Here is a 230686-nt window from a genome sequence, read left to right as displayed (position 1 = left end):
GGCGCGGCAACGCGGTCGTGCGCTCCAGTCGGCGTTGCGCGAGGCGGTGCGCTCGGGCCGTCTCGCGGCGGGGACCCGGCTGCCGTCCAGCCGTGAGCTCGCCGCCGATCTCGGAGTGTCGCGCGGTCTGGTCACCGAGGCGTACGAGCAGCTCGTCGCGGAGAGCTACCTGCGCAGCGGGCGGGGCGCGGGTACCTGGGTGAGCGGCGGAGTCCGGGCAGCGGCACGCGGGGCGCGGGACCTGGCGCCGCGTGCGCCCGGCGCACGGGTGGACTTCCGGCCGGGCACCCCTGATCTCTCGCTCTTCCCGCGCGCCGCCTGGGCCGCCACCCAGCGCGCGGTCCTCGACCGGCTGCCGCACAGCGCCCTGGGATACCCCGATCCGCGTGGGCTGCCGGAGTTGCGGGAAGCCGTGGCCGCCCTGCTGACCCGGCGGCGCGGGGTCGTTGCCGATCCCGAACGGCTGGTGGTCTGCTCGGGCGTGGCGCAGGCCACGACCCTGCTCGGCTTCGTCCTGCGCGACCAGGGGCTGTCCACCGTAGGTGTCGAGGACCCGGGCAGCCCTGAGCACGCTTCGCTGTTCGCGTCGGCCGGTCTCGGCGTCGTCCGGCTGCCGCTCGACGACGAGGGGCTGGCGGTGGAACCGTTGCTGAGTTCCGGCGTGCGCGCGGTCGTCACCACACCCGCCCATCAGTTCCCCACCGGAATCGCCTACTCCGCGAAGCGCCGCAGCCGACTGCTCGACTGGGCGCGCAGCAATGACGGGGTGATCATGGAGGATGACTACGACGGGGATTTCCGCTACGACAGGGCGCCCGTCGGCGCGCTTCAGGGACTGGATCCCGAACATGTCGCGTACACCGGTTCGGTGAGCAAGTCGCTGGCCCCCGGACTACGGCTGGGCTGGCTGATCGCGCCCGCGTCGTTGACCGAGGGCATCGTCGCGCGGAAACGGACGATGGACCTGGGCAACCCCGCCATCGACCAGGCGGTGCTGGCCGACTTCATCGCGCGCGGCGGCTACGACCGGCAGCTGCGCCGCTGCCAGCGCGCCTACCGGGAGCGTCGCGACGCCATGGTCGGCGCACTCGGCGAACACTTTCCCGGTACCGAAGTCAGTGGCATCGCGGCGGGGCTGCACATCATCGCGCGGCTTCCCGGACGATACGGCCCGGAAACCCGGTTCCTGGAGCGGGCGGCCGGGGCGGGCATCGCACTGCGGCCGCTGCGCGACTGCGGGACGACGGGGGCGGATGCGCTCGGCCGGGGGACGGCGGGGACAGGTGCGGCCGGTCGCGGGACGGCGGGTACGGCCGGTCCAGGGACGGCGGGTGCGGGTGTGGCCGGTCCAGGGACGGCCGCGACGGCCGGGACCGTGGACCGCGCCGTTCGGCTCGTGCTCGGCTATGCCCATCTGACCCCGGCCGAAATCCGGCGGGGTGTGGGGCTGTTGGCCGACTCTCAGCGGGCTGCGCAGGCGGGCGTGCGGGACCGGTCCGGTTGTTCACCTGGGGTTGGTGTGGCGGCCGCCACCGGGCACTAGGCATGTCGCGGGGCGATCGGCCATTCAATGATCGCCCCGCGCACCGCCACCGCTGTACCACCACCCTGCCCGCTCGGCCTGCCCGCTCGCCCTGTCCCCTCGCCCTGGAGGCGCACCGATGCCGAACCGCACGCGTATTCACTCCCCCGGCCGCCGAACCGTCCTGCGCGGCTCGCTCCTCGCCTCGGCGGCTGTCACGCTGCCCACCGCTGTCGCGGCGGCGCCCGCCTTCGCGCTCTCGGGGCGGCCCGAGGCCGCCTGGGGTGTGCAGGTGGGCGATGTGACGCCGTCGTCCGCGCTCGTGTGGGTGCGGTCGGACCGGCCGGCGCGGATGCTGGTGGAGACCTCGGCCACCGAGTCCTTCCGCCGGGCCAGGCGATGGCACGGGCCGCTGGTCGGTTCGGGCACCGACTTCACGGGCACTACTCCCCTGTACGGCCTGCCCCCGGGTGTGCAGGTGCACTACCGCGTCACGCTCTCGGACCCGCACGACCCGCGCCGTACGGGCAGGCCGGTGTACGGAACGTTCCGTACCGCTCCCGCCCGCCGCCGGGACGGTGTGCGCTTCCTGTGGTCCGGTGACATCGCCGGACAGGGCTGGGGCATCAACCCGGACATCGGCGGCTACCGGGTGTACGACGAAATGCGCCGCCTCGACCCGGACTTCTTCCTGTGCAGCGGGGACAACATCTACGCGGACGGCGTGATCGAGCCCAGCGTGACGCTGCCCGACGGGCGGATCTGGCGCAACATCACCACCGAGGAGAAGGCGAAGGTCGCCGAGACCCTCGACGAGTACCGGGGCAATTTCCGCTACAACCTCCTGGACGAGAATCTGCGGAGGTTCAACGCGCAGATTCCCTCGGTCGTCCAGTGGGACGACCATGAGGTACGCAACAACTGGTACCCCGGCCAGATCCTGGACGACGCGCGCTACACCGAGAAGAACGTGGACATACTGGCCGCGCGTTCGATGCGCGCCTTCCGTGAGTACTTCCCGGTTTCCACGCTCCACGGTTCATCGCGCGAGAGCCGCGTGCACCGTGTCGTGCGGCACGGTCCGCTGCTCGATGTGTTCGTCCTCGACATGCGCTCCTTCCGCAACGCCAACTCCCCCGGCCGGCAGCCCGATGACGCGACGGGCATCCTCGGTGCCGATCAACTGCGCTGGCTCAAGCGGGAACTGTCGCGTTCCCGGGCGGTGTGGAAGGTGATCGCGGCGGACATGCCGCTCGGGCTCGTCGTCACGGACGGCGCGACGGACTTCGAGGCGGTGGCACAGGGCGACCCCGGCGCACCTCTCGGCCGGGAGCTGCAGATCGCCGAGCTGTTGCGGTTCATCAAGCACAGGCGGATCACCGGGACACTCTGGCTGACGGCGGATGTGCACTACACCTCGGCTCAGCATTACGCCCCCGAGCGGGCGGCCTTCAAGGACTTCGCACCGTTCTGGGAGTTCGTCTCGGGGCCGCTGGCCGCCGGTGGATTCCCCGCCAACGCGCTCGACGGCACCTTCGGTCCCGAACGGGTCTTCGTGCGCGCCCCGGACCGGGCGAACGTGTCCCCGATGGAGTCTCCGCAGTTCTTCGGCGAGGTCGACATCGACGGCGACAGTGGAGAACTGACGGTACGGCTGCGCGCGGAGGGCGGTTCCGTGCTGTTCAGCAAAGTCCTCCAGCCGGGGCTGACGGGGCAGTGAATCCGCGCGTTCCGCCCATGCGTCCAAAGGTGTGAGGGGTCACCGACGGGACGGTGAGCGCGCGCCGTTGAACCAGCCCCGGAGCGTCTGCCGGGGCCGATTGTCAGTGGTGGGCCCTACGGTTTTTCCATGACCCGATCCGTTCAGGCTTTGGCCTACTCACGCCCTTCCGCTCTGGAGTCCTCGCAGACCGGAGCCCTGCTCGGGCTGGAGACCGCAGGTGGTCTCACCCCGCGCGGGGCCGAGGCCCATCCCCGGTTCTTCAACGGCTTCCTCACCTCGCCGCGCATCGCCGCACGTGGTCTGCTGGCGGTGGCCGACGTGGCTTCCACGCGCTACTACCAGCGGTCACTGGCCGCGTCCCTCGATCCGGTGGTGACGGGGAACGGCGACCGGCTGCGCTTCGAGTCGTTCTCCGGCTGCTGCGGGGTGTACGCGCGCCTCGATGTGCTGCGGGAAGGTCTGGACGGGGCACGGACGGGGCACGGCACGACGAATGTCGACGTCAACAACCCGTTGCGGGAGGCGCTTTCGCGGATATCGGCGGACGATCCGCTGCATCTGCGGGTCGGTCCCGAGGAGATGGCGGTCACGACGCTGGACGGCCCGGTGGTGGAGAAGAAGGTTCCGCTGCCGGACCGGTGGCTGCGCGGTTTCGCCGAGGCGCAGGTGGCCTCGGCCGGTTTCGATCTGCGGGCCGAGCTGTCTGCGGCGGAGGCTGTCAGGTTCCTCCGGTCCCTGCCGCGTTCCTCGGGAAATGCCTCGCGCGGCGCCCAGTGGGTAGTTGCCGCGGGGGCCGGTCTGCGACCGACGACCCGACCGGTTCCGGGGGCGGTGTGCCTGCCGGGGCCCGAGCGGCTGGTGGCGCTCCAGCGGGTGCTGCGTCACGCGTCGGCCCTCCGGGTGTACGGGCCGGTGGCCGACGGCGCGGAGACGGCGAGCGCCTGGGAGGTGGTGCTGCCGGGGATGCGGCTCACGCTCACGCTGTCGCCCGAGGCCTCACGCGGGTTCTCCGGTGAGGGTGGCGTCCTTGAGGCGCTGGCCACCGACGATGCCGCCGCGGACGCGGAGTTGGTGTCCGTGCTGCTCGCCTGGGAGCCCCGGATCGAGCCGGCCGATCTGGCCGAGCAGTCGGGACTGACGGTCGAGCGCGTACGGGCCGCGCTCACCCGGCTCGGCACGGCCGGCCGGGTGGGCTACGACCTGGCGGACGCCGCGTACTTCCACCGGGAGCTGCCCTATGACGCGGACCGGGCCGAGCGCCACAATCCGCGGCTCGTGGCCGCCCGGAAGCTCGCCGGTTCGGGCGCGGTGACCCTGGACGGTGAGCTGGCTTCGGTGGCCTCCGGAGAGCGCGGGTACCGGGTCCGGGAGAAGGACGGGGTGCTGAGCTGTACCTGCCAGTGGTGGGCGGACTACCGGGGACGGCGGGGGCCGTGCAAGCACGCGCTGGCCGTCCGGATGGTCCGCCGCGGTGCGACGGTTGCCGGGGGTGTGCGATGAGCGAGCTGCTCACAGCGGTACGGGAAGGCCGCGAGGAGGACGTTCCCGCTCTGGTGCTCCGGCTGGACCGGGCCGGTCGCAGGGCGGCGCTGGTGGAGCTGAAGGAGCTGCGCAAGGAGTCGCGGACCTGGGAGTGGCGGAAGCGCGAAAAGATCCGGAAGGCTCTCCTGGTGGCCGGTGCGGGCTGCCACTCGGGCGCGGCCGGCTGCGCCGCCTGGATCGGCTCCCGCGAGATGCGTGACTGGGCGAGGTCGCCCTATCCCTTCGTCCTGGAAGCGCTGGCGGACCGCGATGCGGCCTGGCTCGGCGACCTGGCACAGCGACTGGCCGAGCGGTCGGCCACCGCGGAGTCCGAATACTGGTTCGTCTGCGAGCTGGTACGGATCGCCCAGTGCCCGATTCCCGCCACGGACGGTCTGGTCCTGGGCTGGACCGAGCGGTGCGGCCTGGCGCGATGGCAGAGTCCGTCCGCCACGTCTCTGCTGGACGTCCTGCGCGCCGACCCGCATCTGGCCACTCTCGTGCCCCGCATCTTCGAACTGCCGGAGCTGCCGCCGCAACTCAGCTGGTACGAGGACCCCGACTCGCTCAGGCACTGGCCGGCCGCGCTGATCGCGCTGGCCGGGGAAGGGCTGCTGGACCGTGCCGTGCTGGTCGACGGATGCGTGACGCGGCTGTTGCGCGGCGGGAAGCCCGGCGAGCAGCGCTTCTTCCTGGTGCTGCTGCGTCGGCTCGCCCTGACCGAACAGGAGGAGACGGCACGGCTCGCCGACTGGATGGGCATGGCGGCGGACGGCATCTCGACCGTGGCGGGCCACGCCCAGACCGTCCTCACCCGGCTGGACGGGCTCGGCAGGCTGACCACACGGGATCTCGCGGACGTCTCGGGCTCGGTGCTCTTCCGCCGGGAGAAGAAGCTCGTCCGCAGCCAACTGGTCTTTCTGGGGAAGGCGTTGCGCCGGGACGCGTCGGCGGCGAACGAGCTGCTGCCCGTCGTCGCGGAAGCCTTCGGTCACGAGGACACGGACATCCAGGAGCGGGCACTGAAGCTGGTCGCCCGGCATCTCCCGGCCGCGGACGACGCACTCCGGGAGGAACTCGCCCTCGCCGCTGGGCAGATGGGGCAGATGCACCGGGCCGCGGCTGCCGAGCTGTTCGGTGACCTCCCGGACGAGACCTCCGACAGCGGTCCCTATGAGGAACTGCTGCCGCCCGCGCCCGTCCTGCGCCGACTCGAACCGGCACCGGAGAGCGTCGCCGAGCTCGTCGAGGAGGTGGCGGCCCTGGTGAAGTCCGGCTCACGGGAGACCACGGCCTTCGAGCGGGCGCTGGACGGGCTGATCCGGCACGCCCGGACGGACCGGTCGGCGCTGGAGTCAGCGCTGCGCGAGGCGCTGGCCGGGCACTGGTTCCTCGGCGGAACCCCGCAGGATGAGATGGACAGGAGATTCGCCAGGGACCCCGGCGGGTTGGACCTGGTCGCGGCCTCCCTTCTCGGCCTGGTGTCCCCCACCGCCGTACACGACGGAAGCGCCCGCTGGACCGGAACGGGCACCTGCGCCCATGCCGCGCTGAACGGCGTGCTGTTCGCCCGGATGTGGGAGGCAGCCGCTGCCGTGCGGACCGCGCGGATTCCGTTCCTGCTGGCGACGCCGACCTGGCACACGGGGTCGCTGGACCCGGCCGAGCTGGTCGAGCGGCTGCGGACGTACCAGCGGCTCGGCGCCGATCCCGGCCCCGTCGACTTCGCCCAGGCCCTGCTGCGCGTACGCCGGAGCGGGGAGCAGGAGGCGGCAGCGGCCGCCGCCCTGCTCGGCACCGCCGAGGGCGACCGGCTGGCCTCCTGGATACATGCGGACCAACCACTGGCGCCGGTGCTGCGGCACCGCCCGCCCAGCGGCCCGCCCTCGTCCGGCAACTGGTGGCAGCGCTCGGCCACCGGTACCCGGCGGGTGCTGCTCGCCACCAAGGAGCGTCTGGTGATCCAGCAGGAGTTCCCGCGTTCCTTCCATTGGCTGGGCCGTCCGCATCTTCCCGACGCGCGCCAGTGCTACCACTGGATGGGCGGGCGTGCCGAGAACTGGATCGCCGCACTGCCCGAGGACGGGGAGACCTTGGCCGCATGGCTGATGCCCAACCTGATGCACTGTGCGGACGAGGGCACGCAGGGGGCGGCCTGGACACTCCCCGTCCTCGCCGAGGCCGGCGGCCCGGCCGGCGGCGCGATACATCTGGCCCTGGCCTACGGGCTGGGGGCCCGACACCCCCAGGACCGGCTGTCGGCGGTGGACGCCCTGCTGGTGCTGGCAGCCCAGGGACGCCTGGACGCGCCCCTGCTCGGCCGGGAGCTGGCGATCCTCATCGATCACGACCTGGTGAAACCCAGCCGGATCGCCGACTCGGCGCGGACGGCTGCCGCCACCGGCGCGTACCGAACGGTGCTTTCGGTATTGGTGGAACTGCTGCCTTCGCTGCTGACGTATCCGAAGCCTCCCCACGGCCTCGGGGAGGTGCTGGCCGTTGCCGCCGACTGCGCGGAACGCAGCGGCGTCGAGGACCTCGCGCCGATCAAGGGGCTCACCACGATGGCGGGACGCAAGGGTGCCTCGCAGCTGGTGCGGCAGGCCGGCCGCCTGCTCACCGCCTGCGGCACCGGATCCAGTGCCGGGACCGAGGCCGGAGCTGGCTCGCAGAGCTCCGGCTCCGGCTCCGGCTCCGGCTCCGGCTCCGGCTCCAGCTCCAGCTCCAGCTCCACGAACGACGAGGGCATCAGCGGGACGGATGAGGGAAAGAGGCGGAATCAGGCCGTGGAATCTGACCAAAAAGCGACGATAGGCGACCAGATCCACACTTAACCCATCAGTCACAAGGCGTTCGTGATCAGGCAACACCGCTCAGTCACAGTGAGGTCATGACTGATGTGACATCCGCGAAGACTGCCCGGCGTCCACACCACTGGCGCCGGGACCTGATCGAACTGGCCGCACTGTTCACGGCGGTCGCCGTTGCCGACGCGATCGCCAACCTGATCGGTCACCAGCCGGACGGGCCCTATCTTCTGATCGCGTCGGCCGTGGCGCTGGTTGCCACGGCCACCTTCCACACCTGGTGGGCACGGCGCCACAGCCACGCCCCACCGCCGGGCCCCGGCGACGCGGGCTCCGCCGGGGATCCCGGCGCGGTCGCGGCGTCCACCGGGAAGGGGCCATCGTTGTCCGCCGAGGACACGGTGCTGTGGCGGATGCGGACGACCGTACGGGACACCCCGGGCAGCCTGGCCGTGCTGTGCACCGCGCTCGCCCGGCTCCGGATCGACATCCTCACCCTTCAGACGCACCCGCTGGCGCACGGCACCGTCGACGAGTTCCTGCTCCGCGCGCCCGCGACGCTCCAGGCCCAGGAGCTGACCCGGGAGATCTCCGCGGCGGGCGGCAGTTCCACCTGGACCGAACGGGCGGACGCCCACGATCTCGTGGACACCCCGACCCGCGTCCTGGGGCTGGCCACCCGTACCGCACTGGACGCGGCGGAGCTTCCGCTGGCCCTGCGCCAGTTGCTCGGTCGCTGCACCATCCACTCGCTGCCCGCGGTCTCGATCACCGGCCGCCCGACCGGTGAGAGCGCACCGGTGGAAGGCGTGCTGGAGGAGACCGTGATGCGGCTGCGCGATCCGTCCGGCGGGGTCATCACCGTCGAACGCCCCTATCTGCCCTTCACACCGACCGAGTTCGCCCGTGCCCGTGCCCTGGTCGAGCTCGATGCCCGGCTCGGCCCCCGCGTCCCGCGCAGCGAGGACGTGCTCACCCTCCCCGAAGGCAACGAGATCACCGTGCGCCGCGCCGACCGCGACGACCTCGCCGCCGCCCGCGCGATGCATGACCGCTGCTCCCCGCGCACGCTCGGTCTGCGGTACCACGGCCCGGTCGGCGGCGCGGACCGGTACCTGGACCACCTGCTGAGCCCGCGTTTCGGCCGCACCCTCGCCGTGCAGACGGCCTCCGACCGGCTGGTGGCGCTGGGCCACCTGCTCTGGGACGGGGACGAGACCGAGGTGGCCCTCCTCGTCGAGGACGACTGGCAGCGCCGGGGAATCGGATCCGAACTGCTCGGCCGCCTGGTGGCGCTCGCCATGGCGGCCGGCTGCGAGAGCGTCTACGCCGTGACGCAGTCCCACAACACCGGCATGGTCGCTGCCATGCGCGCGCTCGGACTGCCCCTCGACTACCAGATCGAGGAAGGCACCCTGGTCATCACCGCCCGGCTGAAGACGGCTCCGACGACTTCGAACGCTCCGACGACTTCAAGCGCTCCGGCCACTCCGGCTCAGCAGACCGAACACGCCGCATGGGCTGAGCAGGCCCGTCGCTGAGCGCCTGGCACAGATCCGCCCACAGGTCCTCGACGTCCTCCAGGCCGACCGACATCCGCAACAGCCGGTCGCCGACACCGGACGCCTGCCGGTCTCCCTCATCCACAATGCGGTGGCTGATGGACGCCGGATGCTGGATCAGCGAGTCCACACTGCCGAGGCTGACGGCAGGGGTGATGAGCCGCACCCCGGCGATCACCCGGTGCGGATCCCCGTACACCTCGAAGGAGACCATCGCCCCGCCCAGCTCCGGGTAGTGCACCCGCGAGATCCGGGGGTCGGCGGTGAGCCGGCGGGAGAGTTCGGCGGCGCTCGCCGACGCCGCGCGTATCCGCACCGGCAGCGTGGAGAGCCCGCGCAGCAGCAGGTAGCCGGCCAGCGGATGCAGTACGCCACCGGTGGCGAACCGCACCTGACGCAGCCGGGCCGCGAACTCCTCGTCGCAGGCCACGACGCCGCCCATCACATCGCCGTGCCCGCCCAGGTACTTGGTCGCACTGTGCAGGACGATCCGGGCCCCGTGCTCGGCGGGCCGCTGGAGGACGGGCGTCGCGAAGGTGTTGTCCACCAGCAGCGGAACCGTGCCGCAGGAGTGGGCGACGGCCCGGATGTCGACTTCCGCCAGGGTGGGGTTGGCAGGCGTCTCGACCATCACCAGGCCGGTGTCCGGCCGGATCGCGTCGCTGATGCCCGCCGGGTCGGTCCAGGTCACCTCGGTGCCCAGCAGTCCGGCTCCCAGCAGGTGGTCGCTGCACCCGTAGAGAGGGCGGACGGCCACCACATGGCGCAGCCCCATGCTCGCGCGGGCCAGCAGGACCGCCGTGAGCGCCGCCATTCCGCTGGCGAACGCGACGGCGCTGTCGGTTCCTTCCAGCCGGGCCAGTGCCGTCTCGAAACGGGCGGTGGTCGGATTGTCCAGCCGGGCGTAGACCGGCGGCCCGTCGAGCCGGGCGCCGGTGGTGGCGAACGTGTCGATCCGCTCGGCCTCGCCCCGGGAGTCGTACGAGGGGTAGGTGGTGGACAGGTCGAGCGGCGGGGCGTGCAGGCCGAGTGAGGCGAGATCGTCGCGTCCGGCATGCACGGCTTCGGTGGCCAGTGCCCTGGACCGGGGTGGGGTCGCGGGCGTGATCGAGACTTCGTTGTCCATGCGGTCACTCTGAACAGCTACCGGAAAGTAGAGCGAAAACCCCGTGCTACGTTCGCCTGATGGCTGATTCTGTCGTCCTGGATCCGGTCGATCTGCACATTCTGCGACTGCTACAGAACGATGCACGGACCACGTACCGGGAGCTCGCCGCCGAAGTGGGCGTGGCGCCCTCCACCTGTCTGGACCGGGTGACCCGGCTGCGCCGCTCCGGTGTCATCCTCGGCCATCAGCTGCGTCTGGACCCCGCCAAGCTCGGCCGCGGTCTGGAAGCCCTCCTTCTGGTGCAGGTCCGGCCCCACCGACGGGAACTCATCGGCCCGTTCGTCGAACGGATCAGGGCCCTGCCGGAGTCCCGTGCGCTGTTCCACCTCACCGGCCCGGACGACTATCTCGTCCATGTCGCGGTGGCCGGCACCGCCGATCTGCAGCGGCTGGTGCTGGACGAGTTCACCGCGCGCCGCGAGGTGGCCCGGGTGGAGACCCGGCTGATCTTCCAGCAGTGGGAGTGCGGCCCCCTGCTGCCACCTGGCGGGATGCCGGCCGACGGAATCCAGACCGGCGGGACGCAAACCGGTGCGAGCCAGACCGGCGGGACCCGGACCGGTTCCCCGGCGCCCGGCAAAGATGCGGATCCGGACGCCTGACACCGAATGATGGTGACGCGGAGGGCCACGCCGTACGAGGATGTCCGCATGTCAGACACATCGAGCCGCGCGCTGCCCCGTCAGGTCGCCGACGCCTACGTCGACGCATTCATCGAACTCGACCCGATCACGGGCACCTATCTGGGCGTGGCGGAGAGCTCGCGCCGCCTGCCCGATTTCTCACCGGCCGGTCAGGCCGCCGTCGCCGCTCTCGCCCGCGCCACGCTGGCCGAGCTCGATGCCGCGGAGCTGCTGCCCGGCGCGGACAGTGACGCGGAACGCCGGTGCGGGCGGCTGCTGCGCGAGCGCCTGACCGCGGAACTGGCCGTCCACGAAGCCGACGAGGGGCTGCGGGCCGTCTCCAACATCCATTCGCCCGCGCACAGCATCCGTGAGGTGTTCACGGTCACCCCGACCGAGACCGACGAGGACTGGGCAGCGGTGGTGGACCGGCTGCGCGCGGTTCCCGCGGCGCTGGAGGGGTACCGGGCCTCACTCGCCCTCGGCCTGGAGCGCAAGATGTACGGCGGGCCGCGCCCGACCGCCACGTTCGTCGAGCAGCTGACGGAATGGAGCGGGAACAACGGCCCGTCGTTCTTCGAGGACTTCGCCGCCCCCGGTCCGGCCGCGCTCCGTGAGGACCTGGACGACGCCGCGCGTCAGGCCACGGCCGCGCTCGCGACGCTGCGGAACTGGATGAGCGAGGTCTACGCCCCCGCGGTCGAGGGTGCGCCCGACACGGTGGGCCGTGAGCGCTACGCCCGCTGGTCGCGCCAGTTCAACGGCACCGACCTGGATCTCGACGAGGCGTACGCGTACGGCTGGGCCGAATACCACCGGCTGCTCGCCGAGATGAAGACCGAGGCCGCGAAGATCCTGCCCGGCGCGGGTCCCTGGGAGGCCCTCGCCCACCTCGATGTGCACGGCAAGCACATCGAGGGTGTCGACGAGGTCCGTGACTGGCTGCAGAACCTGATGGACGAGGCCATCGAGGCGCTCGACGGCACCCACTTCGAACTCGCCGAGCGGGTACGCAAGGTGGAGTCCCGGATCGCCCCGCCCGGTGGCGCCGCCGCCCCGTACTACACCGGCCCCTCCGAGGACTTCTCGCGCCCCGGCCGCACCTGGCTGCCGACCATGGGCGAGACCCGTTTCCCGGTGTACGACCTGGTTTCCACCTGGTACCACGAGGGCGTTCCCGGGCATCACCTGCAGATCGCCCAGTGGACGCACGTCGCCGACAGCCTGTCCCGCTACCAGGCGTCGGTCGGTCAGGTCAGCGCGAACGCCGAGGGATGGGCGCTGTACGCGGAGCGTCTGATGGACGAGCTGGGCTTCCTGCCGGACGCCGAGCGCCGACTCGGCTATCTGGATGCCCAGATGATGCGGGCCTGCCGGGTGATCGTGGACATCGGCATGCACCTGGAACTGGAGATCCCGGCGGATTCACCGTTCCACCCGGGTGAGCGCTGGACCCCGGATCTGGCCCAGGAGTTCTTCGGCAGCCACAGCGGCCGGCCGGCCGACTTCGTGGAGAGCGAGCTGACCCGCTATCTGTCGATGCCGGGGCAGGCCATCGGCTACAAGCTGGGCGAGCGCGCCTGGCTGCTCGGCCGGGAGAATGCCCGCAAGGCGCACGGGGACGCGTTCGACCTCAAGGCGTGGCACATGGCGGCGCTCTCGCAGGGTTCGCTGGGTCTGGACGACCTGGTGGACGAGCTGTCGAAGCTCTGATCCGGCGCGCGGGCGGCGCCCGTGCGGCCGGTTTCGGCTCCGCTCCGTTCAGTCCAGGGTCCGTTCAGTCCAGGGCCATGAGCCCGGCCGTCGTCGGCCGGTGACCGGGCCGGGCGGCGGCGAAGAGGGCGTTGAGTTCCGGGCCGGTCAGCGGTGGGCTGATCTCGACGTTCATCACCACGTACTACCAGTCGCCGCCCCCGTCCGAGGACGGGCGTTCACCCGAAACGAGGTCGCACGCGTTGTCCCCGACGACCGGATTCCTGTTCTGCGCCGACCCGTTGCGTCCCGGCCGGCCCGACCCCCAGTTCGCCGGGGAGGCCGCCGCCGTGCGGGCGTCCGGCGGCCGGATCGCCCTGCTCGACCATGACGCGCTGCTCGCCGGGGACGCCGCCGGGGCGACGGCCCGGATCGAGCGGGGCTCCGGCCCGTACTGGTACCGGGGCTGGATGGTGCCCGCCGCCCGGTACGGGGAGCTGGAACAGGCGCTTCGCGCGCGGGGCTGTTCGCTGTACACGGACGCGGTCGCGTACCGGGGAGCGCATGAACTACCGGGCTGGTACGAGACGTTCGCCGAGCTGACCCCGCGCAGCGTCTGGCGCGCCATCGCACCGGGGAGCCCTGCCCCCGGCGGCTCGTCCTGGTCCACGCTCGCCGCACCGCTCGGTCCGGGACCCGGGATCGTGAAGGACTTCGTGAAGTCCCGCAAGCACGACTGGCACGAGGCGTGCTACATAACGGAGTTGACCGACCCGGAACGGCTCGCCACCGTCGTCGGCCGGTTCGTCGAGCTGCAGGGCGACTTCCTCGCCGGGGGCGTGGTGCTGCGCGCGTTCGAGGCGTTCGTGCCGGGTGGCGAGGCACGGGTGTGGTGGGTGGACGGTGAACCGGTGCTGGTCACCGCGCACCCCGACACTCCGGAGCACCTGCCCACACCTGACCTGACCGCCGTGCGCGAAGCGGTGCGGCGGCTCGGACGACGGTGGGTGACCACCGATCTGGCGTTGCGGGAGGACGGCGTCTGGCGGGTGGTGGAGGTGGGCGACGGGCAGGTCAGCGGGCTGCCCGCCGGGGCCGACGCCGCTGCCCTGGTCGCCGCCCTGACGGACGCGGGGCGCCGTGCGCCGGTCAGCAGCCGCAGTTCTCGGCGTCCACCGGTGCGGTGAGCTCGTCGGCCGTGCGCTGCCCGACGCCTTCCCAGGTCTCGTACGCGAAGCCCTCCCGCGCCCAGTACTCGAATCCGCCGAGCATCTCCTTGACCTGGTAGCCGAGTTCGGCGAGGGCCAGGGCGGCGCGGGTCGCACCGTTGCAGCCGGGGCCCCAGCAGTAGGTGACCACGGGCACGGCAGGGTCGAGGAGCGCGGCCGCCCGCTCCGGGATGAGGGCGGTCGGCAGGTGGACGGCGCCGGGAATGTGCCCCTGGTCCCAGGCGGCGGTGGACCGGGAATCCAGGACGACGAACCCGGGCGCGTCCTCGGAGGCGAGTGCCGCGGCGACGTCGGAGACATCGGCGTGGAAGGCGAGCGAGGCGCCGAAGTGGGCGGCGGCCACGGCCGGGGAGGCGGGCGGAACACGCAGGACGGGGTCACCGGCAGTGGCGGCGGGCTGTGAGGTCATGCCCAGAAATCTATGGTCAGCGGCCCTCGGCCGGAAGCGGAGATCCCCGGCGCTCGCCTTGATCCGCCGGGGATCTCCCTGCTAATTCTGGCCCATGACCGACTATTCCCCGGACGCCACCGACTGGCGCATCCTCGATGTACTCCAGCGCGACGGCCGGGCGACGTTCGCCGAACTGGCCCGCGCCGTGGCGATGTCCCCGAGTGCGGTGACCGAGCGCGTGCGCCGTCTCGAAGAGGTGGGGATCATCAGCGGATACGCCGCGGTGGTGGACCCCGACCGGCTCGGGCTGCCGATCCTCGCCCTGGTGCGGCTGCGCTATCCGAACGGCAACTACAAGCCGTTCCACGATCTGCTCGACACCACACAGGAGATCGTGGAGGCCCACCATGTGACCGGCGACGACTGCTTCGTCCTGAAGGTCGCCACACGGTCGATGAGCCACCTGGAGGAGGTCGCGGGACGGATCGGCGCCCTCGGCTCCGTCACCACGAGCGTCGTGTACTCCTCACCGCTCCCCCGGCGCGCGATCAGCCGCTGAGACCTCAGGTCACACGGTGGCGCACCGCGGATCCGTGCCGCTCCTTCACCACTTCGAGCTGGGCGGGGATACGGCGGCGCAGATCGGCGACATGGCTGACGATGCCCACGCTGCGGTCCCGCTCGCGCAACGAGTCCAGCACGTCGAGCACCTCGTCGAGGGTCTGGTCGTCCAGGCTGCCGAAGCCCTCGTCGATGAAGAGCGTGTCCAGCCCGGCGCCGCCCGCCTCGTCGGTGACGACATCGGCGAGGCCGAGCGCCAGGGCCAGCGAGGCGAAGAACGTCTCGCCGCCGGAGAGCGTCGCCGTGTCGCGCTCGCTTCCCGTCCACGCGTCGACCACATGCAGGCCGAGTCCGGCCCGGCGGCCGCCGGTGCGGGCGTCGGAGTGGACCAGGGTGTAGCGGCCCGAGGACATCCGCTGCAGGCGGGCGGTGGCGGCGGCGGCCACCTGTTCGAGGCGGGCGGCGAGTACGTACGCCTCCAGGCGCATCTTGCGTTCGTTGTCGGCCGCCGTTCCCGCGGTCAGTCCGGCGAGCCGGGCGATGCGCTCGTACTCCTGACGCACCGGGCCGAGCCTGCGGACCTCCTCGGCGGCGCGCCGCGAGAGGCGGCCGAGTTCGGCGCAGCGTTCCCGCGCGGCGGCGAGCGCCGCGGCGGTGTCGCGCAGCTGCCGCTCGGCCCGGTCGTACGCGGCCCGAGCGAGGTCCGGGGTCGCGCGCGGACGCTCGGCTGCGGCGCGCGCGTCCTGTTCGGCGCACCGGTCGGCGACCGCGGCGGCCTCGGCCTGCCAGGTGTCGATCCGCTGTTGGAGGTCGCGCTGGCCGGCGGCGTCGAGCAGGGTCGCCGCAGCCTCCCGCGGGGTGTCGAAGCCCGCCCGGAACGCGGCGTCGGAGAGCCGGTCGTCGGCCTCCTTGCGCCGTTGTGCCGCGTCCTGTTCGGTGCGTACGGCCTCGGCGGCCTCGGCGAGGAGGGCGACCCGGCGCGCGAGCCGGTCCGCGTGTGCGGCGACCGAGTCCGACTCGCCCCTCGCGGTCGCCAACTCTGCTTCCAACGTGGTCTGTTCGCGATCGAGGGCTTCCCGCTGGGAGGTCCGGGCGGCGGCCCTCCGCTCAGCCTGCTGTTGCTGGTCGAGGCGGCCCAGGTGCTCCCGTTCCGCTGCGGCGAGGGCTTCGCGCGCCGCATGCGTCCCGGCCGCGAGGCGGTGCGCCTCGGCGTGCTCCCGGGACAACCGGTCCACGAGTGCTCGCAGTTCCACGACGGAGGGATCGACAGCTGAAGGATCGACGGCCGAGGGATCGACAGCTGAGGGATCGACGGCCGAGTCGCGAGCGGCACCACCGGTCACGGCTTCAGCGGCGTTCCCGGCCCCCCGGGCCTCCGGCTCCGCCGCCTCCCCGCGCGCCGCGGCATGTCTTTCGCGTACGACTCCGAGGGCGTGCTCCGCCCTCACGCGGGTCTCCTCCGCGCGCCGGTGGGTGGCGAGTGCCGCCTCTTCCGTCGCCCGGTCGACATGGCCGTCTCCCGCGCTGGCGGGGGCCGGGTGCTCGGCCGAGCCGCACACCGTGCAGGCCGTGCCGTCGACGAGTTCGGCCGCCAGCTCGGCCGCGATGTCGCGCAGCCGCCGCTCGCGGAGTCCGAGCCAGGTCTCGTGGGCGCCGAGGGCGTGTGCGCGGGCCTCGTCCAGCCGGTCCCGGGCGTCGGCCGCCTCGACGGCGAGCGCGTCGCGGCGACGCGCCGCGTCGAGCCGCCTGCGGGCCGGGGCCAGGCGCCCGGCCACCTGTTCGGCGCGGGTCGCGGACTCCTGCGCCGTTTCGATCCGTTCCCGCAGCTCCTGATGGGTGGCGTCCCAGCCCGTCAGCCAGTCGGCCGCTTCCCGGATCAGCTCGTCGTCGGCCCGCGACTGCCGTTCCAGCCGGACGCGCTCGCTGTCGATCTCCGCGCTGCGCCGCTCGGCGCGGCGGGCGGCGTCGAGGCCGCCGAGCTCCTGGCGGAACCGGCGCTCCAGTTCCGCGAGTTGCTCGGCGCCCGCGTCGACGAGGCTCGCGGGCAGTCGGGCGCGCGACCGTTCGCGGGCCTCGCTCGCCGTGCGGTACGCCCGCTCGGCCTCGTCCCGGAGCTCCAGCGCCGGAGCGACGCGGTCCGCCTTGCGGGCGCGCTCCAGCCGTGCGTGGCAGCGGTCCCGTTCGGGGCGTCGCTCCTCCAGCGCGGCGGCGCGGCGCCGGGTCTCCTCGTACCGCTGCTGGAGCCTGGCCAGTTCGTGCGCGGCGTCCAGCGCCCGGCGGGCGGCGGCCTGCCCGTTCTCCACCTCGGACAGGACGGAGCGGGCGATGTCGAACCGTTCGTGTGCCGCGCTGCGGGCGACGGCGGCCCACTCCAGGACGCCCTCGGCGAGCCCCGGTTCACCGGGCTGGGCGGCGGGCAGTACCGCCTCGTGGGCCGCCGGTCCGGCGGCCTGGGCGATCCGCTGGGCGACCGCGAGGATCTGTTCGTCCCCCGACTTCACCCTGGCCTCGGCCCCCCGGCGCAGTTCGGCCAGACGCTCCTCCACGGCGGCGAACCGGCGGGTGTCGAAGAGCCTGCCGAGGAGTCTGCCGCGGGCTTCGGCGTCGGCGCGCAGGAACCGCGCGAAGTCACCCTGGGGCAGCAGCACGACCTGGCAGAACTGGTCCCGGCTCATGCCGATGAGCTGGGTGATCTCCTCACCGATCTCCTGGTGCGAGCGGCTGAGCGCCTGCCAGCCGTTCTCGGAGTCGTACTCGCGCAGCCAGCTCTGTGCCTTCTCCGTGGTGAAACCGTCGCCCTTCTTCTTGGGGCGGGGCTGGGCGGGCCTGCGGGTGATTTCGAGGCGTCGGCCGCCGACGGTCAGCTCCAGCAGGACTTCGGTCGGCAGCCCCGCGGGGGCGTGGTCGCTGCGCAGCGAGGTACCGGGGCTCTGCCGGGCGCCGGGCACGGCCCCGTACAGCGCGTAGCAGACGGCGTCGAGCACCGAGGTCTTCCCGGCGCCGGTCGGTCCGTGCAGCAGGAAGAGTCCGGCCGAGGAGAGTGCGTCGAAGTCGACTTCCTGGGTGGCACCGAACGGGCCGAAGGCGGTGAGGGTCAGGCGGTGCAGTCTCAACGGGACACCTCATGAACGCTGTCGTCCACCCGTACGTCGTCGAAGGCCGCGCGCAGCACGGTGCGTTCGCGCTCGTCGGGCCCGCTGCCGCCCCGGACATGGGCCACGAAGTCCTCCGCGATCTGCTGGTCGTCGCGCCCCTTGAGCCGCTGGGCGTACGAGGCGAGGGGGTCCTCGGGGGCGCGCTCGGGATCGAGGACGAGGCTGAGGACGTACGGAAAGCGGCGGGCGAGACGGGCCATCGGTTCGGCGGGGCGCACCGGGTCGGTGAGCGTGGCCTCGACCCAGGAGTTCTCGTGACGGTCCAGGGCCGGGTCCTCCAGCAGGGTGTCGAGGCGGCCTCGGAGCCGGGCGAGCGGGCGCCGGACCGGGCAGTCGACCCGTTCGGAGGTGAGGTCGCCGGAGCCGTCGAGGTCGATCAGCCACATGGTCTTGCGGTGGTCGGACTCGGAGAAGGAGTACGCGAGCGGGGAGCCGGAGTAGCGGACGCGCTCGGTCACCGTCTGGCACCCGTGGAGGTGCCCGAGTGCCACGTAGTCGACGCCGTCGAAGACACCGGCCGGGACGGCGGCGACCCCGCCGACGGTGATGTCGCGCTCGCTGTCGCTGGGCTGCCCGCCCGCGACGAAGGCGTGCGCGAGGACCACGGACCGGGTGATGCCGCTCCCGGCGGACCCGGACCGTCCCGGGCTGTTCCCCGTGGCACCGGATCGTCCCGGGCTGATCTCGGTGGCCGCGGACCGTCCCGCGAGGTCGGCGCGGACCTTGTCCATGGCGGCGGTGAGGACGGCCTCGTGCCCGGCCTTCGCGGCCCCCAGCATGTCCTTGACCAGGGCGGGCTCCAGGTAGGGCAGGCCGTAGAACGCCACGTCGCCGTGGTCGTCGGACAGGACGACCGGCGTTGCGCAGCCCTCGGGGTCGGTACGCAGATGGATACCGGCCCGCCCGAAGAGGCCCGCGCCGACGCCCAGCCTGCGCGCCGAGTCATGGTTGCCGGAGATCATCACGGTCGGGACCCCGGCGTCGGCGAGCCGGTGCAGCGCGGTGTCGAAGAGCTCGACGGCCGCGAGCGGCGGTACGGCGCGGTCGTAGACATCGCCCGAGACCAGGACCACATCGACGTCCCGCTCCCGCACGGTCGCCACCAGGTGGTCGAGGTAGGCGGCCTGGGCGTCGAGCATCGGGACGCGGTGGAAGGACCGTCCCAGGTGCCAGTCCGAGGTGTGCAGAATCCTCAAGACATCACTCCGCCGACTCCGACCTGCATGTTTCTCGTCCTCCACCCCATGGGCCGGATCGGCCCCGCACCGGATCCGCGCCCTTCGGCCCGTGATCACGCTGTCAGCATCGACCACGCTAACGCCGGTGCGCCCCCGAACCCTCATCGATCACGGTTTTCCCACGGTGCGAGGCCGGTGTCAGGCGTCGCCGTACGCCTCGCCGCCCAGTTCGAGCGTGGCCGCGCCGGCGGTCGCGTCGGCCAGCCAGGCCGTGAACGCCGGGACGTCGGAGTCCGGGAGTCCGATCCCGATGGTGACGGCCTCCGCGTACCGCACCTCGCGCACGTCCCGGCCGGTGGCGCGCAGATCGTTCTCCAGTTTGCCCGCCCGCTGGTGGTCGACGGTGATCGTCGCGAGCCGGAACCGCTGCCGGGTGAGGGTGCCGAGCGCGTCGAGCGCTTCGCCGACCACACCCCCGTAGGCCCGGATCAGGCCGCCCGCGCCCAGTTTGACGCCGCCGTAGTAACGGGTGACGACCGCGACGACGTACCGCACCTCGCGGCGCAGCAGCATCTGGAGCATGGGGACGCCCGCGGTGCCGCCGGGCTCGCCGTCGTCACTGGCCTTCTGCACGGAGGCGTCGGCGCCGATCACGTACGCGAAGCAGTTGTGCGAGGCGGTGGGGTGTTCCTTGCGGACGCGTGCGACGAACTCCTGCGCCTCCTGCTCGGTGGCGGCGGGGGCGAGCGCGCAGAGGAAGCGCGATCGGCTGATCTCGGTCTCGTGCACGCCCGCGCGGGCGACTGTCCGGTACTGCTCCTGCATTCGGCCACCCTATGCGCCGGTCCCCGCCCGCGTTCGGGCGGGAATGGTGCGCGGGGGCTGTCCGTTGTCCGGGCATGTACGCAGACGAAGAGACGATCCAGCGGATTCTCCAGGACTCGGGCGACACCTGGGCGGTCGTGGGTCTGTCCAACAACCGTTCCCGGGCGGCCTACGGCGTCGCCGAGGTCCTTCAGCGCTTCGGCAAGCGCGTGGTACCCGTGCATCCCAAGGCGGAGGCGGTCCATGGCGAGCGGGGGTACGCCTCGCTCGCCGAGATTCCGTTCCCCGTCGATGTGGTGGACGTCTTCGTCAACAGCGAGCTGGCGGGCGCCGTCGCGGACGAGGCGGTCGCGGTGGGCGCGAAGGCGGTCTGGTTCCAACTGGGGGTGACGGACGAGCGGGCGTACGAGCGCACCCGAGCGGCGGGACTCGACATGGTCATGGACCGCTGCCCCGCGATCGAGATCCCGGCGCTGCCTCCGCGAGCCTGAGAGCGCTGCCTCCGCGAGCCTGAGAACCTCGGCCCCGCAGGCCCGAGGCGGGCCGCCTGGTGTGGCGCCCGTACGCGGACGGGAAGAATGCCCACCGTGAGCGTTCCTCTCGACGGTGACCTGGCCGCCGCCCGGCTGACCGCGCTGGGTGTACGTCCCGGCGACGTCCTGATCGTGCACGCCTCGCTGCGGGCGCTGGGGCCGGTCGACGGGGGTGCCCGGACGGTACTGGACGCCCTGCGCCGGGTTCTGGGACCGGCGGGGACCCTGGTGGTGCCCACGTTCACCCCGGAGAACTCCGACACCTCTCCGCACTACCGCGCCCTGGTGCGCGGACTGAGCCCCGAGGCCCGGGAGGCGTTGCGCGCGTCGATGCCGCCGTTCGACCGGGCCACCTCGGCGGCACCGTCGATGGGCCGCCTCGCCGAGACCGTACGGACCTCGCCGGGGGCCGGGCGCAGTGGCCATCCGCAGACCTCGTTCGCGGCGATCGGCCCGGCCGCGGGGACGCTGCTCGCGGGACACCGCCCGGACTGCCACCTCGGGGAGGACTCGCCGCTGGCCCGGCTGTACGAGGCCGATGCCCGCATCCTGATGCTGGGGACCAACTTCGGCACCTGCACCGCCTTCCACCTCGGCGAGTACCGGGTCCCCGATCCGCCCCGCCGCCGCTACCGCTGTGTGGTGACGCGCGACGGGCTGCGGCAGTGGTGGGAGTACGAGGACATCGCGCTGGACGACGGCGACTTCGGGGCCCTGGGGGCGGCTTTCGCGGACGCGGCCGACGACGGGGCCGTACGCACCGGCCGGGTGGGATCCGCGCCCTGCCGGCTCGTCCGCCTCACCGCGGCCGTGGACTTCGCCGCCGCCTGGTTCCCGGCCCACCGGCCCGCCCCCGGCTGAGGACCGGGGCTCCGGCGGGGGCCGCTCCGGTCAGACACCGAGGCCCTCGACGAGCACCGCGCCCGGCAGCGCGGCGAGTGCCTTGCCGGGGACGATCAGCTTGCCCCGTCGCCTGCCGCTGCCGAGCAGGACCCATTCCTCGTCCACGACGGCGGGGTCGAGCAGGAGGGGCCAGGAGCCGGGCAGGCCGATCGGGGTGATGCCGCCGTACTCCATGCCGCTCTCGCCGACCGCCACCTCCATCGGGGCGAACGACGCCTTGCGGGCGCCGAGGTGTCTGCGTACGGCACCGTTCACATCGACCCGGGTCCGGGAGAGCACGACACAGGCGGCCAGGGTGACCTCGCCGCCGCGCTTGCCCGCCACGACGACGCAGTTGGCGGACGTGTCGAGCAGCTCGGCTCCGTGGTGCTCGGCGAAGACGGCGGTGTCGGCGATCGCCGGGTCCGTGTCGACGTGGACGATCTGCGCGGCGCTGATGCCGCCCCATCCGGCGGTCAGCGCCTCGGCGACGGGGCCGGGGAGCAGATCGAGCCGTTCCGAAGCGGGAGAGGCGTCGTCGAAGGTACCGAAGGGAGCGCGCATGGGCTCACGCTAACAGCGGCCTTTCCCCGTCCGTCCGGCCGTCTCAGCGTACGGGCGGGATCGACACCGCCATGGTGAACTCAGTCGGCTCGGCGCCGTCGTTGCGGTAGGCGTGCGGCACGTGGGCCTCGAACGTCGCCGACGTACCGGCGGGCACGGCGTGTGCCTCGCCGTCGACGACGAGCGTCAGTTCGCCCGCGGTGACATGCAGCAGTTCGACCGTTCCCTCGGGGTGCGGGTCCGATGCGCTGCTGTCGCCGGGCGTCAGGCGCCAGCCCCACAGTTCGAGCGGCCCCCTGGCCTCCGTACCGACCAGCAGGGTGGTCGAGCTGCCCGCCGGTGTGGACCACATGCGTACGGCCTGGCTTCCGGGCACCAGCCGGACCTGGGGGCCCTGCTCGTAGTCGAGGAGCGTGGTGATGCTGATCCCGAGGGCGTCGGCGAGCTTGACCGTGGTGCCGACGCTCGGGTTGGTACGCGCCTGCTCGATCTGGATGATCATGCCGCGGCTGACTCCCGCGCGGGCGGCGAGGGTGTCCAGCGTGAAGCCGCGTTCACCCCGCCAGCGTTTCAGGTTGCGGGCCAGTGACTGGGTGAGCTGATCGAGGTCAGACACATTCCGTCCAATATTCTGAATGACACAGTCGAAAATACTGCACTACGGTGTGGTGCACCCAACCGTTCATCGCACTGTACTGCGAGGCCTGCCATGACAGCACTGTTCGCCCTGGCCACCAGCCTGTTGTGGGGGCTGGCCGACTTCGGCGGCGGGCTGCTCACCCGGCGCACGCCCGCGCTGACCGTGGTGGTCGTCTCGCAGACCGTCGCCGCGGTGGTGCTGGGCATCGTGGTGATCGCCACGGGTGCCTGGAGCGAGGCGGGCGGTCAGCTGTGGTTCGCGGTCGCGGCGGGCGCCGTCGGGCCGGTCGCGATGCTCAGCTTCTACAAGGCGCTGGCGCTCGGCCCGATGGGCGTGGTCTCCCCGCTGGGATCGCTGGGGGTCGCCGTACCGGTGAGTGTCGGGCTGATCGTCGGTGAGCGGCCGGGGCTCCTCCAGTTCGCCGGGGTCGGCGTGGCGCTGGTGGGGATCGTGCTGGCGGGCGGCCCGGAGCTGCGCGGGGCGCCGGTGCGGCGGCAGGCGGTGCTGCTGACCCTGCTGGCCGCGTTCGGCTTCGGCGCGGTGATGACCCTGATCGCGGAGGCGTCCACCACCGTCACCGGGCTGTTCCTCGCCCTGTTCGTCCAGCGCCTCACCAACATCGCGGTCGGCGGCACCGCGCTGTACGTCTCGGTGCGCCGCGGCGGCCGCGCCCTGCCCGCGGCGGGCGGCCTGCCGGTCGTGGTGGCCGCACTCCCCGCGCTGGCCTTCGTCGGACTGGCCGACGTCGCCGCCAACGGCACCTACGCGATCGCCGCCCAGCACGGCCCGGTGACCGTCGCCGCCGTCCTCGCCTCGCTGTACCCGGTGGTGACCGCGCTGGCCGCGCGGGGCGTGCTCGGCGAACGGCTGCGCGGCGTCCAGGCGGCAGGAGCCGGACTGGCCCTGGTGGGAACGGTCCTGCTCGCGACGGGGTAGGCCGTGTCCGCGAAAGTTCCGCCCGGCGCTACTCGGCCGTCGGCAGCTCTTCCGACCGGGCCAGGGCCACCAACTGCTCGGACGTGATGCCCGCGGGGATCGGCACGGGAGCCGGCGTACGCAGGGGCGGCTGCCAGCCCGTGTCCGGGTCCCAGCGTCGTACGACGCGCGCCGGAGCGCCCGCCACCACCGCGTGGTCGGGGACGTCTCCCCGGACGACCGCACCGGCCGCGACCACCACATTGCGGCCGAGCCTGGCGCCCGGCAGGACCACGGCCCCCGTACCGATCCAGCAGCCGGGACCGATCTCGACCGGCTCCATCCGCGGCCACTGCTTGCCGACGGGCTCGTGCGGGTCGTCGTAGCTGTGGTTCGTCGTGGTGATGTAGACGTACGGGCCGCAGTACGTGTCCGAGCCGATCCGTACCGTCGTGTCGGCGATGACATGACTGCCGCGGCCGAGCACCACACCGTCCCCGAGGGTCAGGATCGGATCGGGCCCCAGATCCAGGCCGGGCATCATGCCGGCGGTGAGTGTCACCTGTTCCGCGATGACGCAGTGCTCGCCGAGCACGATCCACGGCTCGCCGAACACCGTGCCCTGCGGGAACGCGAGCCGGGTCCCCGCGCCTATGCGGCCGAAGCGCAGACGTCCGGGGTGCTGAGCGGTGACCGCGCCGGACTCCCGCACCCAGGCCCAGCCGCGATGGACCGCGCGGGAAGCGGCACGGCGCCGCCAGTGGGCGAAGGAGGAGAACACGTTCCGGTTGTTCGGCACGCGCTCACGGTAGTCGGCGGCGCCTCGGGCCATCCGTGCGGTGACCTGTGATGTTCACCCCACTGCGTTCATCCGGGAAGGACCGTCGCTTACGGTTTTCCGTGGCGCGAGCGCAGCACACCGGAGCACGGAGGAGCAGGCCATGGCGGAGCGGGCTTTGATCACGGGCATGGGCGGCAAGGAGCCCGACATCGATGCGGATGCCTTTGTGGCACCGACCTCCGTGGTGATCGGCGAGGTGTCCCTGGCCGCGGGCTCCAGCGTCTGGTACCAGGCCGTCCTGCGCGCCGACTGCGGCCCGATCACGCTCGGCCCGGACAGCAATATCCAGGACAACTGCAGCGTGCACACCGACCCCGGGTTCCCGCTCACGGTGGGCGCGCGGGTCTCGGTCGGACACAACGCCGTGCTGCACGGCTGCACGATCGAGGACGACGTCCTGGTCGGCATGGGTGCCACGGTGCTCAACGGTGCGCACATCGGCGCCGGCTCACTGGTCGCGGCGCAGGCCTTGGTCCCGCAGGGGATGCGGGTGCCGCCGGGTTCGCTCGTGGCGGGGGTGCCTGCCAAGGTGAAGCGCGCGCTGACCGAGGAGGAGCTCGAAGGCATCAAGTTCAACGCGGTCGGCTATGTGGAGCTGGCCAAGGCACACCGCGCGGCGCACGAGAGCTGAGGTCGGCCTCGCGGGCTCCCTATCCGCCCTGGCGCTCACTCTCCGCCCCGCCGCTCCCGCCGGTCCCTCTCCGGCCGCCGCTCCTTCACGCGGTCAGTCCGCGGCCGGTGCCACCGCGGGTTCGGCCGCCGGGTGAGCGCCGGACCGCGCCGCCGCCTTCTTCGCCCGGTTCCTCAGTACGAGCATCGAGGCCAGCCCGAACAGCACGGCGACCACGAGGCCCAGCCACGAGAAGCGCTTCAGCCAGGCCTCGGCGACGACTCCCACCGAGTAGATGACGGCCGTGGTGCCGCCCGCCCAGATGATGCCGCCGAGCACGTTGGCGGTCAGGAACTTCCAGTACGGCATCCGCAGGACTCCGGCCAGCGGCCCGGCGAAGATCCGCAGCAGGGCGACGAAGCGGCCGAAGAACACGGCCCACATGCCCCACTTCTCGAACGACCGCTCCGCCATGGCGATCTGGGCCTCGCCGAAGTGCTTCGGGAACTTCCGGCCGAGCCTGGCGAGCAGCGGCCGGCCGCCCTTGCGGCCGATGGCGTAGCCGATCGAGTCACCGATGATCGCCCCGGCGGTCGCACAGGCACCGAGCACCACCGGGTCGATCTCACCGTGCTGCGAGGCCAGGAGCGCCGAGCTGACGAGGATGATCTCGCCCGGCAGCGGAATGCCCAGGCTCTCCAGTCCGATGACGACCCCCACGAGGAGGTAGACACTGATCGCGGGGACCGTCTCCAGCCACTCCTGAACGTGCAACGCCGGTGCCTCCCGTGCAGGTTGTGCGGCCGTGTGTGCCACGGCGCAGGCGGGAAGCCTACCTGCCCGCGGCAGCGCGAAGGGCCGCCGCGCCCCCGGCCAGGGGATGCGCGACGGCCCCGCTCGGCATCGTGTGCCGGTCAGCTGTTCGGGCGCAGCGTCCAGACCACCGTCATCTCGCCCGTCACCGCGCCGTCGCCGCGCCGGATCTCGATGGCCACGGGGAACTCCGGCCGCTTGCCCGCGTCCAGTTCGGCGACCACCTCGGCGAGCGGACGGCCGAGGGTCGCGGTCGCGGTGACCTCGCCCATGGCCAGTTTCTTGTAGCCGATCTCCGCCCGGACGGCGAGCGGCACGGCGCGCGTCAGCTGGTCGCCGAAGGCGGCTATGACGATCGCGCCGCTGGCCGACTCGGCGAGCGTGAACATCGCTCCGGCGTGCGGTCCGCCGACGTGGTTGTGGTATTCCGCCTGGTCCGGCAACCGCACGACCGCACGCTCGGCGGTCGTTTCCAGGAATTCGAGGTTGAGGGTCCGGGCCATCGGAACCGTCGCGACGAGCATCTCGCCGACGGTCATCTGTTCAGCGCTCATGGGTCCGCATGTTACTTACCGGTAGAACTGTTTGGCCATCCCCCCGGGGGCGGGCGTAGCAGGGGACACGCCGCCCCTCTATGGTTACTGGCCATGTGGCCAGGACAGCAGCCGCCCGGGGGCGAGCAGAACCCGCAGGACCAGAATCAGAACCCGTATCAGCAGCCGGGTTACCAGCAGCCGAACCCCTATCAGCAGCCGGGGTATCAGCAACAGGGACAGCCGGGGTACCCGCAGCAGGGACAGCCCGGCCAGCAGCCGGGGTACCCGCAGCCCAACCCGTACCAGCAGCCGACCATGCCGCAGCACGCCGTTCCGGGTCCGCCCGGAGGGCCGCAGCCCGACAAGAAGAAGACGACCGTCGTCGCGATCGTCGCGGCGACCGCGGTCGTCGTGGCTGCCGTCGTGACCGGCGTGGTCGTGATGAACAAGGACGACGACAAGGGCGACGGCTCGGCGGTCGCCGACGGCAAGAAGTCGTCACCGACCGCGAAGCCGTCCGATTCCGCCACCGCCAGCCCGCCCGCGAACCCGCGGGGTGCCGGCGGGGACCCCAAGCCGGTGATCCCGGGCTGGAAGGTCGTCACCAACCCCAAGTGGGGCACCCAGTTCGACGTACCCGGTGACTGGGAGGTCTCGGCCGCGGGAGTGTTCGCCGGATTCGAGGACGCCAAGAAGCCCGAGGGCCCGCCGGTCATCGGCTTCTCCGCACCGGCCTACTACAAGAGCAAGTGGTGCGTCGACGACCCCGACAAGGACGGCACCAAGGAGGACACCGGTCTGGCGGGCGTCGGCACCAAGGGCGCACAGGGTGCCAAGAGCACCGACGAGGCCGCGACGAACGAGGCGGGCAACTGGGTGTGGGCCGCCTACGCCCAGACCGAGCCCAAGGGCACCGTCAAGGTCGCCAAGGCCAAGCCGTTCACGACGAAGTCGGGCCTGACCGGGAGTGTCGTGACGGCCACCGCGTCCGGAGTGTCCAAGAAGGAGAAGTGCGACACCGACGGCAAGTCGATCGCCTTCAGCTTCAAGAACGCCAAGACCGAGTACTCGACGTGGGTGCTCTACGCCAACGCGGCTGTCAAGGACGAGCTTCCCGACACCACCATCCAGCAGATCCTGAGCACGGTGCGGCTCGCGGAGACCTCGGCCGGATAGGACGACCGGCCTCCCCACGCTGTCCGGGCCGCACCTGCGACAGTTGGACGCCGCCGCCGGTCCCTACGGGTTACGGAATTCCGGAGCTCGTACGGATCGGCGGCGGCGTTCGCCGTTGGGGGGGCGTGGAGCGACCACGGGTCCGAGCGGTTGCCGCGCGGCTGCCCGACGCCTCAACCGATACTGAACGCCCCGTCCGGCGGCACGGGCGAGCCGACCGCGTCGGCGTCCCCGACCGGCTTCGCCCCGCCGATGAGCCGTGCGAGGGCGTCGTCGTACTCGACCCGCGCCGGGAAGGCGTCGGCGGCGCAGCGGCGGGTGAGCGCCGCCGTGTCGACCGGGGTGTGCGAGGCGACGAGAACGACGTTGCCGAAGCGGCGCCCGCGCAGCACGGCCGGTTCGGCGATCAGCGCGAGTTCCCCGAAGACCGCCGCGAAATTGGCGAGCTGGGAGCGCAGGAAGCCGAAGGGCGCACTGTCGGCCAGATTGGCGGCGTAGATCCCGTCCCCGCGCAGGACCCGCGCGGCGGCCCGCGCGTACTCGACGGAGGTGAGGTGGGCCGGTACCCGCGAGCCGCCGAAGACATCCGCGACCAGGACATCGGCCGAGCCCGGTGCCGCCTGCTCCAGCCACTCGCGGGCATCCGTGCCGTGCACCGTGATGCCGCTGTCCTCGGGCACCGGCAGATGTTCGCCGACCAGGTCCAGCAGTCCCCTGTCCGCCTCCACCACGTGCTGCCGCGATCCGGGCCGGGTCGCCGCGACATAGCGGGGCAGGGTGAGGGCGCCGCCACCGAGGTGCAGGACGTCGAGCGGGGTGCCCGGACCGGCGGCGCGGTCCACGACATGGGCGAGCCTGCGGACGTACTCGAATTCGAGGTACGTGGGGTCGTCGAGGTCGACGTAGGACTGGGGCGCCTCGTCGACTGTCAGCAGCCAGGCCCGGTCGCGGTCCACATCGGGCAGCAGGCGGGCGGTGCCCCGGTCGACGTCGCGGATGACGGGTATCGGCTCGTTCACTCCCCCATTGTGAGGCGTGGGGCGGGCTGCTCCGCACCGCGCGGAGCAGCCGCGCCCCCTCACGACCCGCCTCCCGGAAGTTGCGGGAGGCGGGTCGCACAAGGCGGTCCGGGTCCGTCAGAGCAGACCGGTGACCGTGCCCGCGCCGACCGTGCGGCCGCCCTCGCGGATCGCGAAGCCGAGACCGGACTCCAGCGGAACGTCACGGCCGAGCTCGACGGTCATGGTGACCGTGTCACCGGGGCGCGCGACGGCCACCTCGCCGAGGTCCACGTCTCCGACGACGTCCGCCGTACGGATGTAGAACTGCGGCCGGTAGCCGGTGGTGACCGGGGTGGTCCGGCCGCCTTCCCGCGCCGACAGGACGTACACCTGCGCGGTGAAGCGGCGGCTGGGAGTCACGCTGCCCGGCGCCGCCACCACATGGCCGCGACGGACCCGGTCACGCTCCACACCGCGCAGCAGCAACGCCACGTTGTCACCCGCCTCCGCGGACTCCATCGGCCTGCCGAAGGTCTCCAGGCCGGTGACGACCGTGTCGATGTCCGCGCCGAGCACCGCCACCCGGTCACCGACGCGGACGGTGCCGCGCTCCACGGCGCCGGTGACGACCGTGCCCCGTCCGGTGATGGTCAGGACGTTCTCCACCGGGAGGAGGAACGGCGCGTCGGTGTAGCGCACCGGCATCGGTACGTACGTGTCGACGGCGTCCAGCAGTCCCTCGATCGCCGCCGTCCACCGCGGTTCGCCCTCCAGCGCCTTGAGCCCGGAGACCCGCACGACGGGGACGGTGTCACCGCCGTAGCCGTGCGAGGTGAGCAGTTCGCGGACCTCCAGCTCGACCAGGTCGGTCAGCTCGGGGTCGCCCGCGTCGGCCTTGTTGAGGGCGACGACGATATGGTCGACGCCGACCTGGCGGGCGAGCAGGACGTGTTCGGCGGTCTGCGGCATGATCCCGTCGAGGGCCGAGACGACGAGGATCGCCCCGTCGAGCTGCGCCGCGCCGGTGACCATGTTCTTGATGTAGTCGGCGTGGCCGGGCATGTCGACGTGGGCGTAGTGCCGGGTGTCGGTCTCGTACTCGACGTGCGCGATGTTGATGGTGATGCCGCGCCGGGCCTCCTCGGGCGCCCGGTCGATCCGGTCGAACGACACGTAGGAGGTACTGCTGCCGCCGCGCTCGCTGAGGACCTTGGTGATGGCGGCGGTGAGCGTGGTCTTGCCGTGGTCGACGTGGCCCATGGTGCCGATGTTGAGGTGCGGCTTGGTACGCACGTATGCCGTCTTGGGCATGGCTCGTTCCTTGGTGTTCGAAGCTGAGAGCAAGAGACCCCAGTGCCCTGCCGACCCTCCCCTTACGGGGTCCGCCGGACTGTCGGGGGAGGGTCAGCTTCGGGCGCCGCCGAGGGGCGCCGCGGCAGCGGTGGGAACCGCTGCGAGGAGTGCCGTTGCCGCGGGAACCGCGACAGCGCTCACGGCAGCCTTCGGCGCGGCCGCGACTGCGGACCGCGCTGCGAGGAAGACGTACCGGAACATGCCTCGATCATGGCCGGGCGGGAGGGGCCCGTCGAATGGTTTTCCGCACCGCGCGACGAAAGCGCCTCACCTGGGCGTTACGACGATCACACACCCATTTCGGTTACTCTCCCCGAATGTTCGACCCCGTCCCCGCCGCCCGGCCCACCGGTGGTCTCGCCGTGCGTTGTTCGAGGGTGCTGCTCTCGCCCTGGTCCCGGTTGTCCCTGCTCGTGGTGGTGCTGCTGGCCGCCGCGTCGACGATGCTGCTGTTCGAACCACAGCGGCTGCTGGCCGCCGGGTGGCCGCCCCAGCTGACCGGCGGAGCCGCGGCCATGCTGTTCGGGCTCGCGTACGGGGTCTGCACGGTGGCGTTCGTACCGCGCCCCCTGCTCAACATCGCCGCGGGCGCGCTGTTCGGCGCGCAGGCGGGTCTGGCCGCCGCCCTGGCGGGCACGGTGCTCGGCGCGGGTGTCTCGTTCATGCTGGGCCGGGTGCTGGGCCAGGACGCGCTGCGCACGCTGCTGCGCGGGCGCTGGCTCAAGGCCGCGGACGGGCTGCTGAGCCGACACGGCTTCCGGTCCGTGCTGGCGCTACGGCTCTTTCCCGGAGTGCCGTTCGCCGCGGCCAACTACTGCGCGGCGACCTCCCGCATGGGCTACCCGCCGTTCCTGCTGGCCACGGGACTCGGCTCGATCCCCAACACGGCGGCGTACGTCATCGCGGGCAGCGAGGCGGCCTCCCCGACGTCGCCCGCGTTCCTGGCCGCGATGGGCTTCATCGTGCTGACGGGCATCGGCGGGGCGCTCGTCGCCTGGCGCAAGCGCCACCGGCTGGGCGCCGGATGATCCGGGCGACGCGGGACATGAGCGGCGGGCAGCCGGGGGCAGCGGAAGGAACGTTCACCTGTAGGCGATACGCTGCCCGCGACCCACAAAGGGACTCCGGGGCCGATACCCCGAGGCGTCCCTTCTCTCTTTGACCGCAATCCGCACGCTGCCGACGGCCTTCGCGTCCCTCGGCCGATGCACGATCACCTCCGGGATGGCCAAAGCCCCATGAGCTGGTTCGAATCATTCGTCCTGGGCCTCGTTCAGGGACTGACCGAGTTCCTGCCGATCTCCTCCAGCGCCCATCTGCGGCTCACCGCGGCGTTCGCCGGCTGGCACGACCCGGGAGCGGCGTTCACGGCCATCACCCAGATCGGCACGGAAGCGGCGGTGCTCATCTACTTCCGCAAGGACATCGCGCGGATCCTGTCGGCCTGGTTCCGCTCGCTGACCAATGCCTCGCTGCGCAGCGATCACGACGCGCAGATGGGCTGGCTGGTCATCGTCGGCTCGATCCCCATCGGTGTGCTCGGTGTGACGTTCAAGGACCAGATCGAGGGCCCGTTCCGGGATCTGCGGCTGATCGCGACGACGCTGATCGTGATGGGCATCGTCCTCGGTATCGCGGACCGGCTGGCCGCCCGCGACGAGGTCGGCGGAAAGCACCGTGCGGTGAAGGAGCGCAAGTCCCTGAAGGAGCTGGGGATCAGGGACGGCCTGATCTTCGGTTTCTGCCAGGCGCTGGCGCTGATCCCCGGTGTCTCCCGCTCGGGCGCCACGATCAGCGGTGGTCTGCTGATGGGCTACACCCGCGAGGCGGCGGCCCGGTACTCGTTCCTGCTCGCGATCCCCGCGGTGCTGGCCTCGGGCGTCTTCGAGCTGAAGGACGCGGGCGAGGGCCATGTGTCCTGGGGCCCGACGATCTTCGCCACGGTGATCGCGTTCGCTGTCGGATACGCCGTCATCTCGTGGTTCATGAAGTTCATCACGACCAAGAGCTTCATGCCGTTCGTCATCTACCGCGTGATCCTCGGCATCGTCCTGTTCGCCCTGGTCGCGGCCGGTGTGCTGAGCCCGCACGCGGGCGAGTCCGCGGGCTGACCGAGGTATTTCGAGCGGTGGACCACACCTCCGATCCAGGGGTTTCCGGAGGCGATTCGAGCCCTCTCGACTTGATCATCTCCCATTCGTCTCCCACTCCACGCCCACAGCTGGACAGATGAAGGCCAGGGCGGAACAGCCCGCTCCTGACCGGCCGGCGGCAGAACCGGAATCCCGCTCGGCGGGACCGTGCCGTACGGGCGGCGGACGATCTTCCGCGGTCCTCGGGAACTCCACGTGCCACCTCGCCGACTACTGGGAGGAACGATCACCGGCACGCGCGGAACCAGGGCCCCGGGGCCCGGGAGGAGGCCGAGAGGCATGCACTGGTACGAGGACGACGCGCTCTGGTCCGATTTCGCACCCACGATGTTCCCGCCCGCCCGAGCCGAGGCCGCCGCGGATCTGGTGCACTCCTCCCCCCTGCTGGACTTTCCGCCGGGCTCACGGGTGCTCGACCTGTGCTGCGGGCCGGGGCTCTTCGTGGTGCCGCTGGCTCTGCGCGGCTACGACGTCACGGGCGTCGACCTCTCGCCCTCGATGCTGGAGCGGGCGCGGAGCGCCTGTGAGCGGGCGGGGGCCGAAGCACGCCTGGAGCGCGCGGACATGCTCGCGTACGCGGTCCCCGGCGCGTTCGATGTCGTACTCAACGTGTTCACGTCGTTCGGGTACTTCGACGATGCCGAAGACAACCTCCAGGTGCTCCGCAACGCCCACCGGAGCCTCGCCCCGGGCGGGCAGCTCCTGGTGGACGTGATGGGCAAGGAGGTCCTGGCCGGCTGGATCGGGCGCCCGCAGGCAGTCGATCTGCCGGACGGCTCGTACGTGGTCCAGCGGGACGTCGTCCTCGACAGCTGGCGCCAACTGCGCACCGACTGGACGCTGGTGCGGGGCACATCGGCACGCAGCGCGTCTCTGACGTCCTGGCTCTACAGCGCCGCCGAACTGCACGCCCTGTTCGAGGCCGCGGGATTCACCGATGTGGAGTGCTTCGGCGGCTTCGACGGATCCGCCTACGACCACCGGTCGGCGCGGCTGATCGTCCGCGGGCGGCGCAAGTGAGGCCCCGCGCGGAGCGCGGCCCGCGTGCCGCCCGCGCCGTCGTCCATGAACACATCACCGACGCGGTCAAAACGCCGGACCTGATCCGGCTGGACGGCGATGTCGTCCTCGCCCGCTTCGAGACGATGAAGGTGTACGCGGCACTCGGCGCCGTCCGCTCGCTCCTGCGCCGTGGGCGCGTCGTGCCCGGACAGACGCTGATCGACAGTTCGAGCGGCATCTACGCCCTGGCCCTGGCCATGGCCTGTCACCGCTACGGGCTGCGGTGCCACATCGTGGCCTCCACGACGGTCGACTCGGTGATGCGCGCCCAGTTGGAGATCCTGGGCGCGACCGTCGATCAGATGCCGCCGTCGCAGAGCCTGCGGCTCGACCAGGAACGCCGCGTACGCCATGTGCGCCGGCTCCTCGATGAACGCCCCGACTTCCACTGGATGCGGCAGTACCACGACGCCGTCCACTACGAGGGGTACCGGGAGTTCGCCGATCTCATCACCGGGTCCCTGCCCGAGGGGCCGGTGACCGTCGTGGGCGCGGTGGGCACCGGCGCGTCCACCGGCGGGCTCGTCAAGGCCCTGCGGGAGTCGGGGCGCCCGGTGCGTCTGGTGGGCATCCAGCCGTTCGGCAGTGTCACCTTCGGCAGCGAGGGGTTCAGCGACCCGGAGGCGATCATCGCGGGTATCGGCAGCTCCATCCCGTTCGAGAACGTCCACCACGAGCTGTACGACACCGTCCACTGGCTGGACTTCCGGCACGCGATGGCCGGTGCCGTCGGGCTGCTGCGCACGCACGCGGTCTTCGCGGGGCTGTCCACCGGTGCGGCGCACCTCGTCGCCTCCTGGGAGGCGGCCCGTGCTCCGGGGCGACCGTATCTGGTCCTGGGTGCCGACACGGGACACCGCTACGCGGAGCGGGTCTTCGCCCGCCACCGCGAGGCGCTGGACATGGCCACGCTGCGGCCCCGGCGCATCGACACGCTCGACGCGCTGCGACCGCCGTGGTCGGTGCTGGAGTGGGCGGGACGCCCCGCCCCGGAGACCGCTCACCCGGCCGGTCACGACGACAACGCCCCCACCCCCGTACCGAGCGTGGAGCTGCTGCCATGACCCTCGTCGCACTGGAGTCCCTGTCCTTCGGGCTCGGCCGGATGGTCTCCGCCGCCGCGGAGACCGGGCACCGGCTGTGCCTGCTCACCGGTGACCGGTCGGTGTACCGGCACGAACTCGCCACGCTGCCGCCGGACGCGCTGACCGTCGTCGACGTCGACACCGGCGACCCGGACGCGACCCGTCGCGCGCTGGCCGCCGTACCCTCTCCGGCGGGGCTGATCAACACCACCGACACCTGGGGCGTGCCCGCCGCCGAACTCGCCGCAGACTTCGGGCTGCCGGGCCCCGACCCGGAAACCGTCCGGCTGCTGCGCGACAAGTCCCGCGTGCGCGCCCTGCTGCACGAGCGGGGGCTGAGCAGGAGCACCGCCGTACGTGTCAGCCCGGACCGGGCGTCAGCCGGGGAAGTGCTGAGCCGGGTGGGTCTGCCCGCGGTGCTCAAGGACTCCGCGGGCACCTCGTCGCGCAATGTCTGGATCGTCCACGACGAGGAGTCGCTGCACCGGGCGCTCGACGAGGCCGGGCAACGACCCTTCATGGGAACGCTGTTCGCCGAGGCGTTCCTGGCCGGGCCGCTGTACAGCGCGGAGACGCTGAGCTGGGACGGCACCACCCGGCTGCTCGGGGTGCTCAGCCGTCAGACGTCCCGGGAACCGGCGGTACGGGAGGAGGCGGCGGCCTTTCCGGTGGCGCTGCCCGAGGACGGGCCGGACGACGGAAGGGCGGACAGGCAGCCGGACAGTCGGGGTGGCATCGAGCGGTGGGTCGGCCGTGTCCTGGACGCGGCGGGGCACCGCCGGGGGTTCGCCCATGTGGAGTTCATCCTCACCGCGGACGGCCCGGAGCTGGTCGAGATCAACCGCAGGATCGGCGGGGCGCTGGTGGGCGAGGTGCTGTGCCGTTCGCTGGGGACCAATGTGTACACGGCCATGATGGAGGAGGCCCTTGGCAGGCGGCCTCGTCTGATGGACGATCCGCTGGACCGGAAGGGACCGGCGTACGGCTTCGTCCTCGTGTACGCGGACCGGCCGGGGGTGCTCAAGGGCTGGCACGGTCTCGGCGAACTGGCCGCGTTCCCCGGCTCCGTGTGCTGGTATCCCACCCGGGAGCCCGGGGAATCCCTGGCCCATGTCAGCGACCAGCGCGGCTGCACCGGCATCGTGCTGGCCGAGGGAGCCACGGCGGAACTGGCACAGCACCGGGCGTGGAGTGCGGCGACCCGGGTGCGCCCGATCGTCGTCGGCGAGGCGTGAGCGTACGCCGGGCGGGAACGGGGAGCGGGCGTGAGCGTACGCCGGGCGGGAGGCGCGGGTGGGTGCTGAACGGGCGGCCGTTGGAGGGCGGTTCACGGGCCCGCAGGTGTTCCTGCTGGCCGGTTCGTTCCTGATCACGCTGGGCAGCTTCGCCGTGCTGCCGTACATGTCGGTGCTGCTGCACCAGCGGCTCGGGCTGGGGCTGGGCACGGTCGGGTTCGTCCTGGCCGTCGCCTCGCTGCTGCAGTTCTCCGGGGGCGTGGTCGCGGGCCCGGTGGCCGGGCGCATCGGGCTGCGGCGCGCGATGTGGGTGGCGCTGGCGCTGCGTACGGCCGGATTCGCGGCGTTCGTACCGGGGCTGACCAGTCCGGTCCTCGCGGTCGGTGCCCTGTTTCTGGTGTCGGCGGGGGCAGCGCTCTATCTGCCCGCCAACAAGGCGTACCTCGTGGACGGCGCCGCCGAGGCGGAGCGGCCCCGGCTGCTGTCGGCGAGCGGCTCGGCGTTCAACGCGGGGATGGCGCTCGGGCCACCGCTCGCGGCACCGTTCGTGCTGGGCTCGCCGATGGTGGTCTTCTCCTGCGTCGCCGGGCTGTTCGCCCTGGTCGGGGTCGGCCACGCACTGCTGCCACCGGGAAACGGCACGACGGCGGGCCCGACCGGCGGCGGGAAGGGCCGGCCCGGTGGGCGGAGTGCCGACTGCCACGAGGACCGGCCCCAGAAACGGCGGGCCGGGCCCTCCCCCTTCGCGGTGACCGTTCTGAGCGTGTACGTCTTCATGTTCTTCCAGCACTACGTGGCGCTGTACGCGATCCCGCGCACCTCGGCGGCCTTCTACGGCGGCGTGCTGATGGGGTACGCCGGTCTCCTCGTGGTCGCGCAGCCGCTGCTGGCCCACCGGATCGCCGCGCTGTCGTACCGGAGTGCGATGCGAGTGGGATTCGGCGCCATGGCGGCGGGGGCGGCGAGCATCGGCTTCGGCGGGTACCTGGGCATCGGCGCGGGCAGCGCCCTGATGTGCCTGGGCGAGATCGTCCTCTTCCTGAAGAACGATCTGGAGGCCCTGGCCCGCTCCCCCGCACCCGCGGCCTCGGTCTTCGGGCGCCAGCGGCTGGCGGCGGGGATCGGCGCGTTCGGGAGCGGCGTCGTCGGCGGCCAGTTGTACGGGGCGGCGGAGGCAGCCGACGCGGTACCGGGATTCTGGGTGGCGGTGTGCGTGCAGGCGCTGTTGCCGCCCCTGTTCCTCCTCGGCCGGCGGACCGGCCCGGACGCAGGTGCCGGCCGCGCCTCGGGCACGGCACGCCCATCGGGGACTGCCAGCCCGTCGGACACGGACCGGCCAACGGGCACGGCACACGCGCCGGCCACGGAACGGCCGCCGGGTGGTCCCGGCGGCCCGTCCCGCTCACGACGCTAGGAACATCCCTGCCGCTCCCGCGCCGCCGTCCGGCCGCCCGGCTCCGCACTCCACAGCACCGCGAGATCCCGTCTGGCCCGCGCCACCCGGGAACGTACGGTGCCGATGGGGCATCCGGCGGCGGCGGCCGCCTCCTCGTAGGAAAGGCCCAGCAGTTGGGTCAGCGCGAAAGCCTGGCGCCGCGCGGGCTCCAGGCTCCGCAGCGCGTCGAACACCGCGACGGACTCGTCGAATCCGGGCAGTTGGCACGGCTGGGCACGCTCCACCACCGCCTGCCAGTCGGCGGTGTCCGCGATCCGCGGCCGGGCGGCGGCCGTGCGGTGGCGGTCGATGACGACGCGCCGCGCGATGGACAGCAGCCAGGTTCGGGCGCAGGACCGGCCCGCGAACCTCGCCAGGCCGCTCATGGCCCGCAGATAGGTCTCCTGGGCCAGGTCGTCGGCGCCGGGGGCGTCGGCGCTGAGGTGGGCGACGAACCTCCTGACGTCGTCGTAGGTGGCGCGCACGAAGTGCTCGGCGGCCTCCCGGTCGCCGCCACCGGCGGCCAGCGCCCAGTCGGTGATCTGTGCGTCGTTCTGCCGGGCGGCGAACACCCGGGGCCGGGGCGACCGCGCGGGCGGCACCGGAGGGGCGGGTATCCGAGCGGCGGGCACCCGGGCAGCGGGGATCGGGGTGACGGGGACTCGCGCGGCGGGCGTGGGGCGCCCGGCGAGGAGGGGGGCGGAGAGCATTCGCGCAGGGGGCATCGGGGCAGGGGGTGTCACTACGGTTCCTTAGCGTCCTCGCGGAGCCGCCGCGATTCCGCGCGGCTCCTCGTGACCGGCCTCCGGGCGATGTCGGCGTCCCGGCAGATCGGCATGCCTGTCACAGGTGTTCACCCGTGTCACGGGCGCGCACCTGGGCCACCCCGGCCCGGATCGGGCCCAGGGGCGGGTGAAGGTCAGTGGGTGCGGACGCGAAGGGGCGGTCCCCGGCGGGACAGTCCGTGCAGCGCGAGGAGGTCCTGAAGGCGGCGCCCCGGCCTGCGGCGGGTCCGCCACCGTGTCACCGGGGTGCGGTCGGCTCCGGCGCACCAGAGCCGCCAGGCGGCCCGCAGTGGGGCGCACACGAACAGGGCCAGGGAGCGGCCGAGTTGGACGAGCGCCGCCTCGCCGCCCCACAGCCACCAGCCGCAGAGCAGTCCGGCGATCACGTGGGCCGCCACCATGCCCGTGCCGAGCGCGGAGCCGTCGAAGGCCGCCAGGGTCATGGCGTCGGCGGGTGTCCCGGCCATCGCGTCATGGGCCGAGTGCGTCATGACGCCGGACGGGTGACCGGAGCCCCCGCGGCCGTCCGGGCCCACGATGCCCGGCAGGCAGGGCTGCACCGAGGAGAAGAAGGTGTGCAACGACAACTGGCCGACGGCGCTCGCCGTCACGGTCACCGGGGCGCTGCGCTCGCGGCCCGCCAGCCACCACCCGCCGCCGCACACCAGCAGAAAGGCGAAGGCCAGGCCGAGCAGCGGCAGGGACCCCCCGGACATGAGCGCATGCCCGAGTCCGGACACCGCGACGCACACGGCCGCGAACACCACGGTCCGTACTGCGCGGGGGGCGGTTCCGCCTCTCATGGCGGCCATCGTGCCAGCGTCACCCGCCCCCGCGAGAAGACCTACAGATTTGGAAATAGCGCTGGTTCACCGGATATCGGATGACACCTGCGATCAGTGATCCATGTCACACATGCGTGTGGGGAACTTTCATCCCCTTCTCCCCGACTGCTCCAACAACGCGTGTGCGCCGACCTCGTGGCCGAGGACACGCATCCGCCCGCCAGCCGACGTCCCCGAAGAGGCCGCATGACGAACCCGCCCCCCGCACCAGAGCCGGCCGACACCGCCGCACCCGCACCCGCACCGGCCGACACGGCGGCACCCGCACCCGTCGAGGACCCCGGCACCGCTCCCGGCACCCGGCAGCCACGCCCCATGCTCCGCTCCGACCTGCGCGCCTCCTTGCCCGACGGCCTGGTCGCCCTCGCGGTGACCGCGGCCGTCTTCGCCGTGCTCTACGTCCGGATCCGCGACAAGTCCTCCTCGACGGTCTCCGTCATGCCGTTCATGGCCGACGTGGGCGGCTTCTGGATGTACTTCCTCAGCCAGGCGTTCGGCTGGTCCGCACTGCTCTGGGCATGGGGGACGGTCATCCTCGGACTGCTGCTGTCGGGCCCGCGCCCGGGACGCCTGCCACTGTCGGGCCCCCGGCTGGAGCGCCTGCACCGCACGACGAGCCTCAACACGATCGCGCTCATCGCGGCCCACGCGCTGCTGTTCGCCGCGGAACTGGTACGGCACGACACGGCGGGCTGGAACTCGGCACTCGCCACCGCCCTCACGGAAGCCTTCGTACCGGGCGGCTACGACTCGGGCACCGGGCGGATCGCCATCCCCGTGGGGCAGGCGGCCCTGTACCTCGCGGTACCGCTGGGCCTGCTCTTCTACGTGAGGCACCGCATCGGCCCCAGGACCTGGCGCATCCTGCACCGCTGCGTGATCGTCGTCTACGTCCTGAGCGTCTGGCACACCCTGCTGTACGGGACGAACGTCTGGTACGACGGCTGGTTCCGCACCTCCGTGTGGCTCCTCCAGCTGCCGATCGCGGCGCTGTTGCTCCTACGGCTGCTGCGGCCCGCCCGCCGCTCGGAGAAGCTGTCCGCGCGGCCCGGCGACTCCTCGGGGTCCCGAACGGGCTGGGCCCTGCGCCTGGGCGGCCGGCTCGTCGTGGCCGGGGTCCTCGTGGCCCTCGTCGCCGTCGTGGTCAGCGGGAGTGACGGCGGCCGGACCGTGCCGCCGGACGACACGTCCTCCAGTCACAACCACGACTGACCCGCCTCGCCATTCACGACCGACACGCCTCGCCGGGGCGCCGGACGCCGACCGGCCGTAGCGTACGAGAAGGCTCTGTCCCGAGACAAAGGCGCCGTCCGGGGACATAGGGGCACCCGGCCGGGACACACTGCACGGGGTGAGGGCTTCCGACCCGCTGTCAGGGCCGAAAGTCCCTCCCGTTCCGCGCCGGCGAGGACAAGGCTGGGACGTGCAGGACCCGGACCCTGGAGGGATTCATGACCACCACCGAGCTTCCCGTCATCGCCGCTGTGGACGGTTCGTCGCACAGTTGGGACGCGCTCGACTGGGCCACCCACGAAGCCGTGCGGCGAGGGCTGCCGCTGACGGTCGTGCACGTCCGGCCACTCACCCGGCGGATCAGTCAGGAGACCCAGCGGCGCGAGGCCGAGGAACTGCTCACCGAGTCCGTACGCCGGACCACGCTGATCGCTCCTGAGCTGCATCCCTCCACCCTCGCCCCGCTGGACTTCCCGTCGGCCGCGCTGGTCTCGCTCGGCCGGGACGCCTCGATGGTGGTGGTGGGTTCGCGCGGGCTCGGCGGATTCCGCTCGCTGATGATCGGCTCCAACAGCCTGGCGACCGCGTCGATGGCCCCGTGCCCCGTCGTGGTCGTCCACAGCGGTCGCGCGGACGAGGACGAGGCGGAGGCCGCCGAGACCGCCTTCCCCGACATCGTGGCGGGGGTGGCCGCCGACGAGAGCAGCGAGGCGGTGCTGGACTTCGCCTTCGAGACCGCCGCCTCCCGTCCGGGCGCACGCCTGCGGATCGTGCACGGGTGGACGATGTTCTCCTCGATGCTCTCGGGCGGCCCCGTCTTCGACCGGGAGGCCGCGGCGGGCGCGGCGGAGCGGACCCTCGCGGAGCTCACGGCGGGCCGTCACGAGAAGTACCCGCGGGTGGACGTCGTACGCGAGCCGGTGAGCGGTTCCGCTTCGCGCACCCTGGTGACCGCGTCGGCCACGGCGGCGCTGACCGTGATCGGGCGTCGCAAGGGTGGTGAGTCGCTGGGTCTGGGCCTGTCGCCGGTGGCACAGACGACGGTCACGCACGCGCTGGGGCCGGTGGCCGTCGTCCCCTGCTGACAACGGGTCGCGGGGCTGGGAGCGGAGCGAGCGGCGGGGCGGCAACGGCGCGAGCGTCGGGCCGGATACCCGGCCCGCCCGAGTGACCGACAGCGCGGAGCCCTTGGCCTCACGCGCGTCTTGACAGAGACTTGGCCAATGACGCAGCGTGTGGCTCTCGCGACCGTAATGGACCAGCTCGCCATCGATGCAGTGATCACTGGATATGCGGTGGCGGTCGACGACGGCGACTGGCCCGGCTACGGCGACCTGTTCACCCCGGACGGCCGTGCCGACTACCGGGAAGCGGGCGGCGTGGAGGGCCCGGCCACCGAGGTCGCTCAGTGGCTGACGGAAACGATGCGACTCTTCCCCGTCCGGCAGCATCTGATCGTCAACCGCCGCATCGGCCTCCAGGATCTCGGCGGCTATCCGGGCGACCGGGCCGACGTACAGGCCGACTACCTCAACCCGATGCGACTGGTGGCGGGGTCGCGTCCCGGCACGGCCGAGGGCGGGGACACCGCACCGGACTTCGTCTCCGGCGGCCGGTACAGCTTCGAGCTGCTGCGTACGGAGCCGGGCTGGCGGATCCGTTCCGTCGTCGTCCACGAGAAGTGGCGACGTACGCCGGGTGGCTCCGTCCCGGCCTGAGTCCCCCTCGCCGCGCCGCCCATCCCGCGCCGGCCGTCCCGCCCATCCCGCGCCGCCCGGACGGCGGCGCGCCGCGGCCGGGTGCCCTGTCGCCTCCGGTTCCCCTCCCTCACACTGGGCACGAAGACGTTGTCCGGCGCGAACACACTGCTCGCGCGGGGCAGGACGAGGAGGGCACGCCATGCGGATTCGGGACGGGCACGTTCCGACCGGTACCACCCCTGCCGCGCGGGCCCCGGGCGGTCCGCGTGAAGCGGGCCGGCGACTTCTGGCGTCCCCGTGGGGGCGCGGCGGCGCCGCGCTGCTCGCCGGTGCCCTGCCCGCCCTCGCCTTCCCCGCGCCGGGGCTCTGGTGGTTCGCCTATGTCGCGCTGGTACCCCTGCTGCTGCTGATCCGGTCGGCGTCGACGCCACGGCGCGCGGTGCTGGACGCCTGGATCGGCGGCACCGGTTTCATGATCGCCGTGCATCACTGGCTGATGCCGAGCCTGCATGTGTTCATCGTGGTCCTGGCGGCGTTGCTCGGGCTGCTCTGGGCCCCGTGGGGGCCGCTGGTGTCCCGGCTGCTCGGCGGCGACCCGTCCGCTTCGCGTTCGGTGGCCGCGGTCGTCCTCGTACCGTCCGGCTGGCTGATGATCGAGCTGGTCCGCTCCTGGGAGGGACTCGGCGGCCCCTGGGGGCTTCTCGGCGCCTCCCAGTGGGAGTTCGCCCCTGCGCTCCGGGTGGCGTCGGTGGGCGGCGTGTGGCTGGTGAGCCTGCTGGTACTGGCGGTCAACACCGGCGTCGTTCTGCTGCTCGTCGCGCCCGCCGCCCGCGCCGCCGCCGTGGTCTGCCTCGTGACCTGCGCCCTCGCCGTGGCGGCGATGTGGAGCTGGGCGCCGCGGCCGGAGTCCGTCGCGACGGCCCGGATCGCCGTCGTGCAACCGGGTGTGGTGGAGGGTCCCGGCAGTGTGGGGCGCCGTTTCGCGCGTAGTGAGGAGCTGACGCGTTCGCTGGCGGGCCGGGATCTCGATCTCGTGGTGTGGGGCGAGAGCAGCGTCGGCGTGGATCCGCTGAGGAGTCCGGAAACCGCGGCGCGGCTCGCGGCGCTCTCGCGGCTGGTGGGTGCCGAGGTGCTGGTGAATGTGGACGCCCGGCAGACGGACGCGTCGGGCCGGACCGGGATCTTCAAGTCCGCGGTGCTGATCGGCCCGGACGGGCCCACCGGGGACCGCTACGACAAGATGCGGCTGGTGCCGTTCGGCGAGTACGTCCCGGCACGTGCGGCGCTCGGCTGGGCGACCTCGGTCGGCAAGGCGGCGGGCCAGGACCGGCTGCGCGGCACCCGGCCGGTGGTGATGACCCTGCCGGGCGAGCGGGGGCTGCGGTTCGGCCCTCTGGTGTGCTTCGAGTCGGCGTTCCCCGACATGAGCAGGCAGCTGACCCGGGACGGTGCGGGGCTGCTGATCGCCCAGTCGTCGACGTCCTCGTTCCAGCACAGCTGGGCGCCCGGCCAGCACGCCTCGCTCGGGGCGCTGCGGGCCGCCGAGAACGGCCGTCCGATGGTGCACGCGACGCTGACCGGCACCAGTGCGGTGTACGGGCCGCGGGGCGAGCGGGTGGGCGGGCAGCTCGGTACGGGTTCGAGCGCGGCCGCCGCCTTCGACGTACCGCTCGCCCGCGGCACCACCCTCTACGTCCGTTTCGGCGACTGGCCGGTGTACGGCGCGCTGGCGGCACTGGCGGCCCTGCTCGCCGCCGAGGGGCTGCGGTCCCTCAGGAAGCCTGCTCCAGCGACTCCCGCACCACTCGCTCGCACAGCTCATGGGTCGCCAGAGCGTCCCGGGCACTGAGCGTCTCCCCGGCCCGTACGGCGTCCAGGAACGTCAGCACGCTCTGCTCGATGCCGCGCTGCCGGGCGACCGGCACCCAGTCGCCGCGCCGGCGCACGGTGGGCTGGCCCTTGTGATCGATGATTTCCGCGAGGTTCACCACCTGGCGCTTGGTGTCCTGGCCGGAGACTTCGAGGATCTCCTCGGTCGATCCGCTGAGCCGGTTCATCAGGCCGATGGCGGTGAACCCGTCGCCGGACAGCTGGAGCACGACATGGTGCATCAGACCGTCGACGATCCGGGCCCGTACGGACGTGTGGTCGACGGGGCCGGGGACCAGGAAGCGGAGCGTGTCGACGACATGGATGAAGTCGTCCAGCACCATGGTCCGCGGGTCCTCGGGCAGACCGACGCGGTTCTTCTGCATCAGGATCAGTTCGCGCGGGTGCTCCAGGCACTGCGCGTAGCCGGGGGCCAGCCTGCGGTTGAAGCCGACGGCGAGGCTGGTTCCGCGCTCCTCGGCGAGGCTCACCAGCCGCTCGGAACCGGCGAGTTCATAGGCGAGCGGCTTGTCGACGTACGTGGGTACACCGGCTTCCAGGAGCCGGCCGACGATCTCCGGATGCACCGAGGTCGGGGCGTGCACGAAGGCGGCGTCGAGTCCCTGGGCAAGCAGCGAGTCGAGGGAGGTGTGGCACTGCCCGGCCGGAATCCGGTGCGTCTCGGCGACTGCGGCGAGCGTGGCGGGGGTGCGGGTCTGCAGATGCAGCTCGATCCCCGGCAGCGTGGTCAGCACCGGCAGATATGCCTTCCGCGCGATGTCGCCGAGCCCGATGCAACCGACCTTCACAAGAATCCCCTATCGCTGTGTCATATGCCTGACGTGGTTCCGGCAGCATACGTGCGCCACGACGGCGGCCGGTCGGCGATGCCGCCCCAGCCCGAACGGGTACCCGTTTCGCCGGGCCGCCTGTGCGGCCTGCGCGAGGCGCGGCCACGAAATGGCCTGGCCGGAGCCATGATCGATGAGCGAGGATGACGGTCATGACCGCTCCTGAACGCTCCGAACCCGCCACCGACGCCGCCGAACGCCCCATGCTGGAGGGCTGGCTCGACTACCACCGCGAGACGCTCGCGACGAAGTGCGCCGGGCTCACCGACGCCCAGCTGCGGGAGGCGTCCGTGCCGCCGTCGGAATTCACGCTGCTCGGGCTCGTCCGGCACATGGCCGAGGTGGAGCGCGGCTGGTTCCGTAGCGTGCTGACGGGCGAGGACGCGGCGCCGATCTACGGCACCGACGAGGACCCGGACGCCGAGTTCCATCTCACCGAGGCGGACACCTGGGCGGAGGCGGAGGTCACCTGGCGCGCGGAGATCGCGCAGGCACGGGAGAACGCGGCGAAGGTCGGCCTCGACGAGATGTCCGTGGGGCTGAGCCGCAGCGGCGAGACGTTCAACCTCCGGTGGATCTACACGCACATGATCGAGGAGTACGCCCGGCACAACGGCCACGCCGACCTCGTCCGCGAACGGGTCGACGGCGCCACCGGCGTCTGACGTCCACGGCCCCTCGGCCCGGTGGTTCCGGGCCTGCGGGGTCACTCGTGCGGGCCAATCCTGGCGCACCGGCTCCCCGGACGGCCTCCGCGCACAGCAGAGTTGCCCAGGTGCATCGAACGAGAATCACCGCGAAGATCCTGGTCGGAGTGGCTGTCACGGCCGTCTCCGGCTGTGTGTCGGTGGAGCCGTCGGCGGAACTCCCGCCGCGGCCCGGCGTCGGCAGACCGGTCCAGGACGTGGCACCGCAGATCATGCAGCCACCCGCCCGCGAGGCCCTGGAAGCTCTCCCGGACCCGACGCCCTCCCCCTCCGCCGCCGCTCCCCCTTCCGACGCCTCCACCGGGGCGCCGCCCGGCACCCCGCGCGTCGCACCGCGGCAGCGGGAGGCCGCGGACCCGCCCGGGCAGCGCGCCCCGCTCCAGTTGCCGCGCGTCCCGCGGCCCGAGCCGCGTGCGGTACCGCGTACCCCCGCCACCGGCGCGGGTGTCTGCGCGCTCGGCCGGGGGTACGGGGGCTGGCCTGCGGGCAGCCCCCAGTCCACCATCTGTCAGCAGACGTACGGCGGCTGAGCCCCCGCGCCTACCCACGCCCCGTCCACATCCACATCCACGTCCACGTCCCCCACGTTCGCCCCCACCCATCGAATCCCTGGGGCCCACCGGTTTCCGGCCGGTGGGCCCCAGGGATTCACGGCTGCCGCATCCGCAGCTCCAGCCGCTCGATGGCCGTGCGGACCCCTGTGCCGTACCCGCTGTCCGGGAGCACTTCGGCCGCCGCCCTGGCCCGGTGCAGATGGGTCCGGGCCGTATCGGGGCGCTGGAGCTTCAGATAGTCCGCCGCGAGGTTGAGATGCAGGGAGGGGTAGAAGGCCCGCACCGCCAGGGAGTCCTGGTGCTCCGCGACCCGCTCGTCGCTCAGCCCGTCCGCGGCCGTCAACGCCCGTAGATCCCAGGCCAGTTCATCCGCCGGGTCGTCCTGCGTATCGGCCATGTAGTGCGCGAGGGTGCAGCGGTGGAGGGCGTCGCCACCCTCACCGATCTCCGACCAGATGACGGCGAAGCGATTGCGCGCCTCTTCCCGGTCGCCGCCGTGGAGCAGCATGATCGCCTGGCCGATCCTGGTCATGACGGCGTCCGGGGACGCCTCTTGCTGCTCCATCACTGCGCTCTCCCTCGTGCCCGTACAGCCGGTTGCGGTCGTGCCGACGCCAAAGGGGTGTACCGCGAGCCCCGGCGGGCGCGCGGCGACAGCTACGGCGACTCGCGGCGTTGTCGAAACGCCCCATACATCCAGTATGCGGACGTTCCTCCGCCTTCCGACGCACCGTATCCGCCGCCGCGCGCCGATCCACCGGGGATGGCGGGGTCCTGATCCACGAGGATGACCGGGCCCGTGATCCATCGGGATGACGGCACATCTCCCGGCCTCGGCCGTCACTCCCGCTCGGGCGCGGGCCCGGCCTGTCGGCCGGGCGCCGCAGTCAGCCCAGGTCGGGGATGCGCCAGTCGATGGCCTCGTGCCCCTGGGCGGCGACGGCCTCGTTGATCTGGGTGAAGGGACGGGAGCCGAAGAACTTCTTGGCGGAGAGCGGCGAGGGGTGGGCGCCCTTCACCACCACATGGCGCTCCTCGTCGATCAGCGGCAGCTTCTTCTGCGCGTAATTGCCCCAGAGCACGAAGACCGCCGGGTCCGGCCGCGAGGCCACCGCGCGGATCACCGCGTCGGTGATCTTCTCCCAGCCCTTGCCCTTGTGCGAGTTGGCCTCTCCGGCCCGTACCGTCAGCACGGCGTTCAGCAGGAGGACTCCCTGCTCGGCCCAGGGCATCAGATACCCGTTGTCCGGGACGGGCAGGCCGAGCTCCTCCTTCATCTCCTTGTAGATGTTGCGCAGCGAGGGCGGCGTCTTCACGCCCGGCCGCACGGAGAAGCACAGTCCGTGCCCCTGGCCCTCGCCGTGGTACGGGTCCTGGCCGAGGATGAGGACCTTCACCCGGTCGTACGGGGTGGCGTCCAGCGCGGCGAAGACCTGCTCGCGCGGCGGATACACCGGCCCCTTGGCCCGCTCTTCCTCGACGAAGTCCGCGAGCTCCTTGACGTACGGCTTCTGCAGCTCTTCGCCGAGGACGCCGCGCCAGGACTCGGGCAGCAGGTCGGTGTCGGTCACGTCCACAACCTCCGGTAAGCAATCGGTTCTTGACCACAGAACCTACCGGGGACCACTGACAACGCCCCCGCGAGCCCTACCAGCTGGTCTTGCGGTACAGCTCCCACAGCTGCATGACGGTCTGCGGGTCCAGTGCGCGCTCACCGCCGCCGATGTCCTCGCCGGACGCGACGTACAGCTTGCCCTGCCACAGGGGCAGCAGCCGGACGTCCTCCACCAGGATCTCCTGGGCCCGTTCGAACTGCTGGCTGACCGCGCCCCGGTCGCTCTCCTGCCGGGTGGCGGGGATCAGCTGCTGGGTGATCTCCTTGTTCAGGTACGGGGTCCCGGTGACGCTCTCCTTGCCCACGAAGGGCGCGATGAAGTTGTCGGGGTCCGGGAAGTCCGGGAACCAGCCTCGGCCGAAGACGGGATACTTCCCCTTGGTGAAGCCCTCCTGGAAGGTCGTCCACGGCTCGCCCTTCAGCGTGATCTCGAAGAGGCCGGAGTCCTCCAGCTGGCGCTTGAGCTCCTCGAACTCGGGCTTCGTGGCGGAGCCGTAGCGGTCGGTGGTGTACCAGAAGGTCATCTTGACGGGCTCGGTGATACCCGCCTCGGTCAGAATGTCCTTCGCCTTCGTCACGTTCGGGTCGCCGAAGGTGTCGAAGAAGCTCGTGGTGTGTCCGGCGATGCCCTTGGGCACCATGGAGTACAGCGGCTCGGCGGTGCCCTGGTAGACCTTGGCGACCAGGGCGTCCCGGTTCACGAGGCGGGCGATGGCCTTGCGGACCGCGGGCTTTCCGGCGGCCGGGTCCTTCGGGTTGAAGACGAGGAAGCGGATGTCCGCGCCGACCGTCTCGACGATCTGCAGGCCGTCGTTGTCCTCCTGGTTGTCCTCCAGGCTGACGACTTCGTCGGCGGTGAGACCCCGGTAGATGGCGTCGATCTTCTTCTTCTTGAGGGCGGTCACCATCCGGGTGGATTCCTTGAAGTACCGCACGGTGACCGCGTTGTTCTTACGGTTGGCGAAGCCCCGGTAATCAGGGTTCTTCGTCATCTCCGACGTGACCGCGGGCTTGTAGGAGTCCAGGAGGTACGGGCCGGATCCGGTGACCTTGCCGTCGTCGCGGATCTTGTCCTTCGGGTAGTCACCGGGCGCGACGATCGACATCGCGGGGGTGGCCAGGATGAAGGGGAAGGTGGCGTCGGAGGTGTTCAGGTGGAAGATGACGGTGTCGTCGCCCTTGGTCTCCACCCGGTCGAGGGAGCCGAGCATGCCGACCGGGCCGCCCTTGACCTTGATGTTCACGATCCGGTCGATGCTGTACTTCACGGCCTCGGCGTCGAGCTTCTCGCCGTTGGAGAATTTGAGATTCTTACGGAGCGTGCAGCGGTAGGCCATGCTCGTGGAGTCGGTGAACTTGCAGTTGTCGGCGGCGTCGGGCTCCGGAATCGTGGTGCCGGTGGGGAAACTCACCAGTGTCTGGAACACGTTCCGCATCAGTTCCCACGAGTTGTCCCAGGCGGCCGCCGGATCCAGGGTCGAGGGCGAGCTCGTCGAACCGACGACTATCTTCTGGTCCGTGTCCGACTCGCTGCCGGACAGCAGACCGCAGCCCGCCAGCAAAGACAGGGAAGCAAGGGCTGCAGCAGCCTGCAGACTGGCCCGGTAGAACACGCGCACGCTCCTCGATCAGCCATGGGTCGGCAGACCATACCGCAGCGCCCCACCGGGTCAATCCGCTGACCCGGCGGGGCACTTGAGTCAATCGGGGCCAAACCGGCGCAGGCCGCTCTCAGCCCACGCCCGCGTTCAGGAAGATGCCGCCGTCGACCACGAGGGTCTGTCCGGTGATCCAGTCGGACTGCTCGGAGGTGAGGAAGGCCGCCGCGCCGCCGATGTCCTGCGGGACCCCGAGCCGGCCGAGCGGATAGGCCGCGGCCGCCTCGGCCTCACGGCCCTCGTAGAGAGCCTGGGCGAACTTGGTCTTGACCACGGCCGGAGCGATCGCGTTGACCCGGACGGCCGGCGCGAACTCGTGGGCCAGCTGAAGGGTCAGATTGACCATGGCCGCCTTGCTCATGCCGTAGGCGCCGATGAAGGGCGAGGCGGAGATACCGGCGACGGAGGCGATGTTGACGATCGCCCCGCCGTTCTCCTTCTGCCACGCCTTCCAGGTCTGCTGGGCGAAGCCGAGCGCCGAGATCACATTGGTCTCGTACACCTTGCGGGCGACATTGAGGTCGAGCTCGGCGATCGAGCCGAAGACCGGGTTCGTACCGGCGTTGTTGACGAGGAAGTCGACCCGGCCGAACGCCTCCATGGCACGCTCGACGGCCGCCGCCTGGTGGGCCTCGTCGTGGGCCTTGCCCGCGATGCCGATCGCCCGGCCGGAGCCGAGCCGTTCGACGGCCTCCTTGAGGGCGTCCTCACCGCGGCCCGTGATGCACACCCGGTCGCCGCGGGCGACCAGCGCCTCGGCGATGCCGTAGCCGATGCCCCGGCTGGCGCCCGTGATGAGGGCGACCTTGCCACTGTCCTGCACAGTCATGATGTCCGTTGCCCTTCGGGTCAGTTGAGGGGTCCACCGGCGACGTACATGACCTGCCCGGAGACGAACCCGGCGTCGTCGCCCGTGAAGAAGGCGATGGCGTTGGCGATGTCCTCGGGGCGGCCGACGCGCTGCACCGGGATCTGGGTGGCCGCGGCGGCCTGGAACTCCTCGAAGCCCATGCCGACCCGGGCCGCGGTCTGCGCGGTCATCTCGGTGACGATGAAGCCCGGGGCGACGGCGTTGGCGGTGACGCCGAACTTTCCGAGCTCCTTGGCGAGGGTCTTGGTGAAGCCCTGGAGGCCCGCCTTGACGGCCGAGTAGTTCGCCTGCCCGCGGTTGCCGAGGGCCGAGGAGGAGGACAGGGACACGATGCGGCCGAACTTGGCCTCCACCATGTGCGACTGGACGGCCTTCGCCATCAGGAACGCGCCCTTGAGGTGCACGTTCATCACGAGGTCCCAGTCCAGCTCACTCATCTTGAAGAGCAGGTTGTCGCGGAGCACGCCCGCGTTGTTGACGAGAATCGTCGGGGCGCCGAGCTCGGCGGCCACCCGCGCGACGGCGGCCTCCACCTGGGCGCTGTCCGACACATCGCAGGCGACGGCGAGGGCGCTCCCCCCGGCGGCGGTGATCTGTTCGACCGTGTCCTCGCAGGCCGCCTCGTCGAGATCGAGTACGGCGACGGCGCGGCCCTCGGCCGCCAGGCGTACGGCGGTCGCGGCGCCAATGCCCCGCGCCGCTCCTGTCACGATGGCGACGCGCTGCTCGGTGGTGGACATGCTTGGTTCTCCTCGCCCTTGGATCGCGGCTCAGCGGACGTCGGGACACTCCTGGAACATTCCCTGACAGCAGAATCCCGATGACTGAGCAACCGCTTAGTACCTTCAGCAGACGTGACGCTAGAAGCCCTGGCACCCGGTGTCAACGGCCCACGGGCGCAGTGGCCGCATGTCACACCCGGCGACGCGGCGCCGGACACCGCCCGGACGCCGCCGCCGGGGGCCGGATCAGCGCACCAGCAGGTCGAGCAGCCGGTCGACCTCGCCCGCCGGATCCAGCGTGAGACCACTGTGCACGGCGCCCGGCTGGACGACCGTGGAGCGTGGCGCGATCAGCCAGCGGAAGCGCCGCCCGGCATCGTCGCCCGCCGCCTGCCCGGCATCGTCGCCGCCTCCGCAGACCCCCTCGACCGCCCGCAGGGCTGCCCGCACCCCGACCACATCGGCGTGCGGGTCCAGCGCCTTCAGCTTGCTCTCGTCGAGGTACGTGCGGGCCGCGACGAAGGACCGGGCCCGGCAGTACACCAGCACACCGGCGTTGAAGCACTCGCCGCGCTCGACCCTCGGGACGACCCGCAGCAGCGCGTACTCGAAGACATCGCGCTTGCTCATCGGCCGTTCTCCTTGCCGCCGCGCGCGGCGTCGTCCGGACCGGCGACGCCCTGCGCCGCGCGGTCGTTCTTCGTGGGGTGCGGCCGGGGGGTGAGGCGTTCGGCGAGCCACCCCGGAGCCCGGGAGGGGGTGGTCCTGGTGGGGGCGTCCAGCGTGATCCGCCGATGGATCGTGGTGGCGCGCGCCAGCAACGGCCGCACATAGGCCCGGCGCAGCTCGTCGGTCGAGCCGAAGCCGGGCTCGTCGGTCAGCCACGCGTCGGGCACGTCGGCGGCCACCTCGGTGAGCAGCTCCTCGGTGACGAGCGGGGCCAGCTCGCGGTGGGCGGCGGCGATGTCCGGCCCGAAGGACGCGAGGACATGGTCGGAGGCGTTGTACGGCTTGGCCGCCGACGCCTCGGCGCCCGGCCAGTTGTGGTGCCAGATCATGGTCGCGCCGTGGTCGATGAGCCAGGCATCGGCGTGCCAGACCAGCATGTTGGGGTTCCGCCACGACCGGTCGACGTTGTTGATCAGCGCGTCGAACCAGACGATCCGGCCGGCCTCCGCCGGATCGACCTCGTAGGCGAGCGGGTCGAACCCGAGCGAGCCGGGCAGATAGTCCATCCCGAGATTCAGTCCGCCGCTCGCCTTGAGCAGCTCCTGCACCTCCTGATCCGGCTCGGCGAGCCCGATCACGGGGTCGAGCTGAATGGTCACGAGTTCGGGAACGCGCAGCCCCAGCCGTCGGCCGAGCTCCCCGCAGATGACCTCCGCGACCAGGGTCTTGCGGCCCTGCCCCGCGCCGGTGAACTTCATGACATAGGTACCGAGGTCGTCGGCCTCAACGATCCCCGGGAGCGAACCGCCCTCACGCAGGGGCGTGACATAGCGGGTCGCCGTGACTTCTGTCAGCATTTCCCCAGGCTATACGGCGCGGATCCCCGCGAATCGGCAGGCCGGGGCGCACCGTACAGCCAGGCGGTCTCACCCCCGCCGGCCCTGGGGAGAATCTGGGCAGTTTCCACCGGCACGTTACTCCTCCGGCTCCCCAGGATTCCGTCGATGACGGTACGCCCGGGGCCCCTCGCTTCGCTCAGCCGGAAGGGGCGGTCTCCTGCGGGTGGATGACGGCGGGCAGCTCGCTGTGGCCGTTGGAGATGAAACTCGGCTTGGGGTGGAGCTGGTGCGGTGGTACGGCGAGGGCAAGTCGCGGGAAGCGTTCGAAGAGGGCGCGCAGGGCGATTTCGGCTTCGAGGCGGCCGAGGGCGGCCCCGAGGCAGAGGTGCATCCCGTAACCGAATGAGAAGTGTGTCTTGTCGCTCCGTGTGGTGTCGAAGTCGTCGGCGCCGGGGCCGTGCAGGTCCGGGTGCCGGTTGGCGGCGGCGTACGAGGGGAGGATGGCGTCGCCCCTCCGGATGGTCGTTCCGTGTTCGGGGAGGGGGATGTCCTCCACGGCGAAGCGCATCGGCAGATGGGCGAGCGGGGCTTCGTGGCGGAGTGATTCCTCGACCACGTCCTTCCAGCCCACGCGTCCCGCGCGGATGTGGGCGAGCTGCCCGGGGTGGGTGAGGAGCGCGGTGATGGCCTGGTCCAGGAGGTTGACGGTGGTCTCGAATCCGGCGTTGATCACCAGCAACAGGGTGTCGCGGAGTTCGGCCTCGGTCAGGGCCGATCCGTCGCCTTCCGTGTCCCTGGCGGCGATGAGCGCCGAGGTGAGGTCGTGACCGGGCGCGGCCCGCTTGGTGGCGATGAGGTCGGTGAGGAGCGCGTACAGGTCCTGCACCGCGGCGGTGGTCTCCTCGGGACTGTGGCTGGTGGAGAAGATCACGTCGACGGTGCGGCGGAACCGCGGCCGGACGGATTCCGGAAGGCCGGCGAGATGACTGATCACCCCGATGGGCAGTGGGTAGGCAAAGCGCTCCCGCAGGTCGGCCGGCTCACCGGGCGGGGTGGTAGCGAGGGCGTCCAGGAGCTCCGCGGTGAGCTGCTCGATGACCGGTGCCAGCGCGTTGATCCGGCGGGCGGCGAAGGCCGGTCCGATGGTGCGCCGCAGCCGTCTGTGCTCCTCGCCGTAGGCGGTGAACATGTTCTCGACCGCCACCCAGAGCTCAAGCGCCCAGACCCCGACGACCTTGTCGGGGAAGGCGGGCCAGTGCTGCCGGGCATCCTTGGAGACCCGGGAGTCCAGGAGCAGTCGCCGCAACAGCGCCGGGTCGCTGATCGACCATGCCTCCACGCCGAGGACATCGACGCGGGTCAACGGGCCACGGATACGAAGGGCGGCGTCCTCGCCGTGACGATCGCTGCCGCGGGGGTCAAGCACGAACACGGGTTCTCGGTCCACGAAGGCTCCTTGGAACAGGGGGCGGATGGACGACAGCGACGAGCGTACGGCGGAAAGGGCCATCGAACGGGTACGTTGCCGACGTCGTTCCACCAAGGCACGGGGCGATCCTCGGGCCGGCTGATTCCCGGGCGCGGTTTGAACGCGGACGCCCACCGGAACGTATCCCTGGTCGAAGCCATGGACACCGATGAAGGGAATGCCGCAATGAGCGCATCGCAGGAGCGCCGGGTCCTCCCCGGACGCCGCACCGTCGTCGCGGCGGTGGGCGCGGCGGGAGTGGCCGCCGCACTCACCGCGTGCGGCGGATCGGACGGCTCGGAGGGTTCGGACACGGTCGAACAGGCCGGGTCGGGAAAGAGCCGCGAGGTCCTCGCGAACACCGCGGACATTCCCGAGGGCGGCGGGACGGTGTTCGCGAAGCAGGGTGTCGTGGTGACACAGCCCAAGGCCGGTGAGTTCAAGGCGTTCTCCGCCACGTGCACCCATCAGGGCTGCGCGGTGAAGGATGTCTCGAACGGCTCCATCAACTGCCCGTGCCACGATTCGGCGTTCGACTCCGCGACGGGCGCTGTGACCGCCGGGCCCGCCACGCGGCCGTTGCCTACCCGGCGGATCACGGTGGCGGACGGCGCGATCACCCTGGCATAGCCGCCACGGCGTGATCACCCTGGCGCAGCCGCCTCCTGCCCGCGGCGGCGCTTCCAGCAGCCGAGCGCGTCGTCGGTGGTGGTGATCGTGGCGACCAGGGCGAGCGTGTTGCGGATCATCGCGGGGGTGTATTCGGCGGGCACCCCCGCGATGGCGTCCGACGGCACGACCGCCGTGTAGCCGAGATTCACGGCGTCGAAGACGGCGTTGGGAATGGCGACATTGGCCGATACCCCGGTGATGACGAGGGTCCGGCAGCCCAGGTTGCGGAGCAGCGCGTCCACCTCCGTACCGGCGAGGGGAGACAGACCGTGCAGCCGTCGTACGACGAGGTCCTCGTCGGCCACCTCGATGGGTTCGGCGACGCGCACCGCCGTACTGCCGGAGTACTGCTGGACGGGCAGCCGCGCGGCGGCCCGGAAGAGCCGGGCGTTGTCTCCGGAGCCGCGCCCGTCGGGGCGGCGTTCGGCGACCGCGTGCACCACCTGGACACCGGCCTCGTGCGCCGCGGAGACCAGCCTGGCCACGTTCGCCAGGGCGCCGGAGGACCGGGCCGCTCGGGCGAGTTCGGGCAGGGCGCTGTTCCGGCCCACGACGCCCTGCTGGCACTCGACGGTCAGCAGGGCGGTGGTGGCGGGGTCGAGCTGCGCGGCGAGCCGCTCCCGCGAATCCTTGGACGGCACAGTGCCTCGCTTCCTGTCGGCTGTCCGGCCCGGTGAAGGACGGAATCACCCGGACGGACCGGGCGCGCGAGGCTAACGGCCATTGCGCGACGAGGGAAGAGCCCCCATGATTTCTGACACATAGTCAGACATTGGGAGGGGACACTCCATGGCCGTCACTCAGCGACGAGGCCGCCGGATCATGATGACGGACGGCGAACGCGACGCCTACCTGACCGAGCAGCGCACCTGCCGGGTGGCCACCCTCGCCGCCGACGGACGGCCGCATGCCGGGGCGCTCTGGTTCGTCTGGGACGGCACCTCGCTCTGGCTGTACTCCCTCACCCGCAGCCTTCGCTGGGCCCAACTGCGTCACGACCCACGGATCGCCGTGGTGGTCGACGACGGGGTGGAGTACGGGGAGCTGCGCGGCGTGGAGCTGTCCGGCGAGGCGGAGTTCGTGGGCGAGGCACCTCGCACCGGTGCGGCCTGCGCCGAACTGGAGGTACCGGAAGGGCTGTTCCCGCCCAAGTACTTCGGCATGGAGGCCATGCCGCACGACGGGCGGCACGCCTGGCTGCGGCTCACGCCGGACACGGTCACTTCCTGGGACTTCCGCAAGCTGACCGGCTGACGGGTCCCGCACACCGGGCACCGGAGGGGGACGGCCGCCCCAGAGGGCCGTCCCACCCGAGGACTGTTCCGACCGAGGGCCGTCCCGCCAGGGACGGTGGGGCAGTCCTCAGTGCCGCTCCCCGGCGGCCTCCGCGGCCCGGCCCGCTCGGCGCAGCGCCTCGACCGCCGCCCTGATCGACGGGCGCCGGTCGGCGTCCGCCCGCCACACGACGTGGATGTGCCGCCGCACGGTCTGCCGTACGGGCACCAGCCGCACACCGTCCGGCACCGGGCCACGCCCAAGACGCGGCGCCACACAGACACCGAACCCGGCGTCCACCAGGGCGAGTTGGGTGTGGTGTTCGCCCGCCAGATGCGCGATTCGCGGCTCGATGCCCTCCGAGCGCAGGGTGAACATCAGCCATTCGTAGCAGAACTCGCCCTCGGGCCAGGACACCCACTCGTCCTCGGCGAAGTCCGCCAGGGCCACCTCGGCACGGTCCGCGAACGGATGGCCGGCCGGCATGGCGATGTCCGGTGCGTCATCGAGGAGTTCGGCCTTGGTCAGCCCGCCGGGCACGGGCAGCCGCTTGTTGCTCCAGTCGAGCACCACGGCCAGGTCGACATCACCGCGAAGCACCGCCAGAATGCCGTGTTCCGGCTCCAGCTCCGTTGTCCTGACCTTCAGTTCCGGATGGTCGGCGCGCAGCCCGGTGAGCGTCGCGGGGAGCAGCCCGCGCGCCGCGGTCGGGAAGGCCGCGATCCTGACCTCGCCCACCACCTCGCCCCGCTGGGCCTCGATGTCCGACTGGGCCAACTCCACCTGGGACAGGATCCGCGCGGCATGGTCGGCGAGCAGTCGGCCCGCGTCGGTGAGGCGAACCCCGCGGCCGTTCCTGGCGAGGAGCCGCTGACCCACCTCGCGTTCCAGTTTGGCCATCTGCTGGGAGACCGCGGAGGTGGTGACGTGCAGTCCTCCGGCGGCTCCGCTCACCGAGCCGTGCCGGGCGAGGGCGTCCAGCGTACGAAGGCGCTCCAGGTTCAACATGTAAGCGATGCTACGCGAAGGGGGCCAGTAACTTTCACTTGTCCTACGTTGTTGACTTCGTCATCGTTGTCCCCATGAGTGCCCCTTCCGAACCGGCGACCGCACCGACCGCACCGGCGCCGCCCCGTGCACCGGCGACGGGCGCCGCGCCGCCACCCCCGCGCACGCCCCAGCACCCGCCCGCGTCCGCACCCACGCCCACGCCCGCCCGGCGGCCGGTGACCGACTGGCGCATCAGGTTCGGGGCGCTCTCGCTCATCTGGGGATTCAGCTTCCTGCTCATCAAGGTGGGCACCGATGCCTACGCCCCGTTCCAGGTGACCTTCGGCCGCCTGCTGTCCGGTACGGCGGTGCTCGCCGTCGCCATGGCCGTACGTCGCGAGCGGCTGCCCCGTTCGGCACGGACCTGGGGCCATCTCACCGTCGCCGCGTTCTTCCTCAACGCGCTGCCGTTCTCGCTCTTCGCCTATGCCGAAACGACCATTCCGTCCACGCTGGCCGGAATCTGCAACGCGACGTCTCCGCTGTGGGGCATGGCGCTCTCGATCGTCGCGCTGTCCGAGGACCGGCCGACCCGCCGCCGCGTCGTGGGCCTCGGCCTCGGCTTCCTCGGCGTACTGACCGTGCTCGGCGCGTGGCAGGGGTTCTCCGGCCTGGATCCCAGCGGTACGGCGATGGCTCTGCTGGCCTCCCTCAGCTACCCGATCGGCTGGATCTACGTCCGCCGGACGCTGGCCGGCACGGGTTCGTCCACGCTGGCCCTGACCGGCAGCCAGCTGTTCGTCGGAACGCTGCAACTGGCCGTGGTGACCCCGCTGTTCACCTCCTCACCGACGGCCTTCCCCCTTCTGCCGACGCTCGCCGTCGTCGCGCTGGGCGCTCTCGGGACGGGCCTCGCGGTACTGCTCCAGTACGGCCTGGTGGCGGAGGTCGGCCCGACGACCGCGCAGATGGTCACCTACTTCATCCCGGTGATCGCCACCGCGGCCGGGGTCGCCCTCCTCGGCGAGGAGTTGAACTGGAACACCCCGGTCGGCGCCCTGATCGTCCTCGCGGGCGCCGCTCTCACACAGAGCCGGGCCGGGTCGGCGGCGACCCGTCCGTCACGACGGCCCGGCCGCGGCCGACCGGGCCGTGCCGCCGCACCGTAACCGGCCCCCGGCCCCCTGCCCCGCAGCCGACCGGCCGCCCCACCCCTCAGCCGTAACTGATCGGGCGCGCCGGTCCCGCCGCTTCCGCCACCGCGTCCGCCAGCGGATCGATGTCCGCCGCGGTCAGCGTCGACACGGTGAGCCGCACCGCCGGGGGCGCGGCCAGCCGGAACCTCGCCCCCGGCGCCACCGCCCAGCCCGCGCGCAACAGCCGGGCCACGGCTCCGGTCTCGTCGCTCACCGGCACCCACACGTTCATCCCGCTGCGGCCGTGCGCCTCCACACCCCGCTCCGCCAGCGCCCGCACGAGGGCGTCGCGGCGCTGCGCGTACGACCCCGCGACCGTTGCCGGATCGACGGCGCCCGAGGTCCACAGATGCAGCACGGCCCGCTGCAACAGCTTGCTGACCCAGCCGGGCCCCAGGCCGAGCCGCCCCACCACCCGGTCGACGGTCACCGCGTCGCCCGTCAGCACGGCGACCCGCAGATCGGGGCCGTACGCCTTCGCCACGGACCGTACGAACACCCAGTGGTCCGTGACCGCGCCCAGCGGGTGCAGCGGCAGATCGACGATGGCGTGCCCGTGGTCGTCCTCGATCAGCAGCACCCCGGGGTGGCCCGCGAGCACGGTGCGCAGCTGCCCGGCCCGCTCCGCACCGATCACGGCACCCGTCGGGTTCTGCGCCCGGTCGGTGACGATGAGCGCCCTGGCACCCGCCCGCAGGGCACGCTCCACGTCCCCGGGCAACGGGCCATCGTCGTCCACGCCCACCGGCACGGCACGCATCCCGAGCGCCGGTACGAGATCGAGCAGGCTGCCCCACCCCGGATCCTCGACCGCGACCGCGTCGCCCGCCCTGAGGTGCGCGGACAGCACCCGCTCGATCGCGTCCAGGGATCCCGAGGTGACGGCCAGCGGCCCCGGCGGCACCCCGTCGGCATCCATCGCGGCACGCGCGAACGCGGCGAACTCCGCGACCACCGGCGCCTCGCCATACAGACCCGGCTGCCGCGCGTACGCGGCGGCGGACACGGCCAGCGCCTCGCCGAGATCCGGGAGCAGCGCCGGGTCGGGGTTGCCCTCCCCCAGGTCGCGTACGCCCGGTGGGGCTTCGATCCGCAGTGAGCCGCGCGCGGTACTGGCCGGGCGCGGTCGCACCCGGCTCCCCCGGCGCCCCGCCGTCTCGATCACCCCTCGCTCGCGCAGGGTCCGGTAGGCGGCCGCCACCGTATTCGGGTTCACCTCAAGGAGCGCCGCCAACTCCCTCATGGGGGGCAGCACTTGACCGGGCGCGAGATCTCCCGAGCCGACTCCTCGCTCCACACTGGCGGCAATTTCCGATGCACGCCGCCCACTGATCCGATACTCTCCTAGCACAAACTACATTATGCACTAGTGCAATGGAGTACGCAATGCCGGACATCGCAACGCCCGACAGTACGGGCCCGGACGCCGCCACCCCGTACCTGCCCACCGAGCGCACGGTTCCCACCCGGAGCAAGGAGCGGGCCTCCTACGACCGGGAGCTGGTCCACTCGATACTGGACGCGGCGTACCTCTGCCATCTGGGCTTCGTCCGCGACGGTGCGCCGGTCGTGCTGCCGACCCTGTTCGGCCGGATCGGCGAACGGCTCTACGTCCACGGCTCGACCGGCTCCCGGCCGCTGCGCGCGGCGGCCGGGGCGGACCCCGGTCTGCCGGTCTGCCTCACGGTCACGCATGTCGACGCGCTCGTGCTGGCCCGGTCCGCCTTCCACCACTCGCTGAACTACCGCTCCGTGATGGTCCACGGGGTGGCGGTCACGGTGACCGACCCCGAGGAGCGGCGCATCGCGCTGGACGCGATCGTCGACCAGGTCGTCCCCGGCAGGTCGCGGGACGCGCGGCCCGCCGACGCGAAGGAACTGGCCGCGACGGCGGTGATCCGGCTCGACCTCGACGAGGTCTCCGCGAAGGTGCGCACCGGCGGCCCCGGCGACGAACCGGCCGACGTCGCGCTGCCCCACTGGGCGGGCATCGTCCCGCTCACCCGTGGGTACGCCGAGCCCGTCCCGGCGGACGATCTCGACCCGTCCATCGCGGTGCCGGCGTACCTGTCGCGCTGACCGCTCGCCCCGGCCGGTCACGCGCGGCGGACCCGCCGGAGCGCGGACCCGCCGCGCGGCAACGGCCCGGCGGTCACACCGTGACGGCCGCCTTCCGGCGGCCGGCCGCCGCGCCGCGCGCCTCGGCCACGGCGAGCCCCGCCACCGCGGTGAGCAGGAACAGGGTGCCGATGACGGTGGCCGCCGTCAGCCGCTCCCGCAGCACGGTCACGGCGATGAGTGCCGCGCTCACCGGCTCCAGGAGCATGATCACGGAGACGGTCGCCGACCGGACCGCCGCGGCGCCGGCGAAGTACAGGGCGTACGCGAGCGCCGTCGGCACCGCGGCCACGTACACCAGCAGCCACAGCACCTGACCGGTTTCCGCGGTGTGCGGCACGAGCCCCTCGGCGGCAGCCATCGGCAGCAGCCCCACGGCACCGATACCGAACGCCCAGGCACTGGTGGCGAGTGCGTCGCCGCCCCCGCCGTCCCGCCCGAGCCAGCGGGTCAGCAGGGTGATCGCGGCGTATCCGGCGGCGGAGAGCAGCGCCAGGGCGATGCCCAGCGGCCGTACCTCGGCACCGTCCCCGCCGAGGACCAGCACGGCCAGTCCCGCGAGCGCACCGGTCACCGCGGCCAGCCCGCCGCGGCCGAGGCGCTCGCCCATGGTCAGCCGCGCGCCCACGGCGATGAGGACCGGCCCGGCCCCCAGGGTGACGACGGTCCCGACCGCGAGGCCGGTCACCTCGACGGCCGCGAAGTACGCGCTCTGGAACAGGGTGAGACCGATCCCGGTCCCGAGGATGCGCAGCAGCCGGCGGCGCCCGGTCTCCGAAGGGCCGGGAGTACGGCGTGGCCGCAGCGCCAGGGCTCCGGCCAGCAGGACGAGGCCGCCGGCGCAGCGCCAGAACGACAGGGCGAGAGGCCCGAGATCACTGACCCGGAAGATCAGGGAGGCGGCCGCTCCGGCGGTGCCCCAGGCGACTCCGGCGACGACGAGGTACAGCAGGCTCCGCCCGACGGGCAGGCCGGGAACGACGGGCAGGCCGGAAGCAGGGTTCGACACGTGACTTCTCCAGAGGAGGACGGGGTGGTGGTCGCTCGACTCCGCACGCGGGCAGCGACGAACCGCTCGGGGACTGCCCGAGCCCGGTCTTCGTCAGGAGTGGCCGCCCGCGCTAGGCGGCAGGCGGCGGAAGCACGGTCAGATGCATGCTCGGCACACTACGGCGAGGTGCGTCCCACGGACAACTCCCCCTCGGCCGTGCCCTCGACGGCCCCCTCCGGCGGGGCGACGGCCGAAGCGACCGGCCCGGAGGGCGGTTTGGGCGCCGAGGACTGTGCGATGAACGCGCCGATCAGGACGACCGAGCCACCGATGAGCTGCGGTGCGGAGAGGTGCTCACCGAGCAGCACCCAGGCGAGCACGGTCGCGATGACCGCCTCCAGACAGGCGACGACGCCCGCCACCTGCGGGGAGAGCAGCCGCACCGAGATCACCCCGGTGACATAGGCGAGCACGGTGGCGAGCAGCACGATCCAGCCGAGCAGCAGCCACGCGGGGACCGCGTTCCCGTTCATGTCCGCGGTCCCGCCGAGGATCGCCCAGTCCATGCCCCACGGCCGGGCGACCACGGTGAGCACAGCGGCACCGATCAGCAGTCCGTACGCGATGACCCCGACCGGATGCGGTGGCGGGACGCTCTTCCCGCCACCGCTCGCGGTGTCCTGGCTGCCCTGGTCCGACAGGACGAAGTAGCCGACCTGGCAGCAGGCGGCGCCGAGCGCGAGCAGCAGCCCGACGGCGTCGAAACTCAGTCCGGACCACACCTCGACGACACAGGCCAGACCGCCGACCGCGAGGATCACGCCGAGCGCGGCGGCCCGGGTGACGGCTCTGCGCTGGACGAAGCGGACCCAGCCGAGAACCAGGGCGGGAGCCAGGTACTCGACCAGGAGCGCCACACCGACGGGGATCCGGGAGATCGCGGCGAAGTAGCAGGCCTGGACACCGGCGACGGCGAGCAGGCCGAACCCGGCCAGCAGAGCGGGCCGTTCACGCACGAGGTTCCGGTGGCGCCAGGCGACCGGCAGCATGACGAGGGCGGCGCCCGCCACCCGTAGCCACACCACATGCAGCGGGTCGAGCCCGGCCTCGATCAGCGGCTTGGCCGCCACCCCTGAACCACCGAATGCGAAGGCCGAGGCAAGGGCTAGTCCCAGGCCGGCGCTTCTCCCCTGAGACGCGTGCATCGGCACATCATGACAGTTGCGATCAGTACCGTCACCCCTGTCACACCTGTCGAGACGCCTCGGCCGTCGCTTCCGCCGCGCGGGCCGCCAGCCACTCCGCGTCCACGCCCGCCCGTGCCAGTACCTCCACGGCCCGGCACTCCGTGTCGGCCGCCAGCGCGGAAAGCAGATCGAGGCCGCCGGCCCGCGACTCGCCGCGGAGTCCGGCGCGGTGTCCGGCCGCTTCCATCGCGCTCACGGCCGAGGGCGACCAGCCGTCCGCGGCCGCCCCCCGGACCACCGGGACCGCGCCCGAGTCCTCGACCGAGCCCTGCCAGCGGAGCCCGTAACCGATGCTGCGCTGCACGAGGTAGCCGAGCACCCTGGCCAGTTGCGGCCCGCCGTCGAAGGCTTCCCGGACGGCTGGGTCCGATTCGATGAGGGAGTGCAGGAGATGGGCCGTGTCGATCTGGCGGTCACCGTCGCGCAGGGCCCGCCTGCGCGCGCCGGTCACCACCGAGGCCAGCTCCAGGGTGAGTCTGGCGTCGAGGTCAGCGGGGTTCGGTGCGGGCTGTTCAGGTATCCGCGGCGTCCGGTTTTGCACACCTCTTACCCCATCAGTCCCCCGGTGCCGGAACATCCCCGGAGGGGCCCATTTACACATCCCACCCAAGTTGGGCACATCAGATCACCCCCTCATCCTTCTGGATGAGATCTCGCCACCACGCACAACCAAGCCGAAAAGTGGCGCGCGCCGTCTTGCCCCACGCCCCCGGGCAACCGCGAGCCCCGTGGTACACGTCCCTCACGCAACAGCGAACTCACAGCACCCGGAAGGAGCGCGGCGGCGGTGTTCTGGATGGTCGCCCTGCTGGCGCAGGACGGACTGCAGTACGTCTACCGGGTGTACGCACCGGAGGACGCCCTGCCCGCCGACCTCTTCTGGGCGGCGTTCCATTGCCACGACGAGGGTCCGCATCCGCGCGCATCGGACTGGTTCGACTCGGCGGTGATCTGGCGGAACCGGCAGACCCAGCAGATCTGACGGTCCATCAGCATTGCTTGTTCTCGCCGCCGACGCTACGTTCCGCGGCACCGTAACCCGACGAGCAAGGGGTGGTCGCATGGCCGAGGTCAGCGCCGAGGCGCGTATCGAGGCACCCGCCGACAAGGTCTGGGCACAGCTCACGGACTTCACCACGTACGGCGAGTGGAACGCCACCCACACCAGTTTCCCCAAGGGCGGCCCCGCCGTACTGGAACTCGCGGCCACCTACGAGGAGAACATGAAACTCATGGGCTTCCCCGCCGAGGTGACCTGGACGGTCGACGAGCTGGAGACCGGCCGGCTGCTCACCACCCGGGGCAAGGGCCCGATGGGGGTCACCCTGTCCATGCGGTACTCACTGACCCCGGACGGGGACGCCACCACGATGCGTATCGACGGGGAGTTCACCGGGGCCGCGGTCTCCCTGATGGCGGGCAAGCTCAAGGACTCGGCGACGGCGGCGCTGCATGAGTCGCTGCGCAAGCTCGGCGGCCTCGTCGCCGCATAGCCCGCCTTACGCCGACGGGGCTCGGGAAGCACCGAAGGGCCCCGCGGATCGACCGCGGGGCCCTTCGTACCGACTGTGGCGCACCGAACCATCAGTGCTCGTCGGCAAGGATCAGGTAGAGCTTCTTACGGGCGTCGTTGATGACGGTCAGCGCCTTCTCCCGCTGATCGGCCGAGCCGGTCTTCCACACCTGCCCGAACGCCTCCATCAGACCGAAGCCGGCCTGACGGATCTCGTTCACGCTCTCCCAGTCGACACCGCGCCCGGCCTCCTCCCACGGCGCGTCGGGGCCTGATTCGGCCTCACCGCGCCCGGAGTCGGTGAGCGTGAACAGCTTCTTGCCGCCCTCGCTCGCACTGACGATCAGGCCCTCGTCCTCCAGCAGCTGGAGGGTCGGGTAGACGGAGCCGGGACTGGGCCGCCAGGCCCCGCCGCTGCGCTCGCCGATCTCCTGAATCATCTCGTACCCGTGCATCGGCCGGTCCTTCAGCAGGGCCAGGATCGACGCGCGTACGTCACCACGCCGCGCCCTTCCCCGGCCACCACCCCGGCCGCGCCCGCCACCGAAGGGGCCACCGCCGAAGGGACCGCCACCGAACGGCGGCCCGAACTGCCCGAAGGCCGCCCGGCGCCCCTCGAAGTCGCCCCGACCCGGATGACCGGGCCCGGAGTGGCCATGTCCATGTCCGTGCTCATGCTCGTATCCATGTGAACGCATCGCTACGCTCCTTCCATCGTTGATCTGTCGCGATGCGTCAACGATATATCGGAAACTATCGTCTAGCAAACCCCTGCGCCCGCTTGCCCCTGACCTGCGACAGCGAAGATGGGTCGCTTTCCACTGAAGTTGGGCCAACGCCAGTTCGCGACAACGAAGTTGGGCCGGTGGGCGAATCGCCGGGCGGGGGACGTGACGAGGCACCCGACCAGGCGATCAGCCATGCGGAACCCATGGCCTTCGAGCGGGACTTTTCCGTCTACGGGGCGCGTCGGCGTCGGATGCCGCGCACGAGCCGGGATGTCCGGTTCGAGGCTGTGGACCCGGTCCGCGAGTTCACCTGGCACAAGTACGGCCGGGGCTTCGCGGGCCGGTATCGCTCGGCGACCGCCCCTGCGAGGGGCCGGCGATGCCGCCGCCCCGGCCGCGCGGGCACGCTCCCGTGCACCTGACTGGGCACCGAGGGGTGCACGTCGACCACACATCGCGCGATGTGACATAGATCACCATGCCACATTGGGGGCGTCACGTGTTTACCTACAGCTGTCCAACAATTGGAGGTTTGTATGGAGGGGTTGAGTGAGCCTCGCCGTGGCGCGACCCTGTCCGCCCAGGCCGCTGATCAACTACGGGAGCAGATCGCCTCCGGCCGCTGGCCGGTCGGTAGTCGCATTCCTCCCGAACACGAGTTGGTCGCGATTCTCGGAATCAGTCGCAACACCGTGCGAGAGGCTTTGCGCGCTTTGGTGCATCTGGGCCTGCTGGAAGCCCGTGCCGGAGACGGCACCTACGTCCGGGTCGCCAGCGAGTTGGAGGCAGTGCTGGTGCGCAGGGCGGCAACGGCACACCTGTCCGATGTCTTCGAGCTGCGCGCGGTACTGGAGGAGCATGCTGCGGGGCTGGCCGCGCAGCGTCGGACGAGCGCGGACGTGAAGCGATTGCGGGAGCTGCTGCACAAGGCGCAGGAGACCAACTGTGCCGGTGAGATGACCGCGTTGGCTGACGCCGATGGCTCATTCCACCTGGCGGTGGTGGAAGCCGGCGGGAACAGGTTGCTTGCCGAGGTCTACAAGCACTTGGGGAGCGCGCTGGCCGCAGCGGTCGCCGGGCTGACCTGGGGCAGTGATATCGCCGCCGAACACGACCACTGGCACACCACCCTCGTAGAGGCCATTGCGGCGGGAGATGCGGCGGCTGCCCGCTCCGCCGCCTCCACGCTCGTGCGGATCAGCCGTCGAGCCGCGCCGGGGCAAGAGGGGGTGCATGAGCGTGACTGTGCCGAAGGGCGCTGACGCTCCCGGGGCCGAATCCGACGGTCACCGGGGCGGAGCGCCTCGCGTGGGGTTGCTCCTGGTGGGGATCTTGCTTGTTGCGGCGAATCTGCGGGCGCCGCTGACAGGTGTCGGCTCGGTGCTGCCGATGATCGAACACGACACCGGCTTGTCCAGCACCGCGGCAGGACTGCTCAACGCCCTGCCACTACTGGCTTTCGCGGCCACGTCGCCGCTGGTGGGCAGGAGTGCGCAGCGCCACGGATCCGAGCGTGTCCTGTGGGTCGCTTTGCTGGTGCTGACGGTCGGCATCGTGCTGCGCTCGCTGCCGGGCGTGGTGACCTTGTTCGTCGGCACCGTGATCATGGCAGCAGCGATCGCCTACGGCAACGTGCTGCTGCCCGCGCTGGTCAAGAGCACCGTTCCCGAACGGCGGATCGCCACGGTCACCGGGCTCTACGTCACTGTCATGGGGTTGATAGCCGCGGTCTCCTCCGGGGTGTCCGTGCCCCTGGCCGACCATCTTCCCGGCGGATGGCATACCGCGTTGGGCTGCTGGGCGGTGCTGGCGCTACTCGGGGTCCTGGCCTGGACACCGCAACTGGCCCGCCGCCGGCCCGTGACTCCCACCGCCCCCGGAGCGAGGCAGGCGCATGCTCTGTGGCGTTACCCACTGGCCTGGCAGGTCAGTGCGTTCATGGGACTGCAGTCCCTCGGTTTTTACACCACGATCGCGTGGTTGCCCAGCATCGTGCACGACCACGGCGCCTCCGAAGGCGCCGCCGGCTGGCAGCTGTTCCTGCTCCAGGTGACCGGTCTGGTCTCCAGCAGTACTGTGCCGATCCTCGCCCGACAGCTCACTGACCAACGGCTGCTGGCCGTCAGCGGTTCATTGATGTGCGCCGCCGGATACCTGGGGCTGCTCATGGCCCCCGAGATGGCGATCGTCTGGAGTGCGCTGATCGGCCTCGGCGGCGGTGCCTGCCTGGTGTTGGCGCTGACGTTCCAAGGCCAGCGTGCGGCCGACGCGTCCCAGGCCGCCGCACTGTCCGGCATGGCCCAGAGCGTCGGCTACCTCCTGGCCGCCGTCGGGCCCCTGCTGTTCGGCTCAGCCCACGACCTCACCGGTGGGTGGACTGTTCCGCTCGGCCTTCTTGTCGCGCTGACCCTCGTTCAGGGCCTCTTCGGCCTTGGCGCCGGTCGCGCCGTCCGCCTCCCGCTATCAACGACCGCCCAACTGGAACCGAAAGGGATTCGATCCGCATGAACGGAACGACCTGCTTCAGTTACTTGGACACTCCCATGGCAGCACCGCTGTCCATCACCGAACTCATGCCCGGCGCCTATAACGTCATGGAGTACACCGCCGTTGCCGCCGGCGAACAGGTGCTGATCCTGACCGAGAACTCGGTGGACCCGGTGGTGGTGCAGGCGCTGGCGGCAGCAGCCGCCTATCGCAACGCCGAGGTGCACGTTCTGACCGTTCCCCCGTTCAGCGCGGGTGGCTGGGACTCCGAGCGGCCATCACCAATGCTGTCGGCCATCCACGCCGAGGCCGATGTGGTGCTCTCCTGCACATGGTGGGGTGAGGTGCACAGCGACCGCTTGTTCTTCGACGAGGTCGCCAAGCGCAAGGCCCGGTTCCTCTCACTGCACCAGACCGCGACCGCATCGGCTCTGGCCACCGGTGCCCGCTTCCCGCTGGAGCTGTATTTCGCCTTGGAAGCCAAGGCGACCGCACAACTCGCCGCAGCCGACGAGATCCGGGTAACCACCGCCGCAGGCACCGATGTGACCTTCCGTGACTTCGCCACCAGTGGCCATCACGCTCCTCTCATCGCTGGAATGTGGCGGCCCTTCCCTTACGGTGGCGTCAACTTCTACCCCAACCGCACCGACGGGCTGCTGGTCATCGAGGAGTCCACGGTCACCGGCACACCGGCCGAGCCCACCACGATCGAACTCACCGACAACGTGGTAACAGCGATCGAGGGCGCGACTGCCGCCACCGAGCTACGTCACTATTCACCAAGGGGCTACTACCTGCGGCACGCCCTGATCGGACTCAACCCGAAAGTGCGCTCAAGCGGTGGCACCCAGTTCGAACGGGAGAAGCACGCCGGTGCGTTCTACCTTGGCCTGGACGCCCTGACCGAGGAGGGGGAGCCTGACCGCAGCGGGCCAGGGCACGCCCACTGCGACTGCCAGTTCGACAGGCCGACCATCACCATTGACGGCACACCCTTTATTGAAGACGGCCGCCTCCGCCTTCTCGAAGATCCCGAGATCCGCGAACTGGCCGCACGGTTCGGTCCCGCCGATGTGCTCCTCGATCCCAATCCCCGAATGGTGCTACCTGTCAGATACATACGGCACTGACCAACCCCTTCGGTAGCCCCAAGACATTGTGTATGGCCACCGAGGCTGAACTCTTGTCCGCATCGACGCCCAAGGAAACCCAACTCGCCCTGGACACAATGGATATGGGCCTTGGGGAACGCGACCGCGAGGGCCACCCCTCGCGGTCGCGCTGCTGACCGGCCTGACGCCCTTTCAACCGAACAGCAAGAACATGCAGCTCGGGTCACCACTGCCCGGCACGAAACCCACACCGCCTGATATCGATGTCCAGGTCGCCCAGCGCGAGCCCGGCACACGAGGGTTCACGCCCGAGCCGAAGCGGTGGGTGGTCGATCAGACGCGACAAGTGATCTCGGCCGTTTGCCAAATGATCTTGATGGCCGACGGGTTTCTGTCACTTGTTCTTGTTCGGTGAGGGAAGCTACGGCTGTTGCCGCGCATGGGCTGGGCCCGTGCGGTGTCGGTCGGCTGTCGGTGGGGACAGCGACCTGTCGGCGGAATGTAGGTGGCGCCCGGGACCGTGGGAACTGGGCGTGGCCGACTGCGAATGTGCGGTCCCGCCCGCCTCCAGACCATGCCAAGCTTCCGGGAGCCCGCCATGCCCTCCGTACCCCAGTTCCCGCAGTGGGACGTCCACCGGCTGCCTCACGCCGAGGGAAAGACATTCCTGGTCACCGGCGGCAACGCGGGCATCGGGTATTTCGTCGCCGAGCAACTCGCCGGCACCGGGGCCATGGTCGTTCTCGGCAGCCGCGACCGGGCGAAGGCCGAAGACGCGATCGCTTCCATCAGCTCGCGCGTCCCCGGCGCCAAGGTGAAGCACCTGCCCCTGGACCTGGCCGATCTCCCGTCGCTCAAGGCATCCGTGGACGCGCTCGGTCTGGATCGCCTCGACGCCGTCATCCACAACGCCGGAGTGGCGCTCGACCATCCACCGCGCCGCGAAACCACGGCCGGCCACGAGCTGATGCTCGCGACCAACCACCTGGGGCACTTCGCGCTGACCCACCATCTGGCCCCCCTGCTCACGGCAACCCCGGGGAGCCGGATCGTCACCACCGGCAGCTTCGCCGCCAAGTCCGAACACCTGGACCTCGACGATCTCCAGAGCACGCACGACTACCAGCCCAAGCGCGCCTACGCGCGGTCGAAGCTGGCCCAGATGCTCTTCGCTGTCGAACTCGACCGTCGCCTGCGTGCCGCCGGCGGCACGACGCTGAGCGTGATCGTTCATCCCGGCGGCGCGCTCGACTCCCTCACGCCTTCGCGCCCGCCATTCCATGTCCGGACCACCGGCGAGCGGCTGCGCCATCTGCCGCTCGGCCTTCTCGTCCAGGGCAAGGACGCTGCCGCATGGCCCGCTGTTCGGGCCGTGCTCGACCCAGGTGTCCGCGGCGGCCAGATGTGGAGCCCCCGACTGTTCGGGCTGCGCGGTACGCCCAGGGTCGAACCCCTCTGGAACCACCTCGCCGACACCACGACCGCGGCACGTCTCTGGGCGGCCAGCTGCGACCTGACCGGCAACGATCTGACGTTCACCGCACCGACAAGGTTCGGTGGGACTGAGGACCCAGCGACTGAGCACGGCGAAGTAGACGCCTGACCGGATGAGACCTGACCGGATGAGATCGGACAAGCGGTCAAGATCGTATGGCAAACGGTCAAGATCTCGTGACACAGCACAGTCGCTTCGGGACCGGCGGAACGCCGGGCCACCGCTTCGGCGAAGGTTCACGCGGCGAGCCGCCTGCGGCGGTCCATTGCCGCTCGCGTCCGCCGGTGCGGGGCCGCGGAGAACCAGCTCAACGACCGGCGAGCAGCCCAGCGTCGTGGGCGAGGACGGCGGCCTGTACGCGGTTGGCGCAGCCGGTGCGGGTGAGGATCCGGCTGATGTGCGCCTTGACCGTGCCGGCGCTCAGATACAGCTGATCGGCGATCTCCGCGTTGGACAGGCCCGTGCCCAGCAGCCGTAGGACGTCCCGTTCGGCCGGGGTCAGTTCTTCGGTCCGGCGTAGCGCGGCCTCGGTGTCCCGGCCGGACTTCACATGCTGTTCCAGCAGCCGCCGGGTGATCCGGGGTGCCAGTACCGGTTCGCCTCCGGCGGCGAGTTGCACGGCGCGGATCAGTTCGGCGGGACCGGTGTCCTTGAGGAGGAATCCGCTCGCACCGGCCCGCAGGGCGCGCGTCACGCTCGCCTCCTCACTGAACGCCGTCAGCATCACGACACAGGTGCGGGGCGAGAGGCGGGTGATGTCCTCGGCAGCGGTGATTCCGTCCCCGACCGGCATGTTGATGTCGAGGAGGGCGACATCGATGTCCTGGGCGCGGCATGCCGCGGCGGCCTCACGACCGTCGCCCGCCTCGGCGACCACCTCGATGTCCTCGGCGTTCTCCAGAATCATCCGGATTCCCGCGCGCATCAGCGCCTCGTCGTCGGCGATCAGGACTCGGATCATCAGGTCATCTTAGGGCCGCGTGGACCAGCAGGACGACGAGGAAGACGGCCGTGGGCAGGGTCACGAGCAGCGCCACACAGCCCGATCCCAGGACTCGCGGCCAGGTCAGGATCTCGTCCCGCAGCGGGGCTCGTGCCCCTCTTTGTTCGATGCCGTCGGATCGAAGGCGGGCCGGGTCCGGAGCGGGTTCGGCGGAGGCCCCCGGTAGCGCGGCGAATCCCAGGGGCTCGCTCCCGTGCGTGGGCAGCCAAGCCGCCACGCGGAATCCACCGTTCGTCAAGGTGCCTGCCCGGAACGTGCCGCCGAGCAACGAGATCCGCTCCTGGCAGCCGGCCAGCCCGCTGTGACTCCCCCCGGGGGAGTGGCCGGACGCGCGGGGCGCCTCGTTGGTGACGGACACTTCGACGCCTCTGTCCGTGCTTCCCACCACCACCCTGGTGGGCGCGCCGGACGCGTGTTTCAGCACGTTCGTCAGCCCTTCGCGGACCACCCGGTGGATCGCCTGACGCGTACGCGGACCCACCTCGGACGTGTCGGGAACGGACCAGTCCAACTCGACAGTGCTGCCTGTCTGCCGGGATTCCCTCACGAGAGCGGTGATGTCCTCACGCGTTCCCCTCGCTTCGCCGGTCCCGTTCGTCGGGTCGGTCATGTCCTCGCGCCGCAGGACACCGAGGATCTCGCGTAGTTCCTCCATGGCCGAACCGGCTGTCGTGCGGAGCAACTCGGCCTGTCCGACGAGGGCAGGGGCCTGACGCGCGGCACCGAGTTCGAGCGCCCCGGCGTGCACCGAGATCAGGCTCAGCCGGTGTCCCAGGAGATCGTGCATCTCTCCCGCGATCCGGGTCCGTTCCTCCAGCCGGGCCGCCGCGGCGGTCAGCGCACGGGCCTGCTCCAGATAGGCGTTGCGTTCCCGCAGCAGGCTGACCAGGGGCCGCCGTCGCCCCAGCAGGGTGCCGGCCAGAGCGGGAAGCAGGAGAAGCAGCACGGCCGAGACCGCGTTCTCGGCCAGTTCCGGCAGCGGGGACTCGGGCCGGACCAGGGCACGAGCGAGGGTCAGGACACCGACAGCGGCGCAGGCCACCCCCACGAACTGCCACACACGTCGCGGCGGTGCGATACGACGGGTGGCGGACAGCACGATCAGTGGCGCCACCGCCAGGGTCCACACGTTGTCGCCCACGACCAGCACAGAGGAACCCAGGACCGCGGCGACCGGCCGGCCGCGCCGAGCAGGAACGAGCGTCACCGCCCACAAGGCCTCCAGAACGGCCGCCGCCGGCCGATGCGGGGGCGCCAGCAGCAGCGGCATCAGGCCGACGGCTGCCACCAGGGCACACAGGAGCGTCTCGCTCACGACCGTACGGCGCTCAGCGGCCCGCACCGCGGACCAGCTCTCCACCGCCTCACGGCGCAGCCACCGCGGCACACCGGCCAGCGTGTGCCGCAGCCGTACGGACGGGCGCGACAGCTGCCTGTATTCGGGCGCCTGACTCATGATCTCCCTTGCCCCGTCTCTGGGTCTCCGGGGAGAGACGGTAGCCGCGGCGGTCGCGTCCCGGCGGGCCCGGGTGTCATGCGCCCAGCCGGGAGCTCAGCTCCGCCCGCAACGCGGCCACGTCCACCTGGTCGGCGGCCAGCAGCGCGACGACCACGCCACCGGCCCCGGCGTCCGCATCCGTCGCCGACTCGTCGAGCAGCGCGGACAGCAGGTGGACCGTACCGACCGTGGGCGACCCGTGCTCGGCGGCGGACAGCCGCGCCATCGCCATGGCCCGCTCGGCGGCGGCGGACCGCGGCACACCGTCCCCGTCGGGGTCACCGGCCGCCAAGCTCGCCGAGGCCAGCGAGGCCGACGAGGCCAGGGAGAACTGCCGTACGCCGTGTCGGCGCATCAGGGCAGCAGCGGAGTTGGCTTCCTCCAGGCTCCCGGGAAGCGAGCGCCCGGCGACGGACAGTGCCCGGTCCAGCGCCAGCGTCCCCAGCAGAAGATCCACCGGCTCCACCTCGGCGTGTCCGCACCGGACCGCTTGCCGCATGGCCTCGACGGACACCGCGAACAGAACCGGTGAGCCGTTCACGGTGCTCCCGGAGGTCCATGAAGTCAGCGCGCGGGTCAAACGGTTACCGCTCCTGCCCAGCGTTCCGGCCCGGCGAAGAAGGGTGACGCCGCGGGACTCCGGTCGCTCGGTCTCCGCCGGAGCGCTCGCGTCCAGTCGATCGAGGGCGCTCGACGCGTCAGCCACGTCCAGCCGCTGCAGCAGCAGGGCTTCCCGCGCCCGGGTGTCCGGCAGGTCCAGCAGGGCACGGGCCACATGCCTGCAGCGCACCGAGATCGACCCCTCGGCGCGGGCCGACCCGAGCGCGAGCAACAGGCACGCGCGCATCGCCCCGCTCATCCCGGGCAGCGCCGAGCCGCTGTCCACGGCCGATCCGCGCGAACCGAGGCCGACGCGCCACTGTGCCTCACGCCAGGCGGCGTCCACCTCTTTCCCGTCGGCATCCTGATCAGCTGCCTCACCGGCGCCGGCCCCGACCCGCGCACCGGGTCCCCCGTCGTCGCTCACCCAACCGCGGCCCGCCCTGCCGCTGATCGACCCGCTGAGCGAACCGGCCTTCCGCATGCCCGGGGCAATCGCCGCACCGGCGTCCGTGTCCCCCATCACGAGCTCCCCCAGCAGTGTGTCCGTCCCCACGGCAGACAGCTCACGCCTGACCGCACGGCGCAGAGTCTCCACGAACAGGTCCACGACGTCCGGCTCGAACTCCGTGGTCGCCCCGGTCACGGCCATGCCGTCGGCTGCTCCGGTCGTCCCTCGCTGGCTCATCAACGTTCCCCTCAAAGCGTGCTGGTCCGGTCCGTACGACGCTAGGCGCACCCACCGCGCCATCGCGTCGGCCGATCGGCCACACTCCCCGTCCGATCGGCACACCGGCCGCGGAAGGAGCTAAGTCGCTGCTGAGGCTCCCCAGGAGGAAGGGCCCAAGAAGGCAGGGGCCCAAAGGAAGAAGGGGCGCAGGGAGAAATCCCGTACGCCCCCTCGGCCACCGTCCGCTCACGGCGTGGGCAGCCAGTCCACCTTTCCGGCGAGCAGCGCGTAACCCACGAACGCCCCGATGTCGAGCAGCGCGTGCGCGACGACCAGCGGTCCGACCCGCCCCCAGCGCCGGTACAGCAGCACGAACACGACGCCCATCACCATGTTGCCGATGAAGCCGCCGATGCCCTGATACAGGTGGTAGGAACCGCGCAGCACCGAGCTCGCCACCAGCGCGGCCATCGGCGTCCAGCCCAGTTGCCCCAGTCTGCGCAGCAGGTACCCGACGACGATCACTTCCTCCAGTACGGAGTTCTGCACCGCGGAAAGGATCAGTACGGGGAACTTCCACCACACGTCGGGCAGCGACTCCGGAACCACGGTGAGATTGAAGCCGGTCGCCCGCGCCACCAGGTAGAAGGCGAGCCCGGCGCTGCCGATGCCCGCGGCGACGAGGGTGCCGCGGCCGAGGTCGGGCCCAGGCCTGGTCCGGTCGAATCCGATGGCCCGCAGGCCCGCTCCTTCCCTGATCAACAGATGCGCGACCAGGGCGACCGGCACCAGAGCCGTTGCGATTCCGAACATTTGCCATGCCAGATCCAGCCACGGCCGCCCCGGAGCGTACGAACCGTTGAGCGTGGCCGCCTGGTCCTTCAAACCCCCTGGTTTGGTCAGCGATCCGATAAAACTGATCAGGGCAGACACCCCGCTCGCACCCAGCGAGAGAGCCAGCACCAACACCGTTTCGGACCGCAGGATCCGCTGTGACACGGCCTCTTGGGGAAAAGAATCAGCCACGCGCCCCGTCTCCACCTGTCCACCCGCCTTTAGTTGTGCAATCGCGTCTCATCCCGCCCGCCGTCCCACTAGGGTCTCGAATGCAGGTACGAAGATCATGCGCGACAGGCCGGGGGACGACCGCCATCGCCGATGGTGCGGTCCCCTTTTTTTCCTTGTTCATCCTCAAGGAGGGGCACCACCGACATGGGACGTCATAGCTTGCCTGACGACTACGAGGCGGAGGGACACCGGGACGGTCCTCCCCCGCGTCGCCGCCGAACCGTTGCCATCGCCACCATTCTGGTACTCGCCGTGGCGGCGGGAACGGCAGTCGCGGCCCAGGGCGGCCTGTTGTCGTTCTCCGAGTCCTGCGAGGGCTCCACCGTGCGTCTGTCGATGGCGACCTCCCCCGACATCGCCCCCGCCATGCGGGCCATCGCGGACAAGGCCCGCGCGGACGAGGTGAGATCCGACGGCCGCTGCCTGGACGTCGATGTGGTGGCCCGCGACTCCTACAAGGTCGCCGACGCACTCGCCACCGGCGGCAAGCCCGTCGACTACCAGGTCTGGCTGCCCGACTCCGACCTCTGGCTGGACCGGGCCAAGGGCGTCGGCGACGGCCTCCCGATCACCCCGTCCGACTCCGTGGCCTCCTCACCGGTGGCCCTGGGCATGGTGCCGTCCGCGTCCGAGCAACTGGGCTGGCCCGAGAAGACCTACTCCTGGGCCGAGTTGGTCGCCTCGGCCATGCGGTCGGACGAGGTGCGCCTCGGCGCCGCCGACCCGGTACGCAGTGCCACCGGGCTGCTCGCGACGGCCGGCATCGGGGCCTCGTCCGACAAGCAGGGCGGGGACAGCGACACCAGGGTCGCCGAGACGGCGAAGGTACTGGCACAGCGGATGTCCGACAGCGACGCCCAGGTACTGGAGACGCTGGCCCACGACAGCCCGGGCGCCGCGGACGGCAACCCGAAGCGCAACCAGGCGGTGCTCGTCTCCGAGCAGGCGGCTTTCACCCACAACGCGGAGGCGACCGGAGGGGGCAAGCTCGACCTCTTCTACCCGAAGGACGGCACCCCGCTCCTCAACTACCCGTACACCCTGGTCAACGAGCCGAAACTGAGCACCCACGAGGCGCGGGCGGCCCTGCGCTTCATGCCCCTGCTGAACGACCCGGGCTCGCGGGCCATCCTCACCCGGCACGGCTTCCGGCCCGTGGACGGGACCGCCGAGGACACGGTCGTCGCGTCGGCCGGCGGCAGAGCTCCCCAGCCGTACGCCACCTCGGCGGCCGAGGCCCCGTCCGCGCGGGCTCTCCAGGAGACGCTCGGCATGTGGACGATCACCGTGCAGAGCGCGCGGCTGACCACGGTTGTCGATGCCTCCGGTTCCATGGCCACCCTGGTGCCGGGCCGCAGCCAGTCCCGGATAAACGTCACGAAGGCGTCCCTGATCCAGGCTCTCGGCCAGTTCACCGCGAACGACGAGATCGGGCTGTGGGAGTTCGCGACGACGCTGGACGGCGAGAAGGACTACCGCGAGCTGATGCCGGCCAGACGGCTCGGCGACCCGGCGAAGGGCGGCGGCACCCACCGGGAGAAGCTCTCGGCGGCGTTCGCGGGGCTCCAGCCCGTACCGGGCGGGGCGACCGGTCTGTACGACACCACCCTGGCCTCGTACACGGCGGCCCAGTCCTTGTATGTGAAGGGCAAGTTCAACGCCCTGGTGATCCTCACCGACGGCTCCAACCAGGACTCCCACGGCATCTCCCGCAGCGCGCTGATCGACCGGCTGAAGCAGCTCGCCGACCCGCAGCGGCCGGTGCCGATCATCGCCATCGCGGTGGGCCCGGACGCCGACCGCGACGAGGTGTCGGCGATCGCGAAGGTGACCGGCGGCGGGTACGAGGTGAGCGACCCGGCGGAGATCCAGGCGGTGATCCTGCAGGCCATCATGACCGCCGGACAGAACGGGCGCGCCTCACAGGAGTAGCCCGCGGGCCCGAGCGAAATCACGCGGCCGCAGGCCCGTCCCCGGCACAAGCCCGCCACCCCCGCAGGCCCTCGCTCCGGCCCGCGGCCCGCGCCCCGCGTCAGGGTGCCGGGAACCCGGTCGGCCAGGTGTGCACCGGATCACCCGTCCGCATCAGCTCGGCGTAGCGCCGGGTGGTGGCCGCCAGTGCCGCGTCGCGTTCCAGTCCGGCCTCCAGCGCCCGGTGGTACGTGGCGACCTGCCAGGAGGCTCCGTTGACGCGTCGCCTGCACCGCTCTTCGATGACGCCGAGGTAGAGGTCGCGGTCCGCGGGCTCGATGTTCCAGGCGTCGAGCCCGGCGGCGGCGAGCGGCAGCAGCTCGTCGCGTACGAGCTTGACGGCCGGCACCTTGGTGATCCCACCGGAACGGCCGGAGCACGGCCAGAGCAGTTCGGCGTCGATGCCGTGGCGGCAGGCGGCGTCGAAGTTCTCCGCGGCGGCCTCGAAGGGCAGCTTGGTCCACACCGGCCGGGACTCCCCGGCCAGGGCCCGTACCAGCCCGTAGTAGAACGCGGCGTTGGCGATCACGTCCGTCACGGTGGGCCCGGCCGGCAGGACCCGGTTCTCCACGCGCAGGTGGGGAACGCCGTCCGCGATCCCGTACACCGGCCGGTTCCAGCGGTAGACCGTGCCGTTGTGCAGCACGAGCTCGGCGAGCGTCGGCACCCCGCCCTCGTCCAGGACCCGCAGGGGTTCCTCGTCGTCGCAGATCGGCAGCAGCGGCGGGAAGTACCGCAGGTTCTCCTCGAAGAGCTCGTACGCGGAACTGATCCACCGCTCCCCGAACCAGGTCCTCGGCCGCACCCCCTGGTTCCGCAGCTCGGGCGGCCGTACGTCGGTGGCCTGCTGGAACAGCGGTGGCCTCGACTCCCGCCACAGCTCCTTGCCGAACAGGAAGGGCGCGTTGGCACCGAGCGCGATCTGGACGGACGCGACGGCCTGGGCGGCGTTCCAGACGTCCGCGAACCGCTCGGGTGTCACCTGAAGGTGCAATTGCACCGAGGTGCAGGCCGATTCGGGGGCGATCGAGGGCGAGGTACAGACCAGCCGCTCCACGCCTGCGATATCGAGGTCGAAATCCTCCCCCCGGGCCGCCGACATTTGATCGTTGAGCAGCGTGTAGCGTTCCGCTTCGGAGAGGTTCGCCGACACCACGTCCTGCCTGCCGAGTGTCGGCAGGATTCCGATCATCACGATCCCCGCATCGACCTCGCCCGCCTTCCGATGGGCATAGGCGAGCCCGGTGCGCAGCTCCTCCGACAGCTGGTCGAAAACCCGTCCGCTGAGCCGGTGCGGAACAATATTCACTTCCAGATTGAACATCCCCAGTTCGGTCTGGAAATCCTGGCTCGCGATGCGCTGGAGCACCTGCGCATTCCGCATCCTCGGCATACCGTCGGAGCCCGCCAGATTCAGCTCTATCTCCAGCCCCATGAGGTTCCTGGGGCGATCGAAGCTCCGCTCCGCCAGCAGTCTCCCCAGCCCCTCCAGGCACTGGTTGAGCTTTCTGCGGTACGTCTGCCGATCGGACAGGTCAAAGGCTCCCGCCACGACCTTCTCCCCCATCGAAGAGTCCCTCCTCCCGTGTGCGCGGCCCGCGGCCCAGGCCGCTCGCATCACGATCGATAATGCCCAGTCGAGGTGATCCATAACGCCCCGCGGACGCCGGACACCCGCTAGTCTTCGACGGGAGCGGGCGGGCACATTCCGTCGGCATGCGGCAATGTGGGGTTTCGGCCGAGAGGCACGTGGTGGAAACACCGATGAGTTTCGGCCTACCGCTGCATCGGAAAAGTCCCAGGCGAGGGACGAACAGGACGGCCGGAATCATCATAAACTCCACAATTCAAAGTCCTGATGCCACCTTGCGGGCCATATCCGAAACGGCTAGCTGAAGCATCGAGGGAACACTTTTCGTATAAACTCCGCGGGCGAGGCAGAGAGTTGACGCAACCGGCCCGGTCCCGGCCTCCTCTGGCCCCCGCATGCCGACAGCGCCGTCTGCACCCACCCACGCATCACCGTGTCTCCGAAGTGAGAGGCAACCCACTATGCCGCTGCATGTTCCTCCGGCTCCCGCGCCCGCGCTGCGCAGCGTTCTCGCCGCACTCGGTTCTCCCACCGCAGTCCGCGAAGCCCGTACACCCGCTCTACGGTCCGTCCAGGGACCGCTGAGCCCCGAACTCCCGCTCCCCGTCCACGTACTGGAACGGATCGTGGCGAGTGATACCGCGCCCCGTACCCGTCTCGCCGCATGGCGGTTCCTGATCCGCAGCGAGGAGCGCGCCGTCGCGGCGGCGGACACGATGCTCACCCCGGACGGCTGGGCGTTCTCCCATTTCTTCGAGGGGCCCTACCTCGCCTCGACGGAACTGGCCGTACGGCAGGCGGAGACGTCGGCCTCCGCGTACCAGGCGCGCCTGCTGTCCATCCCGGAGCTCTACATGCTCACGCTGTGGCTGCACGGCGACTTCGAGGCCGATCCCTCCGGCGGTACCCTGGCCCCGACCGATGTGCTGGTGCCCCTGGCGCCCGCCCCGCCGGGTATCGCCGCGCACCGGCCGCACCGCGTCGCCGATCTGCTTCCGGTGATGACCCTGCGCGTCACTCCGGGCCCGCTGCTCAGTTCGGCCTGAGCCGGCCCGCCCTCCCGCGCCCCGTACGCCCCCGCGGTTCCCCGTCCCGCCGAACACGAGGTGGTGGGACGGGGAACCGCGGGGGCGCGTTCCTACCCGTCCGGACTAGCCCGGTCCGGCCACCCCGAACCACCCAAAGGGACAGTGTCGTTGCGCTGAACCGTCCTGCCGGGTGATGCGTCATGAGAGGAAGACAGGAGCTGCGGTGAAATCCCTGCGGAATGACGCCCGTAGGGCAACACTGGGACCGGACCGACCGATACGGGGGCGGCCATGAACACCTCAGCCAGCCGCAGGACATTCGAATCGACGCAGCGAAAGAACCCAGCCATGTGCCAGCACCAGCCACCCTGCCCGACCGCCGACTCCGCCGACCGGGAAGCCGCGCGCCTGACGTCCCACCACCCGGAACAGGGCTGGAGCCTCCTGTGCAACGGCGTCCTGCTCTTCGAGGACACCGGTGAGCTGCTGCCGAACGGGCAGATCATCGCCCCGCACCGGCCGCTGGGGGTCGGCCGGGTGATGAAAGCCGCCTGACCGCGGCCGTACGAAGGGGGCCGGCCCGGAGAAACTCCGCACCGGCCCCGACGCATGTCCGCACATGCCCTACGGCATCCGTCAGTTGTCGTACTCGTCCAGCGGCGGGCAGGAGCAGACCAGGTTGCGGTCGCCGAAGGCACCGTCGATCCGGCGCACCGGCGGCCAGTACTTGTCCGCGGCCGACACCCCGGCCGGGAAGACGGCCTCCTCACGGCTGTAGGCGTGCGTCCACTCGTCACCGAGCGCGGCCGCCGTGTGCGGGGCGTTGCACAGCGGGTTGTCGTCCGCACTCCACTCGCCCGAAGCGACCTTCTCGATCTCGCCGCGAATGGCGATCATGGTGTCGCAGAAACGGTCGAGCTCGGCGAGGTTCTCGCTCTCGGTCGGCTCGATCATCAGCGTCCCGGCCACCGGGAACGACATGGTCGGCGAGTGGAAGCCGTAGTCGATCAGACGCTTGGCGACATCGTCGATGCTGACTCCGGTCGCCTTGGAGATCGGCCGCAGATCCACGATGCACTCGTGCGCGACCAGTCCGGCCGGGCCGTTGTACAGGATCGGGAAGTGCGGCTCCAGGCGCTTGGCGATGTAGTTGGCGGCGAGCACGGCGACCTGCGTCGCACGCTTCAGGCCCTCGCCACCCATCAGCCGGACGTACGCCCACGAGATCGGCAGGATGCCGGCCGAGCCCCACGGGGCGGCCGAGATCGGGCCGATGCCGGTCTCCGGGCCCGCGGCGGGCTGGAGCGGGTGGTTGGGGAGGTACGGCGCGAGGTGCGCGCGGACGCCTACCGGGCCGACACCGGGGCCACCGCCGCCGTGCGGGATGCAGAAGGTCTTGTGCAGGTTCAGGTGCGAGACGTCGCCACCGAACTTGCCGGGCTTGGCCAGGCCGACCAGCGCGTTGAGGTTGGCGCCGTCGACGTACACCTGGCCGCCCGCGTCGTGCACCTCACCGCAGATGGCGGCGACGTGCTCCTCGAAGACGCCGTGCGTCGACGGGTACGTGATCATGAGCACGGCCAGCTCGTCGCGGTGCAGCTCGATCTTGGCGCGCAGGTCCGCGATGTCGACCTCGCCGTCGTCGGCGGTCTTCACCACGACGACCTTCATGCCCGCCATGACGGCGCTCGCGGCATTGGTGCCGTGGGCCGAGGACGGAATGAGACACACCGTGCGCCGGTCGTCGCCGTTGGCCCGGTGGTACGCCCGGACGGCCAGCAGACCGGCGAACTCACCCTGCGAACCCGCGTTGGGCTGGATCGACACGGCGTCGTAGCCGGTGACCTCGGCGAGCCTCTCCTCCAGCTCACGGATGAGGGTGAGGAAGCCCTGCGCCTGCTCGGCGGGGGCGAAGGGGTGCAGCGCGCCGAACTCGGGCCAGGTGATCGACTCCATCTCGGCGGTCGCGTTCAGCTTCATGGTGCAGGAGCCGAGCGGGATCATGCCGCGGTCCAGCGCGTAGTCCCGGTCGGCGAGCTTGCGCAGGTAGCGCAGCATCGCGGTCTCGGAGCGGTGCTGGTGGAAGACCGGGTGGGTGAGGATGTCGTCGTCGCGCAGCAGGGTGTCGGGCAGCGTGTCGGCGGCCGCGGCGTCCAGTGCCTCGATGTCGCCGTCGGCACCGAAGGCGGCCCAGACGGCGGAGACCTGGGTACGGGTCGTGGTCTCGTCGCAGGAGAGGGAGACCAGGTCCGCGTCGACGAGGCGCAGGTTGACCCCGCGCTCGCGGGCGTCGGCGACCACAGCGGCGGCCTTGCCGGGCACCCGCACGGTCAGGGTGTCGAAGAACGCGCCGTGCACGACGTCGGCGCCGGCCCGACGCAGGCCCTCGGCCAGGATCATGGCGTAGCGGTGGGTGCGCCGGGCGATCGTCCGCAGCCCCTCGGGGCCGTGGTAGACGGCGTACATCCCGGCCATGACGGCGAGCAGCACCTGCGCGGTACAGATGTTGCTGGTGGCCTTCTCGCGGCGGATGTGCTGCTCGCGGGTCTGCAGGGCCAGGCGGTACGCCTTGTTGCCGTCGGCGTCGACGGAGACGCCGACGAGGCGGCCGGGCAGGCTGCGGGCGAACTTCTCCCGGACGGCCATGAACCCGGCGTGCGGACCGCCGAAGCCCATCGGCACGCCGAAGCGCTGGGTGGTGCCGACCGCGATGTCCGCGCCCAGCTCGCCGGGCGAGGTGAGCAGGGTGAGCGCCAGCAGGTCGGCGGCCACGGTGACGATCGCACCGAGCTCGTGGGCCTGCTCGATCACGGGCTTGATGTCGCGGACGGCTCCGGAGGCACCGGGGTACTGGAGCAGCACGCCGAAGACGCCGCGTTCCACGAGCTCCGCCGGGATACCGCCGGTGAGGTCGGCGACGACGACCTCGACACCGGTCGGCTCCGCGCGGGTCTCGATCACGGCGACGGTCTGCGGCAGGGTGTCCGCGTCGACCAGGAAGACGCCGTTCTTGACCTTGCCGACACGCCGTGCCAGCGCCATGGCCTCGGCGGCCGCGGTGCCCTCGTCGAGCAGGGAGGCGCCGGAGGTGGGCAGCCCGGTCAGCTCGGCGACCATCGTCTGGAAGTTGAGGAGGGCTTCGAGCCGCCCCTGGGAGATCTCCGGCTGGTACGGCGTGTAGGCCGTGTACCAGGCGGGGTTCTCCATGACGTTGCGCAGGATCACCGGCGGGGTGAACGTGCCGTAGTAGCCGAGCCCGATCATCGGGGCGAGCACCTGGTTGCGGTCGGCGAGCGAGCGCAGTTCGGCCAGTACCTCGGCCTCGGTACGGGCCGACGGAAGCTTCAGGGCCTCCGCGCTCTTGATCACGTCGGGCACCGCGGCGGCGGTGAGCTCGTCGAGCGAGCCGTAGCCGACCTGGGCGAGCATCTTCGCCTGGGCCGCACCATCGGGCCCTATGTGGCGCTGCTCGAACGGAATGCCCTGTTCCAGCTGGGAGAGCGGGGTGCGACGGGGGGTCATGATGGAGGCCTCCTGGTCTGTCACGACCTGCGAGGGGCACCACGGCGTGGGTGCCCGAACGGCCTCCCCCTCTGTCATCTCAACCTGAGAGCTTCACCGGCCCGCCTCACGGCACACCGGCTTTCACCGTCGGTGAGGGAGGGATCCGTCCCGGCACATGCCCGCACGAAACCCGCCCTGCTTTCCAGAGTGACCTCATCCGTGCGGTACGGGGGCCTGAGAGATTCCGGGGAGGATTTGCTCCTTCGGCGCCTCCGGATTCTGCACCGGAGGACTCTCCCGCACGGGGTCAGCAGCCATCTGCCAGCCTACCAGCGGGGTCCGTGCCGGATTTCTCGAGTGGCCAATGCCTGGGATCTGCACTTTTGTAGTGCTTGTGGAGTAGTTGCGACCACCCGAGCAGTTGCGACCAGTGGGAGGCACCGTGCAGACCGACATCGATCCGCGCAGCCTGATCGGCCGCAAGGCATTCGACCGCGAGGGCGCCAAGATCGGAACGGTTGATGAGGTCTATCTGGACGATGCGACCGGAGTCCCGGAGTGGGCGGCCGTGCGCACCGGACTCTTCAGCAGAGACGCCTTCGTCCCCCTGGAACCGAGCGAGCTCGTCGGGGATTCGCTGCGGATTCCCTTCGACCGCGCGTTGATCAAGGACGCGCCCGACTTCGGCGTCGGCCGGCATCTCTCCCCGGAGCAGGAACTGCAGCTCTACCGCCATTACGGGCTGGACTCCCCGCCCACGGAGGAGACCGGGCCGGACCGCGACTTCGGCAAGCTGGCCGGCCAGGAGGAATAGTCGGCGGGGTCCCGCACCAACGGCAGCGGATCGGCCGGACTCAGCTCCGGGTCGTCGACGCGGAACGTACGTACACGGCCGGGTTCGTCGCCCGGCTCCTCGAACCGAACCGTCACCCGGCCCACCCCGCTCCCCTGCACCCAGCCGTGGCCGTGCGTCTCGTGCCGTACGTCGTGTCCGGCCGGCCAGAGCCGGGCGGCGAGCAGCTCGGCGCTCTCCTGCGCCGCTTCCTCCACGGCGGCCCCGGTGTCCATCGTGCCGTCGTCCGCCGCCGTGCTTTCCTGGGCCTCCGCCTCCGCCGCGTGCCGGGCATCGGCGGCCTGCGCGAAGAGATCCTCCTGGGTGAAGTCGGCGAGCCCCGTGACGCCCACTCCCAGGAGCCGTACGCCCCCGGTGGTGTCCACTGCCTCCAGCAGCCTCGCGGCCGCCTCACGCACCACTGTGGGGTCGTCCGTGGGCCCTCTGAGGGTCTCGGAGCGGGTCAGGGTCGAGAAGTCGTACCGGCGCACCTTGAGCACCACCGTGCGCCCGGAGCGCTCCGCCGCCCGCAGCCGCTCCACACACCGGCCCGCCAGCCGCTCCACCTCCGTGCGCACCCGCACCCGGTCGTGCAGGTCGATGTCGAAGGTGTCCTCGACCGATACGGATTTGGCGTCCCGCTCGGCGACGACGGGACGGTCGTCCAGCCCCAGGGCCATCCGGTGCAGCGAGACACCGTGAGCCCTGCCCACCAGCCGTACGAGCTCCGCCTCGCCCGCCTCGGCCAGGTCGTGGACGGTGGTCATGCCGGCCCGCCGCAGATGGTCCCCGGTGGCAGGGCCGACTCCCGGCAGGATCCGCACCGGCATCGGCGCCAGCAGCTCCCGTTCGGTGCCCGGCTCGATGAGCAGCAGCCCGTCCGGCTTGGCCTCCTCCGAGGCGATCTTGGCCAGCATCTTGGACCCGGCGAGCCCGACGGATCCGCTGAGCCCCGTCACCGCGTGGATGGCGGCACGCAACTGCTCGCCCATCACCCGCGCCGACTCCGAGTCGTCCGCGACCCCGCCCGCCTCCAGATCGACGAATGCCTCGTCCAGGCTGAGCGGCTCCACCAACGGTGACAGCCTGCCCAGCAGCTCCATCACCTGGTCGCTCACGGTCCGGTACAGCGCGAAGCGCGGTACGAGGTAGGCCGCGTTCGGTGCCAGCCTGCGGGCCTGCGCCGTCGGCATCGCCGAGTGCACACCCAGGCGCCGTGCCTCGTACGACGCGGTGGCGACCACTCCGCGCGGCCCGAGCCCCCCGACGACCACCGGCTTGCCGCGCAGGCTCGGCTTGGATGCCTGCTCCGCCGAGGCGTAGAAGGCATCCATGTCCAGATGGAGGATGGTGGGCGCGGCTCTCACCTGACCGATGCTGCCCTACGGCACTGACAACGCGACCGCCCGGCACCCCACGGGGTGCCGGGCGGTCGCGTTGTCAGTGCCGTAGCCGCCGCCGATCCGGTCAGCCGCTCATCCGGCGCGGTTGCGCCGGCGCGCGAGTTCATCGGTGGGGTTGTTGCCGACCAGCGTCTCACCGGTGTCGATCCGCTCGCCGTGCAACTGGGACAGTGCCGCGTCCACGTCCCTCCACACCACACCGACAGCGATCCCGAAGATCCCCTGCCCGCCTTGCAGCAGGGCCACGACCTCGGCGGGCGAGGAGCACTCGTAGACCGTCGCGCCGTCGCTCATCAAGGTCATCCGCTCAAGATCCTGGAACCCCCGGGCCCGCAGATGCTGGACCGTCGTACGGATGTTCTGCAGAGCGACCCCGGTGTCCAGGAACCGCTTGACGATCTTGAGGAGGACCACGTCCCGGAAACTGTAGAGACGCTGGGTACCCGAGCCGTACGCCGGACGCACGCTCGGCTCGACCAGCCCCGTGCGCGCCCAGTAGTCGAGCTGGCGGTAGGTGATTCCCGCCGCCGCACATGCCGTCGGTCCGCGATAGCCGATATCACTCGCTGCTGCCACGCCGTCCACCGCCACCGCAGCCGGCTGAACCGGCTGCCTGATGGTGTGGTCGGCTGCACTGCCGTGCTGCGGATACGGCCCGCCCGCTGCCGTACCGTCGCCGCTGCTTCTCACGCCGACCTCCGTCCTTGACCTGCCCACTCGAAGGTAGGCAGTCACTTGGGGTGCGTCAACGATCGCCACACTCGGCACGCCGAGTGATAATCACCCTGAGGGTGGTTTCCCGTGTCTCGCTACCGGGAAAGGCTTGTCGGATGCGCTGACGACACCCCTGCGGGACGGTCACTGACTGTTGGTACCGAAGTCCTCCGGCGAGATCTGGTCGAGGAATTCGCGGAACTTCTCCACCTCGTCCTCCTGCTCGTCGGGGATGGCGATCCCCGCATCGTCCAGCACGCCGTCACTGCCGTAGATCGGCGTTCCGGTCCGCAGGGCGAGCGCTATGGCGTCGGACGGCCGGGCGCTCACCTCGACCCCGCTGGCGAAGACCAGCTCCGCGTAGAAAACGCCTTCGCGGAGGTCCGTGATGCGGACCTCGGTGAGCTCCTGGCCGACGGCCTCAAGCACATCCTTGAAAAGATCATGGGTCAGCGGCCTGGCCGGAGCCATTCCCTGCTGAGCGAAGGCGATCGCGGTCGCCTCCCCAGGACCGATCCAAATGGGGAGGTACCGGTCGCCTCCCACTTCACGCAGGAGAACGATCGGTTGGTTGGAGGGCATTTCCACCCGGACACCGACAACGTCAAGCTCGTTCACACAGCAACCCTAGGACGTGCCCGCCATGTTTGGGTAGTCGGGCTCCTCCATGGTCAGTGGAGTCGGACCTGCAGAGCCGTCTGCACAAGGGCCGCGTGCAGCCGCACGGAAAGCTCCGCGAGCTCCGTCGCGGTGGCCTCCGCATGTGCTCTGGTCTGCGGATTCCGGTGTCGACGCAAGGGTGCGACCACCTGTTCGATCAGCCCGGCCTCGCGGTCGGCGGCAGCCCTCATGGCCCGCAGATGACGAGGTTCCAGACCGAACCGCCCCAGATCCGCCACAAGTCTCGCCACGGTGACCGTCTCGGCGTCGTAGCCGCCCTCCGGCATGGCCACGATCAGCCCGTACGACTCCCACTCGTCGAGCTGCTCCTCACCGACCTCGGCCGCCGCGAGCAGCTCGGCGCGCCCGATCCGCACGGCGGTCGGGGTGCTGGGGCCGGAGTCCCACAGGCCGTCGGAGAGATCCCGCTGGCCGCCCGGGGTGGGCAGCACGGGCTGCTCGCCCCTGGCCAGGGCGTCGAGATGCCCCCGGATGACCTTCAACGGAAGATAGTGATCCCGCTGCATGCGGAGCACCTGCGCGAGCCGCTCGACATCGCCGGGGCTGAACTTCCGGTACCCGGAAGGCGTCCGCTGCGGCTCGATGAGCCCCTCGGCTTCCAGAAATCGGATCTTGGAGATGGTGACTTCGGGAAACTCGTCGCGCAACTGGAGAAGCACCGTACCGATGCTCATCGAGCGGGCGTCCGCGGTGGCGGTGCCGTGACCGGCACCGCCTGTCGGTGTTCGCAGCATGGGCCTTCCTGGGGGTCCCCCCGGACGGAGTTTCGGGAGGGTCACACGCCCCGCTGGCTCGGGTAGAAGACCAGCCGGTACTTACCGATCTGGACTTCGTCACCATTGGACAGCGCGACGGAATCGATGCGCTCACGGTTGACGTAGGTGCCATTGAGGCTGCCGACATCACTCACGGTGAAACTCGTGTCCGGGTTCCTGCGGAACTCCACATGGCGCCGCGACACGGTCACATCGTCGAGGAAGATGTCGCTCTGCGGGTGCCGGCCGGCCGTGGTCAGATCCCCGTCCAGCAGGAAACGGCTACCTGAGTTCGGGCCGCGGCGCACCACCAGCAGCGCGGAACCGCCGGGCAGGGCGTCGACGGCCGCCTGGGCCTCCGGCGAGAGGGAAGGCAGGGCGGTCTGGCCCGTCGCCTCCGCCTCGTACGCCTCAAGACCGGAGATCGAGATCGTCGACGTCGTCTCCGAGGCGCGCTCGGGGATCCCGCCCCGCAGCGGCGCACCGCAATTGGAGCAGAAACGGCTGGCCTCGGCGTTGCGGTGCCCGCACCTCGTACAGACCGGCATGGACGAGCCCGACGGTGCGCCGGAACCTATGCGTCCGGCACCGGCGGGGTCACCGGACGACACGCCGGGCGCACCCGGGCCGTCACCGGCGGAACCGGATACTTCATCACGGAAGAGCGGACGCTCCCCGCCCTGCTCCTCGCCCTGGCCATGGCGCGGAGCACGGTGGCGGGCAGCGCTGTTGCTGTCCTCGCGTGCACTCTTCCCGAACAACTTCGCAAAAAACTTCACGGGCGATTCCCCTTGACCGACATAGACCCGCCCGTGGGGCAGGACGAACCCTGAATGAACACACCTGCCGACCCGGACATCTTCACAACGTCCGTATCCACCCGACAGTTTCCACCACGCGCCACCAATCCGTTGCGCCGACCCCCCGCAACCTCCTGCCCGTGTCCTTCCGTCCCCATGCGCCGGTGGCTCACTGCGACGACGACCGAGCGTAGTCAGGCTGCTTCGCCGGTCGCAAGGCGTCCACGACGATGTCTTCCGACCGCTCCACAACAGCGGTGGCCTGTTCCTTCTCCAGCGTCTGGACCACGCCGCCGGGAATGTTGAGCGCCGGCTCCAGGTCCTGCGGCTTGCCGATCACCTTGAACTCATAAGGTGCTTCGATCTTCTTCCCGTCGACCTGGATGTCGCCGCCGTCCCCGGCGAAGTACGTATTGGCCACCACGCGCACGCCGTTGACCTCGATCGCCTCGGCACCGGCCGCACGAAGCTCCTGGATGGCGTCGAGCAGCATGTCGGCCGCGACAGCACCACCGGGATCATTGATCGTCAACGTGATGCCGGGGCCGTGCGCGGCCACAGTACCGGCGAGGACACCGAGCTGCCGCTCCTTTTCCAGCGTCTGCTTCCGGGCCTCCTCGGCCTGGTCGGAGCTGTTCTCCAGCTCCGTACGCTGATCGTCCAGACGCTGCTTCTCGTCCTCCAGACGCTGCGTCCGGTCGTCGACCTCGTCGAGGATCCGGATCAGGTCCTCCTGCCGCGCGCCACGCAGGGCGCTGTTGTCGCTGTTGGACCGGACCTGGATGGCCAGCCCCAGACCGAGGACGAACAGCAGGAGCGCCACGATGAGTTGAGCACGGCTCACCCGGGGCGGCCACAGACCGGCCAGCAGCCGCTGGCGTCCGGAGATCTCCTTGGGCGCCTGCGTGGACGCGGGTGCGTCGACCGGCTCGTCGCCGGTGCGCTCCTCGCTACGGGGGGATTCTTCGTTACTCATCGGCCTCAAGCCCGGAAGACGTGCCGGCGGATGGCGGCGGCGTTGGAGAAGATCCGGATGCCGAGCACCACCACCACACCGGTGGAGAGCTGGGCACCGACACCCAGTTTGTCGCCGAGGAACACGATCAGTGCGGCCACCACGACGTTGGACAGGAACGACACCACGAAGACCTTGTCGACGAAGATGCCGTCGAGCATGGCCCGCAGCCCTCCGAATACGGCGTCGAGCGCGGCCACCACGGCGATCGGCAGATAGGGCTCGACCACCGCCGGAACCTCGGGCCGGACCAACAGTCCGACCACGACTCCCACCACGAGGCCCAGTACGGCGATCACGATGTGCCCTTCCCTGTGTCTGCCGCGCCACTGCCGGTGCCGGTGGACTTCGGCTCTGCTGTACGGACGATCAGGCTCGGCGCAGCCGGAAGCCGCACCTTCCCCTGATCGGAAATGCTCGTACGGATATCGAAGCTCTCCTGCAGCGCGTGCAGATACTGGCCATCGGCGCTGTCCTGGAACGCGGTGCGGAGCTTCTTGCCGTCCCCCACCGCGAGCACCGTGTACGGCGGTACGAGCGGCCTGTTGTCGACCAGTATGGCGTCGCCCGCCGCGCGGATGGCCGACAGCGCTGTCAGTCGCTGGCCGTTGATGGCGATGGCCTCCGCGCCGGACTCCCAGAGGCCATTGACGACGCGTTGCATGTCCCGGTCGCGCACCCGTCCGGTGTCGGCGAAGCCGGTCGACTCACGCGGCCCGCCGCCGCCCTGGTCGGTGTCCTTGGCATCGTCGACGACGAGCTTCACACCTGGCCCCTCGACCGGGGTGGCACCGGACAGCAGCGCCACGAGCTGGCCCTGGTCCCCGCCGTGCCGTTCGAGCGCCTTGCGCTGCCGTTCGCCCACATCGGCGCGCAGCTGCTCGACGTCCGACTCCAGCGTGTCCGCCGCGGTGGTCTCCGCGTCGATACGGTCGATGAGCTCTTCGCGCTCCTTGGCCACGACCGGCGCCGACACCCTTGCCTCGGCGGCACCGAGGGTGACCACCAGAGCCGCCACCACCAGTCCGGCCGCCAGACCAAGTTTCGACTTGAGCGTGCGGGGCAGGCCCGCGCTCCCGTCGGCCTTGCGACGGGCCGTCGCTTCGGCGTACCCGTCATCGAGGCTGTGGTCCATCACATTGGTCAGCAGCGACATCGAAGCGTCGGGGCGTGCGGGTGGCGGGGCGATGCTCCGATCGGGGGGCTGCTGCGACATGCCGCACATCGTCGCACGTCACTACGGCTACCGCCGAATGGCCCCACCGGTGCACCGGGAGCCGCGGCACGACAACTCCCGGTGCACCGCTCTCACATCAGTTGCCCGCGCTGTCCACGATCGCGGACCACTCGTCGAGCAGGGCCTGCGCCGAGGCGTCGTCGGGGCCTTCGGCCCACAGATGCGTGACGGCCTCGGCCCGGTCGGGCAGCACCATCACCCACCGTCCGTCGGCCTCGACCACCCGGACCCCGTCCGTGGTATCCACGCTGCGGTCCCCCGCGGCCTCGACCACACGCCGCATGACGAGTCCCTTGACCGCCCAGGGCGTCGCCAGGTCGCGCCGCAGCACATGGGCACGCGGTATACGGGCATCGATCTGGCTGAGCGTGAGCTGTGTACGGGCGACGAGTCCGATGAGCCGCACGAACGCGGCGGAACCGTCGAAAACGCTGCTGAATTCGGGAACGATGAAGCCGCCGCGCCCGTCTCCTCCGAAGATGGTGGTCTCCTCGCGGGCCACCCTGGTCAGGTCGTCGGGCGAGGTGGTCGTCCACTCCACCTGGGTGCCGTGGTAGGCCGCCACCTGCTCGGCGACGCGTGTGGTCGTCACGGGCAGGGCCACCCGTCCGCTGCGCCGCTCGGCGGCCACCAGATCGAGCATCACGAGCAGGGCCCGGTCGTCCTCGATGATCCGGCCACGCTCGTCGACCAGCGACAGACGCTCCCCCACGGGGTCGAACCGCACCCCGAACGCGGCCCGCGCCGAGGACACGATCTCTCCGAGCCGTACGAGCCCGGCCCGCCGGGTCTCGGCCGACTCGGTGGGCCGCGACTCGTCGAGCCCCGGGTTGATGGTCAGCGCGTCCACACCGAGCCGCCCGAGGAGGCTGGGCAGAACGAGCCCGGCACTGCCGTTGGAGGCATCGACGACGACCTTGAGCGCCGCCTCGGTGATACCGGTGGTGTCGACGTTGCGGAGCAGGGAGCCGGTGTACGAGTCGAAGACGCTGGACGGGAAGTACAGGTCCCCGATCTCACCGGGGAAGGCCCTACGGTATTCCTGGCGGGCATAGACGCGGTCCAGCTTGCGCTGTCGCGCCTGGGAGAGATCGGCGCCCCGTTCGTCGAAGAACATGATGTCCACCGAGTCGGGCACTCCGGGGGACGTACGAATCATGATGCCGCCCGCGCTGCCCCGTGCCGTCTGCTGGCGGGCCACGGGCAACGGCACGTTCTCCAGGTCCCTGACATCGATGGCGCTGGTCTGGAGAGCGGAGATGACCGCTCGCTTCAGCGCACGGGCACCACGCGAGTGGTCACGCGCGGTCGTGACCGTCGAGCCCTTCTTCAGCGTCGTGGCATAGGCACCTGCCAGCCGCACCGCCAGCTCGGGAGTGATCTCGACGTTCAGGATTCCGGAGACGCCACGGGCGCCGAACAGATGCGCCTGCCCGCGGGACTCCCAGATCACCGAGGTATTGACGAAGGCGCCGGCCTCGATGGTCTTGAACGGGTACACCCGCACATTGCCCTGAATGATCGATTCCTCGCCGACCAGGCACTCGTCGCCGATGACGGCGCCGTCCTCGATGCGGGCCGCCCGCATGATGTCGGTGTTCTTTCCGATCACACAGCCGCGCAGGTTGCTGTGCTGGCCGATGTACACGTTGTCGTGCACCACCGCCTTGTGCAGGAACGCCCCCGTCTTCACGACGACGTTCGACCCCACGACCGTGTGCTCCCGGATCTCGACGTCCGCCTCGATCTTGGCGTAGTCACCGATGTAGAGCGGCCCGCGCAGCACGGCGTCCGGGTGGACCTCCGCGCCCTCCGCGACCCATACGCCGGGCGAGATCTCGAAGCCGTCGATTTCGACGTCGACCTTGCGCTCCAGCACATCGGCCTGGGCCTTCACATAGCTCTCGTGGGTGCCCACGTCTTCCCAGTAGCCCTCGGCGATATAGCCGTAGATCGGCTTGCCTTCCTTCATGAGCTGGGGGAAGACATCACCCGACCAGTCCACGGAGGTGTCTGCCTGGACGTAGTCGAACACCTCGGGCTCCATGACATAGATGCCCGTGTTGACGGTGTCCGAGAAGACCTGGCCCCATGTGGGCTTCTCCAGGAAACGCTCGACCTGTCCGTCCTCGTCGACGATCGTGATCCCGAATTCCAGGGGATTGGGGACCCTCGTCAGACAGACCGTGACCAGTCCGCCCTTCGCTTTGTGGAAGGCGATGAGGTCGGTCAGGTCGAAGTCCGTGAGTGCGTCACCGGAAATGACGAGGAACGTATCGTCCTTGAGCGCTTCCTCGGCATTCTTCACGCTCCCCGCGGTGCCGAGCGGCTTCTCCTCGTTGGCGTAGGTGAGCTCCATTCCGAGTTCTTCGCCGTCGCCGAAATAGTTCTTGACGAGCGAGGCGAGGAACTGGACGGTTACGACTGTCTCGTTGAGCCCATGCCGCTTGAGCAGCCGCAGCACATGCTCCATGATCGGCCGATTGGCCACGGGCAATAGCGGCTTGGGCATGCTTGAGGTCATGGGGCGAAGGCGAGTGCCTTCTCCACCAGCCATCACGACGGCCTTCATGTCGGAAACGTCCTCCTAGAAGAGACGACGGCTAGCCGACTATGCCCGTCGGGGCAGGTTCCAAGACATCAACCGCGGGCCGGCCACACTGCGCGACACCGCATCAACGAGCTCAATCGGCTACTGCATCCGCCTTGACCAGTCGGCGGACCTGAACCACGTAGAGGATCCCTGCCCACCAATAGAGTGTTGTACCCCATCCTGCGAACGCCCATCCGAAAATGGCGGCCAGCGTTGCCAGCCAACCACTTCCATCACTGAGCAGCAACAAGGGGAACGCGTACATCAGGTTGAACGTTGCAGCTTTCCCGAGGAAGTTCACCTGCGGCGGCGGATAGCCATGGCGACGCAGGATTCCCACCATCACCAGCAACATCAGCTCTCGGGCCAGAAGTGCGGCCGTGAGCCACAGCGGCAGGATCTCCCGCCAGGTGAGCCCGACAAGAGTCGAAAGGATGTAGAGGCGGTCAGCAGCCGGGTCCAGGAGCCTCCCGAGGCTACTGATCTGGTTCCACCGGCGCGCGAGCTTACCGTCGAGATAGTCGCTGATGCCGCTGAGCATCAGTACCAACAGCGCCCAGCCGTCACTGGTTGGCCCACCGAACACGGGGCGCAGAATCAGCCACAGGAAGAGCGGTACGCCGACCAGGCGAGCCATGCTGAGGATGTTGGGGATGGTGAGGACCCGGTCCGTCTGAACCCGAGTCTCCTGGACCTCCACCCGGGGGCCTCCTGTGAAGAACGTGCCAATGATGCCCCCTGACCCTACCCTCAGCGACCGTCGACGGATGCACAGGGGTACGCGAGTGCAGGCGAAAGACCCGTGAACGCAGAAAAGCCCCGTACCTTGCGGTACGGGGCTTTCCCGGAAAAATTGTTCGGCGGCGTCCTACTCTCCCACAGGGTCCCCCCTGCAGTACCATCGGCGCTGAAAGGCTTAGCTTCCGGGTTCGGAATGTAACCGGGCGTTTCCCTAACGCAATGACCACCGAAACACTATGAAATTAACCAACACCGGAACACAACACGGCCGTTCGTTATTTCAGAACTAACACAGTGGACGCGAGCAACTGAGGACAAGCCCTCGGCCTATTAGTACCAGTCAGCTCCACCCGTTACCGGGCTTCCACATCTGGCCTATCAACCCAGTCGTCTACTGGGAGCCTTAACCCCTCAAGAGGGTGGGAATACTCATCTCGAAGCAGGCTTCCCGCTTAGATGCTTTCAGCGGTTATCCTTTCCGAACGTAGCCAACCAGCCATGCCCTTGGCAGGACAACTGGCACACCAGAGGTTCGTCCGTCCCGGTCCTCTCGTACTAGGGACAGCCCTTCTCAATATTCCTACGCGCACAGCGGATAGGGACCGAACTGTCTCACGACGTTCTAAACCCAGCTCGCGTACCGCTTTAATGGGCGAACAGCCCAACCCTTGGGACCGACTCCAGCCCCAGGATGCGACGAGCCGACATCGAGGTGCCAAACCATCCCGTCGATATGGACTCTTGGGGAAGATCAGCCTGTTATCCCCGGGGTACCTTTTATCCGTTGAGCGACAGCGCTTCCACAAGCCACTGCCGGATCACTAGTCCCGACTTTCGTCCCTGCTCGACCCGTCGGTCTCACAGTCAAGCTCCCTTGTGCACTTACACTCAACACCTGATTGCCAACCAGGCTGAGGGAACCTTTGGGCGCCTCCGTTACTCTTTAGGAGGCAACCGCCCCAGTTAAACTACCCATCAGACACTGTCCCTGATCCGGATCACGGACCCAGGTTAGACATCCAGCACGACCAGAGTGGTATTTCAACGACGACTCCACAACCACTGGCGTGGCCGCTTCAAAGTCTCCCACCTATCCTACACAAGCCGAACCGAACACCAATATCAAACTATAGTAAAGGTCCCGGGGTCTTTCCGTCCTGCTGCGCGAAACGAGCATCTTTACTCGTAGTGCAATTTCACCGGGCCTATGGTTGAGACAGTCGAGAAGTCGTTACGCCATTCGTGCAGGTCGGAACTTACCCGACAAGGAATTTCGCTACCTTAGGATGGTTATAGTTACCACCGCCGTTTACTGGCGCTTAAGTTCTCAGCTTCGCACACCCGAAAGTGCACTAACCGGTCCCCTTAACGTTCCAGCACCGGGCAGGCGTCAGTCCGTATACATCGCCTTACGGCTTCGCACGGACCTGTGTTTTTAGTAAACAGTCGCTTCTCGCTGGTCTCTGCGGCCACCCCCAGCTCAGGAAGCAAGTTCCCTCACCGGTGATGGCCCCCCTTCTCCCGAAGTTACGGGGGCATTTTGCCGAGTTCCTTAACCATAGTTCACCCGAACGCCTCGGTATTCTCTACCTGACTACCTGAGTCGGTTTAGGGTACGGGCCGCCATGAAACTCGCTAGAGGCTTTTCTCGACAGCATAGGATCATCCACTTCACCACAATCGGCTCGGCATCAGGTCTCACCCTTATATGTGTGACGGATTTACCTACCACACGGGCTACACCCTTACCCCGGGACTACCACCGCCCGGGCTGGACTACCTTCCTGCGTCACCCCATCGCTTACCTACTACAAGTCTGGTTCATCGGCTCCACCACTACCCTCAACTCCGAAGAGATCGGGCCGGCTTCACGGACTTAGCATCGCCTGATTCAGTACTGGGCGTTTCAAAGCGGGTACCGGAATATCAACCGGTTGTCCATCGACTACGCCTGTCGGCCTCGCCTTAGGTCCCGACTTACCCTGGGCAGATCAGCTTGACCCAGGAACCCTTAGTCAATCGGCGCACACGTTTCTCACGTGTGTATCGCTACTCATGCCTGCATTCTCACTCGTGAACCGTCCACAACTCGCTTCCGCGGCTGCTTCACCCGGCACACGACGCTCCCCTACCCATCCGTACTCCCGTTGGGGATATATGTACGAATGACACGACTTCGGCGGTACGCTTGAGCCCCGCTACATTGTCGGCGCGGAATCACTTGACCAGTGAGCTATTACGCACTCTTTCAAGGGTGGCTGCTTCTAAGCCAACCTCCTGGTTGTCTCTGCGACTCCACATCCTTTCCCACTTAGCGTACGCTTAGGGGCCTTAGTCGATGCTCTGGGCTGTTTCCCTCTCGACCATGGAGCTTATCCCCCACAGTCTCACTGCCGTGCTCTCACTTACCGGCATTCGGAGTTTGGCTAAGGTCAGTAACCCGGTAGGGCCCATCGCCTATCCAGTGCTCTACCTCCGGCAAGAAACACACGACGCTGCACCTAAATGCATTTCGGGGAGAACCAGCTATCACGGAGTTTGATTGGCCTTTCACCCCTAACCACAGGTCATCCCCCAGGTTTTCAACCCTGGTGGGTTCGGTCCTCCACGAAGTCTTACCTCCGCTTCAACCTGCCCATGGCTAGATCACTCCGCTTCGGGTCTTGAGCGCGCTACTAAACCGCCCTATTCGGACTCGCTTTCGCTACGGCTTCCCCACACGGGTTAACCTCGCAACACACCGCAAACTCGCAGGCTCATTCTTCAAAAGGCACGCAGTCACGACTGACAGCACAAGTGCTGCCAGCGACGCTCCCACGGCTTGTAGGCACACGGTTTCAGGTACTATTTCACTCCGCTCCCGCGGTACTTTTCACCATTCCCTCACGGTACTATCCGCTATCGGTCACCAGGGAATATTTAGGCTTAGCGGGTGGTCCCGCCAGATTCACACGGGATTTCTCGGGCCCCGTGCTACTTGGGTGTCTCTTAAACGAGCCGTTAATGTTTCAGCTACGGGGGTCTTACCCTCTACGCCGGACCTTTCGCATGTCCTTCGCCTACATCAACGGTTTCTGACTCGTCTCACAGCCGGCAGACCATGAAAAAGAGATCCCACAACCCCGAATGCGCAACCCCTGCCGGGTATCACACGCATACGGTTTGGCCTCATCCAGTTTCGCTCGCCACTACTCCCGGAATCACGGTTGTTTTCTCTTCCTGAGGGTACTGAGATGTTTCACTTCCCCTCGTTCCCTCCACACTGCCTATGTGTTCAGCAGCGGGTGACAGCCCATGACGGCTGCCGGGTTTCCCCATTCGGAAACCCCCGGATCAAAGCTTGGTTGACAGCTCCCCGGGGACTATCGTGGCCTCCCACGTCCTTCATCGGTTCCTGGTGCCAAGGCATCCACCGTGCGCCCTTAAAAACTTGGCCACAGATGCTCGCGTCCACTGTGCAGTTCTCAAACAACGACCAGCCACCCATCACCCCGTCATATACGACGAGTTCACTGGGGCCGGCAACCGAAGGACAGACTCAAACGAGCCCGTACCCTCAGATACCCAACAGCGTGCCCGACCCGACCGACCATTCCCCACGTTCCACGCCGAAGCAGTACTAGTGAAAAACAACCTGTCGTGCCGAGTAGTCAACGTTCCACCCATGAGCAACCAGCACCGAACATTCGCCGGTGTACTGGCCTCTGACCAAACCGAAGCCTGGTAAGAAGTGCTCCTTAGAAAGGAGGTGATCCAGCCGCACCTTCCGGTACGGCTACCTTGTTACGACTTCGTCCCAATCGCCAGTCCCACCTTCGACAGCTCCCTCCCACAAGGGGTTGGGCCACCGGCTTCGGGTGTTACCGACTTTCGTGACGTGACGGGCGGTGTGTACAAGGCCCGGGAACGTATTCACCGCAGCAATGCTGATCTGCGATTACTAGCAACTCCGACTTCATGGGGTCGAGTTGCAGACCCCAATCCGAACTGAGACCGGCTTTTTGAGATTCGCTCCGCCTCGCGGCATCGCAGCTCATTGTACCGGCCATTGTAGCACGTGTGCAGCCCAAGACATAAGGGGCATGATGACTTGACGTCGTCCCCACCTTCCTCCGAGTTGACCCCGGCAGTCTCCTGTGAGTCCCCATCACCCCGAAGGGCATGCTGGCAACACAGAACAAGGGTTGCGCTCGTTGCGGGACTTAACCCAACATCTCACGACACGAGCTGACGACAGCCATGCACCACCTGTATACCGACCACAAGGGGGGCACCATCTCTGATGCTTTCCGGTATATGTCAAGCCTTGGTAAGGTTCTTCGCGTTGCGTCGAATTAAGCCACATGCTCCGCTGCTTGTGCGGGCCCCCGTCAATTCCTTTGAGTTTTAGCCTTGCGGCCGTACTCCCCAGGCGGGGAACTTAATGCGTTAGCTGCGGCACCGACGACGTGGAATGTCGCCAACACCTAGTTCCCAACGTTTACGGCGTGGACTACCAGGGTATCTAATCCTGTTCGCTCCCCACGCTTTCGCTCCTCAGCGTCAGTAATGGCCCAGAGATCCGCCTTCGCCACCGGTGTTCCTCCTGATATCTGCGCATTTCACCGCTACACCAGGAATTCCGATCTCCCCTACCACACTCTAGCTAGCCCGTATCGAATGCAGACCCGGGGTTAAGCCCCGGGCTTTCACATCCGACGTGACAAGCCGCCTACGAGCTCTTTACGCCCAATAATTCCGGACAACGCTTGCGCCCTACGTATTACCGCGGCTGCTGGCACGTAGTTAGCCGGCGCTTCTTCTGCAGGTACCGTCACTCTCGCTTCTTCCCTGCTGAAAGAGGTTTACAACCCGAAGGCCGTCATCCCTCACGCGGCGTCGCTGCATCAGGCTTTCGCCCATTGTGCAATATTCCCCACTGCTGCCTCCCGTAGGAGTCTGGGCCGTGTCTCAGTCCCAGTGTGGCCGGTCGCCCTCTCAGGCCGGCTACCCGTCGTCGCCTTGGTAGGCCATTACCCCACCAACAAGCTGATAGGCCGCGGGCTCATCCTTCACCGCCGGAGCTTTTAACCCCCACCCATGCAGGCAGAAGTATTATCCGGTATTAGACCCCGTTTCCAGGGCTTGTCCCAGAGTGAAGGGCAGATTGCCCACGTGTTACTCACCCGTTCGCCACTAATCCACCCCGAAGGGCTTCATCGTTCGACTTGCATGTGTTAAGCACGCCGCCAGCGTTCGTCCTGAGCCAGGATCAAACTCTCCGTGAATGTTTTCCCGTAATCGGGACACACATCACGAGAGCGGAACGACCGGTCGGAATAAGACCAGTCGTTCACAGCGTCCTCGCTGTGTAATTGCCCACCGGAACCGTAAGGCCCGGTAGGACTTTCAAAGGAACCACCAACCTGCCGAAGCAGGCCGGGGTATCAACATATCTGGCGTTGACTTTTGGCACGCTGTTGAGTTCTCAAGGAACGGACGCTTCCTTCGGTCCCGTTTCACCGGGGCCCTCCGGGCGCTTCCCTTCGTGTTCTTGCGTTTCCGACTCTATCAGACTCTTTCGTGTCCGATTCCCGGCCGAAGCGGGTCAAGCAGTTTTCGCTTTCCAGTTCTTCGCTTTCGCGTTTCCCTTTCCGGCGAGTCCGACTCTATCAGTCCTTTTCCGTTCCCTTGACCAACCTCCTGCAGACATGCAGGAGCGCCAACCGGGGTTAGAGTCTGGGCTAAATAGTCGCCGCCGACCCCCGACTCAATGTCGCGTTGGGGTCAGGCAGAAGTACGACAGTACAGGCCGCGGGTAGTCGAGGCAAATCGTTTCTGGTGCCCCCCTAGGTCCGTCAACCGGTAGGTCTCGGGCGGAACCGGGACTTCATATGACTTACGCTGCTGAGCAGTACGCCGTCCCCCATCAGCCGCGGCGGCGACACCTTGAATCTCCACCCCCTGGGAGGCTCCCCATGACCAACGTGACGTCCCCTCTTGCCGGACGCGCCATCGGACTCACCGCGGTTCCCGACCCGGTCTTCTCCGGCGCGATGGTGGGTCCCGGAACCGCCATCGACCCCGTGCGCGAGCCGTCCGAGGCCGTGTCCCCGGTCGACGGCATCGTCGTCTCCCTCCACCCCCATGCGTTCGTCGTCGTCGACGACCAGGGACACGGTGTCCTCACGCACCTCGGGATCGACACCGTCCAGCTCAATGGCGAGGGTTTCGAGCTCCTCGTGAACAAGGGCGACACCGTGACGCGTGGCCAGGGCATCGTTCGCTGGGACCCGTCCGGCGTCGAAGCGGCCGGCAAGTCACCCATCTGCCCGATCGTGGCACTTGAGGCCACGGCCGACTCCCTCTCCGACGTCCGCGAGGACGGCGACGTGAAGGTCGGCGACACGCTGTTCGGCTGGCAGTGACACCTGCTTCGCGGTAACAGCCAGTTGGACATCCACCGCGGTGGCACGGCCATCGCACAATCGGAGACGGGTGAAATGGAGACAACGCTGCGAGGCGTCGGCGTGAGCCACGGTGTGGCGATCGGCGAGGTTCGGCATATGGGTACGGCGGTCCTGGAGCCGCCCGCCAAACAGATTCCCGCCGAGGAGGCCGAGCGCGAACAGGGGCGCGCCCGGCAGGCCGTGGAAGCGGTGGCGGCCGACCTGATTGCCCGTGGCAATCTGGCCGGTGGCGAGGCTCAGCACGTGCTTGAGGCCCAGGCCATGATGGCGCAGGACCCCGAGCTGATGGCTGATGCCGATCGGCGTATCGCCGTCGGCAGCACCGCGGAGCGCGCCGTGTACGACGCGTTCGCCGCGTACCGGGCCCTCCTCGCCAATGCTGGGGAGTACCTGGCGGGGCGGGTGGCCGACCTCGACGACGTACGGAACCGGATCGTGGCCCGGCTGCTCGGTGTGCCGATGCCCGGTGTCCCGGACAGCGATGAGCCGTACGTGCTGATCGCTCGCGACCTGGCTCCCGCCGACACCGCTCTGCTGGACCCGACCCTGGTGCTCGGCTTCGTCACCGAGGAGGGCGGGCCCACCAGCCACAGTGCGATTCTGGCGCGGGCGCTCGGCGTTCCGGCCGTGGTGGCCCTGCCCGGTGCCGGTGAGCTGGCCGAGGGCACGGTGATCGCGGTGGACGGCAGCACCGGCGAGATCTTCGTCGACCCGACCGCTGAGAAGCGTGCCGAGATGGAGAGCGCCGCCGCCGCGCGCAAGGCGGCTCTGGCCGCTTCGAGCGGTCCGGGTGCCACCTCCGACGGGCACAAGGTGCCGCTGCTCGCCAATGTCGGCGGTCCCGCCGATGTGCCGGCCGCGGTGGAGGCCGGGGCGGAGGGCGTCGGCCTGTTCCGCACGGAGTTCCTCTTCCTGGACGACAGCAAGCACGCGCCGTCCGAGGAGAAGCAGGTGGCCGCCTACCGTGCGGTCCTTGAGGCGTTCCCCGAGGGGCGCGTGGTCGTGCGGGTGCTGGACGCCGGCGCCGACAAGCCGCTGGACTTCCTCACTCCCGCCGATGAGCCGAACCCGGCGCTCGGTGTCCGCGGGCTGCGCAGCCTGCTGGACCACCCCGACGTGCTGCGTACTCAGCTGACCGCGCTGGCGAAGGCGGCCGAGGGGCTGCCGGTGTACCTGGAAGTCATGGCTCCGATGGTCGCCGACCGTATCGACGCCAAGGCGTTCGCGGACGCGTGCCGTGAGGCGGGGCTGCGGGCGAAGTTCGGCGCGATGGTGGAGATTCCGTCCGCCGCTCTGCGGGCGCGCTCGATCCTGCAGGAGGTGGAGTTCCTGTCGCTGGGCACCAATGACCTCGCGCAGTACACCTTCGCCGCCGACCGTCAGGTGGGCGCGGTGTCCCGGCTCCAGGACCCGTGGCAGCCGGCGCTGCTGGATCTTGTCGCGCTGTCCGCCGATGCCGCGCGGGCCGAGGGCAAGAGCTGTGGTGTCTGTGGTGAGGCTGCCGCCGATCCGCTGCTCGCGTGTGTGCTGACCGGTCTGGGTGTCACCTCCCTCTCGATGGGTGCGGCGTCCATTCCTTATGTGCGCGCCACGCTGGCGAAGTACTCGCTCGCCCAGTGCGAGCGTGCGGCTTCCGCGGCGCGTGCGGCGGACTCGGCCGAAGAGGCGCGGGTCGCCGCTCAGGCGGTGCTGTCGGGCGAGTAGGTCCGAGCGGTCCGGTAGGACCGTGCGGTGGAGGGGCTTTCCGTCCGGTCGGCGGGAAGCCCCTCTTTCCGTTCCTCTCTGGCCGTTCCTCTCTGGCCGTTCCCCTCTGCCAGTGGTGCAGGTCCGGTCTGTCAGTGGTGCGGGTCCGGTTCGTCGGCGCCGATGTCGAAGCCCGTGCAGTAGTCCACATCGGGTTCCGGCGAGACCGGCTCACCGGTGTCCGCGTCGGTGCAGTAGGCGGTGAAGACCTCGCCCGCGCTGAGCGGGACGAGGCCGCCGCGGCTCAGCCGCCAGCCGTGGACCCGGTCCGGGGCGCCGGGGGTGCTCGTACGCAGCACTACTCCCCCACGCGTTTCCAGGGCGACGGCCACCGCGAGCACGGTGGCGAACTCCGCTCCCTCCGAGGTTTCGAGTCGGGCCGGGTCCTGGGGGTCCCGTTCGGTGTGGAGGACGGCGAGCAGCTGCTCGCTTTCCGTGGGGGTGCTGCAGACGAGGTGGTGTGTGCCCGGCCCCGCGGTGTCCAGCAGCCGCATCAGCAGGTGCGAGGCCCGGTCGAAGGCGGCGCGGCCGATGTCCTGGCCGCAGTCGGCGCATTCGCCGAGGTCGGCCAGGACGAGCGTGGCGTACTCCCAGGTGGCCCGGCGGACCGCTCGGGAGACCAGGAGAGGGATGAGGTCGTCGATGGGCTGTCCGCTGTAGCGCACGGTCGCGCCCGTCGCCGCGACCTCGGCGGTGAAGCGGCTGCGGCTGGTCCGGGCATCGGGGTCGAGGCCGGACTCCGTACAGAATTCCGTGTAGTCCTCGGGGTCGAAGAGGGCCACAGTGGTGTGCATGCCCTGTGCCGCGAAGGTCTTGAGCAGGCCCTCCACCTGCCTGAGGTAGACCGAGTGGTCGTCGAACGTGAAGGTGCGGTAGCGCCGCATGGCCGCGAAGTCCTGCTCGTCGACCAGGAGGCCGATGGTGCTGGGTGCTTCGCGGCGCAGCGTGCGTCGCATGGATGTGCCGTACTTCGTGTGCGCCATGTGTCCCCCTGTGCGCTGTGCATCGTTGCTCACTCAGCGTAACCGCGGGGTCCGACAAGAGGCCTTCAGCGGCGGGTGCGCGCCAGGTCCGCGTAGAACTGGAGGAGTTCGAGGTTGTCCACGGAGCCCGGGTTGACCGCCTTGGCCAGGTCCGTCCCTTGCAGCAGCCGCTTGACCGGAACCTCGATGCGCTTGCCGGTGAGGGTGTGCGGGATGCCGGGGACCTCGATGACCTCGTCCGGTACGTGGCGCGGGGAGAGGTTCTCGCGGATCGTCCGCTTGATGCTGTCGCGCAGGGCGTCGTCGAGGGTGGCGCCGTCGGCGAGGTGGACGAAGAGCGGCATCCAGTAACCGCCGTCGGGCTCTTCGAGGCCGATGACGAGGGACTCGCGGATCTCGGGGAGCCGCTCGACGGCTTCGTAGATGTCGGCTGATCCCATCCGTACGCCCTGGCGGTTGAGGGTGGAGTCGGAGCGGCCGTGGATGATCACCGAGCCCCGGTCGGTGAGGGTGATCCAGTCCCCGTGTCGCCAGACGCCGGGGTACATGTCGAAGTAACTGTCGTGGTACCGACTGCCGTCGGGGTCGTTCCAGAAGTGGACCGGCATGGAGGGCATGGGCTTGGCGACGACGAGTTCGCCGACCTCGCCGATGAGCGGCTTGCCCGCCGGGTCCCAGGCCTGGAGGTCCGTGCCCAGACAGGGCGCCTGGAGCTCACCGATGTGCACGGGGAGGGTGGGGACCGCTCCGGCGAAGCAGCTGCAGACGTCGGTGCCACCGCTGACCGAGGCGATCCACAGGTCGTCGGCCACTTCGTCGTGCAGCCAGCGGAACCCGTCGGGCGGGAGCGGGGAGCCGGTGGTGGCCACGCACTGGACGCGGGAGAGGTCGTAGTCCCGGCCGGGGTGGATGCCGGCCTTGCGGCAGGCCATGACATAGGCGGCGGAGGTCCCGAAGAGGGTGGCTCCGGTCTGTTCGGCGACGCGCCACTGCGCGCTGACGTCGGGATAGCCGGGGCTGCCGTCGTACAGCACGACGGTGGTGCCGGTGAGCAGGCCGGAGACGAGGAAGTTCCACATCATCCAGCCGGTGGAGGTGTACCAGAAGAAGCGGTCCTCGGGTCCGAGGTCGCAGTGCAGGCCGAGCTGCTTGAAGTGTTCGAGCAGAATGCCGCCCTGGGACTGGACGATGGCCTTGGGCAGGCCGGTGGTGCCGGAGGAGTAGAGGACCCAGAGCGGGTGGTCGAAGGGGACCTGCTCGAAGACCGGTTCGGTGTCCGCGGCGGTGAGGGCGGACCATGCCAGGGCGCCTTCGGGGGCGGCGGTGCCGAGCAGCGGGATGTGGACGACGGCGCGCAGGGTGGGGAGTTCGTCGCGCAGTTCGGCGACGGTCGCGGTCCGGTCGTGTTCCTTGCCGCCGTAGCGGTAGCCGTCGACGGTGAACAGGACGACGGGCTCGACCTGCTGGAAGCGGTCGAGGACGCTGCGGGCGCCGAAGTCGGGGGCGCAGGACGTCCAGACGCCGCCGACGGCCGCGGTGGCGAGGAAGGCGATGACCGCCTGGGGGATGTTGGGGAGGTAGCCGCTGACCCGGTCGCCCGGGGTGACGCCGAGGGCGCGGAGTTCGGCGGCGAGCGAGCCGACCTGGCGGCGGATCTCGGACCAGCTGACCGGGATCTGGGTGTGGGTCTCGTCCACGTACAGGAGCGCCGGGGCGTCGGCGCGGGAGGCGTCCTCGGCGGTGCGCAGCGCGTGCTCGGCGTAGTTGAGGGTGGCGCCGGGGAACCAGGTGGCGCCGGGCATGGTGCGGTCGCCGATGACGCTGTCGTACGGGGTGGAGAAGCGTACGTCGAACCAGCCGGCGACGGCCTTCCAGAAGGTGTCGAGTTCGTCGACGGACCAGCGGTGCAGTGCCGCGTAGCCGCCCTCGGCCGGGGCTCCGTAGCGTTCGGCGGCCCAGCTCTGGAAACGGGTGACGGCGGCGGCCGCGATGCGGTCGGGGCCTGGCTGCCAGAGGGGGGCTTCGTTCGCGGCTGAGGTCATGGGTCGGCTCCCTGGCTGTACGGGTACGCGGGGTGGGCGTGTCGGCGCGCACGTGCTGGGGTGTGCGCGTGAGCGGCTGCTACGGACGATGCCATGTGATCGTCCCGCGCACCAGGGTTGCCCGCCCATGGCCGCCTGTCCGGCTATGTGCTCCGGCCCTGCCCTCCGGCTATGGGCTCGGGCCATGTACTGCGGCCATGTACTCCGGCTATGTGCTCGGGCCATGTGCTCCGGCCACGGGTGAACGGAAGTTGAACGGAACGTGCTTCGGGGTGACCGGGTGGCAGGGTGATCCGCATGGACGGTCGTGACCTGGTGCGCTCGGTGAAATTGCTCGGTTCGGTGCGGGGGCTGCGCACGGTGCGCTCGGCCTGGCGGCGTCGGCGTTCGGACGCGCGGACGCTGCCGGCGCGGGGCGCGGAGCGGGCCAGGGTGCCGGGGCCGGTCGTGGGGGCCGAACCGGAGCCGGGCGGGGGCGTGGTGCGGTTTGCCCGTTCGGAGCTGCGCATCCGGGTGGCGGTGGGCGGTGCGGTGTTCTGGGCCTGGGACGGTGCCGAGCCACTGCCGTCGTACGCCCTGCCGGGTCCGGCGCCCGAGCCGGACCCACGGGCGGAGCTGGAACCGGACAAGGACGGTGGCTGGCAGGTCGTGTCCGAACGGCTGACGGTGGCGGTGTCGCGGAACGGGGCGGTGGAGCTGCGGACGCCGGGCGGTGTGGTGCTGCGGCGGGAGTTGCCGCCGCGGTGGTGGGAGCCGGTGGGCGGGGGCCCGGCGCGGTGGGTGCAGCGGTCCGAGGTTCCGGCGGACGCGCGGTTCTTCGGGCTCGGCGGGCGGGCGTCGGGGCCGCGGCTGCGCGACGGTGTGTACGGGCTGTGGAACACCGACCCCGGCGGGCACTTCGGCCCCGGTGATGATCCGTTGTATCTGACGATGCCGGTGCAGGTGGTGGTCTCCGACGCGGGGACCCACCTGGCCTTCCACGACAATTCCTGGGCCGGGCGGGTGACGCTCCAGGAGGGTGAGGTGGGGGCGGGTTCCGGGCACGACCGGCCGGGGACCTGTGAGGTGCGGATGGACGGGGGGCCGCTGCGCTGCTGGGTGGTCGCCGGTACACCGGCCCGGGTGTTGCAGGGCTGGACGGCTCTGACAGGTGCGCCGGCGCTGCCGCCGTCGTGGGCGCTGGGGCCGCAGCACGCCCGCTGGGGGTTCGGCAGCGAGCGGGAGGTGCGGCGGGTCGTGGCCGGGTACCGGGAGCGTGGGCTCCCCCTGTCCGTACTCCATCTGGACATCGATCACTACGACGCGCACCAGGTGTTCACGGTCGACCGTCGGCGGTTTCCCGATCTGCCCGGACTGGCCGAGGAGTTGCGCGCGGACGGGGTCCGGCTGGTGTCGATCGTGGATCCCGCCGTGAAGGCGGAGCCCGGGGTGCCGGTGTTCGACAGCGGTGCGGCGGTCGGGGAGGGCGGTGCGTTCGTCCGGGACGCCCAGGGGCGGGTGGTGATCGGGGAAGTGTGGCCGGGGGCCTGCGGATATCCGGACTTTACTGATCCACTTGTGCGGGATTGGTGGGGGTCTCTGTACGAGGAGCGGCTGGCCCAGGGGTTCTCCGGCGTGTGGCACGACATGAACGAGCCGGTGTCCTTCGCCGCCTTCGGGGACCCGACGCTGCCGCGCTCGGCCAGGCACTGTCTGGAGGGCCGTGGCGGCGATCACCGCGAAGCCCACAATGTGTACGGGCTCGCGATGGCGCGTGCCGGGTACGAGGGGCTGCGCCGGCTGCGGCCGGACGAGCGGCCGTTCCTGTTCTCGCGGTCCGGGTGGGCCGGGATGCAGCGGTACGGAGGCACCTGGTCCGGTGATGTGGCGACGGGGTGGCCGGGGCTGCGGGCATCGCTCGCCCTGGTGATGGGTCTCGGTCTGTGCGGGGTGCCGTACTCCGGGCCGGATGTGGGCGGGTTCGACGGGTCTCCTTCGCCCGAGCTGTATCTGCGGTGGTTCCAGCTGGGCGCGTATCTGCCGTTGTTCCGTACGCATGCGGCGATCGACGCGGGGCGCAGGGAGCCGTGGGAGTTCGGGCCCGAGGTGCTGGAGCACACGAGGGCGGCGCTGGCGGAACGGGAGCGGCTGCATCCGTATTTCGTGACGCTGTCACAGCTGGCCCGGCTCACGGGGGCCCCGTATGTGCGGCCGCTGTGGTGGGGCGCGCCCGGGGACCGGGCGCTGCGGGAGTGCGAGGACGCGTTCTTGCTGGGTGACGCGTTGCTGGTGGCGCCGGTGTTGGAGGCGGGGGTGGAGCGGCGGGCGGTGCGGCTGCCGCGCGGGCGGTGGTACGACACGGCGACCGGGATGGCGTACGAGGGACCGGGGCAGATCCTGGTGGACGCGCCGCTTTCCCGGACTCCGGTACTGGCGCGGGCCGGTGCGGTGATTCCGGTGCGCGGTGCGGACGGCGGGACGGAGCTGGAGGTGTGGGCTCCGCCGCCGGGGCTCAGCGGGGGTGGCCTGGTCGTGCGGGACACGGGTGACGGGTGGGAGCCGGCGGAGGTCGAGCGGTACACGTCGCGGCTGGCGGACGGGCGCGTGGTGGTCGAGCGGGACGGCGGGGAGAGCGGGGTGACCTGTCCTGTGCGGGTACGGGGGATCCAGGCTTCGGGTCAGGTGTAGCGGCCCGCGAACCAGGCGCGTACCGCCTCGGTGTGCAGGGGGAAGGCCAGCTTCCGCGGGCCGCGCAGGATGCCGTAGCCGGATGTCTCGTCGGTGGGCACGGACGGCGGCAGCTCCGCGCCGGGGCGTCGCGGGAGCAGTCCGAAGACGAGGAGGTGGCCTTCCGGGTCGCTGAGGGCGTCCGCGAGGCGGACGTCCTGTTCGGCGGCCTCGATGCCGGTCTCCTCGCGGAGTTCCCGTACGACCGCGTGGCGCCAGTCCTCGGCGTGGTCGATGAAGCCGCCGGGGAGTGCGACGCCGCCCCGCCGCGGTTCGATGGTGCGGGTGATGACGACGAGTCCGGTGCCGTGCCGGTCGCTGACGGGAAGCAGCGCCACGGCCACGGGCAACGGGTTGCGGTAGGCCGTGGTGCCGCACCGGGTGCAGGTGCGGGGCCACGCATCGGCGGACCGCAGGGCGGAGTACGGGGCTCCGCAACTGCCGCAGTGCGAGTTCTTCCGATGCGGGACGGACTGTACCGGCGGGGCGGGCTGTACGGACGGGACGGGCTGTACGGGCTCGACCGGCCTGTTCCTGGGCGCAGACACGGGCGGACTGTATCCGATCACTCTTTCGTGCGGGCCCCGGAGCTGGTAAACGATGTGCGCATGACAAGAATGCGAACCGTTCTCCGCGCCCTGGTGGCCGCCGCCGCCCTGCTCGCCGTGACCGCGGTCGCCCCGGTGGCCCACGCCGAACCCGAACCGAGGGCCCCCGGCGAGTTCGTCGCGCTGCGTTCCGTGGATCCCACGATCATCCAGGAGATGCGCTACACGACCGCACACACCTTCCTGGGCGAACCCGTGGCCGGATATCGGCAGCCGGTCTGCATCCTGACCCGGCCGGCCGCGCGGGCGCTGCACGCGGCGCAGCAGCGGTTGCTGCGCCAGGGGTATTCGCTGAAGGTGTACGACTGCTACCGGCCGCAGCGGGCGGTGGACCACTTCGTGCACTGGGCGAAGGACCTCGGCGACCAGGCCATGAAGACCGAGTTCTACCCGCGCGTCGACAAGTCCCGGCTGTTCGAGGACGGTTACATCGCGGAGAAGTCCGGCCACAGCCGGGGCAGTACGGTCGACCTGACCGTGGTCAGGCTGCCGGCGCTGCCGACCAGGCCGTACCGGCCGGGCGAGGCGCTCACGCCCTGCTACGCGCCGAAGGGCGAACGCTTCCCCGACAATTCTGTTGACATGGGGACGGGTTACGACTGTTTCGACACGTTGTCGCACACCGATGACCCGCGGATCCAGGGGGCGCCGCGTGCCAACCGGCAGTTCCTGAAGAAGACGCTCACGGGCCTCGGCTTCGTGAATCTGGCCGAGGAGTGGTGGCACTACACCTACCGGCCGGAGCGGTTCCCGGACACGTACTTCGACTTCCCGGTGACCCGGCGGGCCGTCGCGGGGCACTGATCGCGACCCGCCGACGCGCGAGCGGAACGGGCGACCGGGACCACCCCCGTGGGCTCCGGCCGCCCGTTCTTCTTCTCGGACGCGGAACTGCCGTATCCGGTTGCCGCGCCAACCATTACGGTGCCCGTATGTCACAGCAGACGTTCGATTCGTACGAGGAGTTCTGGCCCTACTACGTGGCGATGCACTCCCGGGCCGCGACCCGCTGGGTGCATCTGACCGGCACGCTGACCGGTCTCACGATCGCCGCCTACGGGCTGGCCCGGGGCCGGAGGCGGTATGCGGCGGCTCTGCCCCTGATCGGGTACGGCACGGCCTGGCCGGCGCACTTCTTCATCGAGAAGAACAATCCGGCCACGTTCGGGCATCCGGCGTGGTCGCTGCGCGGCGATGCGCAGATGATCCGCATGATGCTGGCGGGCCGTGACCACGAACTGGCGGAGACCGCGCGGAAGTGGCTCGCCGACAACCGCTGAGCGGCGGCGGGCTCACGGGGAGGACCCCACGGCCTCCCGCCGGCACCTGCCGCCCGGTTCCTGCCGCCCGGTTCCTGCGGCCCGACGACACGCGGCCCGTACCCCCTGCCGATCGGGCGGGGGGTACGGGCCGCGTGCTGTCCGGGTGTCAGGTGGTGGCGGGTTCCCTGGGCCGGTCGGCGCGGGCCAGGGCGTTCTCGACCACCGTGACGAGCACATCGCGTACGGAGGACCGGTCGCGTGCGTCGCACACGAGGACCGGCACCCCGGGGTCGAGGTCGAGCGCCGCCTGTACCGTCTCGGCGGGAAACCGGTCCGCTCCCTCGAAAACGTTGACCGCCACGGTGAACGGGATCGCCCGGCGCTCGAAGTAGTCGACCGCCGCGAAGCAGTCCTCCAGTCTCCGGGTGTCCGCGAGGACGACCGCGCCCAGGGATCCCTGGGCCAGTTCGTCCCAGAGGAACCAGAAGCGGTCCTGGCCCGGCGTGCCGAAGAGGTACAGCACCAGGTCCTCGCGGAGCGTGATCCGTCCGAAGTCCATGGCCACCGTGGTGGTGGTCTTGCCCTCGACACCCTCCAGGTCGTCCACGGGACGGCCCGCCTCGCTGAGTGTCTCCTCCGTACGCAGCGGTCTGATCTCGCTGACCGCACCCACCAACGTCGTCTTGCCCACTCCGAAGCCGCCCGCCACCAGGATTTTCAGGGTAACGGGCTCAACGGGCCGCCTTTTGCGGCTAGAGCGCCCGAAGGCCATTGATCACCTCGCGAAGAATGTTCACGTCCGGCAGCTCGGCCGGCGGAACGGGACGGGTTACGTGCACCAGCTCGTCCTCGACGAGATCGCCCACCAGCACCCGTACCACCCCTACCGGGAGGTCCAGGCCGGCGGAGAGCTCGGCGATCGACTGGGGCATGTCACTGCACAGTTCGACGATCTCCACGTGTTCCGGGGAGAGCGTCTGGTCCCGGCCGGGGTCGTCGGCCGCGGGTTCGGGGACGACGACCGCGATCAGGTCGAGTCGGTGGCGGGACGCGCTGCTGGTACGCCCCCGGGTCATCGCGTACGGACGGACCACGGGTCCCGCGTCCGCGTCGTACCAACGTGAGGACGAGGGGCCACTGGGGGCGTCCGGAGTTCCGGGGACGGTGCCGCGGGAGGAGTCAGCGCTCATGCCATCCACTCACCCTCCGGCGGACAGACCGGTCGTCCGTGGGGCGTTGGCCAGATGGACCCCCACGCGTTTGACCATCAGCGTCATCTCGTACGCCACCTGGCCCACGTCGGAGTCGGCATCGGCGAGGACGGCGAGACAGCTGCCGTCACCGGCTGCGGTGACGAAGAGGAACGCCTCGTCGAGTTCGACGACGGTCTGGCGTACCCGGCCGGCGTCGAAGTGCCGCCCCACGCCCTTGGCGAGGCTGTGGAAACCGGAGGCGACCGCGGCCAGATGCTCGCTGTCCTCCCTGGTCAGGTCCTGCGAGGTGCCGGTGGCGAGACCGTCACTGGAGAGCACGAGTGCCTTGCGGATACTGGCGACACGCTGCACGAGTTCGTCGAGCAGCCAGTTGAGTTCGCCGGACCCCTGACGTTCGGAGTTGTGTGCTGCGGCGTTCGGTGCGGTCATCGACCGTCCCCTCCCGGAGTGGTTCCTGGTGCTGTATCGCCGGGGCCGGTCACGTCCTCGGCGTTCTGCCGACGGCCGCGCTGCCAGCCTCGTTGGAGCGAAGCCATACGGTCGCGTACTTCGTCCGCGTCGCGCTCGATGTCGTCGGCGCTGTCCACGGGGTCCTGGTGGGGAGACCGGTCGGCGGAATCACCACGGAGCTGGGGGGCGAGACTCGCCTGCCGGACCCGTTTCGGCAGACCGCCCACGGTGTCCGGGGCCGGCGGTTCCCCGGGGATCCGGAGCTCGTAGGGGGCCTCCGCCGCCTTGGGAGCGTACGGGCCCTCCGGTGCGCGGGGGGTGCCGGTGTGCGCGACCGGGCCCGTCGTCGTGCGGGACCGTCCACGGGACGATGTCCCGGACTCCTCGGCCGGGGGCTGTGCGCGGCCCGCGTCGTCCACCCGGCGCCCCCGGTCGGTGACGAGCGTCGGCGGCTTGCGGCGGGGCAGCGGCACCGGGCCGGCCGGCCGCATGGGGCGGACGTCCGCCGTCGCGCCGCCGTGGTCGTGGGCCTGCTGGTGCTCGCGGTCGCCGTCACGGCGCAGGTCCCTGGCCCGGAAGATGCCGCCGCGTTCGCTCTCGGTGTCCTCCAGGTCGAGGACGCCGTCGAGTACGGGGCCGAGCGCCGGGTCGAGGGACCGGTCGAGCGGGCCGTTCGCGAAGTCCAGCGGTCCGACGGGGCCTTCGAGTTCGATGGGGCCGTCGAGGACGGCCGGGCCGGTGAGACCGGTGGGGACCGGCGACAGGGACGGGACTCTGCCGGCGCCGCCCGCCGTGCGGTCCTCGGTCTCCGGCAGGCCGTCCCTCCTGGCCTTGTCGCTGCCCGGCGCGCCGTCCGCCGGGCGGCCGCCGATGATCGCCCGCTCGGCCCGGCGGTCGAGGCGGAAACCGGTGCCGTGGGTGTCGGGGGCGTCGGTCAGCAGCGCCGCCGGGATGAACACGACCGCGGTCGTTCCTCCGTACGGCGACTTCTGGAGGGAGACCCGGACGTTCTGCCGCTGGGCGAGGCGGCTGACCACGAAGAGGCCGAGCCGGTCGGTGTCGGAGAGTTCGAAGTCGGGGGTCTCGGCGAGCCTCAGGTTGGCGTCCAGCAGCACGTCCGGGGCCATACCGAGACCGCGGTCGTGGATTTCGAGGGTGAAGCCGTTGGAGACGCGTTCGCCGTGCACCTGGACCGCGGTGTGCGGCGGGGAGAACACGGTGGCGTTCTCCAGGAGTTCGGCGATCAGGTGGGTGAGGTCGGCGACGGCCGGGCCGCCGACGCCGATCCGCGGCAGCCGCCGGACCTCGATGCGCTCGTAGTCCTCCACCTCGGCGACCGCGGCCCGGACCACGTCCATCAGCTGGATCGGCTTGCGCCACTGCCGGGACGGGGCGGCCCCGGAGAGGATCACGAGACCTTCGGCGTGACGCCGCATGCGGGTGGTGAGGTGGTCGAGGCGGAACAGGTCGGCCAGCTCGTCGCTGTTCTCGGTGCGGCGTTCCATGGCGTCCAGGAGCGTCAGCTGACGGTGCAGGAGCACCTGGTTGCGGCGGGCGAGGTTGACGAACACGTCGGAGACCCCGCGGCGCATGTCCGCCTGCTTGACCGCGGCCTCGACGGCGGCCCGCTGGAGGGTGTTGAGGGCCTGGCCGACCTGGCCGATCTCGTCCCGCTCGTACTGGAGGTGAGGTGCCTCGGTCTCGACGTCGACCTGTTCCCCGGCCGCGAGCCGGCGCATCACGCTCGGCAGCCGCACCCCGGACACCTCATGGGCGTCCTTGCGCAGCCGGGACAGGTCGCGGACCAGCTCACGGCCGATGCGGACGGAGACGAAGATCGAGACGAGCAGGGCGAGGAATCCGAGGACACCCGCGACACCGGCCTGGATGAGGACCCGGTAGGCGGCCGGTTCGGCGCGGTCCTGGAAGCGGTTGGTCATCTCGGTGGAGTCGTTGGCCAGCCGGTCCAGTACGGGCGTGGCCACCTCCTGCCACCGTTCGGCGTCGACGGTGCCCGGCTCCTTCGCCGGACCGGCGTCGATCAGCGTGCTCTCCGCCGTGCGCAGCGGTTCGGTGTCGGGGCTGCCCCAGTACTGCTCGACGCGTCGGCGTTCCGCCTCGGGCAGGAGCTCCAGGTTGATCTCGTACAGGAGCTTCCGGTTGGCGACGAGGTCGGATATCGCGCGCAGGTCCGGGGCGTTGAGGCGGCCCGCGATCAGTCCGGAGCCGATCAGCGCGTCCTCGCGGGAGAGCATTTCACGGGCCCGGGAGATGCCGACCAGGGCGCGGACCTGCTTGTCCATCGACACGTTCTCCATGGTGTGGAGGCCGTTCAGGAAGCGGTAGCAGGGATCGACGAGGCCGTTGTAGAAGTCCAGTGCCTGAGTACGGCTGATGGTGCGTCTCTCGACCGAGTCGCGAAGGGCGTCGAGGCCGTCGACGGCGCTCAGGATCGAGTCGAGCTGGGTCTCGGCCGCGGGGCGCAGCGCGTCGCGGATGTCTTCCTGCTGTGCGCTGTCCCTGACCTCCGCCACGACCCTGTCGGTGGCGGCGCGCTGGCGACGCAGCAGGGGCAGGGCGTCGGAGGCGCGGGGGTCGGCGAGGAAGGCGAGGGTCTGGCGGCGTTCTCCCTGCACCGCGCGGACGGTTTGCTCCAGGGGGTGGCCGACCTTCTCCACGATGGCGCTCGCGCTCATCAGGTCGTCGGCCTGACGGCCGGTGAGGAAGGTAGCGAAGACCCAGAGGCCCGTGAGGGATACGAGCGGCACCAGGAGCAACGCCACGATCTTCCTGCGGATGGACTTCCCGCGAAAGCGCATGGCCTCCCCCAGATAGACCCCGCACCGCGGGGGTGGTGTTCCGTCGGTCCTGCTTCGACGTCCGCCGCTCGTGCGCCGGCGTCCGCCGGTCGGCCTTGCGTCGACGACCGTCGGTCCTGCGTCAATAAACGGCGCGAGCCTACTACTGACACACAGGCAACTCGAAGGCACGTCCGGATGATTTTTCAGCCGCCCTCAGGCGAATTGATCGTGAGTTGTCCCGGTATTCCCTGAGATGAAATTCGCGAAAGCGACAGAGGATGCGTGACAGAGCGCCGTATACCCGCACGTGGCAGTTGGCTGGAATTCTTCGCTCCGTGACGATCCGGCCTCCTCGGGGGCTTTCCTCGGGAATCTTCAGGGCTGTTCGTTCGTCCCTCCGTATGGGGGTAGATGGCACTGCGGGGCCTGCGCGGCACAACGGACTCGATCCGTCCGCGTAGAACGGGTGCAAGCCGGGCAGCCACCCTGAAGTCGGACAGTGGTGGGGAGTTGAAGGTCCTTGAACACGGACGAGCGCCGGAAGACCGGAAGGCCGGCCGTCGCCGCGACGGTTGAGGCCCCACAGGGGGCTCGGATTCCTCGGCAGTTGTGGGTGGAGGAGCCGGCGTCGAAGAGACGGATGCCTGATGCGGTACGGACATCAGCCGTGCGTGCCGTGCTGATCATGTCGCTCACGCTCATCCAGGCCATGGTGGCCTTTCTCTGCACCCTGACGGGTTCCTGGCTCGCCTTCCCGATGGTGGTCGGCGGAGTGGCCGGCACCGTGGTGGCGACGTGGTCCGTGCTGGATGTGTGGGTGACGCGTCAGGTGTGGAATCAGCGCAATGGTGTGGTGTCCGTGCCCAGCAGCACGGCGCGGCGGATGCGCCGCGAGCGCCGCCGGGCGCGACGGGCGGCGCGAGCCGCGGAGCGGGACGGCACAGGGATACGACGCCGCCGGGAGAACTCCGGCGACCTGTCCCGGGCCTGAGAGACCCTGGCCCGGGAGTCCGTGACTCGGGAGGCCCGTGGCCAGGGAGCCCCGGGGCTGAGAGAATCCCGGGGCTGAGAAACTCCCTGCGGCTGAGAGGCTCCCGGGGCCGCGAGGCTCCGGACAGGCCCCAGGTCCGACTGATCTCCCGTGGACCCGCGCGTGGACCCGCAGGTCTGAGACCGGCCCCACGCCTCTGTCCGGCTCGTAAGGCGGCTCCGGGCGCTCCGTGTCAGCCGGTGGCCGGCTCCGGGCGCTCGACACCCGCCGCTTCAGGTGCCGTCGTGCTCCGCTTGAACATGCGGGTCGCCGTGATCTCGCCGTGGATCGCCTCGCCGTCCGGGTGCTGCTGAGGCAGTCCGGGCCGCAGGTGCTCCTCCACGCTGATGTACTTCAGGCCCGCCCTCAGGTCCGCGTCATTGCGCAGCCGGATGACCAGCGGGAACTCGGCGAGCGCCGTCGTGTCGAACAGTCCGGTCGTGTAGAGCAGCTGGACACCCAGCGCGTCCGACACCGCACGCTGGAGCTCCAGCAGATAGGTCGCGTTGGCGCGGCCGATGGGGTTGTCGAGGAAGAGCGTCCCGGCGTGCCGGTGCTGGTGACGGTCGCGTCCGCGGTCGTTGCTGCGCAGTGCCGCCATCGTGCAGTAGAGGGCGATGGCGGCGGTGAGCAGCTGGCCGCCGGAGAACACGTCACCCATCTGTCCCACCGGGACCCGCTCGGCGCGGAGCACCGCGTCCGGCTTGAGGATCTCCACCGCGATGCCCTTGGGTTCGAGCGCCGCCTGAACGCCGCGCAGGAGCAGGGACATGCCGTCGCGGCGCAGGTCGGAGTTCTTCTTGAGCGCGGCGTGCGTGGCCTCGTCGACGACTTCGCCGAGGCGTTCGGTGAGCGTGGCCTGGTCGGGCTCCTCGAATCGGATCCGGAGGAACTCCTGGCCCGACCACTCCCCCAGTCCTTCGGGGAGCTGGGAGAGCCGCTGTGCCGAGCGGAGGGTGGTGAGGGCGGATTCCACGAGGCCGCGGAGCCGGTCGACGATGGAGTCGCGGTTGCGCTCCAGCTGCACCATTTCGTCGGTGAGGACGCGCAGCCGGGGGGCGAAGGCGGTGGCCCACTTCTCCGCGTGGTCGGGCAGCGCGGCGGCCGGCAGCTCACGGATCTGCTGGCGCGCGGGGGTGCGCACCTGTTCGTAGCGGGTGGAGTTGGCGTGCCGTACGAGGACGTCGCTCGCTTCCCGTACGGCGCTCTCGGCCGCCGAGAGGTCGGTGGCGCAGCCGCGCAGGGCGCGGCGGGCCTCGGTGGCGGACTGCCGGGCCTCGTCGAGGCTGCCGGGATACGTGTCGGCGCTCTCCGCGTCGCCGTCCGCGCCGTGGTCCCTGAGCAGGTCGCGCAGGAGCGCGGCGGTCTCGTCGAAGCCGCCCGCGGAGTCCTCGGCGGTGCGGTGGGCGTGCAGCAGTTCGGCGTGGAAGGCGCGGGCGGCATCCAGGGCCGCGGTGGCGGAGGCCCGTTCGGCCGTGGCCGTACGCAGGAGGCTCTGGGCCTGTTCGGCGTCGGCCGGTACCAGTTCGTCGGGCAGTTCGGTGTGGCGTGCTTCGTCGTCCTGCGGTGCGAGCCGTTCCGCTTCGCCGCGCAACCGGCCCAGGTGTTCGCTGGCGGTGGAGGCGCGGGTTTCCAGGAGCTGGACGAGCGACTCGGCACGGGACGCGGCCGCCTGCCGGGAGGGGCCGTCGGCGCCGTCGGTTCCTTCGAGGAGCTGGGCGGCACGGGTGCGGACCTTGTTGGTGAGGCGGTCCAGCTCCGCGAGCGCGGCGCTCTCGTCACTCTCCGCACGGGCCTGTTCGGCGCGCAGGTCGGCGCCGACGCCCACCTTCTCGTAGAGCTGGGACGCGGCCCGGTATGCCTCGCGCAGGGTGGGCAGGGCGACGCGGACCCTGTCCGCGTCGGGCTCCGGGAGCACTTCCGGGGCACCGGCGATCTCGGCGCGTTCGGCGCGCAGGGCACGGGCGGTGCGGCGGGCGTCGTCCCCGGCGCGCTGGGCGGCCCGGCGGTCCTCGTCGGCGGCGCGGGCCCGGTCCAGACAGACGGTGGCGCGGGCTTCGGATTCGGCGGCCTCGTCGATCAGTTCGCGCAGGCGCGCCTGCCATCCGGCGCGCTCGCGGAGGCGGAAGGCGAGCCCGGCGAGCGCGTCGGCCGCGCGTCGGGCGCGCTGGGCGGCCTCCTGGCGTTCGTCGCGGACGCGGGTGGTGTCGGCGGCCGCCTCGTCGGCCTCGGCGCGGACCGTACGGGCCTCGGCGAGTGCGGCTTCGGCCGCTTCGGCGACGGTACGGGCCGTGGCGGCCGTGGCTGCCAGCTCGGCGAGCATGCCGGGCGGGCAGTCGGCACGCCAGGAGCCGATACGGGCGGCGAGCGAGCGGTCGCCGGTGAGCCGGGTCGCGAGGGTCCGGATGTCCTCGTCGCGGGCGGCGGCCCGGCTCCTGAGTGCCTGCCGCTCCTCGTCCGCGGCGTGCTCGTCGTGCATGGCCGGGTTCGGCGGGACCAGGAAGACACCGTCCGTGTGCGCGTCCGGCCCGGTGCCGGGGGCCGGGACGGGTGCGAGGAGCGCGGCGGCGGTACCGACGGCGACGGCCGATCGGGGCAGCAGGGCGGCGGCGCCGAGCACTTCGCGGGCGCGGGCGTGCGAGTCGGGATCGGTGATCACGACGCCGTCGACGAGTTCGGGACGGGCGGCGAGCACCGCGGCGTGGTCGGCCGGGTCGACGGCCTGGGCGAGGTAGCGCCAGCCGGGCAGGGCGGGGATGCCGTGCTCACCGAGGTATTCGACGGTGGCCAGGACGTCGGGTCCCGGCGGCAGCAGACCGCCGTCGCCGAGCGCGCCGAGGATCCGCGCGTCGTCGGCGGCGGCGGTGCGCAGGTCGAAGAGCCTGCGCTCGGCGGTGGCGATGCCCTGGTCGAGGAGGTCCCGCAGCTCGTCGGCGCTGCGGTCGAACTCCTCGGCGCTCAGGGGCCGTTGTGCTGTCGAGGACTGTTCGGTGACGGCGACCGCTCCCTGGCGGTCGGGGCCGGTCGCGGTGGACCGGCCGTCGTCCTGAAGGGTCCCGGTGGTGTCCCGGTGCGCGGTGCCGCGGGGCTCGCCCGAGGCCGTGGCCAGCTCCGGGTCCGGATCGGTGCCCGGGGCGTGGGCGCCGCGGCGGGGGTGCGGTACGCCGGAGGCGGAGGGCAGACCCAGCAGGTCCGTGAGGCGGTGGTCGGCGGCGATCGACTCGGCGGCCCCGAGCTCGTCCTCGTACGACTGTTCCGCGGCCTTCGCCGCGTCGGCGGCGCGTGCCGCGGCGAGGTCGGTGCGGCTCTCCTCGGCCGCCGCCTCCCTGGCGTGGTCGGCCGCCGCTCTCGCGGCGTCCCTGGCGGTGTCCCAGGACGCGACGGCCACCTGCTCGGCGTCGCTCGCGGCGAGGGCCGCGCGGGCCGGGTCGGCGTCGGGCGCGGTGTCGTCGAGCCAGCCCGCCCGGACCGCTTCGGTGGTCTCCTGCTCGACCTCGGCCAGGCGCTGGCGCAGGTGCCCGGCCTCGCTGCGGGCGCGCTGGGCCTCGGTGGCCGCGCTCGTGGCGTCGCGGTGGGCCCGCTCGCCGGTGGCCTGGAGGGTGTCGGAGCGCTCCTCCTCCTCGTTGGCCACGCGTTCGCCGTTCTCGGCGGCGGTGTGCAGGGCGCGTACGAGGTCGGCGGCGGCCGTGGCACGGGCGGCGAGCGCGGGGGCGGCGTCGCGTTCGGCCTCGCGGATGGCGACGGCGACCCTGGCCGACCGGTCGGCGGCGGCGCGGTGCCGCAGGACCGCTTCGGCGGCCTGCCAGGCGGAGTGCAGGGTCCTGGCCTCGCCGAGTTCGCGCCGCTGGGCCGCGGCGCTCTTCTCGGCCACGGTCAGGGCCAGCGACGCGTGCCGGTAGGCCAGTTCGGCCGCGATCAGGGCGCGGCGGCTGCGGGTCGCCTCGGCTTCGGTGACGGTGTGGGCGGCGGCGGTGACCTGCTGGGCCAGCTCGCCCGTGCGGCCGCGTTCCTCGGCCGCGCGGGCGGCGAGGCGACGGGCGAGCGTACGGGTGCGGCGTTCGGCGCCCGCGTGGATGTCGCGGACGCGGGAGCGGGTCGCGGTGGCCTCGACGATCCTGCCCAGCAGATCGACGGAGCCTGCGGTGAAGTCGCGTTCGGCGGTGAGTTCGGCGCGGCGGCCCAGCTTGTTGCCGAAGCCGCTGACGAGGTCGGCGAGGCCGTCGGTGTCACGGGTGTCGGTGACGGCGCGGAGCAGCAGGTCGGTGAAGTCGGAGTCCTTCTTGACCGCGAAGAGACCGGCGGCCTCGCCCTCGTCGGCGTTCATCTCGCGCTGGTAGCGGAAGAGTTCGGGGTCGAGTCCGAGGTCCCCGAGGTGTTCGTTCCAGCGGTCGTGGATCTCTTCCCAGTGCACGTCGAGGTGCTGGTAGAACTTGCCCGCGTCCATCAGTGCGTCGCGGAAGCCCTTCATGGTGCGGCGCCTGCCCTGGGCGCCGGAGGCTCCTTCGACGGGGCGGCCCACGGAGGTGGCCTCGGCGACCGGGAGGTTGTCCAGGCTGAGTCCGGGACCGGGGCGGAAGGAGTACCAGGCCTCGGCGAACCTGCGCGGGTCGTTGGAGACCTGGTGGCCGCGCCATTCGCTGACCTTGCCGACGACGACGCATTCGCCGGTGAGGGTGTGCTGCCACTCCAGGGCGACATGGCCGCAGTCGTCGGCGAGCAGGAACTTGCGCAGGACGCCGGAGCTGGCGCCGCCCAGGGTGTTGCGGTGGCCGGGCAGCATCACCGAGAAGATCAGCTTGAGCAGGACGGACTTGCCACCGCCGTTCTCCAGGAAGAGCACACCCGCGGGGGCCGGGCGGCGCGGCGGGCCGACCGGCTCGTCCTCGAAGAACTCGGCCTGGGCCGGCGCGGGGTTGGGTACGGGCTCACCGACACCGCGCAGGTCGAGGACGGTGTCGGCGTAGCGCGCACCGGCAGGCCCGATGGAGTAGAGGCGGACCCGGGACAACTCGTACATGGCGGCGGACTCTCGTCGTTCGGAAAGCGGGTGCGGAGCGGCAGGTGCGGGGCAGAGCGGCAGGTACGGGGCGAAGCGGCGGATGCGGGGCGGAGCAGCGGATACGGGCGGGCGGGAAGCGAGGGTGGGGAACCGTGGGCGGTGGCGGCCTCAGGCGTGGAAGGGCAGGCCCGCGTCGGCGGCCAGCTCCAGGTCGTCGGTACCGGGCGGCGGCAGCAGGGTGGCGGTGCCGTCCGTGACGGGCACGACTCCGAGCTCCAGCAGCTCGGCCATGGCCGCGCCGCCCGCCATGTCGCGCACCTGGAGCTGGTAGCGGGCGGTGGTGCGGTAGGCGCCGCCCGCGTCGTCCCCGGTGCGCTGGAGGAAGCCGGAATCGGTGAGGAAGGCGACGGCCTTGCCGATGATGCCGGTGGTGGAGCCGGCCAGGCGCCGGGCGTCCTTGGTCGCGCCGGTGGCGCTGCGGCGGGCGTAGATCCGCCAGCCGGCCTCCAGCCCCGGGGTGTCGGTGGCCGGGTCGCTGTTATCACCCTGTTCCTCGGCGCGCTCCTCCAGGCGGTGACATGCCTGACGGACGAACGCGTCGACGCCGTTGACCGTGATCCGGCCGATGTACGCGTCGTCGGCGAGGTCCTCGGGGCGGGGGAAGGCCATGGCCGCGACCGCCAGGTGGGCGAGGCCGTGCAGGAAGCGGTCGGCGGCGTCGGAGGAGGCGCGGCGGGCGTAGTCGCCCATGCGTACGGCGAAGACCGAGTCCTCGCCCGCGGTCACCGCCATGCCTGCCCGGGTCGACACCTCCAGGACGATGAGCCCGAGCCCGGTGGCGACGGCGTCGGCGAGCCGGGCGAAGGCGGGCTCTTCCCGGTAACGGCGGAGCAGTTCGGCGTACTCGGCGTCCCGGGCGGGCAGCAGCTTGGGCTGCAGTCCGAAGGAGACCAGCCGTGCGGCGTCGGCGGCGTCGGCCGGGGTGACGGGGGTCGCGGTGACCGCTTCGACGGGCGCGGTCGTGTCGGTGCCGTACGTGGGGTGCGTGCCGGACGGCTCGCCCCACGCGTCGGTGTGCTCGGCGTGGTGGTCGCTCACGGCCGTGGCTCCTTGCTGCGGAGAGTCTTCGGTACGGAGTGTCGCCCGGGGCCCGGCGCTGCCGGGCGGGTGGCGGCGGTCATGACGCCTCCTTGCGGTCGGCGGCCATTCCGGCCGCGTCCAGCAGGGCCGTACCCACTATGAGGTCGGCGCCGCCGAACTCCGGGTCGTCCAGCTGCGTACCGTCGTCGACCGCGAACAGCAGGCGCCGCTCGCCCTGCCGGTAGGCGGTGCCGACGGGCGGGCTCGCCGCGTGGACCGCGAGGAGGGCGACCAGATACGGCAGTTCGGGGTCGCTGCGCCGGGCCTCGGCGAGCAGGCCGGAGAGGCGTCGTGGCGCGTCGTGTTCCAGATCGAGCAGGGTCATGGCGCTCGCGAGCTGTTCCTCGCTGAACCGGCTGTCGTCCGGGGTGGCGATCAGATCGGGCTCGGGCATCTCCGCTCCCAGGTGCTCGCGCTCCAGGGGCGGGGTGAGGAGCATGTCGACCAGGTCGCCGACCCGTACGGACGTGGGTGTGCGCAGTCCGGTGCCGTGCGCGAAGAAGGCGTCGGTGGCTCGGATGGACTGTTCGACGGGGAGCGGGAGCAGCGGGGCGACGAGCTGCCCGTACAGGTCGAGGCCAACCCGCGCGGTGGGGGCGGCGAACGCCTGCCGGTCCTGTTCCGCGCGGAACAGCGGTCCCGCCTCCAACAGGCGTGACTGGAGCTGGGTGTGGCGGCGGATGCAGTCCTTGACGATGTCGACGAGCTCGGCGGCGCGTCGTTTGTGCTCGGGGTCCTCGGCCTCGTCGCGCGCTTTGCGGATGTTGGTGAGGATCGCGTTCTCGTGGCGGTAGCGGTCGGCCACGTGGTCCAGGGCTTCGTCGATCATGTCCGGGACCGCGTTGAGCCAGTCGACCGCGCGCACGTTGCGCCGGGTCGCCTCCAGGGTCCTGCGGAGCGTCTCCGCGTACTGCACGGTGCGGTAGCGGGCCTGTTCGGCGGCGAGCTGGGCGTCGGCGAGGCGGCCCCGGCTGATCAGGACCTCCAGTTTCACCTCGGCCGCGATCTGGGCGCTGGTGACGTCGGTGTCCAGGGCGCCGACCAGGACGTTGACCGCCTCGTCGGTGGCACGGAGGTAGACGCTGCCGCCGTAGCCCGGGACCTCTTCGATGAGCTTGAAGTCGTAGTCCCGGCGGACATAGACGCCGTCCGGCCCGAAGGTGCCGTACACCGCGCGGAATCCGCGGTCGACGCTCCCGACGTTGATCAGGTTCTCCAGGACCCAGCGGGCGACCCGCTCGTGCTCGGCGACGGGGCGCCGCGGGGCCTGCGCCCCGACCCGGGGCAGGAGTCTGGCCACTATCTGGTCGTGGTCGGCGCCCGTGTCGAAGTCCATGTTGAGCGTGACCAGGTCGATCGCGGCGAGGGCGACCTCCGCCATCGCGTAGACCGTGTACTCGCCGGCCAGGTTCGCCTTGCGCACATCGAGGTCGTGCAGCGGCGCCGTGCAGGCGAGCGCGCGCAGCCGTCGCGAGAGCCCCTCGTCGGCGGCGGGGCCCGGGGCGGGCCGCGGCCCCGCGCTGAGCTGGGGCGCAGCGTTGTCCGTGTAGGCAGGCGAAGTCACGTGGGACAGATTAGGTCCTCGCACCGACAACGGTCGAAACGGCGCAGAAGCGACCGCCGCGGCCCAGGTGTTACGGAGGCCGGGAGCGGCTTCGTTCACCATGCGCGGACCCGTACACCGGCAGCGGCTCCGTTCACCATGCGCGGACCGTACCGGGAGCGGCCCGGCACCGACCGCGGCACCGTACCGGAGCCTTCCGCTCCGACCGGTCCCGCGACTCCGCGGTGGCGACCGCCGCCTCACTCGTCGCGGGGGCCGTATCCGCCACCTCACTCGTCGCGGGGGCCGTATCCGCCACCTCCTGGTGTACGGACGACCAGGACGTCACCGGCGTCCAGGTCGGCGGTGTCGCAGCCCTTCAGTTCCGTGACCGTGACACCGTCGGCGCGCTCGATGTGCTGGCTTCCCAGGGCGCCGGGTTCGCCGCCCGCCATGCCGTACGGGGGAACTCGGCGGTGGCTGGAGAGCAGGGCCACCGTGACCGGTTCGAGGAAGCGGATCCGGCGCTCCACGCCCCGGCCGCCGTGCCACCGGCCCGCCCCTCCGCTGTCCTCGCGCACCGCGAAGCTCTCCAGCAGGACGGGCAGGCGCCACTCCAGGATCTCGGGGTCGGTGAGCCGGGAGTTCGTCATATGGGTCTGTACGGCGTCGGTGCCGTCGAAGCCGTCCCCCGCTCCGGACCCGCTCGCGACCGTCTCGTAGTACTGGACGCGGTCGTTGCCGAAGGAGATGTTGTTCATCGTGCCGGACCCCTCGGCCTGGCCTCCCAGGGCCGCGTAGAGAGCTCCGGTGACGGCCTGGGATGTCTCCACATTGCCCGCGACGGTCGCCGCCGGGTGGACGGGCGACAGCATCGAGCCGTCCGGAATCCGTACGTCCAGGGGCTTGAGGCAACCGCTGTTGAGCGGGATGTCCTCGGAGACCAGGGTCCGGAAGACGTACAGGACGGCGGCCATGACGACGGACCTGGGGGCGTTGAAGTTGCCCGGCTGCTGGGCGGAGGTGCCGGTGAAGTCGAGTACGGCGTCGCGGGTGGCCCGGTCCACGGTCAGCGTCACGTCGATCACGGCACCGTTGTCGGTCTCGTAGCGGCAGGCGCCGTCGTCCAGTCCCGCGATGATGCGGCGTACGGATTCCTCGGCGTTGTCCTGGACGTGGCCCATGTAGGCGTCGACGACGTCCGCCCCGAACTGGTTCACCGTGCGGCGCAGTTCGGCGATGCCCTTCTCGTTGGCGGCGATCTGGGCACGCAGGTCGGCGAGGTTGGTGTCCGGGTCGCGGGAGGGGTACGCGGCGGAGGTGAGGAGGTCCCGGGTCTCGGCCTCGCGCAGCCGGCCGTCGCGCACCAGGAGCCAGTTGTCGAACAGCACGCCCTCCTCGTGGATCGTGCGGCTGAAGGCGGGCATGGAGCCGGGGGTGATGCCGCCGATCTCGGCGTGGTGTCCGCGCGAGGCCACCAGGAAGCACAGGGTGCCCGTAGCTCCCCGGACTTCATCTCCGGCCCCTCCGCCCCCTCCGCCCTCTCCGTCTCCGCCATCCCCTCCATCCCCTCCGCCGCTCCCGTCGAGGTCGAACACCGGCGTCACCACTGTCACATCGGGCAGATGCGTGCCTCCGTGGTACGGATCGTTGATGGCGTACACGTCGCCGGGGCGCATGGTGCCCTCGTTGCGCCGCAGCACTGCCTTGATGGACTCCCCCATCGATCCGAGGTGCACCGGAATGTGCGGCGCGTTGGCGATGAGGTTGCCGTCCGCGTCGAAGAGGGCGCAGGAGAAGTCCAGCCGCTCCTTGATGTTGACGGAATGGGCGGTGTTCTCCAGGCGCACGCCCATCTGCTCGGCGATCGACATGAAGAGGTTGTTGAACACCTCCAGCATCACCGGGTCCACCCTGGTGCCGACGGCGGTCCGTTCGGGGCGCGGGCGGGCCCGCGTCAGCACCAGATGCCCGGTCGGGCCGCCCTCGGCCTGCCAGCCGGGATCGACCACAGTGGTGGCATCGTCCTCGGCGACGACGGCGGGGCCGGTCACGCTGTCCCCGGGGCGCAGGTCCTCCCGCCGGTAGAGCGGGGTCCGCCGCCATCGGCCGTCGGCGAACATCCGTACCGTGTCCCTCGTTCGCGGCGCGCCCTCGCGTGCGGTGGCGTCGGCCCGGCGCGGGGTGTGCGGCCCGGCCGTTCCGGTCGCCTCCACCGAGACCGCCTCGACGACGAGCGGTTTGTCCATCGTGAACCCGAAGCGGGCCCGGTGGGCGGAGGTGAACTCCTCGGTCATGGCGGACACGGTGTCCAGGGCGACCGGCAGCGCCGCGTCCGTGCCCGCGTACCGCAACAGCGCTCGGGCCCCGGTGCCGATGGCGGAGTCGGGCACCCCGTCGGCCCGGAGGTCGGCACGGGTACGGCCGGCCAGTTCGGCACAGAGCCGGGCCACCCGTTCCCGGACCGCCTCGTCCAGTTCGGCCTCGACGGACTGTTCGCGCATCGCGGTGGCGTCGGCGAGGCCGATCCCGTACGCGGAGAGCACTCCGGCGAGCGGTGGTACGAGGACGGTGTCGATACCGAGGGCGTCGGCGACCGCGCAGACGTGCTGGCCGCCCGCCCCGCCGAAACCGGTGAGGGCGTAGCGGGTGATGTCGTGGCCGCGCTGTACGGAGATCTTCTTGACGGCGTTCGCCATGTTGAGCACGGCGATCTTCAGGAAGCCCGCGGCGACCTCCGCGGCGGTGGGCCGGTTCCCGGTGGCCCGAGCCACCTCGGCGGCCAGGTCCTCGAAGCGCTCGCGTACCAGGCCCGCGTCGAGGGGCAGGTCCCCGTCCGGGCCGAACACGGCCGGGAAGCAGGCGGGCTGGACCCGGCCGAGCATCACGTTGGCGTCCGTGACGGTGAGCGGTCCGCCGCGCCGGTAGCAGGCCGGGCCGGGAACGGCGCCCGCCGAGTCGGGCCCGACTCGGTAGCGGCGGCCGTCGAAGTGCAGGAGGGACCCGCCGCCCGCCGCGACCGTGTGGATGCGCATCATGGGCGCACGCATCCGTACCCCGGCCACCTGGGTCCCGAGTTCCCGCTCGAACTCGCCCGCGTAGTGCGACACATCGGTGGACGTACCGCCCATGTCGAAGCCGATGACCCGGTCGTATCCGGCCTGCCGCGACGTACGGGCCATGCCCACGACGCCGCCTGCCGGGCCGGAGAGCACGGCGTCCTTGCCGCGGAGGTGGGCGGCCTCCCGCAGGCCGCCGTTGGACTGCATGAACATCAGCCGGATGCCGCCGAGTTCGGCGGCGACCTCGTCGACGTACCGGCGCAGGATCGGCGAGAGGTAGGCGTCCACGACCGTCGTGTCGCCGCGCGGTACGAGGCGGATCAGCGGGCTGACCTCGTGGGAGCTGCTGACCTGGGTGAAGCCCGCTGCGCGCGCGGCGGCGGCGACGGCCTGTTCGTGGGCGGGGTACCGGTAGCCGTGCATGAGGACGACGGCCGCGCTGCGGATGCCGTCGTCGTACGCGGCTACCAACTGTTCGGCCACCGGGGCGAGGTCGAGGGGTTTCACGGTCCGGCCGTGGGCGTCGATCCGCTCCGGGACCTCGATCACCCGCTCGTGGACGGCCTCGGGGAGGACGATGTGCCGGTCGAAGAGGTGGGGGCGGTTCTGGTACGCGATCCTCAGCGCGTCCCGGAAGCCCTCGGTGATGAGGAGGACGGTCGGTTCGCCACGCCGTTCCAGCAGGGCGTTGGTCGCCACCGTGGTACCCATCTTCACGGCCGCGATCCGGTCCGCGGGTACCGGGTCCGCGGGGCCGAGGCCGAGGAGCAGCCGGATACCGGCGACGGCGGCATCGCGGTAGCGCCCGGGATCGTGCGAGAGGAGCTTGCGGGTGATCAGGTGGCCGTCGGGGTGGCGGCCCACCACGTCGGTGAAGGTGCCGCCCCGGTCGATCCAGAACTCCCAGCGTCCGGTCATTTCGCCATTGTGGCGCCGGGTGCGGGAGCCCGCGGGGACGGGACTTCGTAGGGCGTGGCGCAGCCTTCGCCCGGCGCGCCGGGCGCGCGCCCACCGGCGCGCCCGCCGGTGCGCGCGCCCGCCCGAGCCCGCCGGTGCGCGCGCCCGCCCGAGCCCGCGCTCCCGCGACACCGACGGGCAAGCGGACTTCGGCTCGGCTGAGCTCGGCTCGGCTCGGCTCACGAAGAGTGCCGCGAGCCGCGGTCCGCCACCGCCCCGCCCCGAGTCAGCCCGCCCCGGGTCCGCGTCAGACGGCCGGCGCGTCGGGTCCGATCCGGCTGCGTACGGCGGTCTGCACCTCGGCCTCCTCGGCCGGATCGGCGGCCAGCCGGCGCAGGCGTTCGGCGACCCGGATGTCACCGGTCTCCGCATGGAGCGCGGCGACCTCGCGGGTGGTCTCCTCGCAGTCCCACAGGCATTCCACCGCGAATCCGGTGGCGAAGGACGGGTCGGTGGCGGCCAGCGCCCGTGCCGCCCGGCCCCGCAGGTGCGAGGAGGACGTCTCGCGGTAGACGTGGCGCAGTACGGGGGCGGCGCAGGCGATGCCCAGGCGGCCGGTGCCGTCGACGAGGGTCCACAGCCGCCGGGCGTCGGGCCCGTCGCCGCGTACGGCTTCGCGCAGGGCGCCGAGCACGAGCGGAGCGTCCTGGGCCGTTCCCCGGCAGGCGAGGAGTCCGGCGGCGGAGGCGCCGAGCGCGTCGGGCCGGTGCGCCCAGCGCCGGGCCCGGTCCACGGCGGCTTCGCCGGGCATCCGCTCGAAGGCGGCGACGGCCGCTTCGGCCACGGTGCGCGAGGGGTCGGCGGCGGCGGCCTCGATCAGGTCGAGCACGGCCGGGTCCCGGGCCTCCACGAGGTAGTGCAGAGCGGCGCAGCGGGCGCCTTCGGGGCCGCTGCGGGCGGCCTCGACGATCATCGGCCGGTCGTCGGGGCCGGAGACGGCGGCGAGGCAGCGGGCGGCGGGGATGTGGAGTCCGCTGCCGCGTTCCAGTGCCTGCTGGGCCCAGTCGAAGACGGCCTGGACGCTCCAGCCGGGGCGGGGGCCGCCGGCGCTCAGCTGGCGCTGCCACCGGTCGAACGAGCCCTGTTCACCGGCCGCTCTGACCCGGGCGCCGACCCCTTCGCGCGAATCGTCGGCCCACAGCCGCCATGGGCGCGGTTCGTAGGCGTCGCGTACGGCGACGGCCAGTTCGGCGGCGCCCTCCGGGGTGGCCGGGAAGCGGCCGAGCACGGGCACGGCGAGGGAGCGCAGCCCGGCGTCGTCGTCGCGCAGGGCCAGTTCGTCCAGTGCCCAGGCCCAGTTGGCGCCGGTGGCCGCGTACCACCGCAGCAGCGCGAGCGCGTCGTCGCGCCCGTACGAGGCGAGGTGTCCGAGGACCGCGAGGGCCAGGCCCGTGCGCGAGTCGTCGGTGTCGACGTGGTCGTCGGGATCGCGCAGGTGCCGCTCGATCTCTTCGATGCCGCCGTCGAGATCGAGGTACAGGCGCGCGTAGTAGAGGGAGCGGTTCTCGACCTGCCAGTCGTGCCGCGGGTCGCTCAGAACGCAGTGATTGAGAGCCGCGAGGGCCTCGGGGCGCGGCGCGGCGAGCGCGTGGAGGGTGCCGTCGCCGCGGCCCCTCTGCAACAGGCCGAGCAGGGTGCCGCTCGGCGCTATGAACGGATCGAACATGGAAAATGCCTCACATCAAGCTGTCGACGCAACCGGGACTGTGCCGTTCCACGTGCCCGTGGGCACTATGCCGCGCAGCAACATGATCGGCCGACCGCCGTCTTCTGCCTGGTGTAGACCATCTTCCTCTGCCTCTCGTCGGTGGTCCTGAGCGGACCCGCGACGTCATGATGACCCAGCCATTTCGCCACCGCGACCACATTTACGACGGACCGGTCAGCGGACATACCGGCGGGCATGCCGCACACCGTGCCCGCGGGCGCCTCAGCGGGCACCGAAGCGTTCCAGCAGGTCGGTCTTGCCGAACATGTGCGCCGTGTCCAGCGCGGACGGCGTTCCGGCGGCGGGGTCGGCGCCCGCGGCGAGGAGCGCGTCGATCACGCTGTTCTCGCCCTTGAAGACGGCTCCGGCCAGCGGGGTCTGCCCCCGGTCGTTGGCCCGGTCCGGGTCGGCGCCGCGGGCGACGAGGGCGGTGACCGCCGGGGCGTGCCCGTGGTAGGCGGCGAGCATCAGGAGCGAGTCGCCCCGGTCGTTGGTGAGATTCGCGGGTACGCCGGCGTCGACGTACGCGGCGAGCGCGTCCGCCTCACCGCGGCGGGCCAGGTCGAAGACCTTGGTCGCCAGCTCGACCACCTCGGGATCGGGGGTTTCGCTCATCGGACGGACCGCCTTCCATAACCGTTATCGCTGCCGCTGACCTGGTGGGAAGTACGGCACGGGGCCGTACGAGTGAATCGACAGGGTACTGCTCCGGGGCCGACATGACCCGGCCCGGATGCGGCAACAGATCACCGCGAGTGACTCCTTCCCGGCGTGGAGGCCGAAATGCTCCGGCCGGGCAACCAACTTCCTTCCGCCAGTCAAGTGAAAATGCATGTTTTTCACCTGAATGACCTCTTTATCGTATAGATACTTCCTGTGAGCCTGGAAGGACTCATGGTGACTGTCCCCCCAACCAGGAGAACACTCATGATCCTTTCCATCTCGGGCGTCGTCCTGCTCGGCATCATCGTCTTCCTCTTCTTCAAGAAGGACGGGCTCAAGGCGTCGCACGCCCTCATCTGTGCCCTGTTCGGCTTCTATCTGGCCGGCACCGCCATCGCACCGAGCATCACAGCGGGCGGGGCGAGCCTCGCCGGCCTGCTGGGCGGGATCAAGTTCTGACGCTCCGCAACCGCTTCCACCTTCAGGAGACAGACGTGGCCCGGCGACCACTCCCCCGCATTCTGAGCAGCGGCAGCGCTTCGATCACTCGCAGTCGAGAGATCGCGCGTACGGCCGCCGACAGCGCCACCGACGTACTCCATCCGCTGATCACGGTCACTCGTGGTCTGCGGCTGCTGGCCGTGGCCGGACGGCAGAAATGGATCGCGACACCCAAGGAGCGGCGCGGTCCCAAGCTGTTCCTCGCCGCGGCCTGCGTGCTCGTGGTGGCGCTCATCCCGCACGGGCCCGTGCTGGCCCTGGTCTCGGTGATGGGCGCTGCCGCCTGGAAGGGACGGGAACGCACCCCTGTGAGGACCGGCCCCGACGACGCCGAGACCGCGCGGCTGCAGTCCCTCTACGAGGCGCTCGTGCCCTACTTCTCCGTGGCCGACGACCCCAGTCCGCTGTTCTCCCACGGCGGCGACTGGGAGAAGGTCTTCGGCGGTTTCGCGTTCGACGACGACGGCCGTCTCACCCGTCTCCAGGTGTCCTACCCGGCGTACTTCACCGACGGCGAGGCCGCTGCCCGGACCCGGATCGAGCAGCTGCTGCACGCCAAGTCGGGCCGCGGCCGCGAGTACCACTTCGCCTGGGACGAGGAGGCCAACCAGCTCGTGATGACGGTGCTCGACGCGCTGCCCACCTCGATCGCGGCCCAGCGCTTCGTCACCGCTCCGGGCGAGACCGTCCTCGGCTTCACCGACGCGGGCGCGGTCCGGCGCACCGTCCCGGTGCGGGACGGCGACGAGACCCGCGACGCCTCCCCCGTCGTCTGGCGGACCGGCGCCCGTTGCACGGAACCCCACCTGCTGGTCGTCGGGCAGCCCGGCAGCGGCACCACGACCCTGCTCCGCTCCATCGCCCTCCAGGCCCTCCAGCACGGCGACGTCCTCGTCGTCGAAGGCAGCGGAGCCGGTGAGTACGGCGCTCTGACCGGCCGGGCCGGAGTCCTCGCCGTGGAGTGCGGGCTGACCGGAGCGCTGGCGACCCTGGAATGGGCCGCGCACGAGACGGAACGCCGCCTGATCGCCGCCAACCGCGCGCGGCAGGCCGGGCACCCCGCTCCCGACGACATCACGCGCCCGCTCTGGGTCCTGCTGGACCGGCCCAGTGCCCTCGGACACCTCGCGGCGGCCGACGGCAGGCCCGATCCGCAGGAGCTGCTCCAGGTGCCGTTGCGGCACGGCCGGGCGGCCGGGGTCACCGTGGTGATGACCGACCAGTTCGACAGCCTGGACACCCTCAGCGAGACCGTACGGACCCACACCCGGGCCCGTGCCGTCCTCGGCCCGGCCTCGCGCGAGCAGATCGAGTCCGTCCTCGGCATCCAGCCGCACACCACCCCGACCGCGGAGGTCCCGGCCGGCCGGGGGTACGCGCGGCTCGGCGCGGGACCGGTGCTGCGGCTCCAGGTCCCGGCCACACCCGACCCGTACGACGACGCCACGAGCGCCGCGCACCGGCAGGCGGTACTCGACCTGCTGCCTGCCCGGCAGAACCCGCTGGACGCGGACATGCCCGCCCGGGAGACGGACGGTGCGGACGTCGCGGAGCCCCTGCCGATGTCTCTGCCGGAGCCGCTGGTGATGCCTCGGTCGATGCCGGAGGAAACGATCGCGGCCGAAGTGATCCGGGTGGAGGCCGAACCCGTGGAGACGGTGCCGATCGAGGCCGTACCGATGGACGCCAGGCCCTCGGAGCCGCTGGGCAAGCCCCAGCCGGCGGTCGCCGAGGGGTGATTCCCCTCCGCGCACGCGACGGCGGGCGGCGGGTCGCGTGACCCGCCGCCCGCCCGCCGTCCCGCGAGGCACACGGCTCTCAGGCCACGAAGCTCCGAGGCGCCTCGACCCCGGCGCCCGCCCCCGACCTCACCAGCTCCGCGGCGGCCGCGAGCCGGAGGGCCGCCTCGTCCGCCACCGGGCCGCCCACGGTGAACGGCAGCCGTACGTAGCCCTCGAACGCCCCGTCGACGCCGAACCGTGGACCGGACGGCACCCGCACGCCGACCCGCTCGCCCGCCACGGCCAGCCGGGAGCCGGAGAGGCCGCCCGTACGCACCCAGAGGGTCAGCCCGCCGCCCGGCACCTCGAACTCCCAGTCCGGCAGCTCCCGGCGCAGCGCCGTGACCAGGGCGTCCCGGTTCTCCCGCGCCTGGCCGCGCCGGACCTCCACCGCCTGCTCCCAGCCTCCGGTGCGCATCAGCCAGTTGATGGCGAGCTGCTCCAGAACGGGTGTGCCCATGTCGGCGTAGGCGCGGGCGGCCACCAGGCTGCGGATCACATCCGGGGCGGCCCGCACCCAGCCGATCCGCATGCCGGCCCAGAACGCCTTGCTGGCCGAGCCGACGGTCAGGACCGTGCTGCCCGCGGGATCGAACGCGCAGACCCGGCGCGGCATCGCGACATCGGCGTCCAGGCGCAGCTCGTTCATGGTCTCGTCGACGACCAGGACCGTTCCGGCGGAGCGGGCCGCGTCGACCAGGGCCCTGCGCTGCTGTTCGTCGGCCAGGGCACCGGTGGGGTTGTGGAAGTCGGCGACGACGTAGGCGAGCCGGGGTGCCGAGTCGCGCAGCACCTGCCGCCAGCGGTTCATGTCCCAGCCGCCGAGCCCCTCCTCCATCGCCACCGGTACCAGCCGGGCGCCCGCCTCGCGCATCAGCTGGAGGATGTTGGCGTAACTGGGCGACTCCACGGCGATGCGCTCACCGCGTCCGGCGAAGAGATGACAGATCGCGTCGATGGCGCCCATCGCCCCGGTGGTGACCATGATCTGTTCCGGCATCGTCGGGATGCCGCGCTCGGTGTAGCGGTCGGCGATGAGCTGTCGCAGCGCGGGCAGGCCCGCCGGGTAGTCGCCGTGCGTGTGCGCGTACGGCGGAAGTTCCTCCAGCGCCCCCTGAACGGCCCGGGTCAGCCACGGCTCGGGGGCCGGCAGCGAGGCGCAGCCCAGGTCGATCATCGAGCCGAGCGACTCCGGGGGCAGCGGTTCGAGCCCGCGGGCGGGCAGCGGGTTGCCCGCCGGGACCGCCGTCCAGCTGCCGGCGCCGCGCCGGGACTCCAGGAATCCTTCGGCCCGCAGCGCCTCGTATGCGGCGGCGACGGTCGTCCGGCTGACGGCCAGCGCCAGGGCCAGCTCCCGTTCGGCGGGGAGCCGGGCGGCGACCGGGACCCGGCCTTCGAGGACGAGCAGCCGCACCCCGTCAGCGAGCGCGCGGTAGGCGGGCGGCTTGCGGCTGCCCGGTCCGGCGGGCCGGGGCTGCTGGGCCTGGAGCTGCCGGGCGAGCTGCGCGGCACCGACCGTCGAAGTCCACTGCACCATCGAAATCAGTCCACCTTCCTCGGATTGGCCATAGTTGGCAGCCAATCCCCTGCCACAGAGTGACACGCAGCAGTCCACTACCACCACAGCAGGGGGCACCACATGTTCAGGACCACCGCCCGGAACGGCACCCACCTCACCCGGCGGCTGGTCCAGCTGTACGTCGGCCTGGCGCTGTACGGCGCGAGTGCGGCGGTCCTGGTACGGGCCGGACTGGGCCTGGAGCCGTGGGGCGTGCTGCACCAGGGCCTCACCGAACTGACCGGCATCTCCATCGGCGTCGTCTCGATCATCGTCGGCGCGGTCGTGCTGCTGCTGTGGATCCCGCTCCGGCAGCGCCCCGGGCTCGGCACCGTGTCGAACGTCTTCGTGGTCGGCCTGGCCATGGACGGCGCCCTCGCCCTGCTGCCGGAGGCGCACGGGCTCGGGGCGCGCGTCCCGCTGATGCTCGCCGGAGTCCTGTTCAACGGGGTGGCGACGGGGCTCTACATCACGGCCCGGTTCGGCCCCGGCCCGCGCGACGGACTGATGACCGGCCTGAACCGGGTCACCGGACGGTCCATCCGGCTGGTCCGCACGGCGATCGAGGTGGCCGTCGTGGTCACCGGCTTCCTGCTCGGCGGCTCGCTCGGCGTCGGCACGGTCCTGTACGCGCTGGCGATCGGCCCGCTCGCCCAGGTCTTCCTTCGCGTCTTCGCCGTGCCGTCGCCCGCCGAGGACCCGGAGAACCCCGAGAACGCTGCCGCCCCGACACCGGAGCGGGCCATACTGCCGCAGTGAACTCTGGACGCCACCCCTATCTGGACCACCCCACGACGATTCCGTTCGCCCATCGCGGCGGGGCGGCGGACGGGGTGGAGAACACCGCGGCCGCGTTCCGCCGGGCGGCCGCGGCGGGCTACCGCTACTTCGAGACCGATGTGCACACCACGGCCGACGGGCGGCTGGTCGCCTTCCACGACGCCACGCTGGACCGGGTGACGGACGGCCGGGGGCGGATATCCGAACTGCCGTGGAGTCAGGTGCGGCGGGCCAGGGTGGCGGGCAGTGAACCGCTGCCGCTCTTCGAGGAGCTGCTGGAGGAGTTCCCCGGGGCCCGCTGGAACGTCGACCTGAAGACGGAGTCCGCGCTCGCACCGCTCCTCGCCCTGATCCGCCGCACCGATGCCTGGGACCGGGTGTGCGTCGGCTCGTTCTCGGAGGCGAGGGTGGCCAGGGCGCAGCGCGCGGCCGGTGGGCGGCTGGCCACGTCGTACGGGGTGCGCGGGGTCCTGGGCCTGCGGCTTCGCTCGTACGGCATTCCGGCGGCGCTGCGCGCGGGTGCCGTGTGCGCGCAGGTCCCGGAGAGCCAGAACGGCATCCGGGTCGTCGACCGGAATTTCGTCCGTACGGCGCATGCGCGCGGACTCCAGGTCCATGTCTGGACGGTGAACGAACCGGAACGGATGGCGGCACTCCTGGACCTCGGAGTCGATGGCATCATGACCGATCACATCGAGACGCTGCGAACGGTGCTGAGTGAGCGGGGGGCCTGGGCATGACGCCGGTCCGTCCACGTACGCACGGGGACGACCGAGGGGGCGCGGGTTGAGTACGGGAACCACAGGGACGGCCGATCCGGCGGAGCTGCCGCCGGACACCGGAGCGGCGGCCGCCCGCCTGCGTGAGCAACGCGGCTGGTACTTCTACGACTTCGCCTGCTCCGTCTACTCCACCAGCGTGCTCACCGTCTTCCTCGGCCCCTATCTGACGTCGATAGCCAAGGCCGCGGCCGGCCCGGACGGGTTCGTCCACCCGCTGGGCATACCCGTGCGGGCCGGATCGCTGTTCGCGTACGCCGTCTCGGCATCGGTCGTGGTGGCCGTGGTGCTGATGCCGATCGTGGGCGCCGCCGCGGACCGTACCGGCCGCAAGAAGCCACTGCTCGCGGCGGCCGCCTATGTCGGCGCGGCGGCGACGACCGGAATGTTCTTCCTGGACGGCCACCGCTATCTGCTGGGCGCCTTCCTGCTGATCGTGGCCAACGCGTCGATCTCCGTGTCGATGGTGCTCTACAACTCCTATCTCCCGCAGATCGCCGAGCCGGAGGAGCGGGACGCGGTCTCCTCGCGCGGCTGGGCCTTCGGGTACACCTCGGGCGCGCTGGTCCTGGTGCTGAATCTGGTCCTCTACACGGGCCACGACTCGTTCGGGCTCTCGGAGTCCGACGCGGTGCGCGTCTGTCTCGCCTCGGCGGGTGTGTGGTGGGGCGCCTTCACCCTCATTCCGCTGCGCCGGCTGCGCGACCGCCGGGTGCCGCCGGACGGCGAGGGGGCGGTCGGCTCGGGCTGGCGACAGCTGATGGCCACCCTGCGCGACATGCGCCGCCACCCCCTCACGCTGTCCTTCCTCCTCGCGTATCTCGTCTACAACGACGGGGTGCAGACGGTGATCTCGCAGGCCTCGGTGTACGGCTCCGAGGAGCTGGGCCTCGATCAGACGACCCTGATCACGGCGGTGCTGCTGGTGCAGGTGCTCGCGGTGGCGGGTGCCCTGGGGATGGGGCGGCTCGCCCGGGTGTACGGCGCGAAGCGCACGATCTTGGCCTCCCTGGTGATCTGGACGCTGATCCTGGTCGCCGCGTACTTCCTGCCCGCCGACGCGCCCGTCTTCTTCTACGTGCTGGCGGCGGCGATCGGCCTGGTGCTGGGCGGGAGTCAGGCCCTGTCCCGTTCGCTCTTCTCGCACCTGGTGCCGCGCGGGAAGGAGGCCGAGTACTTCTCCGCGTACGAGATGAGCGACCGGGGCCTGAGCTGGCTGGGGCCGCTGGTCTTCGGTGTGGCGTACCAGCTGACCGGCAGTTACCGGGAGGCGATCATCTCGCTGGTCCTCTTCTTCGTGCTCGGTTCCGTACTGCTCGCGAGGGTGCCGGTACGGCGGGCCGTGGCGGCCGCGGGCAACCCTGTTCCGGACCGGATTTAGACGTTGAAGTGAAAGGCCGGTAGTGTACGCCTTTGGCCTGCCCGGAGGACCGTTACTGCGAGTGGAAGCAACAGAACCGTTGGGTGACACCTTCCACCAGATGTGACAAACCGGGCATTGGTGGGTACTCAACCCTGAAAAAGCAGCGGCACGACGGGCGACGCATGACCGGCAACGGGAATCTTTACCGCCGACCGGACGTTGACCGGATGACGACGACAGCGACTTCTGTCCTGTGGGCGACAAGCCCGGGAGGCACGATTCATGAGTGAGCGAGCTCTCCGCGGCACGCGACTTGTGGTTACCAGCTACGAGACGGACCGCGGCATCGATCTGGCCCCGCGCCAGGCGGTGGAGTACGCATGCCAGAACGGACATCGATTTGAGATGCCGTTCTCGGTAGAGGCGGAAATTCCGCCGGAGTGGGAGTGCAAGGCGTGCGGCGCCCAGGCACTTCTGGTGGACGGGGATGGCCCCGAGGAGAAGAAGGGCAAGCCTGCGCGTACGCACTGGGACATGCTCATGGAGCGGCGCACCCGCGAGGAGCTGGAGGAGGTGCTGGCCGAGAGGCTGGCGGTTCTGCGCTCCGGAGCCATGAACATTGCCGTGCATCCGCGGGACAGCAGGAAATCTGCCTGACCGCGTAACACCGCATAGAAGAGCCGCGGGCCGTGACACAGATTCTGTGTCACGGCCCGCGGCTCTTCGCTGTGCCCGGCTCCAGGACCTGCGGCTTCCTGGTCGCGGTTGCCGTGCGCGCTCCGGACCCGCGGGCCGTGTGCGCTCGGGGCATGTGGGCCGTGCGCGCTCCGGACCCGCGGGCCGTGTGCGCTCGGGGCATGTGGGCCGTGCGCGCTCCGGACCCGCGGCTCGGGCGTCGGAGCGCCCCGTCGGGCGAGGCCCGGACGGGGCGCTCCGGCCCGGTTACGGCGTCAGGGGCTCAGGGGCGGGCGCGGGCCCCGGGGGTCGTCGTCGGGGCGTGAGGGCGCCTGTGTGCCGTCCTCGCGGATGACCTCGCCCTGGACGACCTTTCCATCCGGCCGGTGCATACGGGCCTGCTGGAAGGCGCCCGAGAGGCTGTCGGGCGACGCGGCCCGGATCCGGCGCTCCAGGGAACGCTCCACGGACCGGCTGAGCATCGTGCGGACCGGCGGCACCAGCAGGAGCAGCCCGGCCAGGTCCGAGATCATGCCGGGGATCATCAGCAGCAGGCCGCCCAGCATCAGGAAGCCGTTGCCCTTGGTGCCCGCGGGAGCGGCGGGCGGGGTGGCGGGGGCGCCGGGCTGCCCCGGCATCTGCTGAAGGGTCTCGGTGAGATTGCGGAAGGCGCGCCGCCCGGCCCGTTTGATGACCACGGCTCCGAGGACACCGCCGGCCACCAGGAGCAGCAGGACGGTGAGCCCGCCCGCCGCGCCTGCCACCACGGTCAGCAGCCAGATCTCCAGCACCAGCCAGGCGGCGATGCCGAGCGGCAGGAAGGTGCGGGCGCGTGAGCGCTTCGGACGGGTCGGGGGCGGTGTGCCGGTCGTCATGCCCCCAGTGTGCCCGTAAGGGCGTGCAAGTGACGTAAGGGGGTGATCATGACGCGACGGCGGCGGACCCTCGGGCGGTCTCGACGCTCGGCCGGCCGGGGGGGGGGACCCTCAGGAGTGCTTGCGGCCCAGGACCTTGTTGGTCCGGGTCGTGATGCCCCAGCCGGTGACCCGCCACAGTGCCTCGACGAGGATGTCCCGGCTCATCTTCGAGTCGCCGATCTCGCGGTCCACGAAGGTGATCGGCACCTCGACCACGTGGTAGCCCGCTTCGACGGAGCGGCGGGCGAGGTCCACCTGGAAGCAGTAGCCCTGCGAGGCGACCTCGTCGAGACCGAGGCCCTTGAGGGTCTCGGTACGGAAGGCGCGGTAGCCGCCGGTGACGTCCCGGACCGAGAGGCCGAGGGCGAGGCGGGAGTACAGGCTGCCGCCCCGGGAGATCATTTCGCGGCTCTTGGGCCAGTTGACCACCCGTCCGCCCGGGACCCAGCGGGAGCCGAGGACCAGGTCCGCACCCTTGAGCGCGGTGAGCAGCCGGGGCAGCTCCTCGGGCTGGTGGGAGCCGTCCGCGTCCATCTCGACCAGAACGCCGTATCCGTGCTCGGAGCCCCAGCCGAAGCCCGCCAGATAGGCCGCGCCGAGCCCTTCCTTGCCCTTGCGGTGCAGGACATGGACCTTGTCGTCCCGCGACGCGATCTCGTCGGCGGCCTTGCCCGTGCCGTCGGGGCTGTTGTCGTCGGCGACCAGGATGTCGGCCTCCGGCACGGCGGCGCGCACGCGGTCGACGATCGGCTTGATGTTCTCGACCTCGTTGTAGGTCGGAATGATCACCAAGACCTTGCCGAGCGGGCCGTACTGCCTCTGACCGCCGTCGTTCACTGCTGCCCCTTAAAGTCCGTACGCAGACGCACACCATATCGAGCGCATCACCGCCGGACTCCGACGCGGTCGCCCAGCCATGCCACGCAGGTCGGGGCAGACCCGTGGAACCAGGGACAGAACTGGCGGCCGGAGCCGCGGACAGCACTGCGGATCGGGGCCCGGCGCCCTTCGGGCCGACCTGGGACCCGCTGGCTGCGGGTCGACCGAAAGCCGTTGTCTACTGAACGTCCGGGCCCCACCCGGGTCGCACCCTCCGTCCGGCTGAAACCTTCCCTCGCCCCCGAGGCGCGGACGCTGAACCTGGCTGTCAGTGGTGGTGCGCCGGTGCGGCACACCACCCCATGACCCAGCGGCGTTCGACGACTGCGTGGAGGTTTAACCGGTCGGACGTCCTGTGGTGGACTCGGCCGAACCTACCGGCCCGTGGGCGCGTTCTGTCAACAGTCGCTCAACCTGCGGCTTTTGCCCAAATTGCCTGGTCGGCGCCGGAGATCCGCAGGTCGCGGCAGAATGCGTACGCCTTCGATCGGCGGTACGAAATGTCCACACGTCACTCGTTCGGTCGTACGTAGACTGTTTGTCCGAACACCACCGTGCGCAGGCAGACGGGGAGTTCGGCTCCGGGAGTGAGATCGGGCAGGCCGGGGGTGCCGGACCGGGGGTCGGTCGACCAGCGGGCGACCCGGTCGTCGGGCGCCTGGACCAGCAGTTCGTCGGTCCGCCAGATCGCGTAGTCGGCCGGGGCGCCGGGCACCAGGAGCCCCGCGTCGTCGCGGCCGACGGCCCGCCAGCCACCACGGGTGTGGGCGGTGAAACCGGCCCGTACGGAGATCCGGTGCCCAGGTGTCCGGTGGAAGGCGGCGGCCCGCACCGTCCCCCACGGATCCAGCGGGGTGACCGGACTGTCCGAGCCGAAGGCGAGCGGCACACCGGCGCGCAGCAGGGCCGCGTACGGGTTGAGGGTCGCCGCCCGCTCCGCACCGAGGCGTTGGGCGTACATGCCGTCCGCGCCGCCCCAGGCCGCGTCGAAGGCGGGCTGGACGGAGGCGGTGAGGCCCAGTTCGGCGAAGGCGGCGACGGTCTCGGGGGTGAGCATCTCGGCGTGTTCGACCCGGTGGCGGGCGGCGCGGATCCGGGCGAGCCCGAGCGTCCCGGCGGCGGCCCGGACGCCGTCGACGACGGCGGAGACCGCGGCGTCGCCGATGGCGTGGAAGCCCGCCTGGAGCCCCGCCTCGGTGCACGCGGTGACATGGGCGGCGATCTGCGCGGCGTCCAGGTGCGCGGTGCCCGTGTGCGGGGCGTCCGCGTACGGCTCGTGCAGGCAGGCGGTGTGCGAGCCGAGGGAACCGTCGACGAAGAGGTCCCCGGCCGCGCCGATCGCGCCGAGTTCCCGGACGCGGCGTGCGCCCTTCTCGTCGGCGACCGGCTCGGCCCAGAGCCCGAAGACCCGCGGCCCGGGATGCTCGGCGGCGAGCTTCAGGAGGCCCGTGAAGTCCTCCTCGTCGGAGATGTCGGGTCCCGCGCACTCGTGGACGGTGCCGATGCCGAGCGAGGCGGCGTGGCTCAGCGCGGCACGCTGGGCGTCCGCGCGCTGCCGGGCCGAGAGCGCGCCGTGCGCGGCGGACCGCACGGCGTGGTGGGCGGCGCCGGTCAACGGCTCGTCGGGGTGATATCCGGTCATCTCCGTGACGCCCGGGACGAGATCCAGCAGGGCGGTCGTGACGACCGCGGAGTGCACATCGATCCGGGGCAGATAGACGGCCCGGCCGCCCGCGGCCGCGTCGAGTTCGCCCCTCGTCGGGTGGCGCCGCTCGGGCCAGCGGGCCGCGTCCCAGCCGTGTCCGAGCAGCACCCGGTCGGCGGAGCGACTGTTTGCGAACGCACGTACGAGATCGAGGGCTTCGGCGAGGGTGCGGGCGCCGGAGAGATCGAGCCCGGTCAGGGCCAGGCCGGTCGCCGTGGTGTGCACGTGGGCGTCCGTGAAGGCCGGGGTGACCAGGGCTCCTTCGAGGTCGACCACATCGTCGACGCCGCTCGCGAAGGCGTCGGCGGCCCCTTCGGAACCCACCCAGGCGACATGCCCGCGTTCGACGACCATCGCAGTGGCGAATGGATCGGCCGGGCTGTGGACGTCTCCACCGCGCAGCAGCACGGTGCGGTGTTCGGGGGCGCTCTGGGAGGCGGTGCTGTCGGTCATGTGACCAGTCTCGCGCCTGCCCGGAGCCTTCCGCTCCGCACCCCCCTCACCGAAGGGCTGTCCCCACGGCCTCCGGGACCTCAGATGTGCGGTGGCCGCGCCTCGTACGGGGTGGACAGAACGACGGTCGTACGCGTGGACACGCCGGCCAGAGTACGGATCCGGCTGAGCAGGTGCTCCAGCTCCAGCGGGGTCGCCACACGCACCTTGAGGATGTAGTTCTCGTCCCCGGCGACGCTGTGGCACGCCTCCAGCTCCGGCACCCCGGCAAGCCGCTCCGCGATGTCGTCCGGCGCGCTCGGGTCGAACGGCTTCACCGAGATGAACGCGGTGAGGGGCAGGCCGACCGCCTCGGGGTCGACGACCGCGGCGTAACCGCGGATCACCCCGCGCTGCTCCAGCCGGCGGACACGCTGATGAACGGCCGAGGTGGACAGGCCCGTGGCCTTGCCCAGGTCGGTGTAGCTCATCCGCCCGTCCTTGACGAGCAACTCCACAATCTGACGGTCCAGCTCCTCCATGCGGATCAACCTATTGCCCCAGGTCCCTCCCGGCACACCCGCGGGGGCCCAGGAAGGGCACCTGCGGGCGGCATGTGACGAATACCACAGGTTTACGGGTGGGTAGGCAACGGCCTCGCGGTTACGGCCCGCGCGCGACGGGAAGTGCTTGCTGTGGCCGAGGGCGTGGCGCCTTGCCGGCCCACCCGAGGGGGGAATTCCCATGCAGAGCCTGAAGCTCACCGGACGTACCGAACCTGAACCCGCCGATCCGGACGAGGACGGCGCGCCCGACGCGTACGACACGTTCGAGATGTTCCGAGTGATCTGCCCGGACTGCACGCAGCCGATCGCGCTCCTGGCCGACGAGGACGTCCTCCCGGAGCACGCGCTGTGCCCCACTCCCTGGAACCCGTTCGTCCTCACGGTGTGCGCCGGCACCGGGCGCGGCGCCTCGGACGCGCGGGCCGCCGACGAGTCGCTGGAGGTCCAGGAGCAGGAGACGGCCCTGCTGCTGACGCTCCCTCAGGGCCTCGACTGGCGGATGCAGCCCTTCTCCCACGCCGGTGGCCCCGGCTCGCGCCCGCTGCAGGTGTCGCCGATGCGGCGACACGCCGCCTGACGGCTCCTCACCCCTGCGCCGCACCACGACGGACCGGCCGACGTGGTGCCCGCGGCAAGCGAATCCGCCGCTCCCCGGTGAGCTCAGGGCTGTCCCGCTAATCCATGGCGGGCGCGCGACCGGCATACGTGCGCGTGGCGCGACGCGCGGTCGGCTCGGACAAAGTGACGAACTGGCGCCCGAATCGGCCGGACAGTGACCCGGCGGCGCCTGTCGGCGTTGGCCCGGCATGACGATGCTGCATTCAACAGCCGGCCCCGGTCGCCGCCGTCTCGCCTCCCCGCCTCCCGAAGAATCGGTTCCGCAGCCGGTGCCGCAACCGGGCCCGCCATCCGCGTCGCAGCCCGGTGCCCCCACGGCGCCCGCACCCGTGGCCCAGCCGTCAGCACCCCGCCCCGCCGCCCGGTCACTGCCGCGTTCCGTCCCGCAGCCCATGCCCCGGGCGACGGGGCGCTCCGCCATGACGCCGGCTGCCGAACCGCCCGTCTACCGGGCCATGCTGCGCCGTTGGGAGAGCGCCGGGCGGACCCTGCCGGGCCGCCACGACCAGGAGTGGAACCGGATCATGGCCACACCCGTGTGGTCGGAGGGGCCCTTCCGGTTCAGCGCGTCTCGGGACCCGCGAGATGGCGGGCGATGACCATCCGCTGGATCTGATTGGTCCCTTCGACGATCTGGAGCACCTTGGCCTCGCGCATCAGCCGCTCGACCGGGAAGTCGAGGGTGTAGCCGTAGCCGCCGAGCACCTGCACCGCGTCGATGGTCACCCGCATCGCCGCGTCCGTACAGAACAGCTTCGCCATGGCCGCCTGCCGCGAGAAGGGCTGCCCCGCGTCGCGCAGCCGGGCCGCCTCCAGATAGAGCGCGCGCCCCGCCTCGATCTGGGTGGCCATGTCGGCGATCATGAAGCGCAGTCCCTGGAAGTCCGCGATGGGGCGGCCGAACTGGCGGCGCCCGGTGGCGTATCCGACCGCTTCGTCCAGGGCCGCCTGGGCGACACCGATGGCACACGCGGCGATCCCCAGGCGCCCGGAGTCGAGCGCGGACAGCGCGATGGCGAAGCCCTGCCCCTCCTCGCCGATGCGGCGGTCGTCGCCGATGCGCACGCCGTCGAAGTGGAGTTGGGCGGTGGGCGAGCCCTTCATTCCCATCTTCTTCTCGGGAACGGCCGCGTTCAGGCCCTCGGCATCGCCGGGGACGAGGAAGGCGGTGATGCCGCGCGGGCCCTCGGCACCGGTGCGGGCCAGCACGGTGTAGAAGTCGGCGATACCGCCGTGCGTGATCCAGGCTTTGGTGCCGGTGATGATCCAGTCGTCACCGTCCCGTACCGCCTTCGTGCGCAGCGAGGCGGCGTCGGAGCCCGAGGAGGGCTCGGAGAGGCAGTAGGCGCCCAGCAGGCCGCCCGAGAGCATGGCGGGGAGGTGCGAGGCCCGCTGCTCCTCGGTGCCGTATCCGGCGAGCGCGTGGCAGGCCAGCGAGTGGACGCTGACGCCGAGACCGACCGTGAGCCGGGCCGCGGCCAGTTCCTCCAGCACCTGGAGATAGACCTCGTAGGGCTGGTCGCCGCCGCCGTGCGCGGAGTCGTAGGGCAGTCCGAGCAGCCCGGACTCGGAGAGCAGGGTGAAGACCTCGCGCGGGAACGTGCCCGCTTCCTCCTCCTCGGCGGCCCGGGGAGCGATCTCCTTCGACACGATGTCGCGCACGAGCGCGACGAGCTGCCGGGACTCCTCGGTGGGCAGACGGCGTTCCACCAGCTGCGGGGCACGGTCGGACATGACGGCGCTCTCCTCCCTGTCGGGCGTTGCGACGGTCGCGCGCGCGGGGTGTGAGCGGCGCCGCCGGGTGATCTCCCGGGCCACGCCCGGGAATAGCGGTACTCCGCAACCGATCCTGCCCTCTCGGATCACGAGAGGCGCTGGCCAGCGGCTGTTGCGGGTCGAGTATGCCCGATGGGAGCGCTTGCGTCACGGGGTGCCCGAGGGAGGGACGGTCATGGAAATTGGTACGAACCATTGACCCAACTGGTCTAGTCCATCTACGGTTCCACCGAACGCCTCGCCGCGTTCATGCCAACCCGTACGGAGCTCGGCTGCGCACCGGACCCACCTGTGCGCGGGGGCCTCCCGTGCGGTGGCCCACCTTGCACCCCCCACGCTCAAGCCCTCCCCCACGAGGAGCCACGATGTTCACATCGCACCGCCCCCGCGCCCGGTTCCGGGCGCTCGCCGCAGCCGCTTGTACGGCCGCCCTCGGCGCCACGCTGCTCGGCGTCGCGGGTACGTCTTCAGCCGGCGCGGCCCCCGCCGCCCAGCAGGCGGCAGCTCCTGCCGCCGCCGAGGCCGCCCCCACCGCGGCCGGTAACAAGGTGGTCGGATACTTCACCAACTGGGGTGTCTACGACCGCAATTACCACGTCAAGAACATCGAGACGTCGGGTTCCGCAGCCAAGCTCACGCACATCAACTACGCCTTCGGCAATGTCACCGGAGGCAACTGCTCGGTCGGCGACTCCTACGCCGACTACGAGAAGGCGTACACCGCCGACCAGTCGGTCGACGGGGTGGCCGACACCTGGGACCAGCCGCTGCGCGGCAACTTCAACCAGCTGCGCAAGCTGAAGAAGCTGCACCCGGACCTCAAGATCCTCTGGTCCTTCGGCGGCTGGACCTGGTCGGGGGGCTTCGGTGAGGCGGCCAAGAACCCGGCCGCGTTCGCCGAGTCCTGCTACAACCTGGTCGAGGACCCCCGCTGGGCCGATGTCTTCGACGGCATCGACATCGACTGGGAGTACCCCAACGCCTGCGGCCTGACCTGCGACACCAGTGGCCGCGACGCCTACGGCAACCTGCTGTCCGCCCTGCGCACAAAGTTCGGCACGGGCAACCTGGTCACCTCGGCGATCACCGCCGACGGCTCGGACGGCGGCAAGATCGACGCCGTGGACTACGCGGGAGCGGCGAAGTACCTCGACTGGTACAACCCGATGACGTACGACTTCTTCGGCGCCTGGGACGCGAAGGGCCCGACGGCTCCGCACTCCCCGCTGACCTCCTACACCGGCATTCCGCGGGCGGGCTTCAACACCGACGCCGCGATCTCCAAGCTCAAGGGGCTCGGCATCCCCTCCGAGAAGCTGCTGCTCGGCATCGGCTTCTACGGCCGCGGCTGGACCGGGGTCACCCAGTCCGAGCCGGGCGGTACGGCGACGGGTGCGGCAGCGGGCAAGTACGAGGCGGGTATCGAGGACTACAAGGTCCTCAAGAGCAGCTGCCCGGCGACGGGCACCGTGGCCGGAACGGCGTACGCCCACTGCGGCACCAACTGGTGGAGCTACGACACCCCGGCCACCATCGCCTCGAAGATGCAGTACAAGAACCAGCAGGGCCTGGGAGGCACCTTCTTCTGGGAGCTGAGCGGTGACACCACCGACGGCGAGCTGATCAAGGCGATCAACTAGCACCGACGGATCGCACACGAGGGCGGGGAGCCGGGCGGGCTCTCCGCCCCTTCCGCGTGCGCGGATCACACGTGCGCGAACACACGTGCGCGGATCACATCAGTCCGGCCTGGGTGACGAACATGGCGAGCACGACCACGAGCGTCCAGCCCAGAATGTTCTCCAGCAGCCCGTACCGGTCCCCGGGGCCCCCGGTACGGGCGCGGCGGGCGCGGTTCGCGGTCAGGGCATCCCACTCGTTCGTGCGGTTGCGGACGTCCCCCGTTGACCCGAGTGCCGCGGAAGCGGGCCCGAATCTCGCCGTGGTGCCAGGCGGCGTCCCGCGTGTCCTGGCGGAATACGCGGTAAGCGTCCGGAACTGGGCGAATCCTCTCGACTGTCGTCGGCGTCCGCCGCGCTCTCCCGGCATCCGACTCCCACGGTCGCTCTGTCGCGGACAAGGCGCGCGACGATACCGCGGCCGACTCCGCGCGAACCTCCGGTCACCAAGGCGACCTTTCCGGCCGGCGAACCTCCTTACTTCGCCCGTCGTTCATACCGTGGCTCCGTCCCGGTACGAAGCCGCCTGGAGGCCGTAGAGCTCGGCGTACAGGCCCTTGAGGGCCATGAGCCGCGTGTGCGAGCCGTGCTCGACCACGCGGGCTCCGTCGATCACGGCGATCAGATCGGCCATGCCGACGGTGGAGAACCGGTGCGAGATCAGTACGGTGATCTGTGACGCGGCGTCGGCTCCGTGCCCGCGCGCAGCCGTCGCGTAGCGCTCGAACAGAACATGTTCCGTCTCCGCGTCCAACGCGGACGTCGGCTCGTCGAGGACCATGAGCAGGGGCTTGTCCCGCATGAATCCGCGCGCCAGCGCGATCCTCTGCCACTGCCCGTGGGAGAGATCGACACCCCCCTCCCAGGTCGGACCCAGCCGGGTGTCCACGCCGCGTTCGAGTCCGGAGACGGTCTCGTCGGCCCCTGCTCGGGCGATCGCTCCTTCAACGGCCGACCGGTTGTCGATACGTGCCAAGTCACCCAGCCCGACGGATTCCACCACGGGATACTCGAACCGGAAGAAGTCTTGGAAAGCCCCTGTGACACGGGCACGCCAACCATCCGAAGAGAACCGGCCGAGATCCGCTCCGTCCACGGTGATACGCCTGAGGTTGACCGCGGTCACCGGGTCACTGTCGAAGAGGTCCCGCTGCCCCTCCGTAGCCCCGCGCCGCTCGACCGACGCGAACCACTCCACAGTGGTCCGCACACGGGGCTCCTCCCCCTGGTCGGGGAGAGAGGTGCTGGCGTTCCATCGTGACGCCCTTGCCGACGCCGAAGCTGAGCGTCCACTTGGTGATGCGGTTCTTCTTCGCGTTGACGGTCAGTTCGAAGGAGTAGATGTACGGCGGCTGGTCCCGGACCTTCTTCCAGTGGCTCTTGAACTTTTGTGCCACGGTGAGGTTCAGGTCGGGCACCGTGAAGTGGACGGTGGTGGGGACAATGCCCCTGACCGGCTGACGCGGGTCGCCGATGGTGGGGCTGCTTCTCGGCGGAGTCGGAGAACGTGACCCCGTGCGCACCTCCGGTGGGGCCGTGGGGCCATCAGGCGAGCGCGTGCGGTGAGGCGGGCGTGGCGCCCGACATGCTCACAGCAGGCCGAACGACCTCAGCACCCGGCGCTGAACCGGTGTCGGCCGCGCCGGCCAGTAGACGTAACAGACCCCGCCCGTACCGCTCCTGACCTTGCCGTTCGCGTCGTAGCGCTTGGTGCGGAGCCAGATGTTCTCCCATTCGCGCCGCTGGTAGACGCGACGCACGGCCGGGTTGTCGGGCGACGCGGGGTCGTTGGCGATGATGTCGCCCTGCGCGGTGAAGCCGATCACCGTCATCAGATGGCCGGAGGTCCCGTAGCCCGCCCCGGTCAGCTCCTCCTTGAGGAAGGACTGGGACGTGATGACGGGGATGCCGGCCCGGACCAGCTTCTCCACGTCGGTGAGCGAGCCGAGCCGGGTGACGACCGCGCTCATGTCGTGGTACGTGGCCGCGTAGGCGGCGTTGAAGGGCCAGTTGCCGCAGCCCTCGTACTGATAGTCGAAGGTGTACCGGGCCGCGTGGCAGATCTGCGGGTCGGCGAGGCCAGGCTTGACCCAGGCGAGGTCCTCCGCCGTGGGCCTGCGCCCCCAGTATTCGATGATCATCTGCGAGGAGGTGGGGCTGCACCAGGCCTCGCCGCCGTTGTCGTACTCGGGGTACTCCCCCACATGGACGTTCTGCGAGTAGCGGGGCACCCGCAGTTCACGGGTGAGCCCGGGGGTGCTGGCCGGGACGGTGAAACGGTCGGGGACGTCCGAGGCCATCGCGCCGAGCCGCAGGACCGTCGGGGTGAGCCCGCTGCCGGGGGTGCGGTACAGGGTGACCCGCAGCCGGTACGAGGCCAGCCGCAGCCCGCTCGCCGGGTCGTCCACGGAGAACGTGTCGGTCCAGACGGAACCCTTGCCGTCGCTCTGGTCGTCGACGGAGGTACGCCGGATGTCGCCGTCGCCCGCCGCCCAGCGCCCCATCACGAACCACGGCGTCGCGGTCCCGTCCGAGTAGCCGCCGCTCAGCTCGATCCGGATCCAGGTGCCCACCGGGGTCGTGGCGTTCCAGGAGGCGATCACCTCGGTCGCCGGCACCGTGGAGCGGTGGACCGGCGAGGTCCAGGTCGCGTACTCCCAGGTGGCGGACTTCCCGGTGTGCGGGTCGGTGTAGTCGGCGGTACCGACGGGGGTGGCGATCACCAGGCCGGGCCTGCGGCCCGCCGTGGCACGGGTTCCGTCGCCGGAACCGCGGCGCCAGTCGGTGTACGTACTCCAGAAACGGTTGTCCACGTCGGATGCCGCCGCCCAGGGTGCCGGGGTCCGGCCGGAGGAGCCGAACGGGTCGGAGGAGCCGGAGGAGGGTGCCGCGGCCGCCGCGGGGCCGGCGGACGCCACCGGGCCGGCCGCAGCCGCTGCCGCGAGTGCGGCGGTCAGTACGGTTCTGCGTGAAGTCGGTCTGGTCATGGGCGAGACCCCCGGTCGTGAGCGGTGGTGGGGCTGCGGGTACCGATCCGTGCGCCAACTATCGCGGGTCCCGGCCGGGTTCTGCCAGTGATTCGCCGTGTGCCGCACCATCAATATTGGTCTGGTCCACTGATGTGACCTGCGCGTGCTCCGGACCGCTCGAAGACCGGACCGTACGCTGGACACATGAACGACCTGGCAGGCCATGCGGCAGCCCTGCGCACCCTGCCCCCTTCCTGCGGGCCGGTGCGGCTGATCGCGATCGACGGGCACGCGGGCTCGGGCAAGAGCACCTTCGCGGCCCGGCTCGCGGCGGCCCTCGGCGACGCGCCCGTACTGCACCTGGACGATCTCGCCACCCACGATCAGCTCTTCGACTGGACGGACCGGCTGCGCGAGCAGGTGCTCCTGCCGCTCTCGCGCGGGGAGTGCGCCCGGTATGCCCCGTACGACTGGACGGCCCGGCGCTTCGGTCCGCCCAGGACGCTGGAGCCCGCGCCCGTGGTACTGGTCGAGGGCGTGGGTTCCGGCCGCCGGATACTGCGTCCGCGACTGGCCGCGCTGTGCTGGATGGAGTGGGACCGGGGCCCGTCCTGGGAGCGGGGGCGTCGTCGCGACGGGCCGGGGCTCTCGGAGTTCTGGGACGGCTGGACCGCCGCCGAGGAGCGGCATTTCGCCACCGATCCCTCCCGCCCGTTCGCCGATGTCCTGGTACGCCAGTTGCCGGAGGGATACGAGTGGCTGGAGGGACCTCGTGCGGCAGCAGGAGTGACTCGTTCCCTCACCCAGGGTGAGTAGCGGAGTGGTCTCTGCCGAGCGCCCGGGATTCGGCCCGGAAGTCCGCCAACTCGGCTTGACCGAGGGGCCGTACAGGTCTTACGTTCTCATTGTGCGGCTTTTCGGAGCCCCCAAGGACGCGAAGCCCCCGATTGTTCCCCCGTGATCGGGGGCTTCGTTCTGCTCCCGCACCGCTTCCTTCGCGACCACGCAGGGCGATACGCTCACCCTCGGTCACGTTCCGCGCTGCGTCGAAGGCCCCTTAGCCGCTCACCCTCTGTGCAGGTACGATGCACTTCGGTGCGGTCAATTCCCCTCCTCAGCACAGTGATTCGGCGCGCTCCGGTGGGCATGCTGAGCGGGCGGGACATCCTGGGGGCACGGTTGTGTGGGGGACCTGATGGACATCGGCACGCAGGGCGCACAGGCCCCCGCCGACCTCGCCTGGCTGCGTGGCGTGGACGCCTACACCATGGGCGCGTATCCGCAGGCGGAGGAGGAGTTCAGAGCCGCGGTGCGGTTCGACCCCGGCATGGCGGACGGCTGGCTCGGCCTCCACGCGCTGCGCGTCGACACCACCACGGCGCTGCTGCGCATGTACCGCCACCGTGAACGCTTCGGCGAGCAGCGCTCCCGCCACCGCCGCACGCTGAACTCGTGGTACTGGCTGGGCTGGTGGGTACAACCGGTGCTGGAGAGCCCGCGCGACCTGCTGCTCGCGCACGCCTCGCACTGGCTGGACGGCCGCCATGTCCCGGAACTGGACCGGGCGCTGGCCGGGCTGCCGCCGGTCGACACCGACTCCCAGGTGCGGTTCCTGCACGCCTGCCGTTCCTACCTGGTCAAGGACTGGGACCAGCTCGTCCGCTACACCGAACAGCTCGTCGACGATCCGATGCTCGGCATCGAGGCGGGGCTCTTCGGCGGCATGGCGCGGGTGCGCCTGGAGATGTACGGGCAGGCCGAACCGCTGCTCTCGGCCGCCCTGATGCGCTGCCGCAGCGAGCAGCCGCAGCGCAAGGAGCTGCGCTACTGGCTGGCCAGGGCCCACGAGGGGACGGGACGCAGCGCGGCCGCCCTGCCCCTCTACCGTGCGGTGCACCGCGTCGACCCGGCCTTCATGGACACCTCGGCCCGGCTCGCGGCGATCTCCGAGGGCGACGGGTACGACGACTCCGCCGACCTGGCCGCCGTGTCGCTGACCGGATTCGGCGTGGAGGGTACGGGCACGGAGATCCAGCCGGAGAGCGAATCACCGCTCGGTACGGATCTCGTGGACAGCCGGGAACCGTGGCCGGTCCCGGATCCGGGTCCGGCCGTACCTCCACCCGTCGAGGGCGTACGCCACAAGGCGGCGGCAGCAGCACCGAAGCGGCCCACCTTCCCCGCCGGGCCCAGCGATCCCGTGCTGCTCGCCGAAGCGCTGGCGGAACTGGAGCGAATGGTCGGCCTCGAACCGGTAAAGCGCCAGGTCAAGGCCCTGTCCGCGCAGTTGAACATGGCCCGGCTGCGGGCCGAGCAGGGACTGCCCGTCCAGCCGCCGAAGCGCCACTTCGTCTTCTCCGGCCCCTCCGGCACCGGCAAGACCACCGTCGCCCGCATTCTGGGGCGGGTCTTCTACGCCCTCGGACTGCTCGGCGGCGATCATCTGGTGGAGGCGCAACGGGCCGATATGGTCGGGGAGTTCCTCGGCCAGACGGCGGTCAAGGCCAATGAGCTGATCGACTCGGCGCTCGGCGGGGTGCTCTTCGTCGACGAGGCGTACAGCCTGTCCAACTCGGGCTACAGCAAGGGCGATGCGTACGGCGACGAGGCGCTTCAGGTCCTCCTCAAGCGGGCCGAGGACAACCGGGACCATCTCGTCGTCATCCTCGCGGGCTACCCGGAGGGCATGGACCGGCTGCTCGCCACCAATCCCGGGCTTTCCTCCCGCTTCACCAGCCGGGTGGACTTCCCGAGCTACCGCCCCCTGGAACTCACCGCGATCGGTGGGGTGCTGGCCGCCGAGAACGGTGATGTGTGGGACGAGGAGTCCGTGGACGAGCTGCGCAGCATCAGCGGGCATGTCGTCGACCAGGGCTGGATCGACGAGCTGGGCAACGGGCGGTTCCTGCGGACGCTGTACGAGAAGAGCTGCGCCTACCGGGATCTGCGGCTGTCCGGGTACGCGGCCGTGCCGACGCGCGACGATCTGGCGACGCTGCGGCTGCCGGATCTGATGCAGGCGTACGGGGAGGTCCTGTCCGGGCGGGGACCGGTGGACCGCGGGCCCCAGGAGCCGGGAACGGCGTGAGCGCCCAGAGACCTCGTGAGCGCAGGAACGCCGTGAGGGCGCGCGGTGGCGGGGCACAGTGGCCGAGGGGTCCGGTGCCACCCGCGCCGGGTGGCACCGGACCCCCGGTCCGTCAGGCGCGGCCCGCCAGGGCCTTCTGTTCCTGAGGGGCCGTCGGTACGTCCACCGTGCGGCGGGGTACCGAGACGCGGTGGGCCGGGTCGCGGACCTCTCCCACCAGCATTTCCAGGACGTCCTCCATGGCGACCAGGCCCAGCACCCGGCCAGAGGAGTCGGCCACCTGGGCCAGATGCGTCGCGGCGCGGCGCATCACGGTGAGGGCGTCGTCCAGGGGGAGCTCCGCTCGTACCGTCGCCATCGGGCGCCAGATCTGCTGCGGTACGGCCCGTTCGCCGTCCTCCAGGTCCAGGACGTCCTTGACGTGCAGGTAGCCCATGAAGGGGCCGCCGCCCTCCGCGCAGACGGGGAAGCGCGAGTAGCCGGTCCGTACGGTCAGCTCCTCGATCCTGCGCGGGGTGACGGAGGGGTCCACCGTCACCAGCGACGCCCGCTCCAGGAGCACATCGGTGACCGGCCGGCTGCCCAGTTCGAGCGCGTCCTCCAGGCGCTCCTGTGCCTCCGGCTCCAGCAGGCCGGCCTGTCCGGAGTCCTCCACGAGCCGGTTGAGCTGCTCGCTGGTGAACACGGCCTCGACCTCGTCCTTGGGCTCGACCCGGAAGAGCATCAGCACGATCCGGGCACAGGCGCCCAGTCCCGTGGTGACCGGGCGGCAGAGCCGGGCGAAACCGACCAGTCCCGGACTGAGCCACAGAGCGGTCTTCTCCGGGGCGGCCATCGCGAGATTCTTCGGGACCATCTCGCCGATGACGAGGTGGAGGACGACCACGAAGACGAGAGCCAGCGCATACCCGAGCGGGTGGATGAGCCCCTCGGGAACACGCGCCGCGTGGAAGACCGGTTCGAGGAGGTGGGCCACGGTCGGCTCGGCGACGGCGCCCAGGGTGAGTGAGCAGATGGTGATGCCGAACTGGGCGGCGGCCATCATCTGCGGCAGATTCTCCAGTCCGTACAGGACCTGGCGGGCCCGGCTCGATCCGCTCGCGGCGAGCGGTTCGACCTGGCTGCGGCGTACGGAGACGAGAGCGAACTCGGCGCCGACGAAGAAGCCGTTCGCCAGCACCAGGAGCCCGGCGAACAGCAGCTGGAGCAGGCTCATCGCACGGCCTCCAGCAGCACTCGCGCGGAGGGCTCGGCGGCCGTGCCGTTCTCCGGCAGGTCCGCCGTGCGGGTGAAGCGGACCTGTTCGGCACGGTAGTGGCCGACCTGGCGGACGGAGATCCGCCAGCCGGGGAGCTCCGCGCGGTCCCCGGGGGCGGGGATGCGGCCCAGCAGATCGGCGACCAGTCCGGCCACGGTCTCGTACGGCCCGTCCGGTACGTCGAGGCCTATCCGGCGCAGGGTGAGGACCCGGCAGCTGCCTTCGGCGTCCCAGACGGTACGGCCGTCCTCACCGAGGGCGGTGGCCAGCTCCGGCCGGTCGGCGCCTTCCGCGTCGTGCTCGTCGCGGACCTCGCCGACGAGCTCCTCGATGATGTCCTCAAGGGTGACGACTCCGGCGGTCCCGCCGTACTCGTCGACGACGACGGCGATCGGCTGCTCCTTGCGCAGCCGCCGGAGGAGCTGCTCGACGGGCAGGCTCTCCGGCACCAGAAGCGGTGGTACGGCGATCCGGCCGGCCGGGGTGCGCAGCCGCTCCTGGGCGGGGACGGCGAGGGCGTCCTTGAGGTGGATCATGCCGACGACCTCGTCGATGCGGTCCCGGTATACCGGGAAGCGGGAGAGGCCGGTGGCACGGGTGAGGTTGAGGACGTCCGCCGCGGTCGCGGACGACTGGAGGGCGCTCACCTTCACGCGCGGGGTCATGACGTGCTGGGCGGTGAGTCCGGCCAGCGACAGGGTCCGTACGAAGAGGTCGGCGGTGTCCTGTTCCAGGGTGCCGGCCTCGGCCGAGTGCCTGGCCAGGGAGACCAGCTCGCCCGGGGTACGGGCGGAGGCCAGCTCATCGGTGGGCTCCACGCCCAGCAGGCGCACCAGCCGGTTGGCGAGGGTGTTCAGTGCGGTGATCACGGGGCGCAGCACGGTCGCGAAACGGTGCTGGGGCCCGGCGACGAAACGGGCGACCTGGAGCGGTCGCGAGATCGCCCAGTTCTTCGGGACGAGTTCGCCGATCACCATCTGGACGGCGGCGGCGAGCAGCATCCCGATGACCACGCTGACACCGGGTGCGGCCCGTTCGGGCAGTCCGGTGGCGGTCAGGGGGCCGGTGAGCAGCTGGGCGAGTGCCGGTTCGGCGAGCATGCCGACGACCAGCGAGGTGATGGTGATGCCGAGCTGGGTGCCGGAGAGCTGGAAGGAGAGTTCGCGCAGGGCTTCGACGACGGTACGGGCCCGCCGGTCGCCCTCGGCGGCCGCGCGTTCGGCGTCCGGCCGCTCCACGGTGACGAGCCCGAATTCGGCTGCCACGAAGAATCCGTTGGCGAGGATGAGAAGGAATGCCGCACTGAGAAGCAGCAGTGGGGTGGTCATGCCGCCGCCTCCGGGGAAGGGGCGGCGCAGGTACTACCGGACGATCCGTCCATTGCTGGAGGGAGTCACTCCTTGGGTCGCAGGAAAAACCCCGCCGGCCTGGGGGCCTCTGGGGCGGGGCGGGGCGCACTGGGCGCCGCCGCCCTCCAGAGTAATCAAGAAGAGGCCGTACGGGGCAGGGGGGCTCAGCCGTTGTCCGTGGCGGCGTCCGCTCCGGTGCCGCGGGATTCGGCGAGGACGCGCAGCGCACGGGCGTCCCGGATGGCCTGCTGCTTGGCGATTCCGGGCTGGATGCCGAGCGCGGGCAGGCTGGTGCCGTCGCTGAGGTCGAGGAAGACCCAGGGGTCACCGACCCGCAGATTGACGCGGAGGATCTCCTCCCAGGCCAGCCTGCGGGTGCGGGTGAGGTTGACGACGGTGACCCCGGTGTCGTCGGCGACGACCTTGGGCCTGCTGAGCAGGGCCAGGACGCCGAGGAAGAGCGCGGCGACGAAGATGAAGCTGGTCCGCTCCCCCGGGTTCAGCTTCTCCAGGGTCAGGGCGATGACGGTGATGACGAGGAACATCGCCAGACCCACGGCCAGCAGGACCACCCGGGTGAGGGTGGGCCTGAAGGTGACCGGGAGAGTGGGCAGTTCGGGCCGGGGGGCGGAGGCGGACATCAGGCGCTCTTCTTGTCTGTCGGTGTTCTCGGTCGCCCCGGCCGTCAGAGACGGCAGGCGTGGATGGCCGTGGTGAGGATGGCGCGGGCACCGAGCTCGTACAGGTCGTCCATGATCCGCTGCGCCTCCTTGGCGGCGACCATGGAGCGGACGGCGACCCAGCCCTCGTGGTGCAGCGGGGAGATGGTCGGCGACTCCAGGCCCGGGGTGAGGGCCACGGCGCGCTCCAGGTGCTCGACGCGGCAGTCGTAGTCCATCATCACGTAGGAGCGGGCGACCAGGACGCCCTGGAGGCGGCGGAGGAACTGCTGCACCTTCGGGTCGTCGTCGGGGGCGCCGGTGCGCCGGATGACGACGGCCTCCGACTTCATGATCGGCTCGCCGATCACTTCGAGTCCGGCGTTGCGCAGGCTGGTGCCGGTCTCCACCACATCGGCGATGATCTGGGCGACCCCCAGCTCGATGGCGGTCTCGACCGCGCCGTCGAGGTGGACGACGGAGGCGTTGACGCCGACGTCGGCCAGGTGCTTGGCGACGATGCCCTCGTAGGAGGTGGCGATCGTCATGCCGTCGAAGTCCTGCGGGCCGTGGGCCGTGCCGGGCTTGGTGGCGTAGCGGAAGGTCGAGCGGGCGAAGCCGAGCTGGAGGATCTCCTCGGCGTCGGCGCCGGAGTCCAGCAGCAGGTCGCGGCCGGTGACGCCGATGTCGAGGCGGCCGGAGCTGACGTAGATCGCGATGTCGCGGGGCCGCAGGTAGAAGAACTCGACCTCGTTCTCCGGGTCGACGAGAACGAGTTCCTTGGACTCCTTGCGCTGCTGGTATCCGGCCTCATGGAGCATCGCCATCGCAGGCCCGGAGAGTGAACCCTTGTTGGGGACGGCGATGCGCAGCATGGGGTCGGGTCCTTTGGTGCGAAGGGGCGGGATTGCGGACGTGCGGACGTGCGGGGAGCGTGGTCGGCCTAGAGATGGGCGTAGACGTCGTCGAGGGAGATGCCGCGGGCGACCATCATCACCTGAACGTGGTAGAGCAGCTGCGAGATCTCCTCGGCGGCGGCTTCCTTGCCCTCGTACTCGGCGGCCATCCAGACCTCGGCCGCCTCCTCGACGACCTTCTTGCCGATGGCATGCACTCCCTTGTCCACCAGTTCGGCGGTGCGGGAGGTGGAGGGGTCGCCGTTGGCGGCCTTGAGCTGCAGCTCGGCGAAGAGCTCTTCGAAGGTTTTGTTCGCCATGATGGTCCTTAGAATACGGGGTCGCCGGCCCGCACTCAGCGCCAGGGTTCGCTGACGGTGCGCAGTGTGGTGGCGGTGGCGACGGCCGCGGTGACCGCTTCGTGGCCCTTGTCCTCGTTGGACCCTTCGAGACCGGCCCGGTCCAGCGCCTGCTCCTCGGTGTCACAGGTCAGGACGCCGAATCCGACCGGTACCCCGGTGTCGACGGTGACCTGGGTGAGGCCCGCGGTGACCCCGTGGGAGACGTATTCGAAGTGCGGGGTTCCGCCGCGGATGATCACGCCGAGGGCGACGATCGCGTCGTAGCCGCGGCCCGCGAGGACCTTGGCGACGACGGGAAGCTCGAAGCTGCCGGGGACCCGGAGCAGGGTCGGCTCGTCGATGCCCAGCTCGCGCAGCGCGCGCAGGGCGCCGTCGACGAGTCCGTCCATGATCTGCTCGTGCCACTGGGCGGCGATAACGGCCACCCGCAGGTCACCGCAGTTGCGTACGGACAGTTCGGGTGCGCCCTTGCCGCTCATGTCTCTCCTACTGCTCGTTCCGTGGGGTTACGGGGGTGGTGAATGGGGTTACGGGGTGGTGGGTGGGGTGAATGGGGATACGGGGCGGGGTCACTGGTTGCTGCACGTCGACGCGGTGGCGCTGTCGAGCCAGGGCAGGTCGTGGCCCATGCGGTCGCGCTTGGTGCGCAGGTATCGCAGATTGTGCTCCCCGGCCTGGACGGGCATGGGCTCCCGGCCGGTGACGGCGAGCCCGTGCCGCAGCACCGCGGCGGTCTTGTCGGGGTTGTTGGTCATCAGGCGGAGGCTGCCGACACCGAGGTCCGCGAGGATCTGGGCGCCCGCCGCGTAGTCGCGGGCGTCGGCGGGCAGGCCGAGCTCCAGATTGGCGTCGAGGGTGTCGACCCCGCGCTCCTGGAGTTCGTACGCGCGCAGCTTGGAGAGCAGCCCGATGCCGCGGCCCTCGTGGCCGCGCAGATAGACGACGACGCCGCGGCCCTGCGCGGTGACGCGCTCCATGGCGGCGTGCAGTTGGGGGCCGCAGTCGCAGCGCTGGGACTGGAAGATGTCGCCGGTCAGGCACTCCGAGTGGATCCGTACGAGGACGTCCTCGCCGTCGCCGATGTCCCCGTGGACGAGCGCCACATGCTCCACTCCGTCGACGGTGGAGCGGTAGCCGTACGCGGTGAACTCGCCGAACGCGGTCGGCAGCCGGACCTCGGCCTCGCGGCGGACGGTCGGTTCGGCGCTGCGGCGGTAGGCGATCAGGTCCTCGATGGAGATGATCGTCAGGCCGTGCTTGCGGGCGAAGGGGACCAGTTCGGGCAGCCGCAGCATCACGCCGTCCTCGCCCGCGATCTCCACGATCGCCCCGGCGGGCCGCAGTCCGGCGAGCCGGGCCAGGTCGACGGCGGCCTCGGTGTGGCCGTTGCGTACGAGGACTCCGCCGGAGCGGGCCCGCAGCGGGAAGACATGGCCGGGGCGGACGAAGTCGCCGGGTCCGGCCACGCCGCCCGCCAGCAACCGCAGCGTGGTGGCACGGTCGGCGGCGGAGATGCCGGTGGTCACGCCGTGCGCGGCACCGCCGTCGACGGAGACGGTGAAGGCGGTCTTCATCGACTCGGTGTTGTGCGCGACCATCTGCGGCAGTTCGAGCCGTTCCAGCTCGTCGCTCTCCATGGGCGCGCAGATCAGCCCGCGGCATTCGCTCATCATGAACGCGACGATCTCGGGGGTCGCCTTCTCGGCGGCGATGACGAGGTCGCCCTCGTTCTCGCGGTCCTCGTCGTCCACGACGACGACGGGCCGGCCGGCGGCGATGTCGCGGATGGCCTGCTCGACGGGGTCGAGGGAGAGGTTCTCGACGAGCGGGTCGTGATCCCGGTGCAACCAGGTGGGCTGGGCAGTCATGCCGTGGCTCCTTCCAGAGCGGGTGACCGCGTGCGCAGCCACCAGTCGCGCATGCCCCACAGGACGAGGGCGCCGTAGACGACGTAGATGAGACCGGAGAAGGCGAGTCCGCTGTGGAAATTGAGCGGGACGCCGACCAGGTCGACCAGGAGCCAGGCGAACCAGAACTCGACCATGCCGCGCGCCTGGGCGAGCATCGCGACGAGCGTGCCCGCGAAGATGTAGGCGTCCGCCCACGGGCTCCAGGACAGGGACGGGAACGCCGTGAAGAGACCGCCGACGGCCAGGGTGCCGAGCGCCGCGCCGCCGATCAGGTAACCGCGCTCGCGCCAGGTGGCGAACCGTACGGCGATGCTGCCGTCCTGGGCCCGCTGCCTGCCGCGGGTCCACTGCTGCCAGCCCCAGACGGCGACGGCGATGACGACCAGCTGTTTGCCGACACTGCCCGCCTGGTGCACGGAGACATTGGCCGCGACCAGGACGACGCCGGAGAGGAGCTGGGCGGGCCAGGTCCAGATGGAGCGGAGCCAGCCGAGGGTGAGCGCCGCCAGACCGATCGTGTTGCCGAGCATGTCGGACCAGATGATGTGCTGCCCGAAGACGGTGAACGCCTCCGAGTTCAGCCAGGTCAGCGCGCTCATGTCACCGGCTCCCCGGGATCCGGCACCACACCCCGGGCCGCGCCGGGGGCAGCACCCTGGACGGGTGCGGACGCGGCCGATCCGCCCACGGCCACGGCGTTGGGGACAGCGCCCTGCACCGCGTTGGCGCCGAGCAGCCGCTCGACGTACTTCGCGATCACGTCCACTTCGAGGTTGACCGGGTCGCCGGGCTGCTTGATGCCGAGCGTGGTCAGGGCGAGGGTGGTGGGGATGAGGCTGATGGTGAAGTAGTCGGGCCCGGCGTCCACCACGGTCAGGCTCACGCCGTCGACGGTGATGGAGCCCTTCTCCACCACGTAACGGGCCAGCTCCGCGGGCAGGGAGACCTTCACGATCTCCCAGTTCTCGGAGATCCTGCGCTCCACGATGCGGCCGGTGCCGTCGACGTGGCCCTGGACGATGTGTCCGCCGAGGCGGCCGCCGAGGGCCATGGGGCGCTCCAGATTGACCCGGGAGCCGGTCGCGAGGGCGCCGAGGCTGGAGCGGTCGAGCGTCTCCGCCATCACGTCCGCGGTGAACTCGTGGTCGCCGAGGTCCACGACGGTGAGGCAGACCCCGTTGACGGCGATGGAGTCGCCGTGTTTGGCGCCTTCGGTGACGACGGGGCCGCGCAGTCGGAAGCGGGAGGCGTCGTCGAGCTTCTCGACGGCAGTGACCTCACCCAGTTCTTCGACAATTCCGGTGAACACTCAGTTTCCCTTCCGAGCAGTGACGGGGACGGCGGTGATGCGCAGATCGGGGCCGAGAGTGACGGTCTCGGTCACATCGAGGCGCAACGCCCGCGCGAGTGTGGGGATTCCGGCGTCGGCGAGGGCGGCGGGGCCCGCGCCGAGCAGAACGGGGGCGAGATAGCCGACGACCTTGTCGACCGCCCCCGCGGCGACGAAGGCACCGGCCAGAGTCGGCCCGCCTTCGAGGAGTACGGAGCGGATACCCCGCCCGTGGAGGGCGGCGAGCAGGGCCGTCAGGTCCAGTCCCCGGCCGGAGGCGGCCCTCGGCAGCCGCAGGACGGCCGCTTCGGGGAGATGGGCGGCGGGGGCGTCGTCGGCGACCGCGATCAGGGCGGGCGCGGTGGCGTCGAGGACGCGGGCGCCGGGCTTGACGGCCGTCGCGCCGGTGTCGACGACCACCCGCAGCGGCTGGGTGGCGCCCTCGATGCCGCGTACTCCCAGCTGGGGGTCGTCGACGCGGGCGGTGCCGGAGCCGACCACGACGGCGTCGGCCTCGGCGCGCAGCCGGTGGACATCGGCGCGGGCCTCGGGCGAGGTGATCCAGCGACTGGTGGCGTCGGCGGCCGCGACCCGGCCGTCGAGCGTCGCCGCGTACTTCCAGAGGACGTACGGGCGGCCGAGGCGCACCGAGGTCAGCCAGGCGGCGTTGCCCGCCTCGGCCTCGTCGGCGAGGAGCCCCTGCTCGGCCTGGATCCCGGCCCGGCGCAGGGTGTCCGCGCCGCCGGTGGCCTGCGGATCCGGGTCGCCGACCGCGTACACGACACGGCTGATCCCGGCGCGCAGGAGCGCCTGGGCGCAGGGGCCGGTGCGTCCGGTGTGGTTACAGGGTTCGAGGGTGACGTAGGCGGTACCGCCCCGGGCCCGCCCGCCGGCCGCGCGCAGCGCGTGTATCTCGGCGTGCGGCCCTCCGGCGCACTGGTGGAAGCCCTCTCCGGCCGGCTCTCCGGCGGCGTCGGTGATCACGCATCCGACGACCGGATTGGGGCTGGTGGAGCCGAGTCCGCGGGCTGCGAGCGCGATCGCTCGGCGCATGGCGGTGATTTCGGCTGCGGTGGCCACCGGGTCCTCCTGCCTCTTCGGGCACGGACTCCGGGGCCTGTCGATGACGACAGATGAAGCGGTACGACACCGGGGACGCCACATCCCGAGGGCACGGACACGGCTGTCCCGGTGATCCGGAACACGCGTCCGCCTGGGGCGGCGTACCTGTGACGACCCGCCGCGCACTGCCTCCCATCCGGACTTTCACCGTCGGTCCAGGAATCACACCTGGTCAACCGGCCGCTGGCTGCGGACGGGTCGCGGACTATAACCGCCGGTTCGGAATTACACCGACCCCGGAGTGCGCTGCTATTGGTACGCAATCAGTCTGCCACGGACGACCGTCGGCCATGCAGGTGATGACTGTGTGCTGACTCACAGAGCAACCTCGGAGAAGGGGCGCCCACCGGATCTTCCCGGTCCCCGCCCCGCGTCCCGCCGCTCTGGCAGGCTTGCGTCCATGACGACGATTCTGGTGACCGGCGGTACCGGAACACTCGGCGGGCAGGTCACCGCGCGACTGCGCGACGCCGGACAGGACGTACGGGTACTGAGCCGCCGCTCCCCTTCGTACGCCGTCGATCTGCGCGACGGCACGGGGCTGGACGCCGCACTCGACGGGGTGGACACGATCGTGCACTGCGCCACGTCCCCGCGGGGCGGGGACGACAAGGCGGCCGGGCATCTCATCGGGGCCGCGCGGCGGGCGGGCGTGCCCCATCTGGTCTATATCTCGATCGTCGGTGTGGACCGGGTGCCGCTCGGCTACTACACCGTCAAGCATCGAGTCGAACGAATGATCGAGAAGTCGGGGCTCGGCTGGACGATTCTGCGGACCACGCAGTTCCACGACCTGGTCCTGAGCGTCCTCTCCGCGGCGGCCAGGCTGCCCGTGCTGCCGGTGCCCTCGGGGGTGTCGGTCCAGCCCATCGACAGCGGTGAGGTCGCGGAGCGGCTGGCCACGCTGGCGCTCGGCGACCCGGCGGGACGGGTGCCCGAGATGGGCGGCCCCGAGGTCCGGGAGCTGGCCGACCTGGCCCGCGTCCACCTCCGGGCGACCGGACGCAAGCGACGGGTGGTGCCCGTGCGGCTGGCGGGCAAGGCGTACGCCGGATACCGCCGCGGTGATCATCTGGCACCCGAACGGGCCGTGGGGACCATGACGTTCGAGGAGTTCCTCGCGACGAGGTACCGCCGCCCGGTGTGAGCGGCCCCGCCGGGCGAGCGGTTCCCTACGGTTCCAGGCCGCCGGGCGAAGGGTTCCGTACGGTTCCCGGCCGCCGGGCGCCGCGGTTCTCAGCAGCCGCGGTTCTCAGCAGCCGCGGTTCTCAGCAGCCCCGGGGTGAGCGGCCCGCCGGGGGAAGCGGTTCTTCAGCCGCTCGGTGAAGGGTCTCTCAGCCGCCGGGGGCGAACAGCGCGTCCTGGGCCGCCTCGCGCGCCGTGAGCAGTGCGCCGCGCAGCACGGCGGCGCCGCCGAGCGATCCGGCGCGGACCTCGGTGCGCAGCGGCGACATCCTGGCCAGCCGTTCCTCGACGCGGTCGGCGAGCCCGGCGCCGCCCGCGTGGCCGACCTCGCCCGACAGGACCACGCAGCCCGGGTCGAGCACCGAGGCCACGGCGGCGGCACCGAGCGCCAGACGGTCGGCGAGGGCGTTCAGGAACGGGTCACCCTCCGCCCCCTGGCCGAGAGCCGCCCGGACGGCGGCAGCGGCGTCCGGTTCCGCGTCTCCTCCCCGCGCGTACGGGGGCACCTTGATGCCGTGGTCGGCGGCGAGTTCACAGATGGCCGCCGAGCCCACCAGGGAGTGGAAGCCGCCGTCGCAGCTGACGTCCGAGGGAATGCCCGCCGTGCCGGGCACGGGCAGGAACCCGATCTCCCCCGCACCGCCCGAGGCCCCCCGGCGCAGCTTCCCGTCCAGCATCACGGCGGCGCCGATGCCGTGGCCGAGCCAGAGCAGGACGAAGGTGTCGCGGTCGCGGGCGGCGCCGACGCGGTGCTCGGCGACGGCGGCCAGATTGGTCTCGTTCTCCACCAGAACGGTCGCGGGCAGCCGCCGCTGAAGCACCCGGACCAGGCCGCGGTGCCAGGCGGGCAGGCCGCTGGTGTCGCGCAGTTCGCCGGTGACCGGGTCGATCAGCCCGGGGGCGCCGATGCCGACGCTGTGCAGGGGGGCGGTCCCGGCCTCGCGTGCGGTGCGTTCGAGGAGTGCCACGGCCTGCTCGACGGCGGGTTCCGTGCCGGTGTCGCTGCCGATGGGCATGGTCGCCTCGGCGAGCGTGGCTCCCAGCAGGTCGGCGACGACCACGGCGACACTGCCGGTGCGCACGTCGAGTGCCGCGAGGTGGGCGCGGTCGGCGACGATCCCGTACAGCCGGGCGTTGGGGCCCCGGCGCCGGGCTCCGCTCTCGCCGACGACCTGGATCAGCCCGGCGTCCCGCAATCGCTCGACCAGGTCGGCGACCGTTGGGCGGGAGAGGCCGGTCAGCGTCTTCAGCTGCGTGGCCGTCAAGGGGCCGTCCTGCTGGAGCAGTCGCAGGGCGAGCCGGTCATTGATGGCCCGAGCGGTGCTCGGTGAAGCGGGCATGCCGGGATCCTTCCAGATCACGTCGCACTCATTCCATGGGCGGCCGGTGGGGACCGCGGGACGACCGGTGCGCGCGGCCGACGCGGGCCGCTGCGGGCCGCTCGCCGGTTGCTCGCCGGACCGTTCGCCGGGCTGTTGATGCGGGCTATTTATCAGGCAGGGTTCCTGATAGTTTACGCCCCGGATCGTGGGCAGAGGCGCCGGAGCAGAGCCGGTGGACCAGTATCTCCAGGGGAGGGCACGGCGGTATGACAACGGATTCCACAGGGACGGGCGTCGGCACGGAACAGGTCGGGCGGGCCAGGATCGCCATCGCCACCGTCTTCACGGTGCACGGGGCGGTGACCGGCAGCTTCGCGACCCGGGTGCCCTGGATCCAGGACCACGCCGGGGTCAGCGCCGGTCAGCTCGGTCTCGCACTGGCCTTCCCCGCGATCGGCGCCTCGCTCGCGATGCCGCTGGCCGGGCGGATCAGTCACCGCTTCGGCACCAGAACCGCTCTGCGCGGGCTGCTGATGCTGTGGACGCTCGCCCTGGTGCTGCCCGCGATGGCGCCGAGCCTGCTGACGCTCTGCGCGGCGCTCTTCGTGTACGGGGCGACGGCGGGGATGTCCGACGTGGCGATGAACGCACTGGGCGTCGAGGTGGAGAACCGGCTCAACAAGTCGATCATGTCCGGCCTGCACGGGATGTGGAGCGTGGGCGCGCTGGCCGGTTCGGCCGCCGGAACGGTCGCGGCACACCTCGGCACCGACGCGCGACTGCATCACACGGTGGCCGCCGCCGTCCTCACCGTACTGGGGCTGATCGCCTGTCAGGGTGTGCTCGATCTGCGCAGCGAGCCGGACGAGGACCCGCCGCCGCGCTTCACCCTGCCGCCCAAGTCCGCGCTGGTCATCGGCGCGATCGGGTTCTGCGCGGTGTTCGCCGAAGGTGCCAGCATGGACTGGTCGGCGGTCTACCTCCGGGACATCATGGGCAGTTCCGCGGGTCTGGCGGCCGCGTCCACCACGGCGTTCGCGCTGACGATGGCGGTGGCCCGGATCGCCGGGGACCGGATCGTCGACCGGTTCGGGGCGGTCCGCACGGTACGGGTCGGGGGTTCGCTGGCGACCGTCGGCGGTCTGCTGGTCGTGCTGTCGCCGGACCCGGCGGTGGCGCTGTGCGGCTTCGGGCTGCTGGGGCTCGGCGTGGCCGTCGTGGTCCCGCTCGCCTTCGCCGCGGCCGGGCGCAGCGGGCCGAACCCGAGCCAGGCCATCGCGGGCGTGGCCACCATCACGTACACCTCGGGGCTCATCGCCCCGTCGGCGATCGGCTCACTGGCCGAGGCCACCTCGCTGGTCGTGTCGTTCGGCCTGGTGACGGTGCTGGCGTTCGGGCTGGTGCTGGGGGCCGGGGTGCTGCGCGCGGGCGACCGCAAGGTCACCGGCCCGGCCGGCCCGGACACCGTGCCGGCGAAGAGCGGGGCGGAGCCGAGCGGGAGCTGAGACGGCAGCCGAGGCGGGAGTTGAAGCGGCCCGGTGGCGGCGCACCGACGCGAGCGCGGCAGGCGCCCTGATTCCCGGAGGTGAAGGACCGCCTCCGGGAATCGAGGTACCCGCCGCGCTCATACGGTGTGCGGGGCGCGCTCACGCGGTGGTACGTGAGGCCCGCTCATGCCGTGCGTGGGGCCGGGTCGCGCCGGTCGCTCAGCCGGTGCAGGTGACCTTCAGCGCGGATATCGCGTGGTGCTCGTAGTTGTTGTCCTCACCGCGGTCGTGCAGCTGCACCGAGAGCTTCTTGGCGTCCACCGCGAAGGTGCCGGGCACGTTGTACCAGGTGCCGCGACGCTCCTTCTGGCGGACGTAGTAGGAGCCGACCAGGTTGCTGGTCCTGGGCAGGAAACGGTCGTAGACGGTGTAGTAGCTCGGATTGCCGCCCACCCGCACGATGTCGGAACTTCCGGGTACGTGGACGGAGATGCTGCACTTCCTGGCGCTGGCCGGCAGGTCGAACAGCCAGGTCGCCGATCCGCCCGAGTCCTTGGAGGCGCTGCCGGACATGGGCATGGAGAGGTACTTGCCGTCGCAGCCGTACCCTCCGAAGCCGCCGGTGTGGGTGGCCCAGCCCTCCTTGCCGTCGCTGTAGTAGCCGGACTTCTGGAAGCGCTGGGTGTCGCATTCCGGTCCGGACACGCCGCTGTACACCACGGCGGGTGCCGACTTGGTCGCCGTACCGGTCGCGGGGGCCTTGGCGGGAGTTTTCGGGCTCTTGGTGTCGGGGGCCTTGTCGCCGGTTCCGCTCTTCGACGTCTTGTCGCCCTCGCCCTCGCCCTTGGTGCCCTTGTCCTTCGTCCCGGTGGAACCGTCCGCGGATTTCCCGCCCACCCCGCTGTCGGCCCGGACGTCCCCTCCCCCGCCTGTGCCCGTGCCCTTGTCGAGCCGGGCCGGGGTTTTGCCCGCGTCATCGCCGCCGGCCTGCCGCTTGCCCTCGGAACGGTCGGGATCGGTGCCCGGTACGTAGCCGCCGGCCCGGCCGTCCGCCTTCCAGGCCGCCGCCTCTTCCCGGCTCTTCGGCTTGGCCTCGTCCTTCTGGGCACCCGCCACGACGAAGGGGGTCGCCAGAAGCAGCGCGCCGGCGAAGGCGGCCGCGACGACCATCGGGCGCGAGACACGGCCGGGGCGCTCCGGGGCGCCGCCCTCGGCTGCCGAGGCCCCGCCGGGGGGACTGGAGGAGGCCGCGGCGGCAGCGGTCGCCGTGGCCGTCGCGGCAACGGTCGTTGTGGTGGAGGCGGTCGCCTCCGCGGCGCCGGCCGTCGTCCCGGCTTCGGTCGCCGCCCCGGAGGCGGAGGGCACGCTCGCGGGGGTCGATGCCTCGGTGGCCGATTCCGCGGGCTTCGATGCCTCGGTGGACGGCGGTGTCTTCGCTTCGGCCGGCTCCCCGGCGCCGCTCTCAGCGGCACCCGATGAGGCGGCGGCCGTGGCGCTCCCCGAACCGGTGGTGGGCACCGCGGCGGCCTTGCCGCCCGTCGGCGCCGACTCCTCCTGGGCCGCCGCCGCGCTCGCACCGCCCGGTTGCCGCTCGGACTCGGAGGTGCCCCTGCCGATGGAGACCCCGGCCGCGTGCACCACTGCCGGGGTTTCCGCCGCGGGCTCCTCGGGCTTCTCCGGGCCGGGTTTCGAGGCGGTCGGCGTCCTCGCTCCGCCGGTGTCCTTGCCGCCGGTGATGCCGCCGTCCCCGCCCTCCGTCGACGTGGGGGACGGCGGCGAGGGCGGGGCACCTATGCTTCCCGGTGCCCCGGGCGCCTCGCTGTCGGGAGCCGGAGTACCCACGGCTTCACCCCGGTTGCGCACGGGCTCGCTCTCCTCAGTGGATCGCACTGGCTTCACGGGTGAGCCCTCTTTCCCTGCCATCGACTTCTCTCATCCTCTCGATCGCTCTGCGGCGAGCTCAATTCCCGCCCGGACCATTACACATGACGACGCGTCACCTTTCGTAACCCTGGTTCTCGCTCTCCGCTGTCAGCCACTCCAGGGCTTCGTGGAAATGTCTGCCCTGACCCTGGAACCTGCCGAACTCGCCCCGTTGGAGGTTCCGCACCCCGAACTGCGCGTTCAGGTGGTCGTTGAGCACCTGGAGGAGCGGGAACGGCCCGGAGGCCACGGGGCCCGCCATCTTCATTTCGTCCACGTCCTCGATTCCGCGTTGCGCGATGTTCTCGGCGACCCTGTCGATCAGCCGATCGATGAACACCGAGCCCCGCGGCGCGGAAATGAAGTGGTTGCCGTAGCCACCGGTATCGAGCAGATAGTCCACCGCGGCACGGACCTGCTCCGTGGTCGGCGGCCCCGTCAGCGGCACATGGGCCACACCCGCCAGCCTCGCCCTCTGCTCCAGCGTGCCGTTCAGGCTCTCCATGTCGCGGATGAGCGGGCCGAACACGGGCAGGTCGTTCTGCCGCAGCTCCGGAGTGTTCCCGGCGGCGGCGAGGTTGAGCGTCCCGGGGCCCAGGTCCACGTCGGCGTACACCCCGCCATGCGTCATGAGGATGCTGTACCGGGCGAGGTCGGAGGCGAACGGGTACGCGCCGCCCGCACTGGCCACCCCGAAGGACGCCGCCAGGCGCGGGTCGATGACGGTATCGATCTGCATCCGCGTCAGCCCCGCCGTGGTCCGGATCCTGAGCTGGGTGGTCCTGCTCAGATTCGTGTTGCCGTCCGTCCACAGGTTGGTGTTCCAACCGGCGCCGCGGGCCGTGCGGGCCCACGCGAAGAGGTTCGTGAGCGCGGCCGGGGGCATGTCGCCGCCGAGCCAGACGAAATGGATCTCGCGCGGAATGGGCGGAGCGGCCGGGGCACCGGTCGCCAGCGCATCGAACTGAACGCGCAGATTCTCCAAATAGCCCGGCGGAGCGTCCAACGCCCCCAACCGGCCCAGGAGCAGATGCACGGCGTCGTGGTCGCCCCGGGCGAGCCGGGTGAAGACGTACTTGCGTACCGATTCCTCGTCTTCGGCACGCAGCGGCTGCGGGGCCGCGCCGTCCTCCCCGTAGGAGATGTCCAGGGACGGCTCGGGCGTCGGCTGGGCGGATGCGTCGTGGTCCGGCTGCGGTGGTACGGGCGCTGTCTGCTCGGCCTCCCCGGTCTGCTCGGTCTGCGGCCCGCCCGGCACCTGGTCGTCGGACGTCGTCTGCGCCGCCTCCTGCTCCGTGCTGCTCTGCGGGACGGTGTTGAGGGTTTCGAAGATCAGGTCCGAGAACGTGGGGGCGGGCGTCAGGTCCGTCCGCCCCGGGACGGTCGGAACGTCCGGACCGGGCTCGATGGACTCGCCCGCCACGATCCACTCACCGCGGCGCTGAGTGACCGGGTCCGCGAGCAGGCCCAGGACTCCGGTGGCACCGTCGGCCCCGGTCGCCGGTCTCGCGTGACCGACCTCGACGTCGGGGGCGTACCAGAGACGTCCGGGAATGGCCTGTGCCGCGTCCCTCGCGATGCTCCCGCCGTCGGTGGCCCGGGGCTTTCCGGTGTCGCAGGCGACCAGCACGACCGGGGCCGGGGGCTGCGCCGGGTCCCTCAGTGTCTCCATGAAGCGCGCGAACTGGGCGCCGTCGACCTCCAGCGGTGCCTCACCCACCACATGGAGCTCGATGCCGTTCTCGGTGGCGTGCGCGTCGAAGAACAGCGGCTTGAGCGGATGGGGCGCCTCGTGCGTCGGCGCGCCGGTCTGCCAGGGGACCTCGCCGCTCGGGGAGGCTTCGTCGGTGTTGGGGACGTAGGTCCCGTCGTCCTCGGCCCGGTAGTGCGCGAACAGGTTCTCGTCCGAGCGGTAGGTGGCGTAGAAGTCCTTGCGGGGGGCCCAGTCCTCCGGGGTGTGTGACGCGTAACCCAGCGTCCTGCCGTCGGCACCACGGATCAGCTGGAGTCCCTCGTAGACCTGGCCGTAGGAGACCCGGCGCCCGTCCCTGCCCGTGAGCACGGCGTCCGGCGTCGAGTTGGCTGCGGTCCGCGTGAGCAGCGATTCGGTCGAGGGCGAGGAGAGGGACGCGTGCGTACCGGAGAGGGCGTCCCCTGCCGAGAGGGTGGCCGGGCTGTTGGTGAGGAATCCCGGTGCTCCGGAGAAGGAGCCGCCGCCACTGCTGCCTCCGCCTCCCATGGGATTGCCCCGGAGCGTGCCGGCGAACTTCTTCAGCTTCTCCCGCACCGTGGCGGTGCGCTCGATGGGCGGCGGTGCCGGATCAGCGTCGTCCGAGCCGGTCAGGGACGCCGTTTCCTGGTTCGCGCTCTCCGCGGTCACCCAGGTCAGATCGATCCAGGTGTCCCGGGCCGCGTCCGTGGGGCTGAACCTGCGTGATCCCCTCAGTGTGGTCGTCGGCTGGGAGGGGTTCTCCCTCACCCACTTGCGGTTGTAGTCGTTCATCTTCGTGTCGATGAACACCGGCCCGGTGATGCTGGCCACGTCCCGCCTCTTGATCTCCCCTTCCTTCACCGCCCGTTGTTCCGGCGACAGGGTCCCCAGGTCCACGAGGTTCTTGAGCAGGTATTTGAGGAAGTGGTTGCGGGCGTGGGCGGCGATCAGAGCGTTGTTGAACTCCCCCGTGGCGTAGCAGGCCACGGCCGCGGCGCGGATGTCTTCCGGGGTCAGCGGCTGTTCCGGCTCCCCTGTCGCGGCGGTGCCGATTCGCGCGCGCACGCTGCTCTCATCCCTCAAGCGGGGCCCGAACATGGGCAGGGCGTCGTCGACGGGCATCCGCACGCCCTCACGTGGCAGGTCGACCCCGCCGGGCGCCAGGTCGACGTCCAGGTACACGCCGCCCTGCTCGAAGAGGATCGCGTACCGGGCGGCGTCCGAGGCCATCGCGAAGCTTCTGTGTTTCTGACCTTCTCCGTAGAGGGCCCGCGCCTTCGACAGCGGGTCCTTGGAGAGCGCGTTGTGCCACTTCTTCTCGAACAGTGAGGCGATGGAAGGGTTCACGACCGATTCGTCCCGCGCGAGCCTGTCCAGGAATTCGCGGTTGTTGGCTCCGCCGTTCTCGTCGGTCCAGATCCTCATCTCCCAGTCGGCCTCGCGGGCCCTGGCCGCCCAGATCGACAGGTTCGTCCGTGCGGCGGACGTCATTTTCGCGCCCATCCAGATGAAGTTGAGCTTTTTGGGGATGGGCGTGGCCTCGCCCGTGCCGCCGCCCAGGCGCAGCACGCCGGGGTCGGGCGGCGGCTGACCTTCGGACGGGGTGTTGAGCAGGAGTTTGTCCGCACCGTGCTGGGCATCCGAGGTGTCGGTGGCGTTCGCGGCGACCAGGGTCTCGTCCCCCGCCGTCCGGTCCGGGCGCGTGAGCCCGGATCCCGCGTCGGTCGACCCGCCCGCGGTCACCCACTGGCCCTGTCGCTGTGTGGCGGGGTCCGCGAGCAGTGCCAGCACTCCCGTAGCTCCGTTCCCGCCCTCCGTGCCCTCCGCGCTCGCCTTCGACGCATGGCCGACCGGGACATCGGGGGCGTACCAACGCCGTCCGGGCACGGCCTGTGCCGCGTCCGCGAGGACGCTTCTACCGTCCGCCGCCCGGGGGCTGGCGGTGTCGCACGCGACCAGCACCACCGGGGCGGGGGGCTGCGACGGGTCCGTCAACGTCTCCATGAAGCGCGCGAACTGGGCGCCGTCGACGACCAGCGGAAGCTCACCGCGGATTTCGAGCTTGACCCCGTCGCGGGAGCCGTGCGCGTCGAAGAAGAGCGGCTTCGGGGCCTTCTGCCCGGGAGGCGCGCTCGTGTCGGAGTGCCACGGAACGGTACGGGGCGACGATTCGTCATCGGCCACCGGGACGAACTTCCCGCCGTCCGCCTTCCGGTAGGTCGCGAAGGACGTCTCGTCCGCGCGGTACTTGGCGTAGAAGTCCTTGCGGGGGGCCCAGTCCGTGTCGCTGTGCGACGCGTATCCGATGGTGTTCCCGGAGGCGTCGCGGATCGTCCGAAGGCTCTCGTGCACGCGCTCGTACGAAACCGTCCGGCCGTCCTCGCCGACGAGCTCGCCCTTCGGCGTGCCGCCCTGCGCGGGTCGCTCCGGCGACGCGTCGATGCCGGTCAGCAGCGTGCCCTCGTTCGACAGCAGCGCCGGGCGCGACCGGACCGTGCCCCACCGGCTCGGGTGTCTGACCGTGTCGGCCAGGCGCCCGATCAGGGTTCCCCGCCGGGACGGCGCGGACGTCGTCCCCGGGACTTCCAGGTTCTCGCTCTCGGCCGTCAGCCAGTCCAGACCCGTCCAGTCCTCCCAGTCGGATGCCCGGACGCGGAATTGGGAAGGCGGCCGCCTGAAGGTGTATTTCGTTTCGTCCGCGCTCCGAAGAGACTTGGTGTGCTCGTCGAGCTGCCGCGAGATGAAGAGCGGACCGGTGCTCGCGCCCACGTTCTTCGACGCGATGGCCGCTTTGAGTACGCCGCGGACATATTCGTCCTTGTCCTTGATGTCCGGCAGGGCATTCAGGACCCGCTTCATGAAGGAACTTTCGGGATGAGCGACGATGAACTGATTCCCGAACAGCCCCCGTTCGTATGCCACGTCGGCGGCTTCCTGAAGGCGTTCCGCCACGGGGGCGTTCTCGTCGAGTCCGAGTACCTTTCGCGCGCTGTCCATGTTCTGCAGCAGGGGCCCGAACATCGGCAGGGTGTCGTCGCCCTTCGGCAGCAGGACGCCCTCGGGGCGCAGCACCACCGCTCCCGGGCCCAGGTCCACATCGAGGTACACCCCGCCGTGCTTGTAGAGGAGGACGTACCTGGCGACGTCGGAGGCCATGGCGAGGCTGTCCTTCTTCAGCGCGGCCTCGTGCAGGGCGAGCGCCTTGGCCGGTATCCGCTCCCCGCCGAAACTCTTGTCCTTGGCGAACAGGTCCTTGACGGACCTGCGCCGGACGGTTTCGGAGTCCACAAGGCCGTCGAAGAATTCCTTGTTGTTCTTTTTGCCGGCGTCATCCGTCCAGATCGACAGCTTCCAATTGGCCTCTCGCGCCTTGTCCGCCCAGGCCTGGAGGTTGCCGCGGGCGGCCTCTTTCAGTACACCCCCCAGCCAGACGAAATTGAGCTCCTTGGGAACCGCGGTGGGCGTCTCACTGCCGGCGCCCACGTAGTAGGTCGGACCGGTGGGGGCCGCCGGGAGAACCTGTGCGGGCTCGATGCTCTCGGTCCGGACCGGGTCGGTGTGCTGCGGCGTGATCTCCGGGTCGGTGTTGAGCAGCAGGTCCTGTGTCGCGACCGGTACCGCGGAACGGTACCGGTCGTCGGCGAGGTGCAGCACGACGCCCGACCGCGTGTTCCCGGCCGCGTCCGTCCCCGGTGCGGCGAACGTCAGATGGCTCAGGTCCGGCTGGACCACGGTCACGGGAACGCCGAGCACCCGGGCCGCGAGCAGCGCCGCCAGGTCGCCCGCGGAGTGGTTCCAGCCGGTGTCCTTGCGGTCACCGATCTGCCCGTCGCCCGGCCGCAGCAGTGTCGTACGGGCCAGCTCCAGGCGCTGGCCGGGAGTCAGCCGGGCGGCCACGGTGTCCGGGAGGCGTCCGCGCGAGTCGGTGTGCTCGGCGGCTTCCGCCGCGCTGAGCACGATGGCGGCGTCGGCCAGTTCCTGTGCGGTGAACCGCTCCTGGGGATCGATCGCGAGGAACTCAGCGAGTTCGTCGCCGTCCGCCATCAGCCGGTCGGCGAGCCGTTGCCTCAGATGCGCGACATCCGCGGCGGACAGGTTCCTGCCCGGTGCGTGCAGGCCCAGCTCGGCGAGGAGTCCGGGATGGGCGCGGTCGACTGCGTCGAGGAGCGAGCGGTGGAAACTCGTACCGGTGTCGAGGTGGCCGGGTCCGGTGGAGGGCGGCTCCACGAGTTGGAGGACGCGGCCGTCCGGTGCCTTCAGACCGACCGGCCGGCCCTGCGTGTCCTCGCCCCGGGCAACGTACGGCTCGGGGGCGGACTTCACGGCGGACGGACGGACGTACCCCTCGGGTTCCGGTGCGGGGTGCCAGGGAGTAACGCCCCGTGTCCCGGTGGCGGCGTCTTCCGTCGGCGGCCCCAGCACTCCGCGGGTGGACGTGACCACCGCTTCGAAGTTCGTCTGTACGAGGGCGAGTTCGCGGAAGTCGGCCGTCAGCTGTGCGACCGCCCGGTCGTACGCCGACCGGGCGTCCCTCGCTGCGTCCAGGTGCCTGCGGGCCTCTTCCTCGTTCCGTGACTTCCCGGCCCGCCGCTCGTGCGTCGCGACGGCGTCGAGGCCGGGCCGGGCGGCCAGCACGGCCTCCAGCGACGACCGGTAGGCGGCGTCCGCCGTCAGCAGACGCTGCGCCCAGCCCGCCGCCTTGATCTGCTCGCGGCGTACCGCGTCCGTGTCCGACAGCGGGCCGGCGTCGAGCCAGACCCTTGTGCGGGCGAGGACATCTTCCCGCGGGACGAGGCCCGGCAGTTCGGTGAGGCCGGTCGTCGCCGGGCCCTCGTGGGACGCCTGGTCCTCGTGGGACGCCTGGTCCTCGTGGGACGCCTCGTCCTCGTGGGACGCCTGGTCCTCGTGGGACGCCTCGTCCTCAAGGGATGCCAGTGCTTGCAGGGCTTCCAGGGCTTCGGTGAGCGGCGGGTAGCCGACGGCTGCGACCGGAGGCTGAACCGCTTCGGCAGCCGCCTCGGCGGCGGGGGTTTCGCTCCAGGGGACCGGCGGCGTGCCGGTCGGGCGGGCGCCGGTGACCGGGTAATGGTCGATGGCCTTCCAGGCGGCCTCGGAGGCTCCGGCGAGGTGCTGCTCGGCGGTCGCGAGGTCGCGGCGCTGGTTGGCGAGGTCCTGCTGGGCTTCGGCGTACCGGGACTGTGCCGTGGCGAGCCGTTGCCGCGCCGCGGCCACGTCCGGGCCGGTGGGAGCCGGCGTCCCCAGAAGGCGCCGCAGCTCCGTGTGGAGCGAGGAGACCTCGCTGCCGAGTGCGCGCAGGCGCCGCTCGGTGCCCTCCGCCTTCGTGGCGGCCTCGGTGTACTTCTTGGTCTGCTCCTTGACGGTGACCGCGGCGGCCTCGACCTCGGGCGGCAGCAGTCCGTGCTCCCGGGCGACGTCGAACGACACCCACATCGTCGCTCCGTCCCGCACCGTGTGCTCGACGGTGACCGGCGGCCGGGATCCGGGCCTGAGCGCCTGCGGGACGACCGGCAGGTCCGCGATGCGGTGCGATGCCTTCGCGGTCTGCTGTATGTGCAGGGGTGCCTGGATGAGCACCGCGCCGCCGGCGAAGGGCTTGAGCGTGGTCAGCGCGGAGGTCCGGCGGTCGGCGGCACCCCCCGCCGCGTCGGAGTCCGTCCAGCCCGGCACGGTGGCCGTGGACTGGACCAGGGGCTGCGTCTGGAAGGCCGGTCCTGCGGTCATCGCCGGTGCGTGCGATTCGGTGGTGTCACCGGTGTAGGTGTCGTTGTCCATGATCCGCCGGCTGCCGCCGAGTCCCGCGCCGGGGTCCACCGCCAGCAGCCGGGCCCGGGACAGATCGACGTCGGCGGAGATCTTCAGGGTCGCGTCCGTCCCGCCGATCGTCGACGTGGTGTCGTGCAGCGTGACGGTCAGGCCGTCGCGGATCATCTGCGGAAGGTAGGCACTCAGCACGTCGGTGCTGATGCCGCCCTTCAGGACCTCACCGGCGGCTGTGCCGGGCCGCGTCAGCACCGTCCTGCGCACATAGCGGCCGTTCCCGTCGGTGGGCATCGCGGTCGCGACGCCGGTCGTGGTGCCGCGTCCCTTGACGGCGAGGTCGACGGCGTACGCCGCGGCGTCGCGGAGGCCGGTGATGCCGCCGACATTGGTGACGACGACGCTCTCCGGGCCGGTGGCGAACAGCTTCCGGCCCGCCTCGTTGCGCTGCCGGAGCGGCGTGCCCTGCTGCTGATCGGGGGGAAGCAGCATCGGGCGGGCGGGCTCCCGGGGCGTACGGACCGCCTGCGACAGGGGCTGCTCCGGTTCCGTCTTCCGCTGTTCGGCCGTCCGCTGTTCCGTGCTCTGCGGTCGGGCGAGGCTCAGCGGCAGCACCACCTCGGTGTCACCGACGGGGTACGTGTGTCGCACCACGGTCCCGTCCGGCAACTCCAGGGCGAAGGTGACGCTGAACCTCGTCCGGCCGGTCACCACCGGCCCCTCGAAGGCCACCTGGGCGCTCACGGCGTCGGTGACCGCGTGTGCCAGGGAGGACGAACGGCTGGACCCGACGCGGTCGTCGAGGGTGAAGCCGCCACTGCGCAGACCCGGGCGGTCCCAGATGGTGGGCACCTCTCCGAGCCGGTATCCGGCCTCGTACCCGCGCGCCAGCTTCTCCGTGACCGTCTCGCCCGTGGCCGTGGGCCGGGTGATCGTGGGCTTCACGTCGTGGCGCAGCGCACCGGGGGTGAAGCCCTCCCGCGTCAGGGTCACGGTGAGGCTGGCGTCCTTGGCCGGACCGATCTTGTTCCGGGCCAGGCGCAGGGAGGTGCCGCCGTTCTCCATGCCCGACAGCAGAGCGCGGATTCCGGACGGCGACAGGGTGGTCATCTGCCGTGCCAGGCCGCCGAGCTGGTCGGCCAGCAGGCTCGTGGGTCCGAGCCAGCTCTTGTGCTGGGGCAGGGTCTCCAGCAGGCGGTCCGTGAACTCGCCGATCGCCCGGGACATGTCGATGCGGCCGACCGTGAGTGTGGCGTGCGCGGCCGCCTCGACGGCGGTGTAGAGCTGCTGGGGCGGCGGCGGGGTGAGACCGTCGTCGAAGAGACCGGCACTCCTCGCCTCGGCGAGCGGTACCCACATGAGCAGGCCGTCGGGGATCTCCACGACCCGGCCCTGGGGCGGCCGTCCGCGCAGCGCCTCCATCGGCGCCTGGAGCAGACCGGACGGCTGGGAGCGGGCCGCGAGGTGCCAGGCCACATCGGCGCCGACCAGAACCATCGGGCCGGTGTACTGGACCGTGTGGGCGGGGTTCGCCGAGAAGGTCTCGGCCGTGGACGCGGTGCTGGTGCGCTGGTACGGCGACGCGATGAGTCCGTAGGTGCCGGAGGTCTGGAGCGCGTCGGTGTGCTTGGCCCGGAAGGCCAGCAGGGTCGAGATGGTGTGACTGCGGACATGGGCGACCGAGTGCCCCGCACCGCTGGTGCCCGAGCCGACGTTGGACAGCGCGAGGTCGCTGGAGTCGACGACGGCGAGTACGCGCGTCCCGCGCACCTGGGGCCAGGCGCTGACCGACGCGGTGATGTCGGTGACGGCCGTCCTTCCGAACAGGTCGCTGATGTGCTTGCCCGTCTGCGCCGCGTCACTGAAGTCCGCTTCGTTGCGGCCGGGGGCGAACGCCTCGGCCAGGGCGCTGGAGGCGGGGGTCCCGTCGGTTGTGTAGATCCAGGAGTTGCCGGAGACGGCGGCGAGCAGTTCCTTGAGGTGGTGCAGCACGACCTGGGGGAAAGTGACGTTCTGCACGGAGTGCAGTCCGCCGAAGAGGGCGTGGGGCGTCCAGTCGGCCGTGGAGACGGGTTTCCCGGAGGAGAGCAGGTCGGCCAGGGCCGGATCCATCGGCACGGACACAGGCGCCAGGGCCGCCTCGGGCCTGTTGACGGGCAGGTCGGGGACGACAGAGAGCGACGCGGGTACGGCGAGGACGACACGGCCGGTGACGGGAGCCTGGGCAGTCTGTCCGTCGCCCTGCCCGGTGCCCAGGACATCGACGCTCCCGGCGGCCTGCTTCACGAACCACCGGGTACTGAGCAGCTCGCCGGTCATGGTCCGCGCGATCTGACGCGGCCGGGTGAAACTGGTCGCCTCGGCCGTGAAGGCCAGGTCGTACGACCACAGGTGCTGCGCCCCCGAGCTGGTGATGCCGCTGTCCGGGGTCAGCGTCGGACCGTACGTCATGCCGTAGGCGCTCTGCCTGCCGTACCGGTAGCCGATGCTCCCGGTGCCGCCAAGGCCCTTGATCCCGGTCAGTCCCAGGTCGAAGCCGATCGACCAGCCGTGGGTACGAATGGTCGCGCTGTCCGCGCGGCGCGTGGAAAGGACGTTGTTCGCCATGCCCAGATCGCGGTGCGTGCCCTCGAACTGACGGTCCGTCGCCGCGGCCCGCACGGTGAGAACGACATAGCGCTTGTTGACGGAGTCGAGCTGCTCCAGCGGGATCCGCAGTCCGGTACTCGTCAGGCGGTCGAGGGAACCTTCCAGCACCGTACGGGACAGTGCCTGGCGCAGCAGATGGGTGTTGCGTACCGCGTTGTTGTACTTCCGGTCGCTGCCGCCGCTCCGGTCGCCGGTGGCGTCGGTGTCCGGCCGGGGCGGAAGCACCAGGTCGGGGTAGGCGCGGTGCAGCCCGGCCTGGATGCGGTCGACGAGCACGTCCGTCAGGGAGACCTCGGACGGGGCTGCTTCAGGGGGGCGGGTCGCCGTGAGGTCCAGGACCGCGTGCAGGCCGAAGGCGGCCGGGTTCGACGGCGACAGGTACGCGGGGGCGGGCGGCGCCTCGGCGTCCGGGAGGGGGGAGGTGCCGTCGTCCCAGCCGGCCAGTCTGCGCGCGTCGGCCCGCGGCAACTGCACGGTGGCGGTGAGGAACGCGCCTTCCGCGTTCGCGGCGTTCCGGTCGGTGCCGGTGTTCCGCTCGGCCGGCTCGGGCGACTCCCAGATACCGCCCTGCTTGCGCAGTTCGACCAGGAAGCGGACGCCGTAGAGCCCCGAGTGGCCGCGGCTGTTGAGCGTCCGCACGGATTCGGCCGTGTTGCCGCTGTAACTGCTCTCCGCGCGCTGGGTCGTCAAGGCGGCCGAACCTGCGGCCTGGAGGCTCAGGGTGCCCGCGGGCGGGAGCAGCGCGACCTGAGGGCCGGAGGAGACGCCGATCGCGGCGCCCTGGGTGTTCTTCTTCTCCGTGGTGGCGGTGGAGCGCTGCGCGTCGGCCTTCTTGACCTCGGTCTTGTCGGACGCCTGGCTCAGTGTGGCGTCGACCGGGACGAGCCGGAGCTCCACGGAGCCCAGTGACCGGTCGCCGAGACCGGCGAAGAGCGGGGCGCTGACCACCGTCTCGCCGGAACTCTGCGCGATCATGGTGCGCAGGCTCTCCTCGCCGAACAGATCGGCCAGTTGGCGACGGAGGAAGCTGCCGGGGGTCGCCTGGGGATAATTCACGAGTGCCCAGTCCAGCAACCGGGTCTCCGTGGTGACGTTCAGCGGCGCGAGGAGGCGCGGCCGGGCGCCCGGCGCGAACGTGAAGGCGGTGGGCAGCCGGTCCGGGATCGCCGGGTCGGTGACGCTGTCCGGGACCCGCCAGGTGACGCCGTCCTGGATGCGGTAGCGCCGCCGCGTGACGGTGCCGGGCTGCTGCTGGTCCGCGGCCCGCTCACGGCCCTTCCTGTCCCAGACGTGCGCGGACTCGACGGCGATGTGCAGGTCGCTCACATGCAGATGGCTGCCGTCCTTGCCGACCGCGGTCACACTGCTCTGGGCGCGGCTCTCCTGGGTGTACGTGTAGCCGGCCTCCATGCGCCGCGCGCCGAGGGACAACGACCCGAACGCGCCGATGTTCCCCGCGGAGGGGCCGAGCGGGATCGCCACTCCGAGACCGCGGGACGTGCTGAGGGTCTTGGTCTCCGTCGCGCCGGGGCGGGTGCGGAGTTCGGTCTCGATCTTGACGGGAGCGTCGGTGGCCTTCGCCTCACCGGTCTTCGCCTTGTCCGACGTCGACCCTTCGGTCTTCGCCCCGTCGGTCTTCGAGCCGGCGGCCTCGTCCTGGGCGGCCTCGGTGATCTCGTCCTGGGCGGCCTCGTCCTTGGTGCTCTGGTCCTTGGCGGCCTCGTTGGCTTCGTCCTTGGCGACCTCGGCGGCCTTGGTCTCGGGTGCCTCGTCCTTGGCGGTCGAGCTGCCCTCCACGGGGGCCAGGGACGACGGCTCGGCGTGGCGGCGCCAGTTCCCGTAGCTCTCCAACGAGAGGGAGATCTCCCGGAGTCCGCCGTCCACGGTCGGCAGGACGAAGGTCCGGGGGCTGAGCAGCGTGTGCGGGCTCTGGGTGAGCACGCGCCTCAGCTCTTCGAGCCCGTCGGGCCGCAGACGCCAACCCGTCGCGAGGGAATCGGCCAGCGCGTCGACGCCTCTGACGGTGATCCGCCCGTGGCCCTGTCCCCGCAGCGACCTCGGCAGCATCGCGTTGTCGTCGTACGTGACGAACCCGTCGGTCTGCTCCCGCGTGAGAGGGACGACGTCGCTCTCCAGCGACGGGGCGGCGAAGGTCGTCTTCACCACCTTCTCGCCCGGATTCCCGATCCGACGGAACACCTCGTCGCGGAGGGCATCCTCGGTCGTCAGGTCCGGACGGTCGCGGCGCGCCCGGTACATCCGCTGCTCGTACTCGTCCGCCGTGAGCGCGTCCAGGGCCCTGTCGCGGGCCGTGGGCTGCTGCTGCGCGCTCGACGCGCCTGCCCGTGAGGGGCCGCCGCCACCGGGGCCTCCCGGCCGCTTCTCCTCGTCCTCCCCCTTCACCGGGATCTCGGAGTTCTCGGAGTCGGAGGCCACGGATTCGGCGTCGTTGTTCTCGGAGTTCTCGTTGTTCTCGGAGTTCTCGGAGTTCTCGGAGTTCTCCGTCGTCCTGTCCGACTGCCCGTCCACTTCGCGATCGGCTTCGTGATCGGCTTCGTGATCGGCTTCGAGGCCGGACTTGTCCTCGGTCTTGGACTCGGCCTTGGACTCGGACGTGTCATCGGCCTTGAGAGCGACGTCGTTGTCCACCTCGGAGTCCGAGTTGGTCCGCGTATCGGTGAGGGACCGCGTGTCGTCCTCGGTCTGTGTACGTATGTGGCGGCCGTTCGGCGACGGCAGGTCGTCCCGGTCCCGCGTGTGGAGGCTGTCCCCGTCCTTCCCTCCGGACTCCGACGAGTCGTCCCGCTGCCGCGGCGCCTCCATCAGCTGCTCGTCCGGCTGTACCGGAGCACGCCTGTCCCCTTCGGAGCCGGTCGGCCGCGGGGTCTTCGCGGAGTTGTCGGACTCCCCCCCGGCGTTCGTCCGGGCGGCGGGAGTCCGTACGGTCGCCGAGGGCCCGGCCTTCGACGAGCCCGCCCCGTCCGTGAGGGCCGTGTCGCGGATGGCCGTGTTCTTCTTCGACGCGGGGTCGTCCGTCCTGGGACCGCCGGGTGTGTGGTCGGTCGTGTTGTCGGCCGTGGCCAGGTTCCGCAGCCGTTCCACCAGCGAGCGGGCGTCGTCGGCCGCCTGCCGGCGTATCTCCTCGGGCAGCTTGCCGAGGGAGCGGTCGATACGCCGGTCGAGGTCCCGCAGGCGGTCGGGCGCGCGGAGCTCCCGCTCCAGGCGCTCCTGTCCCTCGCGCCGCAGCTCCGCCGTCTCCGTGTCGTAGCTGTCGAGGATCCGGTCGACGGCCTGCCGGTCGTCCGCCGCCTCGTCCAGCCTGTTCTGCCACTCGGCACGTTGTTCGGGGCTGCGCTCCGCCCCGGTGGGATCACCGTCGGAGATGGCCTTCAGCCGGCGGTCACGCTCCAGCTGTGCCATCCGGTCGAGCTGCTCCTGCTCGACGGCCTGCCTCGCCGTGTCGTCCTCGGCGTTCGCGCGCCGGTCCTCCCACTGTCGCCGCTCCTCGCGCGACAGACCTGTGTCGTCCGTTCCCTCACGCAGCCGGTCGAGCCGTTCCTCCAGGAGCCGGTCGTTCTCCGCCGCGGTGTCCTCGGAACGGTCCCGGTTCGGGGTGCCGTCACCGCCGGGGGCATCCTGCGGCGGGGGCGGCGGCTGCGCGGAGTCCTGCTGGTGGCCGCCCTCGCGCGTGGCGTCCAGCCTCGCCTGGAAGGAGGCCAGTTCGGCCTCCCTGCCGAGGGTGGCCGTACGGCGTTCGTACTGTGCGTCGAGGTCACTGCTCCGTCCCGGTCCTTCGAACCGGCTTTTCCAGTCGGCCAGTTCCCTCTCGGAGGCCCCGAGATCGCGCAAGGTCGCGAGCCGTCGCGACGCCGTCAGCTCGGCGTCGTAGTCGGCCTGGATCTTCTGGAGGTCCTCGGGGGTCGCCGCCTGCTCACGGCGGTCCTCCCATTCGAGGAACCGCTCGCGGTCCATGCCCGCGTCCTCCGCGTCGGCCCGCCTGTTGTCGGCCAACTGCTTGCGGAGCGCTTCTGGGGTGCTGTCTGCCCGGCTGCCCAGTTCGGACCCGAGGGTGCCGAGACGGTTCTCGAACTCGTCCAGCAGCTGGGTCGTCCGGCGGGGATCGCCGCCGAGGGCCGACTGCTCGATGTCGAGGGCATGGCGCAGCCACTCCGTGCGGCGCATGCCCAACTGCGCGGCCCGCGGCTCGTATCCGCCGTCCACATGACCGCGGAACTGCCGCAGGCGCTCACCGAGACCGTGCACGGCCACGAGGTCGCCCAGTTCCCGCAGGCCGCCGGCGGCGTCGGCGTGCCTGCCCGCCCGGACGTCGGCCCTGATGCTCTCGCCCAGCCGCTGCCGTGTCTCCCTGTCGACGCCGACCCGGCGGGCGTCGGCCAGCAGGGCGTCGGTCTCCCGGTCCACGTCCTTGGTCAGCCTGCGCTGTTCGGTGGGCGTCGGTCCGTCGGGTACGTCGGGCAGCTGGTCCAGCATCGCCCGGTCGTCGATGCTGCCCAGTTCGTCCAGGCGCGTGATCAGCGAATCGACGCCGCCGTCGTCGTGCGGGTCGAAGCCTTCGAGGAAGGGCAGATCGTCCTGCGTCTCCGTACGGAGAGGGTTCGACGAGTCCTCGGTGGTCGGTCCCTGCCCTTCGCTCCCGATCCGCTCCGTCCCCTGCCGGTTCTCCGCCGGGGGCTCGGTACCCGGCGGGCCCTCGGGAACATCCGGGAACACGAGATCCGGCTCGTCCGCCGTGAGGAGCTGGGCGCCGGGTTCGTTCTGCGGGATATCGGGGAACTTCACGTCCGGCCCGTCCGAGGACGGACCGGCGGGTGCCGGGTGCCGTGGCCCGCCGGGGGCGGTGCCGGAGCCCTGCGCCGTGGACGCGGTCGGTACGGGGCGCGGCGGCGACGCGATGCCGCCCGCGCCGTTGTACGGGAGAGCGCCGCCGTGGGGGAAGGCCCCGTCGCCTTCGATGCCCGTCGTTGTGCCGTCGGACTCCGGCCCGTCGGTGCCGTCCTCCTCCAGTGCCGCCCGGTACTGCTCACGCAGTTCGTCGACCCGTGCGGGGCGGCCGAGGCCGTCGGAGTCGCCCGCCCGCAGCTTGGCCAGCCGTGCCGCCAGATCGGAGTCCGAGTCGCCGGGGTTCTGCCGGTCCTTCAGCCGGTCCAGGCGCTCCTGGAGGCGATCGAGGGCGTCCGCGGTCCGGTTTCCCGGCCCGGAGGTGTCGGACCGGCCGGAGGACGGCCCGCCCTCGCCGTCGCCTGACGTCCCCGGGAGGTCGTGGCGGGGCACGTCGGGCAGGTCCGCCAGAAGCCGCTCCCTCTCCGGCGTCAGTCCCTCGCCCGGTGGTGTCTCGGGTACGTCCGGAAGGTCTTCCAGGAGCTGGTCCACGTCCGTGCGCTCGTGCGTCACGGTCTCGGACGCCTGGTCCTGGGGGAGCGACGCCTCGGGTACGTCCGGGAGCCCGTTCAGCAGGAGGTCCAGCTCCGGCGTCATGACCGGCGGTACGGGGGGTTCGGGCGAGAGGGGATGCGCGGCCGAATTGTCCGTGGTGCTGGTGTTGTCGGCGCTGTTCGTGAAGCTCGTGTCGTTCGAGCTGGTGGCGAAGGAGGGGGCGGACGCCCCGGCCCCGTCGTACGGTGCGGCGTTCCCGTCGTCGTCGCCCGAGAACAACGTATGGCTGTCCGAGAAGTCGTCCGCGTCCAGGTAGTACAGGCTGTCGCCGTCCGAGGCGTTGTCGTCGCCGCGTAGCGAGGCGTTGTCGTCGCCGCTGCGTAGCGAGGCGTTGTCCGAGCCGGACTCCGAGGAGGAGTCCGTGAGCGTGCGGTTGTCGGTGTCGGTCCTCGGGTCGGAGCCGTCGCGACCCGTCGTGCTCGACTCGGTGGCCGGCCGGGGCGTGGCGGACGGTGCGGACGGCCCGTCGGACGAGAAGGCCGGAGGGCGCGGCGGCGGAGCGGCGGCGGGGCCCTGGAACGCGTTGTGCATCGTCTGGAAGCCGTGGGCGACTCCCCTGCCCATGACGCCGCCCGCGGCGCCTGCCGCCGCCGTCCAGCCGCTGACCGTGAACGAGTGATCGGGCCCGAAGATCAGGTTGTACATGCCTTCGGTGACCACGGCGTGTCCCGATTCGCCCGCGATCTCACCGACGAAATTGCCGATCCGGAAGCCCAGGTTGCCTTCGATGTTCTTGCTGATGGTCTGGACGAAGGAGCCGGGCAGGTCGTGCGAGAGGGTGCGGACACCGGCCTCGCCCAGGTCCTTGACGTAGGGCTTGAGCGCGTCGTCCAGCGAGTGGGTCAGCCCCTGCCAGTCGGCCTTGCCGCCCCAGTTCTTGACCAGCGATTCCCCGTAGTCGCGGCCCAGGTTGCGGGCGGTCTCGTTGCCGAGGGAATCCCCGAGGTTCTTCTCGAACGCGTTCGCGAAGTCCTTGACGACCTCCCTGCCGACCGCTCCGGCGGCCGCCCCCCTGGCACCGTCCGCTCCCACGTGGTTGAGGGATTCGTTGGTCCGGCCCATGATGTTGCCCAGGCTGTCGCCGAGCTTGCGGGCGGACTCCTCGGAGATCGTCTGGCCCGCCGCTCCCGCACCGGCCCTTCCGCCGGCCCCGGCCGCGCCTTCGCCCGCGGTCTTGGCCGCGCCTCCGGCGGCACCGCCGACCGCGCCTTCGCCCGCACCGCCCGCGACCTTGCCGGCACCCGATCCCGCGGCACCCGCGCCCTTACCGGCACCCGATCCCGCGGCACCCGCACCCTTACCGGCACCGGATCCCGCGGCACCCGCACCCTTGCCCGCACCGGATCCCGCGGCACCCGCACCCTTGCCCGCGCCCGATCCCGCAGCACCGGCGCCCTTGCCCGCGCCCGCCCCGGCGGCACCGGCGCCCTTGCCCCCGGCGCCCGCACCCGCGCCTGCCGCGCCCTTGCCGAGTCCACCGGCGGCGCCCTTGCCGAGTCCGCCCGCCGCGCCCTTGCCCGCGCCACCGGCGGCCCCGCCCGCGGCTCCCTTGCCGCCCCCGCCCAGCCCCTTGCCCAGGACGTTCGCGGCGTCCTTGCCGAGAATGTTGCCGAGCCCCTTGCCCGTCAGGTTCCCGAGCAGCTTGCCGAGCCCGCCGCCGAGCAGCGCGAACGGTCCGCCCAGCGCGCCGCCGATGGCCGCGAACTTCGCCGCGTCCGCGGTGAAGTTCTTGTTCCACTCCGTACGGTCACCGCGGCCGATCTGGGTGAGCTGGAGGATGGCGTCCAGCAGCAGACCGCCGACGAGACCCGTGATGGTCTGCATGATGATCTGGGCCAGCAGGAACTTGAGGATCAGCAGCGCCATGGCGCGGAACGCCGCCGCCGCGGCGGCGGCCCATATCTGGGACAGCCCGGCGGTCACCGGCATCAGGGCCTGGGCCAGGGCTATCTGTACGACGAGCAGGGCGAGCTGGCCGAAGATCGACCACTTGGTGTACTCGATGTCGGCGGCGGTCTTGTGGGCGTTCTTCGACAGCTTGAGGGCGTCCTCGTAGGCCCGTTCGAGGATGCTCTGGTTGCCGTTCGTCGTCTCGACGAACTGACGGGCGTACGTGACGAACTGGGTCGCCGTCTCGCCTTCGAAGTCCTCGTCGACACGGCTGACGACCTGCCGGAGAAGTTCCTCGACCTCGCGGAACTTCTCCGCCATCTGGCGATACTCGTCACTGACCACCCGCAGCGTGTCCTCGTTCGCCTGCGGGAAGGGCATGCCGGTCAGAGTCTTGAGGAGGGTCGCCCATCCTCCGGAAATCTCAATCGCCATCGTATGGTGCCGCGTCTTCGGTGTTCGGCCGGCTCAGCCGGCGGCCATGTGATTGGCGTCGTTCTCTGCGTCGTTCAGGATGACCGACGCCTTGTTTCCGCTGATGCCGACCATCTCCAGCAGATCGGAGAGCCCTTCGAGGCCGTACGTGAGCCCCTTGCCCGTCGAGTCGACGAACTTGTGGTACTCCTTCGCGTACACGTCGTCCCGGCCGCCCGCCGTCCTGTTCTCCAGGTTGATGTGGTCGTTGAGGACGCTCAGTTCACCGACGATCCGCGAGATGTCGGCGAACTGGGTGAACCGACGCGGCAGGTCCTGCGGAACGCTCAGGGTCTCAGCCATAGAAATCGTCCTCCTCGCCGCGGTTCCCGGCGGACTTGCGCCGGTCCCCCAGCACCGTGTCGGTCAGACCTTCGGGTTGCATCGCCCGCAGCGGAGCGAGCAGATCATCCAGCTCGCCACCGCCGAAGAAGCCCTTGGCCAAGTCCTCCTGGTCCCCCATCAACGGACGTACGGAGCCACTGACCTTGGTGTTCATCTCCACGCGCGCCGCGTTGACGGTGGCCTTCAGCACCTCGGCGAGCTGGGCGCCCGGCATCGTGCGGTAGCCCTCGGTGTGGAACTTGAAGGAGAGGATCTCGCCGTGGGCGTTGACCGAGGCGGTCACCATCCGGTCCTTGGAGGTCGCCGAGGCGGATGCCCTGGCCAGTTCCTCCTGGACCTGCTGGATCTTCATCGTCTGCTCCGCGAGGCCGGCCATGGCCTCCGCGAGCTGCTCCTGGAACGACACCATCAGTCCTGCTCCTCCTTGCTTTCCGCCGCGGCGGCCGCCGCTTCCAGTACGTCGACCGCGCGGGACAGGTCCTCGGCGGACAGCCGCAGAGCCACGGGGCCCGTCGGGTTGAGGTACATGTCCTGGCCTTCGGGTACGAGGGCGAACGCCTCGGACACGGACAGCACCCGGTGTGCGAGCGCACCGGCCCGCTCCAGATGGACGGGCGAGGTGAAGACCGGCACCACCGGGTCGCCGTCCGGGGTGCAGGCGCTGACCGCGCCGCCGCCGGGCGCGACCAGGACGGCCAGTTCGCCGCTGACCACCGCCAGGGCGACGTTCTCGACCGGGCCGTAACCGGTGGCCGCGAGCTGCATGGCGGCGTCCACCTCGTCGGCGGGCTCCGGCCAGCCGAGCATGCCGGGCGAGGGCCGGTACTCGTCGTTCCGCTGCCATTCGACGATCTCGCCGTCGGCGTCCGAACGCCACTGGCCGATCACCGCCCACAGCGGGGGTTCGCCGTCACCGCGCCACGCCGGGTCCACCGTGCCGAACCAGTGGTCGGGTGCGGTGCGCGCCGCCGCACGGATGTCGTCGGGCACCGGCGGCATGGCGGAATCCGCGCCCGCGGCCGTCGCCACGCCGGTGTCTGTCCCTGCGGAACTCATCGTCCGATCACGCCCGTTCCGGTGCCGGGCTCGGTGCCCCACACCTCTTCGTCCTCCGAGAGCCATACGTTGCGCTGCCGGTCACCACCGCTGCCGCCGCCGCCCGGGGCGCCGCCACCGCCCATGCCCATCGGCGGCATGAAGGGCATGCCGCTCCCCGTCGCGCCTCCCGCTCCGCCCCGCCCGAGGGTGCCGAGCGACTGGGTGGGCACATTGCCCTGCACCGGCGGGACAGCCGGGATCGCGGGCAGCCCCATGGCGGTTCGGGCCCGGTTGCTGATCCCGGACACCACGGAGGTCGGCTCACGGTTCGCGTTGCCGTTGTTCTCGAACAGCTTGCGGAGGTTCTCGGAGGCCGCCTTCGAACCGCCGAAGAGATCGCCACTCGACGTGTTCGGACGGCGCTGACCGTTCAGCAGCTCGTCGAGCGTCTTGGGATTGCGGGTCTTCAGGTTGTTGCTGCTCTCGGTGATGTGCTTGCCCTGCGGGTCGCTGATGGTTCCGTCGGCGTTGATCCGCGAGCCGGGCGGAACGCTGAGCTTCCCGCCGTACGTGTTGGTCAGGGGCTTGCCGTCCGCGCCGATCAGGTTTCCCTGAGCGTCCACCTTGGTGCCCTTGGGAACGATGACGTTGCCTTCGGCATCGACTCCGAAGCCCCGTGTCAGGTCTCCGGAGGTGGAGCCGCTCGGCAGTGTCGGCGGCTTCGGGCCGACGGTGGAGGGCGAAATGATCTTACCCCCGGGACCGATCGTGGAGCCGGGCGGCACGATCAGGGGCTTGCCGTCCGCACCGAGTACCGCCTTGCCCTTGGAGTCGGTGACGGCGCCGGTCTTGGGGTCGATGCGCGATCCGGCCGGGACCGTCAGGGACCCGCCGCCGCCCGTACCGGAGGTGCCGCCGCTGGGTCCCGTGACCGGAGGCGGGCCGAGGCCGAGGTTGCTGGTCTTGGGGAGATTGGTGCCGGAAGTGCTGCCGCTCGGCCCGGTCACCGGAGGAGGGCCGCCGAGGCCCAGATCGCCGCCGTCCCCACCGCCCGCTCCGCCTCCGGTGCCGCCGCCGTCACCGCCCGCACCGTCACCGCCGGCGCCGAACATCTCCTTGAGCTTGGTGAGGATGTCGTTGTCGTCGCCGCCGCCGGCGCCGCCGCTGGTGTCTCCGGTGTCGCCGTAGAAGTTCTTCTGTTCCTCGTCCGTCAGCGAGATGGTGAACGTCGGCTTCACCACGGAATTCGCGTCGGAGAGTTTCCCGCTCGCCCTGTCGTAGGCCGTCGCCAGGTCGACCATCGTCTGCGCGGACCTGTCGTCGAGCTCGGTCTTGACACCGTCGAGCCAGCTCGTCTTCGCGGCGGCCTCTATAGCGCCCCAGTTGGGACCGCTGACCGTCGGGTCGTGGTCCGACAGGGGGTTCTGCGTGCTCATCGCCTTCAGGAACTGCGAATTCAGGTGGGTGAACGCCATGGCGATGGACCCGGCTTCGTGCGCCTCGATGCCCGTGCCCACGGTTTCAAGCTTGTCGAACCAGTCCCAGGAGTTCTTCCTCAGCACTCCAATGGTGGTCCACAATTGCTCGCTCACCGCTACGAGATTTTCCGTGATCGCGCCACCCAGGTAAAAGGACTGGGTCTCTTGCAGTGAACGCTTCACCGCCAGAAGAACGGCTTCGAAGAGTTCGGCGGACTCCCCTTGCAGTTCCTCCGAGCCGTTGCCGACCTTTTCGGCCCATTCATTGAACTTGGACGACCACCCGTCCGTCCAGACCGCCATGTTGTTGAGGATCTCGGACGCCTTGCGAGACATCGCCGCATTGGCGTCCTTGTTCGTCCCGGACACCACCGATCCAAAGATCGGACCGGGCGCACCGGTGAACTCGGCCAGCGCCCCGCCATCATTGCCGAAGTCGGTCCAGTTGTAGCCGAACCCGAACATCAGCCATTTTTCACCTTTCCTTTTGGGGAAGTGGAACGCGTGGTACCCGTCCAGCCCCCAGTCCTTCGCCTTGTCCGCCGGAGTGCCGTCGAACCACTGGCCGTTCTTCTCTCTGGTGATCCACTTCTTGGCACCTGCGCCCGCCACCAGGTTCCGGTCCGGAAGCTTGGTGGTGCCGTCGTGAAACATGGCGAGGATTTCCTCCCACTTGGCCGGCATCCCGGAGGGCACCGCGACCATGGTTTCACTTTCCCTTCGGGGTCAGGATCTCGGAGAACTCGTCGGCGAGGGCACCACCCATGCCCGTGGAGTCGTCCTCGGCTTCCTTGTGCTTGGTCTCCACGTCCCGCAGGCTGGCCGAGAAGTTGTTCAGGAGCGTGATGGCCGATTCGTACCGCGTACGCATACTGGAGCGGAACGTCTCCAGCTGGCCTTCCAGTGCCTTCGCCTGCAAGCACTTCTCGGGGTTCCCGAGAGCGAGCGGGATCTTCGATCCCAGGCTCACATATTCCGCCTTGACCGTGAGGTCGCGGCGGAACGTGGGGATCTCCTGGTTGGCATATCTGAGATAGACGCCGTCGGTCGACTGGAAGATGTCGCCCGGATTCTCTTCACCAGCCATGCTCACACCTCACAGAAGTCGATTCGGACGGTCGGATCAGCTGCCCTGAAGGTTGTTCAGGCCGCGGCCGCCGTCGAGGTCCCCGTCGATCTGCCGGGCATGCATCCGCTGGAGCGTCGTCCGGGCCACCCCGTACTGCTCGTCGAGCTGCAGCTTGATCCGGCCCAGCTCGGCCTGGAATTCCTCCCAGGAGGTACGGGTCTGGCCGCTCAGGGTGTCGCGCAGCGCGCCGAAGTTGTTCTGCATCCAGGCGAGCGCCTCCTTCATCTCCTGCTGGGCCGAGTCCATGTTCTTGATGGCGTCCAGGACCCCTTGGTGGCTGATCTTGACGGACATGGCAGAACTCCTCATGGGCGGTTAAGGGAAGGGGGGAAGGAAATGCGGGGCTGAGGGAAGAGGGAAGGTCAGCCGGGGTTGATCTGGTTGGTGATGCCCGCGGCGTAGCTGTTCGCCTCGTGCTCGGCGTCCACCAGGAGCCGGTTGGCCATCGAGGTGCCTTCGCGGAAGAACTGGGTGCGCTCCATGACCCTGTTGTGCGCCCGGAGCCACTCGTCGATGCCGGCGGCGTGGGTCTCCGAGGAAGCCGCCTGGTAGGCACCCCGCACCTGGCCCTGGATGGTCCTGACCTTGCGGCCCGCCTCATCCATGTCGCGAAGGTGCTGATCCAGCGTCTTCAGCGTCTGGAGCATCGCTGTTTCGTCGTTGGACAGGCCATCGGCCGAATTGACGTTGAAGCCGGAGACATCAGACATAGGGGTCCTCCTGGACACTGCGGGGGAAACGGCGGCACCACGGGCGCACGGCAGTCCGACCACACCGGGAATCACGCCCTCCGGTAGTCGACGGATCATCAGGTTAATACGCCGTACGGGATCTTGGCACGCATGTTCCACGTCAATTCTGAGTGTTCACCTTCGATGCGTGCGTGAGCTGCGGCAATGCCGCAGAAAGCGCCTGCCTCCCGGCTTCCCTATCCTCAGAGAAAGCTCAATTCCCGTAAAATGGCGGGCAGTCGGCTATTGGGGCGCCTCGTTCTCCGCCACTTCCACCAGCCCCTGCGCCAGCAGGGTGGTGTCGTCCAGCGCGGGCCCGGACGCGAGCATCCCGAGGACGCCGGACGGTATGGGGACGGACTGCCCGGCGCTGTAGCCGAGCCGCTGAAGTCCCTTGTCGCCGCCGGGGATCGGGTACTTGGCCCCCGACTCGGTGACCAGGTAGTGGGCCGTGCCCGTGCCCGCGGAGGAGAGCGCGGTGACAAGTGCGCCGCCCTCGGGGCGTACCGCGAACAGGTCGGCGGCTCCCGAACCCGCGGTGATTCCGGGCTGGTTGGACACCGCCCGGCCGCCCACCGCGTCCGCGCGGGGCAGGACGACCGAGACCGTCGGCCTGCCGTCCGCGGTGCCGATGACGGCACAGACGCCCTCGCTCGCGCCGACCGGCCTCGGGCCGGGCAGCTCGGTCGGGACCGCGCCCCCCTCGGCCCCCACGAGCCGGGCTTCCTTCGGGTCCAGGTGGCGCGCCACGTCGTCCGCGCCGATCCTGGGAAGTTCGACCACTCCCCCGGCGTAGGCGGTCCGCTGGGTACGGGGATCGCCCTTCAGGAGCGCCTCCTCCAGGGCGGTGACCCGGGTCAGACCGCGCTCCGTCAGCAGGTAGTGGCGGCCGGAGCCGTCGAAGAGCTGCCCGACCCGCGTGGCGCGGCCGGCCAGCGAGGGGCCCGCCTTTCCGCGTCCCGTCACCTCCGGCACCGCCAGATCCGGGCCTGCGGGCAGGGCGTTGAGGAAGGCGTCGGGGACGGGGTGCGCCCCTTCGGGGTCGTAACCCAGCGACTGGACAGCGTAGTTCGCGGTGTTCAGCCGCAGCCGCGTGCCGTGCCAGAGCAGGTAGGTGGCGTCGCCCGGGACGCTGCGGACCAGGGTGGCCCGGTCCGAGGTGACGGGCCGGCCCTGGGCCGTCAGGCCGACGGCCACGGTGAGGAGCGGCGCCTTCGCCGCGTCGGTCCGGATGGCGCACACCGACCAGGCCTCGCGGCTGAGCGAGCCCGGCTGCGGCAGGGGATCCGGTGCGCCGACGATGCCCAGGGTCGCGCCGCGCGGTGCGTCCTTCAGCGAGGCGGGCTTGACGCTCACCACCTTCATCCGGTCGCCTGCCAGCAGTCTGGCCGAGGTCTCGTTCAGGACCGGGTGGAGGACACCGTCGAGCGTGAGGTAGCGGGCGCCCGAGCGTTCGTCGATCACCAGTGTCCCGGTGGCCTTCCACGCGTTCGAACCGCCGGGCACCACCAGCCCGTACACCGCGACGATGAGCGCGGCCAGCGCCGCGACCACGAGGCCGATGACGAAGCCCTTCGAGGTCCGCCGGTGCGCGGACTCGGGGGCGTCCGGGTCGTCCCGGAGCATTCCCAGTGACAGTCGGCTCATGACGAACATGTGCGCGTGGACCTGGTCCCGCCTGGACTGCATTCCTTGCCTTTCCGACCGGGCATCGGCCCGGCGCGCGAGGGCCCGGGGTCCGGGGCTTTCGCCCGCGGGACCCCGGGATCGGCCTGCTGGTCCGGCGGCGGACGCCGGACCGCGGGCTCAGCTGTTGAGGCCCCGCAGGTACGAGTAGAGACCGGCGACGAGCAGGGCCAGCGGGACGAGGGCGATGGCGAAGAGCAGGTGGAGCAGATCGACCGCGCGCCCCCAGTAGGGCACCAGGCGGCGGCCGGGGAGCGTCCAGCCCGTGATGGCGAGCACGGCCGCGACGGCCAGCAGACCGGCGAGCAGCAGGGGCCGGGAATCGGCGTCCAACCGCAGGACCAGCAGCACCGTCAGCAGTACGGCGCCGTAGGCGGCCGGCAGGACGACGGCGAGACGCTGCCAGGCGCCGCCGATCCCCCGTGCGTGTGTGAACAGGAGCGCGCACAGGACCGCGGCCAGGGTGAGCGGCGCCCAGGACGTCTCGAACGCCAGCATCGTGAGGCAGCCCGCGGCCACCAGACCGGTGGCGCCGTAGAGGCCCGTGAGGTAGCCGTCGGCGATGGCACCGCGGGCGGCGATCTGCTCGTCCGGGGTGGGGTCGATGCCCTCCTGGAGCTGGCCCGCGTTGGTGGGCAGCAGCGGCACCTTCAGGCCGGACAGGCGGAACGCCAGGGAGGGCAGGAAGTGCCCCAGGAGGACGACCGCCAGGATCAGCGGAGCGGCCGTGCCGGTGGGCGTGACGCCGAAGAGCATTACTGTGCCGCCGATCGCTCCGAGCACCGCGGCCAGGGCCGCGGCCAGGAACAGCGGGGCGCACGCGCCCACGGCGGCCACCGCGAGCACGGCGGCGCCCGCTGCCGCGGCGCAGCCCGCCAGCAGCCGTGCGCCCAGTTCCACGTCGGATCCGGCGCCTTGGGGCACGAGCGCACCGGCCAGGGCGAGGAAGGGGATGGCCGCGGCGCCGAGCGCGCCGCCCGCGCCGACGTCGCCGACCGCGCGTGAGGCGGCTCCGGCGCCGGCCAGCAGGATGATCGCTGTGCCCGCCGCGCAGAGCGCCCTGATTCCCGGGGAACCCGGCAGCAGCAGGAGCAGCAGGCCCGTGGCGAGTGCGCTCAGGGCGAGAGCGGTCATGAGGTGGTGCGACCACACGGGCCGCCAGGAGTCGGGGCGTTCACGCAGCCGGCTGGAGAGCCCGTCGACGAGGTCGTCGTAGTGGATCTCGGGCAGGGCGTCCCCGCGCAGGCGCAGGTGGACCGTCTCGCCGTCGTGCAGGCCCAGGTCGCCGAGCGTGTTCTCGTCGTCGAGCGGTTCCTGGCCGAGGCGTTGGAGCACCCAGCCGCCGGCCTGCGCTCCCCGTTCGTAGAGGTCGGTGCCCCCGTGATCGACGATGGTCGGCATCAGGTCGGCGAGCACGATGTCGGACGGCACCGCGAGTTCGACGGAGCGGTCGGGCGTCAGCACCGTGAGGCGGCACAGGGGTGCCGCGGATATGTCGGTCAAGCGCGTTTCATCGCCTTCCAGGACAGTGGTCGACGCGGTCAGATTGATCACATTAACTTGTGCGTGCAGTCTGTACGTTGTGGGGTGCCGCCATGATTCGGCAACCCCGTCCCGCCCACCCCCGGCCTGCGCACCTGTGCCGTCGGCCGTACCGCAGGCGTTTGACGTCCTGTCACCTCGAAGAGGCGTCACAGTAACCGCCGGCACCCCTCAGGAAGGCGATTCCCTTTGAGCGTGGTCCTCTTCAAGAGGCCTCCCCGGCGTCTTGGCCCCGAGATGCCCCAGGGCGAACTGAGCCTCCAGGAGCCGCCCACGGTGCCGGAGACACAGAGCGCGATGGGCAACATGATCACGTATATGCCGATGGCGCTCAGTTCGCTCGGCATGGTGCTCATCTTCCTGCGCCCCGGCAGCGGCGGCGGACCCATGATGTACGTCGCCATCGGGCTGATGGCGCTGTCGGCCATCGGCATGCTGGTGTCGCAGATCCTGCGGGCCTCCGGGGACCGCAAGCGCGCGTTGCTCGGTGAGCGGCGCGACTACATGCGCTACCTGTCGATCAGCCGCAGGCGCATCCGCAAGGTGATCACCCAGCAGCGGGAGGCGCAGGCGTGGTCGCACCCGGACCCGGCGTCGCTGTGGGGCCTGGTGCCCACGGCCAGGCTGTGGGAGCGGCGGGCCGCGCACGCGGACTTCGCCGAGGTACGGATCGCGGTGGGCGAGCAGCAGTTGGGCACGAAACTGACCCCGCTGAGCACCAAGCCGGTGGAGGATCTGGAGCCGCTGTCCGCGCACGCCCTGCGCCGCTTCATCAAGGCGTACGGCACGGTGCCGGACCAGCCGGTCGCGGTCTATCTGCGGACCTACGCGCGCGTCCTGTTGCAGGGCGACGAGCGGGCCGCGCAGGCGATGGTGCGGGCCCTGCTGGCCCAGCTGGGCGTGTTCCACGCGCCGCAGGACCTGCGGATCGTGGTGCTGGCGGACCATGACCGCCGGGACGCCTGGGAGTGGGTGAAGTGGCTGCCGCACGCCCAGCATCCGACGGACGTCGACGGTGGCGGGCCCGTGCGGCTGGTCACCGATTCCGTCCTGGGTCTCGAATCGCTGCTCGGCGAGGAGCTGACCGGCCGGCCCGCCTTCGAGGCGGACGCCTCGCCGAGCGCCGAGGAGCCCTACTGCGTCGTGGTGCTGGACAGCGCCCGGACGCCCGCCGACTCCCGGCTGGCCACCGACGGGTACCGCAACACCGTGACGCTGGACGTGGCCGGTTCGCTGCCCTGGCGTCAGTCCCGCCACACGCTGCGGCTGCGGATCTCCGAGCGGCAGCTGGAGCTGGTCAGCACCGACCGGTCGGGGAAGGAGACCACGGCGGCGCTCGGCAGGCCCGACGTACTGGGTCCCCGGCGGGCCAGGGCGCTGGCCACGCTGCTGTCCCCCTACCGGATGGGCATCACCACGGACAACGGTGAGGCCCTCACCTCGGACGTGCAGCTGACCACCCTGCTCGGCCTGCCCGACCTGCACACCGTCGATCTGGACAGTGTGCGCGCCGACCGGAGCGAGCGGGCCAGGCTGCGGGTGCCGCTGGGGCTCGCCGGGGACGGCACACCGGTGGAACTGGACATCAAGGAGGCGGCGCAGGGCGGCATGGGCCCGCACGGCGTGCTGATCGGCGCGACGGGTTCCGGCAAGTCGGAGCTGCTGCGAACCCTGGTGCTCGCCCTGGCGCTCACCCACTCGTCGGAGAAGCTCAACTTCGTCCTGGTGGACTTCAAGGGCGGCGCCACGTTCCTCGGCCTGGACGGCCTGCCGCACACCTCGGCCGTGATCACCAACCTCGCCGACGAGTCCTCCCTGGTCGAGCGCATGCAGGATGCCCTGCACGGTGAGCTGATGCGCCGCCAGGAGCTGCTGCGCAGCGCCGGGAACTACACGTCGGCCTTCGAGTACGAGACGGCGCGGGCGGCGGGCGCCGACCTGGTGCCGCTGCCGACGCTCTTCGTGGTCGTCGACGAGTTCAGCGAACTCCTCTCCGCTCACCGCGACTTCATGGACCTGTTCGTGATGGTGGGGCGGCTGGGCCGCAGCCTGGGGGTTCATCTGCTGCTCGCCTCGCAGCGGCTGGACGAGGGCCGCATGACCCAGCTGGAGTCGCACCTGTCGTACCGGATCGCGCTGCGCACGTTCTCCTCCATGGAGAGCCGGGGCGTACTGGGCGTGCCGGATGCCTACCAGCTGCCTTCCGTCCCCGGCAGCGCCATCCTCAAGAAGGACACCGGGACCCTCGTCCGGTTCAAGGCCGCGTACGTCTCCGGGCCCTATCAGGGTGTCCGCAGGGTCGGCGCGTCGGCCGTGGCCGGTCAGGTGGTCCCGTACCGCACGGAGTGGACCGCGCCCCGGACCCCCGCGCCCGACCCCGACCCTCGGCCGGCCGCGGCGACGGAGGAGGAGAGCGAGGAGACCCTGCTCGCGCTGGCCGTGGCCCGGATGCGGGAGGGCGGCAGGCCCGCACACCGGGTCTGGCTGCCGCCGCTGGAGGCACCGCTGTCGCTGGACACCCTGCTGATGGGGCTGGAGGTGGACGCCGAGCGGGGTCTGACCACCGTCGACCCCGCTCTGCGCGGCGGGCTGACGGTGCCGGTGGGCATCATCGACCGGCCCTTCGACCAGACCCGCGAACCCCTGCTGGCCGAGCTGTCCGGGGCGGGCGGTCACGTCGGCATCGCGGGCGGGCCGCAGAGCGGCAAGTCCACCCTCGTACGCGACCTGATCATGTCGCTCGCCCTCACACACACGCCCCGCGAAGTCCAGTTCTACTGCCTGGACTTCGGTGGTGGCTCGCTCGGTTCGCTCCGTGACCTGCCGCATGTGGGTGGTGTCACGGGCCGGCTGGACCTGGAGCGGGTGCAGCGCACCCTGGCCGAGGTGCACGGGCTGGTGGCCCGGCGCGAGAAGCAGTTCGCCGAGCTGGGCATCGACTCCATGGCGACGCTGCGCGCCCGCCGGGCGGCCGGTGAGATGCCCGACGAGCCGTACGGCGACGTGTTCCTCGTGGTCGACGGCTGGGGCACGGTCCGCCAGGACTTCATGGACATCATGGACACCTTCACGGCGCTGGCGGCACGCGGTCTCAACTACGGTGTGCACCTCATCGTGGCGGCGGGCCGCTGGTCGGAGATTCCCACCGCGCTGCGGGACCAGCTCGGCACGCGTTTCGAGCTGCGACTCGGCGACAGTATGGATTCCATGATCAACATGCGGGCCGCCGCGACCATCCCCAAGTCGCCCGGCCGCGGCATGACCGATTCCAAGCACCACTTCCTCACCGCCCTGCCGCGGGTGGACGGCGGCGAGAGCGCCGCGGACCTCGGAGCGGGCGTCGCCGACGCGGTGGCGCGGGTGGCCGAGCACTGGGAGGGCCCGCCCGCACCCGCGGTCCGCACCCTGCCCACGGTCCTGGATCCCGCCGACCTGCCCGACGCGGAGGTCGGCGCGGACGGCGACCTGCGGCTGCCGCTGGGGCTGGAGGGCGGCCAGCTCGACGTCATGTGGCACGACTTCGCGCAGACCGCGCACCTGGTGGTGGTCGGCGACGCGGAGACCGGCAAGACCAACCTGCTGCGCTCGGTCTGCCGGGCGATCACCGAGCGCTACTCCCCGGCCGAGGCGCGGATCATACTGATCGACTACCGGCGCGGGCTGCTGGAGAGCGTCCCCGAGGCGAACCGGCTGGGCTACGCCGTCTCCGTCGACGTACTCAAGCAGGCGGTGGACGGCGTCGCACGGGCCATGAAGGAGCGCCTGCCCGGCGCGGACATCTCGCCCGCCCAGCTGAAGCGGCGGGACTGGTGGAAGGGCCCGCAGGTCTTCCTGGTCGTGGACGACTACGACATGGTGTCCGGCGGCAACATGAGCAACCACTTCGGGCCGCTGCTCGACTACCTCGCCCAGGGCGCGGAACTCGGCCTGCACCTGATCGTGGCGCGCAGTGCCAACGGTGCGGCGCGGGCGATGAACGACCCGCTGCTGCGCCGTCTGCTGGAGGTGAACACGCCTGCCGCGCTGCTCTCCTGCCCGCCCTCGGAAGGCTATCTGTTCAACGACACCAAGCCGAGGCAACTGCCGCCCGGTCGCGCCCAGTTGATCACCCGCAGGGGCGTGGTCCAGGTGCAGACCGCACTGCTGCCGGACACGGAAGGCGAGGGATAGGACCTGTCGTGGGCGCCGGTGGAAGGCCATGGGAGCCCCGCCCCGACCCGCCGGCGCGGCACGCACCTCCGTTCGACCCGGAGTTGAGCGCCGCGCTGGCGGCCATGGGGGCGCGGGAGCCGGTCACGCCGGAGGGTCTCGCGGCCAGGCAGGAGCGGGACGCCTCCGCCCGGCCCAGGCCGACGCTGCGCGAGCTCCGGGCCGGCGGCCGGTTCGAGGTGGCGGAGCTGCGGGCGCCCGCGGACCGGGACGGGCGTGAGGTCAGGCTCGTCAGCGCACGGCCCGCCGGGGTCGCCGGACCCCTGCCGCTGCTCTACTACATGCACGGCGGCGGCATGATCATGGGCAACGCCCGGTCCGTACTTCCGCGGCTCCTCCGGGAATGGGCGCTCCCGCTGCGGCTCGCCGTCATCTCCGTCGAGTACCGGCTGGCGCCGGGGGCGCCGTACCTCGGTCCCGTGGAGGACTGCTATGCCGGACTCGTCCGGGCGGCCGGTCACGCGGCCGGAGCGGGCCTCGACGCGGACCGCGTCATTCTCGGGGGCAAGAGCGCGGGCGGTGGCCTCGCCGCGGCGCTCGCCCTGCTGACCCGCGACCGCGGCGGGCCGGTCCCGATCGGTCAACTGCTCCTGAGCCCGATGCTCGACGACCGCGGCACGACCTTCTCCAGCCACCAGATGGCGGACCTCGACACCTGGGACCGGACCTCCAACGCGACCGCGTGGCAGGCGGTGCTCGGCGACCGGTACGGCGCCGCCGGACTGTCGCCCTACGCCGCCCCCGCCCGCGCCACGGATCTGTCCGGGCTGCCCCCGGCCTACATCGAGGTCGGGTCGGCCGAGACCTTCAGGGACGAGGCCGTGGCGTACGCCGACGCGATCTGGCAGGCCGGTGGCGAGGCCGAACTGCACGTGTGGCCGGGCGCCTTCCACGGCTTCGACACCCTCGCGCCGCGGGCGGTCCTCAGCCAGGACGCCCGCGACGCCCGTTCCCGGTGGCTGCGACGGATCGTCGGACGATGAGCCCGGCCCGGCGGGGCAGCGAACGATGAGCCCGGCCCGGCGGATCGCCGGACGATGACGCCGCGCCGGGCCGACGGTCGTGACCGGGACGCCGACGGTCGTGACGGGGACCGGGACCCGGGGGCTCAGTCCGCTTCCGCGGCAGGCCCCGGGGCCCGGCCCGCACGCCATCCGCGGCGGCGCCCCCGGGGCAGCACCACCGCCAGGAAGGCGACCAGCAGCACCAGCCCCGTCGCCGAACCCGCCACGGTCAGCGCGCTATCGCGCATGTGCGGCGGGTCGAGCGGCGACACGGCCGGTGCCGAGGCGCTCTCCGGTCCGGCCGGGGGCCGCGCCAGCTCCTCGGGCAGTACGGCCGACAGCGCCCGCACCGGGTCCACGATCCCCAGCCCGAGGTCGGCGTCCGGCGCGTCACCCACGGCTCCGTAGGCCGTGGACTCCAGCCGGTGCGCCACCTGATCCGCGGTCAGCCGCGGGTGGTAGGAGAGGACCAGGGCCGCCGTACCGGCCACGAAGGCACCGGCCACCGCGTCCCCGCGGCCGACGAACTGGCCCCGGCCGCCGGGCCCCGGACCCATCACCGCGACGCCGGGAGCACTCAGCCTGGGCTGCGCACGCCGCCCCTTCACCGTGCCGTTCGCCTCGGGCACCCCGCCCGGCCCCACCGAGGACACGGCAAGCACCCCGGGCAGCGCCGCCGGATAGGCGGGGCCGTTCACCGCGTCGGGCGCCCCCGCGCCGCTCTCCCACTCCCGCGCCGAGGCGGGCGCCACCACCAGGGCCCCGGCCTCCTGCGCGGCACGGACGGCGGCCTTCAACTCCTTGGGCGCGGAAGGGACGCTCAGCGCCACATGGACGATCCTGGCCTTGGAGGCCGTGGCCGCCCGTATCGCCTTGGCCAGCGCCGCGGGCGTCGTCGCGCCGTACCGGTCGGTGGCCCGCACCGCGATCACCTCGGCCTCGGGAGCGACCCCGGCCGCCTTCAGACCCGGCTGCCGCCCGCCCGCCACGATGCCGGCCAGGAACGTGCCGTAGCCGACGCAGTCGTCCCGTACGGTGCCGCCCGCCACCACGTCCGGGCCGCCGGTCACCCGGCCCTTCAGCGCCGGTACCCGCCGCGGATCCGCCCCGGTGCCGATGAGGGCGACCTTCACGCCCGCGCCCCGGCTGAGTTCCCATGCCTGGTCGATCCCCAGGAAGCTCTGGGCCCAGGGGACTTGGGCCGATCTCTTGGCGGAGCCCGGAGTGCACGGGCGGCCGTCGGCGAGCGTGACGGGCATTCCCGGCAGCGTGGGGCTGTCCGCCCCTTCCGCCGCACCGGCCGGAGCCGCGGTGCCGGGTATCAGGAGCAGGGCGGCCAGTGCTGCCGGTCCGAGTGCACGGGACACCGAGGACCTCGAAGATCGCATGCGCCGATGGTAGCGACGCGGGCCGCACGGGCGGAACCTGCCCCGCGACGCCCGCCGGGCCGACGCCTCCGCGGCCCGGGAATGCCGACCACCATGGCGGGCGACCTGCGGCAACAGGCATGATGAGCCCAGCAGTTTCCCACGCCCTACATGCCGCGCGTCTCCGCCCCGTACCCACGGCGCCGGGGTCCGGGAGGTCAGAACGTGTCACGTCAGATGCTCACCGTCGCCGCCGACGGGACGGGCGACCACCGCACCGTAGGAGAGGCCGTCGCACGGGCCCGCGCCGGAGCGGTCGTCAGCATCGCTCCGGGACGGTACGAGGAGAGCGTGACGGTCCCGGCCGCGATCACCCTGACCGCCGCCGAGGGGCGGGGAACGGTGGAGCTGGCGCCCCGGCGCGGGACGGCGCTGACGCTCACCGGGGACGCCGTGATGGTCAGGGACCTGGTGCTGCGCGGGCACGACGACGAACTGCCGGTGGTCGACGCGCCGCGCGGGCAGCTCGCGATGGACCGGTGCGACGTCCACGGTTCGGCCTGGTCGGCGCTCTTCGCCCGCGACGGCGGGTCGCTGGCGCTGCGTCAGTGCCGGATCAGCAATCCGGCGGGCGCCGGTGTGGTGTCCACCTCCTCGGCCGAGAGCTTCCTGGAGGACTGCGTCGTCGAGCACCTCGGGACGTCCGCCGTGGTGGCCGGTGAGCGGGGGCGGATCACCGCGCGCTCCAGCAAACTGCGGGACACGCAGGGCAACGGGGTGCTCACCAACGGGCAGGCGCACGTCCTGCTGGAGGACTGCGCGATATCGGCGACCGGCAAACCGGGCGTCGCCGTCGAGGAGGACAGTTCGGTCCGGATGGTGCGGGGCACGATCCGCAAGGCCGTCGTCGGGGTCTTCGTGAACAGCGCCGGGCCGGTCGTCCTGGAGGACGTCTCCGTCAGCGATGTCACCGGGCACGGTTTCGTTCTGGGCGGGGGCAGTTCACCGGCGCTGTCGCGTTGCCGTACCGAACGGACCGGCGGACACGGACTGCTGGTGACCGAGCGCAGCCGCGGCGTGTTCGAGGCATGCGTGTTCGCCACCGCCGAGGAGCCCGCGGTACGGGTCACCGGCTTCTCCTCCCCGGTGCTGACGGCCACCGTGGTCCAGGACGCCAAGGGCACCGGGGTGCTGCTCGACGAGGATTCGGCCGCCGAGTTCGACCGTCTGGAGGTCCGGGACTGCGGCGCGTCCGGCATCGTGATCCGCAGCGGCGCCAACCCGCTGCTGCTGCGGGCCGCCGTCATCCGGGCCGGCGCGCACGGCGTGGAGGTCGCCAAGGACGGCAGGGGGCGGCTGGAGGAGAGTGTCGTCGAGGAGTCGGGCGGCTCGGCGGTCCATGTCTCGGGGCACGGCAACCTGTACGTCGGCAAGGGCCGGCTGCGTGCCTCCGCCAAGGCCGGGATCCACATCGGGGCGCTCGGCACGCTCACGCTGCGCGACACCGAGGTCGAGGACTCCGGCGGCGCGGGCGTGCACATCGCGTCCGAGGGTGAAGTTGCCGCCGTGCGCGCCGTGGTGACGGGCTCCGGCGAGCACGGCGTACTGGTGGCCGCGGGCGCGCGGGCGTCCCTCAACGCGTGCGAGGTGACCGGTTCGGGCGCCGACGGCATACGCGTGGAGGGCACCGACGCGGTGTCCCTGACCGGCTGCGCCGTCCGCGGCAACCGGGGCAGCGGGGTACGCCAGTCGGTGGCCGGCGACCGGCTCGCCGTGGAGGGGCTGACCAGCGCGGAGAACGGTTCCGCGGATGCCTGGGGCAGTGCGGAGGGCGCGGCGGCCGCGGGCGACGGACGGCTGCCCGGTGGTACGGCCCCGGCGTCGGCCGAGCCCAAGGCCGGTTCGGGCCCGGTGGCCGAACTGGAGTCGCTGATCGGCCTCGACGAGGTCAAGCAGCAGGTGCTGACGCTGATCAACCTGAACCGGATGGCTCAGCGCAGGGCCAGCATCGGCATGCCCGCCCCGCCGATGAGCCGTCACCTGGTCTTCGCAGGCCCGCCCGGCACCGGCAAGACGACGGTGGCCCGGTTGTACGGCTCCATCCTCGCCTCGCTCGGTGTGCTGCGCTCGGGGCATCTGGTGGAGGTGTCGCGTGCGGACCTGGTGGCGCAGATCATCGGCGGGACGGCCATCAAGACCACCGAGACCTTCAACAAGGCGCTCGGCGGGGTGCTGTTCGTCGACGAGGCGTACACGCTGCTCTCCGACGGCGGCGGCAGCGGGGCCGACTTCGGGCGCGAGGCGATCGACACCCTGGTGAAGCTGATGGAGGACCACCGCGAGGACGTGGTGGTGGTGGCGGCCGGTTATCCGAAGGAGATGACGGACTTCCTGGCGTCCAACCCGGGTCTCGCGTCCCGTTTCACCCGCAGCGTCGAGTTCACCGACTACACCTCGGAGGAACTGGTCACGATCGTGGAGCGGATGTGCACCGGCCACCACTACGAACTGGACGCGGCGGCCCGTACGGCGCTGCGCACCCGTTTCGAGCGGATTCCCCGCGACGCGGGCTTCGGCAACGGCCGGACCGCCCGCAAGGTCTTCGAGGAGATGGTGGACCGGCAGGCGTCCCGGCTGTCCACCCTGCCGGAGGCCGGTGAGCGGGACCTGGCCGTGCTGACCGCGGAGGACGTGGGTGCCCCGGCGGGCGGTTCGCCGGACGACGAGCGGGACGAGGACCCGTTGCTGCGGCTGGACGCCCTGGTGGGTCTGGCGGCCGTCAAGCGTGAGGTCGGCGACCTGGTCAACCTGCTCTCCACCGCGCGGCGCAGGAAGGAGGCCGGTCTGCCCGCGCCCCGGATCAGCAACCATCTGGTGTTCGCGGGCCCGCCCGGCACCGGCAAGACGACGGTGGCCCGGCTGTACGGTGAACTACTGGCGTCCCTGGGCGTGTTGCCGCGCGGCCAGCTCGTGGAGGTCTCGCGCGCGGACCTGGTGGGCCGCTGGGTCGGACACACGGCGCAGCTGACCCGCGAGGTCTTCGAACGGGCCCTGGGCGGCGTCCTGTTCATCGACGAGGCGTACACCCTGACGCCTCCCTCGGGTGCCGGGTCATCGGACTTCGGGCAGGAGGCGGTGGACACGCTGCTGAAGCTGATGGAGGACCACCGGGACGAGGTGGTCGTGATCGTGGCGGGCTACACCGCCGAGATGGACCGGTTCCTGGGGTCCAATCCGGGTCTCGCCTCGCGCTTCCCCCGGCACATCGCGTTCCCCGACTACTCCTCGGACGAGCTGGTCACGATCGTCCGTCAGCACGCGGCCGACAGCGGCTACGAGTGCGCGCCGGGCACGGCCGGCGTGCTGCGGACCTACTTCGAGGGCCTCCCGAGGGGCACGGCCTTCGGCAACGCGCGGCTGGCACGGCAGACGCTGGAGCAGATGATGACCCATCAGGCGGGCCGGCTGAGCACGGTCGCGACGCCGAGCCTGGACGATCTGAGGCTGCTGCTCCCCGAGGACCTTTCCCCGCGCTGAGAACGGTCCCGGTCAGGCCGGGTACGGCAAGGGACTGGGTACAGGCGGGGTCGGGCCAGGCGGGGTGGGGCCAGGTACGGCAGGGGGCCGGGCGGCTCCCCGGGCCGGGTACAACCGGGCCGGGCGGCTCCCGCTACGGGACAGCCCTCAAGCGATGTGCAGACGGGCCTCGGCGGCCCCGCGCGCCTCGGCCACCGTCGCGGCCTCGGCCTCCAGCCGCTTCCTGGTGGACGCCGTCAGCGGCCCGAAGGGCGTGACGGTCAGATCGACCTTCCGCCCGGCTGCCTTGGCACGCCAGGTCCCGGCGGGTTCCGAGCCGACCAGGAGCACGCCGGGAGAGCCGATCGCGCGCCAGATCTCCTTCTCGTGGGATTTCTCCGGGGCGAGCATCCCCCGGTCACGGGCCTGGAGGAACGGATCGCCGGGCGGCAGCAGCCGGACGAGGTCCTGGCGCTCGGCCGTCAGCAGCGCCTCCAGCCGCTCGGCGGGCAGCCAGGCCGGCTTCCCCTCGACCGTCACCTCGGCCAGGTCGTCGGGCCACACCGCCTTGGCCACCGCCGGTTTCACGCCCAGGAACTTCGCGGCGTCGGCGGGTGTGGCCGGTCCGAGGAAGCGCAGATAGGCACGGACCAGAGCGGAGGTCCCGTCGGCCGCCGACGGCAGCGGATAGCCCGGCTCCAGCGGGGAGAGCGTGGTCGTGCCCCGCATGGTGACCCCGATCGCGCCGGGCAGCCCGGCCTGCTGGAAGAGCAGTCCCGAGATGTGCCGCGCATCGCAGGTGGCGCACCAGAACGTCAGTGAGGCGGGCACCGCTGCGCTGACCGCGGTGCTCACCTCCCCCTTGGCCATGGGTCCGGTCACCACGGCACGGAACGCCTCGGCGGTGGCGCGGAAGGCCGCCAGGCCGAGCTTCGCGCCCTCCTTGATCACGGTGGTGCTGATCCGCGCCGTCGCGTCGGCGTCGTCGATCGGCCAGAGCGCGGTCGCGAGAGCGGGGAGGTCCGAACGCCGGTGCAGATGGGGCGCGCCGCGGAACGACCACAGCAGCTCCAGACCGTCGGCGGACGCGCCGCGCGCGGCGAGCGCGAGCCGCGCCGAACCGCTCGGGGTGTCCTGCGCTCCCAGGGCCAGCACCGCGGGCTCGGGAGAGGAGCGGTCGAGCTGGTGCGCCGCGACCCGGTAGGCCAGGACGTGCTCGCGTGACACCGTGTTCCGGTCCGCTCCGCTCACGGCGGGGCCCCTTCCCGCGTGGACGTCCCCGGTGACCGCTTCCCGGCGCACCCGTGCGGGACTCTCCTGCCGCTGTGCCGTAGAACCTACCGGGACACCGCTGCCCTGGCGTCCGGCCACGCGACCCGCGACTAGCATGGCTCCGATCATTTCCGCTGGTGAACCCGGATGTCCGCACCGGGCCGGCACACCGCACAGACCTACAGGGAGCAACCATGAGCCTCGGCGTGCGCTGGACATTGCACGGCGACGGGAAGAACCTGGCACCGGGCGAGGTCGTGAGACCGGACGAACGGCTCACCTGGGGGCGCACCGCCGGTCTGGGCGCGCAGCACGTGGTCTCCATGATCGGGGCCTGCTTCGTCGCCCCCATCCTGATGGGCCTCGACGCCAACCTCGCCGTGATGGCGTCCGGCGTGGCCACCATCCTCTTCCTGCTGATCACCCGTGGCCGTATCCCCAGCTATCTCGGCAGCAGCCTGTCGTTCATCGGTGTGGCCGCCGTGATCAAGACGCAGGGCGGTGACGCGGCGACCCTCACCGGCGCGCTGCTGGTCGTGGGCGCGGTGCTCTTCCTGTGCGGGGCGGTCGTCCGCGCGGTCGGCGCCCGTGTCATCCACGCCGTGCTGCCCCCGGTGGTCACGGGCGCGGTAGTCATGCTCATCGGGTTCAACCTGGCTCCCGTCACGGCAGGCACCTACTGGCCCCAGGACCAGTGGACCGCGCTGCTCACGATGCTCTTCACGGGCTTCGCCCTCGTCGTGCTGCGCGGCTTCTGGTCGCGTATCGCGATCTTCCTCGGGCTGGCCTTCGGGTACGGCTTCTCCTGGATCCTCGACCGTGTCCTCGGCAAGATCCACTCCCCCGCGGGCGGGGCCGAGGCGGTCGACCACTGGCGCCTGGACCTCTCGGGAGTGGGCCGGGCCGACTGGATCGGGCTGCCCTCGTTCCACGCCCCGAGCTTCTCCCTCTCGGCGGTCCTGGTCGCCCTGCCCGTCGTCATCGCGCTCATCGCCGAGAACGCCGGACACGTCAAGGCCGTCGGCGAGATGACCGGCGATCCCCTGGACGACAAGCTCGGTACGGCGATCATGGCCGACGGCGCCGCCACGGTCATGTCGACGTCCGTCGGCGGGCCCGCCACGACCACGTACGCCGAGAACATCGGTGTCATGGCCGCCACCCGTGTCTACTCGACCGCCGCCTACTGGTGCGCCGCCGGTTTCGCGATCCTGTTCGGGCTCTGCCCCAAGTTCGGCGCCGTCGTGGCCGCCATTCCGGGCGGCGTCCTCGGCGGCATCACCGTCATCCTCTACGGCATGATCGGCCTGCTGGGCGCCCAGATCTGGGTCCGGTCCCGCGTCGATCTCACCAACCCCCTGCACCTGGTGCCGGTGGCCGCGGGGCTCATCGTCGGGATCGGCAACGTCAGCCTGAGCCTCACCGACAACTTCGAGCTCAGCGGCATCGCGCTGGGTACGTTGATCGTCGTCATCGGCTACCACGCGCTGCGCGTCCTGGCCCCCGCGCACATGACGGACGAGCCGCCGCTCGGCGAGTCGGGCGAGCAGGGGTACGACCGGGGCCGGCCCGACCCGTCCTGATCCTCCCTGTGCCGGTTGCCCGGAGGACCGGCCGCCGGCTCCGGGAGGAACGTACGGCTCATCCCAGTTCGGCCTCGATGAGGTCGGCGGCCCGCCGGGTGCCGCCCTCGGCCAGCGCCTCGGCGCGCAGTTCGGCCGAGCGGCGCCGCACCCGCGGATCGGCGGTCAGCTCCAGCAGGGCCGAGCGCAGGGCGTCGGCGGTGGCATCGGCGGTGTCGATGCGCCGGGCCACGCCGAGCGCCACGAGCCGGTCGGCGTTGGAGAACTGATCGGCGGCCTGCGGCACGGCGATCATCGGCACGCCCGTGGAGAGCCCCTCGCTGCTGCCGCCCATGCCCGCGTGCGTGAGGAACGCGTCGGCCCGCGCCAGGATCGCCGGCTGCGGCACCCAGCTGTGCACCTCCACGTTGGCGGGGACGGGCCCCAGCTCCGCGGCATCGGTGTGCCTGCCGATCTGGAGGACCACGTGCCAGCCCGGCAGATCGCCGAAGGCCGCCAGGCACTGCCGGTAGAACTCCGGCCGGTTCGTGAAGGCGGAGCCCAGCGAGATCAGCAGCACCTTCCCGGCGTCGGCCGGGCGGGTCCAGTCGCCCTGGTCGCAGCGGTCGCCGAGGCAGGGGCCCACGAAGCTGACCACATCGGTGTCCACGCGGTCCGCGTTCGGCTGCATGGCCCGGGGGATCGTGGCGACGGCCCTGGACGGAAGGCCGGAGAAGGCGTCCACGTCGGTCGTGAGCGCCCCGTTCCCGGCCAGCCAGGCGGCGAACTTCTCCCGGTACGCGTCGGCGCCCGGAAGCCGCTTCAGCTGCTCCCCGACCTCCTGCTCGTATCCCTTCCACGCGACAAAGGCCGGGGACAGCTGCACGACCGGCCGGCCCTGCGCCTCGGCGAGCGCGCGGCCGCCGTAGGAGCCGATGTCGTACAGGTACAGGTCGGCGGGGTCCTCGCCGTACGCGGCGCGCAGCTGGGGAAGCGCCTGAATGGCGTCGTCGAGGAAGAGGGTCATCGCCGCGACGGGGTCCTGCGGCCAGTTGTTGTCCGCGATGGGCAGGGTGGTGGTGACCGGGACGAACTCGGCGCCGGTGGCCGTGATCGGATCGGAGACGGCCGGGTCGTCCGCGTACGTCACCCGGTGTCCACGGGCCACGAGTTCACGGATGACCTCAAGGCCGGGCAGGACGTGACTGATGATGGGGCTGCCGATCATCGCGATGTGGTGGCGGCGACGGGACATGACGGACCACTCTTCTCTGTTCTACGGCGTATCGACTCCACGGCGTACCGACGTGTCGACCGGGCCCACGCCGACCGTAGAGGTGCGGAAAGTACGTGGACCGGACAGTAACGTCCCCCGGCCCGGTCCGGGTCAACGTCCCCGCACCCCCCGCACCCCCCGCGCCGGACGGCCGCCCCCACAAGCAGTGGGAAGGAACCGGCGCTTGGCCGGTTCCTCGCCGTCCCACGGATCAGAAGCAGTCGCCGCACCAGTGGACCGCGCCGGGGGCGGTGACCGTGTCCCGGACCTCCGCGGCCGTCGCGAGCAGCGGCCGGGCCATCCCCACGTACTCGTCCACGGAGCGCGGCTCCACGAGGAGCGCGGACCACGCGTCGGCGGTACCGGGCAGCCGGACCCGGGCGTGGGTGAGCCCCGCCGCGCGGGCCCGGTCGGCGACCGCTCCGAGCAGGTCGTCCAGGCACCCGGCCGCGCCCGCGAACTCCTGTACCTCCGCGCGCTCCCGTCCGTACCGCGCCACGAGCCAGCCGACGACGGCGCCCGTCGCCGGGTCCTCGGCCACCAGTGACCGTTCCGGCGGGCCGTACCAGGCGGGTACGCGGACCGCCCAGTCCTCGGGGGCGCGCAGCGAGGTCAGGGGCCGGGTCGCGTTGGCGGCGGCATGTAGGCCCGCCACCGCCGCCCGGTCCGCTTCCGTGGCCTCGCGGACCCGGTACGCCCCGGTGGGCGCCGCCGCCGTGATCGTCCCTTCGGTGTACGTGCCGCGGAACTCCTGCCAGCCCGAGCCCCGGTACACCCCGGGGGTGCCGGTGAACAGCAGGGACCAGGCGCACTCCTCGGCCACCATGGTCCGCTCGGCCTCCGCGAGCAGCCGCCGTACGAGTCCCCGGCCGCGGGCCTCCGGCCGGGTGGCGACGCTGCCGATGCCGCCGACGCGCCGCGGGGTGCCGTGCGCGTCCCGGATCAGGCGCGGTACGTAGACCACGGCCGCGTCGATGCCGCCGTCCGGGCCTGACTCCGCGACGAAGGTACGGCGGTGGCGGTCCGGGTCCAGGGCGTGCAGGGCGGTGATCTGCGGGGCGTCGAAGCAGGTGTCCCACAGGGCGCGCAGCGCGGGTTCGTCGGCGGGAGTGGTGGTCCGCAGCTGTACGGTCACCGGAGGAGGTTCCCGTCCGTGCGGGCCGAGTCACCGCTCTGCGGCATCGCGGTGCGCCGGGTGCCGTGCTCCACGCAGGTGGTGTGCAGCGCGGAGGCCAGGGCGGTGGGTGCCAGATGGAGCACGCCGCCGGTGAAGCGGCTGCCGGTCGCCGCGTAGTGGTTGGTGCCGTCCTCGATGCGGACATGGGCCGTCGCGGCGTCGGTGGTGGAGCTGTTGAGGGCCGTGATGTCCCAGGTGACGGTGCCCGGACCCGCGGCGCGGCCGAGGAACGCCCTGGCCTTGTTGCTGCCGGTGAACCGGGCGCCCGAGGTGACGGTGACGGACTGGTCGCGTACGGCGCTGACTTCGAAGCCGGTGTTCCCGTAGCTGCCGCCGTCGATCCTGAGGTCGGCCGAGCCCACGGAGAGCGGGGCCGCGTCGTCGGCCCCGGTGACCGTGCAGTCGGTGAAGCGCACGGGCCCGGCGCCGCGCAGGATCGCCCCGTCGACACCCTTGAACGTGCAGCGCACGAAGTGGACGGGGGCGGTGACCGGGGTCTGGACGAGGACCGCTCCGGCGGGCGGTTCGAAGGAGCAGTCGCTGATGACGGTGGGCCGGGTGGAGCGGGCGGAGCGCTGGGCGACGGCGAAGGTCTTCGCGGTGCAGCCGCGCACCTGCGCGCCGTCCGCGTTCACCGTGAGGGTGCCGGCCTGGTCGAACGTCGGGCGGGCGATCACCGTGATGTCTTCGAGCGTCAGATCAGTGATCTTGGTGTTCGCGGTGAACCAGGAGCAGACATGCCGGCGCACCGTGATGCGTTTGGCCGATATCCCCCACTGTGCACCGGAGTTGGCGATGTCCATCAGCCCGGAGTTGCCGTCGAAGAGCAGGTCGTGCTCGTACTGGCCGTGGGTGGTGAAGGGGTTGCCGCCCGCGTCGTCGCCGTCGCCGTGGCAGTTGACGACGGTGCAGTAGGCGGAGGCGGTGAGGTCGTTGAGGTGGCGGACGTTGCTGGTGGTGCAGTCGGCGACCCGTCCGTACAGGCAGTAGATCTGCTGGGTGAGATAGCCCGCGCCGCCGTACTCGACGGTCGGCGGGTTCTTCAGGGAACACTGTTCGGTACGGAACCGGGTGCACCAGCGGCGCATGATGACCGGCCAGAAGCTGCCGGTGGCGTGGATGCCGGAGACGTCGCACCCGACGGCGTACTCGTAGCTGACGGGGTGCGAGCCGGTGTACTCGTCGTCGCCCGCGCCCTCGAAGTCCATGTTGCGGACATGGGCGTTCACGACCGGCTCGACACGCCTCCAGGTCAGCCTGCGCCCGGCGGCCAGCTCCCAGCCGTTGAGGTAGCCGATCCTGATGTGGGTGGCGTCGATGATCTCGGTGATCTCGACCAGCTTCTGTAGCTCGCGCTCGTCCGCGCCGCCGCCCTCGACCGGGGCGACCTGCACGGCCCACCACTGGCCGACCGCGAAGGCTTTGGCGTCCGGGACCGGGAAGGTGTCGGTGAGTTCGATGACCTTGGCGGCCAGCGCGTGCTCGACCGTGGTGTCGGTGGTGGTGCCGCGGAAGGAGAGGACGGCGCCGAAGGGGTTGTCGTGGATGTTCTTCTCGATGCCTTCGGTGTGGATGTGGTGGCCGCCGAAGTCGAGTTCGATGTGGGAGCGGGTGAAGAGGTGGCGTCGGGTGAACAGGAGGTCGGTGTGGGCTTCGATGCGGTGGATGGTGGGGTCGTTGACCATGGCGTCGAGTGCGGTGTCGGCGGGGGTTGTGGCGTCGTGGTGTCCGAAGGTGCGGAAGTCGACGGTGCCGGTGTGGAGTTGGTGCCAGCGGCCGGTGGTGGGGTTCTTGGCGGGGGTGATGACGGTGCCGCCGTTGTGGGTGGCTGTGGAGGTTTTGTTCCAGCGGACGGTCATGGCTCCGCCGTCGGCGGGGGTGTGGTGGCCGGCGACGAGGACCACGGTGCCCTCGGTGAGGTGTTGGGTGTTCAGGGCGCGCAGTGCGGTGACGGTGTCGACGCGCTGGATGTCGGTGGTGTGTCCGGGAGCGGCCTGCGCGGAGCCGGAGGCCACGGCCGAACCGGCCACGACCAGACCGGCAAGACCCGAGGCCCGCAACAGACGACGGCGTGACGATGCTGGGACTGACATGACGGAGGTGCTCCTCGCGTTGCCGTGGGACCGGATGACCGATGACGTCAGATCGTGTTGCGGTAGGGCGGCATGAACCTCATGCGGGGCATCTGGTCGGCGAGGACTCCCCCGTCGACGACGATCCGCGCCCCGGTGAGGTAGGCGCCCGCGTCCGAGGCCAGCAGCAGCAGCGCGCCCACGCACTCGTCCGGGCGCGCGTAGCGGCCGAGCGGGATGCGCTCGCGGTACGCGGATTCGAAGGCTTCCCGGTCGAAGGGGAATTCGCCGTCGATGGGTGTCTCGACCATGCCGGGTGCCAGGGTGTTGGCCGTGATGCCGTGCGGGGCGAGTTCGACGGCCAGGGTTTCCGTGAGCAGTTGGGCGGCGGCCTTGGAGGCGTTGTAGTGGGCAAGTCCGGCCTCCGCCACCAGGGCGTTCTTGGAGGTGATGGTGATGATGCGGCCCGCGACGCCGTCCGCCGTCATGTGTTCGGCGATGCGCTGGCTGAGGAAGAAGACCGCGTCGACGTTGACCCGCATGATGTGCGACCAGCTCGCGGGGGTGATCTCGTTGAAGCGTTCCAGGGCTGCCGTGCCCGCGTTGTTGACCAGGATGTGCAGCGGTCCGGTCTCGGCCCGTACGGTGTCGGCGAACCCGGCCAGCGCGTCGATGTCGGCGAGGTCCTGCCCGTACGTCCAGGTCCGGCGGCCGAGTGCGTCGATGGCCGCCGCGGTCTCGGTGATCCCGTCGGCGCCGGGCAGGTCGACGAGGACCACGTCGGCGCCCGCCTCGGCGAGGCCCACGGCGAACGACCGGCCCAGGCCGCGGGCGGCCCCGGTGACGAGGGCGGTGCGGCCGGTGAGGTCGAAGCGCTCGGTGCCGCGGGGCGGTACGGCTGCGGTCATGGCGGGTTCCTCCAGGCGGAGTGGTACGGGGAGGTTGGCCGCCGCGCCGGACCAGGGAAGGGAGCGCGGCGGCCCTGCTGCCGGCCGGTGCCCTGGGACGGGGGGCGTCCCGGCTCCAGGCCGACAGGTCGGAGGGAACGGCGGGCCGCAGGGTGCGGTCCGGCCGTTCGGGGGGAAAAACGGCGGGCCGTCGGATACGGTCCGGCCGTTCGGGGAACGGCCCGGTCAGCCGTTCAGGCCCAGCAGGTCCAGCGACGGGCGGTGGATGATCTCCTCCACCTTGTCCGCGTCGAGGGGCGGCAGCCCGGGGATGCCGGGGATGCGGGCGATCTCCCGCAGCCCCTTCACCGAGTCGTCGACCGTCGTGAACGGGTAGTCGCTGCCGAACATCACCTTGTCGAAGACCCCGTAGTCCTGGACCAGCCGCAGGCTGTGCCAGAGCTGGAAGGGCCGGTAGTGCAGGGCGCTGATGTCCGCGTACACGTGCGGGTGCTTGCGGATCACCGCGATGCACTCGCCCTCGAAGGGGTGGCCGAGGTGGGCGAGGACCATGCGCAGTTCCGGATGGCGGATGGCGACCGCGTCCAGGTGGCGCGGCATCGCCCATTCCAGCGGGGCGTTCGACACGAAGGTGGTGCCGGTGTGGACGAGGAGCGGCAGCCCGTGCCGTTCGGCGTAGGCGTACAGCTCGTCGTACTCCTCGGCGGCCGGGTCGAAGCCCGCGTACATCGGCATCAGTTTGATGCCGCGCAGACCGAGCTCCTGGTGGCCGTAGCGGAGTTCGTCCTGCCAGCCGGGCTGGGTGGGGTCGAGGGAGAGGTAGCCGATCAGCCGGTCGGGGTGCTTCCCTACGTACGACGCCACGGCGGCGTCGTCGACCCAGAGTCCGCTGCGGCGGGCCTTGCCGCCGACGACGACGGTGCGGGTGGACGCGGGCGCGGTGGCGGCGTAGTCCTCCCACTTCACCGTCAGGTCGACCTCACCCTCGTGGGCGCGGGCGGAGTCGGAGCTGAAGGGTTCGGTGAAGTCGTGGCTGTGCCGGAAGAGGTGCGAGTGGACGTCGATGATCATGTCCGGTTCCGCTTCTCCCAGCCGTCCGCGAACATGTTCCAGAAGCGGTGGCTGGGCGGGTGTTCCTCGAAGACCTCGTCGACGAGTTCGACTCCGAGACCGGGGGCGGTCGGCAGGCCGATGTGGCCGTCCGCCATCGGCAGGGTGCCCTTCAGGGCGTCGAACACGAAGGGCTCCAGGAGCCCGTCGAAGGTTTCGAGGATCTTGAAGTTGGGGATTCCGAGCGCCGCGTGGACGGAGACGGTGGTGCAGAGCGGCGAGTTGGAGTTGTGCGGGGCGACGAGCATGCCGTGGGTATCGGCGATAGCGGCCAGTTTCCTCACCTCGGTGAAGCCGCCGGCCATCGACAGGTCGGGCTGGATGATGTCGACCGCGTGGGTGGCGAAGAGCTGCTTGTACTCGTAGCGGTTGTGGAAGTGCTCACCGCCGGAGATCGGGAAGGCGGCGCGCTGACGCAGTTCCGCGTACCGCTCGATGTGGGTCCAGGGCATCGGCTCCTCGAACCAGCCGATGTCGAAGGGCTCCAGCTCGCGCACCAGCCGTGCCGCGGTCGGCATGGCGAAGCGGGCGTGGCCCTCGATGAAGAGGTCGGTGTCGGGGCCGATGGCCTCGCGGACGGCGGCCACGAGGTCGATGGAGCGGCGCAGTTCGGCGCGCTCCAGCTCGTGCAGTCCGGGGCCGAACGGGTCGAACTTGAGCGCGGTGAAGCCCTTGGCCACGGTCTCCTTCGCCTTGGCCGCGAAGGTCTCGGGCTCCCGCTCGCCGGTGTACCAGCCGTTGGCGTAGACGCGTACGGTGTCGCGGCAGGCGCCGCCGGTCAGGCGGTACGCGGGCACGCCGAGCGCCTTGCCCATCAGGTCGTACATGGCCTGGTCGAGGCCGGACAGGGCGACGCCGCCCATGTCGCCGCCGCGCAGGAAGTCGCCCTGGTAGACGCGGAGCCAGAGCTCCTCGATGTCGAAGGGATCGGCGCCGATGAGGTGCCGCCGGGCGATCGCCTCGGTGAGGGCGCAGACCTCACGTACCCGGTAGGGGTGGGTGATCTCGCCGATGCCGCTGAGGCCCTCGTCGGTGTGGACCCGGACGTAGCCGAAGTCCCGCCAGGAGGTGCCGAGCATCAGGGTCTCGACGCGGGTGATCCGTCCGGCGGGGCCGGCCGGGCGGGTGCGGTTGACGGTCAGCATCAGAGGGTCGCTCCGCCCATGGTGGAGGTGTTCTCCAGGTCGCGGGCGCCGCCCTCGGCGAGGACCGCGGTGACGGCCGCCTCGGTGCCCTCGATCAGACGGTCGACGTCGGCGTCGGTGTGCGCGTAGCTGATGTGGCTGCGCTTGAGGTTGAGCGGCAGCTCGAACAGGCCGTGGTCCAGCAGCTTGCGGCGGTAGCCGACGAAGAGCGAGGCGTCGTTGTTCAGGAGGTCGGCGTACGTACGGGGGGCCTCGCCCGGCATGAAGTAGCTGACGAAGACGGAGCCGTATCCGGTGACGACCGCCGGGACGCCGAGGCGTCCGTACAGGGCGGTCAGTTCGGTACGGACGCGGTCGCCGAGCCGGAAGACATGGTCGTGGACCGGCTCCTCGCGGAGTTTGCGCAGGGTGGCCAGCGCCGCGGCGACGACGGACGGGTGTCCGTTGTACGTACCGGCGAAGAACGCGGGGGCGCCGGGGCGGGTGGAGAAGAGGTCCATCAGGTCGGCGCGGCCGCCGATCGCGCCGACGGGGGCGCCGTTGGCGATGGCCTTGCCGAGGGTGGTGAGGTCGGGGGTGACGCCGGAGATCTGCTGCCAGCCGCCGATGCTGTGGCGGAAGCCGGTGATGACCTCGTCGAAGATCAGGATGCTGCCGGCCCTGGTGGTCTCCTCGCGCAGCGTGGTGAGGAACTCCTGGTACGGCAGGAGGGCGCCGACGTTGTGCGGGACGGGTTCGACGATGACGGCGGCGATGTCGGAGCCGTGCTCGGCGAAGGTGCGGCGGACGGCCTCGCTGTCGTTGAACGGCAGGACGAGGGTGGCTTCGAGGACCTCGGGCAGGATGCCGGTGGAGATCGGGTCGTGGCCGCCGACCTTGTCCGGGGCGGAGATGACGTTGAGGCTGACCGAGTCGTGCCAGCCGTGGTAGCAGCCCTGGAACTTGACGACGAGGCGGCGGCCGGTGGCGGCGCGGGAGACGCGCAGCGCGTGGAACGTGGCCTCGCTGCCGGTGCTGGTGAGCAGGACCTTCTGGATCGAGGGGATCAGCTCGGTGAGCTGTTCGGCGAGGAGGACCTCGCCCTCGGTGACGCCGACGCCCATGTGGCCGAGAGTGGCGCCCGCTTCTGCGGTGGCGCGGGCCACGTCGGGGTCGTTGTGGCCGAGCAGCGGCGGGCCGAACGCCGAGTGGAAGTCGGTGTACTCGCGTCCGTCGGCGGTACGGAACCGCGCGCCGTCGGTGCCGGTGACCACCAGGTCGGTCAGTCCGGGAACGCTGCGCTGACCGCTGTTCACGCCGCCGGGTACGACCTGGCGGGCGCGCTCGGCGAGTCGGGCTCCGGATTCGTTGCCCACCGGGCCTGAACTCATGGTGCTTGCTCCTTGCGTCGAGAGTCGTCGGTTTTCGCGGACCCTGCCCGGCCCGTGAGTCCCTGGCGCCATCCGCCCGGCAGTCGCCGCAGGAAGAGGGTGATCCGTGGTGCTCGTGTTGCTGCGTCTCAGATTTTCAAAACACTGTTCTGTAGAGCAGAACAGTGCCTGGATATTACGTCCGCCCCCGAGGGCGGTCAACCCCCTTCCGGACAACAGAACGCCGATTACTGGCCTTTCCTGGGCCCTCATAGGACCTTCACGGTCACGAAGGGCCCAGCCGAACCCCGACAGGCACTACGCTGTTCTGCTATGACGAACAGTGCTGCCCAAGAAGAACCGAAGTACTGGGTCAAGAGCGTGGCCAGGGCAGCGGACATCCTCGAAGCGCTCGCCACTCCCTCGCAGGGGAACGGCCTGAGCGTCACCGAGGTCGGCCAGGTCTGCTCCATCTCCAAGAGCGCGGCCTTCGGCATGCTCCAGACCCTGCGCGCCTACGGCCTCGTCTCGGACGACGGCGAGGGAATGAACCGGCGCTACCGGCTCGGCATGAGCCTGGCCAGGCTCGGCGACCGGGCCCGCTCCCAGGTGTCCCTGCGCGGTGTCGCCCACCCGGTCCTGCGTGACCTCACCGGCCTCACCGGCATGGCCTCGCGGCTCGCCGTGCCAGAGGACGGGCACGCCGTGGTGGTGGACCAGGTCGAGCTCGACCAGCGGGTCCGGCTGGACCTGCGGATGGGCCAGCGCGAGCTGCCGCACTGCACGGGCCTGGGCAAGGCCCTGCTGTCCGCCGTGGGGCAGAGCGAGGCCGCCGCGGTCATCGAGCGGTTCGGACTGCCCCGCCGCACGGCACGGACCATCACCGATCCGGCCACGTTCCTGTCCCACCTGCGCGACATCGCCCGGGTCGGCTACGCCCTGGACGACGAGGAGGACGCCGAGGGCATCATCTGCATCGGCGCACCGGTCTTCGACGACCGTTCGGTGTGCGCGGGCGCGGTCAGCATCACCGGACTGAAGCTCGGCCTGCCGGCCTGGCGCTACCAGGAACTGGGAGGCCAGGTACGCGACGCGGCGCGGCGGATCAGCCGGTCGCTGGGCTGGATCGACGACGCGGCGGAGGACTCCTCCGACGCCACCCGGGACGATTCCGACGCGATCAGGTCTTGACCGATCGGCATCACCGGCCGTAGGTTCCCTGCCAACCCCGGTGACACCCACAGGTCACCGGTGATTTACCCCTTCCGGCCCGCTTCCGACACCTGCCCATCGTGTCGTGGACATCCGACGGCCGGACCCTTTTGAGCCATCCGCCTCATGGCAGTCCCCCGCAGGAACGCTCCCTCGTTTTCGGCACTTCTCGGAAGGCGAAGTCCGCATGAGCGTTCCCACCAGTCCCACTCCCGCGCAGTCCAGCCGCCGTCGTCTGTTGCGGGCCTCGGGTCTCGCCGGTCTGGTCATGGCCGGTTCGGCCGTGGCCTCCGGCTCCGCGCAGGCCGCTCCCGGACACGCCGCCGACATCACCCGCGTCGACACCGTCACCGCACTGCGCGCCCTGAACACCCAACACCTCACCGAGGGCACCGTGGTCCTCGTCGCCGGCCACCACACCCCCGCCGACGGCGGAGCCATGACCGTCCGCTGGAACAGGACCTCCAAAGCCCCCCACAACGGCGGCACCGTCATCACCCCCGCCAAGAACCCCACCACCGGACGCTGGCACCAGCTCCACACCGGCACCGTCGACTTCCGCACCTTCGGACACTTCGACGCCACAACCCCCGCCGACACCGCACTCGACGCGATGGTCCACGACCTCACCATCCACCGCATCGAAGCCCACACCGACCTCCTGTTCACCCGACGCCACCTCTTCACCCGCTCCCACATCGAACTCGACTTCGGCGGACACCACATCCACACCGAAGGCATCGAGAAGAACACCCACGACAACCCCTTCGGCGCCGTCCTCTCCTTCCGCGGCACCACCACCGACACCACGCACACCCACAAGCTGGGCGCGCCGATGCCGGACCTGTCCGACCTCTTCGAGGTCGGCGACTCGGGGAAGTTCGCGGTCGGCCAGTGGTGGGCCGTGGAGACCGACGCGCTGGCGGGGAAGTACGAGAAGGAGATCCAGCGGCTCGTCCAGGTCACCGGGATCGTCGACGCCACGCACATCCGGGTCAACTACCAGATCGGCTGGGACCTGGCCGCGGGGCGCACCCTGAGCTGGACCCGTATCGAGCCCGTCGACCGCGCCCACGTCCGCAACATGGTCTTCCAGGGCTGGGGCGAGGACGAGATGACCGGCTCGCATCCGGTCGCGTACGAGTACGCGGTGCGCTGCGACGTCTCCGGGATCGAGGCCATCGGCACCTTCTGGCCGGTGGTGATGCGCCGCTGGTGCACCTACTACCGCACCGAGCAGTGCTCGCTGACCAACCCCAAGTCCGTCACCTACGGCGGGGCGGGCTACCTCACCCAGCAGATCTACTGCCTGTACGGGCACGTGGAGGACTGTCACACCTCCAACGCCCGTCACCTCAACGACTTCACGGCCTCCGCCTACTGCTACGTGACCAACTGCCACGGCGACGGTGACGACGAGGGCCCGTTCGTGACGCACGGTCAGTTCGAGCACGATCTCGTCTACACCGGCAACTCCGGGCTGATGACGTTCGCCAACTCCGGTGCCGCGTGGGGCGGCAGGGCCAAGCGGATCACGGTCCGCAGGCACTCCTGTTCCTGGTTCGTGGCCCGGGTCAAGATCACCGATCTGACCCTGGAGGACGTGCTCGTCGTCGGCAAGAAGTCGCTCGCCGGCTCCGGAATGCTCTGGGTCAACGCGGACGGTGTGCAACTGCGCGGCTGCACCGCCACCGGTCCGCTGATCGTCTCCCGCGCCTCGGACCTCTCCACCCGCCCCAATGTGATCGCCGACTCCTCGTTCGCGTTCGCCGCGGGTGCCGAGATCACCCAGGCCAGTGTCTCCGCCCCGGTGACGATCGCGCGGACCGTGCTCAAGGGCGTCGACGGCGCGGTGTTCAACGGCACCGGGCCCCTCGTGCTCGACCAGTGCACGCTGTCCGGCTCGAAGGACACCGCGCCCGTCTCCCTCGCGCACACGGACATCACGGTGCTCGGCGGCGAACTCCGCGACACGGGACTGAAGCTGACCTCGGCGAAGGACCAACGGCTGCGGGCCGACGGCACCCGGATCAACGGCACCAACAAGGACGGCGCGCTCCTCTCCCGTACCGGAGCCGGCCGGGCCGTCGACTGGCAGCTGACCGGGCTCGACTCCACCGCCCCCGGGGGCACCGCCCATCTGCGCCTCGCCGAGGGCCCCAACCGCTACCGGGCCACCGGGTGCACCTTCACCGGTGGCGGGCTCGACCTGCGGCCCGCGGCCTTCGCCGGTTCCGACAGCCATCTGCTGCACACCGGCTGCGTCGAGAACGGCACCGAGCGCACCGCGCTGCCCGACGAGGGCGACCGCGTCGCCCACACCGCGGCCAATCTGCGCTTCTGAGCGCCCCGACCACTGAGTCCGAGGAGGTAATCCCCGTGTCCACGCATACCCCGATCACCGGCCGGCCCGTACGGGTCGCCCTCGTCGGCGCCGGTAACCGCGGTCTGACGTACGCCGAGTGGATCAAGGCCCACCCGGAGCGCGCCGAACTCGTCGCCGTCGCCGACCCGCGTCCGGCCGCGCGGGCCGCCGCGGGCGCCCCCGTCGAATTCGACGACTGGCGGCCGCTCGTCGAGAACCGCGTCGCCGACGCCGTCATCGTCGCCACCCAGGACCGCTTCCATCTGGAGCCCGTACTGGCCCTGGCCGGGGCCGGGTACGCGATCCTCGCCGAGAAGCCGCTCGCCCCGACCGAGGACGAGACCCGGCGGATCGTCGAGGGCGTGGAGCGGGCCGGAGTCCTCTTCGCCGTCTGCCACGTCATGCGGTACACGCCCTACACCGACCTGGTGAAGGGCGTGGTGGACTCCGGCGTCCTCGGCCAGCTGGTCTCCCTCGACCACCTGGAGCCGGTCGGCTGGTGGCACTACGCGCACAGCTATGTGCGTGGCCCGTGGCGCAGCGAGAAGGACTCGTCCCCGATGCTGCTCGCCAAGTCCTGCCACGACCTGGACTGGATCACCTATGTCATGGGCGGCCGGATCGAGCAGGTCACCGGATTCGGCGGGCTGAAGCACTTCCGGCCGGAGAACGCCCCGGCCGGGTCCGCCGACCGCTGTCTGGACTGCGCGGTGGAGTCCGACTGCCCGTACAGCGCGCTGAAGCTGTACATGCCCACGCTGCGCGAGAAGGGCGCGGTCTGGCCGGTCACCCATGTCACCGAGGCGACGGACGAGGCCGGGCTGGTGCAGGCGCTGCGGGAGGGCCCGTACGGCGTCTGCGCCTACCGCGGCGACAACGACGTGGTCGACCACCAGGTCATCGCCATGCAGCTGACGGACGGGGTGACCGCGACCTTCCAGATGGTGGCGTTCACCGAGCAGACCCACCGGCAGACCCGGATCTTCGGCTCGCACGGCTGGCTGCGCGGTGACGGTGAGCGGGTCACCGTGCAGGACTTCCGGACGGGCGCCACAACCGTCCATGAACTGGGCGAGTCCGGTTCGAACGCGGCCGACGGGCACGGCGGCGGGGACGCCGCGCTGGTCGAGGCGTTCGTCACCGCTGTCGCCACCGGGGATGCCGGGGCCGTCCGCTCCGGCCCCGCCACTTCGCTCGGCAGCCATCTGGCGGCCTTCGCCGCCGAACGCGCCCGCCACACCGGCACCGTCCAGCAGGTGCCCCTCGCATGACACCCCCTTGTCCCGGCACCACCCTCACGTCCTCGGAGGACTCCCTCATGTCCCGTGTTCTGAAGCGCCGTTCCAGAGTCCGTGCCCTCGCCGCCCCGGTCCTCGCCACCGCGCTGGCCACCGGTGTGCTGGCCGGCTGCTCCAGCGACAGCGACGGCAACACCGTCACCATGTGGACCTACCCCGTCATCTTCGACGAGGCCAAGAACAAGGCCTACTGGGACGGTCTCGTCAAGGCGTTCGAGAAGGAGCACTCCGGCGTCACCGTGAAGGTGGAGACCTTCCCCTGGGCCAACCGCGACACCGCGCTGGCCACCGCGATCGCCTCCGGCAAGGGCCCGGACGCCGTCTACCTCATCCCGGACCAGCTGCCCAAGTACGCCAAGAACATCGTCCCGGCCGACGACTACATGCCGGCCGGTGCCGAGGCGGACTACACCGACTTCGCGCTCAAGTCCGTGGAGTACGACGGCAAGAAGCTCGGCACCCCGGTCCTGACCAGCGCCAACCCGCTGATCTGCGACAAGCGGGTGTTCTCCGCCATCGGTGAGACCTCCTACCCCACGAGCTGGGCGGAGCTGGAGGCACTGGCCCCGAAGCTGAAGGACAAGGGCTTCTACGCCACCAGCTACAGCGGTGACACCCAGCAGACGCTGAACATGACCTTCTACCCGCTGCTGTGGCAGGCGGGCGGCGACGTCTTCTCCGAGGACGGCAAGAAGGTCACGTTCAACGACGCCGCCGGGGTCAAGGCGCTGACGTACCTGAAGAAGCTGGTCGAGGGCGGCTACACCGACAGGGACCTGGTCACCACGACGCCGAAGCTGGAACAGACCCCGGTCGCCAAGGGCAAGGTCGCCTGTACCTGGCAGAACACCCCGGCCGACGTCGAGCCCTTCTGGGGCAAGGAGAACATCGTCGTCCAGCCGCCGCTGAAGGAGACCGAGTCCATCGGTTACGGCACCGTGGGCGCCCTGTCGATGCTGAAGGGCGCCGACAAGAAGAACACCGGCGACTGGCTGAACTTCGTCGCCGAGTCGAAGAACGCGGCCGGCCTCCAGACGGGCGCGGGCTACTTCCCCGCCCGTAGGTCCGGCGGCGACCTCTACCCCGGCGACGCCCTGCAGAAGGCCGTCGGCGACACGCTGCCGAGCATGACCGTGGGCCCGCTGGAGGACAAGTCCCGCGAGGTCATGGGGGTGCTGGCGCCGGAGATCCAGGCGGCGCTGCTGGGCAAGAAGAGCCCGCAGCAGGCACTCGACGACTCGGCGAAGGCCGCCCAGGCGATGCTCGGCCGCTAGCCCGTGACAGCGGGGTCCGGGCCGGACCCGGACCCCGCCCCTCCCGGCATCGCGCCGGGACCGTACACCCCCGCAATTTCCCCGTACCGCAAGGAGATCCCCGTGGCAGTCGTCGCGGAACCCACCCGCCGGGGCCGTCGCAGCGGGCCGCAGGCGCGCCGCGAGGCCCGGATCGGCCTGCTCTTCGTCCTTCCGTGTTTCCTGCTCTTCCTCGCCTTCCGGTTCGGCCCCGGCGTCGCCGGTGTGCTGATGAGCTTCACGGACTACTCGCTCACCGGCGGCGGCAGCTTCATAGGGCTCGACAACTTCACCCGCCTCTGGGACGACCCGCTGTTCTGGCAGGCGCTGAAGGTCACCGTCCTCTACACCGTGCTGGCCGTGCCCGGCACACTGATCGCGTCCGTCTCGCTGGCGCTGATCACCCGCCGGGCCTTCCGGGGCGCAAAGTTCTTCCGTTCGGTGTTCTTCCTGCCGGTCGTCACCTCGCTGGTGCTGGCCGCCACCGTGTTCGTCTGGATCTTCTCGACCGGCGGCCCGTGGTCCACCCTGATGGGCTGGTTCGGGATGTCCGAGGGCTCCTGGCTCTCCGACGACGTCCTGGTGCTGCCCGCGCTCGCGATCGTCGGTGTCTGGTCCCGCTTCGGGTACGGGATGCTCATTCTGCTCGCCCGGATGCAGGACATCCCGCGTGAGCTGGAGGAGGCCGCCCTCACGGACGGCGCCGGGCCCTGGCAGCGCTTCCGCTACATCGTGCTGCCGCAGCTCAGGCCCGCCCTGTTCTTCCTCGCGGTGATCGAGACGACGGCCTCCTTCCAGGTGTTCGACGCCGTCTACACGATGACCGGCGGCGGCCCCGCCAACGCGAGTTACACGCTCGTCTTCCAGCTCTACGACGCGGGCTTCAAGTACTTCGACCTCGGTTACGCCGCCGCCATCGGCGTCGCGCTCTTCGTGCTGACCGTGGTGGTGGCCGTGATCCAGCGGCTCGTGATCGGGAAGGACCAGTGACCATGACCGCAAGCCCTGTGGACACCGAGAAGGCACCGGCCGCGCCCCTGGCGCCCGCGGGCGGCGACCGGGCCGGCCGCCGCGCCGAGCGCAAGCTGCGCAAGCAGTCCGAGCAGGACACCGTCCCGCACGGCATGCGCGCAACCCCGGCCGGACGGATCGCCCGCGGCGCGCTGCTGACCGTGGCGGCGATCGTGACGATCTTCCCGTTCTACGCGATGGTCGTGCTCTCGCTGAAGCCGTCCGCGGCGGTCGAGTTCCCCGGCAGTCTGCTGCCGTGGCCGCTGACCGGCGAGGCGTACGACACCGTCATGAACGCCCAGGCCGTGCCGCGCTGGCTGTTCAACACCCTGATCTATTCGGTCGTCTCGGTCGTGGGTGTGCTGCTGCTGGCCTCACTGGCCGGGTACGCGTTCGCCAAGAAGCGCTTCCCGGGCCGGGAGGCGATGTTCTGGTCGTTCCTGTCGATGGTGATGGTCCCGTACCACGTCACGATGATCCCGACCTTCGCGATGATCGCGAAGATGGGCGGCGTCGACACCTACTGGGGTCTGATCGTGCCGACCCTGGCCAATGCCCAGGCGGTCTTCCTGATGCGGCAGTTCATCCAGGGGCTGCCCGACGAGCTGTTCGAGGCCGCCCGGCTCGACGGGTGCAGCGAGTGGCAGATCTTCTACCGGATCGTGCTGCCGCTGCTGAAGCCGATCCTCGCCACGCTCGGTGTCTTCGTCTTCCTGTGGCACTGGAACGACTTCCTGTGGCCGCTGGTCATAGGCCAGTCCACCGATATGCGCACCCTCACCGTCGGTATCGCCTCGCTCCAGCAGCAGAACGTTCCGCTGAATGTGGTGCTCTCCGGCTCCGTCATCGCGTTCGTGCCCATCTTCGCCGCGTACCTGGTGGGCCAGCGCTACTTCACCGAGGGCGTCTCCGCGTCCGGAATCAAGGGATAGCCACGCATGTTCACCGATGAGGCCGCGCTCGAAGAGCGGCTCGCCACCCCCTCCCCCGCACTGATCGCCGACCTCGCCGGGCTGGAGGGCGACCTGCTGGTGCTCGGCGCCGGCGGCAAGATGGGGCCGAGCCTGTGCCGGCTGGCCCGCCGAGCCCTGGACGCCGCGGACCGGACGGACGTCACCGTGTACGCGGTGTCCCGCTGGTCGGACAGGGCGGCCGCCGATGAGCTGGAGGCCGCGGGCGTCTCCACCGTCGCCTTCGACCTGATGGACCCGGCCGCCGACCTCGGCGAGCTGCCCGAGGCCGGGAACATCGTCTTCATGGTCGGCGCCAAGTTCGGTTCGGCCGGGGCGCCCTCGCACGCCTGGGCCGTGAACGCCGCGATGCCGGACCGGGTGGCGCACCGCTGGCCGGGGGCCCGGATCGCCGCGTTCTCCACCGGCAATGTGTACCCCCTGGTCCCGGTCTCCTCCGGCGGCTGCACGGAGAGCGACCCGGTGGGTCCGGTGGGCGAGTACGCGATGTCCTGCCTCGGCCGGGAGCGCGTCTTCGAACACGCCGCGCTGACCCGTGGCACGAAGGTCGCCAACATCCGCCTCAACTACGCGGTCGACCTGCGCTACGGCGTGCTCGCCGACATCGCCTCACGCGTATCGGCGGGCGAGCCGGTGGATGTGACGACCGGTCACGCCAACGTGGTGTGGCAGGGTTACGCGAACGAGGTCGCCCTGCGCTCCCTGCCGCACGCCACCGCCGGTGCGGCGTTCACCCTCAACCTCACCGGCCCCGAGACCGCTTCGGTCCGTCGCCTGGCCCATTGGTTCGGCGAGGAGTTCGACCGGGAGCCGGTGTTCGCGGGCGCCGAGGCACCGACCGCGCTGCTCTCCGACGCGAGCCGCTGCCACGCGCTGTTCGGCTACCCGGACGTGACGCTGCGGACCCTCGTCGCCTGGCAGGCCGACTGGCTGCGCCGCGGGCTGCCGCTCTCCGGCAAGCCCACCAAGTTCCAGGTCCGCGACGGAAGGTTCTGATCCACCCCATGTCCACTCCTTCTCCTGTGTCCGCGTCCTCCCCCGTGTCCGCGTCCTCCGCCACCTCCACGCCCGCGCTGGACGCGCTCGCCCACGGTGCGGTGATCCCCGCCCATCCGCTCGCGCTGCACGCGGACGGTACGTTCGACGAGCGCCGCCAGCGGGCGCTGACCCGCTACTACCTCGCCTCCGGAGCGGGTGGCGTGGCCGTCGCCGTACACACCACCCAGTTCGAGATCCGGGAGCCCGGCGTCGGACTGCTGCGCCCGGTCCTCGAACTGGCCGCCGAGACCATCGACGCGGAGGCCGGCCGCCCGTTCGTCAAGGTCGCCGGAGCCTGCGGCTACACCGCGCAGGCCGTCGCCGAGGCCGAGACCGCCGCCGCCCTCGGCTACGACGCGGTGCTGCTCAGCCCCGCGGTGCCGGGCGCCGACGAGAAGGGCCTGCTGGAGCGGGCCCGTGCCGTCGGCGAGGTGCTGCCGGTCATCGGCTTCTACCTCCAGGAGGCCGTCGGCGGACGCTACTTGTCGCCGGGATTCTGGTCGGCGTTCACCGACCTGCCGTCCACCGTCGCGGTGAAGACGGCCCCGTTCGACCGCTATCGCACCGCCGATGTCGTACGGGCCGTGGCCGCCGCGGACCGTGCGGACGAGGTCGCGCTCTACACCGGCAACGACGACGACATCATCGGTGACCTCCTCACCCCGTACGAGACGGCGAACGGCACGCGGCGCTGGTTCGCGGGCGGGCTCCTGGGCCAGTGGGCCGTCTGGACGAGCTCCGCCGTGACGCTCCTGGACGACGTGCGGGCGGCCCGCGCCGGGGACCACACGGCGATGGTGCGCTGCCTGGCCCGTCGCACCGAGCTGACCGACGCCAACAGCGCGGTCTTCGATGTGCGCGGCGCGTTCCGCGGCTGCATCGCCGGAGTACATGAAGTCCTGCACCGCCAGGACCTGTTGGCGAACATCCGCTGCCTGGATCCGGCCGAGACGCTGTCGCCGGGACAGGCCGAGGAGATCACCCGGGTGGCCCAGGCATACCCTTGGCTGACCGATGACGCCTTCGTTGCGGAGCACCTCGATGCCTGGCTCTCCTGATCCTGCCGACCGCTCCCGGGTGGTCGTCTCCGTACCCCCGCACCTGCGCGCCCAGTTCTTCACCGCCGAGGTCTGGCGGGCCCTGGAGGAGGCGGCCGATCTCACCGTCCTGGACGAGCACCGGGACCGGGCCGCCCTGCTCGCGGCCATGCCCGGTGCCCGCGCGCTCGTCACGTCGTGGCGCAGCCCGCGGGCGGACCCCGAACTCCTCGATGTCGCGGACCGGTTGGAGCTGGTCGCGCACACCGGGTCGGCGGTCGCCCCGTACGTCACCGAGGAGGTGTTCCGGCGCGGCATCCGGGTCACCCAGGCCGGGGACGAGATGGGGCGGCCGGTGGCGGAGGTGGCCCTCGCCTTCACCCTCTCCCTGCTCCACCGCATCCAGCGCTTCGACCACGCCCTTCGGGGCGGCGCCGAGTGGGCGGTCGCGAGCGAGGCGCCGCCGCGTCACGAGATCCACGGCAGCGAGATCGGGGTGATCGGCGCCTCCCGCACCGGGCGGGCGTACATCGCGATGGTGCGGGCGATGGGGGCGCGGGTGAGCGTGAGCGACCCGTTCCTGTCCCCGGCGGACGCGGCGGACCTCGGTGTGGAGTCCGTGGACCTTCCCACGCTGCTGTCCCGCAGCCGGATCGTCGCGGTGCACGCCCCGGTGACGGAGGAGACGCACCGGATGATCGGCGCCGAGCAGCTGGCGCTGATGCCGGACGGCGCGGGCCTGGTGAACACCGCGAGGTCCTGGCTGGTCGACGAGGACGCGCTCCTCGCGGAGCTGGCCTCGGGCCGGCTGGACGCGGCGATCGACGTCTTCGACGCGGAGCCGCTGCCCACCGCTCATCCCTTCCGGTCCCTGCCCAATGTGCTGCTCACCCCGCACCAGGCGGCGGGCAGCGTCGAGTGCCGGCAGCGGCTGGGCGCGAGCGCCGTCGACGAGGTGCTGCGGCTGCTGGACGGCCGTCCCCCGGTGCACGCCGTCACGGCCGAAGCCCTGGTACGGCTGCGCTGAGGCTCCGGCCACGGCGGCTGTGGCCGAGGCCCGGCCACAGTGGCTGCACCGAGCTCCGGCCACGCGCCCACCCCACCCCCCCTTCACTCCCAGGAGAGTTCACCCCATGCGTCTCATGCGCGTCGGCGAGCCGGGTTCCGAACGCCCGGTGCTCGTCTGCCCCGAAGGCCGCCACTACGACCTGTCGGGCATCACCGGCGACATCGACGGCGATTTTCTCGCCGCGCTCGCCGAGAACCCCTATCTGATCCCGGACGAGCCGAAGCTGCCGGAGACCGACATCACCGGGCAGCGGATCGGGCCGCCCGTCGCGCGTCCCTCGGCCCTGCTCTGCATCGGCCAGAACTACGCGGCCCACGCGGCGGAGTCGGGTGCGCTGCCGCCCGAGCAGCCGATCCTCTTCTACAAGTCGCCGAACACGGTCGTCGGCCCGTACGACGACGTCCTGATCCCGCGCGGCTCGAAGAAGACCGACTGGGAGGTGGAGCTGGCCGTCGTCATCGGCCGCCGCGCCTCCTACCTCGGCTCCCCCGCCGATGCCGCCGCGCACATCGCGGGGTACGCCGTCAGCAACGACGTGTCCGAGCGCGCCTTCCAGCTGGAGGAGTCGGGCGGCCAGTGGTCCAAGGGCAAGAGCTGCGCGACGTTCAACCCGCTCGGCCCGGTCCTGGTGACGGCCGACGAGGTGGGTGACCCGCAGCGGCTGCGGCTGCGCAGTCACGTCAACGGGGAGCCGCGACAGGACTCCAGTACCGCCGACATGATCTTCAGCGTGGCGCATCTGGTGCACCATCTGTCGCAGTACCTGGTGCTGGAGCCCGGCGACATCATCAACACCGGTACGCCGCAGGGTGTGGCGCTGTCCGGCCGCTTCCCGTATCTGGCCGCCGGGGATGTGATGGAGGTCGAGATCTCGGGCCTCGGCCGGCAGCGCAGCGTCTGCCGGCCCGCGTAAGTGCTGTCCCGCCCCTTGAGGGGCGGTCAGTCCTCCGGAAGCTCGACCGGGGCGATGTCGTCGAAGACGTCGCCGGGGCCGGGGTTCGTCGCGTCCGTGGCACCGCCGAACTGGGTCATCACGCCCCACACGGCGTTGAGCGCGGTCTGTACGGCGCCCTCGGCCCATCCGGCCGTCCAGGAGATGTCGTCGCCCGCGAGGAACAGCCCCCGCTTGTCGGCGGGCAGCCGGTCCTGCATGAAGTGGGTGAACAGGCGCCGCTGGTAGCGGTAGTGGCCGGGCAGGTTCGCCTTGAACGCCCCCATGAAGTAGGGCTCGTTCTCCCAGGAGACCGTCACCGGGTTGCCGATGACATGGCTGCGGATGTCGACGTTCGGGTAGATCTCGCCCAGCGACTTGAGCATGACGTCCATGCGCTCGTTCGCGGAGAGCGGCAGCCACTTCAGGCTGTCGTCGCACCAGGTGTAGGACAGGCAGATCACGGCGGGCTCGTCGGGGCCGTTGTCCAGGAGGTACGTGCCCCGGGTCATCCGGTCGGTGAGCGTCATCGACATGGTGTCGCGGCCGGTGGTCTCGTCCTTGTCCAGCCAGAACGGCCGGTCGACCGGGACGAACAGCTTGGACGACTCCATGTAGTGGGTGCGCTCCATCGCCGTCCAGTGGTCGATGGGGAAGAGCGCGTCGTCGCAGTCGATCTTGGAGAGCAGCAGCCAGGACTGCCCGGTGAAGACGGCCGCGCGGAAGGTGCGGATGTCCCCGGTGGCGTCGGTGACGGTGATGCCGTTCTTGGCGGTGCGGTTGAGCCGGGTCACGGCGGGGCGGTGCTCGCCGCCGTGCAGCGAGGCCAGTGACGTACCGAGCGGCCAGTGGACGATCTTCTGCGGTTCGCGTTCCCACAGACGCAGCGGCAGCTGCTGGCTGCCGCCGGTGATCCCCCGGTGGTGGTCGTCGGCCTCCGTGTAGACGACCCGCAGGATCTCCAGGATCGAGTTGGGGAAGTCGGTGTCCCAGCCCCCGGTGCCGAACCCGACCTGACCGAAGATCTCCCGGTGCCGGAAGGACTTGAAGGCGTCGGAGTCGCAGAGGAACCCGTAGAAGGTCTGGTTGTCGAGCTTCTCGACGAGCTTCGCCCAGATCTCCCGGATGCGCGGCACATCGCGCTCGCGCATCGCCCGGTTCATGTCGGAGAAGTCGGCGCCCTCCTCCAGGCAGGAGTTCCAGGCGTTCATGACATCGCGGTAGACCTGCGGCAGATCGGCGATGGTCTCGGCGTAGTGCGACTCGCCCTTCAGGTCCACGACGGTCGACGGCGTGGCCGGGGAGAGCGGGTTGGGGAACGGCTGGGTCTCCAGTCCCACGAGGTCGATGTAGTGCTGGAGCGCCGTGGACGACGGCGGGAAGCGCATGGCGCCCATCTCGGCGGTCAGCGCGGGGTCGCAGCCGTCGAACCCCACGGTGCGCAGCCTGCCGCCGATCTCGTCGGCCTCGTACAGGACGGGCCGCAGGCCCATCTTCATCAGCTCGTACGCGGTGATGATGCCGGAGAGCCCGCCGCCGATGACGGCGACCTCGGCCCCGTGCTCGGTCGCGGGAATCTGGCCGAGGCCCGCCGGGTGGGCGAGGAAGTCGTCGTACGCGTAGGGGAAGTCCGGCCCGAACATGGTGATCGGCGGGGCCGCGTCGGTGTGCTGGACGGCGTTGGGCACCGTGGACGTCATGGGGTACGGACTCCTTGCGGGTACGGAAAGAAGAGGGGACGGGCTCAGGCGAGGGAGCCGTACAGACCGGGGCGGCGGTCGTGCAGATACGGGTTGGCGGCGCGCGAGGCGCTCAGGAACGCGGGGTCCACGTCGGAGACGATCAGTTCCTCGCCGCGTCCGGCGCGGGCCCGCACGGTGCCGTCGGGCCCGGCCAGGCAGCTCAGCCCGACGAACTCGAACGCGCCTTCCGGGCCGGTCCGGTTGACGTACGCCACATACATCTGGCTCTCGAAGGCCCGTACCGGCACGACGGATTCGGCGACGAACTGGAACGGGTGCATCTGGGCGGTGGGCACCAGCAGCAGGTCGGTTCCGGCGAGGGCGTGCGCCCGGACGTTCTCCGGGAACTCGACGTCGTAGCAGATGAGCAGGCCGATGCGGACACCGTCGAGTTCGGCCTGGACGACGGGCCGCTCGCCGGGGGTGAACCACTCCTGCTCGAAGCCGCCGAAGAGATGGGTCTTGCGGTAGTTCGCCAGCGGGGTTCCGTCGGGGCCGATGAGCTGCGCCGCGTTGAAGATCAGTTCACCGGCGCGCTCCGGGTAGCCGTACAGAACGGCGAGTCCGTGCCGCCGGGCGATGTCCGCGACGGCCTGTGCGCCGGGGCCGTCGGCGGGCTCGGCCAGCCGGGGAACGGCATCCCCGATGGCGTATCCGGTGAGGAACATCTCCGGGCCGGCCAGCAGCCGTGCCCCGGCCGCGGCGGCGCGGCCGGCGGCCTCGTCGAGCACCTTCAGGTTCTCGTCCACGGCACCGGGCCGGCCGGAGCTCTGGAGCAGGGCGGTACGCAACGGCGGCATGGCTGACCTCGGGCGGGGTGGGACGGGGTGGGGAGACATATCGAAGGTACGGGGCGGCGATCACCCCGGACAAGGCGCGACCGTTGCGCGTCCACCGTCGATTCGTTGCGCGTGACGGGCGTGGCGCGGTGATTTATTGCGCGCGGCATCGTCGCAGGTCAGAAGGGTGACGTGGGTCTCGGCACAGAGGGCACGTCCGGCGGTCCCCATCGGTCCGGCGGCTGCGGACGGAGCACCCTTGAGACGCCCCCGGAACCCGGAACCCGGACGCGCTGCGGGAGGCGGCTGGGGCAGCGGGGGGCTCAGGGCGGCCCGGCCCGAGGGGCGTCAGGCGGGCGGCGGCCCCGCCGAGTAGCGCCGCAGCAGGGGCGACAGCACCAGCACCGACTTCGTCCGCTCCACGTACGGCTCCCCGGCGATCCGCTCCAGCACCTGCTCGAAGTGGCGCATGTCCGCGGCGAAGACCTGTACGAGCGCGTCGGCGTCCCCCGTCACCGTGGAGGCGGCGGCGACCTCCGGATACCGGGCGAGTCCCTGCTTGATCGCCTCCGGCGACGTGTTGCGGCTGCAGTAGATCTCGATGAACCCCTCGGTCTCCCACCCCAGCGCCGCCGGGTCCACCCGCACGGTGAACCCGGTGATCGCTCCCTCGGCGCGCAGCCGGTCCACGCGGCGCTTCACCGCGGGGGCGGAGAGCCCGATGATCGCGCCGATGTCGGCGTAGCTGCGCCGGGCGTCTTCGGCGAGGGCGTGGACGATGCGTTCGTCGAGGTCGTTCAGGCGCACGTCGGGCGGTTCACTTCTCTGCGATGGGACTGCTGCGGGGGCGGCGGCGCCGCCCCCGCAGTAGACCATGAGGCGCCCGTTCCGGGCGCGCCCGGCGCAGCGGGTGACCGGTCAGAACGGGAACTGCGAGCGGCCGTGCTGTACCGAGATCCACTTCTGGGTGGTGAACGCCTCGATCATCGACTCGCCGTTCAGCCGTCCGAGACCGGAGCTCTTCTCGCCGCCGAACGGAACGATGGGCTCGTCGTGGACGGTGCCGTCGTTGATGTGGATCATGCCGGTGTGGATGCGCTGCCCGACCCGCACCCCGCGCTCGATGTTGCCGGTGTGGACGGCGCCGCTCAGCCCGTACGGGGTGTCGTTGGCGATCCGGACCGCCTCGTCCTCACCGTCGAAGGGCACCAGCAGGGCCACCGGCCCGAAGATCTCCTGGTGCAGGACGGGCGAGTCGGCGGCGAGGCCGGTCAGCACCGACGGGCTGACCACGTTGCCGTCGGCCCGGCCGTGCAGCAGGGCCGTCGCACCGGCCGCGACGGTCTGGTCGACGAGCTTGGAGATGGCCTCGGCCTGCGAGGCGTTGATCAGCGGGCCGATCTGCGTCGCGGGGTCGGCCGGGTCGCCGACCGTCAGGGACGCGACCTTGGCGACGAACTTCTCGGTGAACTCCCGCTCCACCGCACGGTCGACCAGGATCCGGTTGGCCGCCATGCAGACCTGTCCCTGGTGCACGTAACGGCTGAAGACCGCCGCGTCCACGGCGTAGTCCACATCGGCGTCGTCGAGCACGATCAGCGCGCTGTTGCCGCCCAGTTCGAGGACGGCCCGCTTGAGGTTGGCCGCGCACACGGTGGCCACGTGCCGTCCGACCTTGTCCGACCCGGTGAACGAGATGACCTGCGGAACGGGGTGCTCCAGGAGGGTGTCGCCGATCTCCGCGATGTCGGTGATCACGACGTTCAGGAGTCCGGCGGGCAGCCCCGCGTCCTCGAACACCTTGGCCAGCAGGGTGCCGCCGCAGACCGGGGTGTTCTGGTGCGGCTTGAGGACGACGGCGTTGCCCAGTGCCAGCGCGGGGGCGACCGACTTGAGCGAGAGCAGGAAGGGGAAGTTGAAGGGGCTGATGACACCCACGACGCCGACCGGCACCCGGTAGACGCGGTTCTCCTTGCCCTCGGTCGGCGAGGGGAGGATCTGCCCGGCGGGCCGCAGCGCGAGCTGTATGGACTCGCGCAGAAACTCCTTGGCCAGATGCAGTTCGAAGGCCGCCTTCAGCCGGGTGCCGCCGAGCTCCGCGACGATCGCCTCGCTGATCTCCGGCTCGCGCTCCTCGACGATCCGCAGGGCCTTCTCCAGCACGGCCCGCCTGGCGTACGGGTTGGTGTCCGCCCACGCCTGCTGGGCCCGCTCCGCCGCGCGGTAGGCCTGGTCCACCTCATCGGCCGTGGCGACGGCGATCGAGGCGAGCTTCTCCCCGTTGTACGGGTTGAAGTCGATGATGTCCCAGGACCCCTTCCCCGGCCTCCACTCACCGTCGATGAACTGATGGGCCAGATCGGTGAAGAAGGACATGAGATCCCTTACCACGGAGAGAAAGGCAGCTGATTGCGCTTCATATTACTTATATCTCAACGGACTTGAAGCGCGTCAAAGACTCTCCGGGCGGCAGGAAACGGACACTTTCCGGCCATCGTTCGACCACCCGTAACGCAGCTGCCCCTCCCGGTGTGAACCACCGGGAGGGGCAGGCGTGTCGCGGATCGCGCGGGATCAACTCCAGCTGGCGTGGAGCGGCTTGCCCTCGGCGTAACCGGCCGCGCTCTGCACCCCGACGACCGCCTTCTCGGCGAACTCCTCCAGGGAGGCGGCACCGGCGTACGTGCAGGAGGAGCGGACGCCCGCGATGATCGAGTCGATCAGGTCCTCGACGCCCGGACGGGTCGGGTCCAGGAACATCCGCGAGGTGGAGATGCCCTCCTCGAAGAGCGCCTTGCGGGCGCGGTCGTACGAGGACTCCTCCGACGTACGGTTCTTCACGGCGCGCGCCGAGGCCATCCCGAAGGACTCCTTGTAGTAGCGGCCGTCGGCGGACTGCTGAAGGTCGCCGGGCGACTCGTACGTACCCGCGAACCAGGAGCCGATCATCACATTGGACGCGCCGGCGGCGAGGGCCATGGCGACATCGCGGGGGTGCCGGACGCCACCGTCGGCCCAGACGTGCTTGCCGTACTTCTTCGCCTCGGCGGCGCACTCCAGGACGGCGGAGAACTGGGGGCGGCCCACGCCGGTCATCATCCGGGTGGTGCACATGGCGCCGGGGCCGACACC

At 71.0% G+C, this 230686-nt stretch carries 176 protein-coding genes, 3 rRNA genes, 1 pseudogene and 2 riboswitches (2 of these 182 cut by a window edge); of the genes and pseudogenes, 72 read left to right on the top strand and 108 right to left on the bottom strand.

The window, feature by feature from the left end:
- From OG413_RS26170 to OG413_RS26150, 5 genes are all read left to right on the top strand, one after another.
- Nucleotides 1-1543, top strand: the 3' portion of a protein-coding gene (locus OG413_RS26170) for a PLP-dependent aminotransferase family protein (protein WP_266810370.1). Its footprint begins 26 nt before the window's first position; the window shows 1543 of its 1569 coding nt (coding positions 27-1569); its start codon lies beyond the left edge, outside the window; its stop codon occupies nucleotides 1541-1543.
- Nucleotides 1544-1661: 118 nt separating this feature from the next.
- Nucleotides 1662-3242 (top strand): alkaline phosphatase, encoded by a 1581-nt coding sequence (locus OG413_RS26165; protein WP_266809277.1) that lies wholly within the window; start codon nucleotides 1662-1664, stop codon nucleotides 3240-3242.
- 129 nt (nucleotides 3243-3371) lie between these two features.
- Complete coding sequence (locus OG413_RS26160) at nucleotides 3372-4745, top strand: SWIM zinc finger family protein (protein ID WP_266809275.1); 1374 nt, start codon at nucleotides 3372-3374, stop codon at nucleotides 4743-4745.
- A complete protein-coding gene (locus OG413_RS26155; RefSeq protein ID WP_266809274.1) occupies nucleotides 4742-7600 on the top strand; it encodes a DUF6493 family protein in 2859 nt (952 codons plus the stop codon). Before OG413_RS26160 ends, OG413_RS26155 begins: the two co-directional genes overlap by 4 nt.
- A 65-nt stretch (nucleotides 7601-7665) precedes the next feature.
- Nucleotides 7666-9114, top strand: coding sequence for a GNAT family N-acetyltransferase (locus OG413_RS26150; protein ID WP_266810369.1), 1449 nt, complete (start codon nucleotides 7666-7668; stop codon nucleotides 9112-9114).
- Here the strand turns inward: OG413_RS26150 and OG413_RS26145 are convergent.
- Complete coding sequence (locus tag OG413_RS26145; protein WP_266809272.1) at nucleotides 8996-10261, bottom strand: PLP-dependent aspartate aminotransferase family protein; 1266 nt, start codon at nucleotides 10259-10261, stop codon at nucleotides 8996-8998. The two genes, OG413_RS26150 and OG413_RS26145, sit on opposite strands and share 119 nt — an antisense overlap.
- 59 nt (nucleotides 10262-10320) lie before the next feature.
- Here OG413_RS26145 and OG413_RS26140 point away from each other — a divergent pair, with 59 nt between their 5' ends.
- The 3 genes from OG413_RS26140 (at nucleotide 10321) to OG413_RS26130 (ending at nucleotide 13805) form a co-directional block, all read left to right on the top strand.
- Entirely contained in the window at nucleotides 10321-10905 is a 585-nt protein-coding gene (locus tag OG413_RS26140) for an Lrp/AsnC family transcriptional regulator (protein WP_266809270.1), read from the top strand.
- Between the two features lie 48 nt (nucleotides 10906-10953).
- Nucleotides 10954-12639 carry a DUF885 domain-containing protein gene (locus OG413_RS26135; RefSeq protein ID WP_266809268.1) on the top strand — a complete coding sequence of 562 codons (1686 nt, stop codon included), beginning with the start codon at nucleotides 10954-10956 and terminating at the stop codon, nucleotides 12637-12639.
- 242 nt (nucleotides 12640-12881) lie between these two features.
- Nucleotides 12882-13805, top strand: coding sequence for an ATP-grasp domain-containing protein (locus OG413_RS26130; RefSeq protein ID WP_266809267.1), 924 nt, complete (start codon nucleotides 12882-12884; stop codon nucleotides 13803-13805).
- On the opposite strand, the gene OG413_RS26125 is transcribed toward OG413_RS26130, so the two are convergent.
- Nucleotides 13768-14256 (bottom strand): rhodanese-like domain-containing protein, encoded by a 489-nt coding sequence (locus OG413_RS26125; RefSeq protein ID WP_266809265.1) that lies wholly within the window; start codon nucleotides 14254-14256, stop codon nucleotides 13768-13770. The two genes, OG413_RS26130 and OG413_RS26125, sit on opposite strands and share 38 nt — an antisense overlap.
- Nucleotides 14257-14350: 94 nt before the next feature.
- On the opposite strand from OG413_RS26125, the gene OG413_RS26120 reads away from it, so the two are divergent.
- Nucleotides 14351-14797 (top strand): Lrp/AsnC family transcriptional regulator, encoded by a 447-nt coding sequence (locus tag OG413_RS26120; RefSeq protein WP_266809263.1) that lies wholly within the window; start codon nucleotides 14351-14353, stop codon nucleotides 14795-14797.
- 4 nt (nucleotides 14798-14801) lie between these two features.
- Here the strand turns inward: OG413_RS26120 and OG413_RS26115 are convergent, their stop codons facing one another.
- From OG413_RS26115 to OG413_RS26105, 3 genes are all read right to left on the bottom strand, one after another.
- The gene (locus OG413_RS26115) at nucleotides 14802-17912 is read right to left on the bottom strand and encodes an SMC family ATPase (RefSeq protein WP_266809261.1); all 3111 of its coding nucleotides are present in this window, start codon (nucleotides 17910-17912) and stop codon (nucleotides 14802-14804) included.
- Nucleotides 17909-19150, bottom strand: a complete 1242-nt coding sequence (locus OG413_RS26110) for an exonuclease SbcCD subunit D (protein WP_266809259.1) — start codon at nucleotides 19148-19150, stop codon at nucleotides 17909-17911. Before OG413_RS26110 ends, OG413_RS26115 begins: the two co-directional genes overlap by 4 nt.
- Nucleotides 19151-19330: 180 nt before the next feature.
- Nucleotides 19331-19957, bottom strand: a complete 627-nt coding sequence (locus OG413_RS26105) for a YigZ family protein (RefSeq protein ID WP_266809257.1) — start codon at nucleotides 19955-19957, stop codon at nucleotides 19331-19333.
- 74 nt (nucleotides 19958-20031) lie between these two features.
- On the opposite strand from OG413_RS26105, the gene OG413_RS26100 reads away from it, so the two are divergent.
- Together OG413_RS26100 and OG413_RS26095 are read left to right on the top strand one after the other, a co-directional pair.
- The gene (locus tag OG413_RS26100; RefSeq protein WP_266809255.1) at nucleotides 20032-20448 is read left to right on the top strand and encodes a CoA-binding protein; all 417 of its coding nucleotides are present in this window, start codon (nucleotides 20032-20034) and stop codon (nucleotides 20446-20448) included.
- An 87-nt stretch (nucleotides 20449-20535) separates the two neighbouring features.
- Nucleotides 20536-21351, top strand: coding sequence for an aminoglycoside N(3)-acetyltransferase (locus OG413_RS26095; RefSeq protein ID WP_266809254.1), 816 nt, complete (start codon nucleotides 20536-20538; stop codon nucleotides 21349-21351).
- Between the two features lie 30 nt (nucleotides 21352-21381).
- On the opposite strand, the gene OG413_RS26090 is transcribed toward OG413_RS26095, so the two are convergent.
- A complete protein-coding gene (locus OG413_RS26090) occupies nucleotides 21382-21936 on the bottom strand; it encodes a YbaK/EbsC family protein (RefSeq protein WP_266809252.1) in 555 nt (184 codons plus the stop codon).
- Nucleotides 21937-21979: 43 nt separating this feature from the next.
- Nucleotides 21980-22552, bottom strand: coding sequence for a helix-turn-helix domain-containing protein (locus OG413_RS26085; protein WP_266809250.1), 573 nt, complete (start codon nucleotides 22550-22552; stop codon nucleotides 21980-21982).
- A gap of 93 nt (nucleotides 22553-22645) precedes the next feature.
- Between OG413_RS26085 and OG413_RS26080 the strand changes: the two genes are divergently transcribed.
- The gene (locus OG413_RS26080; RefSeq protein ID WP_266809248.1) at nucleotides 22646-23512 is read left to right on the top strand and encodes a DMT family transporter; all 867 of its coding nucleotides are present in this window, start codon (nucleotides 22646-22648) and stop codon (nucleotides 23510-23512) included.
- 28 nt (nucleotides 23513-23540) lie between these two features.
- On the opposite strand, the gene OG413_RS26075 is transcribed toward OG413_RS26080, so the two are convergent.
- Entirely contained in the window at nucleotides 23541-24290 is a 750-nt protein-coding gene (locus OG413_RS26075) for a DapH/DapD/GlmU-related protein (RefSeq protein ID WP_266809246.1), read from the bottom strand.
- Nucleotides 24291-24432: 142 nt separating this feature from the next.
- On the opposite strand from OG413_RS26075, the gene OG413_RS26070 reads away from it, so the two are divergent.
- Complete coding sequence (locus tag OG413_RS26070; protein ID WP_266809244.1) at nucleotides 24433-24963, top strand: gamma carbonic anhydrase family protein; 531 nt, start codon at nucleotides 24433-24435, stop codon at nucleotides 24961-24963.
- Between the two features lie 93 nt (nucleotides 24964-25056).
- Here the strand turns inward: OG413_RS26070 and OG413_RS26065 are convergent, their stop codons facing one another.
- Both OG413_RS26065 and OG413_RS26060 read right to left on the bottom strand, forming a co-directional pair.
- The gene (locus tag OG413_RS26065) at nucleotides 25057-25716 is read right to left on the bottom strand and encodes a DedA family protein (RefSeq protein ID WP_266809242.1); all 660 of its coding nucleotides are present in this window, start codon (nucleotides 25714-25716) and stop codon (nucleotides 25057-25059) included.
- 140 nt (nucleotides 25717-25856) lie between these two features.
- Nucleotides 25857-26294 (bottom strand): DUF4442 domain-containing protein, encoded by a 438-nt coding sequence (locus OG413_RS26060; protein ID WP_266810367.1) that lies wholly within the window; start codon nucleotides 26292-26294, stop codon nucleotides 25857-25859.
- Nucleotides 26295-26402: 108 nt separating this feature from the next.
- Between OG413_RS26060 and OG413_RS26055 the strand changes: the two genes are divergently transcribed.
- Entirely contained in the window at nucleotides 26403-27467 is a 1065-nt protein-coding gene (locus OG413_RS26055) for a hypothetical protein (protein WP_266809240.1), read from the top strand.
- Between the two features lie 173 nt (nucleotides 27468-27640).
- Here the strand turns inward: OG413_RS26055 and OG413_RS26050 are convergent, their stop codons facing one another.
- Nucleotides 27641-28486: a spermidine synthase gene (locus tag OG413_RS26050; protein WP_266809238.1), complete on the bottom strand. Its 846-nt coding sequence runs from the start codon at nucleotides 28484-28486 to the stop codon at nucleotides 27641-27643.
- A gap of 117 nt (nucleotides 28487-28603) precedes the next feature.
- Nucleotides 28604-29779: an elongation factor Tu gene (gene tuf / locus OG413_RS26045; RefSeq protein ID WP_073718746.1), complete on the bottom strand. Its 1176-nt coding sequence runs from the start codon at nucleotides 29777-29779 to the stop codon at nucleotides 28604-28606.
- Nucleotides 29780-30138: 359 nt separating this feature from the next.
- Between tuf and OG413_RS26040 the strand changes: the two genes are divergently transcribed.
- From OG413_RS26040 to OG413_RS26015, 6 genes are all read left to right on the top strand, one after another.
- Complete coding sequence (locus tag OG413_RS26040; protein WP_266809236.1) at nucleotides 30139-30849, top strand: TVP38/TMEM64 family protein; 711 nt, start codon at nucleotides 30139-30141, stop codon at nucleotides 30847-30849.
- A 210-nt stretch (nucleotides 30850-31059) separates the two neighbouring features.
- Nucleotides 31060-31932: an undecaprenyl-diphosphate phosphatase gene (locus OG413_RS26035; protein WP_266809235.1), complete on the top strand. Its 873-nt coding sequence runs from the start codon at nucleotides 31060-31062 to the stop codon at nucleotides 31930-31932.
- Nucleotides 31933-32253: 321 nt separating this feature from the next.
- Nucleotides 32254-32994 (top strand): class I SAM-dependent methyltransferase, encoded by a 741-nt coding sequence (locus OG413_RS26030; RefSeq protein ID WP_266809233.1) that lies wholly within the window; start codon nucleotides 32254-32256, stop codon nucleotides 32992-32994.
- The gene (locus OG413_RS26025; protein ID WP_266809231.1) at nucleotides 32991-34100 is read left to right on the top strand and encodes a pyridoxal-phosphate dependent enzyme; all 1110 of its coding nucleotides are present in this window, start codon (nucleotides 32991-32993) and stop codon (nucleotides 34098-34100) included. The genes OG413_RS26030 and OG413_RS26025 overlap by 4 nt, the downstream gene beginning before the upstream one ends.
- Complete coding sequence (locus tag OG413_RS26020) at nucleotides 34097-35356, top strand: argininosuccinate lyase (RefSeq protein ID WP_266809229.1); 1260 nt, start codon at nucleotides 34097-34099, stop codon at nucleotides 35354-35356. Before OG413_RS26025 ends, OG413_RS26020 begins: the two co-directional genes overlap by 4 nt.
- A gap of 58 nt (nucleotides 35357-35414) precedes the next feature.
- Nucleotides 35415-36770, top strand: coding sequence for an MFS transporter (locus OG413_RS26015; RefSeq protein WP_266809227.1), 1356 nt, complete (start codon nucleotides 35415-35417; stop codon nucleotides 36768-36770).
- Here the strand turns inward: OG413_RS26015 and OG413_RS26010 are convergent.
- Both OG413_RS26010 and OG413_RS26005 read right to left on the bottom strand, forming a co-directional pair.
- Entirely contained in the window at nucleotides 36767-37363 is a 597-nt protein-coding gene (locus tag OG413_RS26010; protein WP_323137921.1) for a sigma-70 family RNA polymerase sigma factor, read from the bottom strand. The two genes, OG413_RS26015 and OG413_RS26010, sit on opposite strands and share 4 nt — an antisense overlap.
- A gap of 347 nt (nucleotides 37364-37710) precedes the next feature.
- Nucleotides 37711-38388, bottom strand: a complete 678-nt coding sequence (locus OG413_RS26005) for a hypothetical protein (protein WP_323137897.1) — start codon at nucleotides 38386-38388, stop codon at nucleotides 37711-37713.
- A 219-nt stretch (nucleotides 38389-38607) separates the two neighbouring features.
- On the opposite strand from OG413_RS26005, the gene OG413_RS26000 reads away from it, so the two are divergent.
- The 4 genes from OG413_RS26000 (at nucleotide 38608) to lnt (ending at nucleotide 43203) form a co-directional block, all read left to right on the top strand.
- Nucleotides 38608-39633, top strand: coding sequence for a ferric reductase-like transmembrane domain-containing protein (locus OG413_RS26000; protein ID WP_266809223.1), 1026 nt, complete (start codon nucleotides 38608-38610; stop codon nucleotides 39631-39633).
- A 239-nt stretch (nucleotides 39634-39872) separates the two neighbouring features.
- On the top strand, nucleotides 39873-40739 hold the full coding sequence (locus tag OG413_RS25995) for a universal stress protein (RefSeq protein WP_266809221.1): 867 nt from the start codon (nucleotides 39873-39875) through the stop codon (nucleotides 40737-40739).
- Nucleotides 40740-40877: 138 nt separating this feature from the next.
- Nucleotides 40878-41372, top strand: coding sequence for a nuclear transport factor 2 family protein (locus OG413_RS25990; RefSeq protein WP_266809219.1), 495 nt, complete (start codon nucleotides 40878-40880; stop codon nucleotides 41370-41372).
- A 181-nt stretch (nucleotides 41373-41553) separates the two neighbouring features.
- Nucleotides 41554-43203: an apolipoprotein N-acyltransferase gene (gene lnt / locus OG413_RS25985; protein ID WP_266809217.1), complete on the top strand. Its 1650-nt coding sequence runs from the start codon at nucleotides 41554-41556 to the stop codon at nucleotides 43201-43203.
- Here lnt and OG413_RS25980 read toward each other — a convergent pair.
- Nucleotides 43127-44032 (bottom strand): Gfo/Idh/MocA family protein, encoded by a 906-nt coding sequence (locus OG413_RS25980; RefSeq protein ID WP_266809215.1) that lies wholly within the window; start codon nucleotides 44030-44032, stop codon nucleotides 43127-43129. The genes lnt and OG413_RS25980 overlap by 77 nt on opposite strands.
- Nucleotides 44033-44226: 194 nt before the next feature.
- On the opposite strand from OG413_RS25980, the gene OG413_RS25975 reads away from it, so the two are divergent.
- Both OG413_RS25975 and OG413_RS25970 read left to right on the top strand, forming a co-directional pair.
- Nucleotides 44227-44739 carry a DinB family protein gene (locus OG413_RS25975; RefSeq protein WP_266809213.1) on the top strand — a complete coding sequence of 171 codons (513 nt, stop codon included), beginning with the start codon at nucleotides 44227-44229 and terminating at the stop codon, nucleotides 44737-44739.
- 110 nt (nucleotides 44740-44849) lie between these two features.
- Entirely contained in the window at nucleotides 44850-45311 is a 462-nt protein-coding gene (locus OG413_RS25970) for a hypothetical protein (RefSeq protein WP_266809211.1), read from the top strand.
- 118 nt (nucleotides 45312-45429) lie between these two features.
- On the opposite strand, the gene OG413_RS25965 is transcribed toward OG413_RS25970, so the two are convergent.
- The 8 genes from OG413_RS25965 to OG413_RS25930 all read right to left on the bottom strand — a co-directional run bounded on the left by OG413_RS25965 (nucleotide 45430) and on the right by OG413_RS25930 (nucleotide 53156).
- Nucleotides 45430-45903 carry a hypothetical protein gene (locus OG413_RS25965; RefSeq protein WP_266809209.1) on the bottom strand — a complete coding sequence of 158 codons (474 nt, stop codon included), beginning with the start codon at nucleotides 45901-45903 and terminating at the stop codon, nucleotides 45430-45432.
- 319 nt (nucleotides 45904-46222) lie between these two features.
- Entirely contained in the window at nucleotides 46223-46906 is a 684-nt protein-coding gene (locus OG413_RS25960; RefSeq protein WP_073719026.1) for a uracil-DNA glycosylase, read from the bottom strand.
- 76 nt (nucleotides 46907-46982) lie between these two features.
- On the bottom strand, nucleotides 46983-48563 hold the full coding sequence (locus OG413_RS25955; protein WP_266809207.1) for an ABC transporter substrate-binding protein: 1581 nt from the start codon (nucleotides 48561-48563) through the stop codon (nucleotides 46983-46985).
- Between the two features lie 118 nt (nucleotides 48564-48681).
- Entirely contained in the window at nucleotides 48682-49437 is a 756-nt protein-coding gene (locus OG413_RS25950) for an SDR family oxidoreductase (protein WP_266809205.1), read from the bottom strand.
- Nucleotides 49438-49457: 20 nt separating this feature from the next.
- Nucleotides 49458-50219, bottom strand: coding sequence for a 3-oxoacyl-ACP reductase FabG (fabG, locus tag OG413_RS25945; protein ID WP_266809203.1), 762 nt, complete (start codon nucleotides 50217-50219; stop codon nucleotides 49458-49460).
- A 228-nt stretch (nucleotides 50220-50447) separates the two neighbouring features.
- Nucleotides 50448-50831, bottom strand: coding sequence for a DUF3037 domain-containing protein (locus tag OG413_RS25940; RefSeq protein WP_266809201.1), 384 nt, complete (start codon nucleotides 50829-50831; stop codon nucleotides 50448-50450).
- Complete coding sequence (locus OG413_RS25935) at nucleotides 50828-51727, bottom strand: HipA family kinase (protein WP_266809199.1); 900 nt, start codon at nucleotides 51725-51727, stop codon at nucleotides 50828-50830. The genes OG413_RS25940 and OG413_RS25935 overlap by 4 nt, the downstream gene beginning before the upstream one ends.
- 178 nt (nucleotides 51728-51905) lie before the next feature.
- Nucleotides 51906-53156, bottom strand: a complete 1251-nt coding sequence (locus OG413_RS25930) for a cytochrome P450 (RefSeq protein WP_266809197.1) — start codon at nucleotides 53154-53156, stop codon at nucleotides 51906-51908.
- 207 nt (nucleotides 53157-53363) lie between these two features.
- On the opposite strand from OG413_RS25930, the gene OG413_RS25925 reads away from it, so the two are divergent.
- Nucleotides 53364-53807 carry a Rieske (2Fe-2S) protein gene (locus tag OG413_RS25925; RefSeq protein ID WP_266809195.1) on the top strand — a complete coding sequence of 148 codons (444 nt, stop codon included), beginning with the start codon at nucleotides 53364-53366 and terminating at the stop codon, nucleotides 53805-53807.
- A gap of 14 nt (nucleotides 53808-53821) precedes the next feature.
- Here OG413_RS25925 and OG413_RS25920 read toward each other — a convergent pair whose 3' ends face one another.
- Nucleotides 53822-54490 carry a cysteine hydrolase gene (locus OG413_RS25920; RefSeq protein WP_266809193.1) on the bottom strand — a complete coding sequence of 223 codons (669 nt, stop codon included), beginning with the start codon at nucleotides 54488-54490 and terminating at the stop codon, nucleotides 53822-53824.
- Nucleotides 54491-54638: 148 nt separating this feature from the next.
- Here OG413_RS25920 and OG413_RS25915 point away from each other — a divergent pair, with 148 nt between their 5' ends.
- Nucleotides 54639-55103: a pyridoxamine 5'-phosphate oxidase family protein gene (locus OG413_RS25915; RefSeq protein ID WP_266809191.1), complete on the top strand. Its 465-nt coding sequence runs from the start codon at nucleotides 54639-54641 to the stop codon at nucleotides 55101-55103.
- 108 nt (nucleotides 55104-55211) lie between these two features.
- Here OG413_RS25915 and OG413_RS25910 read toward each other — a convergent pair whose 3' ends face one another.
- A complete protein-coding gene (locus tag OG413_RS25910; RefSeq protein WP_266809189.1) occupies nucleotides 55212-56132 on the bottom strand; it encodes a LysR family transcriptional regulator in 921 nt (306 codons plus the stop codon).
- Nucleotides 56133-56206: 74 nt separating this feature from the next.
- On the opposite strand from OG413_RS25910, the gene OG413_RS25905 reads away from it, so the two are divergent.
- Nucleotides 56207-57283, top strand: a complete 1077-nt coding sequence (locus tag OG413_RS25905) for a DMT family transporter (RefSeq protein ID WP_266809187.1) — start codon at nucleotides 56207-56209, stop codon at nucleotides 57281-57283.
- 46 nt (nucleotides 57284-57329) lie between these two features.
- Here OG413_RS25905 and OG413_RS25900 read toward each other — a convergent pair whose 3' ends face one another.
- On the bottom strand, nucleotides 57330-58661 hold the full coding sequence (locus OG413_RS25900) for an aminotransferase class I/II-fold pyridoxal phosphate-dependent enzyme (RefSeq protein ID WP_266809185.1): 1332 nt from the start codon (nucleotides 58659-58661) through the stop codon (nucleotides 57330-57332).
- Between the two features lie 35 nt (nucleotides 58662-58696).
- On the opposite strand from OG413_RS25900, the gene OG413_RS25895 reads away from it, so the two are divergent.
- Complete coding sequence (locus tag OG413_RS25895) at nucleotides 58697-59389, top strand: pyridoxamine 5'-phosphate oxidase family protein (protein WP_266809183.1); 693 nt, start codon at nucleotides 58697-58699, stop codon at nucleotides 59387-59389.
- Between the two features lie 73 nt (nucleotides 59390-59462).
- Here the strand turns inward: OG413_RS25895 and OG413_RS25890 are convergent, their stop codons facing one another.
- The 3 genes from OG413_RS25890 to OG413_RS25880 form a co-directional block, all read right to left on the bottom strand.
- Nucleotides 59463-60437, bottom strand: coding sequence for a DMT family transporter (locus OG413_RS25890; RefSeq protein ID WP_266809181.1), 975 nt, complete (start codon nucleotides 60435-60437; stop codon nucleotides 59463-59465).
- A gap of 158 nt (nucleotides 60438-60595) precedes the next feature.
- Nucleotides 60596-61624, bottom strand: coding sequence for a DMT family transporter (locus OG413_RS25885; RefSeq protein WP_266809179.1), 1029 nt, complete (start codon nucleotides 61622-61624; stop codon nucleotides 60596-60598).
- A gap of 40 nt (nucleotides 61625-61664) precedes the next feature.
- Nucleotides 61665-62207 (bottom strand): Clp protease N-terminal domain-containing protein, encoded by a 543-nt coding sequence (locus OG413_RS25880; RefSeq protein ID WP_266809177.1) that lies wholly within the window; start codon nucleotides 62205-62207, stop codon nucleotides 61665-61667.
- A 246-nt stretch (nucleotides 62208-62453) separates the two neighbouring features.
- Here OG413_RS25880 and OG413_RS25875 point away from each other — a divergent pair, with 246 nt between their 5' ends.
- Together OG413_RS25875 and OG413_RS25870 are read left to right on the top strand one after the other, a co-directional pair.
- Nucleotides 62454-62648, top strand: coding sequence for a hypothetical protein (locus tag OG413_RS25875; RefSeq protein WP_266809175.1), 195 nt, complete (start codon nucleotides 62454-62456; stop codon nucleotides 62646-62648).
- A gap of 79 nt (nucleotides 62649-62727) precedes the next feature.
- Complete coding sequence (locus OG413_RS25870; protein ID WP_266809173.1) at nucleotides 62728-63159, top strand: SRPBCC family protein; 432 nt, start codon at nucleotides 62728-62730, stop codon at nucleotides 63157-63159.
- Between the two features lie 91 nt (nucleotides 63160-63250).
- Here the strand turns inward: OG413_RS25870 and OG413_RS25865 are convergent, their stop codons facing one another.
- The gene (locus OG413_RS25865; protein ID WP_266809172.1) at nucleotides 63251-63877 is read right to left on the bottom strand and encodes a PadR family transcriptional regulator; all 627 of its coding nucleotides are present in this window, start codon (nucleotides 63875-63877) and stop codon (nucleotides 63251-63253) included.
- Nucleotides 63878-64443: 566 nt separating this feature from the next.
- On the opposite strand from OG413_RS25865, the gene OG413_RS25860 reads away from it, so the two are divergent.
- The 4 genes from OG413_RS25860 to OG413_RS25845 all read left to right on the top strand — a co-directional run bounded on the left by OG413_RS25860 (nucleotide 64444) and on the right by OG413_RS25845 (nucleotide 69112).
- Nucleotides 64444-65169 carry a FadR/GntR family transcriptional regulator gene (locus tag OG413_RS25860; RefSeq protein WP_266809170.1) on the top strand — a complete coding sequence of 242 codons (726 nt, stop codon included), beginning with the start codon at nucleotides 64444-64446 and terminating at the stop codon, nucleotides 65167-65169.
- Nucleotides 65170-65215: 46 nt separating this feature from the next.
- Complete coding sequence (locus OG413_RS25855) at nucleotides 65216-66415, top strand: MFS transporter (RefSeq protein ID WP_266809169.1); 1200 nt, start codon at nucleotides 65216-65218, stop codon at nucleotides 66413-66415.
- 35 nt (nucleotides 66416-66450) lie between these two features.
- Entirely contained in the window at nucleotides 66451-67527 is a 1077-nt protein-coding gene (locus OG413_RS25850) for a hypothetical protein (RefSeq protein WP_266809167.1), read from the top strand.
- A gap of 580 nt (nucleotides 67528-68107) precedes the next feature.
- A complete protein-coding gene (locus tag OG413_RS25845) occupies nucleotides 68108-69112 on the top strand; it encodes an SDR family NAD(P)-dependent oxidoreductase (protein WP_266809166.1) in 1005 nt (334 codons plus the stop codon).
- 199 nt (nucleotides 69113-69311) lie between these two features.
- Here the strand turns inward: OG413_RS25845 and OG413_RS25840 are convergent, their stop codons facing one another.
- The 4 genes from OG413_RS25840 to OG413_RS25825 all read right to left on the bottom strand — a co-directional run bounded on the left by OG413_RS25840 (nucleotide 69312) and on the right by OG413_RS25825 (nucleotide 73801).
- Complete coding sequence (locus OG413_RS25840; RefSeq protein ID WP_266809164.1) at nucleotides 69312-69965, bottom strand: response regulator transcription factor; 654 nt, start codon at nucleotides 69963-69965, stop codon at nucleotides 69312-69314.
- 4 nt (nucleotides 69966-69969) lie between these two features.
- Entirely contained in the window at nucleotides 69970-71463 is a 1494-nt protein-coding gene (locus tag OG413_RS25835) for a histidine kinase (RefSeq protein WP_266809162.1), read from the bottom strand.
- A gap of 76 nt (nucleotides 71464-71539) precedes the next feature.
- Nucleotides 71540-72793, bottom strand: coding sequence for a Clp protease N-terminal domain-containing protein (locus tag OG413_RS25830; RefSeq protein ID WP_266809161.1), 1254 nt, complete (start codon nucleotides 72791-72793; stop codon nucleotides 71540-71542).
- 228 nt (nucleotides 72794-73021) lie between these two features.
- On the bottom strand, nucleotides 73022-73801 hold the full coding sequence (locus tag OG413_RS25825) for a CPBP family intramembrane glutamic endopeptidase (protein ID WP_266810363.1): 780 nt from the start codon (nucleotides 73799-73801) through the stop codon (nucleotides 73022-73024).
- A 186-nt stretch (nucleotides 73802-73987) separates the two neighbouring features.
- Here OG413_RS25825 and OG413_RS25820 point away from each other — a divergent pair, with 186 nt between their 5' ends.
- Nucleotides 73988-75775 (top strand): substrate-binding and VWA domain-containing protein, encoded by a 1788-nt coding sequence (locus OG413_RS25820; protein ID WP_266809159.1) that lies wholly within the window; start codon nucleotides 73988-73990, stop codon nucleotides 75773-75775.
- Nucleotides 75776-75875: 100 nt separating this feature from the next.
- Here the strand turns inward: OG413_RS25820 and OG413_RS25815 are convergent, their stop codons facing one another.
- Nucleotides 75876-77381 carry a glutamate-cysteine ligase family protein gene (locus tag OG413_RS25815; protein ID WP_266809157.1) on the bottom strand — a complete coding sequence of 502 codons (1506 nt, stop codon included), beginning with the start codon at nucleotides 77379-77381 and terminating at the stop codon, nucleotides 75876-75878.
- A 485-nt stretch (nucleotides 77382-77866) separates the two neighbouring features.
- On the opposite strand from OG413_RS25815, the gene OG413_RS25810 reads away from it, so the two are divergent.
- The gene (locus tag OG413_RS25810; RefSeq protein WP_266809155.1) at nucleotides 77867-78451 is read left to right on the top strand and encodes a hypothetical protein; all 585 of its coding nucleotides are present in this window, start codon (nucleotides 77867-77869) and stop codon (nucleotides 78449-78451) included.
- Nucleotides 78452-78781: 330 nt separating this feature from the next.
- Nucleotides 78782-78988: a DUF5999 family protein gene (locus tag OG413_RS25805; protein ID WP_323137894.1), complete on the top strand. Its 207-nt coding sequence runs from the start codon at nucleotides 78782-78784 to the stop codon at nucleotides 78986-78988.
- Nucleotides 78989-79069: 81 nt separating this feature from the next.
- On the opposite strand, the gene gcvP is transcribed toward OG413_RS25805, so the two are convergent.
- On the bottom strand, nucleotides 79070-81955 hold the full coding sequence (gcvP, locus tag OG413_RS25800; protein WP_266809151.1) for an aminomethyl-transferring glycine dehydrogenase: 2886 nt from the start codon (nucleotides 81953-81955) through the stop codon (nucleotides 79070-79072).
- A gap of 194 nt (nucleotides 81956-82149) precedes the next feature.
- Nucleotides 82150-82247, bottom strand: a riboswitch (glycine riboswitch).
- A 132-nt stretch (nucleotides 82248-82379) separates the two neighbouring features.
- On the opposite strand from gcvP, the gene OG413_RS25795 reads away from it, so the two are divergent.
- Nucleotides 82380-82751: a PRC-barrel domain-containing protein gene (locus OG413_RS25795; protein ID WP_266809149.1), complete on the top strand. Its 372-nt coding sequence runs from the start codon at nucleotides 82380-82382 to the stop codon at nucleotides 82749-82751.
- Here OG413_RS25795 and OG413_RS25790 read toward each other — a convergent pair.
- The 13 genes from OG413_RS25790 to OG413_RS25730 all read right to left on the bottom strand — a co-directional run bounded on the left by OG413_RS25790 (nucleotide 82673) and on the right by OG413_RS25730 (nucleotide 97975).
- Nucleotides 82673-84136, bottom strand: a complete 1464-nt coding sequence (locus OG413_RS25790) for a DNA polymerase IV (protein ID WP_266809147.1) — start codon at nucleotides 84134-84136, stop codon at nucleotides 82673-82675. The two genes, OG413_RS25795 and OG413_RS25790, sit on opposite strands and share 79 nt — an antisense overlap.
- Nucleotides 84137-84244: 108 nt before the next feature.
- A complete protein-coding gene (locus tag OG413_RS25785; protein ID WP_266809145.1) occupies nucleotides 84245-84862 on the bottom strand; it encodes a MerR family transcriptional regulator in 618 nt (205 codons plus the stop codon).
- A gap of 168 nt (nucleotides 84863-85030) precedes the next feature.
- A complete protein-coding gene (locus OG413_RS25780) occupies nucleotides 85031-85504 on the bottom strand; it encodes a bifunctional nuclease family protein (RefSeq protein ID WP_006123076.1) in 474 nt (157 codons plus the stop codon).
- 53 nt (nucleotides 85505-85557) lie between these two features.
- Nucleotides 85558-86301 (bottom strand): MerR family transcriptional regulator, encoded by a 744-nt coding sequence (locus OG413_RS25775; RefSeq protein WP_266809143.1) that lies wholly within the window; start codon nucleotides 86299-86301, stop codon nucleotides 85558-85560.
- 41 nt (nucleotides 86302-86342) lie between these two features.
- On the bottom strand, nucleotides 86343-87101 hold the full coding sequence (locus tag OG413_RS25770) for an FHA domain-containing protein (protein WP_266809141.1): 759 nt from the start codon (nucleotides 87099-87101) through the stop codon (nucleotides 86343-86345).
- Between the two features lie 190 nt (nucleotides 87102-87291).
- Nucleotides 87292-88098, bottom strand: a complete 807-nt coding sequence (locus tag OG413_RS25765) for a DUF881 domain-containing protein (RefSeq protein WP_266809139.1) — start codon at nucleotides 88096-88098, stop codon at nucleotides 87292-87294.
- A gap of 5 nt (nucleotides 88099-88103) precedes the next feature.
- Complete coding sequence (locus tag OG413_RS25760; protein WP_003970459.1) at nucleotides 88104-88436, bottom strand: small basic family protein; 333 nt, start codon at nucleotides 88434-88436, stop codon at nucleotides 88104-88106.
- Complete coding sequence (locus OG413_RS25755) at nucleotides 88433-89353, bottom strand: DUF881 domain-containing protein (protein WP_266809137.1); 921 nt, start codon at nucleotides 89351-89353, stop codon at nucleotides 88433-88435. Before OG413_RS25755 ends, OG413_RS25760 begins: the two co-directional genes overlap by 4 nt.
- Before the next feature lie 97 nt (nucleotides 89354-89450).
- Nucleotides 89451-91946 carry a mannose-1-phosphate guanyltransferase gene (locus tag OG413_RS25750; RefSeq protein ID WP_266809136.1) on the bottom strand — a complete coding sequence of 832 codons (2496 nt, stop codon included), beginning with the start codon at nucleotides 91944-91946 and terminating at the stop codon, nucleotides 89451-89453.
- Nucleotides 91947-92058: 112 nt separating this feature from the next.
- Nucleotides 92059-92667, bottom strand: a complete 609-nt coding sequence (locus OG413_RS25745; protein ID WP_073722888.1) for a CDP-alcohol phosphatidyltransferase family protein — start codon at nucleotides 92665-92667, stop codon at nucleotides 92059-92061.
- Nucleotides 92668-92822: 155 nt separating this feature from the next.
- A 5S ribosomal RNA gene (gene rrf / locus OG413_RS25740) occupies nucleotides 92823-92939 on the bottom strand.
- Nucleotides 92940-93018: 79 nt separating this feature from the next.
- A 23S ribosomal RNA gene (locus OG413_RS25735) occupies nucleotides 93019-96144 on the bottom strand.
- A gap of 305 nt (nucleotides 96145-96449) precedes the next feature.
- Nucleotides 96450-97975 (bottom strand): 16S ribosomal RNA (locus OG413_RS25730).
- Together the 16S, 23S and 5S rRNA genes form the textbook arrangement of a ribosomal RNA operon.
- A 690-nt stretch (nucleotides 97976-98665) precedes the next feature.
- Here OG413_RS25730 and OG413_RS25725 point away from each other — a divergent pair.
- A complete protein-coding gene (locus OG413_RS25725) occupies nucleotides 98666-99115 on the top strand; it encodes a PTS glucose transporter subunit IIA (RefSeq protein ID WP_266809133.1) in 450 nt (149 codons plus the stop codon).
- A 75-nt stretch (nucleotides 99116-99190) separates the two neighbouring features.
- Nucleotides 99191-100861 (top strand): phosphoenolpyruvate--protein phosphotransferase, encoded by a 1671-nt coding sequence (ptsP, locus tag OG413_RS25720; RefSeq protein WP_266809131.1) that lies wholly within the window; start codon nucleotides 99191-99193, stop codon nucleotides 100859-100861.
- A 131-nt stretch (nucleotides 100862-100992) separates the two neighbouring features.
- On the opposite strand, the gene OG413_RS25715 is transcribed toward ptsP, so the two are convergent.
- Complete coding sequence (locus OG413_RS25715; RefSeq protein WP_266809129.1) at nucleotides 100993-101883, bottom strand: hypothetical protein; 891 nt, start codon at nucleotides 101881-101883, stop codon at nucleotides 100993-100995.
- 65 nt (nucleotides 101884-101948) lie between these two features.
- Nucleotides 101949-103925: an acetoacetate--CoA ligase gene (locus OG413_RS25710; RefSeq protein WP_266809127.1), complete on the bottom strand. Its 1977-nt coding sequence runs from the start codon at nucleotides 103923-103925 to the stop codon at nucleotides 101949-101951.
- Nucleotides 103926-104222: 297 nt separating this feature from the next.
- Between OG413_RS25710 and OG413_RS25705 the strand changes: the two genes are divergently transcribed.
- Nucleotides 104223-106592, top strand: coding sequence for a glycoside hydrolase family 31 protein (locus tag OG413_RS25705; protein ID WP_266809126.1), 2370 nt, complete (start codon nucleotides 104223-104225; stop codon nucleotides 106590-106592).
- On the opposite strand, the gene OG413_RS25700 is transcribed toward OG413_RS25705, so the two are convergent.
- Nucleotides 106583-107047, bottom strand: a complete 465-nt coding sequence (locus tag OG413_RS25700) for an NUDIX domain-containing protein (RefSeq protein ID WP_266810361.1) — start codon at nucleotides 107045-107047, stop codon at nucleotides 106583-106585. The genes OG413_RS25705 and OG413_RS25700 overlap by 10 nt on opposite strands.
- Before the next feature lie 192 nt (nucleotides 107048-107239).
- Between OG413_RS25700 and OG413_RS25695 the strand changes: the two genes are divergently transcribed.
- Both OG413_RS25695 and OG413_RS25690 read left to right on the top strand, forming a co-directional pair.
- Nucleotides 107240-108043, top strand: coding sequence for a M15 family metallopeptidase (locus tag OG413_RS25695; RefSeq protein WP_266809124.1), 804 nt, complete (start codon nucleotides 107240-107242; stop codon nucleotides 108041-108043).
- Nucleotides 108044-108171: 128 nt separating this feature from the next.
- Entirely contained in the window at nucleotides 108172-108519 is a 348-nt protein-coding gene (locus OG413_RS25690) for a DUF962 domain-containing protein (RefSeq protein ID WP_266809122.1), read from the top strand.
- Between the two features lie 148 nt (nucleotides 108520-108667).
- On the opposite strand, the gene OG413_RS25685 is transcribed toward OG413_RS25690, so the two are convergent.
- The 4 genes from OG413_RS25685 to OG413_RS25670 are packed head-to-tail and all read right to left on the bottom strand — an operon-like array spanning nucleotide 108668 to nucleotide 112984.
- Nucleotides 108668-109273 carry an ATP/GTP-binding protein gene (locus OG413_RS25685; protein WP_266809120.1) on the bottom strand — a complete coding sequence of 202 codons (606 nt, stop codon included), beginning with the start codon at nucleotides 109271-109273 and terminating at the stop codon, nucleotides 108668-108670.
- Nucleotides 109254-109691 carry a DUF742 domain-containing protein gene (locus tag OG413_RS25680; RefSeq protein ID WP_266809118.1) on the bottom strand — a complete coding sequence of 146 codons (438 nt, stop codon included), beginning with the start codon at nucleotides 109689-109691 and terminating at the stop codon, nucleotides 109254-109256. Before OG413_RS25680 ends, OG413_RS25685 begins: the two co-directional genes overlap by 20 nt.
- A 9-nt stretch (nucleotides 109692-109700) precedes the next feature.
- On the bottom strand, nucleotides 109701-110144 hold the full coding sequence (locus OG413_RS25675; protein WP_266809117.1) for a roadblock/LC7 domain-containing protein: 444 nt from the start codon (nucleotides 110142-110144) through the stop codon (nucleotides 109701-109703).
- Complete coding sequence (locus OG413_RS25670; RefSeq protein ID WP_266809115.1) at nucleotides 110141-112984, bottom strand: nitrate- and nitrite sensing domain-containing protein; 2844 nt, start codon at nucleotides 112982-112984, stop codon at nucleotides 110141-110143. Before OG413_RS25670 ends, OG413_RS25675 begins: the two co-directional genes overlap by 4 nt.
- A 622-nt stretch (nucleotides 112985-113606) precedes the next feature.
- Between OG413_RS25670 and OG413_RS25665 the strand changes: the two genes are divergently transcribed.
- On the top strand, nucleotides 113607-113957 hold the full coding sequence (locus OG413_RS25665; protein WP_323137893.1) for a hypothetical protein: 351 nt from the start codon (nucleotides 113607-113609) through the stop codon (nucleotides 113955-113957).
- Nucleotides 113958-114189: 232 nt separating this feature from the next.
- Here OG413_RS25665 and OG413_RS25660 read toward each other — a convergent pair whose 3' ends face one another.
- From OG413_RS25660 to OG413_RS25635, 6 genes are all read right to left on the bottom strand, one after another.
- Complete coding sequence (locus OG413_RS25660) at nucleotides 114190-119013, bottom strand: hypothetical protein (RefSeq protein WP_266809113.1); 4824 nt, start codon at nucleotides 119011-119013, stop codon at nucleotides 114190-114192.
- Nucleotides 119014-119163: 150 nt separating this feature from the next.
- The gene (locus tag OG413_RS25655) at nucleotides 119164-120093 is read right to left on the bottom strand and encodes a hypothetical protein (protein WP_266809112.1); all 930 of its coding nucleotides are present in this window, start codon (nucleotides 120091-120093) and stop codon (nucleotides 119164-119166) included.
- A gap of 79 nt (nucleotides 120094-120172) precedes the next feature.
- On the bottom strand, nucleotides 120173-121699 hold the full coding sequence (locus OG413_RS25650; RefSeq protein WP_266809111.1) for a hypothetical protein: 1527 nt from the start codon (nucleotides 121697-121699) through the stop codon (nucleotides 120173-120175).
- Between the two features lie 269 nt (nucleotides 121700-121968).
- Complete coding sequence (locus OG413_RS25645; RefSeq protein ID WP_266809109.1) at nucleotides 121969-125658, bottom strand: hydantoinase B/oxoprolinase family protein; 3690 nt, start codon at nucleotides 125656-125658, stop codon at nucleotides 121969-121971.
- A 286-nt stretch (nucleotides 125659-125944) separates the two neighbouring features.
- A complete protein-coding gene (locus OG413_RS25640) occupies nucleotides 125945-127363 on the bottom strand; it encodes a HEAT repeat domain-containing protein (protein WP_266809107.1) in 1419 nt (472 codons plus the stop codon).
- Between the two features lie 264 nt (nucleotides 127364-127627).
- On the bottom strand, nucleotides 127628-128020 hold the full coding sequence (locus OG413_RS25635; protein ID WP_073722513.1) for an ankyrin repeat domain-containing protein: 393 nt from the start codon (nucleotides 128018-128020) through the stop codon (nucleotides 127628-127630).
- A 312-nt stretch (nucleotides 128021-128332) separates the two neighbouring features.
- Between OG413_RS25635 and OG413_RS25630 the strand changes: the two genes are divergently transcribed.
- Both OG413_RS25630 and OG413_RS25625 read left to right on the top strand, forming a co-directional pair.
- Nucleotides 128333-128527 carry a hypothetical protein gene (locus OG413_RS25630; protein ID WP_073722514.1) on the top strand — a complete coding sequence of 65 codons (195 nt, stop codon included), beginning with the start codon at nucleotides 128333-128335 and terminating at the stop codon, nucleotides 128525-128527.
- A gap of 35 nt (nucleotides 128528-128562) precedes the next feature.
- Nucleotides 128563-130308 carry a hypothetical protein gene (locus OG413_RS25625; protein ID WP_266809103.1) on the top strand — a complete coding sequence of 582 codons (1746 nt, stop codon included), beginning with the start codon at nucleotides 128563-128565 and terminating at the stop codon, nucleotides 130306-130308.
- A 79-nt stretch (nucleotides 130309-130387) separates the two neighbouring features.
- Here OG413_RS25625 and OG413_RS25620 read toward each other — a convergent pair whose 3' ends face one another.
- Nucleotides 130388-131887 (bottom strand): PLP-dependent aminotransferase family protein, encoded by a 1500-nt coding sequence (locus tag OG413_RS25620; protein WP_266809101.1) that lies wholly within the window; start codon nucleotides 131885-131887, stop codon nucleotides 130388-130390.
- 102 nt (nucleotides 131888-131989) lie between these two features.
- Between OG413_RS25620 and OG413_RS25615 the strand changes: the two genes are divergently transcribed.
- The 4 genes from OG413_RS25615 to OG413_RS25600 all read left to right on the top strand — a co-directional run bounded on the left by OG413_RS25615 (nucleotide 131990) and on the right by OG413_RS25600 (nucleotide 135487).
- The gene (locus OG413_RS25615; RefSeq protein ID WP_266809099.1) at nucleotides 131990-132667 is read left to right on the top strand and encodes a YitT family protein; all 678 of its coding nucleotides are present in this window, start codon (nucleotides 131990-131992) and stop codon (nucleotides 132665-132667) included.
- Nucleotides 132664-133428, top strand: coding sequence for a glycerophosphodiester phosphodiesterase family protein (locus tag OG413_RS25610; RefSeq protein WP_266809097.1), 765 nt, complete (start codon nucleotides 132664-132666; stop codon nucleotides 133426-133428). Before OG413_RS25615 ends, OG413_RS25610 begins: the two co-directional genes overlap by 4 nt.
- Nucleotides 133429-133474: 46 nt before the next feature.
- Nucleotides 133475-134848: an MFS transporter gene (locus tag OG413_RS25605; protein WP_266809095.1), complete on the top strand. Its 1374-nt coding sequence runs from the start codon at nucleotides 133475-133477 to the stop codon at nucleotides 134846-134848.
- A gap of 264 nt (nucleotides 134849-135112) precedes the next feature.
- The gene (locus OG413_RS25600; RefSeq protein WP_003959706.1) at nucleotides 135113-135487 is read left to right on the top strand and encodes an RNA polymerase-binding protein RbpA; all 375 of its coding nucleotides are present in this window, start codon (nucleotides 135113-135115) and stop codon (nucleotides 135485-135487) included.
- Between the two features lie 293 nt (nucleotides 135488-135780).
- Here OG413_RS25600 and fxsA read toward each other — a convergent pair whose 3' ends face one another.
- The 4 genes from fxsA to OG413_RS25580 form a co-directional block, all read right to left on the bottom strand.
- Nucleotides 135781-136380: an FxsA family membrane protein gene (fxsA, locus tag OG413_RS25595; protein WP_266809093.1), complete on the bottom strand. Its 600-nt coding sequence runs from the start codon at nucleotides 136378-136380 to the stop codon at nucleotides 135781-135783.
- Nucleotides 136381-136491: 111 nt separating this feature from the next.
- Nucleotides 136492-137259 carry a polyprenol monophosphomannose synthase gene (locus OG413_RS25590; protein WP_266809091.1) on the bottom strand — a complete coding sequence of 256 codons (768 nt, stop codon included), beginning with the start codon at nucleotides 137257-137259 and terminating at the stop codon, nucleotides 136492-136494.
- A gap of 553 nt (nucleotides 137260-137812) precedes the next feature.
- Nucleotides 137813-139459 carry an amidohydrolase gene (locus OG413_RS25585; protein WP_266809089.1) on the bottom strand — a complete coding sequence of 549 codons (1647 nt, stop codon included), beginning with the start codon at nucleotides 139457-139459 and terminating at the stop codon, nucleotides 137813-137815.
- An 80-nt stretch (nucleotides 139460-139539) separates the two neighbouring features.
- Entirely contained in the window at nucleotides 139540-139980 is a 441-nt protein-coding gene (locus tag OG413_RS25580; protein ID WP_266809087.1) for an Lrp/AsnC family transcriptional regulator, read from the bottom strand.
- Nucleotides 139981-140182: 202 nt separating this feature from the next.
- Between OG413_RS25580 and OG413_RS25575 the strand changes: the two genes are divergently transcribed.
- Nucleotides 140183-140581 carry a hypothetical protein gene (locus OG413_RS25575; protein WP_266809085.1) on the top strand — a complete coding sequence of 133 codons (399 nt, stop codon included), beginning with the start codon at nucleotides 140183-140185 and terminating at the stop codon, nucleotides 140579-140581.
- 602 nt (nucleotides 140582-141183) lie between these two features.
- Here the strand turns inward: OG413_RS25575 and OG413_RS25570 are convergent.
- Complete coding sequence (locus OG413_RS25570) at nucleotides 141184-142356, bottom strand: acyl-CoA dehydrogenase family protein (protein WP_266809083.1); 1173 nt, start codon at nucleotides 142354-142356, stop codon at nucleotides 141184-141186.
- Between the two features lie 407 nt (nucleotides 142357-142763).
- On the opposite strand from OG413_RS25570, the gene OG413_RS25565 reads away from it, so the two are divergent.
- The gene (locus OG413_RS25565; RefSeq protein ID WP_266809081.1) at nucleotides 142764-144038 is read left to right on the top strand and encodes a glycoside hydrolase family 18 protein; all 1275 of its coding nucleotides are present in this window, start codon (nucleotides 142764-142766) and stop codon (nucleotides 144036-144038) included.
- Nucleotides 144039-144132: 94 nt separating this feature from the next.
- Here the strand turns inward: OG413_RS25565 and OG413_RS25560 are convergent, their stop codons facing one another.
- The 4 genes and pseudogenes from OG413_RS25560 to OG413_RS25545 all read right to left on the bottom strand — a co-directional run bounded on the left by OG413_RS25560 (nucleotide 144133) and on the right by OG413_RS25545 (nucleotide 147064).
- On the bottom strand, nucleotides 144133-144447 hold the full coding sequence (locus tag OG413_RS25560) for an SCO1431 family membrane protein (RefSeq protein WP_266809079.1): 315 nt from the start codon (nucleotides 144445-144447) through the stop codon (nucleotides 144133-144135).
- A 2-nt stretch (nucleotides 144448-144449) separates the two neighbouring features.
- Nucleotides 144450-144527 (bottom strand): annotated as a pseudogene (locus tag OG413_RS25555) (short-chain dehydrogenase); the annotation flags it as partial.
- A gap of 43 nt (nucleotides 144528-144570) precedes the next feature.
- A complete protein-coding gene (locus OG413_RS25550; RefSeq protein WP_266809077.1) occupies nucleotides 144571-145287 on the bottom strand; it encodes an ABC transporter ATP-binding protein in 717 nt (238 codons plus the stop codon).
- A gap of 379 nt (nucleotides 145288-145666) precedes the next feature.
- A complete protein-coding gene (locus tag OG413_RS25545; RefSeq protein WP_266809075.1) occupies nucleotides 145667-147064 on the bottom strand; it encodes a peptidase C39 family protein in 1398 nt (465 codons plus the stop codon).
- A gap of 186 nt (nucleotides 147065-147250) precedes the next feature.
- Between OG413_RS25545 and OG413_RS25540 the strand changes: the two genes are divergently transcribed.
- Complete coding sequence (locus OG413_RS25540; RefSeq protein WP_266809073.1) at nucleotides 147251-147862, top strand: uridine kinase; 612 nt, start codon at nucleotides 147251-147253, stop codon at nucleotides 147860-147862.
- A 379-nt stretch (nucleotides 147863-148241) separates the two neighbouring features.
- A complete protein-coding gene (locus OG413_RS25535; RefSeq protein ID WP_266809072.1) occupies nucleotides 148242-150134 on the top strand; it encodes an AAA family ATPase in 1893 nt (630 codons plus the stop codon).
- Nucleotides 150135-150246: 112 nt separating this feature from the next.
- Here OG413_RS25535 and OG413_RS25530 read toward each other — a convergent pair whose 3' ends face one another.
- The 10 genes from OG413_RS25530 to ribD form a co-directional block, all read right to left on the bottom strand.
- On the bottom strand, nucleotides 150247-151350 hold the full coding sequence (locus tag OG413_RS25530) for a hemolysin family protein (RefSeq protein WP_266809071.1): 1104 nt from the start codon (nucleotides 151348-151350) through the stop codon (nucleotides 150247-150249).
- Nucleotides 151347-152720, bottom strand: coding sequence for a hemolysin family protein (locus OG413_RS25525; RefSeq protein WP_266809070.1), 1374 nt, complete (start codon nucleotides 152718-152720; stop codon nucleotides 151347-151349). Before OG413_RS25525 ends, OG413_RS25530 begins: the two co-directional genes overlap by 4 nt.
- 185 nt (nucleotides 152721-152905) lie before the next feature.
- Nucleotides 152906-153382, bottom strand: coding sequence for a PH domain-containing protein (locus tag OG413_RS25520; RefSeq protein WP_266809068.1), 477 nt, complete (start codon nucleotides 153380-153382; stop codon nucleotides 152906-152908).
- A gap of 44 nt (nucleotides 153383-153426) precedes the next feature.
- Nucleotides 153427-154275: an ATP phosphoribosyltransferase gene (gene hisG, locus OG413_RS25515; RefSeq protein WP_073722533.1), complete on the bottom strand. Its 849-nt coding sequence runs from the start codon at nucleotides 154273-154275 to the stop codon at nucleotides 153427-153429.
- A 68-nt stretch (nucleotides 154276-154343) separates the two neighbouring features.
- Entirely contained in the window at nucleotides 154344-154616 is a 273-nt protein-coding gene (locus OG413_RS25510) for a phosphoribosyl-ATP diphosphatase (protein WP_056787177.1), read from the bottom strand.
- A gap of 35 nt (nucleotides 154617-154651) precedes the next feature.
- Complete coding sequence (gene ribH / locus OG413_RS25505; protein WP_266809066.1) at nucleotides 154652-155137, bottom strand: 6,7-dimethyl-8-ribityllumazine synthase; 486 nt, start codon at nucleotides 155135-155137, stop codon at nucleotides 154652-154654.
- 90 nt (nucleotides 155138-155227) lie between these two features.
- Nucleotides 155228-156526: a bifunctional 3,4-dihydroxy-2-butanone-4-phosphate synthase/GTP cyclohydrolase II gene (locus OG413_RS25500; RefSeq protein ID WP_266809065.1), complete on the bottom strand. Its 1299-nt coding sequence runs from the start codon at nucleotides 156524-156526 to the stop codon at nucleotides 155228-155230.
- Complete coding sequence (locus OG413_RS25495) at nucleotides 156523-157167, bottom strand: nicotinamide mononucleotide transporter family protein (RefSeq protein ID WP_266809063.1); 645 nt, start codon at nucleotides 157165-157167, stop codon at nucleotides 156523-156525. The genes OG413_RS25500 and OG413_RS25495 overlap by 4 nt, the downstream gene beginning before the upstream one ends.
- Nucleotides 157164-157877: a riboflavin synthase gene (locus OG413_RS25490; protein ID WP_266809061.1), complete on the bottom strand. Its 714-nt coding sequence runs from the start codon at nucleotides 157875-157877 to the stop codon at nucleotides 157164-157166. The genes OG413_RS25495 and OG413_RS25490 overlap by 4 nt, the downstream gene beginning before the upstream one ends.
- Nucleotides 157878-158978, bottom strand: a complete 1101-nt coding sequence (gene ribD, locus OG413_RS25485; RefSeq protein WP_266809059.1) for a bifunctional diaminohydroxyphosphoribosylaminopyrimidine deaminase/5-amino-6-(5-phosphoribosylamino)uracil reductase RibD — start codon at nucleotides 158976-158978, stop codon at nucleotides 157878-157880.
- A gap of 160 nt (nucleotides 158979-159138) precedes the next feature.
- Nucleotides 159139-159269: riboswitch (FMN riboswitch) on the bottom strand.
- Between the two features lie 151 nt (nucleotides 159270-159420).
- On the opposite strand from ribD, the gene OG413_RS25480 reads away from it, so the two are divergent.
- On the top strand, nucleotides 159421-160167 hold the full coding sequence (locus OG413_RS25480) for an SDR family oxidoreductase (RefSeq protein ID WP_266809057.1): 747 nt from the start codon (nucleotides 159421-159423) through the stop codon (nucleotides 160165-160167).
- A 187-nt stretch (nucleotides 160168-160354) separates the two neighbouring features.
- On the opposite strand, the gene OG413_RS25475 is transcribed toward OG413_RS25480, so the two are convergent.
- Complete coding sequence (locus tag OG413_RS25475; RefSeq protein WP_266809056.1) at nucleotides 160355-161545, bottom strand: ROK family transcriptional regulator; 1191 nt, start codon at nucleotides 161543-161545, stop codon at nucleotides 160355-160357.
- Nucleotides 161546-161793: 248 nt separating this feature from the next.
- On the opposite strand from OG413_RS25475, the gene OG413_RS25470 reads away from it, so the two are divergent.
- Nucleotides 161794-163032 (top strand): MFS transporter, encoded by a 1239-nt coding sequence (locus tag OG413_RS25470; protein WP_266809054.1) that lies wholly within the window; start codon nucleotides 161794-161796, stop codon nucleotides 163030-163032.
- Between the two features lie 201 nt (nucleotides 163033-163233).
- Here the strand turns inward: OG413_RS25470 and OG413_RS25465 are convergent, their stop codons facing one another.
- The 11 genes from OG413_RS25465 to eccD all read right to left on the bottom strand — a co-directional run bounded on the left by OG413_RS25465 (nucleotide 163234) and on the right by eccD (nucleotide 190803).
- A complete protein-coding gene (locus OG413_RS25465) occupies nucleotides 163234-164877 on the bottom strand; it encodes a hypothetical protein (protein WP_266809052.1) in 1644 nt (547 codons plus the stop codon).
- A 133-nt stretch (nucleotides 164878-165010) separates the two neighbouring features.
- Complete coding sequence (locus OG413_RS25460; RefSeq protein WP_266809050.1) at nucleotides 165011-182854, bottom strand: glycosyltransferase; 17844 nt, start codon at nucleotides 182852-182854, stop codon at nucleotides 165011-165013.
- Between the two features lie 33 nt (nucleotides 182855-182887).
- Nucleotides 182888-183196, bottom strand: coding sequence for a hypothetical protein (locus tag OG413_RS25455; RefSeq protein WP_266809048.1), 309 nt, complete (start codon nucleotides 183194-183196; stop codon nucleotides 182888-182890).
- Entirely contained in the window at nucleotides 183189-183647 is a 459-nt protein-coding gene (locus tag OG413_RS25450) for a YbaB/EbfC family nucleoid-associated protein (protein ID WP_266809046.1), read from the bottom strand. The genes OG413_RS25455 and OG413_RS25450 overlap by 8 nt, the downstream gene beginning before the upstream one ends.
- Nucleotides 183647-184294, bottom strand: coding sequence for a type VII secretion system-associated protein (locus tag OG413_RS25445; RefSeq protein ID WP_266809044.1), 648 nt, complete (start codon nucleotides 184292-184294; stop codon nucleotides 183647-183649). Before OG413_RS25445 ends, OG413_RS25450 begins: the two co-directional genes overlap by 1 nt.
- Nucleotides 184291-186459 carry a hypothetical protein gene (locus OG413_RS25440; protein ID WP_266809042.1) on the bottom strand — a complete coding sequence of 723 codons (2169 nt, stop codon included), beginning with the start codon at nucleotides 186457-186459 and terminating at the stop codon, nucleotides 184291-184293. Before OG413_RS25440 ends, OG413_RS25445 begins: the two co-directional genes overlap by 4 nt.
- Before the next feature lie 4 nt (nucleotides 186460-186463).
- Nucleotides 186464-186841 (bottom strand): hypothetical protein, encoded by a 378-nt coding sequence (locus tag OG413_RS25435; RefSeq protein WP_266809040.1) that lies wholly within the window; start codon nucleotides 186839-186841, stop codon nucleotides 186464-186466.
- A gap of 36 nt (nucleotides 186842-186877) precedes the next feature.
- Nucleotides 186878-187177, bottom strand: coding sequence for a hypothetical protein (locus OG413_RS25430; RefSeq protein WP_266809038.1), 300 nt, complete (start codon nucleotides 187175-187177; stop codon nucleotides 186878-186880).
- A gap of 68 nt (nucleotides 187178-187245) precedes the next feature.
- A complete protein-coding gene (locus OG413_RS25425) occupies nucleotides 187246-187593 on the bottom strand; it encodes a hypothetical protein (RefSeq protein ID WP_266809036.1) in 348 nt (115 codons plus the stop codon).
- Between the two features lie 264 nt (nucleotides 187594-187857).
- Complete coding sequence (gene eccB / locus OG413_RS25420; protein ID WP_266809034.1) at nucleotides 187858-189303, bottom strand: type VII secretion protein EccB; 1446 nt, start codon at nucleotides 189301-189303, stop codon at nucleotides 187858-187860.
- 117 nt (nucleotides 189304-189420) lie between these two features.
- Nucleotides 189421-190803, bottom strand: coding sequence for a type VII secretion integral membrane protein EccD (gene eccD / locus OG413_RS25415; RefSeq protein WP_266809032.1), 1383 nt, complete (start codon nucleotides 190801-190803; stop codon nucleotides 189421-189423).
- A gap of 276 nt (nucleotides 190804-191079) precedes the next feature.
- Here eccD and eccCa point away from each other — a divergent pair, with 276 nt between their 5' ends.
- Both eccCa and OG413_RS25405 read left to right on the top strand, forming a co-directional pair.
- Nucleotides 191080-195012 carry a type VII secretion protein EccCa gene (gene eccCa, locus OG413_RS25410; RefSeq protein WP_266810358.1) on the top strand — a complete coding sequence of 1311 codons (3933 nt, stop codon included), beginning with the start codon at nucleotides 191080-191082 and terminating at the stop codon, nucleotides 195010-195012.
- 104 nt (nucleotides 195013-195116) lie between these two features.
- The gene (locus OG413_RS25405) at nucleotides 195117-196034 is read left to right on the top strand and encodes an alpha/beta hydrolase fold domain-containing protein (protein ID WP_266810357.1); all 918 of its coding nucleotides are present in this window, start codon (nucleotides 195117-195119) and stop codon (nucleotides 196032-196034) included.
- Nucleotides 196035-196159: 125 nt separating this feature from the next.
- On the opposite strand, the gene OG413_RS25400 is transcribed toward OG413_RS25405, so the two are convergent.
- Nucleotides 196160-197443, bottom strand: coding sequence for a S8 family serine peptidase (locus tag OG413_RS25400; protein WP_266809030.1), 1284 nt, complete (start codon nucleotides 197441-197443; stop codon nucleotides 196160-196162).
- A gap of 216 nt (nucleotides 197444-197659) precedes the next feature.
- On the opposite strand from OG413_RS25400, the gene OG413_RS25395 reads away from it, so the two are divergent.
- The gene (locus tag OG413_RS25395) at nucleotides 197660-200959 is read left to right on the top strand and encodes a right-handed parallel beta-helix repeat-containing protein (RefSeq protein ID WP_266810356.1); all 3300 of its coding nucleotides are present in this window, start codon (nucleotides 197660-197662) and stop codon (nucleotides 200957-200959) included.
- Between the two features lie 147 nt (nucleotides 200960-201106).
- Here the strand turns inward: OG413_RS25395 and OG413_RS25390 are convergent, their stop codons facing one another.
- Entirely contained in the window at nucleotides 201107-202189 is a 1083-nt protein-coding gene (locus OG413_RS25390; protein ID WP_266809028.1) for a crosslink repair DNA glycosylase YcaQ family protein, read from the bottom strand.
- Nucleotides 202190-202404: 215 nt separating this feature from the next.
- On the opposite strand from OG413_RS25390, the gene OG413_RS25385 reads away from it, so the two are divergent.
- Complete coding sequence (locus OG413_RS25385) at nucleotides 202405-203793, top strand: uracil-xanthine permease family protein (protein ID WP_266809026.1); 1389 nt, start codon at nucleotides 202405-202407, stop codon at nucleotides 203791-203793.
- Between the two features lie 58 nt (nucleotides 203794-203851).
- On the opposite strand, the gene OG413_RS25380 is transcribed toward OG413_RS25385, so the two are convergent.
- From OG413_RS25380 to OG413_RS25350, 7 genes are all read right to left on the bottom strand, one after another.
- The gene (locus OG413_RS25380; protein WP_266809024.1) at nucleotides 203852-205027 is read right to left on the bottom strand and encodes a macrolide family glycosyltransferase; all 1176 of its coding nucleotides are present in this window, start codon (nucleotides 205025-205027) and stop codon (nucleotides 203852-203854) included.
- A 232-nt stretch (nucleotides 205028-205259) separates the two neighbouring features.
- A complete protein-coding gene (locus OG413_RS25375) occupies nucleotides 205260-206183 on the bottom strand; it encodes a GNAT family N-acetyltransferase (RefSeq protein WP_266809022.1) in 924 nt (307 codons plus the stop codon).
- On the bottom strand, nucleotides 206180-208318 hold the full coding sequence (locus OG413_RS25370) for a peptidase C14 (protein ID WP_266809020.1): 2139 nt from the start codon (nucleotides 208316-208318) through the stop codon (nucleotides 206180-206182). Before OG413_RS25370 ends, OG413_RS25375 begins: the two co-directional genes overlap by 4 nt.
- Nucleotides 208319-208365: 47 nt before the next feature.
- The gene (locus OG413_RS25365) at nucleotides 208366-209205 is read right to left on the bottom strand and encodes an SDR family NAD(P)-dependent oxidoreductase (protein WP_073729555.1); all 840 of its coding nucleotides are present in this window, start codon (nucleotides 209203-209205) and stop codon (nucleotides 208366-208368) included.
- Between the two features lie 225 nt (nucleotides 209206-209430).
- A complete protein-coding gene (locus tag OG413_RS25360; protein ID WP_266809017.1) occupies nucleotides 209431-210276 on the bottom strand; it encodes an amidohydrolase family protein in 846 nt (281 codons plus the stop codon).
- Nucleotides 210273-211460, bottom strand: a complete 1188-nt coding sequence (locus OG413_RS25355) for a mandelate racemase/muconate lactonizing enzyme family protein (protein WP_266809015.1) — start codon at nucleotides 211458-211460, stop codon at nucleotides 210273-210275. Before OG413_RS25355 ends, OG413_RS25360 begins: the two co-directional genes overlap by 4 nt.
- Complete coding sequence (locus OG413_RS25350) at nucleotides 211460-212830, bottom strand: aspartate aminotransferase family protein (RefSeq protein ID WP_266809013.1); 1371 nt, start codon at nucleotides 212828-212830, stop codon at nucleotides 211460-211462. The genes OG413_RS25355 and OG413_RS25350 overlap by 1 nt, the downstream gene beginning before the upstream one ends.
- Before the next feature lie 312 nt (nucleotides 212831-213142).
- On the opposite strand from OG413_RS25350, the gene OG413_RS25345 reads away from it, so the two are divergent.
- From OG413_RS25345 to OG413_RS25300, 10 genes are all read left to right on the top strand, one after another.
- Complete coding sequence (locus tag OG413_RS25345) at nucleotides 213143-214000, top strand: IclR family transcriptional regulator (protein WP_266809011.1); 858 nt, start codon at nucleotides 213143-213145, stop codon at nucleotides 213998-214000.
- A 208-nt stretch (nucleotides 214001-214208) separates the two neighbouring features.
- Nucleotides 214209-216365: a peptidase C14 gene (locus OG413_RS25340; RefSeq protein ID WP_266809010.1), complete on the top strand. Its 2157-nt coding sequence runs from the start codon at nucleotides 214209-214211 to the stop codon at nucleotides 216363-216365.
- A 35-nt stretch (nucleotides 216366-216400) separates the two neighbouring features.
- A complete protein-coding gene (locus OG413_RS25335) occupies nucleotides 216401-217657 on the top strand; it encodes a Gfo/Idh/MocA family protein (protein WP_266809008.1) in 1257 nt (418 codons plus the stop codon).
- A gap of 47 nt (nucleotides 217658-217704) precedes the next feature.
- Complete coding sequence (locus tag OG413_RS25330) at nucleotides 217705-218958, top strand: ABC transporter substrate-binding protein (RefSeq protein WP_266809007.1); 1254 nt, start codon at nucleotides 217705-217707, stop codon at nucleotides 218956-218958.
- A 102-nt stretch (nucleotides 218959-219060) separates the two neighbouring features.
- Entirely contained in the window at nucleotides 219061-219966 is a 906-nt protein-coding gene (locus tag OG413_RS25325; protein WP_266809006.1) for a carbohydrate ABC transporter permease, read from the top strand.
- A 2-nt stretch (nucleotides 219967-219968) separates the two neighbouring features.
- Nucleotides 219969-220919, top strand: a complete 951-nt coding sequence (locus OG413_RS25320; RefSeq protein ID WP_266809005.1) for a carbohydrate ABC transporter permease — start codon at nucleotides 219969-219971, stop codon at nucleotides 220917-220919.
- Between the two features lie 6 nt (nucleotides 220920-220925).
- Nucleotides 220926-221954, top strand: a complete 1029-nt coding sequence (locus OG413_RS25315; protein ID WP_266809004.1) for an NAD(P)-dependent oxidoreductase — start codon at nucleotides 220926-220928, stop codon at nucleotides 221952-221954.
- An 8-nt stretch (nucleotides 221955-221962) separates the two neighbouring features.
- Nucleotides 221963-223054 carry a dihydrodipicolinate synthase family protein gene (locus OG413_RS25310; protein ID WP_266809002.1) on the top strand — a complete coding sequence of 364 codons (1092 nt, stop codon included), beginning with the start codon at nucleotides 221963-221965 and terminating at the stop codon, nucleotides 223052-223054.
- On the top strand, nucleotides 223038-224060 hold the full coding sequence (locus tag OG413_RS25305) for a hydroxyacid dehydrogenase (RefSeq protein ID WP_266809000.1): 1023 nt from the start codon (nucleotides 223038-223040) through the stop codon (nucleotides 224058-224060). Before OG413_RS25310 ends, OG413_RS25305 begins: the two co-directional genes overlap by 17 nt.
- A 106-nt stretch (nucleotides 224061-224166) precedes the next feature.
- Nucleotides 224167-225015 (top strand): fumarylacetoacetate hydrolase family protein, encoded by an 849-nt coding sequence (locus OG413_RS25300; protein ID WP_266808998.1) that lies wholly within the window; start codon nucleotides 224167-224169, stop codon nucleotides 225013-225015.
- Between the two features lie 26 nt (nucleotides 225016-225041).
- Here the strand turns inward: OG413_RS25300 and OG413_RS25295 are convergent, their stop codons facing one another.
- From OG413_RS25295 to OG413_RS25275, 5 genes are all read right to left on the bottom strand, one after another.
- Nucleotides 225042-226733 carry an NAD(P)/FAD-dependent oxidoreductase gene (locus OG413_RS25295; protein ID WP_266808996.1) on the bottom strand — a complete coding sequence of 564 codons (1692 nt, stop codon included), beginning with the start codon at nucleotides 226731-226733 and terminating at the stop codon, nucleotides 225042-225044.
- Nucleotides 226734-226777: 44 nt separating this feature from the next.
- Nucleotides 226778-227575, bottom strand: coding sequence for a carbon-nitrogen hydrolase family protein (locus OG413_RS25290; RefSeq protein ID WP_266808994.1), 798 nt, complete (start codon nucleotides 227573-227575; stop codon nucleotides 226778-226780).
- A gap of 327 nt (nucleotides 227576-227902) precedes the next feature.
- A complete protein-coding gene (locus OG413_RS25285; RefSeq protein WP_266808992.1) occupies nucleotides 227903-228361 on the bottom strand; it encodes an Lrp/AsnC family transcriptional regulator in 459 nt (152 codons plus the stop codon).
- A gap of 111 nt (nucleotides 228362-228472) precedes the next feature.
- Nucleotides 228473-229930 carry an aldehyde dehydrogenase family protein gene (locus tag OG413_RS25280; protein WP_266808990.1) on the bottom strand — a complete coding sequence of 486 codons (1458 nt, stop codon included), beginning with the start codon at nucleotides 229928-229930 and terminating at the stop codon, nucleotides 228473-228475.
- A 198-nt stretch (nucleotides 229931-230128) separates the two neighbouring features.
- On the bottom strand, nucleotides 230129-230686 hold the 3' end of the coding sequence (locus OG413_RS25275) for a GuaB1 family IMP dehydrogenase-related protein (RefSeq protein ID WP_266808988.1). It continues 909 nt past the right edge of the window; the window shows 558 of its 1467 coding nt (coding positions 910-1467); its start codon lies off the right edge, out of view — the gene reads right to left on this strand; the stop codon is at nucleotides 230129-230131.

Source organism: Streptomyces sp. NBC_01433 (assembly GCF_026340105.1).
In the GTDB taxonomy this organism is placed as follows: Bacteria; Actinomycetota; Actinomycetes; order Streptomycetales; family Streptomycetaceae; genus Streptomyces.
This window is presented reverse-complemented; position numbering and strand designations above follow the sequence as displayed.

Coding starts and splice junctions, on each gene's coding strand:
- OG413_RS26165 (WP_266809277.1), top strand. CDS start 1,662: ATGCCGAACCGCACGCGTATTCACTCCCCCGGCCGCCGAACCGTCCTG.
- OG413_RS26160 (WP_266809275.1), top strand. CDS start 3,372: ATGACCCGATCCGTTCAGGCTTTGGCCTACTCACGCCCTTCCGCTCTG.
- OG413_RS26155 (WP_266809274.1), top strand. CDS start 4,742: ATGAGCGAGCTGCTCACAGCGGTACGGGAAGGCCGCGAGGAGGACGTT.
- OG413_RS26145 (WP_266809272.1), bottom strand. CDS start 10,261: ATGGACAACGAAGTCTCGATCACGCCCGCGACCCCACCCCGGTCCAGG.
- OG413_RS26140 (WP_266809270.1), top strand. CDS start 10,321: ATGGCTGATTCTGTCGTCCTGGATCCGGTCGATCTGCACATTCTGCGA.
- OG413_RS26135 (WP_266809268.1), top strand. CDS start 10,954: ATGTCAGACACATCGAGCCGCGCGCTGCCCCGTCAGGTCGCCGACGCC.
- OG413_RS26125 (WP_266809265.1), bottom strand. CDS start 14,256: ATGACCTCACAGCCCGCCGCCACTGCCGGTGACCCCGTCCTGCGTGTT.
- OG413_RS26120 (WP_266809263.1), top strand. CDS start 14,351: ATGACCGACTATTCCCCGGACGCCACCGACTGGCGCATCCTCGATGTA.
- OG413_RS26105 (WP_266809257.1), bottom strand. CDS start 19,957: ATGCAGGAGCAGTACCGGACAGTCGCCCGCGCGGGCGTGCACGAGACC.
- OG413_RS26100 (WP_266809255.1), top strand. CDS start 20,032: ATGTACGCAGACGAAGAGACGATCCAGCGGATTCTCCAGGACTCGGGC.
- OG413_RS26095 (WP_266809254.1), top strand. CDS start 20,536: ATGCCCACCGTGAGCGTTCCTCTCGACGGTGACCTGGCCGCCGCCCGG.
- OG413_RS26090 (WP_266809252.1), bottom strand. CDS start 21,936: ATGCGCGCTCCCTTCGGTACCTTCGACGACGCCTCTCCCGCTTCGGAA.
- OG413_RS26080 (WP_266809248.1), top strand. CDS start 22,646: ATGACAGCACTGTTCGCCCTGGCCACCAGCCTGTTGTGGGGGCTGGCC.
- OG413_RS26070 (WP_266809244.1), top strand. CDS start 24,433: ATGGCGGAGCGGGCTTTGATCACGGGCATGGGCGGCAAGGAGCCCGAC.
- OG413_RS26060 (WP_266810367.1), bottom strand. CDS start 26,294: ATGACCGTCGGCGAGATGCTCGTCGCGACGGTTCCGATGGCCCGGACC.
- OG413_RS26055 (WP_266809240.1), top strand. CDS start 26,403: ATGTGGCCAGGACAGCAGCCGCCCGGGGGCGAGCAGAACCCGCAGGAC.
- tuf (WP_073718746.1), bottom strand. CDS start 29,779: ATGCCCAAGACGGCATACGTGCGTACCAAGCCGCACCTCAACATCGGC.
- OG413_RS26040 (WP_266809236.1), top strand. CDS start 30,139: ATGTTCGACCCCGTCCCCGCCGCCCGGCCCACCGGTGGTCTCGCCGTG.
- OG413_RS26035 (WP_266809235.1), top strand. CDS start 31,060: ATGAGCTGGTTCGAATCATTCGTCCTGGGCCTCGTTCAGGGACTGACC.
- OG413_RS26030 (WP_266809233.1), top strand. CDS start 32,254: ATGCACTGGTACGAGGACGACGCGCTCTGGTCCGATTTCGCACCCACG.
- OG413_RS26020 (WP_266809229.1), top strand. CDS start 34,097: ATGACCCTCGTCGCACTGGAGTCCCTGTCCTTCGGGCTCGGCCGGATG.
- OG413_RS26005 (WP_323137897.1), bottom strand. CDS start 38,388: ATGGCCGCCATGAGAGGCGGAACCGCCCCCCGCGCAGTACGGACCGTG.
- OG413_RS26000 (WP_266809223.1), top strand. CDS start 38,608: ATGACGAACCCGCCCCCCGCACCAGAGCCGGCCGACACCGCCGCACCC.
- OG413_RS25995 (WP_266809221.1), top strand. CDS start 39,873: ATGACCACCACCGAGCTTCCCGTCATCGCCGCTGTGGACGGTTCGTCG.
- OG413_RS25990 (WP_266809219.1), top strand. CDS start 40,878: ATGACGCAGCGTGTGGCTCTCGCGACCGTAATGGACCAGCTCGCCATC.
- lnt (WP_266809217.1), top strand. CDS start 41,554: ATGCGGATTCGGGACGGGCACGTTCCGACCGGTACCACCCCTGCCGCG.
- OG413_RS25975 (WP_266809213.1), top strand. CDS start 44,227: ATGACCGCTCCTGAACGCTCCGAACCCGCCACCGACGCCGCCGAACGC.
- OG413_RS25950 (WP_266809205.1), bottom strand. CDS start 49,437: ATGACTGTGCAGGACAGTGGCAAGGTCGCCCTCATCACGGGCGCCAGC.
- fabG (WP_266809203.1), bottom strand. CDS start 50,219: ATGTCCACCACCGAGCAGCGCGTCGCCATCGTGACAGGAGCGGCGCGG.
- OG413_RS25940 (WP_266809201.1), bottom strand. CDS start 50,831: ATGAGCAAGCGCGATGTCTTCGAGTACGCGCTGCTGCGGGTCGTCCCG.
- OG413_RS25935 (WP_266809199.1), bottom strand. CDS start 51,727: ATGCTGACAGAAGTCACGGCGACCCGCTATGTCACGCCCCTGCGTGAG.
- OG413_RS25925 (WP_266809195.1), top strand. CDS start 53,364: ATGAGCGCATCGCAGGAGCGCCGGGTCCTCCCCGGACGCCGCACCGTC.
- OG413_RS25915 (WP_266809191.1), top strand. CDS start 54,639: ATGGCCGTCACTCAGCGACGAGGCCGCCGGATCATGATGACGGACGGC.
- OG413_RS25910 (WP_266809189.1), bottom strand. CDS start 56,132: ATGTTGAACCTGGAGCGCCTTCGTACGCTGGACGCCCTCGCCCGGCAC.
- OG413_RS25905 (WP_266809187.1), top strand. CDS start 56,207: ATGAGTGCCCCTTCCGAACCGGCGACCGCACCGACCGCACCGGCGCCG.
- OG413_RS25895 (WP_266809183.1), top strand. CDS start 58,697: ATGCCGGACATCGCAACGCCCGACAGTACGGGCCCGGACGCCGCCACC.
- OG413_RS25885 (WP_266809179.1), bottom strand. CDS start 61,624: ATGCACGCGTCTCAGGGGAGAAGCGCCGGCCTGGGACTAGCCCTTGCC.
- OG413_RS25870 (WP_266809173.1), top strand. CDS start 62,728: ATGGCCGAGGTCAGCGCCGAGGCGCGTATCGAGGCACCCGCCGACAAG.
- OG413_RS25865 (WP_266809172.1), bottom strand. CDS start 63,877: ATGCGTTCACATGGATACGAGCATGAGCACGGACATGGACATGGCCAC.
- OG413_RS25860 (WP_266809170.1), top strand. CDS start 64,444: ATGGAGGGGTTGAGTGAGCCTCGCCGTGGCGCGACCCTGTCCGCCCAG.
- OG413_RS25850 (WP_266809167.1), top strand. CDS start 66,451: ATGGCAGCACCGCTGTCCATCACCGAACTCATGCCCGGCGCCTATAAC.
- OG413_RS25845 (WP_266809166.1), top strand. CDS start 68,108: ATGCCCTCCGTACCCCAGTTCCCGCAGTGGGACGTCCACCGGCTGCCT.
- OG413_RS25840 (WP_266809164.1), bottom strand. CDS start 69,965: ATGATCCGAGTCCTGATCGCCGACGACGAGGCGCTGATGCGCGCGGGA.
- OG413_RS25835 (WP_266809162.1), bottom strand. CDS start 71,463: ATGAGTCAGGCGCCCGAATACAGGCAGCTGTCGCGCCCGTCCGTACGG.
- OG413_RS25830 (WP_266809161.1), bottom strand. CDS start 72,793: ATGAGCCAGCGAGGGACGACCGGAGCAGCCGACGGCATGGCCGTGACC.
- OG413_RS25820 (WP_266809159.1), top strand. CDS start 73,988: ATGGGACGTCATAGCTTGCCTGACGACTACGAGGCGGAGGGACACCGG.
- OG413_RS25815 (WP_266809157.1), bottom strand. CDS start 77,381: ATGGGGGAGAAGGTCGTGGCGGGAGCCTTTGACCTGTCCGATCGGCAG.
- OG413_RS25810 (WP_266809155.1), top strand. CDS start 77,867: ATGCCGCTGCATGTTCCTCCGGCTCCCGCGCCCGCGCTGCGCAGCGTT.
- OG413_RS25805 (WP_323137894.1), top strand. CDS start 78,782: ATGTGCCAGCACCAGCCACCCTGCCCGACCGCCGACTCCGCCGACCGG.
- gcvP (WP_266809151.1), bottom strand. CDS start 81,955: ATGACCCCCCGTCGCACCCCGCTCTCCCAGCTGGAACAGGGCATTCCG.
- OG413_RS25775 (WP_266809143.1), bottom strand. CDS start 86,301: ATGCTGCGAACACCGACAGGCGGTGCCGGTCACGGCACCGCCACCGCG.
- OG413_RS25765 (WP_266809139.1), bottom strand. CDS start 88,098: ATGAGTAACGAAGAATCCCCCCGTAGCGAGGAGCGCACCGGCGACGAG.
- OG413_RS25755 (WP_266809137.1), bottom strand. CDS start 89,353: ATGTCGCAGCAGCCCCCCGATCGGAGCATCGCCCCGCCACCCGCACGC.
- OG413_RS25750 (WP_266809136.1), bottom strand. CDS start 91,946: ATGAAGGCCGTCGTGATGGCTGGTGGAGAAGGCACTCGCCTTCGCCCC.
- OG413_RS25725 (WP_266809133.1), top strand. CDS start 98,666: ATGACCAACGTGACGTCCCCTCTTGCCGGACGCGCCATCGGACTCACC.
- ptsP (WP_266809131.1), top strand. CDS start 99,191: ATGGAGACAACGCTGCGAGGCGTCGGCGTGAGCCACGGTGTGGCGATC.
- OG413_RS25715 (WP_266809129.1), bottom strand. CDS start 101,883: ATGGCGCACACGAAGTACGGCACATCCATGCGACGCACGCTGCGCCGC.
- OG413_RS25710 (WP_266809127.1), bottom strand. CDS start 103,925: ATGACCTCAGCCGCGAACGAAGCCCCCCTCTGGCAGCCAGGCCCCGAC.
- OG413_RS25705 (WP_266809126.1), top strand. CDS start 104,223: ATGGACGGTCGTGACCTGGTGCGCTCGGTGAAATTGCTCGGTTCGGTG.
- OG413_RS25695 (WP_266809124.1), top strand. CDS start 107,240: ATGACAAGAATGCGAACCGTTCTCCGCGCCCTGGTGGCCGCCGCCGCC.
- OG413_RS25690 (WP_266809122.1), top strand. CDS start 108,172: ATGTCACAGCAGACGTTCGATTCGTACGAGGAGTTCTGGCCCTACTAC.
- OG413_RS25685 (WP_266809120.1), bottom strand. CDS start 109,273: ATGGCCTTCGGGCGCTCTAGCCGCAAAAGGCGGCCCGTTGAGCCCGTT.
- OG413_RS25680 (WP_266809118.1), bottom strand. CDS start 109,691: ATGAGCGCTGACTCCTCCCGCGGCACCGTCCCCGGAACTCCGGACGCC.
- OG413_RS25675 (WP_266809117.1), bottom strand. CDS start 110,144: ATGACCGCACCGAACGCCGCAGCACACAACTCCGAACGTCAGGGGTCC.
- OG413_RS25670 (WP_266809115.1), bottom strand. CDS start 112,984: ATGCGCTTTCGCGGGAAGTCCATCCGCAGGAAGATCGTGGCGTTGCTC.
- OG413_RS25665 (WP_323137893.1), top strand. CDS start 113,607: ATGCCTGATGCGGTACGGACATCAGCCGTGCGTGCCGTGCTGATCATG.
- OG413_RS25660 (WP_266809113.1), bottom strand. CDS start 119,013: ATGTACGAGTTGTCCCGGGTCCGCCTCTACTCCATCGGGCCTGCCGGT.
- OG413_RS25645 (WP_266809109.1), bottom strand. CDS start 125,658: ATGACCGGACGCTGGGAGTTCTGGATCGACCGGGGCGGCACCTTCACC.
- OG413_RS25640 (WP_266809107.1), bottom strand. CDS start 127,363: ATGTTCGATCCGTTCATAGCGCCGAGCGGCACCCTGCTCGGCCTGTTG.
- OG413_RS25635 (WP_073722513.1), bottom strand. CDS start 128,020: ATGAGCGAAACCCCCGATCCCGAGGTGGTCGAGCTGGCGACCAAGGTC.
- OG413_RS25630 (WP_073722514.1), top strand. CDS start 128,333: ATGATCCTTTCCATCTCGGGCGTCGTCCTGCTCGGCATCATCGTCTTC.
- OG413_RS25620 (WP_266809101.1), bottom strand. CDS start 131,887: ATGGTGCAGTGGACTTCGACGGTCGGTGCCGCGCAGCTCGCCCGGCAG.
- OG413_RS25615 (WP_266809099.1), top strand. CDS start 131,990: ATGTTCAGGACCACCGCCCGGAACGGCACCCACCTCACCCGGCGGCTG.
- OG413_RS25600 (WP_003959706.1), top strand. CDS start 135,113: ATGAGTGAGCGAGCTCTCCGCGGCACGCGACTTGTGGTTACCAGCTAC.
- fxsA (WP_266809093.1), bottom strand. CDS start 136,380: ATGACGACCGGCACACCGCCCCCGACCCGTCCGAAGCGCTCACGCGCC.
- OG413_RS25585 (WP_266809089.1), bottom strand. CDS start 139,459: ATGACCGACAGCACCGCCTCCCAGAGCGCCCCCGAACACCGCACCGTG.
- OG413_RS25580 (WP_266809087.1), bottom strand. CDS start 139,980: ATGGAGGAGCTGGACCGTCAGATTGTGGAGTTGCTCGTCAAGGACGGG.
- OG413_RS25575 (WP_266809085.1), top strand. CDS start 140,183: ATGCAGAGCCTGAAGCTCACCGGACGTACCGAACCTGAACCCGCCGAT.
- OG413_RS25570 (WP_266809083.1), bottom strand. CDS start 142,356: ATGTCCGACCGTGCCCCGCAGCTGGTGGAACGCCGTCTGCCCACCGAG.
- OG413_RS25565 (WP_266809081.1), top strand. CDS start 142,764: ATGTTCACATCGCACCGCCCCCGCGCCCGGTTCCGGGCGCTCGCCGCA.
- OG413_RS25560 (WP_266809079.1), bottom strand. CDS start 144,447: ATGCCGGGAGAGCGCGGCGGACGCCGACGACAGTCGAGAGGATTCGCC.
- OG413_RS25545 (WP_266809075.1), bottom strand. CDS start 147,064: ATGACCAGACCGACTTCACGCAGAACCGTACTGACCGCCGCACTCGCG.
- OG413_RS25540 (WP_266809073.1), top strand. CDS start 147,251: ATGAACGACCTGGCAGGCCATGCGGCAGCCCTGCGCACCCTGCCCCCT.
- OG413_RS25535 (WP_266809072.1), top strand. CDS start 148,242: ATGGACATCGGCACGCAGGGCGCACAGGCCCCCGCCGACCTCGCCTGG.
- OG413_RS25530 (WP_266809071.1), bottom strand. CDS start 151,350: ATGAGCCTGCTCCAGCTGCTGTTCGCCGGGCTCCTGGTGCTGGCGAAC.
- OG413_RS25525 (WP_266809070.1), bottom strand. CDS start 152,720: ATGACCACCCCACTGCTGCTTCTCAGTGCGGCATTCCTTCTCATCCTC.
- OG413_RS25520 (WP_266809068.1), bottom strand. CDS start 153,382: ATGTCCGCCTCCGCCCCCCGGCCCGAACTGCCCACTCTCCCGGTCACC.
- hisG (WP_073722533.1), bottom strand. CDS start 154,275: ATGCTGCGCATCGCCGTCCCCAACAAGGGTTCACTCTCCGGGCCTGCG.
- OG413_RS25510 (WP_056787177.1), bottom strand. CDS start 154,616: ATGGCGAACAAAACCTTCGAAGAGCTCTTCGCCGAGCTGCAGCTCAAG.
- ribH (WP_266809066.1), bottom strand. CDS start 155,137: ATGAGCGGCAAGGGCGCACCCGAACTGTCCGTACGCAACTGCGGTGAC.
- OG413_RS25500 (WP_266809065.1), bottom strand. CDS start 156,526: ATGACTGCCCAGCCCACCTGGTTGCACCGGGATCACGACCCGCTCGTC.
- OG413_RS25495 (WP_266809063.1), bottom strand. CDS start 157,167: ATGAGCGCGCTGACCTGGCTGAACTCGGAGGCGTTCACCGTCTTCGGG.
- OG413_RS25480 (WP_266809057.1), top strand. CDS start 159,421: ATGACGACGATTCTGGTGACCGGCGGTACCGGAACACTCGGCGGGCAG.
- OG413_RS25475 (WP_266809056.1), bottom strand. CDS start 161,545: ATGCCCGCTTCACCGAGCACCGCTCGGGCCATCAATGACCGGCTCGCC.
- OG413_RS25470 (WP_266809054.1), top strand. CDS start 161,794: ATGACAACGGATTCCACAGGGACGGGCGTCGGCACGGAACAGGTCGGG.
- OG413_RS25460 (WP_266809050.1), bottom strand. CDS start 182,854: ATGGCGATTGAGATTTCCGGAGGATGGGCGACCCTCCTCAAGACTCTG.
- OG413_RS25455 (WP_266809048.1), bottom strand. CDS start 183,196: ATGGCTGAGACCCTGAGCGTTCCGCAGGACCTGCCGCGTCGGTTCACC.
- OG413_RS25450 (WP_266809046.1), bottom strand. CDS start 183,647: ATGGTGTCGTTCCAGGAGCAGCTCGCGGAGGCCATGGCCGGCCTCGCG.
- OG413_RS25445 (WP_266809044.1), bottom strand. CDS start 184,294: ATGAGTTCCGCAGGGACAGACACCGGCGTGGCGACGGCCGCGGGCGCG.
- OG413_RS25440 (WP_266809042.1), bottom strand. CDS start 186,459: ATGGTCGCGGTGCCCTCCGGGATGCCGGCCAAGTGGGAGGAAATCCTC.
- OG413_RS25435 (WP_266809040.1), bottom strand. CDS start 186,841: ATGGCTGGTGAAGAGAATCCGGGCGACATCTTCCAGTCGACCGACGGC.
- OG413_RS25430 (WP_266809038.1), bottom strand. CDS start 187,177: ATGTCCGTCAAGATCAGCCACCAAGGGGTCCTGGACGCCATCAAGAAC.
- OG413_RS25425 (WP_266809036.1), bottom strand. CDS start 187,593: ATGTCTGATGTCTCCGGCTTCAACGTCAATTCGGCCGATGGCCTGTCC.
- eccB (WP_266809034.1), bottom strand. CDS start 189,303: ATGCAGTCCAGGCGGGACCAGGTCCACGCGCACATGTTCGTCATGAGC.
- eccCa (WP_266810358.1), top strand. CDS start 191,080: ATGCCCCAGGGCGAACTGAGCCTCCAGGAGCCGCCCACGGTGCCGGAG.
- OG413_RS25405 (WP_266810357.1), top strand. CDS start 195,117: ATGGGGGCGCGGGAGCCGGTCACGCCGGAGGGTCTCGCGGCCAGGCAG.
- OG413_RS25400 (WP_266809030.1), bottom strand. CDS start 197,443: ATGCGATCTTCGAGGTCCTCGGTGTCCCGTGCACTCGGACCGGCAGCA.
- OG413_RS25395 (WP_266810356.1), top strand. CDS start 197,660: ATGCTCACCGTCGCCGCCGACGGGACGGGCGACCACCGCACCGTAGGA.
- OG413_RS25385 (WP_266809026.1), top strand. CDS start 202,405: ATGAGCCTCGGCGTGCGCTGGACATTGCACGGCGACGGGAAGAACCTG.
- OG413_RS25380 (WP_266809024.1), bottom strand. CDS start 205,027: ATGTCCCGTCGCCGCCACCACATCGCGATGATCGGCAGCCCCATCATC.
- OG413_RS25370 (WP_266809020.1), bottom strand. CDS start 208,318: ATGTCAGTCCCAGCATCGTCACGCCGTCGTCTGTTGCGGGCCTCGGGT.
- OG413_RS25365 (WP_073729555.1), bottom strand. CDS start 209,205: ATGACCGCAGCCGTACCGCCCCGCGGCACCGAGCGCTTCGACCTCACC.
- OG413_RS25360 (WP_266809017.1), bottom strand. CDS start 210,276: ATGATCATCGACGTCCACTCGCACCTCTTCCGGCACAGCCACGACTTC.
- OG413_RS25355 (WP_266809015.1), bottom strand. CDS start 211,460: ATGCTGACCGTCAACCGCACCCGCCCGGCCGGCCCCGCCGGACGGATC.
- OG413_RS25350 (WP_266809013.1), bottom strand. CDS start 212,830: ATGAGTTCAGGCCCGGTGGGCAACGAATCCGGAGCCCGACTCGCCGAG.
- OG413_RS25345 (WP_266809011.1), top strand. CDS start 213,143: ATGACGAACAGTGCTGCCCAAGAAGAACCGAAGTACTGGGTCAAGAGC.
- OG413_RS25340 (WP_266809010.1), top strand. CDS start 214,209: ATGAGCGTTCCCACCAGTCCCACTCCCGCGCAGTCCAGCCGCCGTCGT.
- OG413_RS25330 (WP_266809007.1), top strand. CDS start 217,705: ATGTCCCGTGTTCTGAAGCGCCGTTCCAGAGTCCGTGCCCTCGCCGCC.
- OG413_RS25320 (WP_266809005.1), top strand. CDS start 219,969: ATGACCGCAAGCCCTGTGGACACCGAGAAGGCACCGGCCGCGCCCCTG.
- OG413_RS25315 (WP_266809004.1), top strand. CDS start 220,926: ATGTTCACCGATGAGGCCGCGCTCGAAGAGCGGCTCGCCACCCCCTCC.
- OG413_RS25310 (WP_266809002.1), top strand. CDS start 221,963: ATGTCCACTCCTTCTCCTGTGTCCGCGTCCTCCCCCGTGTCCGCGTCC.
- OG413_RS25305 (WP_266809000.1), top strand. CDS start 223,038: ATGCCTGGCTCTCCTGATCCTGCCGACCGCTCCCGGGTGGTCGTCTCC.
- OG413_RS25300 (WP_266808998.1), top strand. CDS start 224,167: ATGCGTCTCATGCGCGTCGGCGAGCCGGGTTCCGAACGCCCGGTGCTC.
- OG413_RS25295 (WP_266808996.1), bottom strand. CDS start 226,733: ATGACGTCCACGGTGCCCAACGCCGTCCAGCACACCGACGCGGCCCCG.
- OG413_RS25290 (WP_266808994.1), bottom strand. CDS start 227,575: ATGCCGCCGTTGCGTACCGCCCTGCTCCAGAGCTCCGGCCGGCCCGGT.
- OG413_RS25280 (WP_266808990.1), bottom strand. CDS start 229,930: ATGTCCTTCTTCACCGATCTGGCCCATCAGTTCATCGACGGTGAGTGG.